General features: G+C 70.1%; 216 protein-coding genes, 2 tRNA genes and 1 riboswitch (2 of these 219 cut by a window edge). Of the genes, 105 read left to right on the top strand and 113 right to left on the bottom strand.

Annotated features, from left to right (window positions below):
• The 4 genes from U2P90_RS07825 to U2P90_RS07810 form a co-directional block, all read right to left on the bottom strand.
• Positions 1–672, bottom strand: partial view of an aldo/keto reductase gene (locus U2P90_RS07825; RefSeq protein WP_322474472.1) — the 5' portion only. Its footprint begins 231 nt before the window's first position; 672 of the gene's 903 nt are visible here — the first part of the coding sequence; the start codon lies at positions 670–672; its stop codon lies off the left edge, out of view.
• 94 nt (positions 673–766) lie between these two features.
• Positions 767–1,792: a Gfo/Idh/MocA family protein gene (locus U2P90_RS07820; protein ID WP_322474471.1), complete on the bottom strand. Its 1,026-nt coding sequence runs from the start codon at positions 1,790–1,792 to the stop codon at positions 767–769.
• Positions 1,789–2,601, bottom strand: coding sequence for a nitroreductase family protein (locus U2P90_RS07815; protein ID WP_295822964.1), 813 nt, complete (start codon positions 2,599–2,601; stop codon positions 1,789–1,791). Before U2P90_RS07815 ends, U2P90_RS07820 begins: the two co-directional genes overlap by 4 nt.
• A gap of 31 nt (positions 2,602–2,632) precedes the next feature.
• Positions 2,633–3,004 (bottom strand): hypothetical protein, encoded by a 372-nt coding sequence (locus U2P90_RS07810; protein WP_322474470.1) that lies wholly within the window; start codon positions 3,002–3,004, stop codon positions 2,633–2,635.
• On the opposite strand from U2P90_RS07810, the gene U2P90_RS07805 reads away from it, so the two are divergent.
• Complete coding sequence (locus U2P90_RS07805) at positions 3,003–3,458, top strand: hypothetical protein (RefSeq protein ID WP_295822967.1); 456 nt, start codon at positions 3,003–3,005, stop codon at positions 3,456–3,458. The two genes, U2P90_RS07810 and U2P90_RS07805, sit on opposite strands and share 2 nt — an antisense overlap.
• A gap of 66 nt (positions 3,459–3,524) precedes the next feature.
• Here U2P90_RS07805 and U2P90_RS07800 read toward each other — a convergent pair whose 3' ends face one another.
• Positions 3,525–4,568, bottom strand: a complete 1,044-nt coding sequence (locus tag U2P90_RS07800; protein ID WP_295822970.1) for a GGDEF domain-containing protein — start codon at positions 4,566–4,568, stop codon at positions 3,525–3,527.
• 119 nt (positions 4,569–4,687) lie between these two features.
• Positions 4,688–5,104 (bottom strand): nucleoside-diphosphate kinase, encoded by a 417-nt coding sequence (gene ndk / locus U2P90_RS07795; RefSeq protein ID WP_295822975.1) that lies wholly within the window; start codon positions 5,102–5,104, stop codon positions 4,688–4,690.
• An 86-nt stretch (positions 5,105–5,190) separates the two neighbouring features.
• On the opposite strand from ndk, the gene U2P90_RS07790 reads away from it, so the two are divergent.
• The 4 genes from U2P90_RS07790 to U2P90_RS07775 all read left to right on the top strand — a co-directional run bounded on the left by U2P90_RS07790 (position 5,191) and on the right by U2P90_RS07775 (position 10,387).
• A complete protein-coding gene (locus U2P90_RS07790) occupies positions 5,191–7,164 on the top strand; it encodes an ABC transporter permease (RefSeq protein ID WP_322474469.1) in 1,974 nt (657 codons plus the stop codon).
• Positions 7,161–8,075, top strand: a complete 915-nt coding sequence (locus tag U2P90_RS07785) for an ABC transporter permease (protein WP_322474468.1) — start codon at positions 7,161–7,163, stop codon at positions 8,073–8,075. The genes U2P90_RS07790 and U2P90_RS07785 overlap by 4 nt, the downstream gene beginning before the upstream one ends.
• Positions 8,076–8,128: 53 nt before the next feature.
• The gene (locus tag U2P90_RS07780; RefSeq protein ID WP_295820429.1) at positions 8,129–9,166 is read left to right on the top strand and encodes a helix-turn-helix domain-containing protein; all 1,038 of its coding nucleotides are present in this window, start codon (positions 8,129–8,131) and stop codon (positions 9,164–9,166) included.
• 72 nt (positions 9,167–9,238) lie between these two features.
• Positions 9,239–10,387, top strand: coding sequence for an AI-2E family transporter (locus U2P90_RS07775; protein WP_295820432.1), 1,149 nt, complete (start codon positions 9,239–9,241; stop codon positions 10,385–10,387).
• 24 nt (positions 10,388–10,411) lie between these two features.
• On the opposite strand, the gene U2P90_RS07770 is transcribed toward U2P90_RS07775, so the two are convergent.
• Both U2P90_RS07770 and U2P90_RS07765 read right to left on the bottom strand, forming a co-directional pair.
• A complete protein-coding gene (locus U2P90_RS07770) occupies positions 10,412–10,774 on the bottom strand; it encodes a VOC family protein (RefSeq protein ID WP_322474467.1) in 363 nt (120 codons plus the stop codon).
• Positions 10,775–10,845: 71 nt separating this feature from the next.
• On the bottom strand, positions 10,846–13,149 hold the full coding sequence (locus tag U2P90_RS07765) for an NPCBM/NEW2 domain-containing protein (protein ID WP_322474466.1): 2,304 nt from the start codon (positions 13,147–13,149) through the stop codon (positions 10,846–10,848).
• 183 nt (positions 13,150–13,332) lie between these two features.
• Here U2P90_RS07765 and U2P90_RS07760 point away from each other — a divergent pair, with 183 nt between their 5' ends.
• A complete protein-coding gene (locus U2P90_RS07760; RefSeq protein ID WP_322474465.1) occupies positions 13,333–14,361 on the top strand; it encodes an aldo/keto reductase in 1,029 nt (342 codons plus the stop codon).
• 74 nt (positions 14,362–14,435) lie between these two features.
• Complete coding sequence (locus tag U2P90_RS07755) at positions 14,436–15,182, top strand: chlorite dismutase family protein (protein ID WP_295820468.1); 747 nt, start codon at positions 14,436–14,438, stop codon at positions 15,180–15,182.
• An 84-nt stretch (positions 15,183–15,266) separates the two neighbouring features.
• On the opposite strand, the gene U2P90_RS07750 is transcribed toward U2P90_RS07755, so the two are convergent.
• The 9 genes from U2P90_RS07750 to rbfA all read right to left on the bottom strand — a co-directional run bounded on the left by U2P90_RS07750 (position 15,267) and on the right by rbfA (position 22,206).
• Positions 15,267–15,779, bottom strand: a complete 513-nt coding sequence (locus U2P90_RS07750) for a GNAT family N-acetyltransferase (RefSeq protein WP_322474464.1) — start codon at positions 15,777–15,779, stop codon at positions 15,267–15,269.
• A gap of 2 nt (positions 15,780–15,781) precedes the next feature.
• Positions 15,782–16,348 (bottom strand): helix-turn-helix domain-containing protein, encoded by a 567-nt coding sequence (locus tag U2P90_RS07745; protein ID WP_322474463.1) that lies wholly within the window; start codon positions 16,346–16,348, stop codon positions 15,782–15,784.
• Between the two features lie 51 nt (positions 16,349–16,399).
• On the bottom strand, positions 16,400–17,065 hold the full coding sequence (locus tag U2P90_RS07740; protein WP_295820447.1) for a response regulator: 666 nt from the start codon (positions 17,063–17,065) through the stop codon (positions 16,400–16,402).
• On the bottom strand, positions 17,062–18,162 hold the full coding sequence (locus U2P90_RS07735) for a DUF4097 family beta strand repeat-containing protein (RefSeq protein ID WP_322474462.1): 1,101 nt from the start codon (positions 18,160–18,162) through the stop codon (positions 17,062–17,064). The genes U2P90_RS07740 and U2P90_RS07735 overlap by 4 nt, the downstream gene beginning before the upstream one ends.
• On the bottom strand, positions 18,159–19,892 hold the full coding sequence (locus U2P90_RS07730) for a sensor histidine kinase (protein ID WP_322474461.1): 1,734 nt from the start codon (positions 19,890–19,892) through the stop codon (positions 18,159–18,161). Before U2P90_RS07730 ends, U2P90_RS07735 begins: the two co-directional genes overlap by 4 nt.
• A gap of 222 nt (positions 19,893–20,114) precedes the next feature.
• Positions 20,115–20,918 carry a BON domain-containing protein gene (locus tag U2P90_RS07725; protein ID WP_322474460.1) on the bottom strand — a complete coding sequence of 268 codons (804 nt, stop codon included), beginning with the start codon at positions 20,916–20,918 and terminating at the stop codon, positions 20,115–20,117.
• Positions 20,919–21,009: 91 nt separating this feature from the next.
• Positions 21,010–21,486, bottom strand: a complete 477-nt coding sequence (locus U2P90_RS07720) for an NUDIX domain-containing protein (protein WP_295820456.1) — start codon at positions 21,484–21,486, stop codon at positions 21,010–21,012.
• 22 nt (positions 21,487–21,508) lie between these two features.
• A complete protein-coding gene (locus U2P90_RS07715; RefSeq protein ID WP_380103527.1) occupies positions 21,509–21,922 on the bottom strand; it encodes an acyl-CoA thioesterase in 414 nt (137 codons plus the stop codon).
• Positions 21,919–22,206, bottom strand: a complete 288-nt coding sequence (gene rbfA / locus U2P90_RS07710; RefSeq protein WP_295820459.1) for a 30S ribosome-binding factor RbfA — start codon at positions 22,204–22,206, stop codon at positions 21,919–21,921. The genes U2P90_RS07715 and rbfA overlap by 4 nt, the downstream gene beginning before the upstream one ends.
• Positions 22,207–22,381: 175 nt before the next feature.
• Between rbfA and U2P90_RS07705 the strand changes: the two genes are divergently transcribed.
• Entirely contained in the window at positions 22,382–22,762 is a 381-nt protein-coding gene (locus U2P90_RS07705; RefSeq protein WP_322474459.1) for a hypothetical protein, read from the top strand.
• A gap of 9 nt (positions 22,763–22,771) precedes the next feature.
• Here the strand turns inward: U2P90_RS07705 and U2P90_RS07700 are convergent, their stop codons facing one another.
• From U2P90_RS07700 to U2P90_RS07690, 3 genes are all read right to left on the bottom strand, one after another.
• Positions 22,772–24,145 (bottom strand): LysM peptidoglycan-binding domain-containing protein, encoded by a 1,374-nt coding sequence (locus U2P90_RS07700; RefSeq protein WP_322474458.1) that lies wholly within the window; start codon positions 24,143–24,145, stop codon positions 22,772–22,774.
• A 145-nt stretch (positions 24,146–24,290) separates the two neighbouring features.
• Entirely contained in the window at positions 24,291–24,773 is a 483-nt protein-coding gene (locus U2P90_RS07695; protein WP_322474457.1) for a hypothetical protein, read from the bottom strand.
• A gap of 95 nt (positions 24,774–24,868) precedes the next feature.
• Positions 24,869–26,896 carry a vWA domain-containing protein gene (locus U2P90_RS07690; RefSeq protein ID WP_322474456.1) on the bottom strand — a complete coding sequence of 676 codons (2,028 nt, stop codon included), beginning with the start codon at positions 26,894–26,896 and terminating at the stop codon, positions 24,869–24,871.
• A gap of 272 nt (positions 26,897–27,168) precedes the next feature.
• Here U2P90_RS07690 and U2P90_RS07685 point away from each other — a divergent pair, with 272 nt between their 5' ends.
• A complete protein-coding gene (locus U2P90_RS07685) occupies positions 27,169–29,190 on the top strand; it encodes a DNA gyrase subunit B (protein WP_322474455.1) in 2,022 nt (673 codons plus the stop codon).
• A gap of 198 nt (positions 29,191–29,388) precedes the next feature.
• On the opposite strand, the gene U2P90_RS07680 is transcribed toward U2P90_RS07685, so the two are convergent.
• The 4 genes from U2P90_RS07680 to U2P90_RS07665 all read right to left on the bottom strand — a co-directional run bounded on the left by U2P90_RS07680 (position 29,389) and on the right by U2P90_RS07665 (position 37,852).
• Positions 29,389–30,948 (bottom strand): S8/S53 family peptidase, encoded by a 1,560-nt coding sequence (locus tag U2P90_RS07680; protein ID WP_322474454.1) that lies wholly within the window; start codon positions 30,946–30,948, stop codon positions 29,389–29,391.
• 54 nt (positions 30,949–31,002) lie between these two features.
• On the bottom strand, positions 31,003–33,399 hold the full coding sequence (locus tag U2P90_RS07675) for a tetratricopeptide repeat protein (RefSeq protein ID WP_322474453.1): 2,397 nt from the start codon (positions 33,397–33,399) through the stop codon (positions 31,003–31,005).
• 286 nt (positions 33,400–33,685) lie between these two features.
• Positions 33,686–35,395: a S8 family serine peptidase gene (locus U2P90_RS07670; protein ID WP_322474452.1), complete on the bottom strand. Its 1,710-nt coding sequence runs from the start codon at positions 35,393–35,395 to the stop codon at positions 33,686–33,688.
• A gap of 63 nt (positions 35,396–35,458) precedes the next feature.
• On the bottom strand, positions 35,459–37,852 hold the full coding sequence (locus tag U2P90_RS07665; protein WP_322474451.1) for a tetratricopeptide repeat protein: 2,394 nt from the start codon (positions 37,850–37,852) through the stop codon (positions 35,459–35,461).
• A 117-nt stretch (positions 37,853–37,969) separates the two neighbouring features.
• On the opposite strand from U2P90_RS07665, the gene U2P90_RS07660 reads away from it, so the two are divergent.
• From U2P90_RS07660 to U2P90_RS07630, 7 genes are all read left to right on the top strand, one after another.
• The gene (locus U2P90_RS07660) at positions 37,970–38,608 is read left to right on the top strand and encodes a cyclase family protein (RefSeq protein ID WP_322474450.1); all 639 of its coding nucleotides are present in this window, start codon (positions 37,970–37,972) and stop codon (positions 38,606–38,608) included.
• A gap of 256 nt (positions 38,609–38,864) precedes the next feature.
• Positions 38,865–39,962 (top strand): redox-regulated ATPase YchF, encoded by a 1,098-nt coding sequence (ychF, locus tag U2P90_RS07655; RefSeq protein ID WP_322474449.1) that lies wholly within the window; start codon positions 38,865–38,867, stop codon positions 39,960–39,962.
• 139 nt (positions 39,963–40,101) lie between these two features.
• Entirely contained in the window at positions 40,102–40,992 is an 891-nt protein-coding gene (locus U2P90_RS07650) for a hypothetical protein (RefSeq protein ID WP_322474448.1), read from the top strand.
• 446 nt (positions 40,993–41,438) lie between these two features.
• A complete protein-coding gene (gene glgX / locus U2P90_RS07645) occupies positions 41,439–43,589 on the top strand; it encodes a glycogen debranching protein GlgX (protein WP_322474447.1) in 2,151 nt (716 codons plus the stop codon).
• Between the two features lie 82 nt (positions 43,590–43,671).
• Entirely contained in the window at positions 43,672–45,480 is a 1,809-nt protein-coding gene (treZ, locus tag U2P90_RS07640) for a malto-oligosyltrehalose trehalohydrolase (protein ID WP_322474446.1), read from the top strand.
• A gap of 29 nt (positions 45,481–45,509) precedes the next feature.
• On the top strand, positions 45,510–48,338 hold the full coding sequence (gene treY, locus U2P90_RS07635; protein WP_322474675.1) for a malto-oligosyltrehalose synthase: 2,829 nt from the start codon (positions 45,510–45,512) through the stop codon (positions 48,336–48,338).
• A 50-nt stretch (positions 48,339–48,388) separates the two neighbouring features.
• Positions 48,389–49,078 carry a Bax inhibitor-1/YccA family protein gene (locus U2P90_RS07630; protein ID WP_322474445.1) on the top strand — a complete coding sequence of 230 codons (690 nt, stop codon included), beginning with the start codon at positions 48,389–48,391 and terminating at the stop codon, positions 49,076–49,078.
• A 64-nt stretch (positions 49,079–49,142) separates the two neighbouring features.
• Here the strand turns inward: U2P90_RS07630 and U2P90_RS07625 are convergent, their stop codons facing one another.
• Positions 49,143–49,889 carry a metallophosphoesterase family protein gene (locus U2P90_RS07625; protein ID WP_322474444.1) on the bottom strand — a complete coding sequence of 249 codons (747 nt, stop codon included), beginning with the start codon at positions 49,887–49,889 and terminating at the stop codon, positions 49,143–49,145.
• A gap of 81 nt (positions 49,890–49,970) precedes the next feature.
• Here U2P90_RS07625 and dcd point away from each other — a divergent pair, with 81 nt between their 5' ends.
• Positions 49,971–50,531, top strand: coding sequence for a dCTP deaminase (gene dcd, locus U2P90_RS07620; RefSeq protein WP_295815388.1), 561 nt, complete (start codon positions 49,971–49,973; stop codon positions 50,529–50,531).
• Positions 50,532–50,592: 61 nt separating this feature from the next.
• On the opposite strand, the gene U2P90_RS07615 is transcribed toward dcd, so the two are convergent.
• Complete coding sequence (locus U2P90_RS07615) at positions 50,593–52,470, bottom strand: adenylyl cyclase (protein ID WP_322474443.1); 1,878 nt, start codon at positions 52,468–52,470, stop codon at positions 50,593–50,595.
• A gap of 345 nt (positions 52,471–52,815) precedes the next feature.
• Between U2P90_RS07615 and U2P90_RS07610 the strand changes: the two genes are divergently transcribed.
• Together U2P90_RS07610 and U2P90_RS07605 are read left to right on the top strand one after the other, a co-directional pair.
• Positions 52,816–53,034, top strand: a complete 219-nt coding sequence (locus U2P90_RS07610; protein WP_295815390.1) for a hypothetical protein — start codon at positions 52,816–52,818, stop codon at positions 53,032–53,034.
• A gap of 65 nt (positions 53,035–53,099) precedes the next feature.
• Entirely contained in the window at positions 53,100–53,492 is a 393-nt protein-coding gene (locus U2P90_RS07605; protein ID WP_322474442.1) for a hypothetical protein, read from the top strand.
• Positions 53,493–53,521: 29 nt separating this feature from the next.
• Here U2P90_RS07605 and U2P90_RS07600 read toward each other — a convergent pair whose 3' ends face one another.
• Both U2P90_RS07600 and U2P90_RS07595 read right to left on the bottom strand, forming a co-directional pair.
• Complete coding sequence (locus U2P90_RS07600) at positions 53,522–54,526, bottom strand: SIS domain-containing protein (protein ID WP_322474441.1); 1,005 nt, start codon at positions 54,524–54,526, stop codon at positions 53,522–53,524.
• 195 nt (positions 54,527–54,721) lie between these two features.
• Positions 54,722–54,798: transfer RNA gene (locus tag U2P90_RS07595), tRNA-Arg, on the bottom strand.
• A 70-nt stretch (positions 54,799–54,868) separates the two neighbouring features.
• Between U2P90_RS07595 and U2P90_RS07590 the strand changes: the two genes are divergently transcribed.
• The 5 genes from U2P90_RS07590 to U2P90_RS07570 all read left to right on the top strand — a co-directional run bounded on the left by U2P90_RS07590 (position 54,869) and on the right by U2P90_RS07570 (position 63,073).
• Positions 54,869–56,827: a peptidylprolyl isomerase gene (locus U2P90_RS07590; protein ID WP_322474440.1), complete on the top strand. Its 1,959-nt coding sequence runs from the start codon at positions 54,869–54,871 to the stop codon at positions 56,825–56,827.
• A 127-nt stretch (positions 56,828–56,954) separates the two neighbouring features.
• Complete coding sequence (gene trpS / locus U2P90_RS07585) at positions 56,955–57,953, top strand: tryptophan--tRNA ligase (RefSeq protein WP_322474439.1); 999 nt, start codon at positions 56,955–56,957, stop codon at positions 57,951–57,953.
• 22 nt (positions 57,954–57,975) lie between these two features.
• A complete protein-coding gene (locus tag U2P90_RS07580) occupies positions 57,976–58,692 on the top strand; it encodes a ScpA family protein (RefSeq protein ID WP_322474438.1) in 717 nt (238 codons plus the stop codon).
• Between the two features lie 393 nt (positions 58,693–59,085).
• On the top strand, positions 59,086–60,486 hold the full coding sequence (locus U2P90_RS07575; protein WP_295815398.1) for a S8 family serine peptidase: 1,401 nt from the start codon (positions 59,086–59,088) through the stop codon (positions 60,484–60,486).
• Between the two features lie 16 nt (positions 60,487–60,502).
• The gene (locus tag U2P90_RS07570; RefSeq protein WP_322474437.1) at positions 60,503–63,073 is read left to right on the top strand and encodes an HD domain-containing phosphohydrolase; all 2,571 of its coding nucleotides are present in this window, start codon (positions 60,503–60,505) and stop codon (positions 63,071–63,073) included.
• A gap of 58 nt (positions 63,074–63,131) precedes the next feature.
• Here U2P90_RS07570 and U2P90_RS07565 read toward each other — a convergent pair whose 3' ends face one another.
• From U2P90_RS07565 to U2P90_RS07545, 5 genes are all read right to left on the bottom strand, one after another.
• Positions 63,132–63,257: a hypothetical protein gene (locus U2P90_RS07565; protein WP_295815402.1), complete on the bottom strand. Its 126-nt coding sequence runs from the start codon at positions 63,255–63,257 to the stop codon at positions 63,132–63,134.
• 192 nt (positions 63,258–63,449) lie between these two features.
• Positions 63,450–64,400 (bottom strand): DNA polymerase III, encoded by a 951-nt coding sequence (locus U2P90_RS07560; RefSeq protein WP_322474436.1) that lies wholly within the window; start codon positions 64,398–64,400, stop codon positions 63,450–63,452.
• A 5-nt stretch (positions 64,401–64,405) separates the two neighbouring features.
• On the bottom strand, positions 64,406–65,167 hold the full coding sequence (locus U2P90_RS07555) for a metallophosphoesterase family protein (RefSeq protein WP_295815406.1): 762 nt from the start codon (positions 65,165–65,167) through the stop codon (positions 64,406–64,408).
• 69 nt (positions 65,168–65,236) lie between these two features.
• Complete coding sequence (locus tag U2P90_RS07550; RefSeq protein WP_322474435.1) at positions 65,237–65,761, bottom strand: GNAT family N-acetyltransferase; 525 nt, start codon at positions 65,759–65,761, stop codon at positions 65,237–65,239.
• Positions 65,754–66,659, bottom strand: coding sequence for a carbon-nitrogen hydrolase family protein (locus U2P90_RS07545; RefSeq protein ID WP_322474434.1), 906 nt, complete (start codon positions 66,657–66,659; stop codon positions 65,754–65,756). Before U2P90_RS07545 ends, U2P90_RS07550 begins: the two co-directional genes overlap by 8 nt.
• Positions 66,660–66,690: 31 nt before the next feature.
• On the opposite strand from U2P90_RS07545, the gene U2P90_RS07540 reads away from it, so the two are divergent.
• The 4 genes from U2P90_RS07540 to argB all read left to right on the top strand — a co-directional run bounded on the left by U2P90_RS07540 (position 66,691) and on the right by argB (position 70,072).
• Positions 66,691–67,287 carry a 5-formyltetrahydrofolate cyclo-ligase gene (locus U2P90_RS07540; protein WP_322474433.1) on the top strand — a complete coding sequence of 199 codons (597 nt, stop codon included), beginning with the start codon at positions 66,691–66,693 and terminating at the stop codon, positions 67,285–67,287.
• Positions 67,288–67,312: 25 nt separating this feature from the next.
• A complete protein-coding gene (locus U2P90_RS07535) occupies positions 67,313–67,909 on the top strand; it encodes a DinB family protein (protein WP_322474432.1) in 597 nt (198 codons plus the stop codon).
• 132 nt (positions 67,910–68,041) lie between these two features.
• Complete coding sequence (locus tag U2P90_RS07530; protein ID WP_295815416.1) at positions 68,042–69,118, top strand: PilT/PilU family type 4a pilus ATPase; 1,077 nt, start codon at positions 68,042–68,044, stop codon at positions 69,116–69,118.
• Between the two features lie 204 nt (positions 69,119–69,322).
• Positions 69,323–70,072, top strand: coding sequence for an acetylglutamate kinase (gene argB, locus U2P90_RS07525; RefSeq protein ID WP_322474431.1), 750 nt, complete (start codon positions 69,323–69,325; stop codon positions 70,070–70,072).
• Positions 70,073–70,218: 146 nt separating this feature from the next.
• Here argB and U2P90_RS07520 read toward each other — a convergent pair whose 3' ends face one another.
• The 8 genes from U2P90_RS07520 to U2P90_RS07485 form a co-directional block, all read right to left on the bottom strand.
• Positions 70,219–70,776 carry a GNAT family N-acetyltransferase gene (locus U2P90_RS07520; protein ID WP_322474430.1) on the bottom strand — a complete coding sequence of 186 codons (558 nt, stop codon included), beginning with the start codon at positions 70,774–70,776 and terminating at the stop codon, positions 70,219–70,221.
• A 22-nt stretch (positions 70,777–70,798) separates the two neighbouring features.
• Complete coding sequence (locus U2P90_RS07515) at positions 70,799–71,953, bottom strand: VanW family protein (RefSeq protein ID WP_322474429.1); 1,155 nt, start codon at positions 71,951–71,953, stop codon at positions 70,799–70,801.
• Positions 71,954–72,076: 123 nt separating this feature from the next.
• Positions 72,077–73,198 (bottom strand): 5-(carboxyamino)imidazole ribonucleotide synthase, encoded by a 1,122-nt coding sequence (gene purK / locus U2P90_RS07510; protein WP_322474428.1) that lies wholly within the window; start codon positions 73,196–73,198, stop codon positions 72,077–72,079.
• A complete protein-coding gene (purE, locus tag U2P90_RS07505; RefSeq protein ID WP_295815446.1) occupies positions 73,195–73,692 on the bottom strand; it encodes a 5-(carboxyamino)imidazole ribonucleotide mutase in 498 nt (165 codons plus the stop codon). Before purE ends, purK begins: the two co-directional genes overlap by 4 nt.
• A 174-nt stretch (positions 73,693–73,866) precedes the next feature.
• Positions 73,867–74,613 carry a bifunctional dihydropteridine reductase/dihydrofolate reductase TmpR gene (gene tmpR, locus U2P90_RS07500; RefSeq protein WP_322474427.1) on the bottom strand — a complete coding sequence of 249 codons (747 nt, stop codon included), beginning with the start codon at positions 74,611–74,613 and terminating at the stop codon, positions 73,867–73,869.
• The gene (locus U2P90_RS07495) at positions 74,610–75,023 is read right to left on the bottom strand and encodes an NUDIX domain-containing protein (protein ID WP_322474426.1); all 414 of its coding nucleotides are present in this window, start codon (positions 75,021–75,023) and stop codon (positions 74,610–74,612) included. Before U2P90_RS07495 ends, tmpR begins: the two co-directional genes overlap by 4 nt.
• A 33-nt stretch (positions 75,024–75,056) precedes the next feature.
• Positions 75,057–76,547: an ABC transporter permease subunit gene (locus U2P90_RS07490; RefSeq protein ID WP_322474425.1), complete on the bottom strand. Its 1,491-nt coding sequence runs from the start codon at positions 76,545–76,547 to the stop codon at positions 75,057–75,059.
• The gene (locus tag U2P90_RS07485) at positions 76,544–77,461 is read right to left on the bottom strand and encodes a DMT family transporter (protein WP_322474424.1); all 918 of its coding nucleotides are present in this window, start codon (positions 77,459–77,461) and stop codon (positions 76,544–76,546) included. Before U2P90_RS07485 ends, U2P90_RS07490 begins: the two co-directional genes overlap by 4 nt.
• Before the next feature lie 158 nt (positions 77,462–77,619).
• Between U2P90_RS07485 and U2P90_RS07480 the strand changes: the two genes are divergently transcribed.
• Together U2P90_RS07480 and U2P90_RS07475 are read left to right on the top strand one after the other, a co-directional pair.
• Positions 77,620–77,811: a hypothetical protein gene (locus tag U2P90_RS07480; protein WP_322474423.1), complete on the top strand. Its 192-nt coding sequence runs from the start codon at positions 77,620–77,622 to the stop codon at positions 77,809–77,811.
• Positions 77,812–77,905: 94 nt separating this feature from the next.
• Entirely contained in the window at positions 77,906–78,556 is a 651-nt protein-coding gene (locus U2P90_RS07475) for an SRPBCC family protein (RefSeq protein ID WP_295815431.1), read from the top strand.
• A gap of 141 nt (positions 78,557–78,697) precedes the next feature.
• Here the strand turns inward: U2P90_RS07475 and U2P90_RS07470 are convergent, their stop codons facing one another.
• Both U2P90_RS07470 and U2P90_RS07465 read right to left on the bottom strand, forming a co-directional pair.
• A complete protein-coding gene (locus tag U2P90_RS07470) occupies positions 78,698–79,168 on the bottom strand; it encodes an OmpH family outer membrane protein (protein ID WP_322474422.1) in 471 nt (156 codons plus the stop codon).
• 46 nt (positions 79,169–79,214) lie between these two features.
• Complete coding sequence (locus U2P90_RS07465; protein ID WP_295815435.1) at positions 79,215–79,706, bottom strand: OmpH family outer membrane protein; 492 nt, start codon at positions 79,704–79,706, stop codon at positions 79,215–79,217.
• 99 nt (positions 79,707–79,805) lie between these two features.
• Here U2P90_RS07465 and U2P90_RS07460 point away from each other — a divergent pair, with 99 nt between their 5' ends.
• On the top strand, positions 79,806–80,429 hold the full coding sequence (locus tag U2P90_RS07460) for a CBS domain-containing protein (RefSeq protein WP_295815437.1): 624 nt from the start codon (positions 79,806–79,808) through the stop codon (positions 80,427–80,429).
• A 58-nt stretch (positions 80,430–80,487) separates the two neighbouring features.
• On the opposite strand, the gene U2P90_RS07455 is transcribed toward U2P90_RS07460, so the two are convergent.
• Genes U2P90_RS07455 through U2P90_RS07440 form a run of 4 tightly spaced genes read right to left on the bottom strand, consistent with a single transcriptional unit; the run spans position 80,488 to position 83,708 of the window.
• Positions 80,488–81,117 (bottom strand): CoA transferase subunit B, encoded by a 630-nt coding sequence (locus tag U2P90_RS07455; protein WP_322474421.1) that lies wholly within the window; start codon positions 81,115–81,117, stop codon positions 80,488–80,490.
• A 1-nt stretch (position 81,118) separates the two neighbouring features.
• A complete protein-coding gene (locus U2P90_RS07450; protein WP_322474420.1) occupies positions 81,119–81,847 on the bottom strand; it encodes a CoA transferase subunit A in 729 nt (242 codons plus the stop codon).
• Positions 81,848–81,886: 39 nt separating this feature from the next.
• Positions 81,887–82,609, bottom strand: coding sequence for an alpha/beta fold hydrolase (locus U2P90_RS07445; protein WP_322474419.1), 723 nt, complete (start codon positions 82,607–82,609; stop codon positions 81,887–81,889).
• A complete protein-coding gene (locus U2P90_RS07440; RefSeq protein WP_322474418.1) occupies positions 82,602–83,708 on the bottom strand; it encodes an alpha/beta fold hydrolase in 1,107 nt (368 codons plus the stop codon). The genes U2P90_RS07445 and U2P90_RS07440 overlap by 8 nt, the downstream gene beginning before the upstream one ends.
• 105 nt (positions 83,709–83,813) lie before the next feature.
• On the opposite strand from U2P90_RS07440, the gene U2P90_RS07435 reads away from it, so the two are divergent.
• The 5 genes from U2P90_RS07435 to U2P90_RS07415 all read left to right on the top strand — a co-directional run bounded on the left by U2P90_RS07435 (position 83,814) and on the right by U2P90_RS07415 (position 88,531).
• Positions 83,814–84,974 carry an ABC transporter substrate-binding protein gene (locus U2P90_RS07435; RefSeq protein WP_322474417.1) on the top strand — a complete coding sequence of 387 codons (1,161 nt, stop codon included), beginning with the start codon at positions 83,814–83,816 and terminating at the stop codon, positions 84,972–84,974.
• A 54-nt stretch (positions 84,975–85,028) separates the two neighbouring features.
• On the top strand, positions 85,029–85,889 hold the full coding sequence (locus U2P90_RS07430; protein WP_322474416.1) for a branched-chain amino acid ABC transporter permease: 861 nt from the start codon (positions 85,029–85,031) through the stop codon (positions 85,887–85,889).
• Complete coding sequence (locus tag U2P90_RS07425) at positions 85,886–86,863, top strand: branched-chain amino acid ABC transporter permease (protein ID WP_322474415.1); 978 nt, start codon at positions 85,886–85,888, stop codon at positions 86,861–86,863. The genes U2P90_RS07430 and U2P90_RS07425 overlap by 4 nt, the downstream gene beginning before the upstream one ends.
• Positions 86,860–87,606: an ABC transporter ATP-binding protein gene (locus U2P90_RS07420; protein ID WP_322474414.1), complete on the top strand. Its 747-nt coding sequence runs from the start codon at positions 86,860–86,862 to the stop codon at positions 87,604–87,606. Before U2P90_RS07425 ends, U2P90_RS07420 begins: the two co-directional genes overlap by 4 nt.
• Before the next feature lie 196 nt (positions 87,607–87,802).
• Positions 87,803–88,531, top strand: a complete 729-nt coding sequence (locus tag U2P90_RS07415) for an ABC transporter ATP-binding protein (RefSeq protein ID WP_322474413.1) — start codon at positions 87,803–87,805, stop codon at positions 88,529–88,531.
• 12 nt (positions 88,532–88,543) lie between these two features.
• Here the strand turns inward: U2P90_RS07415 and U2P90_RS07410 are convergent, their stop codons facing one another.
• On the bottom strand, positions 88,544–89,314 hold the full coding sequence (locus U2P90_RS07410) for an alpha/beta fold hydrolase (protein WP_322474412.1): 771 nt from the start codon (positions 89,312–89,314) through the stop codon (positions 88,544–88,546).
• A 60-nt stretch (positions 89,315–89,374) separates the two neighbouring features.
• Between U2P90_RS07410 and U2P90_RS07405 the strand changes: the two genes are divergently transcribed.
• Positions 89,375–89,797 carry a MarR family winged helix-turn-helix transcriptional regulator gene (locus tag U2P90_RS07405; RefSeq protein ID WP_322474411.1) on the top strand — a complete coding sequence of 141 codons (423 nt, stop codon included), beginning with the start codon at positions 89,375–89,377 and terminating at the stop codon, positions 89,795–89,797.
• 7 nt (positions 89,798–89,804) lie between these two features.
• On the opposite strand, the gene U2P90_RS07400 is transcribed toward U2P90_RS07405, so the two are convergent.
• From U2P90_RS07400 to U2P90_RS07390, 3 genes are read right to left on the bottom strand one after another with little or no spacing between them, the layout of a single operon-like run.
• Positions 89,805–91,031: a polysaccharide deacetylase family protein gene (locus U2P90_RS07400; protein WP_322474410.1), complete on the bottom strand. Its 1,227-nt coding sequence runs from the start codon at positions 91,029–91,031 to the stop codon at positions 89,805–89,807.
• Positions 91,032–91,051: 20 nt separating this feature from the next.
• Complete coding sequence (locus U2P90_RS07395) at positions 91,052–92,113, bottom strand: hypothetical protein (RefSeq protein WP_322474409.1); 1,062 nt, start codon at positions 92,111–92,113, stop codon at positions 91,052–91,054.
• A gap of 30 nt (positions 92,114–92,143) precedes the next feature.
• Positions 92,144–93,274, bottom strand: a complete 1,131-nt coding sequence (locus U2P90_RS07390) for a heparan-alpha-glucosaminide N-acetyltransferase domain-containing protein (RefSeq protein ID WP_322474408.1) — start codon at positions 93,272–93,274, stop codon at positions 92,144–92,146.
• A 94-nt stretch (positions 93,275–93,368) separates the two neighbouring features.
• On the opposite strand from U2P90_RS07390, the gene U2P90_RS07385 reads away from it, so the two are divergent.
• A complete protein-coding gene (locus tag U2P90_RS07385) occupies positions 93,369–96,428 on the top strand; it encodes a BTAD domain-containing putative transcriptional regulator (RefSeq protein WP_322474407.1) in 3,060 nt (1,019 codons plus the stop codon).
• A 35-nt stretch (positions 96,429–96,463) separates the two neighbouring features.
• On the top strand, positions 96,464–97,237 hold the full coding sequence (locus U2P90_RS07380; RefSeq protein ID WP_322474406.1) for a 3-hydroxybutyrate dehydrogenase: 774 nt from the start codon (positions 96,464–96,466) through the stop codon (positions 97,235–97,237).
• 71 nt (positions 97,238–97,308) lie between these two features.
• Here U2P90_RS07380 and U2P90_RS07375 read toward each other — a convergent pair whose 3' ends face one another.
• Both U2P90_RS07375 and U2P90_RS07370 read right to left on the bottom strand, forming a co-directional pair.
• On the bottom strand, positions 97,309–97,797 hold the full coding sequence (locus tag U2P90_RS07375; protein WP_295818700.1) for a CAP domain-containing protein: 489 nt from the start codon (positions 97,795–97,797) through the stop codon (positions 97,309–97,311).
• 109 nt (positions 97,798–97,906) lie between these two features.
• Complete coding sequence (locus tag U2P90_RS07370) at positions 97,907–99,958, bottom strand: M3 family metallopeptidase (protein WP_322474405.1); 2,052 nt, start codon at positions 99,956–99,958, stop codon at positions 97,907–97,909.
• 69 nt (positions 99,959–100,027) lie between these two features.
• Between U2P90_RS07370 and U2P90_RS07365 the strand changes: the two genes are divergently transcribed.
• Positions 100,028–101,047, top strand: coding sequence for a GNAT family N-acetyltransferase (locus tag U2P90_RS07365; RefSeq protein ID WP_322474404.1), 1,020 nt, complete (start codon positions 100,028–100,030; stop codon positions 101,045–101,047).
• Positions 101,048–101,051: 4 nt separating this feature from the next.
• On the opposite strand, the gene queA is transcribed toward U2P90_RS07365, so the two are convergent.
• Both queA and U2P90_RS07355 read right to left on the bottom strand, forming a co-directional pair.
• Positions 101,052–102,134: a tRNA preQ1(34) S-adenosylmethionine ribosyltransferase-isomerase QueA gene (gene queA, locus U2P90_RS07360; protein WP_322474403.1), complete on the bottom strand. Its 1,083-nt coding sequence runs from the start codon at positions 102,132–102,134 to the stop codon at positions 101,052–101,054.
• Positions 102,118–102,684: an NYN domain-containing protein gene (locus U2P90_RS07355; RefSeq protein ID WP_295818705.1), complete on the bottom strand. Its 567-nt coding sequence runs from the start codon at positions 102,682–102,684 to the stop codon at positions 102,118–102,120. Before U2P90_RS07355 ends, queA begins: the two co-directional genes overlap by 17 nt.
• A gap of 178 nt (positions 102,685–102,862) precedes the next feature.
• Between U2P90_RS07355 and U2P90_RS07350 the strand changes: the two genes are divergently transcribed.
• From U2P90_RS07350 to glmU, 4 genes are all read left to right on the top strand, one after another.
• Positions 102,863–104,140 carry an aminopeptidase gene (locus U2P90_RS07350; protein WP_322474402.1) on the top strand — a complete coding sequence of 426 codons (1,278 nt, stop codon included), beginning with the start codon at positions 102,863–102,865 and terminating at the stop codon, positions 104,138–104,140.
• 163 nt (positions 104,141–104,303) lie between these two features.
• Positions 104,304–104,774, top strand: a complete 471-nt coding sequence (locus tag U2P90_RS07345) for a MarR family winged helix-turn-helix transcriptional regulator (RefSeq protein ID WP_295818708.1) — start codon at positions 104,304–104,306, stop codon at positions 104,772–104,774.
• A 94-nt stretch (positions 104,775–104,868) separates the two neighbouring features.
• Positions 104,869–105,825 carry a prolipoprotein diacylglyceryl transferase gene (locus tag U2P90_RS07340; RefSeq protein WP_322474401.1) on the top strand — a complete coding sequence of 319 codons (957 nt, stop codon included), beginning with the start codon at positions 104,869–104,871 and terminating at the stop codon, positions 105,823–105,825.
• Positions 105,826–105,936: 111 nt separating this feature from the next.
• Positions 105,937–107,388 carry a bifunctional UDP-N-acetylglucosamine diphosphorylase/glucosamine-1-phosphate N-acetyltransferase GlmU gene (glmU, locus tag U2P90_RS07335; protein WP_322474400.1) on the top strand — a complete coding sequence of 484 codons (1,452 nt, stop codon included), beginning with the start codon at positions 105,937–105,939 and terminating at the stop codon, positions 107,386–107,388.
• A 25-nt stretch (positions 107,389–107,413) separates the two neighbouring features.
• On the opposite strand, the gene U2P90_RS07330 is transcribed toward glmU, so the two are convergent.
• The 6 genes from U2P90_RS07330 to U2P90_RS07305 form a co-directional block, all read right to left on the bottom strand.
• Positions 107,414–110,122: an HD domain-containing phosphohydrolase gene (locus U2P90_RS07330; protein ID WP_322474399.1), complete on the bottom strand. Its 2,709-nt coding sequence runs from the start codon at positions 110,120–110,122 to the stop codon at positions 107,414–107,416.
• Between the two features lie 93 nt (positions 110,123–110,215).
• On the bottom strand, positions 110,216–110,812 hold the full coding sequence (gene folE, locus U2P90_RS07325; RefSeq protein WP_322474674.1) for a GTP cyclohydrolase I FolE: 597 nt from the start codon (positions 110,810–110,812) through the stop codon (positions 110,216–110,218).
• 137 nt (positions 110,813–110,949) lie between these two features.
• The gene (locus tag U2P90_RS07320; protein ID WP_295818718.1) at positions 110,950–112,167 is read right to left on the bottom strand and encodes an adenylosuccinate synthase; all 1,218 of its coding nucleotides are present in this window, start codon (positions 112,165–112,167) and stop codon (positions 110,950–110,952) included.
• 139 nt (positions 112,168–112,306) lie between these two features.
• Positions 112,307–113,302, bottom strand: coding sequence for a DUF4034 domain-containing protein (locus U2P90_RS07315; protein ID WP_322474398.1), 996 nt, complete (start codon positions 113,300–113,302; stop codon positions 112,307–112,309).
• 201 nt (positions 113,303–113,503) lie between these two features.
• Positions 113,504–113,923, bottom strand: coding sequence for a secondary thiamine-phosphate synthase enzyme YjbQ (locus U2P90_RS07310; protein ID WP_322474397.1), 420 nt, complete (start codon positions 113,921–113,923; stop codon positions 113,504–113,506).
• Between the two features lie 34 nt (positions 113,924–113,957).
• On the bottom strand, positions 113,958–114,818 hold the full coding sequence (locus U2P90_RS07305; RefSeq protein WP_322474396.1) for an intradiol ring-cleavage dioxygenase: 861 nt from the start codon (positions 114,816–114,818) through the stop codon (positions 113,958–113,960).
• A 224-nt stretch (positions 114,819–115,042) separates the two neighbouring features.
• Between U2P90_RS07305 and U2P90_RS07300 the strand changes: the two genes are divergently transcribed.
• The 4 genes from U2P90_RS07300 to U2P90_RS07285 all read left to right on the top strand — a co-directional run bounded on the left by U2P90_RS07300 (position 115,043) and on the right by U2P90_RS07285 (position 120,786).
• Complete coding sequence (locus tag U2P90_RS07300) at positions 115,043–116,401, top strand: DUF4403 family protein (RefSeq protein WP_322474395.1); 1,359 nt, start codon at positions 115,043–115,045, stop codon at positions 116,399–116,401.
• Between the two features lie 191 nt (positions 116,402–116,592).
• Entirely contained in the window at positions 116,593–117,207 is a 615-nt protein-coding gene (locus tag U2P90_RS07295) for an NUDIX hydrolase (RefSeq protein ID WP_322474394.1), read from the top strand.
• Complete coding sequence (locus U2P90_RS07290; protein ID WP_380103594.1) at positions 117,204–117,827, top strand: IMPACT family protein; 624 nt, start codon at positions 117,204–117,206, stop codon at positions 117,825–117,827. The genes U2P90_RS07295 and U2P90_RS07290 overlap by 4 nt, the downstream gene beginning before the upstream one ends.
• A gap of 121 nt (positions 117,828–117,948) precedes the next feature.
• Positions 117,949–120,786: a hypothetical protein gene (locus U2P90_RS07285; RefSeq protein ID WP_322474392.1), complete on the top strand. Its 2,838-nt coding sequence runs from the start codon at positions 117,949–117,951 to the stop codon at positions 120,784–120,786.
• Positions 120,787–120,789: 3 nt separating this feature from the next.
• On the opposite strand, the gene U2P90_RS07280 is transcribed toward U2P90_RS07285, so the two are convergent.
• Genes U2P90_RS07280 through U2P90_RS07270 form a run of 3 tightly spaced genes read right to left on the bottom strand, consistent with a single transcriptional unit; the run spans position 120,790 to position 122,597 of the window.
• The gene (locus U2P90_RS07280) at positions 120,790–121,272 is read right to left on the bottom strand and encodes a hypothetical protein (RefSeq protein WP_322474391.1); all 483 of its coding nucleotides are present in this window, start codon (positions 121,270–121,272) and stop codon (positions 120,790–120,792) included.
• A gap of 36 nt (positions 121,273–121,308) precedes the next feature.
• Positions 121,309–121,749: a hypothetical protein gene (locus tag U2P90_RS07275; RefSeq protein WP_322474390.1), complete on the bottom strand. Its 441-nt coding sequence runs from the start codon at positions 121,747–121,749 to the stop codon at positions 121,309–121,311.
• 53 nt (positions 121,750–121,802) lie between these two features.
• Entirely contained in the window at positions 121,803–122,597 is a 795-nt protein-coding gene (locus U2P90_RS07270) for a GGDEF domain-containing protein (protein ID WP_322474673.1), read from the bottom strand.
• Between the two features lie 160 nt (positions 122,598–122,757).
• Here U2P90_RS07270 and ispF point away from each other — a divergent pair, with 160 nt between their 5' ends.
• From ispF to U2P90_RS07235, 7 genes are all read left to right on the top strand, one after another.
• On the top strand, positions 122,758–123,252 hold the full coding sequence (gene ispF, locus U2P90_RS07265) for a 2-C-methyl-D-erythritol 2,4-cyclodiphosphate synthase (protein ID WP_322474389.1): 495 nt from the start codon (positions 122,758–122,760) through the stop codon (positions 123,250–123,252).
• Entirely contained in the window at positions 123,249–123,995 is a 747-nt protein-coding gene (locus U2P90_RS07260) for a metallophosphoesterase (protein ID WP_322474388.1), read from the top strand. The genes ispF and U2P90_RS07260 overlap by 4 nt, the downstream gene beginning before the upstream one ends.
• Positions 123,992–124,450, top strand: coding sequence for a tRNA (cytidine(34)-2'-O)-methyltransferase (locus U2P90_RS07255; RefSeq protein ID WP_322474387.1), 459 nt, complete (start codon positions 123,992–123,994; stop codon positions 124,448–124,450). Before U2P90_RS07260 ends, U2P90_RS07255 begins: the two co-directional genes overlap by 4 nt.
• Positions 124,451–124,875: 425 nt before the next feature.
• Positions 124,876–125,118 (top strand): hypothetical protein, encoded by a 243-nt coding sequence (locus tag U2P90_RS07250; protein ID WP_322474386.1) that lies wholly within the window; start codon positions 124,876–124,878, stop codon positions 125,116–125,118.
• Positions 125,115–125,708, top strand: a complete 594-nt coding sequence (locus tag U2P90_RS07245) for a DUF2087 domain-containing protein (protein ID WP_322474385.1) — start codon at positions 125,115–125,117, stop codon at positions 125,706–125,708. Before U2P90_RS07250 ends, U2P90_RS07245 begins: the two co-directional genes overlap by 4 nt.
• A 5-nt stretch (positions 125,709–125,713) precedes the next feature.
• A complete protein-coding gene (locus U2P90_RS07240) occupies positions 125,714–126,961 on the top strand; it encodes an aminopeptidase (RefSeq protein ID WP_322474384.1) in 1,248 nt (415 codons plus the stop codon).
• Positions 126,962–127,052: 91 nt separating this feature from the next.
• Positions 127,053–127,625 carry a peptidylprolyl isomerase gene (locus U2P90_RS07235; RefSeq protein ID WP_295822173.1) on the top strand — a complete coding sequence of 191 codons (573 nt, stop codon included), beginning with the start codon at positions 127,053–127,055 and terminating at the stop codon, positions 127,623–127,625.
• A gap of 46 nt (positions 127,626–127,671) precedes the next feature.
• Here U2P90_RS07235 and U2P90_RS07230 read toward each other — a convergent pair whose 3' ends face one another.
• From U2P90_RS07230 to U2P90_RS07220, 3 genes are all read right to left on the bottom strand, one after another.
• Positions 127,672–128,961: a cation:proton antiporter gene (locus U2P90_RS07230; protein ID WP_322474383.1), complete on the bottom strand. Its 1,290-nt coding sequence runs from the start codon at positions 128,959–128,961 to the stop codon at positions 127,672–127,674.
• A 75-nt stretch (positions 128,962–129,036) separates the two neighbouring features.
• Positions 129,037–129,336, bottom strand: coding sequence for a DNA-directed RNA polymerase subunit omega (rpoZ, locus tag U2P90_RS07225; protein ID WP_295822167.1), 300 nt, complete (start codon positions 129,334–129,336; stop codon positions 129,037–129,039).
• A 126-nt stretch (positions 129,337–129,462) separates the two neighbouring features.
• Complete coding sequence (locus U2P90_RS07220; RefSeq protein ID WP_322474382.1) at positions 129,463–129,828, bottom strand: hypothetical protein; 366 nt, start codon at positions 129,826–129,828, stop codon at positions 129,463–129,465.
• Between the two features lie 68 nt (positions 129,829–129,896).
• On the opposite strand from U2P90_RS07220, the gene U2P90_RS07215 reads away from it, so the two are divergent.
• The 3 genes from U2P90_RS07215 to U2P90_RS07205 all read left to right on the top strand — a co-directional run bounded on the left by U2P90_RS07215 (position 129,897) and on the right by U2P90_RS07205 (position 131,881).
• A complete protein-coding gene (locus U2P90_RS07215) occupies positions 129,897–131,075 on the top strand; it encodes a glutamate ligase domain-containing protein (RefSeq protein ID WP_322474672.1) in 1,179 nt (392 codons plus the stop codon).
• A 57-nt stretch (positions 131,076–131,132) separates the two neighbouring features.
• Positions 131,133–131,720, top strand: coding sequence for a hypothetical protein (locus tag U2P90_RS07210; protein ID WP_322474381.1), 588 nt, complete (start codon positions 131,133–131,135; stop codon positions 131,718–131,720).
• A gap of 85 nt (positions 131,721–131,805) precedes the next feature.
• Positions 131,806–131,881, top strand: a tRNA-Lys gene (locus U2P90_RS07205).
• Between the two features lie 184 nt (positions 131,882–132,065).
• Here the strand turns inward: U2P90_RS07205 and U2P90_RS07200 are convergent.
• The 3 genes from U2P90_RS07200 to U2P90_RS07190 all read right to left on the bottom strand — a co-directional run bounded on the left by U2P90_RS07200 (position 132,066) and on the right by U2P90_RS07190 (position 134,301).
• The gene (locus tag U2P90_RS07200; RefSeq protein ID WP_295815758.1) at positions 132,066–132,326 is read right to left on the bottom strand and encodes a hypothetical protein; all 261 of its coding nucleotides are present in this window, start codon (positions 132,324–132,326) and stop codon (positions 132,066–132,068) included.
• Between the two features lie 104 nt (positions 132,327–132,430).
• Positions 132,431–133,534 (bottom strand): enolase C-terminal domain-like protein, encoded by a 1,104-nt coding sequence (locus U2P90_RS07195; RefSeq protein ID WP_322474380.1) that lies wholly within the window; start codon positions 133,532–133,534, stop codon positions 132,431–132,433.
• The gene (locus tag U2P90_RS07190; protein ID WP_322474379.1) at positions 133,531–134,301 is read right to left on the bottom strand and encodes an ATPase; all 771 of its coding nucleotides are present in this window, start codon (positions 134,299–134,301) and stop codon (positions 133,531–133,533) included. Before U2P90_RS07190 ends, U2P90_RS07195 begins: the two co-directional genes overlap by 4 nt.
• Before the next feature lie 115 nt (positions 134,302–134,416).
• Between U2P90_RS07190 and U2P90_RS07185 the strand changes: the two genes are divergently transcribed.
• The 7 genes from U2P90_RS07185 to U2P90_RS07155 all read left to right on the top strand — a co-directional run bounded on the left by U2P90_RS07185 (position 134,417) and on the right by U2P90_RS07155 (position 142,966).
• Positions 134,417–134,548, top strand: a complete 132-nt coding sequence (locus U2P90_RS07185) for a hypothetical protein (protein WP_295815753.1) — start codon at positions 134,417–134,419, stop codon at positions 134,546–134,548.
• 92 nt (positions 134,549–134,640) lie between these two features.
• Positions 134,641–136,323 carry a PRC-barrel domain-containing protein gene (locus tag U2P90_RS07180; protein ID WP_322474378.1) on the top strand — a complete coding sequence of 561 codons (1,683 nt, stop codon included), beginning with the start codon at positions 134,641–134,643 and terminating at the stop codon, positions 136,321–136,323.
• A gap of 135 nt (positions 136,324–136,458) precedes the next feature.
• Complete coding sequence (locus tag U2P90_RS07175) at positions 136,459–137,655, top strand: cysteine desulfurase-like protein (RefSeq protein ID WP_295815747.1); 1,197 nt, start codon at positions 136,459–136,461, stop codon at positions 137,653–137,655.
• A gap of 35 nt (positions 137,656–137,690) precedes the next feature.
• Positions 137,691–138,275: a biliverdin-producing heme oxygenase gene (locus tag U2P90_RS07170; RefSeq protein ID WP_322474377.1), complete on the top strand. Its 585-nt coding sequence runs from the start codon at positions 137,691–137,693 to the stop codon at positions 138,273–138,275.
• Complete coding sequence (locus U2P90_RS07165) at positions 138,272–140,551, top strand: ATP-binding protein (RefSeq protein WP_322474376.1); 2,280 nt, start codon at positions 138,272–138,274, stop codon at positions 140,549–140,551. Before U2P90_RS07170 ends, U2P90_RS07165 begins: the two co-directional genes overlap by 4 nt.
• Before the next feature lies 1 nt (position 140,552).
• Entirely contained in the window at positions 140,553–140,987 is a 435-nt protein-coding gene (locus tag U2P90_RS07160) for a response regulator (RefSeq protein WP_295815740.1), read from the top strand.
• Complete coding sequence (locus U2P90_RS07155) at positions 140,984–142,966, top strand: ATP-binding protein (RefSeq protein WP_322474375.1); 1,983 nt, start codon at positions 140,984–140,986, stop codon at positions 142,964–142,966. Before U2P90_RS07160 ends, U2P90_RS07155 begins: the two co-directional genes overlap by 4 nt.
• 16 nt (positions 142,967–142,982) lie before the next feature.
• Here the strand turns inward: U2P90_RS07155 and pyrF are convergent, their stop codons facing one another.
• Together pyrF and U2P90_RS07145 are read right to left on the bottom strand one after the other, a co-directional pair.
• Positions 142,983–143,792, bottom strand: coding sequence for an orotidine-5'-phosphate decarboxylase (gene pyrF, locus U2P90_RS07150; RefSeq protein WP_295815736.1), 810 nt, complete (start codon positions 143,790–143,792; stop codon positions 142,983–142,985).
• Positions 143,789–144,526: a 3-keto-5-aminohexanoate cleavage protein gene (locus U2P90_RS07145; RefSeq protein WP_322474374.1), complete on the bottom strand. Its 738-nt coding sequence runs from the start codon at positions 144,524–144,526 to the stop codon at positions 143,789–143,791. Before U2P90_RS07145 ends, pyrF begins: the two co-directional genes overlap by 4 nt.
• A 48-nt stretch (positions 144,527–144,574) precedes the next feature.
• On the opposite strand from U2P90_RS07145, the gene U2P90_RS07140 reads away from it, so the two are divergent.
• On the top strand, positions 144,575–145,459 hold the full coding sequence (locus U2P90_RS07140; RefSeq protein WP_322474373.1) for a DUF1028 domain-containing protein: 885 nt from the start codon (positions 144,575–144,577) through the stop codon (positions 145,457–145,459).
• 154 nt (positions 145,460–145,613) lie between these two features.
• Positions 145,614–146,081, top strand: coding sequence for an Rrf2 family transcriptional regulator (locus U2P90_RS07135; RefSeq protein ID WP_295815732.1), 468 nt, complete (start codon positions 145,614–145,616; stop codon positions 146,079–146,081).
• Positions 146,082–146,118: 37 nt separating this feature from the next.
• Here the strand turns inward: U2P90_RS07135 and U2P90_RS07130 are convergent, their stop codons facing one another.
• Complete coding sequence (locus U2P90_RS07130) at positions 146,119–146,760, bottom strand: hypothetical protein (RefSeq protein WP_295815731.1); 642 nt, start codon at positions 146,758–146,760, stop codon at positions 146,119–146,121.
• Positions 146,761–146,918: 158 nt separating this feature from the next.
• Between U2P90_RS07130 and U2P90_RS07125 the strand changes: the two genes are divergently transcribed.
• Positions 146,919–148,079 (top strand): N-acetylmuramoyl-L-alanine amidase, encoded by a 1,161-nt coding sequence (locus tag U2P90_RS07125; RefSeq protein WP_322474372.1) that lies wholly within the window; start codon positions 146,919–146,921, stop codon positions 148,077–148,079.
• Positions 148,080–148,158: 79 nt separating this feature from the next.
• Here the strand turns inward: U2P90_RS07125 and U2P90_RS07120 are convergent, their stop codons facing one another.
• The gene (locus tag U2P90_RS07120) at positions 148,159–149,295 is read right to left on the bottom strand and encodes a S8 family peptidase (protein WP_322474371.1); all 1,137 of its coding nucleotides are present in this window, start codon (positions 149,293–149,295) and stop codon (positions 148,159–148,161) included.
• An 85-nt stretch (positions 149,296–149,380) separates the two neighbouring features.
• Between U2P90_RS07120 and U2P90_RS07115 the strand changes: the two genes are divergently transcribed.
• The 5 genes from U2P90_RS07115 to U2P90_RS07095 all read left to right on the top strand — a co-directional run bounded on the left by U2P90_RS07115 (position 149,381) and on the right by U2P90_RS07095 (position 151,716).
• On the top strand, positions 149,381–149,596 hold the full coding sequence (locus U2P90_RS07115) for a hypothetical protein (RefSeq protein WP_322474370.1): 216 nt from the start codon (positions 149,381–149,383) through the stop codon (positions 149,594–149,596).
• A 90-nt stretch (positions 149,597–149,686) separates the two neighbouring features.
• On the top strand, positions 149,687–150,049 hold the full coding sequence (locus U2P90_RS07110; protein ID WP_322474369.1) for a hypothetical protein: 363 nt from the start codon (positions 149,687–149,689) through the stop codon (positions 150,047–150,049).
• Positions 150,046–150,771: a metallophosphoesterase family protein gene (locus U2P90_RS07105; protein ID WP_322474368.1), complete on the top strand. Its 726-nt coding sequence runs from the start codon at positions 150,046–150,048 to the stop codon at positions 150,769–150,771. The genes U2P90_RS07110 and U2P90_RS07105 overlap by 4 nt, the downstream gene beginning before the upstream one ends.
• Before the next feature lie 25 nt (positions 150,772–150,796).
• Entirely contained in the window at positions 150,797–151,018 is a 222-nt protein-coding gene (locus tag U2P90_RS07100) for a hypothetical protein (RefSeq protein WP_322474367.1), read from the top strand.
• Complete coding sequence (locus U2P90_RS07095; RefSeq protein WP_322474366.1) at positions 151,015–151,716, top strand: aspartate/glutamate racemase family protein; 702 nt, start codon at positions 151,015–151,017, stop codon at positions 151,714–151,716. The genes U2P90_RS07100 and U2P90_RS07095 overlap by 4 nt, the downstream gene beginning before the upstream one ends.
• 167 nt (positions 151,717–151,883) lie before the next feature.
• Here the strand turns inward: U2P90_RS07095 and U2P90_RS07090 are convergent, their stop codons facing one another.
• From U2P90_RS07090 to U2P90_RS07045, 10 genes are all read right to left on the bottom strand, one after another.
• Positions 151,884–153,056, bottom strand: coding sequence for a Gfo/Idh/MocA family protein (locus U2P90_RS07090; protein WP_322474365.1), 1,173 nt, complete (start codon positions 153,054–153,056; stop codon positions 151,884–151,886).
• Positions 153,053–154,060, bottom strand: coding sequence for a sugar phosphate isomerase/epimerase family protein (locus tag U2P90_RS07085; RefSeq protein WP_322474364.1), 1,008 nt, complete (start codon positions 154,058–154,060; stop codon positions 153,053–153,055). The genes U2P90_RS07090 and U2P90_RS07085 overlap by 4 nt, the downstream gene beginning before the upstream one ends.
• A gap of 80 nt (positions 154,061–154,140) precedes the next feature.
• Positions 154,141–155,313, bottom strand: coding sequence for an MFS transporter (locus U2P90_RS07080; protein WP_322474363.1), 1,173 nt, complete (start codon positions 155,311–155,313; stop codon positions 154,141–154,143).
• 1 nt (position 155,314) lies between these two features.
• The gene (locus tag U2P90_RS07075; protein WP_295815717.1) at positions 155,315–156,430 is read right to left on the bottom strand and encodes a Gfo/Idh/MocA family protein; all 1,116 of its coding nucleotides are present in this window, start codon (positions 156,428–156,430) and stop codon (positions 155,315–155,317) included.
• Positions 156,421–157,233 carry a sugar phosphate isomerase/epimerase family protein gene (locus tag U2P90_RS07070; protein ID WP_322474362.1) on the bottom strand — a complete coding sequence of 271 codons (813 nt, stop codon included), beginning with the start codon at positions 157,231–157,233 and terminating at the stop codon, positions 156,421–156,423. The genes U2P90_RS07075 and U2P90_RS07070 overlap by 10 nt, the downstream gene beginning before the upstream one ends.
• Entirely contained in the window at positions 157,230–159,719 is a 2,490-nt protein-coding gene (locus U2P90_RS07065; protein ID WP_322474361.1) for a glycoside hydrolase family 3 C-terminal domain-containing protein, read from the bottom strand. Before U2P90_RS07065 ends, U2P90_RS07070 begins: the two co-directional genes overlap by 4 nt.
• Before the next feature lie 95 nt (positions 159,720–159,814).
• Positions 159,815–160,849, bottom strand: a complete 1,035-nt coding sequence (locus U2P90_RS07060; protein WP_295815711.1) for an ABC transporter ATP-binding protein — start codon at positions 160,847–160,849, stop codon at positions 159,815–159,817.
• Positions 160,836–162,728: a dipeptide/oligopeptide/nickel ABC transporter permease/ATP-binding protein gene (locus tag U2P90_RS07055; protein WP_322474360.1), complete on the bottom strand. Its 1,893-nt coding sequence runs from the start codon at positions 162,726–162,728 to the stop codon at positions 160,836–160,838. Before U2P90_RS07055 ends, U2P90_RS07060 begins: the two co-directional genes overlap by 14 nt.
• Positions 162,725–163,711 carry an ABC transporter permease gene (locus U2P90_RS07050; RefSeq protein ID WP_295815708.1) on the bottom strand — a complete coding sequence of 329 codons (987 nt, stop codon included), beginning with the start codon at positions 163,709–163,711 and terminating at the stop codon, positions 162,725–162,727. Before U2P90_RS07050 ends, U2P90_RS07055 begins: the two co-directional genes overlap by 4 nt.
• A 153-nt stretch (positions 163,712–163,864) precedes the next feature.
• Positions 163,865–165,484 (bottom strand): ABC transporter substrate-binding protein, encoded by a 1,620-nt coding sequence (locus U2P90_RS07045; RefSeq protein WP_322474359.1) that lies wholly within the window; start codon positions 165,482–165,484, stop codon positions 163,865–163,867.
• A gap of 187 nt (positions 165,485–165,671) precedes the next feature.
• Here U2P90_RS07045 and U2P90_RS07040 point away from each other — a divergent pair, with 187 nt between their 5' ends.
• Positions 165,672–166,721: a LacI family DNA-binding transcriptional regulator gene (locus tag U2P90_RS07040; RefSeq protein WP_322474358.1), complete on the top strand. Its 1,050-nt coding sequence runs from the start codon at positions 165,672–165,674 to the stop codon at positions 166,719–166,721.
• 198 nt (positions 166,722–166,919) lie between these two features.
• On the opposite strand, the gene lepB is transcribed toward U2P90_RS07040, so the two are convergent.
• On the bottom strand, positions 166,920–167,513 hold the full coding sequence (lepB, locus tag U2P90_RS07035; protein WP_322474357.1) for a signal peptidase I: 594 nt from the start codon (positions 167,511–167,513) through the stop codon (positions 166,920–166,922).
• Between the two features lie 102 nt (positions 167,514–167,615).
• On the opposite strand from lepB, the gene U2P90_RS07030 reads away from it, so the two are divergent.
• Positions 167,616–167,945, top strand: a complete 330-nt coding sequence (locus U2P90_RS07030) for an FKBP-type peptidyl-prolyl cis-trans isomerase (protein ID WP_295815702.1) — start codon at positions 167,616–167,618, stop codon at positions 167,943–167,945.
• A gap of 125 nt (positions 167,946–168,070) precedes the next feature.
• Complete coding sequence (locus U2P90_RS07025; protein WP_322474356.1) at positions 168,071–170,074, top strand: beta-galactosidase; 2,004 nt, start codon at positions 168,071–168,073, stop codon at positions 170,072–170,074.
• 25 nt (positions 170,075–170,099) lie between these two features.
• Here U2P90_RS07025 and U2P90_RS07020 read toward each other — a convergent pair whose 3' ends face one another.
• Complete coding sequence (locus U2P90_RS07020) at positions 170,100–171,179, bottom strand: LacI family DNA-binding transcriptional regulator (RefSeq protein ID WP_322474355.1); 1,080 nt, start codon at positions 171,177–171,179, stop codon at positions 170,100–170,102.
• A gap of 350 nt (positions 171,180–171,529) precedes the next feature.
• Here U2P90_RS07020 and U2P90_RS07015 point away from each other — a divergent pair, with 350 nt between their 5' ends.
• The 7 genes from U2P90_RS07015 to U2P90_RS06985 all read left to right on the top strand — a co-directional run bounded on the left by U2P90_RS07015 (position 171,530) and on the right by U2P90_RS06985 (position 180,797).
• Positions 171,530–173,515, top strand: coding sequence for a beta-galactosidase (locus tag U2P90_RS07015; protein WP_322474354.1), 1,986 nt, complete (start codon positions 171,530–171,532; stop codon positions 173,513–173,515).
• A gap of 55 nt (positions 173,516–173,570) precedes the next feature.
• The gene (locus U2P90_RS07010; protein ID WP_322474353.1) at positions 173,571–174,755 is read left to right on the top strand and encodes a maltose ABC transporter substrate-binding protein; all 1,185 of its coding nucleotides are present in this window, start codon (positions 173,571–173,573) and stop codon (positions 174,753–174,755) included.
• A gap of 102 nt (positions 174,756–174,857) precedes the next feature.
• Complete coding sequence (gene galT, locus U2P90_RS07005) at positions 174,858–175,955, top strand: galactose-1-phosphate uridylyltransferase (RefSeq protein ID WP_322474352.1); 1,098 nt, start codon at positions 174,858–174,860, stop codon at positions 175,953–175,955.
• Complete coding sequence (galK, locus tag U2P90_RS07000; RefSeq protein ID WP_322474351.1) at positions 175,942–176,973, top strand: galactokinase; 1,032 nt, start codon at positions 175,942–175,944, stop codon at positions 176,971–176,973. The genes galT and galK overlap by 14 nt, the downstream gene beginning before the upstream one ends.
• A 142-nt stretch (positions 176,974–177,115) precedes the next feature.
• The gene (locus U2P90_RS06995) at positions 177,116–178,924 is read left to right on the top strand and encodes a circularly permuted type 2 ATP-grasp protein (RefSeq protein ID WP_322474350.1); all 1,809 of its coding nucleotides are present in this window, start codon (positions 177,116–177,118) and stop codon (positions 178,922–178,924) included.
• On the top strand, positions 178,924–179,880 hold the full coding sequence (locus U2P90_RS06990; RefSeq protein WP_295815694.1) for an alpha-E domain-containing protein: 957 nt from the start codon (positions 178,924–178,926) through the stop codon (positions 179,878–179,880). Before U2P90_RS06995 ends, U2P90_RS06990 begins: the two co-directional genes overlap by 1 nt.
• Before the next feature lie 92 nt (positions 179,881–179,972).
• Positions 179,973–180,797 carry a transglutaminase family protein gene (locus U2P90_RS06985; protein ID WP_295815692.1) on the top strand — a complete coding sequence of 275 codons (825 nt, stop codon included), beginning with the start codon at positions 179,973–179,975 and terminating at the stop codon, positions 180,795–180,797.
• A gap of 57 nt (positions 180,798–180,854) precedes the next feature.
• Here U2P90_RS06985 and U2P90_RS06980 read toward each other — a convergent pair whose 3' ends face one another.
• Positions 180,855–181,460, bottom strand: a complete 606-nt coding sequence (locus U2P90_RS06980) for a YIP1 family protein (protein ID WP_295815690.1) — start codon at positions 181,458–181,460, stop codon at positions 180,855–180,857.
• Between the two features lie 162 nt (positions 181,461–181,622).
• Between U2P90_RS06980 and era the strand changes: the two genes are divergently transcribed.
• Positions 181,623–182,552: a GTPase Era gene (gene era, locus U2P90_RS06975; protein WP_295815688.1), complete on the top strand. Its 930-nt coding sequence runs from the start codon at positions 181,623–181,625 to the stop codon at positions 182,550–182,552.
• A 164-nt stretch (positions 182,553–182,716) separates the two neighbouring features.
• Here the strand turns inward: era and U2P90_RS06970 are convergent, their stop codons facing one another.
• The 4 genes from U2P90_RS06970 to U2P90_RS06955 are packed head-to-tail and all read right to left on the bottom strand — an operon-like array spanning position 182,717 to position 184,730.
• Positions 182,717–183,220 (bottom strand): Nudix hydrolase, encoded by a 504-nt coding sequence (locus tag U2P90_RS06970; RefSeq protein WP_322474349.1) that lies wholly within the window; start codon positions 183,218–183,220, stop codon positions 182,717–182,719.
• Positions 183,220–183,738 carry a YfiT family bacillithiol transferase gene (locus U2P90_RS06965; protein ID WP_322474348.1) on the bottom strand — a complete coding sequence of 173 codons (519 nt, stop codon included), beginning with the start codon at positions 183,736–183,738 and terminating at the stop codon, positions 183,220–183,222. The genes U2P90_RS06970 and U2P90_RS06965 overlap by 1 nt, the downstream gene beginning before the upstream one ends.
• Positions 183,739–183,777: 39 nt before the next feature.
• Positions 183,778–184,167 carry a nucleotide pyrophosphohydrolase gene (locus tag U2P90_RS06960; protein ID WP_322474347.1) on the bottom strand — a complete coding sequence of 130 codons (390 nt, stop codon included), beginning with the start codon at positions 184,165–184,167 and terminating at the stop codon, positions 183,778–183,780.
• Between the two features lie 59 nt (positions 184,168–184,226).
• A complete protein-coding gene (locus U2P90_RS06955; RefSeq protein ID WP_322474346.1) occupies positions 184,227–184,730 on the bottom strand; it encodes a DUF4384 domain-containing protein in 504 nt (167 codons plus the stop codon).
• A 124-nt stretch (positions 184,731–184,854) separates the two neighbouring features.
• On the opposite strand from U2P90_RS06955, the gene ftsH reads away from it, so the two are divergent.
• On the top strand, positions 184,855–186,798 hold the full coding sequence (gene ftsH, locus U2P90_RS06950) for an ATP-dependent zinc metalloprotease FtsH (RefSeq protein ID WP_322474345.1): 1,944 nt from the start codon (positions 184,855–184,857) through the stop codon (positions 186,796–186,798).
• A gap of 3 nt (positions 186,799–186,801) precedes the next feature.
• Here ftsH and U2P90_RS06945 read toward each other — a convergent pair whose 3' ends face one another.
• Positions 186,802–187,290 carry a YbaY family lipoprotein gene (locus tag U2P90_RS06945; RefSeq protein WP_322474344.1) on the bottom strand — a complete coding sequence of 163 codons (489 nt, stop codon included), beginning with the start codon at positions 187,288–187,290 and terminating at the stop codon, positions 186,802–186,804.
• Positions 187,291–187,368: 78 nt separating this feature from the next.
• Between U2P90_RS06945 and U2P90_RS06940 the strand changes: the two genes are divergently transcribed.
• A complete protein-coding gene (locus U2P90_RS06940; protein WP_322474343.1) occupies positions 187,369–188,001 on the top strand; it encodes a DNA-3-methyladenine glycosylase family protein in 633 nt (210 codons plus the stop codon).
• On the opposite strand, the gene U2P90_RS06935 is transcribed toward U2P90_RS06940, so the two are convergent.
• Both U2P90_RS06935 and U2P90_RS06930 read right to left on the bottom strand, forming a co-directional pair.
• On the bottom strand, positions 187,998–188,666 hold the full coding sequence (locus U2P90_RS06935) for a flavin reductase family protein (RefSeq protein ID WP_322474342.1): 669 nt from the start codon (positions 188,664–188,666) through the stop codon (positions 187,998–188,000). The two genes, U2P90_RS06940 and U2P90_RS06935, sit on opposite strands and share 4 nt — an antisense overlap.
• Before the next feature lie 33 nt (positions 188,667–188,699).
• Positions 188,700–189,857, bottom strand: coding sequence for a hypothetical protein (locus U2P90_RS06930; protein ID WP_322474341.1), 1,158 nt, complete (start codon positions 189,855–189,857; stop codon positions 188,700–188,702).
• Between the two features lie 132 nt (positions 189,858–189,989).
• Here U2P90_RS06930 and xseB point away from each other — a divergent pair, with 132 nt between their 5' ends.
• Positions 189,990–190,223: an exodeoxyribonuclease VII small subunit gene (gene xseB / locus U2P90_RS06925; protein ID WP_322474340.1), complete on the top strand. Its 234-nt coding sequence runs from the start codon at positions 189,990–189,992 to the stop codon at positions 190,221–190,223.
• A gap of 128 nt (positions 190,224–190,351) precedes the next feature.
• On the opposite strand, the gene U2P90_RS06920 is transcribed toward xseB, so the two are convergent.
• Entirely contained in the window at positions 190,352–190,981 is a 630-nt protein-coding gene (locus U2P90_RS06920) for an SDR family oxidoreductase (RefSeq protein WP_322474339.1), read from the bottom strand.
• A gap of 69 nt (positions 190,982–191,050) precedes the next feature.
• On the opposite strand from U2P90_RS06920, the gene U2P90_RS06915 reads away from it, so the two are divergent.
• Positions 191,051–191,686, top strand: coding sequence for a lysophospholipid acyltransferase family protein (locus tag U2P90_RS06915; RefSeq protein WP_295820839.1), 636 nt, complete (start codon positions 191,051–191,053; stop codon positions 191,684–191,686).
• A 7-nt stretch (positions 191,687–191,693) separates the two neighbouring features.
• On the opposite strand, the gene U2P90_RS06910 is transcribed toward U2P90_RS06915, so the two are convergent.
• Positions 191,694–191,918: a hypothetical protein gene (locus tag U2P90_RS06910; protein WP_322474338.1), complete on the bottom strand. Its 225-nt coding sequence runs from the start codon at positions 191,916–191,918 to the stop codon at positions 191,694–191,696.
• 9 nt (positions 191,919–191,927) lie between these two features.
• A complete protein-coding gene (locus tag U2P90_RS06905) occupies positions 191,928–192,113 on the bottom strand; it encodes a hypothetical protein (RefSeq protein WP_322474337.1) in 186 nt (61 codons plus the stop codon).
• A 538-nt stretch (positions 192,114–192,651) separates the two neighbouring features.
• Here U2P90_RS06905 and U2P90_RS06900 point away from each other — a divergent pair.
• Genes U2P90_RS06900 through U2P90_RS06885 form a run of 4 tightly spaced genes read left to right on the top strand, consistent with a single transcriptional unit; the run spans position 192,652 to position 195,694 of the window.
• The gene (locus tag U2P90_RS06900; RefSeq protein ID WP_322474336.1) at positions 192,652–193,515 is read left to right on the top strand and encodes an ABC transporter substrate-binding protein; all 864 of its coding nucleotides are present in this window, start codon (positions 192,652–192,654) and stop codon (positions 193,513–193,515) included.
• Positions 193,516–193,536: 21 nt separating this feature from the next.
• Positions 193,537–194,559 (top strand): FecCD family ABC transporter permease, encoded by a 1,023-nt coding sequence (locus U2P90_RS06895; protein ID WP_322474335.1) that lies wholly within the window; start codon positions 193,537–193,539, stop codon positions 194,557–194,559.
• Positions 194,560–194,575: 16 nt separating this feature from the next.
• Positions 194,576–195,352, top strand: a complete 777-nt coding sequence (locus U2P90_RS06890; RefSeq protein ID WP_322474671.1) for an ABC transporter ATP-binding protein — start codon at positions 194,576–194,578, stop codon at positions 195,350–195,352.
• A 3-nt stretch (positions 195,353–195,355) separates the two neighbouring features.
• Positions 195,356–195,694, top strand: coding sequence for a (2Fe-2S) ferredoxin domain-containing protein (locus U2P90_RS06885; protein ID WP_322474334.1), 339 nt, complete (start codon positions 195,356–195,358; stop codon positions 195,692–195,694).
• 75 nt (positions 195,695–195,769) lie between these two features.
• Here the strand turns inward: U2P90_RS06885 and U2P90_RS06880 are convergent, their stop codons facing one another.
• Positions 195,770–197,470, bottom strand: coding sequence for an HRDC domain-containing protein (locus tag U2P90_RS06880; RefSeq protein ID WP_322474333.1), 1,701 nt, complete (start codon positions 197,468–197,470; stop codon positions 195,770–195,772).
• Between the two features lie 68 nt (positions 197,471–197,538).
• Here U2P90_RS06880 and U2P90_RS06875 point away from each other — a divergent pair, with 68 nt between their 5' ends.
• The 3 genes from U2P90_RS06875 to U2P90_RS06865 all read left to right on the top strand — a co-directional run bounded on the left by U2P90_RS06875 (position 197,539) and on the right by U2P90_RS06865 (position 200,279).
• Positions 197,539–198,402, top strand: coding sequence for a hypothetical protein (locus tag U2P90_RS06875; RefSeq protein WP_322474332.1), 864 nt, complete (start codon positions 197,539–197,541; stop codon positions 198,400–198,402).
• 69 nt (positions 198,403–198,471) lie between these two features.
• Positions 198,472–199,683, top strand: coding sequence for a vWA domain-containing protein (locus tag U2P90_RS06870; RefSeq protein ID WP_322474331.1), 1,212 nt, complete (start codon positions 198,472–198,474; stop codon positions 199,681–199,683).
• Between the two features lie 80 nt (positions 199,684–199,763).
• A complete protein-coding gene (locus U2P90_RS06865; RefSeq protein WP_322474330.1) occupies positions 199,764–200,279 on the top strand; it encodes a DinB family protein in 516 nt (171 codons plus the stop codon).
• Positions 200,280–200,288: 9 nt separating this feature from the next.
• On the opposite strand, the gene U2P90_RS06860 is transcribed toward U2P90_RS06865, so the two are convergent.
• From U2P90_RS06860 to U2P90_RS06825, 8 genes are all read right to left on the bottom strand, one after another.
• Entirely contained in the window at positions 200,289–200,741 is a 453-nt protein-coding gene (locus tag U2P90_RS06860; protein WP_322474329.1) for a DinB family protein, read from the bottom strand.
• Between the two features lie 16 nt (positions 200,742–200,757).
• On the bottom strand, positions 200,758–201,222 hold the full coding sequence (gene ribH, locus U2P90_RS06855; protein ID WP_295820859.1) for a 6,7-dimethyl-8-ribityllumazine synthase: 465 nt from the start codon (positions 201,220–201,222) through the stop codon (positions 200,758–200,760).
• Positions 201,223–201,534: 312 nt separating this feature from the next.
• Entirely contained in the window at positions 201,535–202,740 is a 1,206-nt protein-coding gene (ribA, locus tag U2P90_RS06850) for a GTP cyclohydrolase II (protein WP_322474328.1), read from the bottom strand.
• Positions 202,737–203,387 carry a riboflavin synthase gene (locus tag U2P90_RS06845; protein WP_322474327.1) on the bottom strand — a complete coding sequence of 217 codons (651 nt, stop codon included), beginning with the start codon at positions 203,385–203,387 and terminating at the stop codon, positions 202,737–202,739. The genes ribA and U2P90_RS06845 overlap by 4 nt, the downstream gene beginning before the upstream one ends.
• Positions 203,388–203,444: 57 nt before the next feature.
• Positions 203,445–204,548 (bottom strand): bifunctional diaminohydroxyphosphoribosylaminopyrimidine deaminase/5-amino-6-(5-phosphoribosylamino)uracil reductase RibD, encoded by a 1,104-nt coding sequence (gene ribD, locus U2P90_RS06840; RefSeq protein WP_322474326.1) that lies wholly within the window; start codon positions 204,546–204,548, stop codon positions 203,445–203,447.
• A gap of 35 nt (positions 204,549–204,583) precedes the next feature.
• Positions 204,584–204,805: riboswitch (FMN riboswitch) on the bottom strand.
• A gap of 132 nt (positions 204,806–204,937) precedes the next feature.
• Positions 204,938–205,783, bottom strand: a complete 846-nt coding sequence (locus U2P90_RS06835) for a hypothetical protein (RefSeq protein WP_322474325.1) — start codon at positions 205,781–205,783, stop codon at positions 204,938–204,940.
• Entirely contained in the window at positions 205,780–206,514 is a 735-nt protein-coding gene (locus U2P90_RS06830) for a Sir2 family NAD-dependent protein deacetylase (protein ID WP_322474324.1), read from the bottom strand. Before U2P90_RS06830 ends, U2P90_RS06835 begins: the two co-directional genes overlap by 4 nt.
• A gap of 217 nt (positions 206,515–206,731) precedes the next feature.
• Positions 206,732–207,250, bottom strand: coding sequence for an RNA 2'-phosphotransferase (locus tag U2P90_RS06825; protein ID WP_322474323.1), 519 nt, complete (start codon positions 207,248–207,250; stop codon positions 206,732–206,734).
• A 112-nt stretch (positions 207,251–207,362) separates the two neighbouring features.
• Here U2P90_RS06825 and U2P90_RS06820 point away from each other — a divergent pair, with 112 nt between their 5' ends.
• From U2P90_RS06820 to U2P90_RS06795, 6 genes are all read left to right on the top strand, one after another.
• Positions 207,363–208,877 (top strand): carboxypeptidase M32, encoded by a 1,515-nt coding sequence (locus U2P90_RS06820; protein ID WP_322474322.1) that lies wholly within the window; start codon positions 207,363–207,365, stop codon positions 208,875–208,877.
• 210 nt (positions 208,878–209,087) lie between these two features.
• Positions 209,088–209,543, top strand: a complete 456-nt coding sequence (gene sufU, locus U2P90_RS06815; protein ID WP_322474321.1) for a Fe-S cluster assembly sulfur transfer protein SufU — start codon at positions 209,088–209,090, stop codon at positions 209,541–209,543.
• Between the two features lie 181 nt (positions 209,544–209,724).
• Entirely contained in the window at positions 209,725–210,786 is a 1,062-nt protein-coding gene (locus U2P90_RS06810; RefSeq protein ID WP_322474320.1) for a LacI family DNA-binding transcriptional regulator, read from the top strand.
• A gap of 11 nt (positions 210,787–210,797) precedes the next feature.
• On the top strand, positions 210,798–211,808 hold the full coding sequence (locus U2P90_RS06805) for a sugar ABC transporter substrate-binding protein (protein WP_295820222.1): 1,011 nt from the start codon (positions 210,798–210,800) through the stop codon (positions 211,806–211,808).
• Positions 211,809–212,019: 211 nt separating this feature from the next.
• Complete coding sequence (locus U2P90_RS06800; protein WP_322474319.1) at positions 212,020–213,006, top strand: ABC transporter permease; 987 nt, start codon at positions 212,020–212,022, stop codon at positions 213,004–213,006.
• Between the two features lie 68 nt (positions 213,007–213,074).
• A complete protein-coding gene (locus U2P90_RS06795) occupies positions 213,075–213,845 on the top strand; it encodes an ATP-binding cassette domain-containing protein (RefSeq protein ID WP_367174135.1) in 771 nt (256 codons plus the stop codon).
• A 58-nt stretch (positions 213,846–213,903) separates the two neighbouring features.
• Here the strand turns inward: U2P90_RS06795 and U2P90_RS06790 are convergent, their stop codons facing one another.
• The gene (locus tag U2P90_RS06790; RefSeq protein ID WP_322474317.1) at positions 213,904–214,359 is read right to left on the bottom strand and encodes a hypothetical protein; all 456 of its coding nucleotides are present in this window, start codon (positions 214,357–214,359) and stop codon (positions 213,904–213,906) included.
• A gap of 276 nt (positions 214,360–214,635) precedes the next feature.
• On the opposite strand from U2P90_RS06790, the gene hflX reads away from it, so the two are divergent.
• From hflX to U2P90_RS06775, 3 genes are all read left to right on the top strand, one after another.
• Positions 214,636–216,348, top strand: coding sequence for a GTPase HflX (hflX, locus tag U2P90_RS06785; protein WP_322474316.1), 1,713 nt, complete (start codon positions 214,636–214,638; stop codon positions 216,346–216,348).
• A gap of 91 nt (positions 216,349–216,439) precedes the next feature.
• Complete coding sequence (locus U2P90_RS06780; protein WP_322474315.1) at positions 216,440–217,354, top strand: endonuclease/exonuclease/phosphatase family protein; 915 nt, start codon at positions 216,440–216,442, stop codon at positions 217,352–217,354.
• A complete protein-coding gene (locus U2P90_RS06775; protein WP_322474314.1) occupies positions 217,351–218,337 on the top strand; it encodes an endonuclease/exonuclease/phosphatase family protein in 987 nt (328 codons plus the stop codon). The genes U2P90_RS06780 and U2P90_RS06775 overlap by 4 nt, the downstream gene beginning before the upstream one ends.
• Here U2P90_RS06775 and U2P90_RS06770 read toward each other — a convergent pair.
• Both U2P90_RS06770 and U2P90_RS06765 read right to left on the bottom strand, forming a co-directional pair.
• Positions 218,334–218,849 carry an adenylate kinase gene (locus tag U2P90_RS06770; RefSeq protein WP_322474313.1) on the bottom strand — a complete coding sequence of 172 codons (516 nt, stop codon included), beginning with the start codon at positions 218,847–218,849 and terminating at the stop codon, positions 218,334–218,336. The two genes, U2P90_RS06775 and U2P90_RS06770, sit on opposite strands and share 4 nt — an antisense overlap.
• 52 nt (positions 218,850–218,901) lie before the next feature.
• The gene (locus U2P90_RS06765) at positions 218,902–220,014 is read right to left on the bottom strand and encodes a PQQ-dependent sugar dehydrogenase (RefSeq protein ID WP_322474312.1); all 1,113 of its coding nucleotides are present in this window, start codon (positions 220,012–220,014) and stop codon (positions 218,902–218,904) included.
• Positions 220,015–220,152: 138 nt separating this feature from the next.
• Here U2P90_RS06765 and U2P90_RS06760 point away from each other — a divergent pair, with 138 nt between their 5' ends.
• Entirely contained in the window at positions 220,153–220,356 is a 204-nt protein-coding gene (locus U2P90_RS06760) for a hypothetical protein (protein ID WP_322474311.1), read from the top strand.
• 27 nt (positions 220,357–220,383) lie between these two features.
• On the opposite strand, the gene U2P90_RS06755 is transcribed toward U2P90_RS06760, so the two are convergent.
• The 4 genes from U2P90_RS06755 to U2P90_RS06740 all read right to left on the bottom strand — a co-directional run.
• Complete coding sequence (locus U2P90_RS06755; protein ID WP_322474310.1) at positions 220,384–221,067, bottom strand: M48 family metallopeptidase; 684 nt, start codon at positions 221,065–221,067, stop codon at positions 220,384–220,386.
• Positions 221,068–221,142: 75 nt separating this feature from the next.
• Positions 221,143–222,018, bottom strand: coding sequence for a neutral zinc metallopeptidase (locus U2P90_RS06750; RefSeq protein WP_322474309.1), 876 nt, complete (start codon positions 222,016–222,018; stop codon positions 221,143–221,145).
• A 186-nt stretch (positions 222,019–222,204) separates the two neighbouring features.
• Entirely contained in the window at positions 222,205–223,248 is a 1,044-nt protein-coding gene (locus tag U2P90_RS06745; RefSeq protein WP_295823514.1) for an ABC transporter ATP-binding protein, read from the bottom strand.
• Positions 223,245–224,151, bottom strand: partial view of an ABC transporter permease gene (locus tag U2P90_RS06740; protein ID WP_322474308.1) — the 3' portion only. 668 nt of this gene lie beyond the right edge of the window; only the last 907 of its 1,575 coding nucleotides appear in the window; its start codon lies beyond the right edge, outside the window; it ends in the stop codon at positions 223,245–223,247. Before U2P90_RS06740 ends, U2P90_RS06745 begins: the two co-directional genes overlap by 4 nt.

Below are 224,151 nucleotides of genomic sequence, written 5' to 3'. Positions count from 1 at the left end.
CTCCCTGGCCAGACTGCCGGCGGCCAGCGGGAACCACGGGATGAAGCCGATGGTCTCCCGCTCGCAGTAGTCCAGCACGTCCTCGGACTTGCGGTTGACGAGGTTGTAGAGGTTCTGGACGGTGGCGACGGGGAACACCTGCCGGGCGGCCTCGATCTCCTCGACACTGACCTCCGAGAGTCCAGCGTGGCGGATCACGCCCTCGTCCATGAGTTCACGGATCGCGCCGAACTGCTCCTCACGGGGTACCTTGGGGTCGATCCGGTGCAGCTGCCACAGGTCGATGACCTCGACCCCCAGCCGGCGGCGGGAGATGTACGCCTGCTGCTTGAGGTACTCGGGGCGACCGACCGGCGTCCACACGTCCGGGCCGGTGCGCGTCAGGCCGCCCTTGGTGGCGACCACGACCGAGTCGTAGGGATGCAGGGCCTCGCGGATCAGTTCCTCACTGACGGCCGGGCCGTAGGAGTCGGCGGTGTCGATGAAGTTCACGCCCAGTTCCGGCAGGCGTCGCAGCGTGGCGAGCGAGCCCTCCCGGTCGGCGGGATCGCCCCAGATGCCGTCGCCGGTGATGCGCATGGCGCCGTAGCCCAGGCGGTTCACGCTCAGGTCGCCGCCGATCTGGAAGGTGCCGCTCTGCGCGGCGTTCAGGGATGCGGTGGTGTTGGTCATGGGTGATGCCTCCGGGCGGCATTCTGCGCCCGTGTCTGCGGCCGTGCCCCCCCCGGTTCCTGAACGTCCCTTCACGATCCGGGACGCCGCGCGGTCACGCCTCCAGCAGCTCGGCCAGCGGCACACCGCGCCGCTCCTGCGCCGAGCGGATGGCGGCCAGGGCGAGCGCCAGGCTGCCCAGGTTGTCCCGCCCGCTGCTCTGCGGCTCGCGTCCCTCGCGCACCGCGTGCACGAACTCGGCCAGCGCCCCGGCCCGGTCGAGGTCGACGACCGGCGGGAGCGGCAGGGCACGGGGGCGCTTCCCGACGGGGCGCACGGTCGCGCGGTCCGCCGGAGGATCGTCGCGGCCCGTCCACGTCAGTTCGGCGTCCGTCGCGTCCAGCCGCCACTCGCCGGCCCACGGAGTCTTCACGCCGGAACTCGCCCACGTGCCCCGGTAGCTGACGACCACGCCGCCGGTGAAGTCGATGGTGGCGACTGCCGACGCCGGATCGCGGAAGGGGCTCCACGGGGGGTTGAAGGCGTGGCAGTCGATGCTCACGGCCTCGCGGCCCAGCACGAAGCGCATCAGGTCGAAGTGGTGGATCGCCATGTCGAGCAGCAGCGGGTGCGGCAGCAGGTGGTGGGCGCTGGCGGCGGTGCGGGCGCTGTCGCGGCGAAACTCGACCACGGCCGCGCCGACCTCACCGTAGGGCGCGGCCTTCACCCACGCAGCGGCGGCCTGCGCCGCCGGGTGAAAGCGGTAGTTCTGGCTGACCATCAGCGGGAGCCCCTTCGCGGCGGCGGCCTCCACGACCGTGCGGGCCTCCTCGATGCTGGTGGCGAAGGGCTTCTCGATCAGCACCGGCAGACCGGCCTCCAGCGCGGCCAGCGCCACGGGAGCGTGCCCCACGGCGTTCGTGGTCACCAGCACGGCCTGTGCCCCGGCGCCGTGCAGGGCTGCCTCCAGCGACGGGAAACAGCGGTCCGGGGCCGCACCCTGCGCCTGCGCCAGGGCCAGCGCCTCCGGGTGGGCATCAACGTGGCCGACGACCTCGACCTCCTCCTGCGCCGCCGTCACAGTCATCCAGCTGCGGCCCCACCCGCCCAGGCCCACGTGGAGCAGCTTCAGCGGGGTCACGCGGTCACCCCGTCCACGGCCTCCGGCCGCCCGGCCTCGGGGACGTCGCAGGTCTCGCGGAACACGAACTGGGGCAGGGTCTTGCGGTGACGGCTGCTCCAGTCGATGCTGGGCCGCGCGTCCCCCTCGGGCAGGTAACCCAGGCGGTACACCGCCATGAGTTCCAGCTCCGGCGGCACCCGCAGCAGCGCCTGCATGGCCTGCCACTGGCGGGGAATCTCCATGGGCGTGCTGATGAACTGGATGCCCATGCCCAGCGCCCCGACCGCGTTCCAGATGTTCTCCATGGCAGCTCCCAGCCCGAACACGGAATAGAAGCCAGAGAGTTCGCCGGGCCGGTATTCCTCCCGGTCGAGCAGCGCCGCCAGCAGCAGCGGACTGCCCGCGACCAGCCGGCGGTTGTCCTCACCGAGTTTTTTCGGCACCCCGAGCTGCCGCATGAGCTTCAGGCCCGCGTCGCTGAAGATCTGCCGCGTGAAGGGGCGCAGCGGCCCCGGCAGGTGGTCGATGTGGATGCCGTCGCGGCGCTCGTCCATCTCCTGCGCGTTGAAGCGGAAGTACTTGCGGTAGCGCTCGAAGAACACGCCGGCCTCGATGAGCTCGGTCATGCTGTCCCCACTGAGCTGCGCGACGCGGGCGATGGTGTCGGGATGCTCGATCAGCACGAAGCGCCACGGCTGCGAGTTGAAGTGGCTGGGGGCCGCCTGCGCCACGCGCATGAGCGTGTGCTGGTGCTCCCGGCTGACCGGCTCCGGGCGGAACGGGCCGTTGGTGGTACGCCGGGCCAGCATGCCCTCGATGAGTTCCATGCGGCCCAGGCTACCAGCCCGCCCCGGCCCCCTACCACGCGCCCCAGGCACCCAGCACATAGGCCATGAGCACCAGCGCGGCCAGCCGCCAGTGCCCGGCGCGGCCGGGCCGGGTGCGGGGCATGGCGAGCAGCAGTGCCAGCGCGGGTCCCAGGGCCAGGGCCGCCGCACCGGCCCGCCACCCCAGCAGCGCCGAGACCGCCGTGCCCGCGACGACCACGAAGTACAGCGCGTGGTGCGGCCAGCGGGCCGCCGTCCGGCGATACCCGAGCTGCAGCGACAGCCCCAGCGCCATCAGGACGAGCAGCAGACCGCCCGTCACGGTCAGCAGGGCGCGGTGGGCCTCCATGCCGGGATGTTTGCACATGGCCGACGGGAGTGCCGGGACGTATGGTGCGGCCATGACTGTCCTCCGCGCGTCCCTGGTGCTGGCCGCACTGCTGGTGGGCTGCCAGCGCAATCCGGCAGCCGACACGCTGGAGCAGCGGCTGGTCTTCACCGCCAACGGCACCTACGACGCGCAGTCCGACCGCCGCGAGCGCGTGGGCGGCGGCCTGCGCACGGTCGTCTGGACGACCCGCCCCCCGCTGGACGCCGCCGCCATGACCATCACCTATGACGGTGACTCCCGCGCCCAGGCATGGGATCTGGTGATCACGCGGCCGGAGTTCAGCGCCCGGGATGCCGCCGGAGCCGGCGCCCGCTCGGTGTCCACGCCCCAGGGCGAGGGGCTGAGGCCGGCGGCGACCTCGGCCCTGAAAGACGTGCTGGTGCTGCGCACAGCGGACGGCGTGCACCTGCTCACGCGGGGCTATGCGGCCCAGCGGGCGCCGGCTCTGCTGGACGCCTTCCGGTAACGCTCACAGCACCCGGAGCGGCCCAGGGGGGTGCGTTCCGGCCCTGGGTGCAGCGGATGACCGCGGTCAGCGCACCGCGTTGCGCCCGGAGCGCTTGGCCTCGTACATGGCCATGTCCGCGCGGCCGAACAGCTGATCCGGCGTGTCGCCCGAGCCCCGGTACGACGCCACACCGAAACTGGCGGTGACCGGCAGGCCGGCCAGGGGGGTGTCCCCGATCTCACGGCGCAGCCGCTCGGCCAGCACCAGGGCGTCCGGTTTTGCCACCCCCGGCAGCAGCACGATGAATTCCTCGCCGCCCCAGCGGCCCACCATCCCGCCGATCCCGCCCACGTTGCGCCGCAGCCGCTTGCCGACCGCCCGCAGCACGTCGTCCCCGAAGGCGTGGCCGTGCTGGTCGTTCACCTGCTTGAAGTGGTCGATATCCGCCACGACGATGCTCAGGGGCGAGTTGATGCGGCGGGCATGATCCATCGCGTGGTGCAGCTCTTCCTCGATGGCCCCGCGCCCGTACACGTCGGTCACGGCGTCCAGCCGGGCCGCGCGCAGCTTCTCGCTGTCCTCGGCGTGCTGCAGCATGTTGTTCTCGATGAAATTCATCAGGGTGTAGGCAATGATGCCGGTCACGCCCATGACCACCGCCACCGTGACCCAGTCCGACAGCTGCGGCGGGGCCAGGGGGCCATGGACGATCAGCGCTCCCAGCATCACGGCGACACTGACCGCGATCAGTGCCGCGCCCTGCCGCGCTCCAAAGACGACGAAGGACACGAGGACGTTCAGCGTGAGCCACAGCGTCAGGTGCATGGGCATCGCGCCGTAGCTCACGGCCCTCGGGATCTCGACGATGGTGGCCAGGAGGTACCCGACCGTGGTGAGCACATACAACTGCTTGAGCCGGTGCGGGGCGGCAGCCACCGCAACGATGGTCGCCAGCGCGAACAGCGCGGCCCAGTATTTGGGCACCTGATACGCCACGGGGAACACGCCAGGCGGATCGATCAGGGCGGTCAGCAGGGCGTACACGATGTACGCCGCACTGGCGGCATACACGATGTACTGCTGGCTGCGCAGCAGCAGTTCATAAAGTGGAGTGGTGCGCCTGGACATGACCCCTGGGCGTGATCCTACGGGCCGAAACGTCACAGGAACCTTGCGGCCGCCGTCCTGGGTGGGGCCGCTGCGACTCCTCCGGACGGCGGCGGTGCGTGCTCGGTGACGCGACGGGGTCAGTCCAGCAGTTCGCTGGCCGCGAAGAACAGCCCCAGCTCACGCTCGGCACTCTCGGGACTGTCGCTGCCGTGCGTCACGTTCTCGCCGGTGGTCGTGGCGAAATCCGCGCGGATCGTGCCGGGCGCGGCATTGGCCGGATTGGTGGCGCCCATCATGCCGCGCCAGCCGCTGATGGCGTTCTCGCCCTCCAGCGCGATCGCGACCACCGGCCCACCCGTGATGAAGGCCACGAGTTCGCCGAAGAAGGGACGCTCGCGGTGTTCGCCGTAGTGCGTCTCCGCCACGTCACGGGGAATGACCATCTGCTTGAGGCCGACCACGCGGTAGCCCTTGCGGGCGATGCGGGCGAGGATCTCCGGGGTGAGGCCGCGACGGACACCGTCGGGCTTGATCATGGCAAAGGTGCGTTCCATACCGCCCGCGAGCATAGCAGCCCGGGTCACGCCGGCGCGTGCCGCCGAAGCTCGCCGCGATCCGGGCCGGCCCGTACAATGACCGCGTGACCTCCGTTTCTGACAATCGGCCATCTGCGGACGGCGCACGCATCGCGCTGACCGCCGCTGCCGTGGCGGCCGCCGGCATGCTGCTGTTCCCGCTGGCCACCCTGGGCCGGGGCGGCACGGACGCCGACGCCGTGCTGCTGCACCTGGGGGGCAGCGTGCTGAACCTCTCCTCGTACCGCGACGCGCCGCTGCCCCCCACGGCCACCGTGCTGGGCCTGGGCTGGGCGACCCTGGCGCTGCTGGTCGCCACCGTGGTCGGGGCGCTGCGCCGCGCGCCGTGGCTGTGGATCACCGCGCTGCTGGCCTTCGTTCTGGCGGGCGCGGCCGTGCTGCGGCTCGACGCGACCCTGAGCGACCAGGTCACGCGGGTGGTGGCCGACACGACCCTGCGCCCCGGCGCGAAGCGGCAGCTGCGCAACTTCTACGCGGGGGGCGGCATGAACCTGGGCCTGTTCCTGCCCATGCTGGGCGGACTGGTCGCGGCGGGAGCCGGCCTGAGCGGCCGCACGTGGTGGTCTGAGCGCCTGAACCGGCTCCGGGGCCTGCTCGTCCCGGTCAGCGCCATTGCCCTGGCGATCGCCGTCGGGGCCGTGGTCGTGCTGATCGTGCAGCCCGCCGTGAACCTCAGCGGCGCTCCCCTGTCGCTCGCGGAGGGCTGGCTCGCCAAGAGTGACGTGGTGTACTTCGTGTACTCGGCGCTGTTCGCCCCGGTGACCAGCCTGGGGCCCCTGCTCGACTCGCTGAAGCTGGCCACGCCGCTGATCTTCACCGGTCTCAGCGTGGCGTTCGCGTTCCGCACCGGTCTGTTCAATATCGGTGCGCCGGGTCAGCTGACCATGGGCGCGGTCGGCGCGATGCTCGCGGGCGTGTACGGCCCCCCGGCCCTGGGCTGGGCACTGCTGCCCTTCTCGGTGGTCGCCGCCGGAGCATTCGGAGCACTGTGGGGTGCCATTCCCGGTGTCCTGAAGGCCCGGTTCGGCTCCAGCGAGGTCATCAACACGATCATGCTCAACTACATCGCGTCGGCGGTGTTCCTGTTCCTGATCGGCACGGAGACCTTCCCGTTCCTGGGGCGCACCTACACCCTGGGCCTGAAGGCCGAGGGCTTCGAGGCCCGCAGCGAACTGCTCCAGGAGGGGGCACGCCTGCCCACCATGCTCCAGCTCCTGAACGTCGGCAGCGGCGGGCAGACGGCCATCAGCATCGGGCTGCTGGTCGCGCTCATCGCGTTCCTGATCGCGCGGGCCGTCCTGAAGACCCGCCACACCGCGCTGGGGCTGCTGATCGCCGCCGTGGCCGGCGCCGTCACGTGGCGCATCGGCATTCCCGTGACCGTCGCCGGCTCGCAGCTCAATGCCTCGTTCCTGATCGCGCTGCTGTGCGTGGCGTTTTTCGGCACCCTGATGTGGCGGACCTCGACCGGCTATGCCCTGCGGGCGGTGGGCCTGTCGCCCAAGGCCGCCGAGTACGGCGGGATCAGCGTGGCGCGTGGCACCGTGCTCGCCATGACCATCGCCGGGATGTTCGCCGGGCTGGCCGGGCTGCACTACGTGAACGGCGGGGCGCTCGACGAGTACCGGCTCAAGGGCAACATGCCGGTGAATGTCGGTTTCGACGGCATTGCCGTCGCGCTGATGGGCCAGAACACGCCGTCCGGCGTGGTGGTCTCCAGCCTGCTGTTCGGCACGATCGACACCGGCGGCCTGGAAGTCTCCCGTCAGCTCGAACGCGTGAACAAGGACATCGTGACCGTCCTCAAGGCGCTGATCGTGCTGTTCATCGCGGCCGGCGGCTTCCTCAGCCGCCGCATCACCGATCCGCCGCCCCCACAGCTCGCGCAGGCCGCCGCATCTGGCCCACCCCCCGGCGCCGCCCTGACAGCGTCGCAGGCCGCCGCCGAGCGGGCCACGCCCAGCCCGAATGTCGGGCAGACCAGCGAGACCATCACCCGTGAAGGGGGCAAGGAATGAACGACCTGGTGGCACAGATCTTCACGGCCGCCTTCCTGGCGACCTTCATCCGCTCGGTCGTGCCGCTGCTGCTGACGGCCCTGGGTGGCCTGTTCAGCGAGCGCAGCGGCGTGGTGAACATCGCGCTGGACGGACTGATCATCTTCGGGGCGCTGGCCGGCGCGGTCGCGGCCAAGAGCCTGGAACCCAGCCTGGGCGCACTGGCCCCGTGGTTCGGCTGGCTGGCCGGCATGATCGTCGGCGGCCTGGTCGCGTGGATCCACGCCGTCCTGAGCATCAGGTACCGCGCCGATCAGGTCATCAGCGGCACGGCCATCAACCTGCTCGCCACGGGTGTTCCCGCAGTCATCCTCACCGCGCTGTACCAGACGTCCACCGAGAGCCCCAAGCTGGAACAGGGGCTCCCGCTGTGGGGCGTGGGCGAACTGCGCTTCTCGCCGCCGGTGTACTTCGCGTTCGCGGTGGTGGCGCTGACGTGGTACGTGCTGTACCGCACCCCCTACGGGCTGCGCCTGCGGGCCACCGGCGAGCAGCCGGGCGCGGCCGCCAGCATGGGCGTGAACGTGCGGCGCATGCGCTACTCGGCCGTGATCCTCTCGGGCGTGCTGGCGGGTACGGCCGGGGTGTTCCTGAGCATCGGGAACCTGGATTCGTATGTGCGCAACATCAGCGCCGGCAGCGGCTTCATCGCCCTGGCAGCCCTGATCTTCGGCCAGTGGAAACCGCTGGGGGTGCTGGGGGCCACGGTGCTGTTCGGCTTCCTGCAGGCCCTCTCGATTGCGCTGGGCGGCAGCGACCTCCTGCCGCCCACGCTGGTCAGTGCCCTGCCCTACGCGATCACGATCCTGGCCCTGATCCTGACGGGCCGCAGCCGGGCTCCCCAGGCACTGGGACGGCCCTACGATGGCTAGGCCGGCCACGCTTCCAGCAGGCCCAACATTCAAAAAAGGTTAAGGTGGGGATCATGAGCTTCGGCAGCACGCTGAAACAGGCCCGGGAGGCCCTGGGCCTGAGCACCCAGGAACTCTCGGTTCGCACCAAGATCCGTGGCGACTACCTGCGTGCCCTGGAGGACGGCAACACCGCCCTGCTCCCTGAACGCACCTTTGCCCGGTCGTACCTGCAACGCTATGCCCGTGAGCTGCAGCTCGATCCCACGCCGCTGATCGCGGAATTCGACCGCAGCGTCCCCCCCACGCCCGAGGTGGCGCAGAGCCTGCGCGGCGCCGGCAGTCCGGTACGAACCACGAACGGTGTCAATCCTGCCCTGCTGGCGGGTCTCCTGACCGGCGTGATCGTCCTGGGGGCCGGCGGCTACTACGCCTTCGTGTCCTCACGGCCCGCACCGGTGGCCGTCGCTCCCGTCTCCGAGACGGCACCCGTCCAGACCACACCGGCGCAGACAGCGCCGGCCCAGACCACGCCGGCCGCCACACCTCCGGCGGCTCCGGTGCCGACCACCGTGCGGCTCACGGTCAAGAGCGTGCCCAGCGGCGCGCGGGTGTACCTCGACAACCGCGACCTGGGCACCACGCCGCTGACTGCCTTCCCGGTCGACCGGCGCGACCGGGCTGAACTGCGCGTGGAACTGAGTGGCCGCCAGCCCCTGAAACAGACGGTCACCCTGGATCGCGGCCGCAACCTGCGGGCCACCCTGCCGGTCGCGGGCAGCGGCCGGAGCGCCCTGGCCGACCTGAACCGGCCGGGCAGCGCCCCCACCGTGACCCCCGCTGGCACCACCCCGGCGGCGACCGGCACCAGCACCCCGGCTGCACCCCGCGCCGCCGTCAGCGTGACCTTCGCTGCGCCCTCGTGGACACGCGTGACGGGCCCTGGCGGCGTGATCCTGTACCAGGGGACGCCCCCGGCCGGCAGTGTCAAGGGCTTTCCGGCAGGCGTGACCATCCGTGCCGGAAACGCCGGCGGCGTGCGGGTCAGCGTGAACGGCGCGGCGGCACAGCCGATGGGCCAGAACGGACAGGTCGTCACGCGGTCGTACTGATCCCCATCCGGCCTTTATCCGCCGGCCATCCTCTACTGAGCACCGGGCCACGTACCGTACAGTGAACGGAACGTGAGTCCCCGTCCCCCTCCTTCCGGCACCCTGCGCCCCGCGCGTCCGCCCACGGCCTTCGAGTACGCGTGGGCCAGTCCGTGGATCCGGCTGATCGTCTTCCTGCTCGCCGCGTATCTTGCGTGGCGCATCACCGGTCAGATCCGCTCGGTGCTGGTCGATTTTGCCGTGGCCTTCCTGATCGCGTATCTGGCCAACCCCCTGCTGGTGTGGCTCCAGCGCGGCCGGGTCAGCCGGGGACTCGGCGTGTTCTTCGTGGTGCTGATCTTCCTGGGCGTTCTTGGTCTGGCGGGCGCGCTGCTCGTCACGGTGAGTACGCAGCTCGTGCAACTCCTGCAGAAGCTGCCGGGGCTGATCGGCTCGGCCGGCGACACCTTCGACTCGATGACCCGGTGGCTCACCAGCCGGGGCGTGAGCGGGCTGGACGGCGCGCGGGAGCGGATCGTGGAGGCCGCGCAGAATTACGTCCAGAACCTCGGTGACAACATCGTGCCGATCCTGCAGAACGCGCTGAGCTCGACCGGCACGGTCTTCAGCGGGCTGCTCTCGATCGGCGGCGCGGTGGGTCAGGTGCTGCTGATCCTGCTGCTGAGCATCTATCTCATGCTCGACTACTCCCGCATCAACGCGACCCTGCTGGGCATCTTCCCCCGGCCGTGGCAGCCGCGGGTGCTGGAGCTGTCGGATCTGGTCGGCACCTCGGTCGGCGGGTATGTGCGTGGGCAACTGCTGATCGCCGCGTTCATCGGCGTGTTCGTGTGGCTGGGCCTGACCATCGTCGGGATTCCCAGCGCCGCCGCCATCGGCTTCCTGGCGGGGGCCTTCAATATCGTGCCGTACCTGGGGCCGATCATCGGCGCGACTCCCGCCCTGCTGCTGGCCTTCACCCTGCCCGGCGCCGGCCTCAAGGCCATCCTGGTCATCGTGGTGTTCGTCGCCGCCAACCAGATCGAGGGCAACTTCCTGAGCCCGTACATCCTGAGCCGCACCACCGACCTGCACCCGGTCACGGTGCTGGTCGCCATCCTGATCGGGGTCGCGCTGCTGGGCTTCGTGGGGGCGCTGCTGGCTGTTCCCACTGTGGCCCTGGGCAAGCTGCTGCTCCAGAAGTACTACTACCCCAGCCGGATCTACACGGACGGCCCATAGCCGGGGACAGAGCACCGGGGCGTCTCATGCCCCGTCCTCCAGCAGCTCCACCTGCCGTCCGTCCGGATCGAGCACGAAGGCCATGTCCCGCCCACCGGGGCTGGGCTGGAGGTCGCGGGTGACGGTCACGCCCGCCGCCCGCAGCTGGGGCAGCAGGGCCCGGAGGCCGCGCACGTGCAGGGCGATGTGCTCGGCCCAGTGCGGGTGTGGCCCGGGCTGTTCGCCAGGGATCTGGAAGAACTGCAGCCGCCCTGCCCCCACGCGCACCACCGCCCGGCGGTAGCCCTCGGCGGTCACGACATCCTTCTCGGTCATGCCGCCCAGCCGCCCGTAGAAGGCCAGGGTCGCGGTCAGGTCGCGGGTCAGGAACGACACGTGCTTGAGCATGCGCCGAGGCTACCAGAGGCCATGAAGGAGGCCGCCCGGACGAGCAGGGCGGCCCCTCGTTCCCGCCGGACCTACGGCAGGACGCGCACGGTACCGGTCGGGCCGCTGCCCACGATCCGGCCCAGCGGGTCGACGTTCACGGAGGTGATCGCCTCCGTCACCGTGACATACCCGCTGCTCTGGCTGCCGAAGGCGGTGTCCAGCGTCAGGTCGGCGTTCAGGCGGCCCAGGTTCTGGCTGTTGGGCGACCGGGCACCGAAGACGATCTTCCCGTCGGCCTGGGCGGCAAGGCTGAAGATGCTGCCCTGCTCGTAGAATTCATCGGCGATCTGGAATGTCCGGCCGCCATCGGGAGCCCCGGCCTGCGTGAGCCGCTCGACGAAGGCCGCAGTCTGGAAGCGTTCGGTCGCGCCACCGATCACGATCCGGCCATCGGGCTGGATGACCACGGCCCGGATGAAGTCACCGTAACCGCCGCTGACCACGGACGCATCAGCCAGGCCGTCGCCCGAGAAGCTCGGATCGAGCTGTCCGGTGCTGCCGACCCTGAGGATCAGCGGGATGTAGCCGCCGGTGCAGTCGGAATTCCCGGTGGCCACGATCTTGCCGTCAGCCTGGATCGCGACCGCGGACATCACGTCCTCCAGCTCACCACACGTCGTGCTGGAGACCGCTGAGGTTGCCAGAGCGATCGTCCCGGAGGCGCCGAACCCCGTATCCGGCGTTCCGTCAGGATTCAGACGGGCGATCAGGTGGTCGAGCGTACTCTGGTTGTCGTCCGGGTAGGGCTGGTAGGCACGCGACAGGGTGCCGACCAGCACGACCTTCCCGTCAGACTGCACGGCGACGTCCGTGGCCAGAGACTTCGCGGGCACACTGTTCACCGCGTCTCCGTACTGCCGGATCACCACGCCGCCCGTACCGAAGCTGGGATCCGGCTGGAGGTTCGGCAGGTACCGCACGGCGACGACTGCGCCGCTCGCCTCGCCCACCGCGACCAGAGTGCCGTTCGACTGCCGCGCCAGGGCGCGGGCCGTACCGCCGGGAACACTGACCGTGCCGGTGCCCGCCAGCGTGCCAGTCGCCGACAGGCGTGTCACGCTGAAGTCCGCCCCGAGCAGCACCACGGCGCTGTCCGGCTCGACGACGCTGTCCACGCCGCCCACGGTGGCGTGGCCCTGCAGCCCGAAGCTGGCGTCCGGGGTACCGGCCGTTCGGCCCGGGTTGCAGTACAGCCGCGCGTCGGCCCAGTCGGCGTGGTCGAAGGTCTTGCCGTCGCCGCCGTCAGTGACGACCAGTTTCAGGGCGTGGACGCCGGTCACGTCGGCGCGGGCAATGACCGGGGGTTCCTGAGTCCCGGGCGACACCGCCGGCACCCGGCCACTACCGTACAGCAGCTTCCCATCGCCATACACCGCAAAAGCCGCGCTGCCCCGGCCCTGCGTCTCGTCGTCGATCCCCACGACCGCTGTGAAGGCCTGGCACGCGCCGCCCAGGTCATACGTGACCGTGGAGTTCGCGTGTACCCCCAGACCCCTTGCGTAGACGTTCTGGCCGATGGTCAGGGGACGGCCGTCGCCCTGTTTCTGCTCGCCGTTGCTGGCGTCGATCTCGACCGGCCCCCAGTTGTTGGTGGCGCTGGTATACGCGAGGTCGCTCACATAGACCGTGCCGGTCGGCGTGGGGGCCTGACACATCACCCTGGCCTCGGCCCAGTCGGCGTGGTCGTAGTAGGTGTTCGCGCCCTTCAGGACCTTCAGGGTCAGTTCCCTCACGCCGGTCACGGCCACGGTCACGGCCCTGGCGGCATCCACGCCGGTCAGTTCCGGGCTGGTGTACAGCACCCGGCCGTCCCCCACCACCTGAAAGGTCACCCGGCCCCGCGTCCCGACCTCGTCGTCGATGCCGACCGACGCCGTGAAGGTGCTGCACTGGGCATTCAGGGCATAGTTGATGCTGCTGTCAGCGTGCACGCCCAGCCCCTTGGCATAGGTCTTCCCGCCGATGGTCAGGATGCGGCCGTCGTTCACGTCCTGCTCGCCGTTGCTGCGGTTGCGGGCCACCGGCCCCCAGAAATTGGTGGCCGACGTCCATGGCAGGTCACCCAGCTCGTTCACGCCGCTGCGCACCGCCTGGGTGTCCAGCGTGCTGGCGGCCGTCGGAGATGACCACGGGTAGTCGCGCCCCGCCGCGTAGGGATCGGCAACCGGCGCCTCCAGCCGGTCGCTCCACGGATACGCCGCACCGTTCGCATACGGGCTCCCCGGCGGCAGGACGGACTCGTCGTCCGGGTGTGGGGCCGGCGACTGGCCACAGGCGGCCAGGAGTGCACTGAGCAGCAGGGTGGGGACGACGCGGCGGGGGGATCGGTGCATACGGTCTCCTGGGCATGGGGAGGGTAAGAGGAGGATGTGCAGGGTATGAGTCAACTATGACATCAGGGGCGGCCGGAGGGTGCCCCAGATGGGGGGGGCAGGGTTCATTCCTTCACAGCCGAGTTCACATCATCCCGTCAGCCCTGGGCATTCATCCCCGACCGCAGGTGGAATAGTGCGGGCATGGACTACCGCACCTTGCAGGGCACTGATCTGACCGTGAGCGCCGTGGGCTTCGGCGTGTGGACCGTCGGCACGACGTGGTGGGGCGTCAGGGACGAGGGCATGGGCAAGGCCCTGCTGCGCCGCGCCTTCGACTCGGGCGTCACCTTCTTCGACAACGCCGACACCTACGCCTCGGGCCGCGCCGAGGAACTGCAGCGCGAGGCGCTGGGCGACGTGCGGAGCGAGATCGTGATCGGCACGAAGTTCGGCTACGACATCTACACCCACCCGGATCGGCCGGGGCAGCAGGAGCGTCCGCACGACTGGTCGCCCGCGTACCTGCGCAAGGCGCTGGAAGGCAGCCTGAAACGGCTGGGCACCGACTACATCGACTACTACCAGCTGCACAACCCCCGCATCGACGCGATCCGGGCCGACGACCTGTGGGCCGAGCTGGAGAAGGCGAAGGCCGAGGGCCTGATTCGCGCGTACGGGACGGCGCTGGGGCCAGCCCTGAATGACCGCCAGATCGAGGAAGGAATCGCCAGCCTGCGCGAGCGCCGCGCCCCGACCCAGATCATCTACAACCTGCTGGAGCAGGTGCTGGGCGAGCCCATCCTGGCCGCCGGGGAGCAGGCGGGCGTGGGCGTGATGGCCCGTGTGCCGCACGCCTCGGGGCTGCTGGAGGGGTACATGACCCTGGAGACCGAGTTCGAACCCGGCGACCACCGCAACTGGCGCATGACCACCAACGCGCGGCGCAAGGCCTGGATGGAGGACGGTCTGAAGAAGGTCGAGCAGCTGAATGCCGAATTTGTCCAGGGCCGGGGCCGCACCATCGGGCAGCTCGCCATCCAGTTCGCGCTGCGGTCGCCGGTCATGGCGAGCGTGCTGCCCAACATCTACTCGCAGGAGGGGCTGGACGAGTACGTCGCCACCTTTGGCGCCGCGCCCCTGACCGACGCCGAGTATGACGCCATCCAGGCCCTGTACCGGCAGAACTTCGGCATGGCGACCGATCTGCGCGGCGAGGTGGTGGCCCAGTGAGCGGCCGTCCGGACACCACGGCCCCCGAGAGCGAGGCCCCGGCCGCACCGCGCCCCAGTGGCGGCCGCCCCAAGATGATGGTGGATCTCGACCCCAGCGGGCAGGTCACCCAGCGCGAGGCCGACCGCTCGACCCGGCAGTTCCTCAATTACGCGTTCTTCAAGCTCGATCCGGCGTTCCGCCGGCTGCCGCAGGCCGAGCGTGACGAGCTGAAGGCCGAGTTCCTGGCCGCCGCGAACGGCTGGGTCAGCGACGCCCCGGCCGAGAAGGGCCTGATCCTGCGGCCGTACTCGCTGGTGGGCGTGCGCAGCGACGTGGATTTCATGCTGTGGCGCATCGCCTTCGACGTGCGCGAGTTTCAGGACGCCCAGGCCCGCCTGAACCGCACCCGGCTGATGGGCTACCTGACCCAGCCCTTCAACTTCGTGTCGATGAACAAGCGCAGCCAGTACGTCAACCGCGTCGAGGGCAGCGGACACGGGCTGGAGATCCTGCCGGGGCAGGGGCAGTTCCTGTTCATCTATCCCTTCATCAAGACCCGGCCGTGGTACGACCTGACCCCGCACTCCCGCCAGGGCATGATGGACGAGCACATCTACGCCAGTGCCCCGTTCAAGGGTGTGCGGATCAACACCAGCTACTCCTACGGCATCGACGACCAGGAGTTCGTGGTCAGCTTCGACAGCGACCACCCGCAGGAATTCGTCGATCTGGTGCACCGCCTGCGCTACACCGAGGCCAGCATGTACACCCTGCGCGACACGCCGATGTTCACGTGCGTGAAGAAGGATCTGGACGCCGTGCTGGACGACCTGGGGTAAGCACGCAGGGGCGGGCGGCGGACATCGACGGTGTCCGCCGCCTTGCCGTCCCCCGCCGCATGAGCAGCGTCGTCCCCGTTCGCCTCAGCCCAGCCGCTTGTAGTAGATCAGCGTGCCGTTCAGGCGACCGTCCGGCGTCAGGGCGTAGTCCGGGATCTCCCCCACCAGGGTGTAGCCGGCGCCCTCGTAGAGTCGGCTGGCCCCGCCGTCCACGGACGTGTCGAGCACCAGCAGCGTGCGGCCCCGGCGGATCGCCTCGGCCTCGGCCACGCGCAGGAGCGTGGTGGCAATCCCCCGGCCCCGGCAGGCCACACGGGTCATCATCTTGGCGATCTCGGCGCGGTGGGGCTGGTTCGGCGGGCAGTCGAGCAGCAGCGTGACCGTGCTCACGAGCTGGTCGCCGTCCCACGCACCGTACACGACACGGCCACCCCGCGCGGCGGCGTCCAGCGAACCCTGCCAGAACGCACGGGCCTCTGGGGGCGGCAGCGGGTGCAGGAAGCTGACCGAACCGCCGGCGGCGACGGTCTCGATGAGCAGGTCGGTGAGCGGGTCGATGTCCTGGGCACCCAGCGGCGCAATACGAAGGTCGGTCATGGTCAGCTCCGGGCCAGGGCAATGACGTAGGTGCAGGGCGCTGCGAGGTCGTTGGCCAGGGTCACGTCGGCGGGCGGGCCGAAGCCCAGCGTGTCGCCGGGGTGCAGCTCGTGACGTTCGGTTCCCTCGGTGACCGTCAGGGTTCCGGCCAGCACCCACAGCACCTGCCGGATACGGGCATAGCTGGCGGCCGGCAGGGTGGCGCGCTGCCCGGCAGGCATGACCACCTGCACGACCTCGACCGGATGATCGGGCCGCATGAAGACCTGGGTGCGCGTGTAGCCCGTCTCCGGATCGCGCCACACGGGCTGGTCGGCAGCGCGGGTCACGCGTTCCCCCCCGGTCTCGGCCCGGAGCAGCAGCCCGGCCAGCGTCAGGTCGAAGGCCCCGGCAAGGCGCACCAGCAGCGCGGCGGTGGGACTCATCTCTCCGCGCTCGACCTTGCTGATGCTGGCCTTGGCCACACCGCTGCGCTGGGCAAGGTCGGCCAGCGACCAGCCCCGCGACTCCCGCTCCAGCCGGAGCCGCTGGGCCAGCTGCACCGCCGCTTCGTCCTCTATAGTGGTCATATGTCCAGCATAGTGGACGCAGTGACGACCGGCAAGCTCAGCCGGGCCGGCTCACAGCTCGACGCCGTCCAGGCTGGCGATGCCGTATTTCAGGGCGTACAGGGCGGCCTGGGTGCGGCTCTCCAGGCCCAGCTTGCCCAGCAGGCGGCTCACGTGCGTCTTGACGGTCGCCTCGCTGACGCCCTGGTCGGCGGCGATGTCGCGGTTGCTGTGGCCATGCGCGATCAGCTGGAGCACGATCGTCTCCTTGGGGGTCAGGGTCTCGCGCATCTCGCCGCCCCGGAAATCCCGCACGAGGCGCTTGGCGGCCTCGGGGTGCAGGCGCACCTCACCCCGCGCCGCCGCGTGGATGGCGTCGGCCAGCGTGTCGGAACTCGCGTCCTTGAGCATGTACGAGATCGCGCCGGCCTCGATCGCGCCGTTGACCTTGTGCTCCTCCAGGGTGCTGGTCAGGGCGATGATCTCGGTCTCGGGCAGGCGGCGCCGCAGGTGGCGGGTAGCGGTGATGCCGTCCATGACGGGCATCATCAGATCCATGACGATCACGTCCGGGATCAGGGCATCGGCCTCTGCGAGGGCTTCCTCGCCATTGGCGGCCTCGCCCACGACCTCGATCCTGGGATCCAGGCCCAGGAACAGGCGCAGTCCCTGGCGGACGACGGCGTGGTCATCGACGAGCAGGACGCGAACGGGAAGAGTGGTCGGGGGCATGGTCATGGGCTCTCCTGGAAGCTGGACGTCTGGAGGGGGGGGACGGCGGGCACGCTGGCCGCCGGGAGGGGCACGTCCGTACCGTCCGGCCGCTCCAGGCGCACGTCGCCGCTCCCGCTGTCGATAAACACGTCGAGCTGCGGCGCGGTGCCCGGCGGCGTGCCTTCCGGCAGCACCACGGTATCCCGGTCCGTGAAGCGGATCCGCACCCGCAGCTCCGGGGCCACGTTCAGCACCACCGCCCCGCTCTGGGTCCGGATGTCGAGGTTCCCCGCCCCCAGGGTGGCCGGCGCGGTCACGACCACGTCACCGCTGGCGGTGGTGACCGTTCCACGCGCGAAGGACTCAGGCAGGGTCAGCTGCACGTCGCCGCTGAGCGACCCGGCCCCCAGGGCCAGGGTACGGGCCGTGGCAAGGTTCAGGCTCAGGTCACCGCTCTGGGTGTTCACGCGCAGCGCCTCGGGGCTGGACCGGGCCGCCGCCTGCACGGCGATGTCCCCGCTCCCGCTGACGAGCGAGAACGCCCCCGCCGGACGATCGGGCAGGGTCACGTCCTGGGTGCCGCTGTCTGACCGCAGGGTCAGCGCCCGCAGGCGCAGCGGGGTGAGGTCGAGGGTCTGGTCGCCGCTGCCCGTCCGCGTGGACAGCGACAGCGGCAGCCGCCGCGCCAGCGCCACCGACACGCGGTGTTGCAGGGGCTCCGGTTCGCCCACGATCACGCCTCCCCGGTCAAACCCCCGCACACTCAGCGACACGGTGGCGCTGAGCATCTCGTCATCGCGGCGCAGGTCGACCGCGACCGGATTCCGCCCCCGGTGCAGCGCCGACCCCTGCAGCAGCCACGGACTGGCCGTGTCCAGGGGAGTCACGTTCAGATCGACCCGGTCACCACGCAGGTAGACGCTCGCCGCGCCGGGCCAGCCCTGCGGCGGAACGCCACGCAGCGGCACACTCAGGGGCGTGCTCAGCGCGGCCATACCGGGCGTGGGACTGAACCCGACGCTCTGCCACGCCACCACGCCGCCCGCCGCGGCCACGAGCAGCCCGATCGCCATGCGGCCCAGCACGGGCGGAAGCGGCCGGGACGGCGGCGTGACGGTCACGCGCTCCCCCCCGCCGGGCGGGCGACCGGCACGGACAGCGTGACCGTGGTGCCCTGGCCGGGGGCGCTGCGCACGTCCAGCGTGCCGCCCACGCCGGCCGCCCGCTCCCGCATGCCCCGCTGGCCCAGGGTGCCGGCGACCGGGCCCCCCGGATCAAAACCGCGTCCGTCGTCCCGCACGCTCAGGACGACATGTTCCCCGCCCGCCGGCAGCGCGACGACCTGCACGTCCAGCCACACCTGTCCGGCCCGCGCGTGCTTGACGACGTTGTGCATGGCTTCCTGGGCCACGCGGTAGGCGGCAGCCTGCGCGTCCGGCGCGAGGGGCGGCTCGGCCCGCAGATCGGCATGGACGTTCAGGCCATGCCGGGTCTCCAGCGCATGGGCGTGCTGGCGCAGCGCGGCGACCAGCCCGCCTTCCTCCAGCGCGTCGGGACGCAGGCTGAACAGCAGGGCCTTCATCTCGGACACGCCGCCCTCGGCGAGCCGGATGGTGTACTCCAAGCTCTGGCGGGTGCGGGCCGGATCGGAGTCCAGCGTGGCGCGGGCCGTCTTGGCCCCCAGCGTGATGCCGTACAGCGCCTGCGCCACGCTGTCGTGCAGCTCGCGGGCGAGCCGGGCCCGCTCCAGTTCGCCCGCCCGCGCGCCGGCCCGCTCGATCAGGTGCGCCGCGTGCAGGGCCGTGCCCGCGTGATCCGAGATGCTCAGCAAGAAGGCCAGCTCGTCACTGCTGGGCCGCACCCCCGGTGCATAGCGGGCCCGCAGCACCCCGCCGTCCGGGCCACCCGCCGACACCGGCAGCGTGACCGGGAGGGTCGCCAGCAGCGTGCCGTCGGGCGTGCGGCGCACGTCGGCCGCACCGGGGCCGGGCAGGCGCTCCGGCATCCCGGCCTGCACATCCGGCCACGGCCCACTGCCGGCCAGCAGCGTGCCGTCCGGGGCCAGCAGGATCACGGCGTCGGCCGTGCTGGCCGCCCGCGCCTGCGCGGTCAGGTCGAGCAGGGTGGCGTGCAGGTCGTCGCCCAGCGCCACCCGACCGGCAGCGCGGCGCAGCGCCACCACCTCGCGCCGCGCCGCCTCGGCACCGGGGTCACGTGCCAGGAGCGCCACCGACAGGCGTGTCCACAGCCGCCCGAACAGGTCGATCACGCCGCCCAGCACGATCACGCTGCCCAGTCCCAGCAGTAGCAGGCCCAGGACGGCCTCCACGCTGGGGGTCACTGTCCGCTCGCCCCACACGACCGGCCACGCCTCCGGATTCAGCAGCCACAGCGGCGACGCGAGGCTGAGCACCATCACGCTGAGCAGGGTGCCCAGCGCGACCCAGCACAGCAGGGCCAGAGGCGGCTGCACCAGCACGAACAGCAGCGTGCGGTACGTGACCGGGTCGGCCAGCGTGGTGCGCAGCCACGTGAGCAGTCCTCCCGACACGGGCGGCAGGGGCCGGGCAAAATAGACGCCCAGCAGGCCGGCCAGCACGCGGTGCAGCTCCCCGATCGCGCCCACCAGCCACAGGCAGCCCAGCAGCACGGCTGCGCCCACGAGCAGCGGCAGGGTGAGCACCCCGCCGATCACGCCGCCCGCCAGGAGGGCGGACGCGAACAGGCCGGCGGGCAGCGCCAGCAGCAGATAGATCGCCGTCCGCCACGTGCGCGGCGCGCGCAGCTCGGTCAGCAGCGACCCGGGCCGGGCCGGGCTGGGCGGTGCCGCGGTGTCCATGGGCACCATCATGCGCCGAGCATAGCGGCAGCAACTGGACACCACGTCCCACCAAAGGCGGAACCGGGCGTCCAGTGCAGAGCAGAATTCAGAGGCACCCCAGGGTTCCCTCACGGCCTCTGCATCGAGCGGAGCGAGCACCTGCAGGAGACCGCGGGTACACGTGGAAGTGAGGGGCATCGGTGTCGCCCCTCGACGGAACCGAACACCGCTGTCAGAAGGAGAAGGTGCCGCTCAGCCGGGAATACGGAGCTTGTCGCCGGGGTGGATCAGATCCGGGTTGCTGATGTTGTTGTAGTGGGCGATCTTCTTGTACTCCATGGCGTCGCCGTAGAACTTCTGCGCGATGGCGCTCAGGCTGTCGCCGGGCTTGACGGTGTACACGGTGTCGCCGGACGCCTCGTCCTTCTCCTTGGCGAGTTCCTTGGCCCCCTGGGCCACCCGGATCCCCTTGACGTCCACGCCGGCCACGCCACTGACGCCGCGGGCGACCTGCTCCAGCAGCCGCAGTTCGTGGTCGTTGTCCACGACGCCGCGGAGGATCACCGACTTGCCGCTCTGCAGGACATCGATGGGATCGTCGGACAGCTCACCGTTGTTGCGGATGGCCCGGTGGACGGCCTTGGCGATCTTGCTGGCGTCCTCGAGTTCCTGGATCTCGGCGTCACTGACCGGCGCGGGCGCGGCGGCCTTCGGGGCAGGACGGGCGTTCATGTTGCCGGTGCTGACGGTGGCAGGCGCCGAGGGCTGAAGCTCGGGTGCGGCGTCCACGGCCGGCTCGGGGGTCTCCGGGGCGGCCTGGGCGGGCGCGGCCACCTCCTGCTCGAACGTCACCCCGCTGGTGTCGACGGTCTTCACGCCGTTGATGCCCTCGGCGACCACCCGGATCAGACCGAGGTAGTGCTCGGTGGGCACCATGCCGCTGATGCTCACGTCGCCGCCGCGCTCGGTGACCTGCAGTCCCAGATCCTTCAGGCGGGGTTGCTCGTTCAGGGCGTCCTTGACACGGTCAGCAGTGTTCTTTCCGAATGGCCACATGGCCGCAGCGTACCACCGGCACGGTGCGGATTGTGAGCGTTTCCCCCATCGTACTGGCTGAGGGTGCACGGGCTAGGTCAGGTCGGTTCGCTCAGATCGGGTAGTACGCCCGGGGCTGCCCGCGCAGGAAGTCGCGGGTGGGCACCCAGATCAGCGGGTTGCGTTCCTCGACCTCGGGCGGGGGGCCATAGCGCACCAGGGCCTCGACCTGTTCGAAGGGCACCCACTTCAGGCCCACGACCTCGGGATCGGTGGGGGCCAGGTCACCGCTGAAGTCGGCGGTGAAGCGGGCGAAGGTCGCGTAGCACTCGTTGCGCGTGCCGGTCAGGAGTTCGCCCTCCAGCAGGCTCACGAAGGCCAGATCGGTGACGTTCAGCCCGGTCTCGTGGAGTACCTGCCGCACGGCGGCGTCGCCCAGGGTCTCGCCGGCGTTGGCCTTGCCGCCCGGCAGGCCGTAGAAGATGCTGCCGTCATCCATGCGTTCCTCGACCAGCAGCAGCTGGCCGGCATGGACGAGATAGACGTGCGCGGCGCGCTTGATCGGCAGGGTGCGCGACAGGTGACTCATGTGCCGCGCAGTGTAGCGTGCCTCAGGGCACTCCGGCACCGAGCGCCACGAGCACGTCGTCCGGCAGGCGTGACGGCCGGTAGGCGTGATCCGTGGCGATGTGCCGGGTCTCGCCGGTCGCCAGCAGCTCCTCGCCGCGCAGCACGCGGTAAGCGAAGGTCACGGTGCGGCTGCGCAGCTCGGCCACACGGGTTACGACGGTCACCGTGTCCCCGTACCGCGCGGCGCGGCGGTACTCGACGGTCAGGCCCGACAGCATGAGGTAGTGCCCGCGCGCCTCGATCTGGGTGTACGGCAGCCCGCACGCCAGCATGACGTCGGTGCGGCCCACCTCGAACCACACGGGATAGGTGGCGTGGTGCACCACGCCCATCATGTCCGTCTCGGCATAGCGCACCGCGAGGACGCTGTGAATCTCGGCGGGGCCGACGGTCACCAGCGGGCCTCACTGGCGGCATGGAACTCCAGCGTAGGCGTGCGCCGCATCCGCACGTGCTCGGCCACCTGACGCTGGAGGTGCCCCCGGGCGTGGTTCAGGGCGTCGACCAGATCGTCCACGTTGCCGGTCATGGCACTCACGTACACGCGGGCCAGACCGTAGTCGGCGGTCACGGTCACGCGCTCCACGGTCACGATCATCGGCACGCGCGGGTCGCGCAGCCCGGCGATGGCGTCCCCGAGCACGCGGGTGATCTGGGACTGCACCTGCTCGGGCTTCATGGGTGGCCCTGCGCGGGGTCACGGGCCGGGTGGGGGGAGAACACCATCATCCCCGCATGGTACAGGCCCGCATGCTCCAGGGCTGTGCCCACCGGTCACGCTGCGGTCAATGCCCGGTCACGGCACCCGGCGCACCCTGACCGTGCCAGCGCGGATGCGCGGCAGGAGGCAGGACATGCGACACGACAGGACGACCACCGGACGAACCCGCCAGATCGCCCGCACGCTGCTCACCGTGACAGCGCTGCTGGGCGCAGTGACCACCCACCCGGCGGTGGCCGCCCCCACCCCGGACGCGGCCGTGACCGCCCTGCTGAGGGACGCGCAGCCAGGAGCCCGCTACACCATGTCCGGCAGCGTGGCCGAGACCTGCGACCGGCTCGCGGCGGCCGGCCTGACGCTGCTGGGCGTGGGCGACAGCTCGCGCGACCAGAACCTGCACGTCTTCCACGACGCCACGCGGGGTCAGTACCTGAGCGTCCTGGCTGGCGAGCAGACGGTCATCCGGGTCACGTCCGACCCGCCGACCGCCCGCATGTGGCTGTGGGCGGAGTAGTGCCCGGATTCAGCGCAGGTAGCGGCGGCCGGTGTAGCCGGTGAACACGCCGATGCCGTAGCTGACCTTGCGGACGCTCTCGAGCACGGGCGCCCCGTTCCACGCGATCCCGGTCGAGCTGCCACCGTCGAGCAGCAGCGCGTCCCGGATGCCCAGGCGGGCCATGACCTTGCCCATCTCGGTGGTGGTCAGCCGCGTGTGCGTGCTGACCAGCACCAGATCACGGTTGCTGACCAGGCCCACGGCGCTGCGGGCGGCGCGGCCGAACAGCGCCGGATCGCGGAAGGCGCTGCTGTACCCGGCCGTGAGTTTCCCGCCGGACAGGATGCGCGGCCCGGTGGCGATCACGGTCTCCATGCCCGCCCAGCTCGTGTCCAGCGGCCGCCGCAGCAGCGGGGTGGTGCTGGCCCGGATGGTGGCGCGGTTGTCCGGCGTGATCGCCAGCGCCATGGGAATCCGGCCCCACGTGAGCATCCGCCCCTGCATGACGATGTCGCCGGCCGGCGCAAAGCTCAGCGGGTGGAAGTACGACCCGTTGATCAGGGCACGGGCACTGCTGGCACGGGCGAGCTGCCCCACCCGTGCCCCCCGGCCGAAGGTGTCGGCCGTCGACGGCAGCACCGGCGCGATCAGGGTCGAGCGGTAACGCAGATCCACCGTGATGATCTGCACCCGCACGCCCAGGGGCCGCAGCGTCTTGAAGGTCACGGGCTGGTGCAGCGGGGCCGGCGGGATCGGCACCGGCACGCGGGTGGGCACCAGCAGCTTGCTGCCGGGCACGATGTAGCGGTACGACGTCAGGCCGTTCAGGCGGCGCAGGGCGTCCACGCTCAGGTGGTAGCGGGCCGCGAGGCGCGTGGGCGTGTCGCCGGCAGTCATGCGGACATAGGTGTACAGCGTGCGGACTTCCGTGGTGGGGCGGGCCTTCGGGCGGGCAGCCACCGCGGAGACAGTTCTGGCCGGCACGATCAGCTTCTGACCCGGCCGGATGACGGTCGTCTTCAGCGAGTTTGCCTTCACGAGGGCCGGGACGGTGACCCCGAAGCGGGCCGCGACCCGGCTCAGCCAGTCACCTGATTTCACGGTGTACACGCCCTGTGGCGCGGGGGATTTCGTGGTGGACACCGGCCCGAGCCGCAGCACCTGACCGCTGATCAGCCCGCTGCCCTTCAGGCCGTTCAGGGCACGCAGCCGGGCCACGCTGACGCCGGTCCGCGCCGCGATGCGGGGCAGGGTATCGCCGCGCCGCACGGTGACCGTCCGCGTGGGTGGCGTGGAGGCGATGGTCGTGCTGGACGGAGTGATCTTAGAACCGGACGTCTTGACCGCGAGAGACGGACTGGCAGCGAGGAGGGACGCGACGAGGGGGACGGTGAGCAGCAAGCGTCTGTGCGTAGAGCGTGTGGGCATGGGTTCCAGACAGGGGAGCATCAGCCTGTGACCGCAGCATGAGGCCCGGCCACGGCGGCGTCCACCATGTTCCGGGTGGACACCCGCCGGATGAACGCCGTACCACCGGGCGTGACCGTCACGTGCCCGGCGTGCTGCCCGGAAACACGGCCACCCGGCCGATCATGAAGGTGCAGCCGTACATGAACAGCGTCGCCACCGGCAGGAATTTCAGACCGAGCCGGTGTTCGATCACGCGCCCCTTGATCAGCACCTCGATCACGTACAGCGTCAGCAGGGTGAACGCCACGTACATCCAGTGCTCCCAGTCACGGCTGGGATCGACCGGGAAGCCGTAGCGGGTCGTGCCGCCGCCCGCGTCGGTGGCGCTCGCCACCTTCATGCCGCCCAGCGCGAGGATCACGCCCGTGACCGCCGGCAGCAGGAAGGCCGCCCACGTGACGCGCAGCCACACGATGAACCCGGTACTCACCCTGCCCTTGACCGTCGGGGCAACGCTCCACAGAAACAGCACCAGCGCCGCGACCACCAGCGGCCCGGACAGGAAGAGGCCCAGGGGCGTGTCGAACCGGATGTCGTGAATCTGCCGCAGCCACTCCATGGAGGCAGCCTAGAGCATTTGTCGTCATGGGCGAACCGGATCGGCGGGTGCGCCCGGGCACGGGCGCAGAGCATGGCGCCGCACCCCGGCCGACGTCAGCGTGTCACGTCGCCGGGCAGATCCAGGGTGAGCATGCCGCTCAGCGCGGTGCCGGGCCGGATGGACTCTCCCTCGCCGGGACGTCGCAGGCCCAGGGAGTCCGGGCGCTCGGCCAGCAGGACGACGCCACCCGTGACGGCCAGCCGCAGGCCACGCAGGGCCGGGGCGTCCAGGCTGTCACCCACGTCGGTCAGGCCGGGGCGCAGGGTCAGGGCGTGCTCGCCATACGGCCCCACGACGTGGACGGTCTGCCCGTGCGTGCTGAGGGTCAGCGGCAGCCCCAGGCCCGCCAGCGACCCCAGCGGCAGGGACGGGGCCCGCGCCGGGCGGGCGACGGCCACGCCCAGCAGCGTGGCGGGCCGCACGATGTCCCCGGCCCGCAGCAGCCGCGCTCCCTGGCTGACCTCGATGTCCGGCGGAATCTGCGTGCAGCGCAGGCCGTGCAGGTGCTGCTCGAAGCGCAGGCCGCTCAGGTGTGGCACCCGCGCCAGGTGTCCCACATCAAAGGGGCCGTCCAGCGGGGTGGACACGCCTGTCACCTCTCCATTCACGCCGACCAGGGACAGAAGGCGATCCTCGCTGTATTCGATGCCCTCGACAGCGGGCACGCCGGGCGCGGCGGCCACGGGCGGCGTGGGGCGGACAGGACGCACCGGGGCGCCCCGGGAACGCCGCCGCAGGCCCACCACCGCCGCAGCCCCCAGCAGCAGACACAGCAGCGCCCACGGCAGCCAGCGTGTCCAGCCGGCGCCAGCCGCCGGGGCCGCCACGGCCGAGCGGGAGTCTCCGGTGGCGGCGGGTGACACCAGCGGCGTCCGGCCGCCGGGGGCACCCGTCACGGTCGGCACGGTCACCCCCAGACCGCCGGGAAGCAGCAGCGTGGGACTCACGCGGGTGCCCACCCCCAGGCCGGTGTTCGTCAGGCGCAGGGTGATCAGGCGGGAGCCGGGCGGCGCCCAGACCTCGGCCCGCAGGCCCGCCGGCGCGTTCACGATCCGGGTACCCTCCACCCGCTGCCCGATCGGCGCGGCGTAGCGCAGCACCACGTCCTCGCCGGTCGCCAGGGCCCGGTCGGCGGCGGGGTTCAGCAGCCGCAGCCGTGCGGTGCCGGGCAGCGCAACGCGCAGCAGCACCTGCCCCGGCCGGACACCGTTTCCGACCGGGGCCGCACACAGCAGTGCCGGCGCACCGTAGGGCACGTTGCCCGCCAGCGTCAGGCGCACCCGGCCGCCCTGGACGGTCGGGGTGGCCAGACGCACCGGGGCGCTGGCCGGGCCGGTACCGAGCTGGAGCGCCGTGCCCGACAGGAAGGGCACGGGCAGGCCAGCGGTGTCCGTCACCGTGAGCAGGCCGCCGCCGGTGCCGGTGCGCACCAGATCCGGGGATGTACCGACCGGCAAGGTCACACCGTCGGCGTAGCCGCTGGCCTCCAGTGCACGGCGGGCGGCGGCCGGAATCCCGGTGCCCAGCGCCACGTAATGCAGCCGATCCAGCGGGCCGCGCCCTGCGAAGGCCGCCAGCGCCCGATCCGGCGTGACGGACTGCTGCGGATCGTTGTCGATCCCGTCGGTCAGGACGAACACCGTGGTCAGGTATGTGCCGGCCCCGGTCAGGGGACTCAGGGCCGCTTGCACGCTGCGGTAGAGGTGGGTGTTGCTGCCGTCGGCCTTCAGGGCGGCCAGCGCCGCGTTCCAGCGGGCGGTGCCGGCCGGCGCCTCAAAGCTCTGGCGCGACCGCACTCCGGCATCAAAGGTCAGGAGTTCGACGCGATCGGGCCGGGTGGCCCGCACATAGGTATTGATGGCCGCCGTGACCCGCCCGAAGATGACAGCCTTGCCGTCGCCCAGCCCCTGCATGCTGCCGCTGGTGTCGAGCACGAACACGGCGCGGGTACGGGTCGGGAGTGGCCCGGCCGGCAGAGCACACGCCGCCGCGTCGCTGCGGGCCGGGCCAGAGGTGGTCTGGGACAGGCCGGACGGAACCAGACCGAGCAGGGCGGTGAACAGGGCAACGCGGCGGATCATGCGCCGCCCATTCTGACGTGTGCTGGCCCACGTGAGGTGACGGCGGGAGTCACTCTCCGTGTAGCCTGACCGATCAGCCCCGTATGGGACGGGATTTACCAACATTGAACCGACTCCATCCTATTCTGTTTACAGCGTAATTTATTTGACCGGTTTCAACTGAGGTAGTATACTGAACAGACACTGGACGGTGCCTGAACGCACCCTCCCCACTTCCCTTTCGCAGTCCTTCCCACCGCCCCTGCCCCGGCAGGCCGCGACGCAGGAGAGCCATGACCCAACTGAACGACACGCCCGTGAACGACCTGGTCGAAGAGATCACCACCAATGCCCAACCCAACGCCGACTACACCGCCGCCGACATCTCCGTGCTGGAAGGCATGGACGCCGTGCGCAAGCGCCCCGGCATGTACGTGCAGGGTGGCACGGGCATCGACGGCTACCACCAGCTCCTGACCGAGATCATCGACAACGGCATCGACGAGAAACTCGCCGGATTCGCCACCGAGCTGAACGTGATCCTGCACGCCGACGGCAGCGCCACCATCACCGACGACGGGCGCGGCATTCCGGTGGACATCATGAAGAGCAAGGGCCGCCCGGCCATCGAGGTCATCTTCAGCGAGCTGCACGCCGGGGGCAAGTTCGGCGGCGGCGCGTACAAGGTCTCCGGCGGCCTGCACGGTGTGGGCTCCACGGTCGTGAACGCGCTGTCCACCTTCCTGGATGTCACGGTCAACAAGGGCGGCCAGCTGCATCGCATCCGCTTCGAGCGCGGCATTCTGGTCGAGCCGCTGCACGTGGTCAGCGACACGCCCAGCACCGTGAAGTGGGCGACCAGCGTGAGCTTCCACCCGGATCCCACGATCTTCAAGGAGTTCGAGAACCAGTTCAACTACGACCGGATCCGCAATCGCCTGCGCGAGCTGGCGTACCTGACCGGCATGAAGATCATCATCCGCGACGAGCGCACCGAGCTGCACGCCGGGACCGTCAAGGAAGAGACCTTCTACGAGCAGGGCGGCATTGCCAATTTTGCGCGTGCCCTGGTCACGGACGACAGCAAGCTGCTGTACGACCAGCCCATCGTCATGCGCGGCAAGAACAGCGACGTGGAGGTCGAGGTCGCGTTCATCCACGCCAACACGTATGCCAGCGACAACATCCTGACCTACGCCAACATGATCCGCACCCGCGACGGCGGCACGCCGCTGACCGGCTTCAAGACGGCGTACACCCGCATTCTGAACAAGTACGCCCGCGACAAGAACCTGATCAAGTCCGGCAACCCGGTGCCTACCGGCGACGACCTGCTGGAAGGCATCTACTGCGTCGTCTCGGTCAAGCTGGGCGAGCCGCAGTTCGAGTCGCAGGCCAAGGTCAAGCTGCTGAACTCCGAGGCGCAGACGGCCGTGAACGCGGTCGTGGGCGAGAAGTTCGCGGAGTTCCTGGAAGAGAACCCCAAGGTCGGCAAGACCATTGTGGAGAAGGCCGCCGAGGCCGCCCGTGCCCGCGAGGCCGCCCGCAAGGCCCGCGACATCGTGCGCCGCAGCAACCCGCTGGAAAACGACGATCTGCCGGGCAAGCTGGCCGACTGCTCCAGCCAGGATCCCGCCGAGTCCGAGATGTTCATCGTGGAAGGGATTTCCGCCGGTGGCAGCGCCAAGGGTGGCCGCGAACGCCGCTTCCAGGCGATCCTTCCCCTGCGCGGCAAGATCCTGAACGTCGAGAAGGCCGAGCTGAACAAGATCCTGAAGAACGCCGAGATCCGCGCCCTGATCGCGGCCATCGGCGCTGGCGTGGAAGGCACGGGCGACCGCATGCACTTCGACCTGAGCAACCTGCGCTACCACAAGATCATCATCATGACCGACGCCGACATGGACGGCGGGCACATCGCCACACTGCTCCTGACCTTCTTCTACCGCTACATGCGCCCGGTTGTCGAGGCGGGCTACCTGTACATCGCCCAGCCGCCGCTGTACCGCATCATGGTCGGCCGCGAGAAGAAGGGCACGTACCTGTACGACAACGACGCCCTAAAAGAGCACGTGGCCCGTGCCAACAAGGAAGGCAAGAAGTACGAGATCCAGCGCTTCAAGGGACTGGGCGAGATGAATGCCGACCAGCTGTGGGACACCACCATGAACCCTGAGACGCGAGCGCTGAAGCGCGTGGGCATCGAAGACCTCATTGTCGCCAACGAAGTCTTCGAGAACCTGATGGGCATAGAAGTGGGGCCGCGCAAGACGTTCATTCAGGAAAACGCGAGGTTCGCAGAAATTAGCGTATAAATGTAGAAGATTTTATTCTGGCCAGAGGGGGACGCTCATTTCCAAGCTTCCCCCTCTATAATTTTACTATCACTTAGACAACATCTAGTTTCCAGGTCTAGTATGCCAATACTACGCTCTATCTTACTAGAGATGATAAATGATTATCTTCCGAACACGCAAGATATGAAGACACATCGTATGCACTTAATCTTCACATTATTTGCAAGCAGACAACATTGTATCAAGGTTCAGAACGCCATCCCCACCTTGTTTCCAATCGGCTATATTCTTAGCCATTGGCCAGGGAGTACCTGGGGGCTGGCACTCACTCCACAACGCTAGAGCAGCGCTTAGAATAGGCGTGGCGAAGGAACTGCCCACATAGAGCCGGAGATCCGCTGCCCTGCCCGCCTCTTTCGCAGGCAAATAAAAGACACCAGGCGCGAAGACGGAGGGGCGCGAGACAAGCGTGTTGGATGAAGCTCCTATGCTCGACGTGAGTCCCATAGAGCCAACACTGTATCCACCCTTCCAAGGTTCGGCAGCGTTTGGATCACCAAACCATTGCGCTGGGAACTGATTACACGCGGTGCCTGATGAGCCACAGCGGTCATCATTGCCTGCAGAAGCCACCAGAGCTACGCCGGCATCTCGGGCATCTTTCAGGGCGCCCAACAAGATCTCCTTTCCATTTTGGCTACCGAAACTCATATTGATGATAACTTTGCGCCCGCTTACAGCCTCAGCCACGCCCACGCAAATCGCCTCTATTATCTTCTCTAATTGACATCTACCCTTTGCACATACTCCATAGTAGCGTACGTCACGACCTGGAGCGAGACCAAAAGGTTCCGAGTTAATTAAACGCCCCACCTGAAGCCCATGAAATGGAGAGCTCTCTAATTTTTTTATAATTTGATTGCCTTCTCCTCTAATACTGACCTCCCTACGTGTTGAATGCTCATCATAGATAAGAGATTCGTATTTATATGCAGTATCTAAAACTAAAATGAGCGGTGCATGTCCATAAGGCGGCTCGCTACTTTTTATACTAGATGGTTTTTTGATTATTTCCCACATATACAAATTGTGCTTGATGCGCTCTTCCGTAGTGGTAGGAACAACATGATCCGTAGGTACGCTTGAATCTGACGGGTATGGCATGGTGGTCGGATCAACCAAAAGTAAGTCTTCATGCTGGCCCTGGCCTTCTGTTGCCGCCTGACGCAATGCATCCAAAGTAGGGCTCTGCTGACTTGAAAGTATATCGCCGGTTATATACAAATTTTTGCCACATACTTGACCACGGCCAGGCAGTGACATGATCTTGCTAATCGGGCTGTTCTGTATTATTACTCTAGATGTGTCAAACCTAGCTAGTTCGCGATGTTTTTTGACAACTTCTGGAGATAACAAATCGGCAATTCTTGATGGAGCAGAACTGCTAAAAAGTAACAAGAATCTACCTTTCGCTACTGGATTGAAGCCTCCAAGAGCAACTGGATCAGCAGGCTGAACATCAATAATGACTCCACCAAAAGCTCCATTCGAAGCCGGCCGTAGCAGTTGATAACCCAGAGGAGTGGTCTTAGGGACAGCAAACGAGTACCAATTCTGCTGAGAGGGAATTCGCCTTGCAACGACCGACTGCACCCCCAAATTGAGCGCAACTTCTCCAGAACTGGATCGCAACTGGACAAACCCAAGCTGACCTACCTGCACAGTCCGGAAAGCAGATTGAACAATTTGCTGAGCCATGCCGATACCAGATAGCATAACAAAGAGGATGGGCCACAACCGTTTTAATCGCACCATAATGACCTCCAAAACTCAGGCTAAGAGTGTTGAATGATCGATCTGCGACTGCCACCTTTCACCCAAATTAAGTTTAATCGTGCGGATGAGATCTTCATGGCCCGAATCGCCAAGTATTGCTATTGCAGATCGGAATTCCCCTTCTGACATATCTAATTCACTAAGATTACATGCAATCGCACCGAATAATCTCAGGTCTCCTGAGTTTTCACATCTTATTAGCGCCTTTCTATAATATTCCGCCGCACTATCCAGACGACCAGCAATGTGATCTATCACAGCCAAGTTATTTAGCGCGGTCGCGTGCCCGATGCAGTTCTCTGCTTGCTCAAATGCTTGGCAGGCAAGAATAATAAAATCTTTCGCTTCAGCTGATCTGCCACATAAGTTTAGGGCGTGGAAATAGTTATTCCACAGGATCGCCTGATAGGCAGCAGGGACATCTTTCTTCTGTAATACACTGTCAAATGCTACTTCAGGTCGTATTCCCAGATGGACTTGCGCAAGTGCCAGTTGGATCTTGGCGTTAAACTGAGGCCAATGAGCTCCAGTCAAGGCGTATCTATGAGCAGCAATTCTGAAACAACTTGCTGCAGTTGTCCAGATGTGAGAATACCTTGCCTCCTGGCCCTTAATCATATCTATGTGAGCTTGGATGAGATGGTGACCCTGTCCAACTGTAGGCAAGATCGCCAATGCCTGAAGCTTGTTTCCTTGCCGCATTAAGGCCGTCGCCCAACACACAGCTTGCTCATCACTTCCCATTGCGTCCTGTAAAATCTCGCATACCCTATTAGCCTCGCCCAATTCAAGCAAAGCCCATCCCCGCAGCAACTTCACCGCATCCGTCTGCGGGGCCACCTCCAGCGTCCTTGCCGCCCTAGCCGGATAACCCCGCTTCATCTCCTGATCGGCATACCAGTGTGCATCAACAGCACATTTAGCCTCGTCCTGCCCTTCCCACAAGTCCTTCGCCTTCAGCCAGTAGCGCCATGCACCCTCTTTCGGGTAGGCGCGGGCCAGGTGCAGGTGCACCAGCGACGTGTCCAGCGGATGCACGTCCAGCAGGTCGCGGGCGGGAGTGGTGGCGCGGATGTGCCCTTCGGGCGTGGTCAGGCCCTCGCGGGTCAGACGATCCAGGGCGTGCGCGAGGTCAGCGGCACCGATGCCCAGGGCGGCGCGGGTGGCGTTCAGGTGCGGGGTGTCCTGCGCGGCCAGGGCCAGAAACACGCGGCGGGGCGTGTCGCCCAGCAGAGTCAGGTGCGCGTCGAGCGTGCGGTCGGCGGGCGTGCCGCTCAGGAAGGCCGACAGCAGCGTGGGGTGCCCACCTGTGGCGGCGTGGGCACCGGGATGCACGTCCAGTTCCTGTTCGCTCAGCGGGTGCAGGGGCAGGTGCTGGGTGACGGGCAGAGCGGGCGGTTGCCGGGCAGTGATCACGATGGTCGCGCCGGGATGCTGTCGGGCGGCCAGGGTCAGGGCGGAGCGCGTGGTGTCATCACAGTCCTCCCAGCCGTCGATGGCGATGTGCAGGCGGGTGTCGCGCAGGGTGCTGATCGCGTCGGCGGTGCTGGACAGCGGGTGCGTGGCCAGGGGTTCCAGGGTGCCCAGCGGCAGGCCGTCCACACCGGGGAGGATGCGCCAGCCGCCGCCCGCCGCCAGGGCACGCAGCAGGGCGCTCTTGCCGATGCCGGGGGGGCCGCTGATCCACGCGACCTGTCCGGGGGGCAGGGCACGCAATTGCGCCAGTTCCGCCGTGCGGCCGACGATGCTCACGGGGGCAGGAATCGGCTCCGGGGCCGTGGGCAGGGTCACGCCGAACTCGGCAGCCTCGCGGCGCAGGGTGACGGCCAGGGGGTGGTCAGTGCGGCCCAGCAGCCGCCACACACGGGGAATGTCCTCGGGGTCGATGGGATCGGCCCCCGGCGCGGCGTAGGCGAGTTCGGCGTGGTGGGCGGCACCGGCCGGGTCGCCGCTGGCGTGATGGTGCTCGGCCACGGTGAGCCACGCGGCGCGGGCCTCGGCCCCCAGAGCGGCGCGGGTGTCGAGGAGCCATTCCTCCAGATCAGGGTTCAGGCCCCCCACAACGCCGTGCAGGAACGCGCCCCGGTACGAGTCCACAGCGTCCTGAATTCGCCCGGCGCGGTGGTGGGTACGGAAGTCGGCGGCGTCACAGCAGATCAGCGGCTCGACCCAGCGGTCGTTCTCGCTCACCACGTCACCCAGGGGGCGCAGCCGGATCAGGTTCTGCGCCAGCGAGTTCATGGGATTGGCGGCGTCGGGCCAGAACAGTTCGGCCAGGTGCTTGCGCGGCTGGGTACCCTCCAGGCACAGGTAGGCCAGGAGGAGCAGCGGTTTTTCACGGCGATACGGGGCACCCTCGATGCTCAGGCCCCCCAGCGTGAGCAGCTTCATAGAACAGTGTAGACCCGCCCCCAGAGGGGAAATCAAGAGGAAATGACCGATCGCTCAAGTGGGTCGGATACCCCCTGGCTCGGCCGGACGACCGGCACCTGAACCAGCCTGGGCGCAGAACCATCGTCACCGGGCGGGTTTATCCATCACCCATCGGCGTCCTGGCGGGCAGAATCAGCGGCTGCCGCCTCGCCCTGCTTCTGATCCATCCGTAACAATCGGGAACAGATGAACGGTTGGTCGGCAGGGCAGGTTCGGCGGCCCGTGGAACCGACACTATCCGGGGTCAGGGGCAGGCGTTCACGACACTGGCCAGCGGATTCTGGTGTGGTGTGGTGACCAGCGGCACCACGGGGATGCCGGGCCGGCACGACATCCAGCCCGCCAGGACGCCCGAGACGACCGGGGCCGCAAACGAGGTGCCGAAGTAGGGCAGGCCACCGGACCAGAACTCGCCGGGCGCCTGCACGCTGGGCAGCGGCGTCTGTGCCCACGGGATCACGACGGCGCGGTTGTACGTGGCGAACTCCTGGAGCTCGTCGCGGATATCCCACCCCGCCACACTGAGGAGCATGGTGGGCGATCCCGGCACCATGCCCGTGACGAACTCGTCAGACCAGTCGGCCGGGTAGTGGTGGCACTGGTCGCCCGGCGCGTGGCCCACGCAGTCGTCCCGGTTCCCGTATGACGCGACCGTCGGCACCCCCACCGCCGCCACCTCACGCAGGGCCAGCTTGAGCCCCAGCGTGGGATACGCCCCCCCCAGACTGAGATTGACGACATGGCGTCCACCCTGCCGGGCCTCCTGAGCCACGGCACACAGGGCGTTCACGGTCTCCAGGGTCGAGCAGTCGCCCGGCGCGCGGCCCGGCAGCGTGCAGACCTGCCGGAGGGTGACCGTCGCGTCCGGGGCGACCGCCTGCGCGATCTCGCCCACCACGCGGCCGTGGTAGGGCCGGTTCGCCACGGGCGGCAGGTCGTAGTACAGGACGGGCGTGTCCATCGTGAAGTCGTCTGCGGTGGGACTGGCCGTGTCGAGGACATGAATGGTCACGCCGGCGCCGGAGCCCTGTCGGATTCCCAGCACCGTCTCGACCACGGTGCGGGGCTGTTCGTTGTGGTACGGGATGGCCGTTTGGTAGGGATGTCCGGCGGTGGTGGGATCCACCGACAGGTCGCCAGCGAACAGCAGTGTCAGCAGCGAGATGACCTGACCTGTGGGCACCCCCTGGGACGCAGATCTCAGCAGTCCCGCCATCTGAGTGCAGAACCCTGCGCTGCGACCAGCGACCACGGCAGGCGAGCGGAGGGGTTCGAGCCGGAACGCAGCGTTCCCGCCGGGCATGGTCAGCAGCGGCGTCGCTGGGCCCGGCGACCGGAACGCAGGCAGCCGACGGACTCCAGGCCGGCCCGTGACCGGTTCCGGTACGGCCGTCCCCAGCGGCTGGAGCTCTGGAAACGGAACCTGCGACGTCAGGCGCTCGATGGCTGCGGTGAGTTGCTGAGGACAGCGTCGCTGACATCCGTCCAGCAGCCGCTTCAGCCGTCCGACATACTGCTGCCGGATGTCATCGGCAGCGCCCGGATTGACGTACAGGACGACATCCTCCACAGCCATGCCGGGTGGGAGCACGGTGAGGACGGCCGCTCCCCTCGCCGGTGGGGCCTGACCACCGACCGGCTGCGGTCCTGGGGCCGCCGTCTTCGGGACGGTGAAGGTCAACCACCCCGACGTCGGATCCCGGCTCAGTCGCGCCGGGTGGCCGCCCACCCAGATGGTTCCAGTCTCGGCACGCCCACTCGACCCGGTCAGCCAGACCGGGTCTCCGGGCGCGGCCACCGACGGAAACAGACCGAACGGAGCCGGGGCGGCGGCCGGTGCAGGCTGAGCCCGCGCTGCCGTGAGTGCCGCGCATGCCACGCAGACGAGCAGCCCCAGCACGAGGGCCCGCACACCGCGCCACACGCCCGGACGGAAGTCGATGATCGGGTACATGGTGTCCTCCTGAACCGTACTGTGCTGGACGACGTGTGATCACGCCATGATCACGCACGGCGCTCAGGACGGCAGCGCCCGGAGCGGATCGCCGTCACCCAGGGTGGTGTTGCGGCGGATCAGGGCCACCAGGTCGTGCTGACCGGCCCCGACCAGCAGACTGAGCGAGTCCTCGAAGGCGCTGAGATCACCGTCGATCTCGCTGAGGTTGCTGAGCGCCAGCCCCAGGTGACGGATATTCCCCGTGCCCTGCAGGGTCACCACGGCCAGACGGTAATGCTGCGCCGCCTCACCGAGCCGCCCCTGCAGGTGCCGCCGGACACCCAGGTTGATCTGGGTCGCCGCCAGGCCGAGTTGATCGCCGGCACGATCGAGTTCTGTCAGGGCTTCGACCATCACCGGATCCGCCAGATCCGCCTGACCGATATCGATGAGCACCTGGGCGTAGTTCACGAGCGCGGTGCCCCGCACGCTCGGGACGCCCCGGCTCTCCTCCAGCACGTCCCGGAACGTCTCTGCGGGCGCGCCGCCCAGGCGAACCTTCGCCTTGGCCACAAAGGCCAGCTCGGTCAGCCGCGCTTCCCGGTTTCCGTGCACCTGCCAGACATCCGCCGCAACCTGGCTGTGCCTGCGCGCGTCCTCCCACTCGCCCCTCAGAAACGCGGCTCCCGCCAGCACACTCGCCGCCCTGGCGGCCTCGGGGCCACTTCCCGAGACCCGGCTGGCGAGCTGCACGGCCTCGTCGGCCCGGCCCAGCCGCACGAGTGCCGTCGCGCGTGCCACCGCGGCTCCGACCGTCTGCTGCTCCTGACTGCCCAGCCCCTCCAGCCGGGCGAGGGCCTCGGCGTAGCGGCCCACGCCCAGCAACGCCCAGGCGTGCTGCACCGCCAGATCAGTACGGTCGGCGAAGGCGTCCAGCAGCTCGGCCGCGCGTCCCGGGTAACCGCGCTTCAGGAGGTCGGCGGCGCGCAGGCCGGCGGCCACCGCCGCGCCATCCTCGTCGCTGTCCTCCCACAGGTCGCGGGCGGCCTCGTAGTGGGGCCACGCGGCCGGGCCGCTCAGGGCGCGGGCGAGTTTCAGGTGCAGCAGCTTGGCGTGGACCGGCACCTGCTCCAGCAGGTCGCGGGCGGCGGCGGCGGCATACACGTGCCCGCCCTCTGCGGTCAGTCCCTCCTGCGTGAGGTGCGACAGGGTCAGCGCGAAGGCGTCGGCACCCATGCCGGTCGCCCGCCGGGTCGCCCGCAGATCCGGGGCATCCTGGAGTGCCAGCATCAGGTAGGTGTCGCGCACCGGGGCGGGCAGGGCCCGCACGCGCGCTCCCTGGCGCACGTCGAGCGGCTGCCCGCGCAGGGCGGCAGCCACCAGCGTCGGGTGGCCCTCGGTGCGCTCGTACAGGCCGGGGTGATCGCGCAGATCGTCCGGGGTGAGCACGTCCAGCTGGAGGTGCACATCCACGTCGAAGGCCGGGTGCAGCCGGGAGGTGATCACGAGGGCCGCGCCGCGCCGCTCACGGGCCGTGTCCTCGATGAGCTGCCGGGACGCACCGTCCGTGGCCTCCCAGACATCCAGGGCGACGCGCAGGCGGGGATCGCGCAGGACACTGGACACCGCGCCGGCCGCCGACGGCCGCTGACGGGTCAGGGGATCCAGGGTGGCGAAGGGCGCACTGTCCTGGCCGTGCAGGACGCTCCACCCGCCGCTGCGGGCCAGCGCCTCGATCAGGGCGGTCTTGCCCATCCCGGCGTGCCCGGTGATCCACGCGACGTGCCCAGGGGCCAGATGCGTCAGGATCCGCAGCGGTGCCTCGCGACCCACGAAGGGCGTGGCCGGCGGCACCGGCGCGGCATGCAGGGTCAGGCCCAGGTCACGGGCCTCACGCTCCACCTGGGCCGCCAGCGGGTGGCCGGTCAGTGACAGCAGGTGCCACAGCTTCGGGAGTTCCAGTTCGTCGGCGGGCGGCGCGCCGCCCACAGTCAGGGCGCGGGCCGCGAGATCGGCGGCCTGGGTGGCGTGGCCGTGCGCCGCCGCCTGGGTCGCCAGCACGATCAGGGCCCCCCGCGTCTCGCGGGCCAGCGCCTCGCGGGTCTCGTACAGCCACTCCTCCAGATCCGGGCCGAGGGGCACGGTCAGGCCGTCCAGGTACGCGCCGTCGTACTCGGCCACGGCGTCGGCGTGCCGGCCCTCGCGGATGGCCGCGCGCAGGGTGCAGGCGTCGCACACCATTCCCGAGGCGACGCGGGTGCCGTCCTCGATCAGGGCACCCGGCAGGCTGCGCAGATGCACGAGGTGCTGCGCCAGCGAGTTCATGGGATTCGCGGCGTCGGGCCAGAACAGTTCCGCGAGCCGCCGCCGGGCCTGTGGCCCCTCAATGCACAGGTACGCCAGCAGAAGCAGCACCTTCTCGCGCCGGAAGGTCATGCCCTCCACAGACAGCTGACCCAGCGTCCGCAGTCTCATGAACGTATTGTGGGTGACACCACGGAGCGGCGCAATATGCGTCATCACGTATGTGCCGGGTACAACGGGCCGGGCCGCTGTCCCCCGCCCTGGCTCTGCCCGCGCGATGATGGGGCCATGTCCGACCTGCACGTCATCGATATCTCCCGTTCCCTGACGCCCGACCATCCGAACTGGCCGGGCGACGCGGCCTTTACCGTGGCGCCCGGCCTGCGGATCGCACAGGGCGAGACTGTGAACACCGGCATCCTGAGCACCAGCACCCACACCGGTACCCACGTGGACGCCCCGTGGCACTACGACGACGCCGGCCTGCGCCTGCACGAGATACCGCTGGACGTGTGGGTGGGCCCGTGTGTGGTACTGGACGTGCGTGGACGTGCCATGGATGGTCTGCTTGCGGCCGCCGTGCTGGACGCCCTGCCTGACGCCCCGCCGCCCCGCGTTCTGCTGCATACCGGCGAGCCCGACCACTGGACGGAGTTTCCCCGCGACTTCGTGGCCCTCTCCCCCGCCCTGATTCGCGGGGCGGCGCAGCGCGGCGTGCGCATGATCGGCACCGACGCCCCCAGTGTCGATCCACTGGAGAGCAAGACCCTGGACGCCCACGCGGCGTGCCGCGACGCCGGCATCTTCATCGTCGAGGGCCTGAACCTCAGCGCGGTACCGGCAGGGTCGTACACCCTGATCTGCCTGCCCCTGCCGCTACACGGCGTCGATGGTGCCCCGGCAAGGGCGGTGCTGCTGCCGGAGTGAGAGGAGCAGAAGAAACGTCGACCAGCACGACCGTCTTGGCCCGCTTTCAAGATGGAGCTGTCCCCAGAGGTGCCTGACTCGGAGAGCAGCGACGCAGCGGGGTCACACGCCGCGTCACCAGATCCACCACCTCTGCGACATTCCGCTCGTCCTGTCCGGCTGAGCGGATCCCGTCCGCGGGCTCGGCCCGATCCCGTACACTGTCAGGGTTGCCCCGGCCGGGCCTGGACGCCCGCCGAGTGAAGGAGTCAGGAACATGGGACTAGCCATCGGGATCGTCGGACTGCCGAATGTCGGCAAGAGCACGCTGTTCAATGCCATCACACGCGCGGGGGCGCTGGCCGCCAACTACCCGTTCGCGACCATCGAGCCCAACGTCGGTCGGGTGACCGTGCCGGACGAGCGGCTCGCGGCGCTGAGCCGGGTCTTCACCAAGGGCGAGCGGGTGCCGCCGATCATCCCGACCTTCGTGGAGTTCGTGGACATCGCGGGTCTGGTCAAGGGCGCGTCGCAGGGCGAGGGGCTGGGCAACCAGTTCCTGGCGAACATCCGCGAGACGGACGCCATCGCGCATGTCGTGCGCTGCTTCGAGGACGGCAACGTGATCCACGTGGCGAACCGCGTCGATCCCATCGATGACATCGAGACCATCAACACCGAGCTGGTGCTGGCCGACCTGGCGGGCCTGGAAAAGCGCGTGCAGGGCCTGAGCAAGAAGGCCAAGGGCGGCGACAAGGACGCCCGCGAGCAGCTCACGCTGGCCGAGGCGATCCTGGCCGTGCTGGGCGAGGGCAAGCCTGCCCGCGCCGGGTCGTACGACGCGCCGATCCCGAAGGACTTCGGCCTGATCACGACCAAGCCTGTGATCTACGTGGCGAACGTCGGTGAGGACGACCTGACGCAGGACAACGAGCACGTCCGGAAGGTGCGCGAATACGCGGCGGCCGAGGGGGCCCAGGTCGTGAAGATCAGCGCCCAGATCGAGGGCGAACTCGCCGAGATGCCCGAGGACGAGGCCCGCGTGTTCCTGACGGATCTGGGCGTCGAGGAGAGCGGCCTGGATCAGCTGGTCAAGGTCGGCTACGAGACGCTGGGCCTGATCACCTTCATCACGTCGGGCGAGAAGGAAGTCCGGGCCTGGACGATCCACCGGGGCGAGACGGCCCCAGAGGCCGCCGGTGAGATCCACAGCGACCTGCAGCGGGGCTTCATCCGCGCCGAGGTCATCGAGTGGGAGAAGATGGTCGAGGCCGGCGGCTGGTCGGCGGCCAAGGGCAAGGGCTGGGTGCGCACCGAGGGCAAGGACTACGTGATGAAGGACGGCGACATCATGAACGTCCTGCACAACATGTAACAGAGAGGATGGAGCTGCCCGGGGGCGTCGGTCGGAGTCGGCGGACGCCCCCGGGCCGTGTGCTGATGCGGTGGGCCGGTACCCCGTGCACGCCCCGGCGCTCCATTCGCGTGACGTGCCGCCCGGTACACTGCTCGGCATGACAGGGCCAAGAAAAGGATCCAGGGGTCGAGGCCCGAAGAAGACGACCGCGCAGGGACGCGGAGGCATCACGCGGGACACGGTGCGCCCGGCCCGCGAGCGCCGCAGCGACGCCGCTTCCGGGACGGACAGCGGCGCGGGCAGCAGCGCCAGCGGAGGCCGTGGCCCCAGGAAGGCGGCCCAGGGCACCGGGGGCACGGGACGCGGACGCGCGGCGGACAGCAGCCGGGCCACGGGGCCGGGGGGCCGCGGCAGCGGCGCGGCGGGCGGCACCCGTGCGGGCGGCGTGCGCCGCGCTGCCACCCCCGGCGGGGCACGCGGCGACGACAGCACCGGAGCTGCCAGAGGGTCAAGAGCGGGCAGCGCAGGTACCGGCAGCGCGGGCACCAGCCGGGCCGGGCGCGGCCGCAGCGAGGGTCAGGCGCGGGGCGGCGGGAGTGCGGGAGGTGCGGCCAGGGCCGGCGACCGCCGGCCCCCGCCGAAGGTACGCAAGGCCCTGCCGGAACTCAAACGCGTTCAGCTCGACGCCCCCGCGCCCGACACGGTGTTCGTCGACCGCGACGGCGAGCGGTTGACCTTCCCCGACAGCAACCTCAAGCGTGTGGCGGCGCGGGTGCTGACCGAGAAACGCAAGGCGTGGCGCTACCGGCCCTTCGCCTTCCCGCTGTTCACCGACCGGGGCCACGAGCAGACCTTCCACTTCGACTTCTATGTCTACGACTACGAGGACAGCGTGATCCGCCTGATCCTGGTGATTCCCTTCGAGTCGCGTGAGGTGTGGGATCGGGTCGGCCGGTTCAAGCGCCAGTACCCCATGTACGCCTACGAACTGTGGACGCCGGAGAAACTGGCCTTCCTGGACGGCCCGCGCGGTCGTCTGGAGTTCTGAGGCCGGGAAGCACGTCCGCAGTCGGCCCGGCTGACCCTACGCACCGGGGCGCCGGGCCGTGGGCTCCACCGCTCCGGCCGGTGGAGCCCGCATCGGTGATGGCCCACGGCGGGCCGTGGCACCAGCTGCGGTCGCCGGCGGCGACGTCCGGCCCATCCACCGCGATGGCCCGCCGCGTGGCGGGTTCCGCCTTCATGCAGGCGCAGGATTCCGGCACGTGGCCGGCAGACGGACGACGGAGCCCAGCGCAGTGCAGGGCGTTGCCGCCCATGAGAACCCTAAGAGCACGTTCATGGATAGGGCAATTCTATAGCCGGTTTTACGCTTGCCCTGAAAGCAGTCTGGTAGCGTTTCCGGCATGAGCGGCGGATCAGGAATCGTCTGATCCGTCTCGACTTGCCACCACCTCCACTCTGTCCTGTGGACACGCACCGCCAGGAGCTGTCATGACCATCCAAGACCGACCATCGACCCCGCCCACGTCTGAACACCTGCGCCTGCGCCCCGGCTCGCCGTATCCGCTGGGAGCGACCTGGGACGGCCAGGGCACGAACTTCGCGCTGTACTCCGAGAACGCCTCGGGCGTCGAGCTGTGCCTGTTCGATGCCGATGATCAGGAGACGCGCTACCCGCTGACCGAACAGACGGCTTTCGTGTGGCACGGCTACCTGCCCGAGATCGCGCCCGGCCAGCGCTACGGCTACCGGGTGCACGGCGAGTACGCGCCAGAGAAGGGCCTGCGCTTCAACCCGAACGTGGTTCTGCTCGATCCCTATGCCAGGGCGCTGGCCGGCACCGAGGAGTTCGACCGGGGGGTCTTCGCCTACGTGACCGGCGAGGACGATCTGGTCATGCAGGAGGAGGAGCAGCGCGGCACGCCGCTGGGGATCGTGACGGCCCCCGACTTCGACTGGCAGGGCGACCGCCGCCCGAAGATCCCCTTCCACCAGGCGGTGATCTACGAGACCCACGTCAAGGGCCTGACCATGACGCACCCGCTGGTGCCCGAGGAACTGCGCGGCACCTACGCCGGGATCGCGTGCGAGCCGATCCTGTTCTATCTGCGCGAACTGGGGATCACCAGCATCGAGCTGATGCCGGTGCACCAGCATGTTGACGACCCCTTCCTGATGGACAAGGGCCTGACCAACTACTGGGGCTACTCCACGCTGTCCTTCTTCGCGCCGGACGTGCGCTACTCGGCCGAGGCGCGGCGCGGCAACCCGGCCGGGGCCGTGACCGAGTTCAAGGAGATGGTGCGGGCCCTGCACAACTCGGGGATCGAGGTGATCCTGGACGTGGTGTACAACCACACCGCCGAGGGAAACAACATGGGGCCGACCATGTCCTTCAAGGGCATCGACAACCCCACGTACTACCGGCTGGTGCAGGATGACCCGCGCTTCTATTTCGACTACACCGGCACCGGCAACAGCCTGAACGTGCGCCACCCCCAGACGCTGCAGCTGATCATGGACTCGCTGCGCTACTGGGTCACCGAGATGCACGTGGACGGCTTCCGCTTCGATCTGGCAAGCACGCTGGCCCGCGGCCTGCACGAGGTCGATCAGCTGTCGGGCTTCTTCACGATCATCCACCAGGATCCGGTCATCTCGCAGGTCAAGCTCATCGCCGAACCGTGGGACGTGGGCGAGGGCGGCTACCAGGTCGGGAACTTCCCCGTGAACTGGGCCGAGTGGAACGGGATCTACCGCGACGACATGCGGGCGTTCTGGAAGGGCGACGGCGGGCTGGCCTCTGAAATCGGCTACCGCCTGACCGGCTCCAGCGACCTGTACCAGAACGACGGCCGCAAGCCGTACGCGAGCATCAACTTCGTGACTGCCCACGACGGCTTCACGCTGCGCGACTCGGTGACCTACGAGCAGAAGCACAACGACGCCAACCAGGAAGGCGGCAACGACGGCCACAACCACAACATCACGTGGAACTGCGGCGTCGAGGGCGAGACGGACGATCCGGCCATCAATGAGCTGCGCGCGCGGCAGATGCGCAACTTCCTGGCGACGCTGCTGCTGGGGCAGGGCACGCCCATGCTGCTGGGGGGCGACGAGTTCGGCCGCACCCAGGGCGGGAACAACAACGCGTACTGTCAGGACAACGAGATCAGCTGGTACGACTGGACGAACCTGGACGAGGGGCTGCTGGCGTTCACCAAAAAGGTCATCGCGCTGCGTAAGGCGCATCCGGCCCTGCACCGCCGCAAGTTCTTCAGCGGGCGCACCATCCGGGGCGAGGACGTGCGCGATCTGGTGTGGCTGCGCTTCGACGGCGGTCAGATGACCGACGAGGACTGGAACAACCCGCAGACCCAGTCCATGGGCCTGTTCCTCGACGGCGACGGGCTGGACGACGTGGATGCCCAGGGCCAGCCGATGGTGGACGACCACCTGCTGCTGCTGCTGTCGGCCACGCACATCGATCTCCCCTTCGTGCTGCCGGGTCTGGGCGGCTGCACCGAGTGGGAACTGCTGCTCGACACCACCGACGACGCCGCCGGCGGCTCCGAGCAGGCCGGCGAGGAGACCACGCTGCACGCCCGCTCCGTCAAGCTCTACCGCTGCCGCCGCAGCTGACGATCCACGCACCTGCCAGACCGGTCAGGGCGGCGCACCACGGGCCGCCCCTGCCCATCTGCCCCGGAAGAGAGGATCCATCATGACTCCACTGTCTCATCTGACCTCCACGCCCGGCGCCCACGCGACACGCCTGGGCGCCCAGCTCCTGCCGGACGGGCGCGGCACGCGGTTCCGCCTGTGGTCGACCACGACCACCCTGGCACACGTCCGCGTGGACGGCACCGTTCACGCCATGGAGGCGCTGGGCCACGGCGCCTTCGAGGTGATCCTGCCGGTCGGCGCCGGAGCGCGGTACATGTTCGTCCTGGACGGTGCCGACCGGCCCGATCCCTACGCGCGCTTCCTGCCGGACGGCGTGCATGGCGAGGCCGAGGTCATCGACTTCGGGGCGTATGGGTGGCAGCACACCGACTGGCGTGGCATCGCGCTGCGCGACTGCGTGTTCTACGAGCTGCACGTGGGCACGTTCACGCCACAGGGCACGTACCGCGCCGCGCAGGAGCAGCTGCCGTACCTGAAAGAACTCGGTGTGACCGCCGTGCAGCTCATGCCGGTCGCGGCCTTTCCCGGCCAGCGCGGCTGGGGCTATGACGGCGCGGCCCTGTATGCCCCCTTCGCGCCGTATGGCCGTCCCGAAGACCTGATGGCCTTCGTGGACGCCGCGCACGGTCTGGGACTGGGCGTGCTGCTGGACGTGGTGTACAACCACTTCGGGCCGGACGGCAACTACCTGAAGGCGTACTCGCCCACGTATTTCACCGACCGCTTCCAGTCCGCGTGGGGCGAGGGGCTGGACTACGCCGAGCCCCACATGCGCCGGCTGATCACCGGCAACGCCCGCATGTGGCTGAGTGACTACGGCTTCGACGGTCTGCGGCTGGACGCCACGGCCACCATGCAGGACGACAGCGACGTCCACATCCTCAAAGAACTCGCGCAGGAGGTGCACCACCTGGGCGGCACACACCTGCTGCTGGCGGAGGATCACCGCAACGAGCCCATGCTGGTCACGGACTACGGCCTGGACGGCATCTGGGTGGACGACTTCCACCACGAGGTGCGCGTGACCCTGACCGACGAGCACGAGGGCTACTACCGCGGCTTTTCCGGCAGCGCCCCGGAACTCGCGCAGGTCATCACCCGGGGCTGGAAGTACGAGGGCCAGTTCTGGAACGTGGAGGGCGAGGAGCACCAGCGCGGCAAGCCCGCCGACGCCCTGGAGGCCCCCAGTTTCGTCTACTGCATCCAGAACCACGACCAGATCGGCAACCGTGCCACCGGCGACCGCCTGCACCACGACCCCCAGGTCACCCCACAGGAGTACCGGGGGGCCTCGACGCTGCTGCTCACGCTGCCCATGACCCCGCTGCTGTTCCAGGGTCAGGAGTGGGCGGCGGGCACGCCCTTCCTGTTCTTCAGCGACCACCACGGCGAACTGGGCCACATGGTCAGCGAGGGCCGGAGGAAGGAATTCGCGTATTTCAGCAGCTTTGCAGGCGAGAGCGTGCCCGATCCGCAGGCAGAGACGACCTTCGAGGCCTCGAAGCTGGACTGGAACGAGCGGGACAGCGGTGAACACGCGAAGACGCTCACGCTGTACCGCACCCTGACCCGGCTGCGCCGCGAGGATCCGGTGCTGTGCCAGCGGTCGCGGCGGCCCCTGAGTGCCGGCAGCGCCGGGGACGTGCTGTGGGTGCGCACCCGGACGGACAGCGGCGAGCGGCTGCTGCTGTGGAACGTGGGCAAGCAGGACGCCGTGCTGGAGGCCCTAGATGTGGCCCGGCCCGCCAATGTGATTCTGCACAGTGAAGTCGGCCTGACCGAGACCCTGCCGCGCCCCGGCATGCTCGGCCCCGGCGAGGCCGCGATCTTCGGAGGTGCGCCGTGACGGCCGCCCTGCCCCCCCGACCTGAGGCGATGCCGGAGTCCGCCACCCCCACCCCCACAGCCCACCTGCCGGGGAGCACGTACCGCATCCAGCTGCACCGGGACTTCGACTTCGCGGCGGCCCGGCGGGTGTTGCCTTACCTGAAGCGCCTGGGCGTCACCGACGTCTACCTCTCGCCCATCTGGACGAGCACGCCGGGCAGCACACACGGCTACGACGTCACGGATCACTCGCAGGTGAATCCGGAACTGGGCGGTGTGGCCGGCCTGCGGCGCTTGTCGGCGCGGGCCCGCGACCTGGGCCTGGGGCTGATCGCGGACTTCGTGCCGAACCACATGGGCATCCAGGGCGGCCACAACCCGTACTGGGAGGACGTCCTGACCCACGGACAGGCCAGCCGCTACGCGCATTTCTTCGACATCTCGTGGCAGCCGCTCAAACGCGCCCTGGAGGGCAAGGTGCTGCTGCCGCTGCTGGGCGACCAGTACGGCCGGGTGCTGTCACGCCGCGAGCTGGTGCTGGAGCGCGACGGCGCGACCTTCACGCTGCGCTACTGGGAGCGGCGGCTGCCGATCTCGCCCAAATCCCTGTCTGGCCTGCTGGTGGGGGCGAGTGAGCAGCTGCCGGCCCGCACCGCCGATCTCATGCGGGCCGAGCTGGCGAGCATTGCCCGCAGCGTCGCCAACCTGCCCAGCTCGACGGCGCGGCACCTGACCGACGACGACCGCGAGGAACGGGCCCAGGAGATGGAGGTCATGACCCGCCGGCTGGCGGCCCTGCTGGACGCCTCACCAGCCATGCGCGGAGCGCTCGACGCCGTGATCGCCGCGACGAACGACGATCCCGAGCGGCTCGACGCCCTGATCTCGGAACAGAACTACCGGCTGGCGTCGTGGAAGGTCGCCTCCGAGGAGATCAACTACCGCCGCTTCTTCGACATCAACGACCTCGCGGCGCTGCGCATGGAGGACTGGCGGGTCTTCGAATGGGCCCACCGCACGCTGTTCGACCTGCTGCGTGACGGCGTGCTCCAGGGCGTGCGCCTCGACCACACCGACGGCCTGTACGACCCCGCCGGGTACTTCCGGGCCCTGCAGGAGGGCGCGGCGGCGGCGCTGGGCGTGCCCGCCGGGCCCCACCTGCCGGTGTACGTGGTGGCCGAGAAGATCCTGGAACCCGGCGAGAAGCTGCCGGAGTCGTGGGCCATTCACGGCACGACCGGCTACGACTTCCTGGCGCAGCTGAACGGCGTGTTCGTGGACAGCGCGAACGAGGACGACCTGAGCGCGGTGTACCGCCGCTTCACCGGCGACCGCCTGAGCTACGGCGAGCACCTGTACCGGGGCAAGCACCTGATCCAGCGCGTGAGCCTGCCCGGCGAGGTCAATGTCCTGACCGAGCACCTGGAGCGGCTGGCCGAGGCCGATCTGGGATCGCGCGATTTCACGCTGAGCACGCTGCGCGGCGCGATCCGCGAGGTCATCGCCACCTTCCCGGTGTACCGCACCTACCTGCGCTCGGACGGCATGCGGGAACCGGGCGACAACGCCAAGATCGAGCACGCCGTCCGGGACGCCCGCACCCACAACCTGCGCGACGGCCAGCCGCTCGACCCCAGCGTGTTCGAGTTCCTGCAGGGCGTCCTGACGCTGGACACCGACGACGGCCGGCGGCGGGCAGACGACGCGGACTTCGCGCTGAAGTTCCAGCAGCTGACCGGCCCCGTGACCGCCAAGGGCGCCGAGGACACGGCGTTCTACCGCTACGGCCGCCTGATCTCGCTGAACGAGGTGGGCGGCGACCCGGCGCTGTTCGGCACCCCGCTGCGTACCTTCCATGCCATGGCGCGGCAGCGGGCCGAGCACTGGCCGCACGCCATGCTGGCGCTGAGCACCCACGACACCAAGCGCGGCGAGGACACCCGCGCCCGGATCAGTGTCCTGAGCGAGATCCCGCAGCTGTGGAGTGCCTTCCTGAACGCGAATGCTCCGCTGCTGCTGTCGCTGGCGCAGGAGCACGACCTGGGCCGCATTCCCAGCCTGCTCGACACCTACGTGCTGCTCCAGACCGTGGTGGGGGCCTACCCGCTGGACGGTGCACTGGACGGCTTCGCGGAGCGGATCTCGGCGTACCTGGTCAAGGCGGCGCGGGAGGCCAAACTGCGCACGTCATGGGCCTCGCCGCAGCCCGAGTACGAGGACGGCCTGAACGCCTTCGTGACTGCCCTGCTCGCCGACCCGGACTTCCTGGCGCGGCTGGGCGAGCTGCACGCCCGGATCAGCCCCGCCGGTGCCCAGAACAGCGTGAGCGCCGCGCTGCTGCGTCTGACCGCTCCCGGCGTCCCTGACACGTATCAGGGCACCGAGGGGTGGAACCAGAGCCTGGTCGATCCGGACAACCGCCGCCCGGTGGACTACACCGAGCTGTCCCGCCGCGTGGCCCGGCTGGAGCGCCGCCATGATGTGGAGGTGGCCCGCGCCCTGCTGGGCCGCTACGAGACCGGCGAGGTCAAGACGCTGGTGACGTGGGCCGCCCTGCACGCCCGGAACGCCCACCCCGAGCTGTACACGCACGGCACGTACCGGCCCATCGACGCCGGGAAGTACGTCGTGGCCTTTACCCGCGAGCACGGCACCGACGCGGCCGTGACCGTCGCCCCGCGCCTGACCCTGACCCTGACCCGTGGGCGCACGCCATGGGCCCTGGGCGAGGCCTGGGGCACGCGGCAGCTCACCCTGCCGGGGGCCGGCACCTACGAGAACGTCCTGACCGGCCAGCGGCTGCGTGCCCGCAGCAGTCGGGTGCCGCTGGCCAAAGTGCTGGAGGACTTCCCGGCCGCGCTGCTGGTGCGCCGCTGACCGCGTGAATGGGGGGAACTTCCCATCCGCTCCTCGCGTACTCTTGGTGTATGCAGACCTATCCCACCACCACCGGCCGCACCGCCGATCTGGTACGCACGTTCATGGCCCGCACCTACTCGTGGATGGCGGCGGGCCTGGCCCTGACCGCCGGCATCGCGTGGCTCACCGCCCAGAACGACGCCCTGGCCCTCCAGGTGTACCAGCTCCGCCTGCCCCTCATGTTGGCGCAGCTCGCGCTGGTCTTCGTCCTGAGCATCTTCGCGCAGCGCCTGAACAGCGTGGTCGCGGGGGCCCTGTTCATCGCCTACGCCGCCCTGACGGGCCTCACCTTCAGCTCGCTGCTGCTCGCCTATGACCGCAGCGCGGTCACGGCGGCATTTGCCACCACGGCCGGCACCTTCGCCGCCATGAGCGTCGCGGGCTACGTGATCAAGCGCGATCTGAGCGCCATGGGCCGCTTCTTCATGTTCGCGGTGATCGGCCTGTTCATCGCCATGATCGTGAATCTGTTCGTCGCCAGCAGCGCCCTCACGCTGGGCATCTCGGTCGTGGGCGTCCTGCTCTTCGCCGGCCTGACCGTGTATGACACCCAGATGCTCCGCAAGCTGGCCCTGAGCGGGATCAGCGGCGAGAGTGCCGAGCGGGCCGCCATCAACGGCGCCCTGGCGCTGTACCTCGATTTCATCAACATGTTCCTGTTCATCCTGCGCCTCTTCGGTGGCAGCAGCCGGAACTGAACACCTGCTCTCCGCTGCACCTCGCCCCCACCCGTGACGGTGGGGGCGGTTCAGTTCGCCCCGGTTACGGCACCACATCCCCCCGCCCGTCGAAGCGGCCCGAACGCAACAGGGCGTCCTCGAAGGCCCCGAACGGCGAGTGGGTCATGGCCCACCGCACCGCCGCGTCCACGTCGTAGGGCACGGCGCGGAAGTCGGCCGTCCAGCGTCCGGCGCGGCACTCCAGCAGCGTCCAGCGGGCACGGGGATCGCCGTCCACCTGATCGCTGACGGCGCCCGCGTTCACGACCAGGGTGTCCCCCACCCGCGTCGCGCCGGGGCGGTGCGTGTGGCCGCACACGACGACTCCGGCGTTCAGCGGAGCGACCACGTGCCACAGGTCGAGCGGATCGCGGGAGCGGTAATAGCCCGTTACGCCGTCTGCGTTCCACTCCCACACCCACAGCAGGCTGTCCCACGCGCTGTCCGGCGTGCCATGGCAGGCGAACACGTCCCCCACCCGCGCCGTGAGCGGCAGCGCCGACAGATGGGCCAGGGTGTCCGGGGTCAGCTGCGTGTCCAGCCACGCGCCGATCTGCTGCGACAGCCGGGTACGCCGCCCACCGGGCCACAGCTTCTCCTCGTTGTTGCCACGCACCTCGGTGGCGTTCAGCTGCGCCTGCACGGCGGCGGCGCGGGCCGGATCGGCGCTGCCCTCGACCTGATCGCCCAGGTTCAGCACCGCGTCGGGCGAGCACATCCGCAGGTCGTCCAGCACGGCATCCAGCGCGAACGCGTTGCCATGCACGTCACTGATCACCGCGACCCTCACGCGGCGCAGGCTAGCGCGTCCCGGCTAGGGAACCTATCCCGAGCACGTCCGCCGATCACATTCCCAGGTAGCATGCAGGCCATGAGTATCCTGCCCGACTGGCGTATCCGCGAACTGGCCCACGCGGGCATGATCGACCCCTTCGAAGACCGCCTGGTACGCACCGCCGAGAACGCGCAGGTCATCAGCTACGGCCTGAGCAGCTTCGGCTATGACCTGCGCTGCGCCGACGAGTGGAAGATCTTCACCAATGTGAACAGCGCCGTGGTCGATCCCAAGCACTTCGACGAGCGCTCCTTCGTCGACATCCAGGCCGCCGAGATCATCATCCCCCCGAATTCCTTCGCGCTGGCCCGCAGCCACGAGTACATGCGGATTCCCGACAACGTGATGGTCGTGGCACTCGGGAAGTCGACGTACGCGCGCTGCGGCATCGTGGCCAACGTGACGCCGCTGGAGCCCGGCTGGGAGGGCCATGTGACGCTGGAATTCAGCAACACCACGCCCCTGCCCGCCAAGATGTATGCCTTCGAGGGCTGCGTGCAGCTGCTGTTCTTCGAGGGTGAACGTCCGGAGGTCACCTACGGAGACCGCAAGGGCAAGTACCAGGGCCAGCGCGGCGTGACGCTGCCGCGCCTGTAGCACCGCACGACGCAGGCGGCCCCTCCACGTTCCGGAGGGGCCGCCTGCGTTCAGGGAACGGTCAGGGGTACTCGACCACGTAGCTGGGCACGCCGACCGCGTCGCCGTTCACCGGAGCGCCCACCCCGTTGATGACGTGATCGATGGTGCCTGCGCCGAGCTGCACGGTGAGCAGGTTGTGCATCTTCACGCCGGGCGTGACCGGCACCTCGAAGCCCTGGGTGGCGTGGATGCTGGGATCGACATTGGTGTAGATGTAGCTGCCCAGGCCCCAGGCCTCGTGGGTCTTGACGTGATCCGCGACCTTGTACGCGGCGTAGCCCAGCACGCCGTCATGCTGCCACGCGGCCTGGTTGGGTGGATCGTAGGGCATCTCGTTCTGGAACATGATGGTCTTGCCGCGTTCGCCGTTCCACACGGTCTGGTACTTCTGGTAGTGCTCGACGAACAGGCCAGTGGCCGTGACGTCGTCACCGTTCACGACGACGCCCTGGTCAGCCGTGTTCAGCGTCCAGCCCACGCCCTGGCCGTGATCGGCCCGCCACGCCCACAGGTTGTCGAGGATGACGTGGTCGCTGTTCACGGCCAGACTCAGGTCGGCCCTGCCGACGTGTGGGCCGCCGATCCGGAAGAACACGTCCTGCACGGCCGTGGGGGTGGCGGGATCGCTCCAGTTGTTGTGGTCGCGGGCCTGCCCCCCACGGGCACGGTTCGACCCCACCTGCATGAGCACACGTGAATTCACGGGGCCGGCGTCGATCATGATCCCGGCGACGGTCACGCCCGGCACGTCCGCCACGCTCAGGGCGGTCACGCCGTTCTGCGGGGTCAGGGCGGGCAGCCCCAGACCCAGGACGATGGTGCCGGGGCGCTTGACCTCGATGGTGCGGGTCAGGTCATACGAGCCAGGAGTGATCAGCAGGTGCCGGCCCTGGGCGAGCTGGGCATTCACGTGCTGGACGCTGTCGCCGGGACGCATGACGTAGAAGTCGCGCAGCGGCACGAAGCGCCCGGCGGCGGGGCCGGCCTGCCACGTGGTGCCGCTGGAGGTGCGCCGGGTGGCGGGCACGAAGACCTGATACGCACCGGCACTGTCCACCGTCAGGAAGGGCTTCTCGCGCGACACGGGCGTGGCGGCCACCGTGGTGTAGGGCGGGTTGGGGAAGCTCTGCGCCGGGGCACCCACGACGCCCGAGAACACGGCGTTCCACACGCCGTTCGACCACCCACCGATACTGCTGTCGCGGGTCAGGAACTGCTGCTGGCTGCCGTTGATGACAAAGCCCATCGCGCTGTCGGCGATGAAGCCGCCGCTGGCGTACTGCGGGCCGGCGGTGCAGTAGTCCATCAGGGTGAGGTTGCCGCCGGTCACGTTCACGCGGCGCATGGGCGCGGCCTGCGACACCGCCCAGAAGTTGCCGCTGGCCCGGCAGCCGTCCAGCCCCTTGCTCTCGATCTGGATGGTCAGGTTCGACAGCGAGCGCCAGAAGTTCGTCAGGGCAATGCAGCCGTTCGCGTTGCACTGGTTGTACACATCGACATGCCCGTTGATCTTCACGTCGGTGGGCGACGCGCCCAGGCCCGCGACCTCGGTACCGTAACCCACCTGCACGATCAGGGGATCGTCGGCGGTGCCGTAGGTGCCGGGCTTGAACAGCAGGGCGTAGCGCTCAGGGCCGAACTCGTTGGAGACCTGCTGCGCGGCGATCTGATCGACGACCGCACGGATCTGCGCGGTGCTCATGCTGGGATCGAAGATCCGGACGTTCGGGCCGAGATCCACGGAGCCGGGCTTCACGGCGGCAGCGGACAGGGTCGCCGTCTCGCTGGCGGCGGGACTCTGACCGCAGGCAGCGAGCAGCAGACCGGTGCCGGCAGTCAGGGTCAGCGCGGCGGCGCGGCGGGACAGACGGAGGGTTCTGGACTGTAGATGGGTCACGGGCGGCCTCGCAGGGGTGGAGCGGGAGCGGCAGGACGGGTCGGAACAAACTCTGGTGGCTCGGAGTCTGTGGGCGCGCGACCTCCTGGACTGGGGTGAGGACATGGCGAGCCACATGGCAGCCCAGGTGGTGCTGCGACACAGCAGAGCCAGCGTCCGGCGGTGGACGGTGGAAACCGGAGATTGTGATGCCTGGAGTATGACACACCGGTGCCCGGTTTGAAAACGCTTTCTCGGTGGCCTGACCAGACGTCTCACCTGGGCCTCTTGAGCTGCCGTTCATGTCTGAACAGAGCGTCAACGCGGCAGCATCCGGCCACAGGGAGCCGGTGTCAGGGTGGAGCCATGCCAGACAAGGACGACAAGAACTCGGGCCACACGAGCAAGCCCCAGGAATACGACCGTTCCAAGACCGAGGTGAGCGGGATCGACGACGGTCACACGCCGTCGTTCAAGGACAACAACGACCGGGAGGCCAAGGCCCCCCGCAACACCGAGGACGGCCTGAGCCGCAAGGAACTGAAGGATCGCGAGGACGCCCGCAGCGTTCCGACCAGCAAGTAAGTCCGTCCGGCGGCCGGAGCTGACCTGATCGGCTCCGGTTCGCCCTGGAGGTTCCAGGGGGTCGCATGCCCACATGGGCGCCTGTCCGTCCCACCCGGAGCGCTGCGCTGCTGGGTGGCCTGTTCATCGTGACCGGGACACTGCACTTCGTCCGGCCCGGTCTCTTCGACCAGATCGTCCCGCCGGGAACACCGATGTCAGCGCGCCACGCCACGCTGATCAGCGGCGCGGCAGAGATCGCGGGTGGCCTGGGGCTGCTGCATCCGGCCACGCGTCCGGCGGCCCGCTGGGGGCTGCTGGCCCTGCTGGTCGCCGTGGTTCCTGCAAACGTTTTTATGGCCCAGCACCCACAGCGGTTCGGCCTCCCCGCGTGGGCGCTGTGGGCACGTCTGCCGCTGCAACCGCTGCTGATGTGGGCCGTGTGGCGGGCGGGACGTCCACCCTCTGCGCCACGCTGACGGCAGGTGGCGCGTCTCCCCTGCCGGAATCAGTCCTGATCGTCGTCGTCGTCCAGATCGTCGGTATCGAATCCGGGTTCGTCGCTGTCCCAGCCGGCCCCACGCGGCTCACGGCGCAGGTCGTCGCGCTGCGCGCTCAGGCGGGCGTCGCCGTCGTCCTCGCCGCTCAGGACGGCCTGGGCGCGTGCCAGCACCGGCAGGTCGGCGGGGCTGGCGCCGTAGCGCTCGGCCAGGTATGCGGCGACCCACGCGCCGAAATACCACAGGGCGAGCTGCGCCGGGTAGCCCTGGGCCCCGTCCGGGAAGCCCACATGGATGATCTCGTCGATGCGGCTGTCGAGGATCTCGCGGGCCAGCAGCAGCGTGGCGTCCGTGTCCCCCAGGATCAGCGCGACCTTGGCGTCGCCCTTCTCGTGGATGGCCTCGAACGCTCCGGTGGTCAGCGGCAGCGGGTCGCCCAGCAGGGGGATCGCCAGGGTCTTGCCGATCCGGGCCAGCAGCTGCTGCCACGCATGCGGCAGGGCCTCGGCGTCCGGGGCGGCCAGCAGCAGCGGCTGACGGCCCCACAGGCTCCACGCCAGGTCACGGGCGGGATTGTTCTCCTCGACGTGCGACGCGCAGCGGGCCGCCAGATCCGAGATCAGGGCGTCGGCGGCCTGGGCCTCGGTGGCGTGGCCGCTGGCGTACGCCACGTACTGCGCGAAGTGGTAGGTGGCGAGCGGGCCGCCGGGCATCAGCACATCGATCTCGCCGGGGGCACCGCCCGTGCTGGCATGCCTTACGCTGGCCCCAGCGACCTCGGCCAGATCGGCGTAGTCGGTGGCGGCGCTGCGGGCATCGGGGCTGCCCAGCACGAACTGGGTGCCGCTGCGGGCCAGGACGCCGGGCACCAGGGTCTGGGCCAGGTGGGCGGCCACCGAGCCCTCGCCGGTGCCGACCAGGCCGTACGGGCCGTTTTCGGGGCGGGTGGGGCCGGCGTAGCTGCCGCCCAGGGTCTCCAGGAGCGTCAGCAGGGAATGTGCGGGAGCAGTCATGCCTTCCAGGGTACAGGCTGCGCGGGCCGGCCCGGCCGGACAGGCGGCGGAAATTTCACGTTGCGAACGCCGTTTACGGCTTCATTTCCGTTTAACCTTGCGTGCTAGAATCCTGCGCGTGTCTTTCCCGGTGCTGCCGCGTGTGCGGAATCAAGTGAACGCCGCCCCCTCACAGGTTGTGGGGGGCGGCGCGGGTGGTGCACTCGACTGGGCTCGAACCAGCGACCTTTGGCTTCGGAGGCCAACGCTCTATCCAGCTGAGCTACGAGTGCGGTCGGCTCCTCCAGCACCTGCGGCACCTCAGAGCCCCGGTAACCTAGCACCTGCCTTAAAGGAGTTCAAGTGAAGCGTAAACCACTCGTGAACGGTCTGCTGATCGTTCTTGCTGTCCTGCTCGTGGCCGGGATGGCCTATCAGTTCACGCCGGCCCTCCAGGGCGGGTCTCTCTTCGGCCAGAAGGAGCAGGGCATTCCTGCGCTGACCGTGAACGGCCAGACCGTGACGGTCGCGGAACTCGACGCCGTGAAGACCAATAATCCCGTGCTCGCCAGCACCGACACCGGCGTGCTGGCCGACGACTTCAAGACCTACATCGTGCAGAGCAAGGTGCGCGAGACGCTGATCACCGAGGGCGTGAAAGACGTCCGGGTGAGCCGCGACGACGTGAACGCAGAGGTCAAGAAGATCCGTGAGTCCAACCAGCTGACCGACAACGCCGCGTGGACAAACGCCCTGCAGAGCCGGGGTTTCACCGACTCCTCGTTCCGCGAGCAGGTGCGCACCAGCCTGGCCTACCAGCGCAAGACCGACGAGCTGAAGAAGGCCGTTCCCGCCGCCACCGACGCCGAGGCGAAGCTGTACTACGACCTCAACCCGCAGGCCTTCCAGAGCGACGCCCGTATCGTGGGCCGCCAGATCGTGGTGAGCGACAAGGCCAAGGCCACGGCGCTCCTGGCGCAGGCCAAGGGCGGCGCGGACTTCGCCAAGCTGGCCAGCGACAACAACGCCGCCGGCGACTTCAAGGATCGCGGTGGGGCGCTCGGCCCCATCGAGAACGGCGCTCCCCGCCCGGTCGCGCAGGTGGCGCTGCCCACCGAGGTCGGCCCCGCCGCCTTCGCGCTGACCCAGGGCGGCGTGACGGACGTGATCGCCAGCGGCGGCAAGTTCTACATCGTGAAGGTCGAGAAGTACCTGGCCCCGGCCGTCAAGCCCTACGCCGAGGCGAAGGCCGACGCGACCACCGCCGTGACCGAGCAGAAGAAGAACGCCGCAGTGGAGACCTGGATCGCCGGCCTGGAAAAAGACGTGAAGATCGAGTACAAGGATCCCAACTGGAAGGTCGAGAACCCCACCGTGGCGACCGTCGCCGGTCAGAACATCCCGTACTCGGACGTGCTGGAACAGGTCGTGAACAACCAGCAGTTCGGCCAGCTGCTCCAGCAGGTGCCCGCCGATCAGGCCGCGCAGCTCGTGAACGGCATCCTCAAGCCGCAGGTCATGCAGCAGCTGATCCAGGGCTACGCCGCCGCCGACATTGCCAGGAAGCTGAAGCTGGATCTGGTGGGCAGCCGCCAGGAGATCGCCGCCGGTCTGGCCGCGTACGGCGCACGTGACGTGAAGGTCTCGGACGCCGACATCCAGGCGTTCTACGACCAGAACAAGACGCAGTTCCAGACGCCCGCCGGCGGCACGGTCGCCGAGGCGAGCTTCAAGGATCAGGCCAAGGCCGCCGCGTTCCGCAGCAGCTGGAACGGCAGCGGCAGCTTCACGGCCGCCGCCACCAAGGCCGGGGGCACCGTCAGCGAGCAGGGCGCCGTGACCGCCGGCGACGGCAAGCTGGCCGAGGATCTGAACGCCGCCGTGTTCACCGCCCGCAACCTGCGCACCGCCGGCGAGGGCAGCCTGACCGACGTCGTGAAGTCCGGCGAGCGCTTCGCCGTGCTGTACGTGACGGATCTCAAGGCCGCGACCACGCAGCCCCTGAGCGCCGTGCGCAGCCAGATCGAGACGCAGGTGCTGTCCAGCAAGAAGCAGGAGCAGGGCCAGACCTTCCTGACCCAGCAGGTGGCCGCCCTGAAGCCCGTGGACAAGCTCAAGACGGTGCTCGAGGCCCAGCAGAAGCGGGTCGCTGCCGCCACGCCCAAGCCGACCACTCCGGCCACGGGCAGCGGCACGGCCACGCCCGGCAGCACCACGCCGGCCACCGGAACGCCGGCCACGGAGACGCCCTCGACCGGAACCCCCGCCACGACGCCCGACTCCGGCAGCACGCCGGCAACGGACGCGCCCGCCGACAAGTAAGCCTGTCCATCCAGGGGCGGCCTCCCGACGAGGGGGCCGCCCCTGACTGCTGCTTCTGGCTGCCCAGTCCGCCACGGTGAGCCCACGCCACCGCGCCCCCAGACCGGCCCGCTACAATCCCCTGGTGATGTCGCGCGTGTTTTCAGGGATCCAGCCGACCGGTGAGCCCCACATCGGGAACTACTTCGGGGCCATGCAGAACTATGTGAAGCTCGGGCGGGAGTACGGCAAGCAGAGTCTGTACTGCGTCGTGGATCTGCACGCCCTGACGAACCCGGCCGCGTTCGACCCGGCGCTCCTCGCGCAGCGCACGCTGGACATGGCGGTGGCGAACTTCGCCGTGGGCCTCGACCCCAGTCAGGTGATCTTCTTCGTACAGTCGCACGTGCCCGAGCACCAGGAGTTGTCGTGGGTGTTCACGACCATCACGCCGGTCGGGGATCTGGAGCGCATGACGCAGTACAAGGACAAATCCGGTCAGCTGGAGAGCGTCCCGGCGGGCCTGCTGATGTACCCGGTGCTCATGGCCGCCGACATCCTGCTGTACCGGGCCGACACCGTACCGGTGGGCGAGGATCAGACCCAGCACATCGAGCTGACCCGCGAGATCGCCCGGAAGTTCAACCACAGCTTCGGGGAGACCTTCCCGGAGCCCCGCGCCGTGTACAACAAGCAGGCCCTGCGGATTCCCGGCGTGGACGGCCAGGGTAAGATGAGCAAGAGCAAGGGCGAAACGAGCACCCTCGGCCTGTTCGAGCCCATGGACTCCATCTGGGCCAAGCTGCGCGTCGCGCCCACCGATCCGGCCCGCGTGCGCCGCACCGATCCCGGCAACCCCGACGTCTGCCTGATCTTCGACTACCACAAGCTGTTCAGCGATCTGGACACCATCCAGATGGTGGACGTGGAGTGCCGCCGCGCCGGGATCGGCTGCGTGGACTGCAAGAAGGCCGTCATGACCGGCATCACGGCGCACCTGACCCCCATCCAGGCGCGGGGCGAGGAGCTGCGGGACGATCTGGACAGCGTGCGCGACGCGCTGGCGCAGGGCGCACGCGAGGCCCGTGCCATCGCCGCGCCGGTCATGGAGGAAGTCCGGACGAAGGTCGGGTTCCTCAAGCTCTGATGGTGGCCGTGCGCCTGTGCCCGTGACCGCCCCGCCACCGACAGCCACCTTCGAGGTCACGCTGCCGGTCTTTCACGGCACGCTGACCGATCTGGCGGCGGCGCTGCGGACTGGGCGGGTGCTCCCGGCCGAGGTGCCGCTGCTGCGCCTCACGCGGGACGTGCTGGCGTGGGCACAGGCGCTGACCGGCCCGCTGGACGGCACGCACCCGGAACTCCTCCCCACGCTGGCCGGCGTGATCGCCCTGAAGGCGCGGCTGCTGCTTCCGGCCCCCGACCCGGACGACCTGCCCCCCGAACACGACGACCTGCTGGACGACGTGGTCGAGGGCGTGGAGGCGCTGGCCGAGCTGGACGCCCTGGTCAGCTTCCTGGCGACCCGCCGCCGCGAGCGTGAGGGGCTGCTGCCGGGTCGTCCGGTGCCGGTGAACCTGCCCCGCCGTGAGCGGCCCCGCAGTCCGCACACCAGCCTGGAGAAACTGGTCAGGGCCGCGCAGAACGCCGTGCGGCAGGTCGACGTGCCGCTGCTGTCCCGCGAGCGCCTGACCCTGGCAGACGCGCTGGGGGCCCTGCGATCCTTCGGACGGCGCCTGCGCACCTTCACGTTCCGCGGCATTCCCGCCCAGGACTGGGGCGAGCGCACCACGTACTTCGCCGCGCTGCTCGAGGGCGTCAAGGACGGCAGTTTCAGCGTGCAGCAGGACGACTGCTACGGGACATCGCGGTCGTGTCTCACCTGAGCGACGAGTAGGGCGGGATCCCACTTTAAGGAACCCCGGCGGCATGCCCTGTCAGGGTTCTGACAGGGCATGCCGCCAGAGCCCACCGGGGCGTCGGGGGCGTACCAGCGTGTCGTACCGTCCAGCACGCATCCGGCCCCACATGCCGCACCACGAATCCGGGTCTGTCCGGACGCCTCAGCGAGGCCACACGACCCCAGGGGTCGCTGCGCGGCGGTGACGCTGCTGGAATCGTTCTGCATCGAACCGCTGCACGTTCACCGGCCTGAGTCATAGGCGGTCACGGCAGCGGCCACCCGACACCTTTAAGGATCCCATGTAAGCACCGGGTGAGGGGTCTGGATCTACGGTCTTGACAGTCGCTCTGTCCCCACCGCGCGAGAGGAACCTTCCATGACCCGGATACCTGCCTTCCTGACCCTGTCGATCACGGCCATCCTCCTGAGTGCCTGTGCAGCCACGCCACCCGGCACCCCGCTGGCCAGCACGCCCCCTGCACCCGCCGGACTGACCGTCGAGCCTATCGCCCTGCCGGATCCGACCGTGAACCACCCCGGACAGGTTGCCCCACGCTTTGACTACGTGGCAACCGTACCAGTCCACTCTGGCGACACCGTTGCCTCGCTCCAGACCGCGAGCGGCGGCACCGTCGTGAGCATCACGGGCACGGACTGCGCCGACACCACCTGCCACGCCGTCATCGGCCTGAACGCTGCAGCGGGAGCGCCGCCCCCCAGTGCCCACACCCTCAGCACCGCCCTGAACCGCAGTGTGACTGTCGACACCAGCAGGGATCAGATCAGCGGCGGCGGTGCGACCACCGCCAGGATGGGCGGCATGAAGATCGCGTGGGCCAGTGGTGAGCTGCAGGCCTGGGCCGGCGGCATGAAGATCGCGTGGGCCAGCGGTACGTACGCCCCGATTCCGCAGAACACCCAGACGTGGCAGAACGTCCGACTGGAGTCGGCCCAGGCGCGAGCGACCAATCTCGGGGCCGGGACGGTCGTCGCTGTGATCGATACCGGGATCGACGTCGACCACGTCGCATTCCAGGGAGCGCTGACCGACCCGGCGACATGGTGGGACTTCTATGCCGGCGATGCTGTCCCGCAGGAGGAGGGCACACTGGGCACCGGTGGCTACGGCCACGGCACAAACGTGGCCGGCATCATCCTGCAGGTCGCGCCACGGGCCAAGATCATGCCTCTGCGGGTGCTGGGGCCGGACGGCTCCGGGGATGTGAGCAGCATCGTCTCGGCGATCAACTGGGCCGTGGCCCGGGGAGCCCACGTGATCAACCTGAGCCTGGGCACCGATACGGACGCTCCAGCCATCAAGACCGCGCTGGCCGCCGCCGCATCGAAGAACGTGCTGGCCGTTGCGTCTGTGGGCAACGCCGCCCGGCGAACCCTGACCTTCCCGGCCCAGTACGGCTTCGACCTCCCCCTCATGCTCAGTGTCGCGAGCGTCGACCTGACCGGTGCCAAATCGACATTTTCGAACTACGGCGTCCAGACCGAGGTGGTTGCGCCCGGCGAGAATGTGTACGCCCCGGCCCCTGGCAACATGATGGCGGCGTGGACTGGAACCAGTCAGGCGGCACCCATCGTGTCTGGCGGCCTGGCCCTGGCGCTGGGACAGACCACCCGCAAACACGTGGCGTCCCTCCCCGGTGCCGTATCGCACAGCGCGACCAATTCCATCTATGACCGCGCTGCCAACTGGCCCTACGGCGGGCAGCTGGGGAGCGGCCAGATTGACCTGGCCGCCCTCATGAACGAAGTCGTGGATTGACCCGGGACACCCACGGATGACGTCGCCACACCAGCTCTCTGATCAGCGCGGCCCCGGGCACAGCGATCCGGCACTCGACGCGCTGCGCGCCGATCTCGAGTCACAGCTCGCGGCGGAATCCGAGGTCTCCCTGCAGACGGCCGAGGAATTCGTGCGGCGCGCGGCGCTTCAGGGCACGGTTCACGACACGGCCCTGGCCCACGTCCTGCAGACACGGGCGCTCATGCTGTCCATGGAATACAAGCGTGCGTGGGAGTGCATCGCAGTGGCGATCGAGCTCTTCGGGCAGGCGCAAGATCCGGTGCACCAGGCGAGATCCGAGGCACTCGCCGGGAAGATCTGTTTCGCGCTCGGGGAAGGCGTCGAGGCCGAGCGGCTGCTGCGGCTCGCCCTGGGCCGTGTGTCGCCCTCCAGTGATCCCCAGCAGCGCGACGTGCAGGGGTTCGCACGCAATGTCCTCGGCAGCGTCCTGTTCAGCACGGGCAGGGTCAAGGACGCGCTGATGTGCTTCGAGCAGGCGCTGGACGACTGGCGGGCCCTGGACGATCTCACTGGACAGGTCAAGACCCTGACCAACATCGCCAACATCCAGAGTTCGATCGGCAACGCCGCCGCCGCCATCCACACGCTGAACGAGGCCTACACCACCAATCACGCCTCTGGCAGGGACATCAAGCTGGACAGTTTCATCCTGATCGGTCTGGCACGGGCCCACTGGCTCAACAACGATCAGGAACTCGCCGTCACAGTGGGCCGGTCGGCGCTCGAGTCTGCCCGGGCCACCAGAGACGGCGTGCTGGAGGCCACCGCGCTGCTGAATCTGGGCAGCGCGTATCTGGGGATCGACACGGAACTCGCGTCGGCGTACCTCGGTCAGGGAATCGGCCTGAGCCGGGCAATCGGGTTCAAGTCAGGCGAGATGTCCGGACTCGACAGCCTGGGCAAACTGAACGGAGACCTCGGCCACCACGGCCCTGCCAGGGATGCTCTGGAATCCGCGCTGCAGATCGCACTGGAACTGGGTGAGACGCAGGGTGAACTCGAGTCCAGGCTGCACCTGGCAGACGTGGAATTGTCGCTGGGCCACCTTGAGCAGGTCGAGGGGCACGTCCGGCGGGGCCTGACCCTGGCACAGGAAAGCGAAAGCCCGAAGGAGGAGGCCGAGGCCCACCGGATTCTGTCGGCGCTGGGCGCACGGCAGGGGGACTACCGACGGGCGTTTGAGCACGCCCAGGAGCACGTGCGGATCAAGGACGAGCTGTTCAATACCGAACGCGACCGACAGACGCGGAACCTGAGCATCCAGTTCGAGGTGGATCGTGCCCGGCACGACGCGAACATGTACCGCATCCGGACGGAGGTGGAGCAGGAGGCGCGGCTGGCGGCGGAACAGCGCGTGAAGGAACGGACGGCGGAGCTGGCGCGGGCGCACCAGGAGATCGTGACGCGGCTGGCGATGGCGGCGGAGTACCGGGACGACACGACGGGGGAGCACACGCGCCGGGTGGGGCGGGCGGCGGCGCGGATCGCGCGTGGCCTGGGCTGGCCGGAGGAGCGGGCGCGGATCCTGGGGGTGGCGGCGCGCCTGCATGACGTGGGCAAGATCGGCATTCCGGATGCGATCCTGCTGAAGGCCGGGACGTTGACGCCTGAGGAGTACGAGCAGATGAAGTCGCACACCCTGATCGGGTCGCGGATCCTGTCGGGGGGTCGATCCGATCTGTTGCGGATGGCGGAGGAGATCGCGCTGTCGCACCATGAGCGCTGGGATGGGCGCGGGTACCCGTTCGGGCTGAGTGGCGAGGCGGTGCCGCTCACGGGGCGGATCGTGGCGCTCGCGGACGTGTTCGACGCGTTGACACAGGACCGGCCGTATAAGCGGGCGTGGACGTCGCAGGAGGCCCTGGCGGAGATCAAGGGGCTGGCGGGCACGCATTTCGATCCGGCGCTGGTGGATCTGGCGCTGGAGGTGCTGGCGCCGGGCGGGGACGCGCTGGTAGACGACGGTGCGCTGGACGAGGAGGACGCGTCACACCTGTTGAATGTGTTCGAGCAGTTGCAGATGGAGCGGCTGCGGGACGTGGAGGAGGCGCGGCTGGCGGCGGAACGGTCGGCGCGGGAACTGGAGCGCATGGCCCGCACAGACGTGCTGACAAGCCTCCTGAACCGCCGGGCGTTCGAGACGGATCTGGAGGCGGCGGTGCGGGCGCCGGTGGCGTTGTGGGTGGTGAGCTGTGACCTGGACGGCCTGAAGGCGACCAACGACGCGCTGGGGTACGGGCAGGGGGATGGCCTGCTCCAGCGGTTCGCTGGAGCCCTGGAGCGGGTGTTCGCGGGGGTCGGGCGGGCGTACCGGATGGGTGGGGATGAGTTCGCGGTGATCGGATCGGGCGCGCAGGACGACGCCTCGCTCAGGGCGCTCATGGACGCGGTGTTGCGGGAGGCGGGTGGGGAGGGGCTGCCGCACGTGAGTGCGAGTGTGGGCGTGGCACGCACCCCGGACGATGCGCAGACGCCGGGTGATCTGCTGCGGGAGAGCGACCGCCGCATGTACGCGGACAAGCTGCGCCGCCGGGCGGGCGCGTAGGGCACAGGCCGCCCGGAACGCATCCGGGGCGGCCTGTGGTGACTGTGTCAGCGGATGTTCAGCCGGCCCAGGCGATCTTGCTGCCGTCGGTGTGAACCGTTCCGGACGTGCCCTGGATGGACGGGGCGGCCATGGCGCTGCTGCACACCAGCGATGCGAGGAGAACGACGATCAGTTTCTTCATGCTGTACCTCCTGTTGTGGAACTGAAGTCACTGTACCTGTCCCCTTTCCGTGGCTCTGCCACACTTGACCACCCCCCAGGTGGGGGAACGGGTACCGTCAGACGCACCTGCGGAACGCGTGACTGCCGGCCCGTGGGCACAGCTGTGTGGGCAGGAGCAGAAGCCGGCGCCAGCTTGCCCGGCGGTGGGTGTTCAGGTGTGGCCGAACGCGTCCCGGAGGGCCAGCGCGAACACCTGGAAGGCCAGGCTGGGACTGGCATAGGCCTCCAGGGCGCCTTGAAGGGCGTCCAGGGCCGTGTCGGCGCGGGCGCGCTGGTGGGCAGGGTGGTGCCGCCACACGAAGCGCAGGGTCTCGGGGTGCCACGCGGGGTCAAAGCGTTTCTCCAGGGCCTCGGCGGCCTCCAGGGCGGGCAGCAGACCGTCTGACAGGGCAGCACTCAGGTCACGGGCGTCCTGCAGGGCGCTCCTGACCTTGTCCAGCTCGTCCAGCATGCCGGCGCGTCCGGCGGCGAACTCGACGAGTTCCGGTTCCGGCGCCGCTCCGGCAGCGATCAGAGCACGCTCCAGGGCCCGGTCGCTGGCGGGAGCCACGCCCACGCGGGCGCTGCGGCTGACGACGGTGGGCAGCACCGCCCGGACGTCCTCGGCCAGGAACAGGAACAGGGCTCCGTGCGGGGGCTCCTCGACGAGTTTGAGCAGGGCGTTGGCGGCCTCGGGGCCCAGATGCTCGGCCCCGTTCACGATGACCACGCGGCGCCGGTGGGTGGGGCGCACCTCCAGGAACTCGAAGACGTGCACCTCGTACTCGTGGGCCTTGTCGCGGGCATCGAGAATCGCGCCGATGGGAATCAGCTTGCGGCGCGCCGCCTTGCCGGTGGTGGTCGTGGCGCGCGGCTCGACGAGCAGCACGTCCGGGTGGCTGCCGGCAGTCATGGCGCGGCACGACGGGCACTGACCGCAGGCCTCGCCACCGGGGCCACGCGGGCCGGTGCAGTTCTGTGCGGCGGCGATGGCACGGGCCACCGCGAGCTTGCCCACGCGGGCGGGGCCGCTCAGCAGCAGGGCGTTGCCCCGGAAGGCGTCGGCCTGTTCCAGCACCTGCGGGTGCAGGCTGACCGGCGGGCTCGCCGGAGATCCGCTCATGGCGCCTACTTCCCGACAGCCAGCCGGGCGGCGAGCACCTGCGGCAGTCCGGCCTCCAGGGCCGCCTCCTGGGCACGCTCGATGTCGTAGGGCACGCGGAAGACCTCGTAGTGCATCCGCACCGAGTCGAAGACCGCGTAGCTGGCCTTGGGGTTGCCGTCGCGCGGCTGGCCCACGCTGCCGGGATTCAGGATCACGCGGGTGCTGGGCGGCACGAGATAGCTGCCGCCGTCCTGGAACAGCTGCATCTTGATCCACTCGCCGACCGGGGCGTTCAGGGTGGCGTACACGGCGGGCACGTGCGTGTGGCCCACGAAGGCCAGGCGCCCGTGCCACTGCGCAAACGCCTCACGGGCGGCCGTGACCGAGTCCGTGTACTCGTCGAGGCTGGTGGGCGTGCCGTGGCGGTAGCGGGCCCCGATGTCCGGATCATCGACGCCGTCGCGCCACAGCCGCACCCACGCCACGTCGCGTTCGGACATGCGTTCGAGCTGGTACTTGAGGGCCAGCGACACGACACTGTCCTTGGGGGCACGGGTGCCGTCGGCGTACTCCAGCAGCATCTGGTCGTGGTTGCCCATGATGCACACGGCGTCCAGATCGCGCAGCGTGTCGAGCACCTCACGTGGGTGCGGGCCGTAGCCCAGGGCGTCGCCCAGGTGGATCACCTGATCGTACTTGCGGGTATCGGCATCCCTGAGCACCGCCTGGAGGGCGGTGTGGTTGGCGTGAATGTCGGAAAGCAGCAGGAGCCGCACACCGCGCATGATAGCGCCCCCAGGGCGACCGGTCGCGCTGAACTGTGTTCAGCTGTCCCCACGGTCATTCGGCCGGGATCAGTCCGCCTGGGTCAGGGGCCGCCACATCCAGTCCTCGGCCTGCAGGGCACCGTCACGGCACACGGCGTCCGGCTGGCGGCCCCACACCCGAAAGCCGTGGCGCTCGTACAGGCGGCGCGCAGCGGCCTGCGTCTCGATGACCGCCAGGTGCAGGCTGTGCACACCGTTCCACGTGCGCGCGTGGGCCACGGCCGCGTCCAGCAGGGCAGCTCCGACCCCCTGTCCCCGTGCGGCCGGAGCCACCGACACGCCGTACACGTTCGCCCGGTGCGCGAGAACGGCGCTCTCCTCACGCACCAGCGTGAGCAGGCCGACCAGCGTGCCGTCCAGCACTGCGCCGAAGGTCACAGCATGGGCCGTGGGCTCCAGCCGATCCGCCACGCTCTGCAGTGGCCGCGCGGCGAAGTCCGCCGCCGTGGTCAGGAACGCGTCCGGGTCGTTGCACAGCGCCTGCAGCCGCACCTCCCGGTACGCCTCCACATCCGAACGGCCCAGGGGACGGACATGAAGCCGCTCAGCCACGGACGGGCACGGTCAGCGCCACGGTGTCCGGCATGCTCGGACGTTCCTGGGCCGCCACGCGATCCCGCCAGTTCAGGACGTGGCCGTCCACGCGCACGTTCCGGGTCAGCGTCAGGTCGAGGTCGTGGATCAGCCAGCCCGGCGTGTTCCACTCCCCCTGCGCGACGATGCCGTCCTCGGGCAGACCGTTGTCGGCGGGTGCATAGATGGCGCTCATGCCGTGGGCGTCCTCGACGGCGTACGTCCACATGGCGTCCGCGATCAGTGGGGCGTGCAGGGCGTAGCACTGCCCCTCCAGGGCACGGGCCATGCTGCCCACCCTCACGCGCGTGTAGCCGCGCCGGGAGCCGGTGAAGGACGGCACGACCAGCAGTTCCGCGCCGGCCTCGGCCAGGGTGCGGGCCAGACGCGGGAATTCGCTGTCGTAGCAGATCGCCACGCCGAAGGTCACGCCGCCCAGGTCGAAGACCCGCGTGCCCTGGCCGGGCGAGATGTGCCACTCCTCGTCCTCGAAGCGGGTCATCATCAGCTTGTCCTGCCACGACACGGTGCCGTCCGGGCCGATCACGTACGCGCGGTTCACGTAGCCGTCCCCGGACGCGACCGGCAGGCTGGCCGCCACGATCCCCACGCCGTGCTGCTGCGCGAGCCGCACATGCAGGGCCAGGAACTCCGGCAGCAGCGCCTGGAGGGCCGGGCGCATCCCGATCACATCGTGGTGGAGTTCCGGGGGGAGCAGGCTCACGAGTTCCAGGGCACCGTACTCCGGGAAGACCAGCAGGGCCGCCCCCTGTCGGGCCGCGTCCTGCACCCACGCCGAGACCTTGGCCTCGTAGGCTGCCCAGTCCGGGTGGAAGTCCACCGGGTACGCCGCCACTGCCACACGGATGACCGTCATGTTTCCAGTGTAGCGGCGGTAGCCTGAGTCCATGACGGTGAATTCGGCCGCCCCGCCCGGAACCACGGCCGGCGCGTACCGCGAACAGATCTGGACGGCCCTGCTGCGTGCCCGCGCCTGCGGGTATCCAGTGCCCCCGCACGGGCACCACCCGAATTTCACGCACGCCCGCCGGGCCGCCCACGCCCTGCTGACCCACCCGGAGGTGGCGGCGCTGCGGGTGCTGGTCGTGGGGCCAGAGCGCGCCCTGCTGCCGCTGAGGACACTGGCGCTGCGGGCCGGCGTGACCGTGTATGTGCCGCACCAGAAGAAGGAAGGCTGGTACTGGCGGCTCACGGACGTGGCCGGGGCGCGCCTGTCGGCCATGCCCGCCGTGGGCGAGGCGGTGCGGACACCGGACGGTGCCCAGGGGGCGGTGCTCGCGTGTGTCGCCGTGGATGGCCATGGGGCGCGGCTGGGCAAGGGCTTCGGCTGGGGTGCCCGGGGCCTGCACCTGGGCGTGCCGGAATACACGCTGGCCCACCCGCTGATGATGACGCCGGCGCTGCCCTGCCCCGCCGATTCGCGGGTGGCGCTGATCGGCACCCCCGGCGGCATGATCGCGGCGCAGCCCCGTCCGGAACCCTGAGTGGCCCGCGCACGTAGTGGGGGGCATGACGTCCCCCCGCAGCAAACTCCTGCCCACCATCCTGACCGTCGCCGGGGTGGGCGTGGCCGCCGGCGCGGCGTATCTGGCGCGGCAGCGCAAGGGCGAGGTCAAGGACTTCGTGGTCGCCCGCGTGCTGGAGGCCCCGGCCGGACGCAGTTCGTACACCGAACTGGCCCACAGCCTGGAACGCGCCGGGGATCATCTGGCGGGCCGGGCCGCCCGCGCGACCGACACTCCCGCGAACCGCGACGTGCTGGCACATGTCATCACCATCGAGCGCTGGGGCCAGAACCGGCTGCGGGTCGCGCTGGGCGAGCGACCCTACGTCCGTGACGAGTCCAGCGCGTACCGGCCTCCATCGATCCTGACCCTGGACGACCTGCGCGTGCTGCTGTCGAGCACCCGTGCCGGCACTGTGGACCTGGCCCGGCAACTGCACCGCCGCCCCCCGCAGGAAGACCTGACGGTGGAGCACAACAGCCTGGGGCCGCTGACCGCCAAGGCGTGGCTGCGCTACCTGACCCAGCACGCGGATCTGGAGAGCCGGCGCCTGCGGGGCGGGGCAGGCGTGGCCGTTTCAGGGGAACATGTGACGTCCTGACCACCGATCCCCCCCGCCGGGGGACAGGCTGCCCCGAACCTGTGGCCGAGGGCTGGGACGGCCTTGCCACCCGATCACAGCCGGTGGGGGCGCAGAGTTCTGTAAGACGGCTCCCCCTACGCTGAGTGGAAGATGAGTGTCCTGAACAGCGTACTGTCGGCGATCGTGAAGGATGGCGCGAGTGACATCCACCTGCGCACCGGAAGTGCCCCGGCTGGGCGCGTGGACGGCGAGATCAAGCGCTACGGCGACGCCCGGCTGGGGCCGGAGCACGTCGAGGGCTTTGCCCGCGAGATGATGACCCCCGCCATGTGGACACACTTCCAGGAGAAGCGCGAGGCAGATTTCGCGTATGGCATCCCCAATCTGGCCCGCTTCCGCGTGAACGCGTACTACCAGCGCGGCACCATCGGCCTGATCATGCGCGTGATCGAGGACAAGGCCATCCCGTCGTTCAAGGATCTGGGCCTGCCGGAGGACACCTTCGGGCAGCTCGCGCAGCACGAGCGCGGGCTGGTGCTGGTGACCGGCCCGACCGGCAGCGGCAAGACGACTACGCTGGCGAGCATCCTCGACCACATCAACGCCACGCAGCCCGTGAACATCGTGACGCTCGAAGACCCGATCGAGGTGCTGCACCGCGACCGGATGGCGATGATCAGCCAGCGGGAACTGGGCATGGACACCCTGAGCTTCGCCAACGGCCTGCGCGCCAGCATGCGGCAGGATCCCGACATCATCCTGATCGGCGAGATGCGCGACAAGGAGACCGTTGAGGCGGCGCTGTCGGCCGCGCAGACCGGGCACCTGGTCTTCAGCACACTGCACACGCAGGACGCCGTGCGCACCGTGAACCGCATCATCGACTTCTTCGCGCCGCACGAGCGCGACCAGATCCGCCAGGGCCTGTCGGAGAGCATCGTGGGGATCATCAGCCAGCGGCTGCTGCCACGTGCCGGGGGCGGGCGCGTGCTGGGCATGGAGATCCTGCTGGGCACCCCCACCGTGCGTGAATGCATCAAGGACGCCGAGCGCACCGAGGAGATCAAGCAGGCGCTGCTGGAAGGCGGCTCACGCGGCATGCACACCTTCGACCAGCACCTCGCCGAACTCGTGGCGATGGGCAAGATGACCCCGGAAGACGCCATGGCCTCCGCGACCAGCCCCCACGAACTGAAGATCATGATGATGCGCGCGCAGTTCGCGTAATTCCGATTTCATCGGTTCATTGAGCCGATGAAATCCGACCGGAGGGAGTAGGAACAAGAGACCGGCTCCGCGGCATGGAGCCCTTATCGGCGCTCTCCCGGTGAGGGCGGAATAGAGCGGAGTCGGTCTTACAGAGGGCCGAGGGCAGCCGATTTTTAGCCCTTGGCCCTCTGCCGTCTGCCCTCTGCTCCTACACTGCCTTCCATGATCGTGAAGTACGGCGGGAATGCCATGAAGAGCGTGGAGCTGCGGCGGGCGGTGGCGGCGGAGATCGCGGCGCTGCGCGCGGAGATGCCGGTCGTGGTGGTGCACGGGGGCGGGCCGGTGATTGAGCGGGAGCTCGCGGCGCGGGGCGTGACCAGCGCGTTCGTCGGCGGGCTGCGCGTGACGAGTCCGGAGGCGATGGACGTGGTGGAGATGGCGCTGTGCCAGCTGAATAAACAGCTCTCGCAGGACGTGGGGCACGCGGTCGGGCTGATGGGCCGTGACTCTGGTCTCCTGCAGGCCGAGATCCTTGATCCGGCGCTGGGGCGGGTGGGCCGCGTGACCGGCGTGAATGCCGACCTGCTGCGCACCCTGCTGGGCGCAGGCATCACGCCCGTGCTGGGCTGCATCGCCGTGGGACCGGACGGAGACGCGCTGAACGTGAACGCCGACACGGCCGCAGGGGCGGTGGCCGGGGCTCTGGGCGAGGGCATCGTGTTCCTGACCGACGTGGACGGCGTATACCGCGCGTTCCCCGACCCGGAGAGCCGCGCAGCGACCCTGACCCGCACCGAGGCGGAGGGGGGCATCGTGGACGGCTGGATCGCGGGCGGGATGATCCCCAAGGTGCGCGCGGCTCTGGACGCCCTCGACCGCGGGGCTCCGTTCGCCACCATCGCCAGCGGCATGACCGCCGGGGTGCTGGCGGCGGCGGCGCGGGGCGAGGCGGGCACGCGCATCACGCCGTGACGAGCGGTGTCACAGCAGTTTTCAGTTCCATGGAGGGGCTGAACTGATGCCCCAGGGCTCCACTACCAACCGCTGCCGTGTCTGTCACTCGCTCCACTCGTTCCAGGGGGAGTGAGAGAACCCCTCGCTCCCCCTGGGATCTGCTGTCAGCGGGTGATGGAGTAGATCAGCGTGTCGCGCGGGCGCGTGGGGTCGTCGGCGGCCACGTCGAAGTTCACGAGCCGCGCGTCCAGGGTGTAACCCAGGGCGGCGGGAATGCGGGCGCTGCGCCCGTTGTCCGCGTCGCAGCGGATCTCGATACGGCGCAGGCGCAGGTCATTCAGGGCGTAGTCCGTCAGGAACGCGGCGACCTCCTGCGCGTAGCCGCGGCCAGTGTGTGCCGTGGCGATCCAGTACCCGATCTCCCCTTTCGGGACGCGCCAGTCCAGCGAGTGGTACCCGCTGGAACCGACGAGTTCCGTGCCGTCCGCGTTCCAGACGAGCAGGCGCAGGTTCTCGCCCGTGGCGTAGGCCTCAGCGGCCCGTGCGAGGTTCTCCCGCGCGCCCTCCAGCGTCTGCGGTTCCTGCGCCCACAGCATCCAGCGGCGCAGTTCCGGCAGGCTGGCGTTCACGGTGTCCACCTGGGCCTGGGCGTCCTCCGGGCGGGGGGCACGCAGCAGCAGGCGGGCAGTGCGGAACTCGGTGGGCACGGTCGGCGCGGTCACGTGGGCAGGATAGCCCGGCCGCTCAGTTCAGCCGCCGGTCCCCCGGATTCACGCCGTACACCGCGCCCCACGGCTTGTAGACACTCTTCAGCGTGTCCCTGCTGACCATTTTGCCCCTGACCTTCACCGTTCGCGTGATCACGCTGGTCATGCCCTGCATTGGTGTGTCGAGCAGGCGCCGGCCACCGGCCGCCACACGGACATCCGGCGTGTAACTGGGACTGGCCGGGGCCTTGAAGGCCGTGATGACCGGCTTGCTGATGGTCACGCTACGCCCGGTGTTCGCGCCGAACACGTCGAAGCGCAGGGTCTGGGCCCTGCGATCCCACGCGGCCTGGATGAACAGGTGCCGGCCGGTGTCGTTCTTCATGCGCAGGTTCTTGGCGGGGGCGTACACGGTCGCCTCGAAGCCGACAGGGTCGTAGTACCCGACCCGGTGGCTGTGCTCGTGCCGCTCGGTGATCGGCAGCCCGGCCTTATACAGCGCCCGGAAGATGGTCGTGCTGACCTGACAGATGCCGCCGCCGTCCTCCTTGCTCAGGGTGCCGCCGCTGATGACGAAGCCCTTCACGAAGCCGGTGCTGGCGTCGATCTGCCCGACCTCCTTATTGAAATCGAACTCGTGGCCGGGCGCGATGAAGAAGTTGTCGAGCTTGCTGGCGCCCACCAGGACGTTCTTCACACGGAAGTTCGGGCTGCCCCGGTAGGAACTGTTGCCGGTGGCGACATGCCACCGCACCCCGCGCTGCGCGAGCACCGCCACGCTGCGGGCCGGCACGACGCGCCGGTACGCGATCTGGGCGGTGGGCTTCCCCGCCCGGATGGCCTTCAGAAGGTTTGCCTTGGTGCCGTCGCGGTCGAAGATCCAGCCGGTCTGGTCAGTGGCGACCCACGACCCGCCCACGTTGCGGAAGGTCGCGGGAACGGGCTTGCGGGCGTTCACGGTCTTCTCGATCTGCGCCAGCACCGGGCTCAGGGTGGTGCTGACCTTGCCGTGCGCGCTGCTGGCCTTCACGCCAGCGGCCGGGAGTGTCCACGACTTCGTGAAGGCGTGCGTGGTGACCTCACCCTTCCGGATCTTCTGTTCGCTGGCGGTCAGGACGAGCTTGAAGGGGGACTGCGCGTGGGCGGCGGTCACCAGGGAGAGGGTCAGCAGGGGCAGGAGGAGGCGCGTCACCCCGGTACGCTAGGGCCGCCCGCCTGACGCACCGTGAGCCGCGGTTGGGCCGGCGTTCACCGGACCCTGTGCCGGGATTGAACCAGCGGGGGCACCTCCCCCCCGAGCTCCAGCCCCCGACGCTCACGGCACCAGCGCCTCCAGCGAGGTCAGCCGGGCCCGCAGGAGTGCTGTGTCCGGCGCCACGAGGTTCACGTGCCCCAGCTTGCGTCCGGCCCGCCAGTCCTTGTGGTACAGATGCACGTGAGTACCTTCCAGTGCATCGATCCCGGCCCAGTCGGATTCCAGCGGCGTGCCATCGGGGCCGGCCACGCCGACCACGTTCACCATGGCGCACGGGTGGAGGGGCCGCCAGTCGGTGATCGGCCGGCCCAGCACCGCCCGAACCTGGGCTTCGAACTGGCTGATCCCGCCGCCGTCCTGGGTGAGGTGGCCGCTGTTGTGCACGCGCGGCGCGACCTCGTTCACGAGCAGCTCACCGCCGGGCAGCTGGAAGAACTCCAGCGTCATCAGGCCCTCCAGGCCCCAGGCGTCGGCCACGGCACGGGCCTGCTCGCGGGCGGCGGCCTCCACCCCGTCCGGCACCTCCGCCGGGAACACGCTGGTACGCAGGATGCCGTCCCTGTGCACGTTCTCGACCAGTGGCCCGAAGGCCACCCGACCATCCGGCGTGCGGGCCACCCCCAGACTGACCTCGCGCTCGAACGGCACCAGTCCCTCCAGCACACAGGGCACGCCGCCGAGCCCCTCCCACGCCGTGCCCAGGTCATGGTCGCTGGCCACGCGGCGCTGGCCCCTGCCGTCGTAGCCGAGTTCGCTGGTCTTCAGGATGCCGTGGCCGCCCACCGCCCGCAGTGCTCCCTGGAGGGCCGCTGCGTCCTCGATGACCACGAAAGGCGCGGTGCGTGCCCCGGCCGCCCGCAGCGCCTGCTTCTCGCGGGCCCGGTGCTTGCTGCGGTCCAGCAGCCCGGCACCGGGCCGCACCGGCACGCGCCCGCGCAGTGCGTCCAGGGCGGCCACCGGCACGTTCTCGAACTCCAGGGTCACGGCGTCGCACGCGGCCAGGGCGTCCAGCCCGGCCGGGTCGGTATACGGCGCGTGGATGTGGTCGGCACACCGCCGAGCCGGGGCCTGGGCGTCGGGTTCCAGCACGGTCACGCGCACGCCCAGCGGCAGGGCGGCCAGCGCTAGCATCTGCGCGAGCTGCCCGCCGCCCAGGATGCCAAGATGGGCCAGCGGGGTCATTCCGCACCCGCCCGGGGATGTCCCTCGAAGAAGGGGTCGTCCAGCACGGCCTGGGTCTGGCGGGCGCGGTGGGCATCCAGCCGCTCGCGCACCGCCGTGTCGGTGGTCGCCAGGATCGCGGCGGCGAACAGGGCGGCGTTCTTCGCGCCCGCCACGCCGATGGCGAAGGTCGCCACGGGAATGCCTGCGGGCATCTGCACGATGCTCAGCAGGCTGTCCTGGCCGCTCAGTGCCCGCGACTGCACGGGCACGCCCAGCACCGGCACCCGCGTGAAGGCCGCGAGCATCCCCGGCAGGTGCGCCGCCCCCCCCGCCCCGGCGATGATGCACGCCAGGTTCAGCCGCTCGGCCCGCGCACCGTAGGTCGGCAGCAGGCCCGGCGTGCGGTGCGCCGAGAGCACCCGCACCTCGTACGGAATGTCGAGGTCACGGAGCACGTCCAGGGCGCCCTGCATGGTCTCGAAGTCGCTGCGGCTGCCCATCACCACGCCCACACGGGGGGCCGGGGTGCTGGGCGTGGAGGCGTCGGTGGTCGTCACGCGCCGCATGCTACCGGGCCGGGGCGCCGGGGGTCGCCCGCCCACTGGACACGCCAGGGGGGCGCAGGGTCTGCGGGTGAGGTCGGTGGAGCGGAGGGGGTTGCCCGCCGGATCACCTGCCCTCCCCTGCTACAGGTTCCAGCCCCCGGCCACTTCCAGCTCCTGGCCGGTCAGGTAGTCGCTGGCCCTCACGAAGGACAGGGCGGCGTCCACGAGTTCCTGTACGGTACCCAGCCGCCCGGCGGGGATGTCGCGCAGGGGCTGGCTCACACTGGTCTCGATCACGCCGGGGGACACCGCATTCACGCTGACGCCGCTGCCCGCCAGCACGACGGCCAGCGAGCGGGTCAGGTGCAGGACTCCGGCCTTGGCAATCACGTAGGGGACGATGCCCGGCCGCGCCAGGACGTTGCGGGCACCCGCGTAGCCGAGGTTCACGATCCGGCCGTAGCCGAGGTGCTGCATGAGCCGAGCGGCCTCCTGGCACGTGGCGAAGGTCGAGGTGAGGTTGCTGCCCAGCATGTCGGCCCACTCGGCATCGGTGGTGTCCAGCAGGGGGCGGTTCACGTAGTTGCCCACGTTGTTCACCAGCACCCCCAGGCCGGGGCCGGGGAGCGCCGCGTGGGCGTCCTGCACGAGTCGTCGCGCCCGGGCGGGATCGGTGACGTCCGCCTGCAGGATGACGGCCTGTACGCCGGCCTCACGGCACTGCCGGGCAGTCTCGTGGGCGTCGGCCTCGCTGCTGCGGTAGTGCACGGCCACGTGGCAGCCCTCGCGGGCCAGGGCCACCGCCAGTGCCCGCCCGATCCCACGAGCCGCGCCCGTGACCAGGGCGGTGCGGCCCGCCACGTCCGGTGGCACCGGCGGTGCGGTCACGCGAGTTCCTCGCGCTGCACGGCGAGTTCCACCAGCGTCCGGGTGATGGTGTTCAGCGGGTAGTCCAGCGCCCCGCGCAGCGGCACCCACGCCCACTCCTCGATCTCCTCGTTCGGCGTGATGTCGTGGCCGGAGGTGGACGCGAAGAAATCGACGAGCAGCAGATGCGCGTCCGTGTGGAACTCGGGCGACCGCACCGATTCCTGGGTCTGCGCGTACAGGACGTCGTGGAGTTCCAGGCCGACCTCCTCCTGAAATTCACGTCTCACCGCATCCAGCAGGGTCTCGCCCCACTCGACCTTGCCGCCTGGCACGCCCCACAGCCCCCGCCACTTGGTCGTCCGGACGAGCAGCACCCGGCCGTCCGTGCCCCACACCAGCGCCCCCACACACACCACCGGCCTCTGCATGTGGGGCAGCGTAGCGTGCCCGCGCGTGCCGGGTCAGCGTCCGCGCCTACGCATGACGCGGCGTTCCAGGGCCGTGATCAGCGAGTACACCAGCACCCCGAACAGCACCAGCAGCGCGATCGCTGCGAACTGCGTGGCCTTGTCGTAGTACGCGCCGGCCGCCTGCACCCGGAAGCCCAGCCCCTGCTGGTTCGGATCGACGAATTCCCACACGACCGCCCCGATCAGCGCGAGGCTGGCCGCCAGTCGCAGGCCGCCCAGCAGCACCGGCAGGGCGCCCGGCAGTTCCAGGTGCAGCAGGCGCTGCATGGGGGTGGCCCGCAGCGACGAGAAGACCTCGTGGTACGCCCGGTCGACCTCGCGCACGCCGACCAGCGTGGAGACCATCACGGGGTACAGGGCACTCAGGGCCGACACGAGCACCGCCGGCAGGTGGCCGTAGCCCAGCCACGACACCAGCAGCGGGGCCAGCACCACGATCGGCGTGCTCTGCGACGCCACCAGAAAGGGGCTCAGGAAGCGCTCCAGCGCCCGGATCCGCGCCAGCGGGTAGCCGATCAGCAGGCCCAGCGAGCCGCCCAGCAGCGTGCCCGCCAGCGCCGTGCCCACCGTGACCCCGAACGACGACGCGAACAGCGCCGGATTGCCGGTCAGCTTCGCCCACACCGCGCCCGGCGTAGGGAGCAGGAAGGGCTGATCGAGCAGCGCCGCCGCCGCCGCCCAACCCGCCAGCCCCAGCACGATCGCCAGCAGCGGCAGCAGCCGCGACCAGCTGAAGGGCTCGCTCGCCTCGGTGCGGATGCGGGTGGAGTCGCCGGCCCCCAGCACCGCCCGCAGGTGCCGTTCCAGGCCGTCGGTGTACGCGCTGACGCGGCCCTCGCCGCGCGTGTCGAGCACCTCCACGATCACGCCGTTCCGCAGCACCGCCACACGGTCGGCCAGCCACACGGCCTCGCGGATCGAGTGCGTGACGAGCACGGTGGTGCGGCCGGTCTTCTCGTGCAGGTGGCGTAGCTCGGCGTTGAAGCGCTCGCGCACCAGGGCGTCGAGCGCCGCGAAGGGCTCGTCGAGCAGCAGCACGTCGCCGCTCTGGGCCAGAGCGCGGGCCAGCGCGATGCGGGCCCGCATGCCGCCCGAGAGCTGTGCCGGGTAGTAGTCGGCGTAGGCGTCCATGCCGACCAGATGCAGCGCCTCGCGGGCGTCCAGGCCGCCGCCGGTGCCCAGCACGGCCGGAAGCTGGACGTTGCGCAGCGCCGTGCGCCACGGCAGCAGGCGGTAGTCCTGGAAGACCAGCGCGGGGGTGGACTCGACCTGCACCGTGCCGGCTGCCGGCCGCAGCAGGCCCGCGATCACGCGCAATACGGTGCTCTTGCCCCCGCCCGAGGGCCCGATCAGCGCCAGGAACTCGCCCCGGCGCACGTCCAGCGTCACGCCGCCCAGGATGGTCTCGCCACCGAGTCTGACCGCCACGGCGTCCAGGCGGATGGGCGCGTCCACGTCCACCGGCAGCGCGGCAGCGGTCACGGCGTCTCCGCCGGGCGCGGGCGGCCCACCGTGTTCACGAGCACCACGCCTGCCACAGCCACCGCGCCGCCGATCAGCGAGATCACGTGCGGTACCTCGCCCAGCCACAGCCACGCGATCAGGATGGCGACCACCGGCGACACGTACAGGAACGACGTCGTGGCGCTCGGCCCGACCCGCGAGAGGGCATACGTCCACGTCAGGTAGGCCAGCGCGGCCGGGAACACGCCGATATAGATCATGGCGAGGTGCGCGTCCAGCGGCGCGGCCCGCAGCTCGGACGCGAAGCCCGGCAGGAACACCAGCATGGGCACGGTGCCCAGGATCAGCGACCACACCGTGAAGTGCAGCGGGTTCATCACCTTCAGCACGGGTTTCTGAAACACGAAGTACACCGAGGTGAACAGCGCCGCCGCCAGGATCAGCAGCGCCCCCTGCGTGAAGCTCACGCCCTGGCCGCTGCCCAGAACGATCACGGTGACGCCGACCAGACTGACCAGGGTGCTCAGCCACCCCAGCACATTCAGCCGTTCCCCGGCAAAGCGCGTGGCGAGCAGCGCCGTGATCACCGGCCCCGCCGCGATGATCAGGCTGGCCGTGCCCGCCGGAACGGTCGTTTCGCCGTAGTTCAGGCACACGTGGTACAGCGTGATGCCGAACACGCTCAGCAGGGCGATGCGGCCGGCCAGCGCCGGTGGTGGCAGCGGGATCCGCGCCACCACGGCATAGATGCCCAGCGCGGCGGCGGCGACCAGGAAGCGGTACAGCGTGACGTGCCCCGGTGTGAACGCCTCCAGACCCACCCGGATGCCCGCGAAGGCTGACGCCCAGAACGCGATCGTCACCAGGATCGCCGCCAGGGACAGCGGATCGATCCGGCCGGGAACAGGAGCGGCAGTGGACGGCACCCTCATCCGGCCCAGCCTAGAGCACCGTGGGCAGGGCGTGCCCCGCGCCGGTCACGGTCAGCCTCAATTTCGCCGCAAGGTGGCGTACACCCACGCAGCCATATCCCACGAGACCATGCGAATCGAGCACGCCCCACCTGGGGCCAGCACTGGAGGACACCCGCATGGAAGACGACCGAAAGGACACCCTGAGCACCCCCGAGACCATGGACACCCACACGGGCAGCGACACGGCCACGCACGGCGCGAACACCAATCTGGACACCAACACCCAGGGCGGCCCGCAGACCGGGGCCGACCGCGCCGCCACCGAGGAAATCGAGCGCCAGCACGCACCGCAGGACGAGCAGGAGTGAAGACGGCACCGGGGATTGCTCTAGACCCAGTTGGTCAAGCCTTCACGTCACCCGGATTCCGGACGCCTACACTGCCATTCACGGAGGACACAAGATGACCAACAACCAGACTGGAATGGATCAGACGCGCATGATGACGGGCGCTGCCGGCGGGGCCCTGGTGCTCATGGGCCTGCGCAAGCGCGGCGTGCTGGGCCTGGGGATGGCGGCGGTGGGCGGCTACTTGGCATACCGCGCCGCGACCGGCACCGACCCCGTGATGGCGGCGGCCGGGCTGGGCGGCACCTCTGCCGCGTCCAAGCCGATCTTCGTGGAGCACAGCGTCGTGATCGACCGCGCCCCGCAGCAGGTCTACGACTACTGGCGCAAGCTGGAGAACCTGCCGCGCATCATGAGCCACCTCGAGAGCGTCACCGAACTCGACGCCAAGCGCAGCCGCTGGGTCGCCAAGGCCCCGCTGGGCACGCACGTCGAGTGGGAAGCGGAGATCGTGAACGACAAGCCCGGCCAGCGCATCGGGTGGCACTCGCTGCCCGGCGCGACCGTGGACAATGCCGGCAGCGTCCAGTTCGAGGAACTGCCCAATGGGCACACCCGCGTGCACGTGGCCCTGTCGTACCGGCCGCCCGCCGGCCCGCTGGGCGCGGCCGTGGCCAAGCTGTTCGGCGAGGAGCCCAGCCAGCAGATCGCCGAGGATCTCCAGAAGTTCAAGGCCGCGTTCGAGGGCCAGAGCGCTCAGGCCTGATCGACTGACCACACCACGGCACCGACTCGGAAAGAGAAGTCCCGAGTCGGTCTCTGTTTGTCCGGCTCCACACCAACAGCACACCGCCCGTGACCTGTGATCACGGGCGGCGTGCCGACGAGTGGGGTGCTCTGAGCTGGATTACTTGAGCAGCTTCTGTACCGCTGCGGTCAGGCTGGTGCTCTTGTCGGCGTACAGCACCAGACTGGTCTGCGCGGCGACCTTCTCGTCCATGACGACCGTGAAGCCGTTGGCCTTGGCGGCCTGCGCGACGGCCGCGTTCAGCTTGGTACTCAGGGGCGCGAAGGCCGCCTGGATCTTCTTGGTGTGATCGGCCTGCACCGTCGCGTAGGCCTGCTGGGCCTTGGTCGCGGCCTGCCGGTCGGCGGCGCTGCCACTCGAACTGGCCTTGGCGAGCAGGGTCTGCAGCGAGGCGCGGCGGGCCTTGAGGTCGGTCTCGGCCTGGGTCATGGCCTTGGTGTACGCGGCGCTGTTCGGCATGGCCCTGACCAGCGTATCCACGTTCACGAAGGCCACGCGGGCTTTGGGCTGCTGGGCGTGGGGCACGGTGGCCAGCAGCGCCAGGGGCAGCAACATCAGGATTCGGTTCACGACGGCATTCCTTTCGCACTGCGGGCAGTGCAGCGAACCTTGCGGATCAGGGCTTCATCGCCTTGACGGTCGCGTCGGTCAGTTCGGTGGTCGGATCGGCGTAGATGACCAGGCCGCTCTTGGCCGCCACGCTCTTGTCCATGACGATCGAGTAGCCGTTGGCCTTGGCGACCGCGCCGACCGCCGTGTCCACAGACGCCTCGACGGCCGTGATCTTGGGGTTGATCTGCTTGTCATAGGCGTCGGCCTTGGCCTTGATGGTGGCGACCAGCGTCTCGCGCTGCTGCTTCTCGGCGGCCGTGGCGTTCGCGCCCTTGGCGTCGATGGCCTTGATCTGCTTGTCGATGCCCTGGAGTTCGGCGTCAGCCTTGGCCTGCACGGCCTTGATGTCCTTGTCGTTGGGGTGCGCGGCCAGCAGCTTGGAGACGTCGACGAAGCCGATCTTCTGCGGAGCGGTCTGGGCGTGCGGGGCCAGGGTGCCCAGGCCGAAGGCGGCCACGATGGCCACCGGCGCGAGCGCTTTGGAGGAAATCTTCATGATCGAAACGCTAGCATGTGCCTTTCTGAGCCGAATGAAGTGCCGGGTCACCTGCGCGTCAGGTGGGTGGGCTGTGTGTGGGTGACTTAGACTGGAGCCATGCTGGTGAAAGACTGGATGACCCGCGAGCCCGTGACGATCACGCCGGACACCCCCGTGATGGAGGCCCTGCGGATCATCAAGGATCACCATTTCCGCCGCCTGCCGGTCATGGATCAGGGGCGGCTCATCGGGATCACGACCCGCAAGGATCTCAAGGACGCCATGCCCAGCAAGGCCACGACCCTGAGCGTGTGGGAACTGAACTACCTGCTGAGCAAGCTGACCGTCTCGGAGGTCATGGCCCGGCCGGTCGTGACCGCCGCCGAGAACGAATACCTGGAAGACGCCGCGCTGCGGATGCAGGAGCACCGTGTGGGCGGCCTGCCGGTGCTGAACGACGCCGGACACCTGACCGGCATGATCACCACCCGCGACATCCTCCAGGCCTTCACGAGCATCCTGGGCATGCGCGAGGGCGGCCAGCGCCTGACGCTGGAGATGGACGACGTGCCCGGCAGCCTGGAGGCCGCCACCCGGGCGATCCTGCCCAGCAACATCATCTCGGTGGCGACATATCCGGGCGGGCCGGGCCGGCTGCGCTTCGTGATCCGCGTGAACGGCGATGGCCTGCGCGACGTCCGCAGCCGCGTCCAGCAGGCTGGCATCAGCGTTCTGGACTGAGCGAGGGCAGGGCAGCGGCCGGGCACCTCCATCGCCCGGCCGCTCCTGTCCGCGCCGCTCAGCCCTGGATGTCCGCGCCGGTGCTCGCCCGCAGGTCGTCCAGCGTGACGCCGGGCGCGAGTTCCACCAGCGTCAGGCCCTGCGGTGTGACGTCCAGCACGCCCAGATCCGTGATGATCCGGTCGACGACCGCCTTCCCGGTCAGGGGCAGGGTGCACTCGCGCAGGATCTTGTGGGTGTCGCCCTTCGCCACGTGCTCCATCAGCACGACGACGCGCTGCACGCCGGCCACGAGATCCATCGCGCCGCCCATGCCCTTGACCATCTTGCCGGGGATCATCCAGTTCGCCAGGTCACCGTGCTCGCTGACCTGCATGGCCCCCAGGATGGCGAGGTTCACGTGCCCGCCCCGGATCATGCCGAAACTGTCGGCACTGGAGAAGATGCTCGCGCCGGGCAGGGCCGTCACCGTCTGCTTGCCGGCGTTGATCAGATCGGCATCCACCTGATCCTCGGTGGGAAAGGGACCGATGCCCAGCAGGCCGTTCTCGGACTGCAGCCAGACTTCCAGGCCGGGGGGGATGTGGTTGGCGACCATGGTGGGCAGGCCGATGCCCAGATTCACGTAGTAGCCGTCGCGGAGTTCCTGGGCGGCGCGGGCCGCCATCTCGTCCCGTGTCCAGGGCATGTCAGACCTCCTCGCCGGCGGCCGGGGATGCGTGGGGCCGGCGCACCGTCCTCTGTTCGATCCGTTTTTCAGGCGTGGCGTTCAGCACCACGCGCTGCACGAAGATACCGGGCGTGTCCACGTCGTCCGGGTCGAAGGCTCCGGTCTCGACGATCTCCTCGACCTCGGCCACGGTGACCCTGCCGCAGGTGGCGACCATGGGATTGAAGTTCCGGGCCGTCCGGCGGTAGATCAGGTTGCCCGCCCGGTCGGCCTTCCACGCCTTGACCAGCGCGATGTCCGCCACGATGCCATGTTCGAGGATGTAGGTCTGACCGCCGAAGTCCTTGTGCTCCTTGCCCTCGGCCACCAGGGTGCCCACGCCGGTCTTGGTGTAGAACCCGGGAATGCCCGCCCCGCCCGCCCGCAGGCGCTCGGCCAGGGTGCCCTGGGGCGTGAACTCCAGTTCCAGTTCCCCGGCGAGGTACTGCCGCTCGAACTCCCGGTTCTCGCCGACATAGGAGCTGATCATCCGGCGGATCTGGCGGGTCTCCAGGAGCTGGCCCAGGCCGAAGCCGTCCACGCCGGCGTTGTTGCTCACGGCGGTCAGGTCGCGCACGCCGCTGTCGCGCAGGGCAGCGATCAGCGCCTCGGGGATGCCGCACAGGCCGAAGCCCCCGACCGCGACGGTCTGGCCGTCCTGCACGATGTCGTGGAGCGCCTCGGCAGCGCTCGGATATACCTTGTTCATCGATTCTCCAGGGTCATGTGGTCTCCGGGGCACAGTGGATCAGCTCGGTGGTGGCACCGTGCCGAGAAAGGCGGTGAGCTGCTCGCGGAACGCGGCCGGCCGTTCCTGCGGGAACCCGTGCCCGGCGCCCTCCAGGATCACGGCGCTGGTGCCCAGGGCTCCGGCGGTGGCCCGCACCATGTCCGGCGTGATCAGCGTGTCCAGGGCGCCGCCCATGACCAGGGTGGGCACCCCGCGCAGCGCGGCGGAGTCGGCCCGCCACGCCGCCAGCGAGCGGGCGTTCCCGGAGTAGTGTCCGGAGTGCATCCGGGCCGCGTCCTCGACGTACTGCGTGAAATTTCCGGGACGGCCCGACGGGAACAGCGCCGCCAGACTGGCCTCCAGCACCGGGCGCTGGGTGCGCAGCAGTTCGAGCACCGGATAGTTCTCCTCCGGCGTGACCAGTCCGCCCAGCGGCGCACTGGCCGCGAGGATCACGCCGGCCACGTCGTCCGGGGCGTGCGAGGCGAGTTCCAGCACGACCGCGCCCCCCAGCGAGTGTCCCAGCAGCACCGGCCGGGTCACGCCCCGCTCGTTCAGCCATCCGGCCAGCCACTCGGCGTACGCCGGGATCGACACCTCGCCGTGGTGGTACGTGCCGCCGAAGCCCGGCAGGGTCGGGGCGAGCACCCGCCACCCCCGTGGCGGTTCGGCCAGCAGTTCCCACCACCACACCGCCGACGCGAAGTTGCCATGCACGCACACCAGCACCTGTTCAGTCATGCGCCTCCCCTGCGGCCACCTCCGGGGACACCGCGTGCGGCCGATCCGACTCCAGCAGGGCACGCAGCGCCTCGGCGAAGGCAGACGTGTCCATGATGCACCCCAGATGCCCGTTCGGCGAGGCGAATTCCACGTGGGTGTGCGCCACGCCCGCCGCATGGGTGGCGTGGGCGAAGGCCCGCATCTCGGCCGCCGGGAAGAACTGATCCACCGCGACGTTGGCGGTGAGCAGGGTCAGACCGGTGTCGCGCCAGCGGGCATGCAGATGTTCCGGCGGGCAGACCTGCGACAGGTCGTGCGTGAGCACCGCCCGCCCGATATCCAGGACGTGCGGCAGGCTCGCCACACCCAGGCGGGAGCGCAGGTACGTGCCGAAGTCCGCGTCCGTGAAGGTGTGCGCCAGGCCGTCCGCGCCGAACCCGAACAGCGAGATCAGGCGCAGGGCACCCTCGAGACCACCGCTGGCGGCCACGTCGCGCAGCAGGGGCGCAAAGGCGTCCCGGAGCGACGGCCCGGCCGCTGGCGACGCCGCGATGGCCGCCACACGCGGCGCGAGCTGCGGCGTCCGGGCCGCCCACTGCAGCGCCTGCATGCCCCCGAAGCTGGGGCCGATCACCGCGTGCCAGCGCGGCACGCCCAGGCGCCGCATGAACTGGAGCTGCACGGCGTGCAGGTCGCCCAGATCCCACGCGGGAAAGCGCTCGCCCCACGGCCGGCCGTCGGGATGCCGGGTGGCCGGGCCGGTGGTCACGACCGCCGGATCGAGGGCCTGCACGTTCGACAGGGTGTTCAGACACACCACGAAGTACGCATCGGTGTCCACCGCCCGGCCCGGCCCGATCACGTCGTCCCACCAGCCGGGCGTGCCGTCCGGCGTGACACCGGCGGCCCGCATGGTGCCGGTGTAGTAGTGGCACACCAGCACCGCGTTGTCGCGGGCCGGATTCAGCGTGCCCCAGGTCTGGGCCCCCAGACGCACCGGCACCGGCACGCCGGCCAGCACCGCCGTGACCTCCAGCAGCAGCGTGCCCGGCGGCCCGGCCCCCTGCGGCGCGGCGTGTTCCTCGCCCACCCTGTTCCCCTGCGCGTTGTGTTGCATCGGCGTCCAGGGTAGGCACGGGGCGTTACGCGCCGGTCACAGCCGGGGGCCCGGTCACCGGTGTAACGCGGCCGTGACGGGCGGCCCCTACACTCCGGGGCGAACATGAACAGAATCCTCCTGACGGGCGTCCTGCTCGCGGTCTCCAGCGCCGCCGCAGTGAAAGTCGGCATCCTCCTTCCCCTGAGCGGCCCGAGTTCCGTGTCGGGTCAGGCCGCCCGCAACGGCTACCAGCTGGCCCTGGACGAGATCAACCGCGCCGGCGGCGTGCTGGGCAAGCCGCTGGAGCTTGCACTTTCGGACGACGGCAGCGCGCCGGCCAAGGCCGTGCCGGAATTCGTGAAGCTCGTGACCGTGGACAAGGTGGACTTCATGGCGGGCGGAGTGAGCAGCGGCGTGACCGTGGCGCTGTCCGGCCCGGCCAAGCAGTACAACACCTTCATGGCGTGGATCGGCGCGGCGGCCACCCCAGTCGAGGACGCCTTCGCGGACCACCGGTACTTCTTCCACTACCACCCGTGGTCGTACTACAACTTCGAGGCGATCCTGGGGTACTTCAAGTACCTCAAGACCTACAAGAAGGCGAAGACCATCGCCATCGCCTACGAGGACGGCCCCTTCGGCAGCGCCGGCATCGACGCGACCGTGGACGCGTTCAGGAAGGCGGGCTTCACCGTCGTCATGACCGAGAAGTTCAAGACGGGCAGTGGGAACTTCGGGCCGCTGGTCAGCAAGGCCAAGGCCGCGAACCCCGACATCCTGTACTGGGTCGGCTACGACACCGACGCCCTGCCGCTGGCGACCGAGGTGAAGCAGCAGAACCTGAAGCTGGGCCTGCTGTACGGCACGCCTCCCTCGTGGCCGGTCGGCTTCGAGAAGAACGCCCTGGCCGATAACGAGGCCGGTCTGAGCCTGTGGCTGCCGACCAGCCCGACCAAGGAGAGCCGCACCTTCGTCGCCGCGTACAAGAAGAAATTCGGCACCGTGACCGAGGAGTACTTCGCGCCGCTGGCCTACGTGAACCTGAAGTCCCTGGCCGCCGCCATCAACGCGGCGGGCAGCACCGACAAGGACAAGGTGGCCGCGGAACTGGCGAAGACGAACATGCCCACGCCCTTCGGGCCGCTGACCTTCACGCCAAGCCTGAAGACGAAATACCAGGGCTTCAAGGCCGGCAACTGGCTGCACTTCCAGTTCCAGGGCGACACCCGAGTGCCGGTCTTCCCGATCAAGTTCGCGCAGAAGCCCATGGTCTACGGCAAGTAGGCCGTCACCGGTGGCGGGCCACACGCGCCACCGGACGGAATGGAACCCACCTGAATGGATCTCTTTCTCCAGACCCTGATCAACGGCCTGCTCCAGAGCGGCCTCTACGCCCTGGTCGCGTCCGGCCTCGCGCTCGCGGTGGGCGTGGTCGGCATCGTGAACTTCGCGCACGGCGAGTACGTCATGATCGGCGCATTCCTGGCGTGGGCGGGCAGCGCCCTGCTCGGCCTCGATCCGCTGCTGACCCTGCCCCTGGTGGCGGTCGCCGTGTTCGGCGTGGGGGCGCTGACGTACCGGGTGAGCATCCGGCACGTGCTGCTCGCGCCGGAACTCAACCAGATGCTCCTGACCTTCGGACTGGGCATCCTGCTGCAGAACGTCGCGCTGATGGTCATGGGCGGCAACACCCGCACCGTCAACACGCCGTACCAGGCGAGCAGCATCCAGCTGGCCGACCTGAGCATCGGCGGCCCCAAAGCCATTGCCTTCGTACTGGCGGCGGTGCTGCTGGGCACCCTGTACGCCGTGCTGTACCGCACCACGCTGGGCCGGCAGATGCGGGCGGTCGCGCAGAACCGCCGCGGCTCGCAGCTCATCGGCATCGACGTCGACCGCGTGTACCTGATCGCCTTCGCGGCGAGCTGCGGGCTGGCGGCGGTCGCGGGCGTGCTCGTGAGCGTGCTGCTGTTCGCGTCGCCCACGGTGGGGCTGGTGTTTGCGCTGAAGGCGTTCGCGATCATCGTCATGGCGGGCCTGGGCAACCTGACCGGGGTACTGTGGGCGTCCGTGGTGCTGGGCGTGTCGGAGGCGCTGGTGCAGACCTACGTGCCGGGCGGCGGCGGCTGGAGCGACGCCGTGTTCTTCCTGATGATCTTCGCCACGCTGGTGCTGCGCTCGTTCCGGGGGGCCCGGTGAGCGCCGCGCTGCCCGGCCGGGCGGCCCGCCTGCGGCCGGACATCACGGGGCCCAAGCTGCTGCCCCTGATCGTCTTCTTCGTGCTGGCGCTGGCCTTTCCCTTCCTGCCCTTCGGGGATCGCCGGGAGTTCCTGCTGCAGATCGGGTACTTCACGCTGGTGGCGGGCATCCTGGCGCTGTCGTGGGATCTGCTGGCGCGTTCCGGGCAGGTGAGCCTCGCGCACGCCGCGTTCTACGGGCTGGGAGCGTACGGCTACGCGCTGCTGCTCAGGGCGGGGGTGCCGTGGCCCGCCGCCATGCTGCTCGCGACCCTCGCCTCGGGCGGGATCAGTCTGCTGCTGGGCGCAGTCACCATGCGCCTGAACGGCATGTACTTCGCGATTGCCACGCTGGCGTTCACCGAGGTCGTCCGCACCGTCATCCAGAACCTGCCCGAGCGCGTGGCCGGCGGCGCGAACGGCCTGCTGGTGCCCGCGCTGCTGGGCGGCAACTCGCGCGGGCAGTACCTGCTGGCGCTGGCCCTGCTGGGCGTCACGGTCGGCGTGAGTCTCGCGGTGCGCGTGACCCGGCTGCACCACGCGTTCTCCGCCATCCGGCAGGGCGAGGAGACCGCCCGCGTGCTGGGCGTGAGCGTCGTGCGCTACAAGCTGCTCGCGTTCTTCCTGTCGAGCACCCTGGCGGCGGTGGGCGGCGTGCTGTACGCCGGCAAGACCTTCTTCATCAACCCCCTGGAGACCTTCAGCCTCGCCAACTCCATCGCGCCGCTGACCACCAGCATCTTCGGCGGGCTGTACACCACGCTGGGGCCGGTGCTGGGGGCCACGCTGCTGCGCGTGGCGGAGGAACTGCTGCACGGTGCCGTCAAGAGCGGCTACCTCGTCGTGTACGGACTGGTGCTGATGCTGAGCATCCTGTGGCTGCCGCGCGGCATCGTGGGCCTGTGGCGGCGCGGCCGCAGCGGCGGTGACCTGTGACGGCTCACGACGACGTGCTGCGGGCCGAGGGCCTGGGCAAACGCTTCGGCGGCCTCCAGGCGGTGCAGGACGTGTCGTTCACGCAGCGCCGGGGCGAGGTGCTGGCGATCATCGGGCCGAACGGCGCGGGCAAGACCACGCTGCTGAACCTGCTGTCGGGCGTGTACCGCCCCAGCAGCGGGCGGCTGTGGCTGCTGGGGCAGGACGTCACGGCCAGCCCCATCGAGCACCGCTGCCACCTGGGGCTGGGGCGCGCGTTCCAGATCGTGCGGCCGTTCCCGGACATGACCGTGCACGAGAACGTCACGGTGGGCGCGCTGTTCGGCACGCCCGGCACGCGGCTGCAGGACGCCCGTGAGCAGGCGTGGGCCCTGCTGGAACTCACGGGCCTCGCCCCCCACGCCGAGAAGGCCGCGCACGAACTCACGCTCCTGCAGGACAAGCGACTGGAGGTCGCCCGCGCCCTGGCCACGCGCCCGCAGGTGCTGCTGCTCGACGAGGTCATGGCCGGCCTGCGCCCCGCCGAGTCGCAGGAGGCCGTGGGACTCATCCGCAGCGTCCGGGACAGCGGCGTGAGCGTGCTGTTCATCGAGCACATCATGCCGGTGGTGCGCGATCTGGCCGACCGCGTGGTCGTCATGGATCAGGGGCAGGTGCTGGCGGCGGGCACGTACCGGGAGGTCACCGCCGACCCACGTGTGATCAGCGCGTATCTGGGGACGGAAGCGGAGTTGCAGGCATGATCCCGGAACAGGGGCGGACGCCGCTATTCCCGAGCGGCGCGAGTGGGGATGACAGGGGGCGGCCCCCAGTGCAAGGACACAGTGCAGGGACGGCCGGTGCCCTCCCGGACGGCCCGGAACGGAGGGGCGACCCCATGACAGGAACGCAGAGGGCACAGAGCACAGAGCAGAGGACTCAGGGGCGGACGGTGGGCCGGTGAGCGCCGTCCTCGGCCAGGAACTGGTCATCGAGCAGCTCGCCGCCGGGTACGGCAAGGTGCAGGTGCTGTGGGACGTGTCGGTGCGGGTCGCGCCGGGCGAGTTCGTGGCGATGATCGGCGCGAACGGGGCCGGCAAGACGACCACGCTGCGGGCCGTGAGCGGCGTGGTGCGGCCGTCGGCGGGGCGCATCACGCTGGGCGGCGTGGACATCACGCGCTCGACCCCGCCCCAGATCGTGCGGCTGGGCCTGGGCCACGTGCCCGAGGGACGGGAGCTGTTCGCGCACATGACGGTGCGCGAGAACCTGGAACTCGGGGCGGCCATGCGCCCGGAAGCGCGGGGAGCACAGGCCACAACCCTGGAGCGTGTGTACGCGCTGTTCCCCCGCCTGCAGGAACGCCGCGCGCAGCTGGCGGGCACCCTGTCCGGCGGCGAGCAGCAGATGGTCGCCGTGGGCCGCGCCCTGATGGGCCTGCCCAGCGTGCTGGTCGTGGACGAGCCCAGCCTGGGCCTGTCGCCGCTGATGACCCAGACGGTGTTCGGGGCCCTGCAGGCCGTGAACGCGGACGGCGTGAGCGTGCTGCTCGTCGAGCAGAACGTGGGGCTCAGCCTGCGCCTCGCGCACCGCGCGTACGTGCTGGAGAACGGGCAGGTCGTGAAGGAGGGCACGGGCGCGGCGCTGCTGGCCGACCCCTCCGTGCGGGAGGCGTACCTGGCGCTGTGAGCCGTAGGGGGGTCAGAAGGCTCTTGCGAAGGCATCCACGGCGGCGAACGTCGCCGCCGGCTGCTCCAGCTGCGGCAGATGCCCGGCGGCCGGAAGCACCGTGAACGCCGCGCCGGGGATGGCGTCCGCGTAGGCCTGTCCGTAGGGGCGCGTGACGACACCGTCACTCGCGCCCCACAGCACCAGGGTCGGGACGGCGATGCCGGGCAGGCGGGCACGGAGGGCTGGGTCGTGCATGTACGGCTCGCCCGCGATCGCCGCCAGGGTCGCCATGCTGGCTCGCTGCGCGGCCTGCCTCTCGTCCGTGGTGCCGGCAGGATCGGCCCGGAACAGCGAAGGGTCATGGAAGGAATACGTGGCGATCTCGGCCGGGGTCATCCCCGAGATGTTCCGGATGGGAGCGCCGGGAACCTCGATCCCCACAGCGTCGATCAGCACGAGACTGCCCACCCGTCCGGCGGTGTCCTGCAGGGCCATCTCCACACCGATCCAACCGCCCAGGGAGGAACCGACGACGAGCACGTCCGTGAGTCCCTGCGCATCCAGCAGGGCAAGGTAGGTGCGGGCGTAGTCAGCCGGGGCCGCAAGGCGCTCTGGGCGGGGCGTGCCGTTCCAGCCAGGATGTGTGGGCGTGAGAACGCGCCGGGTCTGTGCAAGGTGCGCCGCGAGGCCGGCGACGGTGACGGAACCGCCGCCCCCGTGCAGGACGAGGGCTGGGCGGCCGGCGCCCTGGTCGGTGAGGGTCAGGGACAGATCCGGGGCGAGTGGGAGGATCGTGGTCATGCCTCTACCGTATATCAATATATTTATATAAGCAAGTTGATCTTCTGCTACGCTGTCCTCATGTCCACTGATCTCCAGCTGCTCGGGCGCGCCCTCAAGCAGGTGCAGTACCGGCACCACCGCGCCGTCGACACCCGGCTCGCAGCTCTCGGCACCACGCTGGTGCAGTGGGACGCGCTGCGTGCCCTGGCCCGCACCCCCGGCGCATCGGCCCACGACCTCGCGCTGGCGACCTTTCAGAGTGACCAGGCCGCCGGGACGCTCGTGCAGCGCCTCGCGGCGCAGGGCCTGATCGAGCGCCGGGCCGGGCCGGGCCGCCGCATCGCGCACCACCTGACGCCGGCCGGCGAGGGCATGCTCGCGGCCGGGACGCCTGTGGTCGAGGCCGTCCTACGCGCCTCGCTGGCCCCGCTGGACGATACGGATCGCGCCACGCTGCTCTCCCTGCTGGACAAGGTGCTCAGCGTCCCCGTGACGGACTGACCCTCCCCTACTTCGGCAGGCCGCCCACGGTGGTCAGGGTGACCGCCTGCTGCCGGGCGTAGCGCAGGAAGTCGCGCAGCACGTCCAGCATCTCGGGCGCGTTGTCGTGCAGCAGGACGATCCCGCCGGCCCGGAGCCTGCGGCGGTAGCGGGTCTCCAGGGTGGCATCGCCGGGATTCTGGAAGTCGCCAGGGTCGTCCGTCCAGAACACGGTGGTCAGGCCCAGGCGGCGGGCGGCGTCCAGCGTTCCGGCGGTGTAGTCCCCGCCGGGCGGGCGGAAGTAGCGCACGGGCTTCCCGGTGAGGGTCTTCAGGAGGTCGTCCGTCCAGCGCAGTTCGTCGGTGGCCTCGGGAATGGTCAGGGGCGGCAGGCGGACGTGGTGGTACGTGTGGTTGGCGACCTCGTGGCCCTGGGCCACCATGTCGCGTACGAAGTACGGGTACGCCTGGGCGTTGCGGCCGATCACGAAGAACGTGGCCCGCGCTCCGCTGCGACGCAGCAGGTCGAGCAGCAGCGGCTCGAACAGCGGGTGCGGCGCGTCGTCGAAGGTCAGGGCCGCCACCCCCGCCGTGCCCCGCCGGGCGCGGTACAGCAGGCCGCCGACGTCCCCGCCGCTGATCTGCGCCCCCGTGACCTGCACCCGCGTGCGGTTCTGCTGCGCCGGTCTCGTCGGAGCGATCCCCGACGGCGTCAGGGTGGGGCCGGTCTCGCGCACGCGATCCGGGGCGCGGTAGGTGGGCAGCGCCTGCGGGCCGGGATTCACCCACTGCCGGTCGTACGGCCCCCGCCCAGCCGCCCACGCCTCGAAGGCCGCCGCGCGGGCGCGGGGCACGCTGGCGGTCAGCAGCGGCAGCGGCCCGCCGAACCCCGCGTAGCTGTCGGCGTCGTAGGCGCTGACGTCCACTTCCGCCACGTCGGGGCGGGCGGCGAGCACGCGCGCGGCGACGGTCGCGGCCATGGCGCGCGCATGCGGCTGCTGCGCGGGCGACAGGGTCAGGATGGCGTGCGCCACCGTGATGAAGCCGTTGCCCAGCACATTCACGACGTGCACGCCGGGCACGGCCGGCGTCAGGGTGAGGATGGGGAGGGTCGGCGCGGGCCGCGTGCCCGGCGCGATGGGCTGCACCTGACCGGGCAGGGCGGCCGGCTGGCCCGCACGCGGCTGGGCTTGGGCGACGCCCACCGGCAGCGCGGCCAGGAGCACGAGGGCGGAACGCAGGGCGAGTGGAATCACGGGCAGCCTCCAGGGGCGGGTCATACGGGGCCAGTCCGGTCGGTCACGGACGCGGGACGCCCACCGGTGCTGTCCGCCCACGTCAGGTTGGCGGTCATGCCGGGAGGCAGATGCCCCTGGGCCCGGTACAGCGCCGCGGCCGCCCGGTACTGGGTGCGGGCGGCGTCCAGCCGGCCCTGCTTGCGCAGCACGGTGCCGAGCACCCCGGCGGCCAGGGCGTTGCGGGGTTCTTCTCGCAGTGACCGCCGCAGCAGGGCCTCGCTGGTCGTCAGGCCCGCCGGGGTGGCGTGCCCGCTGCCGGTGCCGAGCACGCCGCCTACGGTGCGTTCGGCGCGGTAGTAGTCGTACTGGCTGCGCAGGTAGTCCAGGCTCAGGAACCCCAGCCGCGCGGCGGGCACCGTCCCCCGGCCGTCGGCGCGGGCGTAGCCGGTCATGACGTTGCCACTGAAGACCGGCGTCACGAAGCGCCACCCGCCGTCCACCCACGCGAGCAGGCCGCGGTGCGTGGCGGTGGGCGTGGGCTCGCTGGCATCGACCTGCACGTCCCCGCTGCTCACGCGCACGACGCTGGTGACGTGGCCCAGGTTGCTCTCCTGCCCCGACTGGCTCTTCCAGACCATGACGAGTCCGGCGTCCAGCCCGGCCCGCTGCAGCAGCGCAGCGATGATGGTGCTCTGGAGCAGGCACTGGCGCTCGCCGTACGCCGGGACACTGGCGAACTCGTACCCGCGCTCCAGGCTGAAGCGCGGAATGGCGGCCTTCACGAACGCATGTGCCCACGCGGCGGTGTCCAGCGCGAGCCGGTCGCGGGCGGCCCCGCGGCCGGCTTGCACCTGGGCGCGGCGGGCGTCCAGCGCCGCCGTGAGGGTCGTGGCGTTCCCGAGCAGACGGCCGGTGCGGAGGTAGGCAGCATTCAGCCAGTCGGCAAACGCGCCGTCCAGGCCCGCGCGGCGGTACGACTCGGCGGCCAGGGCCGCGAAGGCCGGGCCACCCAGGTGCAGGTCGGCGGGCGCGGGCACGGCGGCCAGGGCAGTGGGGGTCATGAGGACGGTCAGCAGCAGGAGGGTACGGTGGCTTCGCATATCGGCTCCGTGAAGGACGAGGACTCAGGGTCAGAGTTTCAGGATCAGGCCGCGCCGCGCCATCCACGCCAGACCCAACCACACGGCCAGCACGTAACCCAGGGTGTACGTCCAGCCGCCGGCCAGCGCCCCCAGGTGCGCGCGGGCCAGTGTCAGGAGCGCCGCGCCCATCGGCATGGCCCGGCCGGCCCAGCCGACCACCCAGTCCTGGAGGATCCAGACCTTGATCACGATGGGCAGCACGTACCCCGCCAGGGCGTTGCGGCCCGGAATGGTCAGGGGTGCGAGGACGGCCGCGCCGCCCGGCACCCGGCCCGAGTCGGCCACGAGCCACGCCGCCAGCAGCCCCAGGGTGCCCAGGCCGGCCGCCGACAGGATGTACGGCGGCGTCCACAGGGTCTTGCTCAGGGGGATGTGCCCGCTGGCGGCCCAGCCGAAGCCCATGACGCTCAGGATCACGCCCAGGCCGAGCAGGTACCAGCCGGCACGCGCATCCCGGCGTTGCAGGGAGGTGGCGGCCGCCGCGCCCAGCAGCACCAGCGCGGTCGTGGGGATCACCGACAGCAGCCCGCGCAGCCCCAGCGGACTGAGTACAGCGGCATTCAGCGCCTGCACGGGGTTGCGGGTCTCGTCCACGATGCCCACGCCGGCCGGGTGGACGCCCAGGGTCAGGAAGGCCGCGTAGCCGGCCAGCAGCGCGGCCGCGACCAGCAGCTGCCAGCGCACGCGCAGCCCGCCCAGCAGCGCCCCCGACAGGGTCGCCAGCGCGATCAGCTGCAAGACCCCCAGCCCCAGCGTGAAGGTATGGGTCGTGACGCTGGTCTCGAAGGCCCCGAGCAGGTACAGCAGCGCGGCGCGGCCCACGAGCCGGCGCACGCGGGCCGCGCCGGTCACGCCCGCACGGGTCATGGCCGCCAGCGAGAACGGCAGGGCCGCGCCCGCGCAGTACAGGAACCACGGGAAGACCAGATCGGTCACGGTCATGCCGAAGCCCGGCGCGTGCATCAGCTGCGCCGGCGTCCGGCTGCCCAGCGAGACGTTGTTCACCAGCAGCATGAGCAGCACGGTCAGGCCGCGGAAGGCGTCCAGGGCGATCAGGCGCTGGGAGCGCGTGGCAACGGGGGCGGCGGAGGGCAGGGCCGGAGAGGGAGCGGCCGTCATGCGGCGAGTGGAGCCCCGCTCGTTTAAACGGGCGTGAATGCGGCGCCCACCGTCCGGCAACATGGGCCACCCGCCCTGATAGCATTTCCGGCGCATGACCGTGTCCTGGCGTGACCTCACCTCGCCCCGGCGGGCACGCTGGCCGGCGGCGTCGGGCGCGGTCGCCCGCCCCCGGCTGCTGGCCCTGCTGGGCGCGTCGCCGGTGGTGGTGGTGGTGGCCCCGGCCGGCTATGGCAAGACGACGGCCCTGGCCGCGGCCGGGCCGGAGCTGGGCGGCGCCCGCGCGTGGCTGACCCTGGACGCCGACGACGCCGATCCGCTGGTGCTGGCAGCGAGTCTGGCCATGGCGGTCGAGGCGCTGCCCGGCGGCGCGGCCCCCGGTGCCCTGCTCGACGCCGGGGCCAGTCCGCGCCGGGTGGCGGCGCGGGTCGCGGATGTCCTGGACGCGGCCCAGGCCCGGCTGGTGCTCGACGAGGCGCAGCACCTGCTGGGGCCGCTGGCCGGGGGCGTGCTGCGCGAGGTGCTCGACTGCGGGGCAGGGCGCGTGACCCTGCTCTCGCGGGTGCCGCTGCCGCTGCCGGATCTGACCCGGCTGGAGGCGGCCGGCATCGTCACGCGGCTGTCGGCCGCCGACCTGGGCTTCACGCTGGACGAGATGGGCACCCTGCTGCGGGCCCACGGCCTGACCCCGGGCAGCGCCGAGGTGCGGCAGGCCCACGCCCTGACGGAGGGCTGGCCCATCGCCGCACGCTTCCTGGCCCACTCGGTCGCGCAGGGCCGCGTGCAGCTGCGGGCCCTGGCGGATCTCGACGGCGGCGAGGCGCAGCTGGGCACGCTGTTCGCGTATCTGGCCCAGGAGGTGCTGGGGCCGCTGGAACCGGCGCTGCGCAACGTCCTGACCCGCGGCAGCGTGTTCGAGGAGCTGACCGCCGGGCTGCTCGCGGACGTGCTGGAGGAACCGCACGCCGCCACCCTGCTGGAGGCGCTGTCGGGCAGCGGCACCTTCCTGACCCGGTCTGACCCGCCGGACGCCGCCGGGGGCACGTACCGCGCCCACCCGCTGCTGCGGGCACACCTGCGCACCGGCCTGGACGCCGCCGAGGTAACCCACCTCGCCGCCCGGGGCGCGGCGTACTTCGAACGCACGCAGCGCCCCCGCCGGGCCATGGCCGCGCACCTGCTCGCCGGACACCCCACACGGGCGGCCGAACTGCTCGCCGCCCACGGCGACATCTGGCTGGCCCAGGGACGGGTGACGCTGGTGGAACGCAGCCTGCACCGTCTGCCACCCGGCGTGTGGACACCGGAACTCCACGCCCTGGCCGGGGACGCGCTGCGCCTGTCGTCACGCTACGATGGAGCGCTGGCCGAGTATGCGCGGGCCACGCCGCTGCGCCGTGCCCTGGGCGAGATCCACGTGGCGCTGGATACCGTCCAGCCGGCGCTGGCGTGGGCTCCGCTGGACACGGCCGAGGCGCTGCTGGCCGGTCACCACGATCCGGCTCCCCGGGCCAGCCTGCGCCGCCTGCGGGCAGAGAATCTGCTGAATGCCGGCGAACCCGCGCGGGCCGTCGCACTGGAACCTGCCCTGGCCGGCGGTGCCCGGTACGCCCTGCGCACGGGCGACCTGGAGCGGGCGCTGGGTCTGGCCCTGGACGCCGCACGGGGCGAGACCGGCGGCGCCCGCGCCGCGCAGAACCACCGCGAGGGGCTGCTGCTGGCCAGCTTCCTGCACGCCATCCGGGGAGAGGGCGCCGCCGCCGTCCACGCCGCCCGCGAGGGCCTGCTGGAAGGCGAACGCCTGGACAGCCCCTTCGTGCGCTCGCTCGCCCTGGCCCGGCTGGGCCACGCGCAGCTGGTCGCCGGCGACGACGCGGCCGCGAGGGCTGCCTACGCCTCGGCGCTGGAACTGGCCCAGGGTGTGGTGCCGCGCCTGCGCGTCGAGCCACTGATGGGCCTGGCCTTCCTGGCCGCGCGGGGCGGCGACGCGGCCGGCGCGGCGGCCCGGCGCGACGAGGCCCTGCACCACACGGCCGGCGACCGGTACATGGGCGGGCTGGTGCACCTGGCCGCCGCCCTGGGCACCCTTCAGGGCGGGGGCGGGCCAGCCGAGGTGTCCCGCGATCTGGACGCCGCCCGCGCTGCCTTCGAGGCCGGCGGGGACGCCTTCGGGCAGGCGGCGGTGGCGCTCGCGGCCTTCGCGTCGGGTGGCCATGCGCCGGCAGCAGCCCTGGAGGCGGTCGCGCGCTACCCGCAGTTGCTGGCCGGGCCGTCGATGGCGGCCCCGTTCCTGTCGCGGGCCGGGCGGGCGACGGTCCTGGCCGCGCTGGCGGAGGCGTGGCCGCCGGGGCGGGCGGCCCTGGCGGGCGTGGCCCACGCGCTCGGCTACCCGGACGTGCCGGCCCCGACCCACGTACCGGGCTTCGAGGTTCACGTGCACGTGCTGGAGCGCGTGACGGTCACGCGCGGCCCGGACGGCCCGCCGCGCGAGTGGGGCCGCGCGAAGGCCCGTGACCTGCTGACCCTTCTGGTCGTGCATCCGGCGGGGCTGGCCCGTGACACGGCGCAGGAACTGCTGTTTCCGGCGGCTGATCCCGGCGTGGGAGAGCGCAACTTCCGCGTGATCCTGCACGCGCTGGGGCAGGTGCTCGAGGAGGGCGCCGCCAGCGGTGTGTTTCTGGAGCGTGGCGAGTGGCTGCGCCTGTGCCCCGGCCCGGACCTGCACGTGGATCTGTGGACGGCGTGGGCCGCCCTGGAGCAGCCGGTGGGCACGCCGGGCCGCCGGGCCGCGCTGCTGACCGTGGGCACCCGGCTGGCCGAATCCGACCTGCCGGATGTGCAGCAGGGCGCACTGCACTACGCCCTGATCCTGCCGGATGCCCTGGCCGCCGAGGCCGCGTGGGCCCTGGACGCCGGCGACCCTGAAGGCGCGGCGGCGGCGGCCGGGCGGGCGATCTCCATCGACCCGGCGCACGAACTCGCGGCCCGCACGCTGATGCGGGCTCACCACGCCCGTGGGCACGTGGCGGCGGCGCGGCGCGTGTTCCTGCAGCTCCAGGCGGCCCTGCGGGACCTCGACCTGTCGCCGCTGCCCGAGACCGTGGCCCTGAGCCGCGCCCTGGGCGGCATGACCACAGCACCGGACAGCGGGTAACGGCCGGGTGACGGCCTCCCCGTACACTCGGCGGCATGACAGGCACGACTCCAGACGACCGCACCGCCCTGGTCACGGGCGGCACCAGCGGCATCGGCCTCGCCATCGCGCAGCGGCTGCGCACCGACGGCCTGCAGGTGGCCGTGCTCGACCTCGACCGGCCTGGAGCGCGGCAGGTGGCCGGGGATCACGGGTTCGCGTTCATCGCCGCCGACCTGTCGCGCCGGGCCGACTGCGTGGACGCCGTGCCGCAGGCCGTGACCGCGCTGGGCGGGCTGGACGTCCTGATCAACAACGCCGGCTTCCAGCACATCGCTCCCATCACTGAGTTCCCGGAGGACACCTGGGACGCCATGCTGCACGTCATGCTCACCGCGCCCTTCCTGCTGACGAAGCACGCGTGGCCGCACCTGCGGCGCAGCGGGCACGGCCGGATCGTGAACGTGGCCAGCATCCATGCACAGGTCGCCAGTCCCTTCAAGGCGGCGTACATCAGCGCCAAGCACGGCGTGATCGGCCTGACGCGCACGGCGGCGCTGGAGGCCGGCGAGCAGGGCTTCACCGTGAATGCCATCTGCCCCGCGTATGTGAGGACGCCGCTGGTCGAACACCAGATCGCCGATCAGGCCCGCACGCGCGGCATCTCCCCCGCCGAGGTCGAGCAGCGCGTCATGCTCGAGAGCGCCGCCATCAAGACCCTCCTGAACCCCGAGGACGTGGCGGCCCTCGCCAGCTATGTCGTCAGCCGCGCCGCGTGGGGCATGACCGGCGCGGTGCTGGACATCGATCTGGGCTGGACGGCGCGGTAGGCGCTGCACGCCGCAGAGGGCAGAGGGCTGACCGCCGAGAGCCAAACAGCACAAGCCCCCTCTGCCCTCTGCTACCGCTGCTCGCTGCTCAGGACGATCACGTACGCCGTGCCGCGCAGGCCGGGCAGGACGCTGGCTCCGGCGCGGGTGTAGCGGCGCTCGGTCATCCAGTAGCAGTGGACGGGGCTGTTGAGCCACCAGCGCATGGCCTGCTCGGGATTCACGCCGGCGTTCATGTAGATGATCTCGGTCACGCTCACGGCGTTCACGCCCGTACTGGCCGCCCGGACACGCGGGGTGCTGCCGCTGCGCCCGGTATGGGTGATCCGTCCGGACTGCCCCATGTACGCCGCCTGGAGCCGCGCCGCCTGTGCGTGCTGGGCACTGTACGCCAGGGCCCCGGCCGCCGGGCGCACACCGCTGCCAGGGCAGGTGACGCCCTGGGCGCGCACCTGGTTCAGGCGGTCAAGGAGCTGCCGCTCGGCCGCAGTCTGCGCGTGGGCGCTGCCCAGACTCAGGGTGGCGAGGGCCGCAAACACCGACAGGACAGTTGAGCGCATCGTGGGGGAATCATAAACGCTGTGCCCTGACATCCGCCTTAAGGATGACGACCTGAACACCCCGGCCGGCCGCCGGACACACGGTCACGGCGGCCGGCCGGGTGAAACCTCAGCCCGAGGCGAGGATGCCGCTGCGGCGCAGCAGGGCGTCGGGATCGGGATCGCGGCCCATGAACTCGCGGTACAGGGTCGCGGGTTCCTCACTGTTGCCGCGCGACAGCACCGCGTCCACGAAGGCGCGGCCGGTCTCGCGGTTGAAGATGCCCTCCCGGGCAAACCGGGTGAAGGCGTCGGCGTCGAGCACCTCGGCCCACTTGTACGAGTAGTACCCGGCTCCATAGCCCACCGGGCTGCTGAACAGGTGCCCGAAGCTGGCGATCATGGCGTAGTCGTCGGGCAGCGCATACGGGAAGAAGCGGGCCATCACGTCACGGGCCACGGTGACCGGATCGGCGTCGCTGGCCGGATCGTATTCCACGTGCAGGGTCAGGTCGGTCAGGCCGAAGGCGTACTGGCGCATGCTGACGTTCGCGGAGCGGTAGTTGCGGGCCGCGACCATACGGGCATACAGCTCCTCGGGCAGGGCCTCACCGGTCTGGTGGTGGCGGGCGAACAGGTCGAGCGCTCCGCGTTCCATGACCCAGTTCTCCATGATCTGGCTGGGCAGTTCCACGAAGTCCCACGCAACGTTGGTGCCGGCCAGCGACCGCACGGGCACGCGGGACAGCGCGTGGTGCAGCAGGTGGCCGAATTCGTGGAAGACCGTCTCGACCTCGCTGATCGACAGCAGGGCCGGCGTGTCGCCGCTGGGGGGGGTCATGTTGCCGCACATCAGGCCCAGGTGTGGTTCCACGCCGTTCTCGCGGGGGCCACCGGTGAAGAACGCATTCATCCACGCGCCGCCGCGCTTGGTGTCCCGTGGGAACCAGTCGGTGTAGAAGGACGCGATATGCACGCCGGCCTCGTCGTGGATGTCGTAGTAGCGGACGTCCGGGTGCCAGCCGGGGGCCTGCGCCTCCGTGACGGACACGCCAAACACACGCCGGGTGATCTCGAACAGGCCCGACAGCACGCCGTCCATCGGGAAGTATGGCCGCAGCTGTTCCTCGTCGAAGTCGTACTTCGCCTGCCGCTGCTTCTCGGCCCAGTACGCCACGTCCCACGCGGCGAGTTCCGGGGCGTCTGCGCCGGCCTGGGCGCGGTGGTACGCGGCGAGTTCCGCATTCTCCTGCTCGAAGGCCGCGCGGGTGCGGTCTTCGAGGTCACGTTCGAATTTCAGGGCCGCCGCGCCACCTCCCGCCATCCGGTCTTCCAGCACGTAGTCCGCGAAGTCGCGGAAGCCCAGCAGCTGGGCCTTCTCGCGCCGCAGGGCCAGGATCTCGCGCAGCAGCGGCCGGTTGTCGCGGCCCTCCTGGCGACCCACCTGCTGCTGGGCCTCCCACAGTTCGCGGCGCAGGTCGCGGTCATCGGCATACGTGAGCACCGGGCCATACACCGGCGCGTGCAGGGTCAGGCGGTGCCCCTCCTGGCCGTGCTCCTGGGCGTCGCGGCGGGTGGCGTCCTGCACCCGCGCCGGCACCCCGGCCAGGCGTTCGGTCGGCACGTACAGCGCATAGGCCGCCGTGGAATCCAGCACGTTCTTGCCGAAGTCGTTGGTGATCCCGGCCAGCCGGGTGTTCAGGGCGGTCAGGCGGTCACGGCCCGCCTGGGGCAGATCCGCCCCGCCCCGGCGGAAGTCGTCGATGGTCAGTTTCAGGTGCCGCGCCTGCACCGGGTCAAGGGCCGCCGCGCCCGGCGTGGCCGCGTAGGCCTTCAGCGCCGCCCACAGGCCGGGGTGGAGGCTCAGCATGGTGCGGAACTCGCTGACCTTCGGGATGATCGCCTTGCGGGCGGCCTTCCACCCGTCGCTGGTCACCACGCCGTCCAGGTGCGACACGATGGTGTTCACCGTGTCCAGCTGATCGGTCAGGGTGTCGAGGTCGTCCATGAAGCCCGCGAACTCCCGCTCCGGGGCCGCCGCGAGGCGTTCGAGCTTCTCCTGGGTCGCGGCCAGCAGGGTATCCACCGCGCCCTCGGCGTGCTCGGGACGGATCCGGTCGAAGGGAATCTTGAACCCCAGGTTCAGCAGGGGATTCTGGGTGAGCACGGCGTCAGGTGACATCAGAAAAGTATAGGCAGGGGCCGCGACGGGTGCCGTAAGCCGGACGACGGATGCCTTCACGCTCCGGATGTGCTGCACTCACCTATGGTCGATCCCAGCTCCGTCCTGACTGCACCGCCCGCTCTCCCGGAGGGCCTCCAGACACGTCCGGTCGGCCCGGATGACCGTCCAGCGCTGGCCGCCTTCCTGAGCGCCGCGCACCCGGACTCCCCGCTGGCGGTGGCTGATCTGGAACGTCACGCGGCCTTCCGCGTCCCCGGCGAGCCGCACTGGCACGTGCTGGCCGAGCGTGACGGCGTGATCGTCGGCGTGGCCGAGGCCGGCATTCCGCGCATGGACGGGCACCCCGGCTGGCGGCAGGTCAGCGTGACCACCCACCCACCGGACGCCGCGCTGCTGGACACGCTGCTGGGTCACGCCGAGGCGCAGGCCATCGCCTCCGGGGGTCATACGCTGGTCGCCGGTGCCCGCGAGGGCTGGTGGGAGGTGCCGCTGCTGGAGGCGCGGGGCTACGCCATCCATGACCACATGTGGCCCAGCGTGCTCGACCTGACCACGCTGGACGTCGCGCGCTTCCGCCACTTCGAGGAACGGGCCGCCGCGTCGGGCGTGACCATCCATCCCCTGCCGGCACTGGGCGACATCTTCACGGACGAGGCCATGCAGCGCCGCCTGTACGGCCTGATGGGCGATCTGCTGCGCGACATCCCCACCACCACACCGGTCAGCGTGTGGCCCTTCGAGGTCTGGCAGCACCGCTTTCTGGGCAACCTGAAGCACCCGGAAGGTGTGTTCCTGGCGGTCTCGCCGCAGGGCGAATGGGTCGGCATCAGCGAACTGCACCACGCCATGCCCGCGCGGCCCGGCACAGTCATGATCGGCCTGACGGGCGTGCAGACCGCGTGGCGGCGGCACGGCCTCGCCTACGCCCTGAAGCTCGCCGCCGCCCGGTCTGGACGGGAGCGCGGCTTCACGCACATCTTCACCGGCAACCACAGCCGCAATGCCCCCATGCTCGCCATCAACGACGCGATGGGCTTCGTGCGCGAGCCGGCGCGGCTGACGCTGACGAGAGGGGTGGGCGGCTGATCCCTCAGCCCCGCGCGTTCTCCAGCAACATCGCGTCGCCCAGGGAATAGAAGCGGTAACCATGCTCCAGCGCATGGTCGTACGCGGCGCGGATCCGCGACTCGCCCGCGAAGGCGGCCACGAGCAGCAGCAGGGTGCTGCCCGGCAGGTGCAGGTTCGTGATCAGCAGATCGGGCACGTGCACCGGCGTGCCGGGCGTGATGAAGATGCGCGTGTCGCCCTCGCCGGGCTGCACCTGCTCGCCGTCCCACGCGCTCTCCAGCGTGCGCACCGTGGTGGTACCGACCGCCACGACGCGCCGGCCCTGCGCTCTGGCGCGGTTGATCGCGTCGGCCGTCCCGGCACTGACCGCATACCGCTCGGCGTGCATGACGTGCTCGCTGACCGCGCCCGTGATGGGCCGGAAGGTGCCGGCTCCGACGTGCAGGGTGACGTGGGTGCGTTCGATGCCCATGTCGTCCAGCCGTGCCAGGAGCTCTGGCGTGAAGTGCAGCCCGGCAGTGGGGGCAGCCACACTGCCGGGCGTGCCGGCGTACACCGTCTGATAGCGCTCGCGCCACACGTCGTCGCTGTCGCCCGCGTCGATGTACGGCGGCAGCGGCAGGCGGCCGATGTCGTCCAGATGCGGGGTGATGTCGTATTCGAAGCGCAGCAGGCGGGCACCGTCGTCGAGCTGCCCCACGACCTCGGCGCGGTGTGGCCCGAGGTACAGCACGTTCCCGGCGCGGCGGGCGGGTTTCAGGTACGCGCTCCAGACGTTCGGCCCGAGTTCCGGCACGGCTTCCTCACGGAGCAGCATGACCTCGACACTGCCGCCGCCGTGCCCGAGGTCATCCACGGGCTTGCGGGCCATGACCCGGGCCGGAATCACGCGGCTCTCGTTCCACACCAGCAGGTCGCCGGGCCGCAGCAGCGTGGGCAGGTCGCGGAACACGTGATCCGTGACCGTCTCCCCCACCACCATCAGGCGCGAGGAGTCGCGGGGTTCGGCTCCCGTCTGGGCGATGCGCCCGGCGGGCAGGTCAAACTTCAGGCGGGCCAGGACGGCGTCTGGACTGTCCCTGGACGGCTCAGGGCTGGAGCTCATCGGTGCTGCCCTTCGCGCCGCCGTTCTTCACGCGGGCGGGCATCAGGGCCCCCTCCAGATCCGGCAGGTGCGTGAACCGGTCGGCAGCGTCAATCAGCTTCTGGGCGGTGTGCTCGCGGAACGAGATCACCTCGACGCGCTTGCCGCGTTCCTGCAACACCTCGACGATGTCGGTGAAATCGCCGTCGCCGCTGCCCAGCACGATGATGTCCATCGAGTCCATCATGCGGATCATGTCGGCCACGATGCCCATGTCCCAGTTGCCCTCGTAGATGGGCTTGCCGCCGTCGGTGACGTGGTGCAGCGTGAGGTTCATGCGGCGCACCTTGAAGCCCAGGGTGGAGAGCTTGTAGATAAAGGGCCGCGCCGTCGCCTCGCCCTCGCGCTCGACGGTGTACGAGATGGCGTGGACGAGTTCGCGGTCACGGGTGGCGGCCTTCAGGATCGTCTCGAAGTTCACGGTGCGTTCGAGCAGGTCGCGGGCGGAGTGGTAGAGGTTCTGGGTATCGATGAACACGCCGACACGGGGCCGGGACACGACGTACTGCATTGGGGATCTCCTGTTGGGTGGGCACGACAAATCGGGGGCAAAATGGGGAGCTGGACGAAAGGCGCCGGGCACGCACGTGGCGGGCCAGCGCAGGCGAGTGTAGCACCGCCGCCCCGCGACTCCGGGAACGTCAAACAAGCGCCCGGCCCCGTGGACGGCCGGACGCTACCCTAGCGGTATGACGAGTGACCGGCAGGCAGCGCTGGCAAGGGCGCAGGCGGCATACGACGAGGTGCGGGCCCGGGGCCTGAAACTGAACATGCAGCGCGGACAGCCCTCCGACGCGGATTTCGACCTGAGCAATGCCCTGCTGGGCGCCCTGGGCGACACCGACGTGTCCATGGACGGCATCGACCTGCGCAACTACCCGGGCGGCGTGGCGGGCCTGCCGAGTGCCCGGCGGCTGTTCGCGTCGTACCTGGACGTGAAGTCCGAGAACGTGATCGTGTGGAACAACGCGTCGCTGGAACTCCAGGCCTTCGTGCTGACCTTCGCGCTGCTGCACGGCACGCGCCACAGCACCGGCCCGTGGGTGCACCAGCGCCCGAAGATGATCGTGACCACGCCCGGCTACGACCGGCACTTCCTGCTGCTCCAGACCGTGGGCTTCGAACTGCTGACCGTGGACATGCAGGCAGACGGCCCGGATGTGGACGCCGTGGAACGGCTTGCGGCCAGTGATCCGTCGGTCAAGGGCATCCTGTTCGTGCCCACGTACTCGAATCCGGGCGGCGAGACGATCAGTGCCGCGAAGGCCGCGCGGCTGGCGGGCGTGAAGGCCGCTGCCCCCGACTTCACGATCATGGCCGACGACGCCTACCGCGCCCACCACCTGGGCACCGCCGACGACACCGTGAACTTCGTGGCCCTGAGCCGCGACGCAGGTCACCCGGACCGGGCCTTCGTGTTCGCCAGCACCAGCAAGATCACCTTCGCCGGCGCGGGACTGGGCTTCCTGGCGACCAGCGAGGACAACGTGAAGTGGGTCTCGACGTACCTGAACGCCCAGAGCATCGGGCCGAACAAGGTCGAGCAGGCCCGGCACGTGAAGTTCCTGGAGGCCTATCCCGGCGGCATCGAGGGCCTGATGCGCGACCACGCCGCCCTGATCGCCCCCAAGTTCAGCGCGGTGGACGAGGTGCTGCGGGCCGAACTGGGCGAGGACGGCACCTACGCCACCTGGACGACCCCCCGGGGCGGCTACTTCAGCTCGCTGGACACCGCCCACCCGGTCGCGTCGCGCGTGGTGCAGCTCGCCGAACAGGCCGGCGTGAGCCTGACCCCGGCGGGCGCCACCTACCCCGGCGGAAACGACCCGCACAACCGCAACATCCGCCTGGCCCCCACCCGTCCTCCGCTGAGCGAGGTGCACACGGCCATGCAGGCGGTCGCGGCGTGCATCCGCCTGGCGACCGAGGAGTACCTGACCGCGCGGAACGCGGCACCGTCCGCGTGATCCCCGGCCGGCGCCGGACGCCCGCCGACCCGGGGGACGTGTGGCGTGTTGTGAACGGTGTATACAGCGTCCACACGTCCAGCACAGCAGATCTTCATTCACGTGCCGCCTGACTGACCGGTCGGACTTGACCGGGCCGCCCCCGAAACGCACCATGGCAGGGATGCCCAACCGATACGCCGGTACGGAAGAGGATCGCGCGGCTCTCGACGCCTACGTGAAACTCTGGCGTGCCGCGCACGCGGTCGAGGTGGCCGCCAACCGGCATCTTGCCACCTACGGCCTGACCGTCAGCCAGTTCGCCGTCCTGGAGGCGCTGTACCACCTGGGGCCGCTGAGTCAGCGCCAGCTGTCCGACAAGATCCTGCGCTCCAGCGGAAACCTGACCATGGTGATCGACAACCTGGAGCGCGACGTCCTGGTCAGCCGGGAGCGGGTGCCCACGGATCGGCGCGTCATGCGCGTGACCCTGACGCCGACCGGACAGGAGCTGATCGGCCGGGTGCTGCCGGAGCATGTGGCCGGCATCCGCGAGATCTTCGCGCTGCTGCCGCCGGATGACGTGACCACCCTGGCTGACCTGACCCGCGCCCTTGGCCTCGCGGTCGCGCAGCGCGACAGCAGCGACCGCTGAGCGCCGGACAGCGGGCCGCTCACCCGGCCCGGCGCCGGGCCGGGGGCTGTCCGTGTGAACCCACAGGATCAGGCCGTACACTGGGCGGCGACTTATGAATCCTGTCTTTCTGAACATCGGTGGCTTCACCATCGCCTGGTACGGGGTGCTGATCACGCTGGGCATCGTGGCCGGCGTGTGGGTCGGCACCCGGCTGGCCCGGCAGCGTGGCCTGAACGTCGACCTCTTCAACGACATGATCCTGTGGATGATCGTGTGGGGGCTGGTGGGGGCGCGGCTGGTGTTCGTGGCGACGTCGTGGCACCAGTTCGAGAACATCCCCTTCCCGCGCATCCTGCTGGACATCGTGAACCTGCGCTCGGGCGGGATCAGCATCCACGGCGGCCTGATCGGCGGCATCCTGACCATCATCTACTTCGCCCGCAAGTACCGTTTCGACTTCTACCGCTACGCCGACCTCGCCGTACCCGGCGTGGCCTTCGGCGTGATCGGCGGGCGCATCGGCAACATCATGAACGGCACCGATACCGTGGGCCGCGTGACCGGCTGGCCCATCGGCTTCCGCTGGCCCGATTCGGCCCGCGCGTTCCATGAGGGCATGTGCGTCCCCAACCCGAACCCGGATCTGAACCTCGCGCAGTACTGCCAGACCATCGGCGGGCAGGTCGTCATGACCGCGCCGGTGCATTTCACGCAGATGTACGGCGTGATCATCGGGATCATCCTGTCGGTGGCGGCGTACTTCTGGCTGCGGTCACGCAAGTCCGGGTGGGCGTTCTGGCAGTTCTGGCTGTGGTACTCGATCCTCCGGGCCGGCTGGGAGGAGACCTTCCGCCTCAATCCGCTGCTGCCCAAGGCGTACCTCGATCAGGGCCTGAACGCCTCCGGTATCGGCCTGTTTACCGAGACGCACCTGATCTCGATTCCGCTGATCATCGTGAGCGTGTACATGCTCGTGCGCCTGCGCCACCGCCCGGACGACCGCGCCGCCGACACCGGGCAGTTCGTGACCCCGGACGGAGCCAGCGCCAGAGTCCCCGCCAGCGCCTAGGTTCTGCCCCAGCCCGCCGCCCATGAAAGGTGCGGCGGGTACACTTTGTCCGGATTACGCTCTGTCCGGATCACACGCTGTCTGGATATACACTTTCTCTGGAGACACACAATGACTGCAACTGACCGTCCGCTGGACGTGGTGATCCTGGCCGCCGGGCAGGGCACCCGCATGAAATCCTCGCTGCCCAAGGTGCTGCATCCGGTGGCGGGCCGCCCCATGGTGGCGTGGGCCGTGAAGACCGCGCAGGAGCTGGGGGCCAGACAGGTGGTCGTGGTGACCGGGCACGGAGCGGCCCAGGTCGAGGCGGCCCTGGCGGGCAGCGGCGTGGTGTTCGCTCGCCAGGAGCAGCAGCTGGGCACCGGGCACGCCTTCCTGTGCGGTCTGGACGCCGTGCCCGACCACACCAGCGCCGACGTGCTGGTGCTGTACGGCGACACGCCGCTGCTGCGCGTGGAGACCCTGCGCGACCTGCTGGCCGACCACCGCCGCCGGGGCAGCGCCTTTACCGTCCTGACCGGCGAACTGCCGGATGCCACCGGCTATGGCCGGATCATCCGCGACGCCGCCGGCAACGTCGAGCGCATCGTGGAGCAGAAGGACGCCTCGCCGCTGGAGCGCACCGTGCGCGAGTTCAACAGCGGCGTGTACCTGATGGACGCGCGCGCCTCGGAACTGGCCCACCGCATCACGAACCACAACGCCAGTGGTGAGTACTACCTGACGGACCTGCTGGCCCTGTACCGCGCCGAGGGCGACGAGGTGCACGCCTTCCGGCTGGCCGACCCGGCCGAGGTCATGGGGGCCAACGACCGCAGCGGGCTGGCCGAGGCCGAGGGCATCATCCGGCAGCGCATCACGGGGATGCACATGCGCTCGGGCGTGACCATCCACATGCCCGAGACGGTGTACATCGAGGACACCGTGATCCTGGGCCGCGACGTGACCCTGGAACCCGGCGTGATCCTGCGCGGGCAGACCACCCTGGCCGACGACGTGGTGGTGGGCGCGTACTCGGTCATCACCGACAGCGTGCTGGACGCCGGCGCGGTCGTGAAGGCGCACAGCGTGCTGGACGGCGCCCATGTGGGTGCGGGCAGCGATGTCGGGCCGTTCGCCCGCCTGCGGCCCGGCACGGTGCTGGGCACTGGCGTCCACATCGGGAACTTCGTGGAGACCAAGAACGCGCAGCTCGCGCCGGGGGTCAAGGCCGGGCACCTCGCGTACCTGGGCGACGTGACCGTGGGCGAGGAGACGAACGTCGGAGCGGGCACGATCGTCGCCAACTACGACGGCGTGAACAAGCACCGCACCACCGTGGGGGCCGGCGTGTTCATCGGCAGCAATTCCACACTGATCGCGCCGCGCACGGTCGGGGATGCGGCTTTCATCGCCGCCGGCAGCGCCGTCCACGACGACGTGCCCGAGGGCGCCATGGCCGTGGCCCGCGGCAAGCAGCGCACCATCGAGGGCTGGTCGCGCCGCTACTGGGGTGGCCTGCGCGAGCAGGTTCAGCTCAAGCTGCCGTGGCTGGCCGGGTGGCTGGGCCGCCAGGGAGGCTGAGCGCCCCCACGCCGACCGGTGCCGCTCAGCCCACCCGGTGAAAGTGGGCGGTGCCGGTGGGCAGCGGCGGGGCCGCCTCCGGCCCCACGCCGTCGCCCACCACCTGCACGAACAGATCCGTGAGCTGCGGATCGAACTGGGTGCCCCGGCCCTCGATCAGGATCGCCATGGCCTGGGCGTGGCCCATGGCCTTCTTGTAGGGGCGTTCGCTGGTCAGGGCATCGTAGACGTCGCACAGGGCAAAGATGCGGGCCAGCAGCGGGATGTCCTCGCCGGCCCGGCGGTCGGGATAGCCGGCGCCGTCCCAGCGTTCGTGGTGGTGGCGCACCACGGCGTGGGCCTCGGGGTGCAGGTACGGAATGCGGGCCACCAGTTCCGCACCCAGTGGGGCGTGCTGCTGCATGACCTGGAATTCTTCGGGGCTCAGGCGGCCGGGCTTGAGCAGCACACTGTCGGGAATGCACAGCTTGCCGATGTCGTGCAGGGTCGCGCCGTGTGCCAGGGCGGTCAGGCGCTCGGGCGACAGGCCCAGCGCCTGCCCCATGCGGGCGGCGAGAGCCCGGACGCGCTCGGTGTGACCCTGGGTCTCGAAGTCGCGGGCTTCCAGGGCGACCCCCAGCGTGTTCAATGAGGCGTCCAGCGTGGCCCGCAGATCCGCGACGTGAACCCCGCGCTCCAGAATGCTCACGCCGATGCTGGCGAGCATGCCGGCCAGCGCCTCCTCGGCGGGCTGGAAGGCGTGGTGGTGACTGCGCAGCAGCGTGAGCACCCCCAGCGGTCCGCGCTCGGGCGAGATCAGCGGCACGATCAGCTGGGCCGCCCGGTGATCCTCGCTGATCGCCCGCACATCCACGGTCACGCTGCTGCGGATGGAATCGATGCGCAGGATCCGGCCACTGGCCAGCGCGTCCCAGACCGGCTCGTCGTCGCGCGGGACGACATGCACACGGGGGGTGGTCGAGACGCCCCGCGACATACAGTGCACCAGGGTGTCCAGCGCAGGGTCATAGCGCAGCATCGCGCCGTGCGACGCATACATCAGCTCGACCGCCACCTCGACGAGGTGCTGCTGAGCCAGGCCATCGTCGGTGCCGACCTTCGCGTGCAGCTGGGCCAGCAGGTCGAACTCGCGCCAGCGCTGCTGGAGCTGCAGCAGCGCCGCGATCTGCTGCGCGAAGGACTCGGTCTCGCTGATCACCTGGGGGGTGAAGGTGTCGGCGCTGCTCAGCGAGTCCAGATTCAGGTGTGCGACCACCTCGCCGGCCAGTTGCACCGGCACGCACAGGGTGCTGCGCACGGGGGCACGCGACTCGAGCAGCATGAGCCGCTGCGAGCCGTCCGGCAGTGTGGAGGAGATGACATGCTGGCCGGCCCCCTGCACCTCGCTGCCCCGCAGGACACGCGGCACGCCGCGACGCCAGTCCTGTACGCTGCCCCGGTACCACTCCAGCTGGGCATGGTCGGTAAAGCGCGTACCGACCAGTCCCGGCGGATGGCCCTGGGTGGCGACCAGCCGGAACGTGGTGCCGTCGCGGATGTTCAGGCTGCCGGCCTCCACGCCCTCGACGGTCGACACCGCCAGCCGCAGCAGGTCGTGCCAGTCGAGGTCGGTCAGGGCGCGCCGCTGGGCGAGCAGGCCCACGGTCGTGCGCTGCGCCTGCCACAGGGCGTAGCGGGGCCGCACGACCGGGCGGCTCTCGGTCGGGGTCGGGGACCGCCGGACGGAGGGCCGTCCGACGACCACGCGGTTGCGGCCATTGGTCTTGGCGAGGAACAGCGCCTCGTCGGCGGTGTGCAGCAGGTCGCCGGGCTGGTGGCCCGCCTGGCGGGTCGCCATCCCCGCCGACAGACTGAGGTGACCCCACGGCGCGTCGCCGGCCGTGGCGAAGGTGCCCAGCAGCGTCTCGATCCGCGCCGGGGCATCGGGGAGGTCGAGCAGCAGCGCAAAGGAATCGCCGTTCAGGCGGAAGCCGCAGCCTGGATAGGTGTCCCGGAGCACCTGGGCGACGTAGCGCAGGGCGCGGTCACCGGCCGCGGTGCCATAGGTCTCGTTCATGCTGCGGAAGTGGTCGACATCGAGCAGCACCAGATGGCCCCCGACATCGAGCTGCGCCAGTTCATGATCGAAGCGCCGACGGTTGCCCAGACCGGTGAGGTCGTCCTGCATGATCTGCTGCCGCAGTTCGTGCTGCATGTACAGCAGGGCCAGCCGGGCATGGATCACGCCCATGCACATCAGGAGGGCCAGCACGTGCATGGCGAGCATGCCCACATACACGCCCTGTCCGAAGCTGCGGCCCTCGGGCGTCAGGACGATGCCGACGACGAGGCCGAGGAACGGCACCGGTGTCAGCCACAGGGTGCGGGGACGGATGGCCGCAGGATTCAGGTGGGGCTGCATCATGGTCGACAGCACGACCACGCTCCCCAGATCCAGCAACGCGATCGGGAGGGTCTTGTCCCCAGCCATCACCAGGACGGCCGCCGCCGGCAGACCGACCAGACTGCCCTTCCATGGGCCGTAGCGCAGGACGATCAGGACGATGGGCACGAACCCCAGGTGGAACGTGCGTCCATCCACGGGAATGCCGTAGATCACCAGCGTCACGGCCGTGATGGCGGCCAGGCCCAGCCGCACATACGACGCCGCCCGACGCTGCGCCACCGGCAGCTCACGGTAGGTGAGGCTGGCCAGGAAGGTGCAGGTGATCAGGAGGCAGAGGTTCAGTAACATGAGAACGATTACATGATGGCCACGAGGCCCTGACATTCGTCTCACATCCTGGAGGTCAAAAGACGTATTAACCACACCGCCCGGCCGGAACGGTCAGCGGCTGCGCAGGGTCACCTGGATGGCGCTCATGAACTCGGCGCGGGTGCGGGGGTCGTCCTTGAAGGCGCCGCGCATGGCCGAGGTCGTCGTGCTGGAGTTCTGCTTCTGTACGCCGCGCATGGCCATGCACAGGTGCACCCCCTCCATCTGTACGGCCACGCCCTGGGGGGACAGCAGTTCCTGCACGGCGTCCGCGATCTGCGTGGTGATGCGCTCCTGCACCTGCAGGCGGCGCGAGTACAGATCGACGATGCGGGCAAACTTGCTCAGCCCCAGGATCTTCCCGTCCGGGATGTAGGCGATATGCGCCCGGCCGTAGAACGGCAGCATGTGGTGCTCGCACATGGAATAGAACTCGATGTCCTTGACGATCACCATCTCGCTGCCGTCGGCGGCGAACACGGCGTCCCCGACGGCCTCCTGCAGGGACTTGGTGTATCCGGCGGTCAGGAATCCCCAGGCCTTCGCCACGCGGTGCGGAGTTTTCAGCAGACCCTCGCGCGAGGGATCCTCGCCGATGGCCGACAGCCACGACTCCGTCAGGTCGCGCAGGCCCGGCACCTCCTGCTTCTCGTCGGCCGCGCTGATCATGGGTTCGGTCGTCACGATGTTCCTCCCTGTCACCCCGGTGTCACATGAAGCCGGGATGAATATGAATGCCGCGAGTGTAGGTCACCCCCACCCGCGGCAATTGTCAAATCGCTTTCATGAAGCCCGGCCGATCGGGTTCAGCGCCAGCTGACCTCGCCGTAGGTCTGCTCGCGGGCGGGCCCGGCAGAGAAGATCACCACGGGGCAGTTCACCGTCTCCTCGATGAGGTCGAGATACGCCTGTGCCTCGGGAGCCAGCGTGGCGCGGCTGGTTGCTCCGTCGGTGGTGGCCCAGCCCTTCATGTGCCGCATCACGGGCTGCCCGTCCGCGTCGTAGCCGGTGCAGACGGGCACGGTGTCCAGGCCCGCCAGGACGTCCATCTTGTTGATCACCAGACCGTCGAGGCCGTTCACGTCCACGGCGTACTTCAGCAGGTGCAGGTCGAGCCAGCCCACCCGGCGCGGGCGGCCGGTCGTCGTGCCGTACTCGTCCCAGGGCTGCGAACCGTCGCCGCGCAGGCGCAGGATGCCCGCGTCGTCCAGCACCTCGGTCACGAAGGGGCCATGACCCACACGGGTGTTGAAGGCCTTGGCGACCCCATAGACCTTGTGGATCGCCTTGTGGTTCACGCCCGCACCGACCAGGATGCCGCCCACTGTGGGGTGCGAGCTGGTCACGAAGGGGTAGGTACCGTAGTTCAGGTCGAGCAGGGTGGCCTGGGCTCCCTCGAACAGCACGTTGCGGCCGCCCTTGATCGCCTCGCGCAGCTGTGAGCCGGTGTCCTGCACGAAGGGCAGCAGCTGCTCACGCACCGGGGCCAGCCCGTCCAGTCCGTCCTGCACGCTCGCCCAGCCGGCCTCGCGGGTGCTGTTGGGCTTGGCCTCCAGCAGACGTTCCAGGCGTTCGGACAGCACCGCGTCGTCCGCGAGATCCCCGAAGCGGATGCCCACGCGCCGCGCCCGGTCGGCGTAGGCCGGGCCGATGCCGCGCCCGGTGGTGCCCACGAAGTCCTTGCGGCCATCGACGTACTTGTGGTGCGGCAGCACCAGATGTGCCCGGTCGCTGATCCGCAGTTCCGGGTTCAGGCCCGCCGCCATCAGGTTGCGGCGTTCCTCCAGGAACTTGTCCGCGTCGATCACCATGCCGTCCCCCAGGATCGACACGGTGCCCTCGTGCAGCACGCCGCTGGGCAGCAGGTTCAGCTTGAAGGTCTGCCCCCGGGCGGTCACCGTGTGCCCGGCGTTCGCGCCGCCCTGGTAACGCACGATGAACTCTGCTTCCGGCGCAAGGAAATCCGTGATCTTTCCCTTGCCCTCGTCGCCCCACTGAGCACCAACAATTGCAATTCCAGGCATTTCAGCCCTCCGGCCGCGCGCGCAGACTTGCTCTTCCTCGCCACAGGGCAAAAAAAAACACGGCGCACAGCACCGTGCCTCAGCTTAACCGAAGTGGGCGGGCGCGGGTGAGGGTTGTGCATAACGGGTGCCACCACAATCAGCGGAAGATCGCCAGGAAATATAGAAGGGCCTTCAGCCAGACCGGCATGGAGTTCAAGGCGTCGTTGGCCAGAGGACTTCCCGCCGCTCTCCCCTGGTGAAGCAGACGGAGGGCACGCCGGAAGCGCAGCGACGACAGGGCAGACAGGGCCAGCCGTGCACGAATATCTTGGTCGTAGGGGGCAAGTACCTGGGCGCGCAGCAGCGCCTGCTCCGCTTCGGCCGTCTTCCCATCACCGAGGGTGGAGGCCAGTCCGGTGAGTCCACGAACCGTTTCCTGCACCGCCAGCGATTCCTCGTATTTTTGCCGCGCGCCGGCGGCGGCGTGTTCGAAATGTTCGAGATAGTGGGCCTCACACGTCAGCACGGTCGCCAGCAGACGCTCACGCTGGGTCACGCTGAGCTGTTCGTGTTCGGGACGTTTCAGAAAAGCATGTAGCGCCTCAAGACTTCCGCCCCACTCCGGTCTGAGCGCGTCAATCTGTGCCTGCCGAAGGCGGAGGCTGGTCGGACAGCGTTCGACGGACTCCAGGTAGCCGTCCCAGGTATCTCCAGAAAAGATCGTGTTGAGGTTCAGCCGCAGCGCCGCTGCAAGAGAGGGTTCCCTGGCACACCGCATCGCATCGTGCAGATGAGCACTCGCGGCCTCACAGGCCTGGGCTACCAGCGGCCAATTCTTCTGCGGAACATCCTTCGCGAGCCTGTACGTCCGGAACCACCATGCCTTACCGGCCAGGTGCATCCCCATGGCCAGGTGAGCGGCGTAGGACTGTGGATAGCTCTCCACCCACGCCTCTAACCGCGAACGCAGCGCTGGTTGGTAATTCCCGAAGGGAGCGATGGCCTTCGCCAGAACCTCCTCGTCTTTCTCGCGAGCCTCGTACTGCTGCTGAAGGCCATTCAGTGCGGCGTCGAGGAGACCGTACTGTCTGGCTTTCAGCAAGTGCAGAGAGAGCCGGGCATCAGGTGTCTGGGCGGTCGTGGCAGTGGTCACTATCCTCAAAAGTTAACGAATGTCCAGCCCGTGTTGGGCTCGTATCTGCACCCCTGAAGGGGTGGGGCGACTGAGACGCCGATGTGCACGACAACGACCGTGACCTGAACCGAACTGATTTCGAAACTGTTGGCGCAGCACAATGTCATCCCCGGTACGTCAATGCGGCGCCACTCTGTAGGTCATTCCAGTCACTGTGACCTATTCGCCCATCAGCGTCAGCACCAGCCGTCTCGGGCCGCCGTGGTCGCGGTGCTCACACACGTACACGCCCTGCCATGTGCCCATCGCGAGGCGACCGTCCCGCACGGGCACGCTCACGCTGGACCCGAGCACGCTGGCCTTGATGTGCGCGGCCATATCGTCCGGCCCCTCCAGGGTGTGCTCGAAGTCCGCCCAGCCGTCGGGCACGGCGTGGTTGAAGTAGGTCTCGAAGTCACGCCGCACGTCGGGAGAAGCGTTCTCGCTGATGGTCAGGCTGGCCGACGTGTGCTGGATGAACACATGCAGCACGCCCACGCGCACGCCCGCCAGTTCCGGCAGGGCCGAGACGACCTCGCGCGTGATCAGGTGGAAGCCGCGCCGCACGGGCTTCAGGTTCAGGTCGCGCTGTGTCCACATGGGGGCAGGGTAGCGTGCCCCCACGCGGCTGCGCTCAGCGGGCCAGACCGACCGTCAGGGTCGCCGTATACCCGGCGCTGGTGCTGCCGGTCATGGTGGGCATCTGGGTACTGGAGCCGTCGCTGAAGATGTTGTCGCTGGCGAGCGAGATCCGCGACAGGTTCGACGTGCTGGCCGAATAGCCGCTGGTGGCGTACACCGCCTCGCAGGTGGCCTGCGGCAGCGCGAGCTGCGAGGTCTGGATCTTGTTCGACGCATTCGTGGCGCTGGCAAGCGTGGGATACACCTCGAAATGGATGTGCGGCCAGCGGCCCGCGTAACAGCCGGGCACCACGGTCTGGAAGGTCACGGTACCGTCGCTGCCGCTCTCCTGCACGCCACGCAGGTAGTCCTCCCCGACGATGGCCGACGAGTACATCGAGTAGTTGCCGTCGGCGGTGCAGTGCCACAGATAGACCGCGTAACCGCTCAGGGCCGCGCAGCTGGCATTCGTGTTCACCAGCCTCAGCACCACGGTCAGCGGCACGCCCGCAGCGGTGTTCCCGGTGCTCAGGCTGGTGCGCAGATCCTGGCGCACGATCCCGCTGCGCGTCAGCACGTTCAGCGACTGTCCCGACGCCGCGCTGCCGTCGGCCGGATACGGCCCGGCGGTCTCGCTGGGGATCGCAGCGGGGCACTCGGCGGTGCCCGTGGTGCCGCCGATGGCCGGAGTGGTCAGGGCCGCGCTGCCGCAGCCGACCAGCAGTCCGATCCCGAGCAGGCCCAGGCCCAGCACCCGGCGACGATCCAGCACAGACTTGCCCAGCATGGTCTGGTCGGCCTGCAGGCCCAGGTTGTTCAGGTCGTCGTGGTGGTCGTGGTCGTCGGCGGGGTAGGGCGTGATGAGCTGTGTCATGTGGAAACCTCCGGGTGGGGTGGACGCGCCGGCCACTCCTGGCGCTGGAACAGGTGTACCGGCGCGGAATGGATGTTCCATGCAGATGGTGTGCAGGATCACCGTAGGCCTCATGGCCACACCCGCCGCCTTTCGTCTGACGCCGGGCGTCTGGTGCCTGCTCTACGCTGCGGGACGTGCCTGTGTCCCTGCGCCCTCTCATGCCGGTCGTGTTGACTGCGGTCATGTCTGCCCCTGCCCTGGCGGCCCCCTCGACGCTGGCCGTGCCGGTCACGGTGCCCCTGGCGGGCGTGCAGGTGGCCGCGAACGCCCGCGTGCCCGCCGAGTTCGCCCGGCTGGAGGAGACGCGCAGCTACCTGGGCGGCCTGCTCAGCGTGAAGCTGTCGGGCACGGTCACGCGGGCGGGGCACGTGAGCGTGCAGCCGTCGGAAGACGGTGCGGGGCTGGTGGTCAGCGTACCGATCCGTGCGGCCTTCCGCGCTGGGCCGGGTGGATCGGGGGCCGTGCTGGCCCGCGACTTCGGCGGCGAGGCGACGGTGCGCCTGACCGTCACGCCCACCGTGACCCCGGCGTGGGAGGCGGGCGTGCGCGTAGAGGGCACGGCCCGTTGGACAGATCCGCTGGCGGTGGAGCTGGCCCCCGGCGTGCGGATCAGCGTGCAGTCCCTGGTGGAGTCGCAGGTGCAGGCGCAGCTGGACACGGTCGCGGCCGAGGTCGAGCGGGCCGTGCGCGAGGGCGCGAATCTGCGCGGGCGGGCGCAGGCGCTGTGGGCCCGCGGCCAGCAGCCGTGGACACTGCCCACCCCGGAACCCGCGACCGCCCTGGTCACCGGCCGCACGCTGGCGGTCACGCCCCTGCGGGTCACGCCCGATGCCCTGAAGCTCACGCTGGGGGCCACCTTCGATCTGGCGGTGAACCTGGGCCGCGCCGCCCCGCTGACCGCCCCGGCCGCCCTGCCCCCGCTCACCGTGGGGCCGGTGCCCGCGTCCGGCGTGCGCCTGAGCGTGCCTGCCCGCCTGCCGTGGCCCGACCTGTCGCGGCTGGCGACGGCGTATGCCTCGGCCCGCACGGTCACGCTGCCGGTGCCCACCAGCCCCACCGTGCGCGTGCTGGACGTGACCCTGACCCCCTCCGGGCCGCGCATCTCGGCCGCCGTGCGGGTGCAGGTACGCGGCCCGCTGGGCCTGACCGTCCGGGCCACCGCCGACGTGAGCGGCACGCCCGTGCTCGACGACGCCGGGCACGTCCTGACCCTGCAAGACGCCACCGTCGTCACGCGCCGCGAGGGCCTGACCGGGCGCGTGGTCGGCTGGCTGGCCGATGCCCGCGCCCAGGCCTATCTGCGGCAGGCCGCCCGCGTGGAACTGGCCCCGCTGCTGGGCCGCGCCCGTGCCCAGGTGCAGACCCGCCTGCCCTTCACCCCCGTCCCCGGCGTCTCGCTGTCCGGCACCGTGGGGGAGCTGCGCCTGAGCGCCTTTACCGTCACGCCCGCTGCCCTGGTCGTGACCGCCGACGCCGCCGGGACGCTGGCAGCGCGGGTGGATGTGGCGGCGCTACCCGCGTCGGGGGCGGGAGGGCGGTAACGTCGCGGGCGAACCCCTCTGCTGCGCAGCTCTGCGAGTCCGCCCCTCCGGTGCACCTCCCCTGGGGGGGAGGCAATGATGTGCTCGTTGGCTCCCCTTGACTCGTAGAGCCCGCAGGGAGGGGAGCTGGCTGCGTAGCGGACTGAAGGGTTATTCCGCAGCCCCCACGGCCCATGCTCTAGCCTGTACCCATGAGCGACCGACCCGAGTCCACGCCGCCAGCCGAGCACCCGAACTGGCCCGCCCTGGTCGAGGACACCGCGCAGCCGTGGGAAACGCTTTCCAGCCGGGCGCTGGTGTCGGGGATGCGCTCCGTCCACGAGGATCTTGTGCGGCTGCCGGGCGGGGTCGAGACCACGTACCAGTACCGGCAGCGCGGGCCACGCGCCGTCTTTGCCCTGCCGGTGACCGCCGACGGGCAGGCCGTGCTGATCCGCCAGTACCGCTACCCGCTGCGGGCCACCGTCACCGAGGTCGTGGCGGGCGGGATCGAGGCCGGCGAGTCCATTCTGGCCGCCGCGCAGCGCGAGGTCGCCGAGGAGGTCGGCGGCCAGGGCGGCGAGTGGATCGCGCTGCCGGGCTTCTACCCGCAGCCGAGTATCAGCGGCGTGGTGTTCTATCCGTTCCTGGCGCTGGGTGTGACCCTGGGCGACATGACCCACGAGGACACCGAGACCATCGAGCGTGTGGTCGTGCCGCTGCCCGAGGCGTACCGCCGCCTGGAGGCCGGCGAGATCCACGACGGCCCGAGCAGCCTGACGCTGTTCCACGCCCGGCGCGTGCTGGAAGACCGGGGCCTGCTCTGAGCGCAGACGCCCCGGCCCCGCTGCCTGCCCCCTTCACCACGCTGGCGGCCCCGCACCGGCACGACGCCGTGGTCAGCAACTCCGAGTTCCTGGCCTTCGCGGCGCGGGCCGACACGCCGGACGACGCGCTGGCGCAGCTCTCGGCCCTGCGAGAGCGCTACCCGGACGCCACGCACCACTGCTGGGCCTACGTGATCGGCCCCGCGTACCGCTTCCACGACGACGGCGAACCGGGCGGCACGGCGGGCACCCCGATCCTGCGGGCCATCCAGGGGCAGGGCGTGGATCACGTGATGGTCGTGGTCGTGCGGTACTACGGCGGCGTGAACCTGGGCACCGGCGGCCTGGTGCGGGCCTACGGCGGGACGGCGGCCGAATGCCTGCGGACGGCCCCGAGACTGGAGATCCGCCCCCGGCAGGCCGTGACGGTTCACGTGCCCTTCGAGCACGTGGGAGCCGTGTACCACGCACTCGACACCTTCGACACGGTGCGCGGCGCAGAGGACTACGGCGCAGACGGCCTGAGCATGACCGTGCAGCTGTACCCGGACGATGTGGACACCTTCACGGCCACCCTGCGGGACGCCACACGCGGCGCGGCCGTGACCTCGCTGTCCTGAACAGCTGGGGCCTGCCCCGCACGGTGGTCTGCACCAGATCTTCATACAACCGTCATGACCTGCCGGTCACCCCCACCGACCGGTTTCGTCCGGGGCCGCAGCGCTACACTCGGGCCATCCAATGACCGCCAGCACTCCTCCCACAGAGTTGCGGACCCTGGGCGACCTGCACCTGGGCGCATTCCGTAAGGTGAAGAGCCTGCTCATGCTGGCCTACGTGGCGCTGGAAGGCCCCACGCCGCGCCGGGACATGCGCACGCTGCTGTGGCCACGTGCGCGGCAGCCCGAATCCAGCCTGCGCGTCGCGCTGTACGTGATGCGTGAGGCTGCGCCCGGTGCCCTGGAAGGCGAGGATCGCCTGGAGACGGCGGTGTCCTGCGACGCCACGCGCCTGCTGACCCTGCGCGGGCAGGAGGCGCTGGACGCCTATCCAGGCGCGTTCCTGGCGGGCGTGAAGGTGGGCGATGTCTCGCCGGATTTCGAGGACTGGGCCGAGGACTGGCGTACCCGGCTGGCCCGACACGTGCAGTCCGAGGCCGCCACGCTGGCCGAGGCGAGCGACCCCGCCCACGCCGCCGCCCTGGCCGAGCGGGCGTACCGCATGCCCGGAGCGCCGCCTGCCGAACCGGAACTGCTGCGCCGCCTGCTGGCCGTGACCCTGCCCGGCAGCGCCCTGGAAGCCGAACTGCGGGCCGAACTGCACGCCCTGACCGGCCCGGACGATGAACCGGCGCCCGCCCCCGTCAGGGCGGCCACCCGCAGCGGACGCATGCTGGGCCGCTCCGAGCCGCTGGACGCGCTGCTGGCGTGGGCCGCCCGGCCCGGCGGCGTGGTCGCGGCGGTCAGTGGCCCCGGCGGTATTGGCAAGAGCACCCTGAGCCGCGAACTGCTGCGCGAACTGACCCGCACCGGCCGCAACGCCGTACTGGTCGATGCCGAGGGTGCCCGCAGCAGCGCCGACCTGCTGCCCCGGCTGGCCGCTGCCCGCGCCCCCGGTCAGGCCGTGCAGGGCACCTGGGCGGGGCTGGCCCCGCTGCTGGGCGACGCCCCGGTCATCCTGCTGGACGGTCTGGACGACCTCGACGACCTGACCCTGCTGCTGGGCACCCTGCGCCGCGAGCTGCCGGGCGTGCGCTGGGTGCTCACGGGCCGCCGCCGCCGCCTGGGCCAGCTGGCCCGCCCCGGCCAGCCCGACCTGGGCGACCTGCTGACCCTGACCCTGAGCGGCCTGGACGTGCCCCCACCCGACGCCGACCTGCCCGAGATCGCCGCCAGCAGCGCCGTGGCCCTGTTCCTGCGCGAGGCCGCCCGCGTGCGCCGGGAGTTCACCCTGACCCCCGGCAATGCCGGCGTGATCGGCGGCCTGACCCGCCGCCTGCTGGGCCACCCGCTGGCCCTGGCCCTGGCCGCGTCGTGGCTGCGCGTGGAAAGCCTGGACGATGTGTACGCCCGCGTGCTCACAGAGGCCGCCACCCTGAGCAGTCCCGGCGGCGACCACGACGGCCGCCGCGGCCTGATGCTCGTCGCGCAGCGCTCGTGGGAGCTGCTGAGCCCCGGCGAGCAGGACGCCGCCCTGCGCCTGGGCGTGTGCGCCGACTTCGACCCCGCCGACGCCCCCGCCCTGGGCGTGACCGACACCGATCTGGACGGCCTGCTGGCCCACTCCTTTCTGGAGACCTACCAGCCGGGCAGCGAGCGGTTGCGCGTGTACCCGGCCCTGACCGGCGTGCTGACTGCCCAGGCACAGGCCCACCCGGAACTCGCCCACGCTGCCCGCACCGCCCACGCCCGGCACTACCTGACATGGTTCACCGCCCAGGCCCCCGAGAGTCCCCCGGTCGATGCCGAACGCGGCAACCTGCGGCTGGCCGTCTCCAGCGCCATCCGGGACGGCACGCTGAAGGCCAGCACCGTCGATCATCTGCTGGCCCACTACGACCGGCGCGGCCTGCTGGGCAGCGGCACCGACGTGTTTGCCGTCCTGGCCGATGAGGCCGAGGACGCCGGGGCACCTGACGATATCCAGGCCGCCACGCAGATCGCGTGCATGTGGCTGGCCTACCGCTCCGGGCGGCTGCTGGATGCACAGACCCTGGCCGCCCGCTTTCTCCAGGGGCCACTCGCGAACGATCCGGCCAGCCGCATGAAGGCGCTGAATACGCTGGGAAGTGTCCGTGGGCAGCAGGGGCAATATAAAGCCGCTGTTGAGCTACTCCAGCAGGCCCTCACAATAGCAGAGCACTTAGGCGACCGAGTCAGAGTGATAATGTACCGGACGAATATACTTTCCCACCTCGGGTTTGGTGATGATATAGAGCGAGTCCGTCAAGAAATGGCTGCCATTGAATCGCAGCTCTCCGAATTTTCGGATGTGTTCAGCACATCAGTCCGGCGATTGCTTATCCAAACAGCCATGCACTTGCCAGACGCCGACCTTGACGTCCTGTCATCCGAAGTTTCAAGAATTCTAAAGAAATTTGAAGGTACAGGCGACCTAAATAATTTTCTTATCTGCCTTACTTATGAAAGTTATATCAAAATGAATCAAGGAAAGATTCGGGAAGCTCAGGCGATTAATCTGCGATTAGAGAATATGTTAAAAAGCGTCGAGGATCCTGAAATTGAAATTGATCTTGCCCTTCTTGAAACCAAGCTCCTATATGCCAGAGGCCGCGCATCGGAGGCCAGACTCCATGCAAAAAGAATGCTGAAATTGATTTTTGGAAGCAGTAATCCTTGGGATACAGTCGAGCTCTTCATGATTACCGCCCTAGATATCCACTCTGAAGATCCCGTAAATGTGAGGGCGTTTGCAGCTTCGATTGCACATAATCAGAATACCCATTTTAGCCATAGATGGCGGGCGAAGGCATTAGCAGGCGAATACACTGCTCAGCCAAGCCTACTGGATATTGATGCCCTCAGAGCATGGCTTGAACATCGACTAAACTCCTTATAGTGTTCATGGACCAAGACTAGGGCCAGGAATTTCCACACCATCCGGTGACTCGACTCCCGGAGTCGGCATTCCAAAATATGCCGGCTCAAACATTGTCGGATGATTACCTTTCTTGACCTTTTTATGGTCATCCTGCACGTAGTAGAGAGGCCATCCATTACAGATTACCTGATCCCAGTCTCTACTTCCACCACCGGTTCTTGCCTGAGATGTGATAGTCAATCCAGCGGGCACAACATCGATAGGTGAGGGCACAGGAATATATCTGTCAATGAACTTCTGAGTGTATTCGGGCCACACCGGTGAGAAGGGTACGGCATAGGACGGAATGTTCGAATAGGCATCGGCCAGCGGCGCAAAAAAGTACAGGGGATATTCCTTACCCTCGGCAGATATACCGTACAGGTAGTTTTCATTCTGAATGATAGCTTTAAAGGTCATCGGTGGTTTGTTCTTGCCAAGTTCCGCATCGCTACGATCCGTCATACACCCTCCCGTGTTATTGCAAAGTACTGCCTTATCTCACGGCCCCTGCCCTGCACACCCCTGACCTCCCAGGGGAAGCACCTCCACGCGCAGTTGTTCGAACTGGCTCTCGATGATTCCGGCGGGCCGCGTGCCAGGGCGGTCGAGCAGGCACACATACACGGGCCAGCCCTGGTACGTCAGCTGATCCCAGGAGCGCAGGCCGCCCGGATCGCGTGCCCGCGTGCCAAAACGGTGCAGCAGGGGCTCAGGCAGCGTGGCCGGGGCCAGGGCAGGCACCGGCGAGTAGCGGTAGATCAGGAGCTTCAGGTGCTCGGGCCACTGCGCGGCAAAGGGGATGACCTGCCCGGTCAGGACGGCACCTTGCAGGGGGGCGTAGCGGTACAGGGCCAGCGGGCCGCGCACGGTGGTGCCCATGACGCACTCGCCGCTGACATGCAGCCCGGTCAGTTCCGGGAGGGTGGGCAGATGTCTCACGCGGCCTCCTGCCGGAAGGACAGAGCGGAGGGCGGGGGGTGGCGGGGGGTGGGTCACAGGCCCAGCCAGTGGCGGGGGGGGCGGCCGGAGTCCGGCGTGCTGGCGTCGCGCTCGGTCGTGCGGGGCCGGGCGGTTCGGGGCGGCCGGTCGCGCTTGCGTTCGCCCAGCATGACATCGGCGTGCAGGATCAGGTGCTCGATGGTGTTGCCGTGCTGCGGGGCCTCGGCCCGCCCGATGCTGACGCCCACGCCGTCCATCCCCAGCCGCCGCGCCGCCTGCCGGAACTGCTGCTGCATGTGCTCCAGCGGGGCGACAGCAACGAGCCGTGGGGTGTGGATCAGGAATTCGTCGCCGCCCAGCCGGTACGCCCGGCCACCGGCCTGACGGGCCGTGGCACACAGCAGGGTGCCCAGGGCACGCAGGACATCGTCCCCGGCGGCGTGGCCCAGGGTGTCGTTCACGACCTTGAAGTCGTCGATGTCCAGCAGCACGACGCTGCCGGGGGTCTCGGTGCGCAGGTCGTGGTGCAGGGCGCGGCGGTCGAGCAGGCCGGTCAGGGGATCGGTGTGGAACTCCTGCACGTCCTCGATGGTGGCGATCCGTGCCCCGCCGGGCAGCGTGGCGACCGTGACCCGGCACAGGGGCGTCTCTCCCCGCAGCGTGGGCACGCGCAGCGTGTGGGGGCCGTCGTCCCACGTGGCGGCCGTGTCCGGCAGGGCACCGGGCGCAAAGGTGCGCTGGTACGCCAGATTGGGCTGGGGATCGGTCGAGGGCGCAGCCCACAGCCGGGCCGGCCAGTACAGGGCCGGGTGCGGCAGGTGCTCGAACACGTCGTCGGGCGGGAACATGGTCACGTGGGGCTCTCCCTTGGGCCGCGTGGGGGTCGCTGGGGTGGGCGGCACCGCTGATCTGTGGGCAGCGTGACAGGGGGGGCATTAGCGGGGCGTTAACACGGGGTCACAGATGGGGTTCGGCGTGTGGCTCCGGGCGGTGCCCTATCCTCGCGCCATGCTCTCTCCCCTTCCCTACCGCATCGGCTACGGCGAGGACGCCCACCGGCTGGAGGCCGGGCGGCCCCTGATCCTGGGCGGCGTGCCCGTGCCGGATGCCCCCCACGGCGCGGTGGCCCACAGCGACGGCGACGCCGTGCTGCACGCGGTCGCCGACGCGCTGCTGTCGGGGCTGGCGCTGGGCGACATCGGGCAGTACTTCCCGGACACGGCGGCCGAGTGGCACGGCCTGGACTCGCGGGTGATCGTGGCGCGGGCGCTGGAGCTGGTGCGAGAACGCGGCTACGCGCCGGTGAACGTGGCGCTGGTGGTCACGCTGGATCGCCCGAAGCTGGGGCCACTGCGGGCCGACATTGCCCGCCGCGTGGCGGCGCTGCTGGCCCTGCCCGACACCGAGGTCGGCGTGAGCTTCAAGACCTCCGAGGGTCTGGCCCCCGCCCACGTGCAGGTGCGCGTGACAGCGCTGCTGGCCCGGACGGAGACCGCCGGGTGACCGCCCACGCCGCGCCGGGCTACGACATCGTCGGGGACGTCCACGGCTGCCTGGACGAACTCCTGACCCTGCTGAACCGGCTGGGCTACGGCTGGGACGGAGCGGTGCTCACGCCCCCGGCGGGGCGGCAGCTCGTGTTCGTGGGCGATCTGGTCGACCGTGGGCCAGAGGTGGTGGGAGTCGTGCAGTTGGTCATGGGCAGCGTCCAGTCCGGCGCGGCCCTCAGCGTGCGCGGCAACCACGACGAGCGGCTGGCCCGTGCCCTGGCGGGCGAGGCCGTGAAGGGGTCAAGGTCGCTGGACGTGTCGCTGGCACAGCTCGCAGACGTGTCGGTTCAGGAGCGCGACGAGATCCGCCGCGTTCTGGGCACGCTGCCGTCCCGGCTGGAGCTGGACGGGGGCCGCCTGCTGGTCGTCCACGCCGGGGAACAGGCGGGTGATCCGGCCACGCGGGAGCACTTCAACGTGTGGGGAGCACACACGGGCCGGGTCGGGCAGGACGGCGTGAAGGAGCGCGTGGCGTGGGTGGGCGGGTACACCGGGTCGGCGCTGGTCGCCTACGGACACACGCCGGTGCTGGCCCCGGACTGGCACGGCCATACGGTGAACCTCGACACGGGCGCGGTCTTCGGCGGGCACCTGACCGCGCTGCGCTACCCGGAGCGCCAGACCGTCAGCGTTCCGGCGCGGCGGGCCTACGCCTCGACCGCCCACTGGCGTGCCCTGACCGGCGTCCCGGCATGACGCCCCTGCTGCACGTGGTGCTCTTCGAGCCCGAGAAGGCCGGGAACGTGGGCAACGTGGCCCGCACCTGCGCCGTGCTGGGGGCCGACCTGCACCTGATCCGCCCCTTCGGCTTCCACCTGCACGACCGCGAATTCCGCCGCGCCGTCATGGACTACCTGCAGGGCGTGACCCTGCACGAACACGCCAGCTGGACGGCCTTCCAGGCCACCCTGAAACCGGGAGACCGGGTCTTCGCCTTCAGCACCCACGCCACCGCCCTGCACACCCGCGCCGGCTTCGTGCGCGGCGACTACCTGCTGTTCGGCCCCGAGTCCCGTGGCCTGCCCGCGTGGCTCCGGGATGCCCTCCCGAAACTGAAACTGCCCCAGCCGGGAGGGGGCCGCAGCCTGAACCTGTCCGTGGCGGCGGGCGTGGCCGCCTTCGAGGCCGGGCGGCAGATCGAGGGGTGGTGAGGCGGCGTAAGAACCCCTCAGTCCGCTACGCGGCCAGCTCCCCTCCCTGCGGGCTCTACGAGTCAAGGGGAGCCAACGAGCACATCATTGCCTCCCCTTGAGACGCGTGATGTGCAGTAGAAATTGCACCGTGATAGTCGCGCTTTCTGCTCCCTCCCTCCTTGTGGGGGAGGGTTGGGGAGGGGGGTGGCGGGCGAAGCTCGCCCTCATGCTGGACGCCAAATCTCCATTCAGCCTCCACACGGCCGACTCTTCCTTGCCTCCCCCCCAGGGGAGGTGCCCCGGAGGGGCGGACTCGGAGAGCTGCGAAGCAGAGGGGTTAGCCCGTTAGCCCGCAGCGTCACCACTCTCCCCCACCCCACGCCATTCGGCTCATTTCGATGCCCATCGAATCTTGTACCGTGATTCGAGGAGGATCGAATCGTATGGATGAACTGCCGTCGGCCACTCCACAGCACCACATGAACGCCCAGTACCGCAGGGTCATGGACGGTCTGCTCTCGAATGCCGAGCGGGATGTGCGACTCGCCCGCGCCGCCGGCGACGCCCACGCGCACGCGACGGCCAGCGCCCGCTTCGAGACGCTGAAGGCAGCGCTGGGCATCTATGCCGGCAGCCACCGGGCCGCGTATGGCACATATCCCTGGCCGCAGGGCGACCAGCCATGAGCAGCGACGTGAACGCCCGCGCCGCCGTGTTCCGGGCCCTGTCGCACCCCGCCCGCCTGACCCTGCTGCGCCTGACGTGGCACGAACCGCTGGCCGGCGACCACCTGGCGCGGCTGATGAACCTCGCGCCGGCCACGGTCAGTCACCACCTGGCACAGCTGGTCGAGGTCGGGCTGATGACGGCGCGGCAGGACGGGCACTCGCGGCGGCATGGCCCCGATCACGCCGCGCTGGACGCGACGCTGTCGGGGCTGATCCGGGGCGACGCGCCCACGCCGCCGTCGGCCGATCCGTACCGGGACCGGGTGCTGCGCTCGTTTCTGAGAGACGGCAAACTGACCACCATCCCCGCACAGCTCAAGAAGAAGACGGTGGTCATGCACCACCTGGGCACCCTGTTCGAGCCGGGCCGCGCGTACCCGGAGCGGGAGGTGAACGCGGTGCTGGGCGAGCTGCACCCGGACGTGTTCACCCTGCGCCGCGAGATGGTCGGCATGGGCATCCTGACGCGCACGCGGGGCGTGTACCGGCGCGTCATACCGGACAGTCCCGCCACCGGGGACGAGGCCGGTGACCGGCCGGTAGAGTGACGGCCATGACCACTGCTGCACCCTCTGGCGACTTCCAGGCGAAGCTCGCCCGCTACGCCGACCTGCTCGTCCGCACGGGCGTGAACCTCCAGCCGGGCGGCCGGGTACGGATCGCCGCGCCGGTCGAGGCGACGGAACTCACGCGCCTGACCGCGCGGGCCGCGTACCGCGCCGGGGCCACCGACGTGCGCGTGGTGTACACCGATCCCCACCTGGATCTGGCGCTGTACGAGGACGGCACCGATGCCGCCGTGACCTTCCTGCCGGACTGGGTCGCCCAGGAGCGCGAGGCGATGGTGGCTGACGGCTACGCCATGATCAGCATCGTGGGGGAAGATCCCTCGCTGCTGGCGGGCGTGAATCCCGAACGGGTCGCGGCCCGCAGCAAGGCGCAGGCCCAGGCCCTGAAGGCCGTGTCCGAGGCCATCGGCGGAATGCACGTGAACTGGACGGTGGCGGCCATCGCCACCCCGGCGTGGGCCGCCCGCGTGTACCCGCAGCTGAGCGAGACCGAAGCCGTTGCCCGCCTGTGGGACGACATCTTCACCACGACCCGCGTGAACCACGACGACCCGGTGGCCGCGTGGGCCGCGCACACGTCGCAGCTCCGCCGGCTGGGCGAGCTGCTGAACGCGAAGCAGTACGCGGCGGTTCACCTGCGGAGCGGGCTGGGCACCGACCTGACCGTGGGCCTCGCGGCGAACCACGTCTGGATGGGCGGCGGCGAGACCGCGAAGACCGGCATCTACGCGGTGCCGAACCTGCCCACCGACGAGGTCTTCACCGCCCCGCACCGTGACCGCGTGGACGGCTGGGCGGTGGCCAGCAAGCCCCTGAGCGTGCGCGGCCAGCTCGTCGAGGGGATCCGGGTGCGCTTCGAGCAGGGCCGGGCGGTGGAGGTCACGGCCACACGCGGCCAGGACACCCTGGAACGCCTGATCGGCACCGACGAGGGCGCCGCGCACCTGGGCGAGATCGCGCTGGTGCCGGCCTCCGCGCCGGTCGCGCAGACGGGCACCCTGTTCCTGAATACCCTGTTCGACGAGAACGCCGCGTCCCACATCGCCCTGGGCCGCTGCTACCCCACCAACGTCGTGGGCGGCGAGGATGACGCGACCCTGGCGGCGGCGGGCGGCAACGACTCGCTGATCCACGTGGACTGGATGATCGGCACCCCCGACATGGACGTGGACGGCGTCACGGCCGCGGGCGAGCGCGAGCCGCTGATGCGGTCGGGCGAGTGGGTGATCTAGGGCTCCGGGCTTCCAGGCTGTGAGCAGAAGATGGTTCGCCTCATAGCCCACAGCTCATGGCCCACAGCCCCCATGCATTAACATGCCGCCCATGACTGCTGACACCTACGCGGCCGACGGCTTCCAACCCACCCCCGAACTGAGCGCCGAGCGCCAGACGCGGTTCAGCAAGGCTCCCGAACTGGGCGACGGCATCGAGCCCGGCAAGCAGTACCGCGCCGTGCTGGAGACCAGCAAGGGCCGGATCGTCGTGGAGCTGTACCCGGACGACGCGCCCGTCACGGTGAACAGCTTCGCGTACCTGCTGCGCAATCACTATTACGACGGCATCAAGTTCCACCGCGTGATCGACGGGTTCATGGCCCAGACGGGCGACCCCACCGGCACCGGCGCGGGCGGCCCCGGCTACGACTTCGAGGACGAGTTCGGCTCCGAGCACCGCCACCGCGGCGCGGGCGTGCTGAGCATGGCGAACCGTGGCCCCGCCACCAACGGCAGCCAGTTCTTCATCACCTTCGTGGACACCCCGCACCTGGACGGCCGCCACACCATCTTCGGCCGGGTCGTCGAGGGTCTGGACGTCCTGCCCCGCCTGACCCGCATCGAGCCGGGCCGCAGCGGCACGCCCGACGTGATCGAGAAGGCGTATCTGGTCGAGAAGTAAAGCAGAGGGCTGACCGCAGAGGGCAGAGGGCGCAGGAGATGATCTTCTAGCCCTCTGCTCTCTGCTCTGTGCTCTCTGCGCCGCTCGCGCTCGCGGCACTCGCCCGGTGTACCAGCGGCATGATTGTCAGCCCCTGCACGGCGATGGTGAACAGGACGATGGCGTAGGTCGCCGTGAGCAGCAGGGGCCGGTACGGACTGTCCGGCAGGCCCAGCGCCAGGCTGATGGCGATGCCGCCGCGCAGCCCGCCCCAGGTCAGCAGGCGCACGGTGTACGCACCGTAGCCGTCGCGCGCCCGCACCAGCGCGAAGGGCAGCGCCACACTGATGTACCGGGCGACCAGGGCCACGGCGATCAGGGCCACGCTGGCCACGAGCTGAGCCCCACTGGGCCGCGTGAGCAGCACGTCCAGACCGATGAACGCGAACAGGACGATGTTCAGCACCTGATCGATGGTCTCCCAGAACCCCTCGACGTGGTGCCGGGTGGCCTCGCTGAAGGCCTGTTCCTTGGTGGCCGACATGACCAGCCCCGCCACGACCATCGCCAGGGGGCCGCTGGTGCCCATCGCGGCGGCGGCCACGTAGCCTCCGATGACCAGGGCCAGCGTGATCAGAACCTCGACCGCGTGCTGGTCGATCGACCGAACCAGCCGGAAGCCCAGATAGCCCAGCAGCGCTCCGAAGAGCAGCCCGCCCAGCGCCTCGCGGGCGAACAGGGTCAGGACGGACAGGGCGTTCACGTCGGTCTGGGCACCATGTGCCCCGATTCCGGCGACGGCCGCGACCACCAGGAAGATCACCACGCCCACGCCATCGTTGAACAGACTTTCGCCGGCGATCAGCGTCTCGATCTTCGCGGGCACTTTCGCCCGTTTGAGCAGGTCGAGCACCGCGACCGGATCGGTCGGGCTGATCAGCGCCCCGAACAGCAGCGCCCACAGCAGCGGCACGCCCAGACCCAGCAGCCCGAACAGGCCGTAGGCCGCGACGCCGATCAGGGCAGTGCTGATCACGGTGCTGAAGAACGCCAGGATCAGGATGCTGCGGCTCTGCCGGAGCATCTGCCCGGCGTTCAGGCTCAGCGCCCCGGCGAACAGCAGCAGGCTCAGGATGCCGTTGAGCACGAAGTCCGTGAAGTTCAGCGTCTGGAGCAGCGCGGCCGCCCAGTCCCGCACACCGGGAATCAGGTTCAGCGCGTCCAGACCGATCAGGATGGCGCTGGCGAGGGCGCCGGCCAGCGTGACACCGACCGTGGTCGGCAGTTTCACGAAGCGTTCGTTCAGGTACGCGAGCACGGCCGTGAAACACAGCAGCACGGCAAAAGCAGTCAACATGAATCCCACCATAGCCCTGCCGACCACCAACAGGAACGGGCCGGGCAGTCATGCCCGGCCCGTATTCTCAGGGGTTCAGTCCCGCTCGCGCTCGCGCTCGGCGTTCAGCTGAGCCTGGAGCTGCGCCTGCCGCTGCCGCACGTAGTCCTGGTGGAAGCGCTGCTCGTCCATGAGCTCGGTGCCGACCGTCAGCTTGCCCGTGGCGAGTTCACGCATGGCCTGCGTGACCAGGTTGCGCGTCCGTACCCGCTGATCCACGGGCAGCACGCTGGGGGCACCACTGCGCAGTTGCAGGGCGCGCTTGGCCGTCACGACGCTCAGCCGGTACTTGCTGTCCGTCATGGCCAGCAGCTTGTCAATGTCTCGTTCCGCCATCCTCGTTCCTCCCTGGCGCGGCTGCCCGCACCGTCAGCCCCCCACTGTACTCCACGGCAGCCGGGCGCGGCCAGCCCTGATCTACAGTTGAGCGCCCCCACTCCCAGGTGACGGCGCCACGCGGCCTCAGACCCCGGCCAGGGGAACGGCGCGCACGTCGCGTCGCCCACCGTGCTGCCATGCCTGGAAGGCGATCCAGCCGTCGTCGCTCAGGGCGGTCGTGGCCTGACCGGCCCGGCGAACCGCCCACGGTCGTCCGCCCACATCCTCCGGCAGGCCGTCCAGTCGGTAGCGACCCGGCGCCAGGGCGGGCGTGACCTGCACCGTCACGTGATGAGGAAAGGTCTCCTCCTCGAAGCGGCGCTGCATCCGGGCCTCGCGGCCATGGTCGACCCCGGAGATCCCGAAGAACAGGAAAAAGCCCGCCAGGTCGATGAACGGCCGGGGCGTACGCCGGCGGTGCTCCACGTGCGTGATCCTCAGGGCCGTCATGTTCCCAGCGTAGCCGGCGCGGGTGGGGCGCACGTCCCTGGAGCCGGCCGCGCTAGCGTGGACACGTGATGGACGAGTCCCGGCCCTCTTCTCTCCCCGACTACGCGTGGCTGTACGGCCGGACGCGCTCCGGCCGGGCCCGCGGCCCGCAGGGCGCACGGACGCTGCTGAACCTGCTGGGCCGCCCGGACACGGCCTTCCCGTCCATCCGGGTGATCGGCACCAACGGCAAGGGCAGCACCTGCGCCATGCTGGAGGCCGGCCTGATCTCGGCTGGCATCCGCACCGGGCGCTTCACCAGCCCGCACCTGCACGACTACGAGGAACGCATCCGGGTGCAGGGCCGGCACCTCGATCCGGCGCGGACAGCCGCGTTCATCCGGTGGGCGCGGCACCACGCGCCGGACGCCGCGTTCTTCGACCTCAGTCTGGCGCTGGCGTGTCAGGCCTTCGCCCAGGATGAAGTCGAGGTGGCCGTCATGGAGGCCGGCGTCGGCGGCGCGAGTGACGCCACTCAGGCCCTGGCCACCGTGGCCGCCGTGGCGATCACGAACGTGGATCTGGATCACGTGGGGGTGCTCGGAACCACCGTCGAGGCCATCGCCCGCGACAAGGCGGGCGCGGCGCTGGCGGAGGTGCCGCTGCTGACCACCGCGACCGGCCCGGCCCTGGAGGTCATCCGGCAGGTGGCGCTGGAGGTGGGCGCGCCGCTGCTCACGCCGGAGACACACCCGGCGCTGTTCGGGCTGCCGAGACCACCCGCCCTGGCCGGTTCGCACCAGCGGCAGAACGCCGCGCTGGCCGCCGCGACCCTCCGCACACTGGGCCACGGCAGCGGAGTCGACGCCGCGCTGGAGGCCGTCCATCCGGGCCGGCTGGAGCGGTTGACCGTGGACGGCCGGACGGTGCTGGTGGACGGTGCCCACAATCCCCACGCGACCCGCGCCCTGGCCGCCGCCGTGCCGCGCGCCGACGTGCTGCTGTTCGGCAATCTGGCCCGCAAGGACACGGCCGCCACGCTGGCCCCCCTGCTGGCAGTCGCGCCGCTGCGCGTGTACACGGCTCCGGGCGATCTCGCCACGCCGCCCGCCGAGCTGGCCGCCCGGTACGGCGGCGAGGCCGTGAATGACCCCGCCACTGCCCTGCGCCGGGCCGTGACACTGACCCCGCCGGGCGGCACGCTGCTGGTCGCCGGCAGCCTGTATCTGGCGGGAGCGGTGCGCGCCGAACTGGGCCACCACAACTGAGCCGCAGGTCAAGCGAGCCATAACGCCGGCCACCTGTGGCCTGACATAGGGTGGGGCATGTCCTCGCTGCTCTCCACTGCCCGCGCCCTGCTGCGCCCCGAGCCCGTTCCCTCGCCGGTGTACCGCGACGCCGTGATCGGCCTGCTGGCGGGTGCGGCCGGCACCCTGCTCATGGGGCAGTGGTCGACCCGGATCACCCCGCTGATCACCAGCACCGAGGGGGGCCAGTCGGACAAGCCCCAGCCCGACAAGGACGTGATCAGCCCGCTGGGGCAGGAACACGTGCCCGGCGAGAGTTCCACCGCCGCGCTGGGCCGACACGTGTATCAGCTCATCAACCACCAGATGCCGCAGAAGGGCACGCGCACCGCGCTCAGCGAGGCGGTTCACTGGGGAACCGGTGTGATCGGCGGGGCCGCGTATGGTGCCCTGGCCGGGCAGAAGCAGGGGCCGCTGACCGGCCTGCTGTTCGGCGCGGGCCTGTGGCTGGTGCTGGACGAGACGATCACGCCGCTGCTCGGCCTTCAGGATGGCCCACGCGGCGCAGACGCCCGCACACACGCCAACCGCCTGGGGGCCCACCTCGCCTATGGGCTGGGGCTCGGCCTCAGCGCCGCCGCGTTGAACGCGGCCCTGCCCGAGTGAGGCTGGTGGCAGGGCCACCCTTGACAGTGTCGGGCGGCCCTGCCTATACTCCACACCGCCCATCCCACCGGGCGAGCACCACCACGGATCGTTAGCTCAATTGGCAGAGCAGCTGACTCTTAATCAGCGGGTTGTAGGTTCGATTCCTACACGATCCACCACCGAAGTCCCCGCCCCGTGCGGGGACGTTTCGTTGTTCCACAGAGAGCTACCGCGACACCGGGAGAGGCCACAGGGATTCCGCCAGCCCTGGGGGCAGTTCCTGTGGCTCTGCCCGGCCATACCACAGCCAGGGGCGCATCCCGAGCCTGTTCGGGACGCGCCCCTGGCTGGGTCAGCCGGAGATCAGCGCGGCGGCGACTGGGGTTCCGGGGCCAGGGCCGGCGTCTGGACGTGGTGCACCAGCAGGAAGAACACGACCGTCGCGTGCAGGCCCAGCAGCAGGAACAGGGGCGCCGCCGGCTGGGTGAAGTGTCCGTAGGCGCCGAGCAGTTGGAACAGTGTCATCACCAGCAGGGCGCGGGGGCGGCGGTCGGGAAAACGCAGGTAGGCGTACGTTCCGGCGCCCATGCTGAACAGCAGGGGGAAGAACAGAGTGTTAAGCATTTCTTGACCCATGCTTCATTGTGCTGGCTGGGATCTTGCAAATTTGTGACTTGCCTCCGTGGTGGTCTGCACGTTGCCTGTTCCTCTGCCCCTGCCCTGGCCCGCTAGACCCGGTACCGGGCCACCCGCCGGGGGTCGAGCGCATGATCCGCCAGGGCCGCCACGTCCAGGCAGCCGTCCTCGAAGACGATGGGCCGATCCAGCAGATCATCGTGGAGCTTGAGCACGAAACTCAGTTCGCACGGCTCGGTGACCTCCGGCCAGGTCGAGAGCAGGGCGGCGTGCAGGGTGCCCAGGCCGCTGCTCGCCTGCGAGCCCACCATGCCCCGCCGACCGGCAGCGGCGGCGCGGCGCAGCATGTCCAGGCCGTCGGTGAAGCCGTTCCGGGCAGTCTTGACGTTCAGGATGTCGAAGGTGCCGAACGCCAGTTCCCGTTCGAGATCGGCCGGCGTGAAACACGAATCGTCCGCGACGATGGGAAGCACGCCGAGTTCGTGCAGGGCCGCGCGGGCCTGCAGATCGCGCACGGGCAGCGGTTCCTCCACATACGTCAGTCCGGCGTCCCGCATCGCGGCCAGGATGCCGGGAGCACGCGCCGCGTCCAGCGTCTCGTTCGAGTCGGCATAGAGCTGCACGTCGTCCCCGAAGGCGGTGCGCAGGTCACGGATCACGGCCAGGTCGCGCCCGGAGTCGCGGCCCACCTTGACCTTCAGGCAGCGCACGCCGGCCGCCACCACCTCGTGGGCCTCGCGCAGCATGTCGGCAGGTGGCGCGATGCCCAGGATGAAACTCACGCGCACCCGCGTATTCGGGCCGAGCAGGGTGCCGAACAGCGTGCCGCCCCCGGCGCGGGCACGGGCGTCGTGCAGGGCCATGTCCAGGGCACCGCGTGCCGTGTGGTTGTTCGCGACCGAGTTCCGCACGCGGTCGAGCGCAGCGGTGTTCATGATGTCGACGCCGCGCAGGCCGTGTTCCAGGTGGGCCAGGATGGCGACGACGCTGGCCGGCGTCTCGCCGTAGATGGTGGGGCGTGGCGGGGCCTCGGCCGTGCCGACCGTGCCGTCCGAGAGCACGACGCGCACCAGCACGTGTTCGGCCACGGTCATCGCCGAGTGGGCCCCCCATGCCAGGGCCGACCGCAGCGGCAGCCGCACCGGCCAGCCCTCGACGCGCTCGACGGTCACGCCGCTGGGCTCGGCGGTGCTCATGCCCACGCCCGCACGGCGTGACCGACCTGGGTGGCGTCCTGCGCCACCGTGTCGAGCAGCAGGGCACGGTGGGAGGGCAGGGTGCGCAGGAAGGCCTCGGCCGCCGCGGGGTCGTAGTGCCGGCGCTCACTCACCACGATCCTGACCTTGGCCAGCACGTCGGTCGGGGTGTACCCCTCGGCCGTCAGGGCCGCCAGGCCGTCACGCTCGGCCGGGGTGAACACGTCCTCCACGCCCTCCAGTGCATCGAGGCCAGCCCGCAGGGTGTGGCCTGCCGCGCCCGCCCCCACCCGGTCGAAGCTGTCCGCGCGGCCCAGCAGCCGGCGTACCCGCACGGCATCCGGCGCTCCCAGCGCCACGAAGCGCCACCCGGGGTACTCGCGGGCCGCGTACTGCACCTCGTCCAGACCACGCAGGCCGTCGAAGACGGGGCGCTGGCCCCAGTGGCGCGTGTCTCCGACCAGAGTGCCCAGCGCGTGCGCCATGCCGCCGGGGTGCCGGTCACGGTACTGCGCGGTCAGGCGGAAGCGTTCCTCGCGGTCGGCCACGCCCTGCGGCGCGTGGGGCAGGATCATCACCGCGTCGGTCACGCGCCGGCGGTCGGGCAACACGCGGAAGCGCTCGCCGCTCAGGGCGGTCAGCGCCGTGCTCTTGCCCACGCCGGTCACCCCCACCAGCACCGTGACGGCAAGGTCGCCCAGGTGCGCCTCGAAGGCACCCGGAGGGGGCGGAGCAGTCCGCAGGAAGGGCAGGGCGCTGGCACTCACGCCCAGAGGCTACAGGCTGCGCCTATAAAGGCGCGCGTAAGGTTCAATCAAGTGGCCATAAGTCCGGCCATACCGCTGCTCCGGACACACTCCATACACTCGGCATGGAGGTTCCATGACCCGACTCAAAGGCTCGTCCGGCGGTGGTGGCCGCTGGTGGCTGATCGTGCTGATCATCGTCATCGTGCTGCTCCTGGCCTATTTCCTGTATCTCAAGCCCCAGGGCATCCTGAATCTCGGGTTCTGAGTCGCGTTCCGGCGGGTTCTGGTCACTGGCTGGCCCGCCCCGCCGCACCGTCTGTTCACCGTCCCGGCACCCCCGGTCTGCAAGGAGCTTCCATGATCAAAGGTAAAGATATTCTCGGCCGCCCCATCGTGGCCGTCAGCAACGGCGAGAAGATCGACACGGTACACGACGTTGTCTTCGACCACAACGCCAACCAGGTACTGGCCCTGCTCGTCGATGAGGGCGGGTGGTTCAGCTCGGCCAAGGCGGTGCCCTTCGGCAGCATCCGGTCGTTCGGCGAGGACGCCGTGATGATCGGGTCGGCCGACGACATCACGACCAGCCGGGAGGACGGCCAGCTCAAGGAAGCGCTGGAGGCGAAGCACAGCCTGATCGGCATGAAGCTGCTGACCAGTGACGGCCAGGATCTGGGACGCATCGCGGACGTGTACTTCGACGACACCACCGGCCGCGTGGAGGGCTACGAGGCGACCGGTGGGCTGTTCTCCGACCTGAGCAGCGGACGCACCTTCGTGCCCGCGCCGGAGCAGGTGCAGATCGGCGAGGACGCGGCCATCGTGCCCGTGACCGTCGCGGCCGCCATGCAGGAGCAGGAACCCGGCGGGATCAAGGGCGCGCTCCAGTCGGCGTCGGCCAGCGTGAAGGACGCCTACGGCAACGTCGCCGAGGGCGTGCAGGGCGCGTATGTCAGCGCGGCCGATTCCGTGAAGGAGACCTACGGCAACATCGCCGAGGCCACCAAGGAGCGGCAGAAGGAATACGTGGTGGGCCGGACCGCCGGCAGCGACCTCACCCTGGAGGACGGCAGCGTGCTGGTCACCAAGGGTGAGACCATCACCGCGCTGCACGCCGACCGGGCCGAGGCCGACGGCAAGCTGACGGCGCTGGCGACCAGCGCGACCGGCGGCACGATCGCCGACGCGTATGGCAGCGCGGCCCACAGCGTGCAGGAACGCTACGAGGACGTGAAGGGAGCCACCGCCGAGCGGCAGAAGGCCTACGTGGTCGGCAAGACCGCCAGCCGCGACATCACCACCGACGGCGGTGAGGTCATCGTGCCGCAGGGGGCCGTGATCACGACCTTCCAGGCCGACCGTGCCGAGGCGACCGGCAAGCTGGCTGCCCTGACCGCCGCCGCGACGGCCGGCGCCATCAGCAGCGGTGCCCAGGCGCTGACCACCCGCGCCGACATGGATCCCGACGATCCCCAGGCCGCCGTGGGCCGCCGCCTCCAGTCGGACGTGCGCGCACCCGGCGGCAGTCTGGTGGGCGCCCAGGGACAGATCGTCACGCCGGCGATCCTGGAGCGGGCGCGGCACCTGGGCGTGGAACGGCAGCTGCTGGCGGCAACACGCTCCGGCACGAGCACGGCCGGGGCCAGCGCGGCTGTCGCGGGTGGCCTGGCGACCGTGTCCGAGGGGGCCAGCGGGCTCCTCGACCGGGCAAAGTCTTGGCTCGGCGATAAGCGCGATCAGGCCGAGAGTGCCCTGGACGAGCGGCAGCAGGAGGCACAGGAGCAGCGCGTCCGCGACGCCCTGGGCCGCCCCGTGACGCGCGTGATCCTCGCGCCGGACGACTCGATCATCCTGAACGTCGGCGAGATCATCACGCACCGGGCCGTGCAGGCTGCGCGGGACGGCGACGTGCTGGACATCCTGCTGGCCAGCGTGAGCACCGAGGTGCCGCACCTCGATCCTCTGGCCAGCCGCCCGACCGAGACCGGCACGGCCGCACTGGACAGCCAGCCGGATCCGACCGCTCCCCGCGAGGCCTGAAGCCCCTGACGCGCCGCCTCGGCGTGCTGACACCCCCGGCACAGCACCGGGGGTGATCTTCTCTAAACCCTCATCAACTGGCGGGGCACGGCTGCGGGCCGCGCCGGCGCCGGGGGGCAGGTCTATCCTGCGCGCATGAGTTCCGTGCCGTCCGACGACCTCCGTCTCCAGTTCCCTCCGCTGGCCTCCGGGCGCGTGTACCTCGACAACGCGGCCGGGGGACTGCTGCCGCTGAGCGCCATCCGGGCCATCACGGCGCACCTGACGGACTACGGTGCGGTCAACGCCATGCCGTCGCACGTGCCCGGCCACGCGGTCGCCGACCTCAAGCGCCGGGCGCGTGAGGCGACGGCCCTGTTCCTGAACGCCGACCCGGCCGACGTGGCCCTCGGGCCCAGCGCCACGGCCCTGGCGTTCCGGGTCGCGGCGGGCATGGCGCGGCGGTGGGGCCCGGGCGACGAGATCATCGTGTCGGGCCTGGAACACGAGGCCAACGCCAGCCCGTGGCGGGAACTGGAGCGCGTCGGCGTGACGGTTCACGTGTGGCACGCCCGGCAGCCCGACATGCGGCTGCACCCGGACGACCTGGCGGCCCGGCTGTCGCCCCGCACGCGGCTGGTCGCGGTGACGGCCGCGAGCAACGTGCTCGGCGTCACGCCGGACATTCCGGCGATCACCGCCCAGGTGCGGGCCGCCGGTGCGTGGACGGCCGTGGACGCCGTGCACGCCGGGCCACACACCCTGCCGGACGTGCAGGCGTGGGGTGCCGACCTCGTGACCTTCAGTCCGTACAAGGTCTTCGGCCCCCACCTGGGGGCGCTGTGGCTGCGCGCCGAGCTGCGCGAGCAGCTGCCGTGGCCACGCCTGTCCTTCGTGCCGCCCGGCGACATCACCGGACTGGAGCACGGTACGCCGCCGTTCGAACTGCTGGCGGGGTGGCTGGGCACCCTGGACTACCTGAGTGGTCTGGGGGACAGCACGGTGCTGTCGCGGGCCGCGCTGGAGCAGGCCTACACCCGGATCGCGGCGCTGGAGGCTCCCGTCACGGCGCGGATGGTGCAGGGCCTCGTGGCGCTGCCGGACGTGACCGTCTATGGCCCGCAGACCACCGACGGCCGCGTGGGGACGGTGGCCTTCCGTGTGGCCGGCCACACGCCACAGGCCACAGCCGCCCGGCTGGCCGCGCAGGGCGTGGATGTGGGCGCCGGGCACTTCTACGCCGTGCAGCCCCTGACGGATCTGGGGCTGTACCCGGACGGAGTCGTGCGCACGAGTCTCGCCCACTACACGACCACCCACGATGTCGACGCCCTGCTCAGCGCCCTCGCATGACCGGCGGATCAGCAGAATGCGGTAGAACAGGGGACGTGATCCTCGCACAACTGAAGGCGGAGACGCGGGAGGCCCATGCCCGCGCCGAGGCTGCCCTGAACCTCCTCGCGCCGGATCTGGGCCGGGCACGGTATGTCCACGTGCTGCGCGGCCTCCACGCCCTGTATGTGCCGCTGTGCGTGGAGCTCGACCGCTGGCTGGCCGGACACGCGGAGCTGGACTGGCCCGCCCGCCGCGCCGCGAAACTGGGCGCGCTGGCCGACGACCTGCGGGCCCTGGGCACCCCTCCGGACACCCGACCGGCACCCGTACCGCCCCTCCCGGACGAGGCCCACGCCTGGGGCGCGCTGTATGTCCTGGAAGGGGCCACGCTGGGCGGGCAGCTGCTGCGCCGGCACCTGGCCGGGCAGCTTGACCTGGGCACCGAACCCGGCCGCGGCCTGGCGTTCTTCAGCAGCTACGGCGATCAGGTTGGGCCGCGCTGGAAGGCGTTCGGCGCGGCGCTGGAGGGCCGCTGTGCGCGTGCCGACGCCGCCTTCCACGCCGGAGTCCTGGCCGGAGCCGCCCAGACCTTCAGTCTGTTCGTCCCGCTGGCGGTGCGGGACGGGGTGTCGGCATGACCGGGCACTCGGGCGACCGCCCGATCCTGAACCTGAGTGGTGGCCCGGTCGACCTGACCACCTGCGACCGCGAGCCGATCCACATTCCCGGCGCCGTGCAGTCGCACGGTGCCCTCGTCGCGCTGGAGGGCGACCGGATCGTGGTGGCAAGCGTCTCGGTTCAGGATCACTTCGGGATGGAGCCGTCGGCGCTGCTGGGTCAGACGCTGGACGTCCTGCTGGATGCCGAGACCCGGCAGGCGATCGAGGGGGCCCTGACCCGCGAGGCCCTGGAACTCAACCCGCTGTTCCTGATGAGCGTGCGGGTACAGGGTGAGGGGCCGTTCGACGTCGTCGCACACGCGCGTGACGGCCTGCACATCCTGGAATTCGAACGCTCCGTCATGCGGTCGCAGGTGGATCCCGCCGCCCTCATCCGTGGGCCGCTGAGCGCCCTGAATGCCACGCGCAGCCTGGACGACTTCGCAGCGGTGCTGGCCCGCGAAGTGCGGCAGCTGACAGGCTTCGACCGGGTGATGGTCTACCAGTTCGGGCCGGACGGCACGGGCACGGTGATCGCCGAGGCGCTCCAGCCGGGAACCGAGGCCTTCCTCGGACTGCGCTATCCCGCGACGGACATCCCGCAGCAGGCGCGGGCACTGTATGTGCTGAACATGCTGAGGATCATCAGCGACGTGCACAGCGAGACCTCGCCGCTGTATGCCGTGCCGGAGCGCCCGCAGCCCCTGGATCTCACGCACGCGGGGCTGCGGGCGGTGTCGCCCATCCACATCCAGTACCTGAAGAACATGGGCGTGGGCGCGTCCATGAGCATCTCGATCGTGCGGGGACAGGAGCTGTGGGGCCTGATCGCGTGCCACCACAACTCGCCGCGTGTGCTGTCCTACGACGCCCGCGCCGCCTGCGAATTCCTGGGACAGGTCGCCAGCGTGCAGCTCGGGGCGCGGCAGGAGCGCGATGAGCAGGCCTACGAACTGCGGCTGCGCTCGGCCGAGTCTGACCTGGTGGGACGGCTGGCCCACACGCCCGACCCCATGGAAGCCCTGAACGCCGAGGACGCCAACCTGCTGGGCTTCATCGACGCGCCCGGCGCGGCCATCCACTACGAGGGCGAGCTGGTGCTGCTGGGCGTGACCCCGACCGCCGATCAGGTCAGGGAACTGTGCGCATGGCTGGCCACCCTGCCCGAGGCGGACGTGATCCACACGGACGCCCTGGGCCGCGACCATCCGCCCGCGCGGACCTACCAGACGCGCCCGAGCGGGGTGCTGGCGGTGCCGCTGGGCAGTTCCCGACAGGACTACGTGCTGTGGTTCCGGCCCGAACAGCTCCAGACGGTCACGTGGGGCGGCGATCCGAACAAGCCCGTGCAGATCGGTGCCGACGGCGTGGGTCGCCTGAGTCCACGCGACTCCTTCGCGGCGTGGCAGGAGACGGTGCGCGGCCGCTCGGCACCGTGGACACCTGCCGAACTGCACGCGGGTCAGGCGCTGCGGCGGGCCGTCACGGCGGTCGAACTGCGCCGCGCCGCCGAGACCTACGAGCTGAACGTCGAGCTGCGGCGGTCGAACGCGGAGCTCGACGCCTTCGCGTACATCGCCAGCCACGATCTGAAGGAGCCGCTGCGGGGCATGCACAACTACTCGGTGTTTCTGCTGGAGACCTACAGCCAGCAGCTCGACGAGGACGGGGTCGCAAAGCTCCGCACCCTGGTGCGCCTGACGCAGCGCATGGACGACCTGCTCGATTCGCTGCTGCTGTATTCGCGGGTGGGCCGCGAGGAACTGAACTTCCAGCCGGTGCCCCTGAACGAGGTGCTCTCGGACGTGCTGGAGATCCTCGAGCAGCGGCTGCGCGAGACCGGCGCGACCGTCACGCTCCACGACCTGCCCACCGTGACGGTCGACCGGGTGCGGGTGGCCGAGATCTACCAGAACCTGATCGCGAACGCCCTGAAATACACCGAGCGGGCCCGGCCGCACGTCGAGGTCGGCATGCTGGCACCCGCCGACCGTGCCGGTCACCGTATTCCGCCGGAGGTCAGCCCGTCGGCGCGCATCCTGTACGTCCGCGACGACGGGCTGGGCATCCGGGAGCAGCATTTCGAGAACATCTTCCGGATCTTCAAGCGCCTGCATGCCCGCGAGCAGTTCGGCGGCGGCACCGGGGCCGGCCTGACCATCGTCCGCAAGATCGTCGAGCGGCATGGCGGCCAGATCTGGGTGGAGAGCGTCTACGGTGAGGGCAGCACCTTCCTGTTCACGCTGGAGGCCTGAGATGAACACCCGCCCCCTCTTGGTCGTCGAGGACAGCGACGAGGATTTCGAAGCCGTGTCGTGGGCGCTGCGTCGCCTGGGCCGCACCCTGCCGGTCGAGCGCTGCGTGGACGGCGACGCTGCCCTGGCGCGCCTGCGCGAACCTGGCCGCCCCTCCCCCGGCCTGATCCTGCTCGACCTGAACCTGCCCGGCACGGACGGCCGTGACGTCCTGGCCGCCATCAAGCGCGATCCGCACCTGAACGTGCTGCCGGTGCTGATCATGTCCACCTCGGTCAGTGACAGCGACGTGCGCGGCTGCTACGACGCCGGCGCGAACGGCTACCTGGTCAAGCCGGTGAACTTCCAGCTGTTCATGGAGCAGATCGGCGTGATGTGCAGCTTCTGGTTCGATATCGCCCAGCTGCCCGTGCCCGTCATGCCGGAGCAGGCATGACCGTGCCCGGCACGCCCCTGCGTGTCCTGATCGTTGACGACAGTCCGGAGGATACCGAGACCTTCAGCCGGTACCTGCGGCGGTGGCCCGAGCACCGGGTCGAGCTGCACACCGCCCAGCTGGGCGAGGACGCCCTGCAGCTCCTCACGGCGACGCCCATGGACCTGCTGCTGCTCGACTACCAGCTGCCGGACATGACCGGCCTGGAATTCCTGGCGCAGGCCGCGCCCGCCAGCCCGGTGATCATGCTGACCGGCCTGGGTGACGAGCGCGTGGCGGTGAACGCCATGCAGGCCGGTGCCCAGGACTATCTGGTCAAGGCCCAGCTGCGGGCCGAGGATCTGTGGCGGGCCGCCGCGAACGCCACGCAGCGCCACGCGCTGGAACGGGATCTGCGCCGCGAGCAGCAGCGCTCCCAGGCGATTCTCGACAGCGTCACGGACGGGTTCCTGTCGCTGGATCACCAGCAGTGTGTGCAGTACCTGAACCCGGCGGCCGAGCACGTGCTGGACGTGTCCTCGGCCGAGATCCTGAACCGCCCCATTGCGGCCGCGCTGCCGTGGCTCGACGCGACGCCGCTGCCAGCGGCCCTGCACACCGCCGCCACCGAGCGCCGCACCGTCACGGCCGAGCTGCACGATCCCCACGCGAACCACTGGCTGGGTGCGCGCGTGTATCCGGCCGGCGACGGCCTGTCCGTGTACCTGGGGGACATCACCCCCCGCCGCCTGGCCGAGGAACGTGACCGCCGCGCCACCGACCGGCTGCGCCATCTGTACGGCGCGTCGCTGGCCCTGAACACGGTGCGGCTCCCGGGCGACGCGGAACAGGTGATCGTGGAACAGGCCCGCGAGGTGCTGGGGGCACAGGCCGCCGCCCTGGCGCTGTACGTCCCGTCGGGGGACGACGCGCAGCTGAACCTGGTCGCGACCGCCGGGACGACCATCGGGCTGCCCGCCCCGCCGAGCGTGCTGCCGTTGACTGCGCCCCACCCCCTGGCCCACGCCGCCCGCTCGGCGCGCGCGCAGGGCGTGACCACGCCTGCCACGCCGATCACGGATGCCCGCTGGACCACGCTGCCGATCGTGCAGGCCGGGCCGTCCGAGCGCGTCTTCGGGGTGCTGGGGCTGCTGGACGCCCAGCTGAGCGACGCGGATGACCAGACGCTGCTGCTCACCTACGCGGAGCTGTGTGCCCAGGCCCTCGACCGCGCGGCCCTCACGGAGGCGGAGCGCCAGCACCGCGTGACCCTGGAACACCGCGTGCGGGAGCGCACCGCCGCGCTTGAACGCAGCAACCGTGAACTGGAGCAGTTCGCGTATGTGGCGTCCCACGACCTCAAGGAACCGCTGCGCACCGTGAGCTCCTTCGCGCAGCTGCTCCAGGGCCGCCATGGCGCGCAGCTCGACGAGCGCGGCCGGCGGTACCTGACCATCGTGATCGACGGCGCCCAGCGCATGTTCACCCTGATTGAGGACGTGCTCGCGATGGCGCGGGTCAGCAATGCCGCCAGCCCCCGGACGATGGATCTGGGTGCCCTGCTGGACGACGTCACGGCCAGCCTGGAGCCGCAGGCCCAGGACACCGGGGCACAGATCACGGCCGATCCTCTGCCCAGCCGCAGCGGCGACCCCACGCAGTTCGTGCAGCTGTTCCACAACCTGCTCGGAAACGCCCTGAAGTTCCGGCAGCCTGGCGTGCCGCCCCGGATCCACGTGAGCGCCCGGCCGATCCCCGGCGGCTACGAATTCACGGTCGCAGACAACGGAATCGGCATCGAGGCTCAGTACCTGCAGAAGGTCTTCACGGTGTTCCAGCGCCTGCACACCCGCCAGGCCTACCCGGGCAACGGCATCGGGCTGTCGGTGTGCCAGAAGATCGTGGAGAGCCACGGCGGCCGCATCTGGCTGGAGTCCACGCCGGGCGAGGGCACGACGGTGCACTTCACGCTGCCCGACACGCCAGCCGCGCCGGCGTGATCCGGCCGCACCGGGCCTAGGTCACGCCCAGCGCCGCGTTCAGGTCGTCGCGGTACTGCCGGGCGGCGTGAACGCTGGCCGTCACGTCGAGGTCGCGGGCGTACTGCACGCCCCGGCTGGCGCTCGCCAGGGCCCCGGTGCCGTCTGGAGCGAAGGCTCCGGCTAGATCGCCCGCCGCCGCGCCCTGCGCTCCCAGGCCCGGCAGCAGCAGCATGGCGCGGGGCATCAACGACCGGTACAGCGGCAGGTCGTGGGCGTGGGTGGCCCCCACGACGGCCCCCACGCTGGCGTACTCGCCCTCCGGTTCCCCGGCGCACAGCCGGGCCACCTCGACCGCGATCCGCTCGCTGACTCCGCTGCCCTGCAGGTCGCCCTGGCCGGGGTTGCTGGTCTTGACGAGCACGAACACCGCGCCGCCGTGGGCGTGGGCCGTCTCGACGAAGGGCGTCAGGGTCTCGAAGCCCAGGAAGGGGTTGACCGTCAGGGCCGCGCCCGCGTGCCGGCCGGTCAGCCAGCCCTGCGCGTAGGCCGCCGCCGTGCTGCCGATGTCGCCGCGCTTGGCGTCGAGCAGCACCGGCAGGCCCAGGGTGCGGGCCGCTGCACAGACCTCGTCCAGCACCACCAGCCCCTCCAGGCCCAGCGCCTCATAGAACGCGAACTGCGGCTTGACGCACGCGGCCAGGGGAGCGGTGGCCTCCAGCACGTCGAGCGTGTGGGCCCTGAGGTGATCCACGTCCCGGTACGCTGCGGCGCGGGGATCGAGGCCCACGCACAGGCGCGTGCCGAGGCGGCGGGTGCGGTCCGTGACTGCCTGCGCGAAGGTCATCGGGCCGAGGCTAACACGGCGCGGGCAGCGGTCACGAGGGCCGCATTGTCCGGTGCGGGCGAGCCGTCCGGAAGTACGGCGCTGTCCTCCAGCCCGGTGCGGGTGGACAGGCCGCGCTGCCCGGCCAGCCGGATCATCGGCCACGCGCTGCGCTCCAGACCGTGCAGCAGCCGGGGCACGTGCGGGGCGACCCCGGCCAGCTCCCGCAGCAGCCCGTCCGCGAGGGCCACCGCCTCGACCTCCGGCACGTCCGGCAGCTCGACCAGCACGCGCAGGGTCTCGTGGGCGCGGGGCCACGCCCGGAAGACCGCCACCGCCGCCGTGTTCCAGATCCCGGCCTCGACCCCGATGCCGGCGGCCAGCACCAGATCGGCCAGCGCCGGGGCGTGCGGCTCGTGCAGGTTCACCGACACGAAGTCCGGTCGCGCGTGCTCCGGCAGGGCAGCCCACAATCGCGCCGCGTCCAGCTGCGCTCCCACGTCGGGCAGGATCCAATAGCCGCTGGAGATCCCGACCGGCACGCCGGGACACGCTGCCCGGATCGCCTGGAGCGCCGCCGCGATGTCGGCCGCCGCCAGACTCTCCAGGCCGTCCGGGCCACGCGGGTGCAGGTGCAGGGCCGCCACGCCGAGGGCGACCACCGCCGCCGCGTCGTGGGCCAGGGCGGCGGGCGTGAGCGGCAGCGCCGGATGGCTGCCGGGGGCGCGGTTCCCGTTCAGGCAGGCTTTCAACATGGCCCGATGCTACGCGCACGGCCCCGGCTGACAACGCTACCCTGACCCATGACCTTCTCGATCGTGGCGCGTGATCCCCAGACCGGCGACGTGGGCGTGGCGGTCGCCAGCAAGTTCCTCGCGGTGGGGGCGCTGGTGCCGTGGGTGCGGGCCGGCGCCGGCGCCGTCGCCACCCAGAGCTACGTGAACCCGACCTTCGGCCCCGATGGGCTGGCGCGCTTCCAGGGCGGCCAGAGTGCCCCGGAGGTCAGCGCCCGCTTCCAGCAGGACGACCCGGGCATCGCGCAGCGCCAGTACGGCCTGGTGGACGCGGCCGGGCACAGCGCCACGTACACCGGCCCGGACTGTCATGCGTGGGCGGGCGGCGTGGCCCTGCCCGACGTCGCCATCCAGGGCAACATCCTGACCGGGCCGGAGGTCGTGGACGCCATGCTGGCCGCGTGGCAGGACACGGGTGGGCTGGCCCTGCCGGCGCGGCTCCTGCGGGCACTGCGGGCCGGGGACGAGGCAGGCGGTGACCGGCGCGGCCGGCAGTCCGCCGCGCTGCGCTGTTCCGGGCCGGGGCGCGGTTACGGCGGCCTGAGCGACGACTGGGTCGATCTGCGGGTGGACGATCACCCGCAGCCGTGCCACGAACTCGCCCGGCTGCTGGACATCCACGACCTGCTGTTCGGCCGCCCGGCCCAGACCCGCCCCCTGACTGCCGCCGAACTGACGTGGCTGCGTGCGCTGCTGGTGCGGCGCGGACACGCTCCCCGGTTGCCGGACGGCCCCTGGGACGCCGCGACCGAACAGGCCGCGTGGGCGCTGTACGGTACCGAGAATCTGGAGGAGCGCTGGGTATCCGGCGGTCTGGTCGATCCGGTGGCACTGGCGTATCTGGAGCGGCAGGACCGCGCCACCCAAGATGGGGACAGCCAGTCCACGGCCTAGAGCATCCGTCCGGCTGGAGGCATCAGGCCAAGATCGTCTGATGCCTCCAGTCTCTGCCTCGCACCCGGTTCAGCGCCACATGCTCAGGTGAATTCTCGCGCTCCGACCGGTCATGACGCCGGGATCGTCGTGACAAATGCTCTAGACTGCGGCCATGCGGCTCTCCGCGACGGACGTGTATGCCTTTCAGGCGCTCGGGTTCCTGGGCACCCAGGATCCCGGACGCTGGATCTCCAGTGACGAGATCAGCGAGTCCACGGGCGTGCACCGGCCGTATCTGGTGCGGATCCTCGCCGCGCTGACGGCCAAAGGCGTCGTGAAGAGCAAGAAGGGCATCGGCGGCGGCTACGCCCTGGCCCGCAAGCCCCAGCTGATCAGCCTGTGCGAGGTCGTCCGGGCCATCGATGGGCCAGTCGCGCCCCTGAGCTGTATCAGCCTGAACTGGCACGAGCCCTGCGTGGAGGAGCACCGCTGCCACGTGCGTGCCACCGTCTACACCCGCATGCGCGACGCCATGCTGGGCGTGTTGCAGGAATTCAGCGTGCAGGATCTCGTGGCCGATGCCGCGCAGGGCGTGTCCTACGGCCACTGCCTGGGCCACCTGCTCAAGCCCAACGCGTGAGCGTGGGCCAGGGGTCAGCGCCGTTCAGGCCAGGCACTCATTTCAGGTACGGCTGGAACCGCGCCAGGCTGTCGGCGTCCGGCTCGGTCGAGGATCTCACCACACGGTTGGCGCTGAAGACCATCAGCAGCCGCCCGCCTGCCGCACCCGAGGCGTTCAGGGTGCCCTGCTGCGCCCGGTAGGGTCCGGTCAGCACCGCCTGCATGGTGGCGGGATCAAAGATGAGCCGCCCGCCGCTCAGTTTCGGATTCGCGGCCGTGACCCCGCCCGACGCCACCACAAAGCCCGTCTTCACGTGCACGGTCACGGTGTCGGCCCGGAGTGTGTTCAGGCGGCCGTCCGAGTACGTCAGGTCGCCGGTCGCGGTGACCGTGCCCGCCGCGAGGTCATAGCGCACCTGCGCGGCCCGCAGGGTGCCGCCCTGGCGGGTGGTCAGGGTCGCGCCGCTGGCCAGCAGGTACGCGCCGGGCTTGAACTGCATGCGCTGGGCGTCCAGGGTCAGCTGACCGCGCGCGTCGGTGGCGCGGCCCCCCTGCGGCAGATCGGTCAGGCCGGTCTCCAGGTTCAGGTTCTGCGGGCCGCGCGGCGTGACGGTCAGCCCGCCGAAGGTGACGGCAGACGCCGCTCCCAGCGACAGGGCCGCCATGGCGGCAGCACGGACGGTCGACAACAGTCTCATGAGTGCCACCGTAGCGCCCATGCCGGAGCGCCCCGTGAGGACACCGGTCAGATCCAGTTCAGGCGGACACCCCACACCCCGCCGCTGCCCACCCAGCCGGCCTTCGCCTCTCATGGCCTCCCACCTATGCGGCCTGCCGGACAGGTACACTCCGCGCAGTGAACGGCCATTCCACTCCCCGCCCCGACGGAACGCCTGCACGTCGCCGGCGTCCCCTGCTGCACGCGACCCTGTTGCTGATCGCCCTGGGTACGGCCGCCCCACCGGCCCACGCCGCGCCGCGTATCGGCACACACGACACCTACACCCGGCTGGTCTTCGACGTGCCGAAGTCCTCACCCCTGGACGTGACCGTGACGGGCAGCAGCGTCACCGTGAAGCTGGCAGGCCCGCTGCGACCTGAACAGGGGCCGCTCAAGGCGCCGGGGGTCACCGCGTATGCCGTGTCGGGCAGTTCCGTGACCGTGACGTTCGGTTCCGGGTACGGCCGTGCCAAGGCCAGCATCCTGCCGGCCAGCGGCAGCCAAGGCGCCCGGCTGGTGATCGACGTCCTGAAGGGGGCCAGTGTGGCGTCCGTTCCGGCCACGCCTCCGCGTGCGGCGGCCGTGGCCCGCCCCGCCAGTACCGCCAGCGTGCGCCGGCCGCGTGTGGTGCTGGATGCCGGCCACGGTGGCATCGACGGCGGCATGCAGAGCCGCTGGGTGACCGAGAAGGACGTCACCCTGGACATCGCCCTGCGCACCCGCGCCGAACTGATCCGGCACGGCGTGGACGTCGTCATGGTGCGCGAGACCGACCGGGCGCTCGCCAGTACCAAGAAGAAGGATCTGCTGGCCCGCTCGCAGCTCGCGACCAGCGGGACGGTCAGCGCGTACGTGAGCATCCACGTGAATGCCGGGGCCTCGGCCGCCCAGGGCATCGAGACGTATTACTTCGGTCGGCCCCTGGCCGGCAGCAACCGCAGTCTGGCCGTCGCGGAGAACGGCGGCGGCAGCACCGGCGAGGAGCTGACCCGGCAGGCGGCCGGCAGCGCCCAGAACCTGCTGGGCGACATCCTGTCGCAGGCCAAGCTGGCGTTCAGCCGCGATCTGGCGCGCCGCGTGCAGACCAGCCTGATCAGCGCGACCGGGGCCGTGAACCGGGGGGTGCACACCGACGCCTTCTACGTGATCCGCAACCCCACCACGCCGGCCATCCTGGTCGAGGTCGGCTTCGGCTCGCACCCCGTCGAGGGGCCGAAGCTCGCCACCGCCGCGTACCGTGAACGCCTGGCACAGGGACTCGCCCGCGCCATCCTGGACTTCCTGCACACCGAGTAACGGGCGCACTCCGCACAGCTCGAGGTGCAGATGGGGCCGGGACACCTGTGCAGTGCTGTCCCGGCCCCACCACCGGCGCTCAGCGGGTCGCGGCCTTCACGGCGGCCTCGGCGTCCAGCAGCGGCAGGCCGCCCGTCCGGTTCACGCTTTCCAGCAGCAGCGCCCGGGTCTGCGCGGCGCTCAGGCCGGGGTTCGCGGCCCGCATCAGGCCGGCCACGCCGCTGACCAGCGGAGCTGAAAAGCTGGTGCCGGCCTGGAGGTCGTAGTCACCCCCCGGCGCGAGCAGCAGCAGATCGTCCGTGACCGCCGCACTGGAACACCCGCCGTAGCTCGCCCCCCCCGGCGCGACGACATCCAGCGGACGGGTCAGGGTCGCAGACGGTCTGGCGCTGTAGCACGCCAGGGTCGAGTTGCTCCGGCCCACCGCCCCCACCGCGATCACGTCCGGGTGGCTGGCCGGGTAGTACACGCCGTCTCCAGGGGTATTGCCGGCGGCCGCGACGAGCACGGCGGATCCTGCCGCGCTGCTCAGCACGCTGTCGAGCGCAGGATCAGACCTGACCTTGGTCGTACCGAGGCTCATATTGATGACCTTCGCGCCTTTCTGGACGGCGTAATTCACGCCCTTGGCCAGCACCGACGTGCTGGCACCCACGGCACTCAATACCTCGACCGAGACCACCGAGCCACTCCACGTCACGCCGGCCAGGCCCGTACCATTGTCGGCCGTGGCCGCCAGGACTCCGGTGGTGGCCGTGCCGTGTTCCGTGGTTCTGGAGTCCGTGGCCCCCAGGAAGGAGACGCTGTCCACGATCCGTCCCTGAAGGTCCGGGTGCGAGCTCTCCAGCGCACTGTCCAGCATGGCGGTGGTCGCTGCTGCCGGCGTCTTGCCGCAGGCGCTCAGGAACTCCCAGGCCTGTGGAGCAGTGATGCGGGTCAGGTACGTCTGGTACACCTTGCGGGTGCCCAGCGCCGTCACCACGTTGACTCCCGCGTTGCCGGGCACACCCGGATCGTTCGGCACGGCCAGGGCGCTGTACAGGTAATCCGGCTGCACGCTCAGCCCCTGGGCCGTCAGCCGGGCAGCCCACGCCTGGTCGGACTGTCCAGCCGGCGTGGGCACCAGCAGCAGGCCCGGAATGACCGCCTGTGCCGAGATCGCCTGTGTCCCCAGCGCCGACAGCACCCCCGAGCCCCGCACACCGTCACCCGTCACGAGCACCCGGCCCGGTACGTGTGGGGCGTGCCAGTTGACGGGATCCCCCGATGCGTGACTGGCCCACGTCATCCCGTCTGGAGACGTGGGTGCCGTGACCGGACTGGACGCTGCCAGGATTCGGCTCGCCTGGGCCGTGGTGGACTGGGCCGAGAGCCCCTGTGGGCAGATCGCAGTGGGACGCTGGGGCGTGGAGGACGCCGCGCAGGCCAGCAACAGCAGGGGCACGCCGCTCAGCGCCAGCGCCACTCTGGGGTTCATCATGGTTCACGTATACCGCGCCGCCCTGATGAACCGCTGAACCGGCTTCGGCCGTTCCCTCATGTTGCGCTTCAGCCCGGAGCGGGAACCGGTCACAGGACGCGGCGCCCAGGCATGCGAAGATCAGTGGATGTCGTCTCCCCTGATTCGTGCAGCGGTGCTTACCGGCGTGGGCATCGCGGTCATCAATATCCTGTTCGCAGGCACCCGCTACGGCTTCGCAACGCTGCCGGTGTGGTTCTATGCCGTCCAGCTGCTGCTGTTGCCGGCCATGGTCTATACCCTGCGGATCTTCGGGCAGGCGCTGCGCACCCGGCCGTATGTGCAGCGTGCGGCCCTGTACGCGCTGGGCTGGGCCCCGCCGTACCTGATCTACAGCCTCTCGGGCGAGCTGCTGCGGCCCGGCGTGAATGTCGGGGCGGCGGTGGTGTCGGCCATCGTGTTCCTGCTGATCTTCGCGGCTGTCTTCGCAGCGATCCGGAAACCGCAGTGAGGCTCGCGGTCTTCGGGGACGTGCATGGCAACGCCTACGCGCTCCAGGCGGTGCTGGACGCCATCCAGACGGCCGCACCCGACGCCGTGTACAACCTGGGCGACACGGTGTGGGGCGCGGCCGACCCGGGCCGGGCATGGGCCCTGCAGCAGGAGCACGCGCCGCCGACCGTGCGCGGCAACACGGACGAGCGCGTGGCCGGGATGCGCGACGGCAAGGAGGCCATGCGCACGTGGGTGCGCTCGCAGCTGCCACCGGAGGCCTCCCCGGTCCTGGCCGCCCTGCCCACCCGCGTGGACGTGGCCGGCGGCGAGGTCAGGCTGGCGCACGGCAGCCCCCGCAGTCCATGGGAAGACCTGCTGCTCACCGAGGAAGACGGCGGGCACACGCGACCGGCCCACGTCGCCGAGATCCGTGAGCGCCTGGACGGCTTCTCGTTCGAGACCGGCGGTCGGGTCTGCGTGGTCGGCCACACGCACCGCGAGCTGCTGACGGTCGTGGACGGCGTGACTGTCGTCAACGCCGGGCCAGTGTCGCGCCACAAGGACGGTCTGCCGCTGGGCCGCTGGGTGCTGCTGACCCGCCAGGACGGAGCCTGGAGCGTGGAATTCCGCCGAACCCCGTACGACACGCAGGCGGCGGCAGCCTGGGCACACGCCCACGCACCGGCCGATATCGCGCCGGACGAGGCGACGTGGCTGACGACGGGGCGCGAACCGTGACCCGGCCCCTGCGCGTGGTGTTCGTGTGCACCGACTGAGCAGCCCGACCGCCGGGGCGGTGTTCCGAACGGTGGACGGCGGGGAGGTCACGTCCGCCGGAACGAACCGGGATGCGGAGACGCCGGTCAGCCGCGACGTGCTGGAGTGGGCAGATGTGGCCGTGTGCATGGACGCGGAGCTGATCGCCCTGCTGGAACGGCACGTGCCGCAGCGACTGGCGTCCATGACGCCCAGAATGGACGCATGAGACTGCTGGGCATCCTGGGCGGCATGAGCTGGACGAGCACGGCGGAATACTACCGCGTGCTGAACGAGGAGGTCGCGCGGGAGCGGGGCGGCCTGCACTCGGCGCGGGTGCTGCTGCACTCCGTGGACTTCGCGGAGGTCGCCGCCCTGCAACGCTCGGGCGAGTGGGACGCGGCGGGCGCACTGCTGGCCGACGCCGCACGCAGGCTGGAGGGAGCGGGCGCGGGGGCGCTGCTCCTCGCCACGAACACCATGCACAAAGTCGCGGACGCCGTGTCCATCCCGCTCCTGCACATCGCGGACGCGACGGGCGAGCGCCTCCGCGCGGCGGGCCTGACGCGGGTGGGCCTGCTGGCGACGGCGTTCACCATGGAGCAGGACTTCTACACGGGCCGGCTGGCCGGGAAATACGGCCTGGACGTGATCGTGCCGGAGGCGGACGAGCGGGCCGAGGTTCACCGCATCATCTTCGACGAGTTGTGCCGGAACGTCATCCGCCCGGAGTCGCGCGAGGTGTACCGGCGCGTCATGGCCGGACTGGTGGCGCGGGGCGCGCAGGGCCTGATCCTGGGCTGCACGGAGATCACGCTGCTGGTGGGAGCGCCGGACACGACGGTGCCCGTGTTCGACACGACGCGCATCCACGTCGAGGACGCCGTGCGCCGGATGCTCGACGACGCAACGACCCCGCAGCGCTGACAGCGGTTTTCAGTTCCGCCCCGGGGCTGAAGGGATGCCCCAGGGCTCCACTTCCAACCGCTGCCCTGTCAGGGACTCGCTCCGCTCGTTTCAGAGGCATTGAGGGCATTCCTCAATGCCTCTGAAATCTGCTGTGAGGCCACGGGGTCGCCGGTCAGGTTCCTGCGCTACTGCGGCGCGCTCCAGCGGGCGTCCGTCCACTTGCGGTCGCTCTGGGCGCTCTCCACGGTCTTCTCGATGAAGTGCACGCCGCGTGCGCCGTCCTCCAGCGTAGGGTAGAGGGCGATCAGGGGGTCGGGGGCGCGGCCCTCCTGGCGGGCGCGGATGGCCTCGGCCGCGCCGGTGTACACGTTCGCGAAGGCTTCGAGGAACGCTTCCGGGTGCCCGGCGGGGATGCGGGTGGCGGCCTGCGCGGCGGGGCTGAGGTAGCCCTGCCCGCGCGTGAGAAGTTGCCGGGGGCCGTCCAGCGGGGTGTACTCCATGCGGTTGGGGTTCTCCTGGCTCCAGCTCAGGCCGCCCTGCGTGCCGTACACGCGCAGCCGCAGGTCGTTCTCCTCGCCGACCTCGACCTGCGAGCACATCAGCACGCCGCGCGCACCGCCCGCGAAGCGCAGGAGGACGCTGCCGTCGTCGTCCAGGCGGCGGCCCGGCACGAAGGTGGTCAGGTCGGCGCAGATGGACTCCAGCTCCAGGCCGGTGACGGTCGCGGCGAGGTTCTCGGCGTGCGAGCCGATGTCGCCCACCGCGCCCGCCATGCCGCTGCGGGCCGGGTCGGTGCGCCAGTCGGCCTGTTTGCTGTCCTGCGCCTCCAGGTTCGTGGCGAGCCAGCCCTGGTGGTACTCCACGACGACCTTGCGGATCTCGCCCAGCGTGCCGGCCGCGACCATATCGCGCGCGTGGCGGATCAGGGGGTAGCCGGTGTAGTTGTACGTGACCGCGAAGACCACGCCGGACTCCCTGACCACGGCCAGCAGGTCGTTCGCCTGCTCGCTGGTGTGCACGAGCGGCTTGTCGCAGATGACGTGGATACCGGCCGCCGCGAAGGCCCGCGCGACCGGGTAGTGCATGTGGTTCGGCGTGACGATGCTCACCGCGTCGATGCGCTCCCCCACCGGCCGGGCGAGTTCGCCCTCCAGCATGGCTTCCCACGTGGGGTACGAGCGGTCGTCGGGCAGGCCCAGGTCGCGGCCGGACGCCAGCGCCTTCTCCGGCGTGCTGGACAGCGCCCCGGCGACGAGCCCGTAGTGCCCGTCCAGGCGGGCGGCCGTGCGATGCACCGCGCCGATGAACGCGCCCTGCCCGCCGCCGACCATCCCGAGTTTCAGGGGCCGCCCGCTCACTGGCTGTCCTTCGCGAACGCGGCATCGAAGGCCACGTTCGAGCCGGGGAAGTCGAGCCGGCGGGTGTACGCCGCACTCTCGGTCGCGCCGTGCACGCGATCCATGCGCGAGTCCTCCCACTCGATGCTCAGGGGGCCGGCGTAGCCGATGTCGTTCAGGGCGACGATGATGTCCTCGAATTTGATGTCGCCACGCCCGACGGAGCGGAAGTCCCAGTAGCGCCGCGCGTCGCCGAAATCGGTGTGGCCGCCGAATACGCCGACCTCGCCGCTGCCGTGGCCCCACCAGACGTCCTTCATGTGCACGTGGAAGATCCGGCCCGCGAACTGCCGGATGAAGCGCACGTAATCCACGTGCTGGTACCCGAGGTGGCTGGGGTCGTAGTTGAAGCCGAAGCGTTTGTGCCCGCCCACGGCGTCAATGGCGCGCTGCGACGTGGCGAGGTCGAAGGCGATCTCGGTCGGGTGGACTTCCAGGCCGAAGTTGATGTCGTCCTTGTCGAACGAGTCGAGGATGGGCGTCCAGCGGCGCGCGAAGTCCTCGAAACCGGCGTTCCAGTACGCCTGGTCGGTGGGCGGGAAGGCGTAGAGGCTGTGCCACACGCTGGAGCCGGTAAAGCCGTTGACGGTCTTCACGCCGAACTTCGCGGCGGCGTGCCCGGTGTCGATGATCTCCTGCGCGGCGCGCTGCCGGACGCCCTCGGGGTCGCCGTCGCCCCACACGTGGGCGGGCACGATGGCTTTGTGGCGGGCGTCGATGGGATCGCACACGGCCTGCCCGACGAGGTGGTTGCTGATCGCATGGCACTGGAGGCCGTGCGAGTCGAGCAGCTCGCGCTTCTGCTGCACGTACGAGTCGTCTTTCAGGGCGGCCTGCACGTCGAAGTGGTCGCCCCAGCAGGCGAGTTCCAGGCCGTCGTAGCCCATCTTCTTCGCCAGGGGCGCGAGTTCGGCGAGCGGCAGGTCGGCCCACTGGCCGGTGAACAGGGTGACGGGACGGGGCATAGGGCCTCCTTGAGAGGGGTGGACGGGGACGGGGCCTCAGGGCTCCATCATCCCCGATCCGGGCGGGTGGGGCCGGACGGTCAGGGCGTGGCGGGGGCGGCCCCCACGGGCGCAGCGGCGCGGACGGTGCCCGCGGCGGCGGCGATCAGGGCGGCGAACACGACGACGAGGACGAGGGCGAGCTGCAGGCTCATGGCCCCGGCGACCACGCCGATGACGGGCGGGCCGATCAGGAAGCCGGCGTACCCGGCCGAGGCGGCGGCGGCCACGCCGGTCGCGGCGGGCGTGCCGGGCAGCGCGCCGGCCGCGCTGAACAGCACGGGCACGACGTTGGAGAAGCCCAGCCCGCACAGCGCGAAGCCGGCGAAGGCCAGGGCGGGCGTGGGGGCCAGCAGCGCCGCCGCCATGCCCACCGCCGCCAGGCCACCGCACACGCGCAGCAAAAGGGGAGCGGACACGCGGGCGCGCACCGGATCGCCGACCAGCCGCGCGACGAACATGGCGGCGTTGAAGGCCACCAGGCCGCCCGCCGCGAGGCCGGCGTCGGTCTTCAGGGCGTCGCGGATGTACACGGCGCTCCAGTCCGCGATGGCCCCCTCGCCGACGAAGGCGAGGAACGACAGCGCCGCGAGGGCGAGCAGCGGGCCGCGCGGCAGGACGAAGGTGGGGCCGTCACCGTGCGCGCCGCGGTCGAGGGTGCCCGGCAGCAGGCGCGGCAGGGCGACCACGGCCAGCGCGGCCAGGACGCCCGCGGCCAGCAGCGCGAGCGCCACGGGGGTCACGCCGGCGCGCAGCAGCAACGTGGTCGCGCCCGCACCGACGAGCGAGCCGGCGCTCCACAGGCCGTGCAGGGACGACAGGATCGGCCGGCCCAGCCGCCGCTCGACGAGCACGCCGTGGGCGTTCATGGCGACGTCCATCACGCTGATGCCGAAGCCGAACAGCAGCAGCGTGAGCACGAGGACGGGCAGGCTGGGCGCGGCGATCAGGGCCGGCACGAGCGGGATGGTCAGGGCGGCGGCGGCGATGATGACGGGCCGGCTGCCGTACCGGGCGCTCAGGCGGCCCGCGAGGGCGAAGGCCCCCACGCTCCCCACGGCGATGCCCAGCAGCGCGAAGCCCAGGGTCGCTTCCCCCAGGCCCAGCCGCTCGCGCACCGAGGGGATGTTCGCCGCCCACGTGGCCATGGCCGCGCCATTGATGAAGAACGCCGCCATGGTCGCCCAGCGGGCCGGCCCCGCCGCGCCGTCCACGTCAGTCGCCGGTGGCGGGCGCGGCGAACCAGCCGGGCTGCGCGTCCAGCGCGGCGGGCCGCGGCGTGGCCGTGCGGGGCGTCAGGGTCTTCTCCTGCTCGGCCGACTCCAGGATGGTGTGCATGACGTCCAGCACGTGCATGGCGAGGTCGCCGCTGGCACGGAACGTCCCGCCGCTGGCGTCGGCGTCCAGCATGTCCGCCAGGCCGATCCCGCGCGAGTTCTCGCGGAAGGGGCGGGTGAGGGGAATCTCCGTCCACTCCTTCTCGCCCTTCAGGCGGATCTTCAGGGGGCCGCCGAAGGTGTTCGGGTCGGGGACGCTCAGGGTGCCCTCGGTGCCGTGGATCTCGATGCGCGGCACCTCGCTGCTCGGCACGTCGAAGGACGTGACCAGGGTGGCGACCGCGCCGCCCTCCAGCGTGAGGTTCGCGGCGACGTGCGTGGGCGTGTTCACGGTGATGAACTCGCCGGCGCGCGGCTGGCTGGTGATGGGGCGCTGCTCGAAGGCCTTGGTGGTCGTGGCACTGACCTTCTGCACGCCGCCCAGCAGCGTGACCAGGGCGGTCAGGTAGTACGGGCCCATGTCGAACAGAGGGCCCGCGCCGCGCTGGTAGAAGAAGTCGGGGTTGGGGTGCCAGGACTCCGGGCCGCTGCTCATCATGAAGGCGTTCGCGGCGACGGGGCGGCCGATACGGCCGGCGTCGATGACCTCGCGGGCCGTCTGGATGCCCGCGCCGAGCACGGTGTCGGGCGCGCAGCCGACGCGCAGGCCCCGGCTCGCGGCCAGATCCATGATCTTCTGGCCGTCCTCGCGCTCGACGGCCAGGGGTTTCTCGGAGTACACGTGCTTGCCGGCGTTCAGGGCCTTCAGGCTCACGTCGGCGTGCGCGCCGGGGGGCGTGAGGTTCACGACCGCGACGATCTCGGGGTCGGCGAGGAGCTCGTCCAGGGTCATGGCCTGGATGCCGTACTCGGCGGCGACCTCGGCGGCGCGCGCGGCGTCCATGTCTGAAACCGCTTTCACGCGGAACAGGCCGAGGTCACGCGCGATCTTCAGGTACGCCGCGCTGATGTTGCCGGTGCCGATGATGCCGATGACTTGCGGGGTTACTGCCATGATGACACTCCTTGATCGATGAGGGTCTGGGCGCTCTGGCCCACCTCGGCGAAGACGTCGCCGGCCGTGCGGTCCATCTCCAGCACGTGCCAGCGGGCGGATGGTGCGGCGGCAATGGCGGCCGCGTAGTCCACCTTGCCGGTGCCGAGCGGCGTCTGGTCGGCGTCGGGCGTGGCGGGGCCGTCCTTGAGGTGCAGCGCCTTCACGCGGTCACCCAAGCGGCGCAGCAGCGCGGGCATGTCCTGCCCGCCGGTGTGCGCCCAGTACGTGTCCATCTCGACGAACACGTCGGGGCTCACGCGCGACAGCAGCAGGTCGTAGGCATACTGCCCCTCGAACTGGCTCCACTCCCACCAGTGGTTGTGGTAGCCCAGGCTCAGGCCGCGCGACCGCGCGTGGCCCGACGCCTCGCTCAGGGCGTCGGCGAAGCGCTCGGTGCCGTCCTTCGTGTCCATCACGTTGCGCTCGAAGCCCGGCACCTCGCCCGGCCACGAGATCACGGGCATGGTCGTGCCCAGCGCCTCGATGGCGTCGAGCACGGCCTCGGCATTCTCGCCCATGGGGGCGGCGGTGTGCGCGGTCGGGGCCTGCAGGCCGTTCGCGTCGAGCAGCGCGCGCAGTTCCTTCGCCCTGCCCACCTTGTCGGCGTTGCTCAGGCCGTGGTTGCCGATGCCGAAGGGCTCGATGTATTTGAAGCCCAGGCCGGCGACGCGGGCGATGGTGCCGGCGGGATCGGCGGCGTAGGCGTCGCGGAAGGTGTAGAGCTGGACGGACAGGGTTCCTGGCGTGTGGGGCTGGGTCATGCGGTGGGTTCCTTCCAGTCGGTGCTGAGCGAGAGGCGGAGGGTGTGGGGCAGATCCGTGCTGCTCTGCCCGATCAGGAGGTCGAAGTCGCCCGCCTCGGCGACCCAGGCCCCCTGACCGTCGTCGTAGTACGCGAGGTCGCGCATGTCCACGGGCAGGGTGACGGTCTGGATCTGGCCCGGCTGCAGGTGCACCTTCGCGAAGGCCTTGAGCTCCTTCGCGGGCCGGTCGAGGGAGCTCTCGCGGTCACGGACGTACAGCTGCACGACCGTGCTGCCGGCGCGGGAGCCGGTGTTCTTCACCTGCACGCTGGCCGTGACGCTCTCCCCCGCCCCGACGCTCGCCGCGCTGAGGGCCGGGCTGCTCAGCTCGAAGGTCGTGTAGCTGAGCCCGAAGCCGAAGGGGAAGAGCGGCGTGATGCCGGCGCGGTCGACATGCCGGTACCCGGTGTACAGGCCTTCGCGGTACTCCACGTGGCCCTCCACCCCGGGGTACTGCACGTCGGGGTTCAGGGGGTGTGTGGGGTCGTCCTTGAGGGACGCGGGGAAGGTCTGCGGCAGGCGGCCGCCGGGCTCCGCGCGGCCGTACAGGACGTCCGCGATGGCGTGCCCGGCCTCCTGCCCGGGGAACCACGCCTGCAGCACGGCGGGCACGCTGTCCAGCCACGGCATGGTGACCGGCCCGCCGGTCTGGAGCACCACGATGGTGTTCGGGTTGGCGGCGCGCACGGCGGCCACGAGTTCGTCCTGCCGGCCCGGCAGCCCCAGCCCCCAGCGGTCGACGCCCTCGGTCTCCCAGTCGCCGTTGGTGCCGATGCACACCACGGCGTAGTCGGCGGCGGCGGCCACGGCGGCGGCCTGCGCCACGCTGCCCTCGTCCGGCTCGGCGCGGAAGCCGATGCGCACGGCATTGAAGCCCGCGATGCCGTTGTCGATCACGTGCGGCTGGAACGTCACCGTGACGGTGTGCGGCCCGGCCGTCAGGGTCGTGCGCTCCCGCACCTCGTCGGAGCCGAAGTTGAAGTACGTGTCGCCCTGCCGCCACGCGTCCCAGTTGTCCACCAGCTCCTGCCCGTCCACCGACAGGCGGCTCAGGCCCGCGCTCGCGAGGCTGAAGTCGTAGGCTCCGTCCTGCGGGGCGTGCACGGTCAGGGTCAGGGTGCCGTGGAAGTCCAGGGGATTCACGCCCTCCGGGTATGCGAACCACATCACCTCGGCCTGCGGGCGGTCGTCGGTGGCCGCCACGTCGCCGCCGGCGTGCGCGCGGTACTCGACATGCACCGGCACCTGCGGCACCGGCAGGAACTTGTCGTTGTCGCAGCCCACCGCGGTCGTGACCGCGCCCGCGCCCGGGGCCTCGCGCAGGCCGTCGAGGGGCGACACGCGGCGGTGCGCATTCATCTGGGCGCTGCCGCCGCCCATGACCTGCGCCGCCGCGGCGTTCGGGCCGACCACGGCCACGCTCGCGCCCGCCGGGAGGGGCAGCACGCCGCCCGCATTCTTCAGGAGCACCATGCCCTCGGCCCCGGCGCGGCGGATCAGGGCGCGCGTCTCGGGGTACTCGGTGTCCTTCTCGGCGCTGTCGCTCACGTCGCGCGGGTTCGCGAAGGTTCCGGTGCGCTCGATCAGGCGCAGCACCGCGCGGGCGCGTTCCTTCACGGCGGCGGCGGTCGCGGGATCCGCCTGCGCCTCGGCCAGCAGGCCGGCGCGGGCCCTGGCGGGGCCGGGCATCTCCAGATCCAGGCCCGCGCGCACGCTCTCGCCGGCCGAGTGGGTGCCGCCCCAGTCGCTCATGACCAGGCCCGAGAAGCCCCATTCCTTCCTCAGCACGGTCTCCAGCAGCCACGGGTGCTCGGAGCAGTACGTGCCGTCCAGGCGGTTGTACGCGGTCATGATGGCCCACGGGTCAGCCTCGCGCACCACCATCTCGAAGGGCCGCAGGTACAGCTCGCGCATGGCGCGCGCGGGGATGTCGCTGCTGATGGTGCCGCGCTGGTACTCGGACTCGTTGCCGGCGAAGTGCTTGGGCGTGGCCGCCACGCCGTTCTCCTGGAGGCCCTGCACGTACGCCACGGCGAGCCGGCCGGTCAGGACCGGGTCTTCCGCATAGTTCTCGAAGTTGCGGCCGTTCAGCGCCGAGCGGAACACGTTGATGGTCGGGGCGAGCAGCACGCCCGCGCCCTTGTCGAGCGCCTCGCGGGCCAGGGACGCGCCGACCTCGCGTAGCAGGTTCACGTTCCACGTGCTGCCCAGGGCGATGCCGACCGGGTACGCGGCCGTCTTCATCGCGCCGATCAGGGGGCCGCCGCCGCGGACGCCGGCGGGGCCGTCGCTCACCTTCAGGCTGGGAACGTTCACACGCGGGATGGCGACCGTGCGCCAGAAGTCCGCGCCAGCGAGGAGCGAGACCTGTTCCTCCAGCGTGAGCCCGTCGAGCAGCGCGTCGACGTCGACGGCTCCGGGCGGCCTGTGGATGGTGTCAGTCATGGAAAGTACCTCGCGAAAGAGGGTGAGGACTGAATCGGTTCAGATCGCCGGGAATGATACACGACTCCCGGCGCGGACGACGGGGGTCGTGCAGGTCATGTCGCGGCGACGACCGGATGGATGGGCGGCTGCGCCGCGAGCGCCGGGTCGTGCAGGATGCAGCGGGCGTGGTGCCCGGGGCCGACCTCGTACAGCTTCGGCAACCCCTCGCGGCACACCGCGCGCGCATACGGGCAGCGCGGCTCGAAGGGGCAGCCGGGCGGCAGGTTCGTCAGGTCCGGCACCTCGCCGCGCGCCTCCAGGGCCCCCGCCGCGAGGTTGCCCTCCGGCTTGGGCGCGGCGCTTTTCAGGAGCTGCGTGTACGGCATCTGTGGATCGCCGATCACGTCCGCGGCCGGGCCGATCTCCACGAGGTGCCCGGCGTACATCACCGCGATGCGGTCGCTCATGTACCGCGCGCCCGCGAGGTCGTGCGTGATGAACAGCATGCTCAGGCCCTCCTGCGCGACGAGGTCGAGCAGCAGGTTCATGATGTCGAGCCGGATCGAGACGTCCAGGGCACTGGTCGGCTCGTCCGCGAGGATCAGGGTGGGGCGCGCCGCGAGCGCGCGGGCGATCACCACGCGCTGCCGCTGCCCGCCCGACAGCTCGTGCGGGCGCTTGGCGGCATAGGCCGCGCCGGGCGTCAGGCCCACCCGGTCGAGCAGCGCCGCCACCTGCGTCTGGACGTCGTCGCCGCGTGCCAGTCCGTGGATGCGCAGCGGCCGGCCCACGATGTACCCCACGGTGTGCAGCGGGTTCAGGCTCGCGAAGGGATCCTGGAAGATCATCTGCACGTTGCGCCGGAAGCTCCGCAGCTCCCTGCCGCGCAGGCGGGCGGGCACGTCGCGGCCGTCCAGGCGCATCGCGCCCTCGGTCGGGTCGTGCAGGCGCGTCACGAGCCGCGCGATGGTGCTCTTGCCGCTCCCCGACTCGCCGACCAGCCCGAGCACCTCGCCGCGCCCGATGGACAGGGTCATGTCGTTCACGGCGGTGACGGTCGCGCTGCCGCGCCCCACCGAGAAGCGCTTGGTGACGTGCTGGAGTTCCAGCGCGGGGGCCAGGGAGGTGGGCGTCTCAGTCGGCGGCATCGGAGAACTCCTTGACGGCGTCGGAGTGCAGGAAGCACGCCACGCGGTGACCGGGGCTCAGCTCCACGCTCGCGGGCTTGTGCGCGTCGCACTTGCCGGGCATGCGGCTGGGGCAGCGCTCGAAGAACGGGCAGCCAGGCAGCTCCGCGCTCAGCGGCGGCGGCCGGCCGGGAATGCCCTCGCGGCGCTCGCGCGGGCCATCCAGCGGCGGGAACGCGCTCATCATCTTGCGGGTGTACGGGTGCTTGGGATCCGCGTACAGCACCTTGGCCGGGGCCTCCTCGATCACTTCACCGGCATACATGATCGCGATCCGGTCGCTCATCTCGACGAGCAGCGACAGGTCGTGCGTGATGAACAGGATGCTGATGCCCAGGCGGCGGCGCACCGCGTCGATCTCCTGCAGGATCTGGCGCTGCACGACCACGTCGAGGGCTGTGGTGGGCTCGTCCATCACGACCAGCTTCGGCTCCAGCGCGAGCGCGATGGCGATCACCACGCGCTGCTTCATGCCGCCCGACAGCTGGTGCGGGAAGGCGTCGAGGTAGCTCTCGCGGATGCCGACCAGCCGGAACAGCTCGCGCGCGCGGGCGTCGAGCTGCGCCCTGTCCGTGACCCCGTGCGCCTGCATGGCGTCGTAGACCTGCTCGCGCACCTTGATGACCGGGTTGAGGATGTTCATGCTCGCCTGGAAGACCATCGAGTAGTCCTTCCAGCGCACCCGGCGCAGTTCCTCGCTCGACAGGTCGAGCAGATCCTGCCCGGCGAGCACCGACTCGCCGCCGAACACCGCGCCCGGCGCGTCGAGGAGCCGCGTGGCGGCGAAGGCCAGCGTGGACTTCCCGCAGCCGGACTCGCCGGCCAGCCCCACGAACTCGCCCGGCGCGATGTCCAGGCCCACGTCGCGCACCGCCCGCACGCGCCCCTGCGGCGTGGCGTACCCGGCGTCGAGGTCGCGGATGGACAGCAGGGCCGGCGTGCCCGTGGGGGCGGGGGCCGCGCGCTCCTTCTTGCGGCGGCGCAGCACCTTCGTCGCCCCCACGGAATGCACGATCTTGGGATTGGTGACCTCGTCGATGCCGAAGTTCAGCAGCGCGAAGGCTGTGCCCAGCAGCGCGATCAGGAGGCCCGGGGCCACGATCCACCACCACGCGCCCTGCAGCAGCGCTCCGCGGGCCTGCGCCCAGTACAGCATGGTGCCCCACGTGACGGTGCTCACGTCGCCGAAGCCCAGGAACGCCAGCCCCGCCTCCGACAGCACGGCGTACAGCGCGGTCGAGAAGAAGTTCGCGGCGATCAGGCCCGCCATGTTCGGCAGCATCTCCGCGAAGATGATGCGGCCCGGACGCTCGCCCGACACGATGGCCGCCTGCACGAAGTCGCGGTTCCTCAGCGCCAGCGCCTGCGAGCGGATCACGCGCGCACCCCACGCCCAGCCGGTGAACGCGATGACCAGGATGATCGACCAGATGCCCGCGCCGCGCACGAAGGCGCTCACGATGATCAGGAGCGGCAGCCCCGGCAGCACCAGGAACACGTTGGTGATGACGTTCAGCACGTCCTCGACGCGCCCGCCGAAGTACGCCCCGGCCAGGCCGACCGACGTGCCGATCAGGGTGGCGATCAGGCCTGCCATGATGCCGATCAGGAGGGTGGTGCGCGCGCCGTACAGCACCTGCGCCCACACGTCCTGGCCCAGCGCCGTGGTGCCGAGCAGATGCTCGCGGCCCGGCGTGATCCACGCGCCGTACTCCTGCGACGTGGGCGAGTACGGCGTGAGCAGCGGCGCGAACACGGCCATGAGCATCATGACGAGCACCATGACCGCGCCCGCCGTGGCCCGCGGCGAGCGGCGCAGGATGGTCAGCGCGCCGTTCACGTGCCCTTCCCGTCACGCACGCGCGGATCGACGTACACGTACAGCAGGTCCACGATGAAGTTGGCGAGCAGCACCGCCAGCGCGATGAAGAAGAACAGCGCCTGCATCAGGGGGTAGTCCAGCGTCGTCACGGCGTTGTTGAGCTGCAGGCCCAGCCCCGGGTACGAGAACACGACCTCCATGAGGATCGCGCCGCCCACCACGAAGCCCATGGCCATGCCGAAGGCCGTGAAGCTCGGCAGCAGGGCGTTGCGCAGCACGTAGCGGTGCAGCAGCCGCTTCTCGGTCAGGCCCTTGGCGCGCGCGAAGGCGATGTAGTCCTCGCCCATGACGCTCATGACGTTGTTGCGCATGGTGATCAGCCACCCGCCGGCCGACACGACCAGCAGCGTCAGGGCGGGCAGCACGGCGTGGCGCAGCATGCTCGACCACCACTCCGGCGACCACGTCTTGAGGAAGGGGTCGAGGGCGTTGCCGAGGGGAAACACGCTCGATTTGAAGGCCAGCAGGTACAGCAGGCCCAGCCCCACGAACATGTACGGCATGGAATTCAGGAACAGGGCGATGGGCGGCATGGCGTCGGCCAGGGGGGTGCCGCGCCGCCACGCGCTGTACACGCCCAGCGCGCTGCCGAGCAGGAAGGCCAGCACGGTCGTCACGCCGACCAACCCGATCGTCCACGGCGCGGCCATGCGCACGATGTCCATGACGGGCGTGGGGAACTGGCTGATCGAGCGCCCGAAATCGCCCTGGAGCAGGTTGCCCAGGTACGTGACGTACTGCTGCAGCGGACTGCCCTGGTCGGTCAGGCCGTACGCGAGACGCAGCGCGTCCACGGCCGACGGATCCAGCTTGCCCTGGTATTTGGCCAGCATGGCCCCCACCGGGTCGCCCGGCACGAGGCGCGGCAGCACGAAGTTCAGGGTGGCAGCCACCCACAGCGTGAAGATCAGGAAGCCCAGCTTGCGCAGGATGTAGGCCATTGTGCACCTCCGGTGCGTCACACGGTCGAACGGTCTACCAGTCTGAAGGAGCTGAAAATCTAACCGCAGCGGAGTGGTCAGCGCCACGCTTCTGCGGTTAGACGGTTTGACCCTATGACCCCGAGACCGCCGCGCGCGTCGTGCGCGGCACGGTTACTTGGGCTTGACGTTCAGGTACATCAGGCGCGCGCCGGTCGAGTCGTCCGGGTTGCCGTAGTTGTACGGGTTCTGCGCGCTGGGGAAGTTCGTGAACTTGCTGGTGTTGAAGTTCGCGAACTCGCTGCGATCCGTCAGGGGCAGGAAGGGCATGTCCTGCATGACGACCTTCACGATGTCGCCGATGGCCTTCTTCTGCACGGCGGCGTCGCTGCTGCTGCGGTACGTCTCGAGCGCCTTGGTGATGACAGGGTTGGTGTAGCGCGAGAGGTTCGACGGCGCGGTCTTACCGACGGGAGCGCTGAAGTCCGGGTCGAAGCTCTTGTAGTACAGCAGGTACGGCGTGGGGCCGTTGCCCCAGCCCCAGCTGATCCCCATGTCGTACGTTCCCGACTGCAGGCCGCCGGCGTAGGAGCTCCACTGCTGCTGGTCGACGCTGGTGTTGATCCCGACCTTCTTGAGGTTCTCGCCGATGGTGGTGGCCATGGTGATGAAGTCGGTCCAGCCCGCGCCCACCAGGATCTTGAAGGCGGGCAGCGGCTTGCCGTCCTTGCCCAGGCGTTTGCCGGTGGCGTCCTTCTTATACCCGGCGGCGGTCAGGGCCTTGTCGGCAGCGACGGGGTCGAACTTCAGCGAGTTCACGCCGGCCGGCAGCCACGACTTGAGCTGCGCGGGGATGATGCCGCTGGAGTGCGCGCCCTTGGCGACGCCCGAGTACGCCTTGAGGGCGACGTCCTGGGTGTTCACGGCCTGCGACAGTCCGCGGCGGAACGCGGCGTCGTTGAAGGGGGCCTTGGCGGTGTTGAAGTACAGGTAGTTGTTGTTGTCCACCGGCCAGTAGAAGGCGTTGTTGGGGCCCTTCTTCTGGAAGCCGCCGATGGGATCGGCCAGGCCGATGTACCCGAAGTCGGCCTCGCCCTTCATCAGCTTGAGCTGCGCGGCGTCGTTGCTGTTGGTGGACACCCACACGACCGCGTCGATGGCGGGCTTGTCCTTCATCCAGTAGTTGGGGTTCTTGACCACCCGCACCGCCTGCTGGCTGTACTGGTCGAAGACGAAGGGCCCGGTGCCGACCGGCTTGGCGTTGGCCTCGGTCAGCGGGGTCGTGATCTTGCTCCAGATGTGCTCGGGCACGATCAGGACGTTGGCGATGTCCATGAAGATCGGGGTGTTCGAGCGGTCGAAGGTCAGCACCAGGGTGGTGTCGTTGGTCGCCTTGGCCGAGGCGAGCCCGTTCTTCCACAGCGCGGAGGTGTCGAGCGCCGGGTACTGCTTGATGTAGTTGAAGGTGAAGGCGGCGTCCTTCGCGGTGAAGGCCGTGCCGTCCGACCACTTCGCGCCGGAGCGGGTGGTGATGGTCAGGGTGCGGTTGTCCTTGCTCCACGCGTACTTGGTGCCGAGCACCTCGGTCACCTTGCCGTCGAGCATGTTCACGAAGAACAGCGATTCGTAGATGGTGGAGGCGGTGGCCCCGAGGCGCTGGTCGCCCGGCGCGAAGGGGTTCATGTTCTGCGCGCCCCACTGGGTGGGCCGCACGACGGTGAAGGTCTTCTGGGCCTGGGCGGCGCTGCTCAGGGCGGCGCTGACGAGCACGGCGATGGCGAGGGCTGTCTTCATGGGAACCTCCGGATGGAGCACGAAACTTGTACCGCTAAAAACCAGACGTCAGAGGCGAAAAGCTACGTACCAGTGGGGGTAGACGGACAGGTGTCCATTGACGGATTGTGTGTACGGGAGTAGTGTACCGCTACAACACCTGGAAAGTAAAGAGTCATCCACTGCACCGAGCCCAGCGAGGACGCCCGTGACCCAGCTGCCCCGACCCATCACCATTGCGGACGTCGCCCAGCAGGCGCAGGTCTCGGCCATGACCGTCTCGAACGTCATCAACAACAAGCCCAACGTCCGCCCGCAGACCCGGCAGCGCGTGCTGGACGCCATTGCCCAGACCGGCTACCGCGTCAATCCGATGGCCAGGGCCCTGGCGGGCGGGCGGGGCCGCATCCTCAGCGTGGTGACACGTCAGATCAACCTGCCCTATGCGAGCGAGGTGCTGATGGGCGCCGCCGAGGCGGCCGAACGGCTGGACTACGACCTGGCCGTCCTGATGCGGGGCACCCGCACCGCCAGCGACCTGTCCGTGATGGGCCGGCTCTCGGTCGGAGCGCTGCTCGTGCAGCCCGACCATCACGATCACCTCGGTGCTGGCCAGGTGCCGGAGCATGTGATCAGCGTGGACGGCCCGAGTGCGCGGCCCCTGAGCGTGGACAACTACGGCGGCGCGCGCCAGGCGATGACCCACCTGCTCGGCCTGGGGCACACCCGGATCGCGATCATCACCGGGGCCCTGGCGTTCCGCGTCGATCCGCTGACGGGCGCACACTCGGCCGACAGCGACCGGGACGACGCCGCCGAACGCCTGCGCGCGTACCATGACGCCCTGCGCGAGGCGGATGTGAAGGTGCCGCGCAGCTACGTGCAGGACGGCGATTACCGCAAGGCGAGCGGGGAGGCGGCGACCCGCGTGCTGCTCGGCCTGCGCCGCCCGCCCACGGCCATCTTCGCGTCGAGTGACGCCATGGCCGTCGGGGCCATCCATGCGGCCCAGGATCTGGGCCTCAGCGTGCCGCGCGACGTGTCGGTGGTGGGCTTCGACAACTTCCCCATCGCGGCCCAGACGCGTCCGGCCCTGACCACGGTGCGCCAGCCCCTCCACGAGATGGGCTCGCTGGCCATCCACATGCTCGTCGATCTGGCCGAGGGGCGCGCCGTGTCGATGCCCCCCCCGTTCCCGACGGAACTGATCGTCCGCGAGTCGACGGCCCCGCCGGCACACCACGCCCCGTCTCACTGAGGTTCACAGCGCCATCACGCCGCAGTAAGCCCCGACGGGATCGCCCCGGTACCGTCACGCACCCAGGCCCCGGACACGTCAGGATCACCCCGCCCGCCAGTGCGTGATCCTGACGCGACATGTGGTCTTCCGGGACGGTGTGGAGCTCCTGTCGATCGTGCCGCCGTCAGCCAGACCGCTCCGGGCCGCCACGGGTCATCAGCGCCGCACTACCCCGGGCTGTGGCCACAGCCGCAGGTCAGCCGGCCCCGCCACGTCCCGCAGGGGCACGGGGCCGTACGCACGGCTGTCCAGACTCTCGCCCAGGCGGCGGTTGTCGCCCAGAACCCACACGCTGGCCGGCGGCACGCGTTGGGCGGGCTGATCCTGCACGAAGCCCTCGCTGGCGTAGGCCTCGGTCAGGGCCCGGCCGTTCACAGTCACGCGGCCATCCTGCACCGCGACCGAGTCCCCCGCCAGCGCGACGACCCGCTTGATGTTGTAGGGGCGGTGTCGCACGCCCCACACGGTCTCGTAGGCATACGGGCTGTCGGCCGGCGCCTTGAAGACGAGCAGGTCGCCCCGGCGCGGATACGCCCCGCCCAGGCCCCATGCCCGCTGCCAGCGTGGGTACTTCAGGAGCACCAGCACGTCTCCGCTGTGCAGGGTCGGATCCATCGAGTCGCCGTCCACGCGGGCCAGGGTGCCGACGAAGGTCGTGAACAGGTAGACCGGCAGCAGCGCCCCCACGATCCACGTCCGCCAGGCCCGTGCCAGGGCGGAGGAGGAGGACTGAGCCGACGACGCCTTCATGGCTGCCCAGGGTAGCAGGCACCGGACACCACCTTGGGCAGACCTTCATGGTCGCTTCAGGGTGCGGGGAGGTTCGCCCGGACAGGGCGTACCCTGACGCGCATGACGCAGGAACTGAAGGTCGAGAAATATCATGAGGGCCACGGTGCTCCGGCCCAGGCCGGCAAGATGGTCAAGGTGCACTACACCGGTACCCTAGAGAGCGGACAGAAGTTCGACTCCAGCCGCGACCGTGGGCAGCCCATCGAGTTTCCGCTGGGCGTGGGGTACGTCATCAAGGGCTGGGACGACGGCATCGCGCAGCTGAACGTGGGCGACAAGGCGCGCCTCACCGTGCCGGCCCACCTGGGGTACGGCGCGGCGGGCGTCCCCGGGGTGATCCCCGGCGGCGCGACCCTGATCTTCGACGTGGAACTCGTGGACGTCGGCTGAACCCGGCTCCCTGCGGCCCCCGGTGCGCCCAGCGGGCACCGGGGGTCATCCGTACCTTCCGGCGTGGTGTCGTCCAGGGAGCCCGTTCCCACGCTTCTCATGTGGGTGCTGGGGAAGGATGACGCATGACCGATCCGTCTGCCTCCACCCCACCCCACCTGCTGCTGGGCTCCTGCGATTATCCCGAGCACGTCCCCCAGAACCGCTGGGCCCGGTATGCCCAGCAGCAGAAGGACGCGGGTCTGGCGTTTGTCCGGATTGCGGAGTTCGCGTGGAGTCGCATCGAGCCGCACCCGGAACGCTACGACTGGTCGTGGCTGGATCACGCGGTCGAGCAGTACCACGCCGCCGGCCTGAAGGTCGTGCTGTGTACCCTGACGGCCACACCGCCCGCGTGGCTGATCCGTGCCCACCCGGAGATCCTGCCCCACGACGAGCAGGGCCGGGTGCGGGAATTCGGATCCCGCCGCCACTACGATTTCGCGTCGCCCGTGTACCGCGAGCACTCGCGCCGGGTGACGCTGGCCATGGCGCTGCGCTACGGACGCCACCCGGCGGTCGTGGGCTGGCAGACCGACAACGAGTTCGGTTGCCACGCCACCTCCCGCAGTTACGGCGGGGCGAGCGCGGCGGCCTTCCCGGAGTGGCTGCGCCGGAAGTACAGCGTCGTGGAACGTCTGAACGAGGCGTGGGGCAACGTGTTCTGGAGCATGGAGTACTCGGCCTTCGACCAGATCCGCCCACCGATCCTGACGGTCACGGAACTCAATCCGTCACACGTGCTCGACTACGCCCGCTTCTGCTCGGGCCTGATCGCGGAGTTCCAGCGCGAGCAGGTGGAGATCCTGCGAGAGATGTCGCCGGGACGTTTCATCACCCACAATTTCATGATCTTCGAGTCGGGCTTCGATCACTACGAGGTCGCGTGGGGTCTGGACTTCGCGTCGTGGGACAGCTACCCGCTGGGCATGCTGGAGTTCTTTGCGCCGCCCGGCACGGACGATGAACTCAAGACCCGCTACGCCCGCACCGGGCACCCGGACCTGATCGCCCTGAACCACGACCTGTACCGCTCGCTGGCGGCGGGCGGGGCTGGGCTGGGCCGCGAGGGGAAGGGCACGCCGCCCGGCATGTGGATCATGGAGCAGCAGTGCGGCCAGGTGAACTGGGCGCCCTACAACCCCCTGCCGGCCGACGGCGCGGTGCAGCTGTGGACCGCGCAGGCGTGGGCCCACGGCGCGGATGTGGTCAGCTACTTCCGCTGGCGGGCGGCCACCATGGCGCAGGAGGTCATGCACTCGGGCCTGCTGCGCCACGACGAGACCGAGGACCGGGGCCTGGCCGAGGTGCGGGCCCTGGAGCAGACCCAGTTCCCCACCGGGCCGGTGCGCAGCCGTGTGGCCGTGCTGCACGACTACGAGAGCCTGTGGCTGTACGACCAGCAGCGGCACTCGGCCACCATGACGTACTGGGGTCAGCTGGCCGCGTACCACGGAGCGCTGCGCTCGCTGGGCGTGGACGTGGACATCGTGCATGCCGATGCCGACCTGAGCGCCTACGCGGTCGTCGTCGCTCCGGCGATCACGCTGGTCTCTGACATCCGCGCGGCCCGCTGGGCCCAGGCCACCGAGCGGGGCACACGTCTGGTCTGCGGCCCGCGCACAGCCTTCCGCATGCCCGGCGGCCAGACCTGGCCTGAGGGACAGCCAGGGCCGCTGTCGGGCCTGCTGGGCGTGAAGCTGCTGCAGTTCGACTCGCTGCGGCCCACCCTGCGCCAGGACGTGACCGGGCCGGGCGGGCCCTTCCAGGCAGGCGGCTGGGCCGAGAGCTACCGGCTCCAGGGCGCGGAGGCGACCCACGTCTATGCGGGCGGCCCGCTGCACGGCCAGCCGGCGGTCGCCACGCACGGGAACGCCACGGTCATCGGGGCCCACAGCCCGACGCTGATCCGCACGGTGCTGGCCGAGGTCTTGCGGGCCGCCGGCGTGCCGGTCACAGACCTGCCCGACGGCGTGCGCCTCAGCCGCCGGGCGGGACGGACGCTGGTGCAGAACTGGACGGCCGATCCTGTCCAGTGGCAGGGCCGCACGCTGGCCCCCGTCAGTTTCGAGGTGCTGGACAGCGCCTGACCCAGACCTGCGGGGATCACACCGATCAGTCCTGTCGGGCCGCCAGGGCCGCCCGCAGGGTGTCCAGTGCCGTCTGCACGCTCTGGCGCTCGCCAGAGGGCGGGGCGGTGCTGGCCCGCACGACCAGTTCGGGCACCGTCAGTACCTGCGGCGTGTGCGACCCGTCCCCCTCCAGCACTTCCAGCAGGTGCGCGAAGGCACGGGTACCCAGCGTCGGAAAATCCTGGCGGATCGTGGTCAGCGGCGGGATCAGCAGCGCGCTCTCCGGCGTGTCGTCGTAGCCGACCACCGACACGTCGGCCGGGACGTTCAGGCCGCGTTCCCACAGAGCCCGCAGCACGCCGACCGCCATCTGGTCGTTCGCGACCAGCACCGCCGTGAAGGGCACGCCGGCGGCGAGCAGGTGCTGTGTGGCCGCGTAGCCGCTGGCCGGACTCCAGTCCCCCTCGGCGGTCGCCACCGGGCGCAGGCCGCGCGCGCCCAGCGTCCCCAGCCACGCCTGATGCCGGGCGTTCTCCACGACCGCGTGCCGGGGGCCGTCCACGAACGCGATCCGGGTATGCCCGAGTGCCAGCAGGTGCTCGGCCGCCAGCCGCGCTCCGTGTACCTGATCGAGCAGGGCGGCCGGAACGGGCGTGCCCGGCGCCACGTCCATGAACACGCAGGGGAGCCCGGGGAAGCGGCGCTGAACCTCCAGCGCGTCGGCAGTGTCCAGCGAGGCGTTGAGCAGCACGCCGTCGACCTGCCGCTCGCGCAGGCCGCGCAGGGTGTGCGTGGTGGCGCTCAGCCCGTTCGCGGCGACGATGGACACCAGCAGGCTGTACCCGGCCTGCCGGGCGGCATGCTCGATCCCGGCGGTCAGCTGCGACGGCGCGTGCAGCGACAGGTCGACGGTGGCGAAGCCGACCGAGTAGGTGCGCTGCCGCGCCAGCCCGGTCGCCAGGCGGTTGGGCACATAGTTCAGTTCCGCCAGTGCCGCCTGCACGCGGGCGCGGGTGCGGGGCGAGACCTGCCCGTAGCCAGTCACCACGCGCGACACGGTCTGCTGTGAGACGTCAGCCAGGGCAGCCACATCGGCGAGGGTCACGGTCTTGCGATCGGTCATGACAGGCGACTCCTGTGAGGATGCTGGAACGAGGTGTTAAGGCTAACAGCTCGGCTGCCAAAGTGCCAGTGATGAGGGTATGACTGGTAGAAGCCGGAGCGCTAGCTCCCCTGGCGATTCCGGCCCATCTGGAATTCGATGTGTGATCTGACGCCCCACGGCGTATCGCTGCGCCGGTTCACATCCAGGCCGCGAGCGCCTATGAATCCTGCCTCAGCACACAACTGTTAACCGTAACAGTAGGTAGCCTCCGGTCACATCTATTCCTGCTGGCGCGACTGCGCGTCAACTGCCCCGGTGCCATCCAAGACGGCGTCCGGTCATCCTCATCTCCGTGCTTGGAGCGTGTCATGTCACCTGAACCCTCATCCGCCCTGCTGCTGGGCGTCTGCGATTACCCGGAGCACGTCTCCCCCACCCTGTGGCCCGATTTTGCGCGGCAGCAGCGCGAGCTGGGCCTGTCCTTCGTGCGGCTGGCCGAGTTCGCGTGGAGCCGCATGGAACCGCGCCCCGGCGAGTACGACTGGGCGTGGCTAGACGAGGCCATCGAGGTCGCGGCAGCCGAGGGCCTGAAGGTCGTGCTGTGTACCCCCACCGCCGCGCCGCCCGCGTGGCTGGTGCAGGCCCACCCGGAGATCCTGCCGGTGGGCCGGGACGGCCGCGTGAAGGCCTTCGGGTCGCGCCGCCACTCCGACCCGGCCAGCCCGGTGTTCCGCGAGCACTCGCGCCGGATCACCCGGGCCCTGGCCGAGCGTTACGGTCAGCATCCGGCAGTGATCGGCTGGCAGACCGACAACGAGTTCGGGTGGGGAGACACGGCCCAGACGTACACGCCCGCCGCCCGCAGCGCCTTCCAGACGTGGCTCCAGGCCCGCTACGGCACTCTGGACGCCCTGAACGCCGCGTGGGGGAACGTGTTCTGGAGCATGGAGTACAGCGACTGGGCACAGATCCCGCTGCCGGGGCAGGCGGTGGCCGCGTGCAGCCCGTCGCACACGCTGGATTTCATGCGCTTCACGTCCGGCGTGCTGGCGTCCTTCCAGGCCGAGCAGGTGGAGATCCTGCGGGACTGCTCGCCCGGCCGCTTCGCGACGCACAACTTCATGGGCTTCTTCAGCGCCTATGACCACTATGAGCTGAGCCGGGGGCTGGACTTCGCCAGCTGGGACTCGTACCCGACCGGCACGCTGACCGCCATCGGCGAGTGGCAGGTCATGGAGCCGGAGGTGGCCGTGGCATACGCCCGCACCGGCCACCCGGACATCACCGCCTTCAACCACGACGTCTACCGGGGCCTGACCGGCCACGGCCACTGGATCATGGAGCAGCAGTGCGGGCAGATCGACTGGGCTCCGTCGAACCCCCTGCCGGCGGCGGGCGCGGTGGCCCTGTGGACGGCGCAGGCGTGGGCCCACGGGGCGGACGGCGTCGCGTACTTCCGCTGGCAGGCCGCCACCATGGCCCAGGAACAGCTGCACTCGGGCCTGCTCCGGCACGACGGCACGCCGGATCGCGGGTACGCCGAGGTGCAGGGCATCGACACGGCGGCCTACCCGCTGGTGCCAGTCGTGAACCGCGTCGCGCTGCTCCACGACTACGACAGCCTGTGGGCCTACAACGCCCAGCCTCACGCGGTGGGGATGAACTACTGGGCCCAGACCTTCGCGTATTACCGTGCCCTGCGCTCGCTGGGCGTGGACGTGGACATCGTGCATCCCGACGCTGACCTGACCCCCTACGCCGTGATCGTCGCGCCGGCCCTGACAGTCATGACGCCGGAGCGGGCCGCCCAACTGGAAGCCGCCGCCACGCACGCCCACGTGGTCTTCGGGCCACGCACCGCGCTGCGTCAGCACTCCGGGCGGGCCCAGGACGGCGGCGGAGCCGGGCCACTGGCAGGGCTCCTCGGCGTGCGCCCGCTGAACTTCGACTCGCTGCCGGCCGGACTCACGCAGGACGTGACGCTGGGGGGCAGCACCCACGCCGCCCGGCTGTGGGCCGAGGCCTACGCCCCGCAGGACACACAGGTGCTTGCCACCTACGCGGGCGGCCCGCTGGACGGTCACGCCGCCGTGACCCGGCGCGGGCCCGTGACCGTCATCGGTGCCCACAGCGACACGCTGATCCAGGGCGTGCTCGGGGATGTCCTGCACGCGGCCGGAATCGAGGTCACGCCGCTGCCCGAGGGCATGCGTGTGTCACGGCGCGGTGACCACACCCTGGTGCAGAACTGGACCGCCGAGACCGTGACGTGGCAGGGGCACGTGCTCCTGCCGGTCAGCTCGCTGTTCATCGAGACCGCCAGCCTGCTCGCCACGCCCCCGGAGCGGGTCTGACCCTCCGGCCCCGCCCGATCCTTCCGCCCCCCATCCGCTTCCTACAGGAGGAACCATGAACAGACTGCTGACCATCACCGCCCTCGTGCTCGCCTCGCAGGCGTCGGCCGCCACGCTGACCGTGTGGAACCACTTCACGGACGCCGCCGAGGTCGCGTGGATCCGCGCCCAGGCCGCCGCGTTCCAGAAGGCCACTGGCAACACGGTGAACATCGTGGCCCTGCCCCTGGATCAGATCCCGGACAAGCTGCTCCAGGCCGCGCCCAAGGGTCAGGGGCCGGACATGGTCGTGACCCTGCCGCAGGATCGGCTGGGCCAGCTCGCGTCGGCCGGCGTGATCGAGCCGCTCGACAAGTACCTGACCTCCAAGACGGATCTCGACAAGACTGCCGTGAGCGCCATGACCTACAACGGCAAACTGTTCGGCCTGCCCATGTTCGCGGAGTCCGTCGCGCTGATCTACAACAAGAAGATCGTGAAGACCGCGCCGACCACCTGGGACGAGTTCATCAAGGTGGCGCAGGCGAACACCGGAAATGGCAAGTTCGGCTTCCTCGTTGACCTGAACAACGCCTATGCCAACTACGGGATCTTCAGCGCCTACGGCAGCTACATCTTCAAGAACAATGGCGGCACCCTGAACGTCAAGGACGTGGGCATCGGCAACGCCGGGGCGCTGAAGGCCGTGAGCCTCATGAACGACCTGCGCTACAAGTACAACCTCGTGCCGGAAGGGGTGACTGCCGACGCCGCCAAGGGGGCCTTCGTGGACGGCCGGCTGGGCATGCTGATCACCGGCCCGTGGGACATGGGCGACATCCGCAAGGCCGGGATCGACTACGGCATCGCGAATTTGCCCACCCCTCCCGGCGCGACGTCGAAGTGGTCGCCCTTCGTGGGCGTGCAGGGCGTGATCCTGAACGCCTACGGCAAGAACAAGACAGTGGCCGCACAGTTCGCCAAGATGCTGGTCATGCAGGACTCGCAGGCGTCGTTCAACCAGGCGGGCGGGCGTATTCCGGTCAGCCTGGCGGCCCGCACCAAACTCAAGAGCAACCCCATCGTGCAGGGCTTCGGGAAGGCCATCTCGGCCGGCACCCCCATGCCGAACGTGCCGCAGATGGGCGCGATCTGGGGGCCGTGGGGCAGCGCGGTCGCGCAGAGCGTGCAGAAGCGCACGCCCGACTACCGCACGATCCTGGACGGCGCACTGAAGGAAGTCAGCAGCAACATCAAGTAGGGATCTGGCCCACCCCGGCCCGGTCTGGACGTGTGTCCGGCCGGGCCGGTGGCCTGCCGCGAACCCGGAACCGGACGAACCCAGGAGGATAGGATGGCACCCATGCACCAAGAGGACTTCATGAAGCCCGATGGGCGCTCGCTGACGCTGTACGGCCTGCAGCCGATCCGCGTGGATAGCGAGATTCCCAGCCCCAGCCCGGAGCCGGTGGACGCGCGCCCGGTCATGCGGTGGCATCCCCTGCGCGGCGAGTGGGTGATGTACGCCGCGCACCGCCTGGGCCGCACCTTCCTGCCGCCACCCGAGTACAACCCCCTGGCCCCGACCAGCGACCCCGAGCACCCGACCGAGCTGCCGCGCGGCCAGTACGACATCGCCGTGTTCCAGAACCGCTTTCCCAGCCTGACCCTGACCGCCCCGGCCCCGGAGCCCGGCCCCGCCGAGACCCGCGCCGGCGTGGGCGCGTGCGAGGTCGTGGTGTTCAGTCAGGACGCGGGGGGCCGCCTGTGCGACCTGACCGACGCCCAGATGGATCTGCTGCTCCAGGTGTGGGCCGACCGCACGACGCGGCTGGCGGCGACCGGGCAGATCAAGAGCGTGCTGGCCTTCGAGAACCGGGGCGTGGAGGTCGGCGTGACGCTGCACCACCCGCACGGACAGCTGTACGCCTACGACCACATCCCGCCCGTGCAGGCGACCATGCTGCGCAGTGCCGAGGCCTTCCACGCGGATCTGGGCCGCCCGTGGCTCGCGGACTTCGTGCCGGAGGAGCGCACCGCCGGCGAGCGGATCGTGCACGACGACGGCGAGGCGCTCAGTGTGGTGCCGCCGTTTGCCCGCTACACCTACGAGACGTGGGTGCTGCCGGCGCGGCCGGTCAGTCTGCTGTCCGAGCTGACGGGCACCGAGCGGGCCAGCTTTGCGCGCGTGCTGCGCGACGCCCTGCGGCGGCTCGACGGCCTGTTCGGGGGCCGCATGCCGTACCTGCTGACGGTGCATCAGGCCCCGCTGGACGGACTCCATCCGGCGTTCCCGCTGCACATTGAGGTCTATCCGTACCTGCGGGCACCGGGCCGCATGAAGTACCTCGCGGGCACCGAACAGGGCGCGGGCGAGTTCGCCAACGACAAATTCCCCGAGGTCGCCGCCCAGGAACTGCGGGCCGTGACCCTGGAGGGGGTGGCCCGTGAGCAGCTTTGAGACCGTGTTCGGGCGGGCCCCCGAGGCCTCTGCGTCCGCGCCGGGCCGCGTGAACCTGCTGGGCGAACACACCGACTACCAGGGCGGATTCGTGCTGCCCACCGCCATCCCGCAGCGCATCACCGTCAGCGTGGGCCGCAACCGCAGCGGCGAGCATGTGCTGCACAGCGCCAACAGCCGCACGACCCTGCGCGTGCCGGTGGGCGAGGTCGGCAGCGAGTTCGCGCCGTACATCACCGGGTGCCTGACCCTGAGCGGCGTCACGGAGGGGCTGGACGTGTTCATCCAGGGCAACGTGCCCAGCGGCGGCCTGAGCAGCAGCGCGGCCCTGGAGGTCGCCACCCTGCGGGCACTGCGCGACCTGTACGCCCTGGAACTGGACGACGTGGCGCTGGCCCTGCGCGGCGTGAAGGTCGAGCACGAGTTCGTGGGCGTGAAGTGCGGCGTGATGGATCAGATGGCCTCCAGTCTGGCTGACACGACCACCATGCTGCTCATCGACACGCGCAGTCTGGAGCGCCGCGCCGTGCCCTTCCCGGCAGGCGCGGAGGTGCTGGTGATCGACTCCGGCGTGCCCAGACGTCTGGCCGAGAGCGGCTACAACGAGCGCCGGGCGCAGGTCGAGGAGGCCAGTCGCCTGCTGGACGTGAAGGAACTGCGCGACGTGACCGACGTGGGCACCCTGGACGGTCTGCCGGCACTGCTCCAGAAGCGGGCGCGGCATGTGGTGAGCGAGAACGCCCGCGTGCTGGCCGGGCTGGGCGAGGACGCCGCCGCCTTCGGGCAGCTGATGAATGCCAGCCACGCGTCTCTGCGCGACGACTACGAGGTCAGCCATCCGCAGGTGGACGCACTGGTGGCCCTGCTCCAGGCCCATCCGGACATCTTCGGGGCCCGCATGACCGGGGCGGGCTTCGGTGGGGCGGTCGTGGCGCTGGCGCGGGCGGGCCGGGCGGCCGGGGCCGCGCAGGACGTACTCACGCAGTACGGCCCCGACGGCCGCCGGGTCGTGCCCTGAGGGCCACCCACCGGCACGAGCTGCGGGGTCGCCCTTCCGGCGGCCCCTGTCCGTCCGGGCCTCCATTAAACCTGCACGGACAGCGCGCACGGCCCGCCAACCGGCTATCTTCCGTGTCAGGGATGCGAAGGAGGCCAGTGGGATGAAGTACGAGCCGGGGAGCAGGTTCTTTGACGAGATGTTCACGGCCCAGGGCGACGTCCGGCCCCACTACCAGGGGGTGCTGGAGTACCTCGACCGGCTGGGCGTGCGTGAATTCCACCGCCGGCACGAGCTGCTGGACGTCGCCTTCCGCAATCAGGGCATCACGTTCACGGTCTACGGAGACGCACAGGGCACCGAACGCACCTTTCCCTTCGATCCGGTACCGCGCATCATCGCGGCCAGCGAGTGGGCGCACGTCGAGGCCGGCCTGACCCAGCGCGTCAAGGCCCTGAACGCCTTCCTGCGTGACATCTATTCGGATGCCGAGATCCTGGGGGACGGTGTGATCCCGGCCGAGCTGGTGTACACGTCGGTGCACTTCCGCCGCGAGGTACACGGCGTGATGCCGCCGCAGGGGCTGTACACCCACATCGTCGGTACCGACCTGATCCGTGACGAGCAGGGACAGTACCTCGTGCTGGAGGACAACCTGCGCTCGCCCAGCGGCGTGTCGTACCTGCTGGCCAACCGGCAGGCCATGACCCGCATCTACCCGGGCATGTTCGAGAACCAGGGCGTGCGGCCGGTACAGCACTACCCGACCGAGCTGCTGCGGCTGCTGTCGTCGGTCAGTCCGCGCGAGCACGGCACGGTCGTGGTGCTCACGCCGGGGATGTACAACAGCGCGTACTTTGAGCACGCGTACCTGGCGCAGCAGATGGGCGTGGAACTCGTCGAGGGCCGCGACCTGTTCGTGGACGGGGGCCGCGTGTGGATGCGGACGACCGGCGGCCGGCAGCAGGTGGACGTGATCTACCGCCGCGTGGACGACGACTTCCTCGATCCGCTGGCGTTCCGGCGCGACTCCTCGCTGGGCGTGCCGGGCCTGATCGAGGTCTACCGCCAGGGGCGCGTGGCGATCGCCAACGCCATCGGCACCGGCGTGGCCGACGACAAGGCCGTGTACGCCTACGTGCCGGACATGATCCGGTACTACCTGAACGAGGAACCGCTGCTGAACAACGTCCCCACCTACCTGGGCTGGAATGCCGAGCACCTCGATCACATGCTGGCCAATGCGCCCGAACTGGTGTTCAAGGCGGTGGGCGAGGCTGGCGGCTACGGCATGCTGATCGGCCCGGCGGCCACGGCAGCCGAGACGACGGCGTATCTGGAGAAGGTGCGGGCCAACCCGCGCGAGTTCATCGCGCAGCCGGTGGTGGGCCTGTCCCGGCACCCGACCTTCTACCCGGACAGTGCCGCCTTCGAGGGTGCCCACATCGACCTGCGGCCGTACGTGCTGTGCGGCGACCCGGTGACCATCGTGCCCGGCGGGCTCACGCGGGTGGCGCTGCGGCGGGGCTCGCTGGTCGTGAATTCCAGCCAGGGCGGCGGTTCCAAGGACACCTGGGTGCTCGACCACGACGGCCCGACCACGCCGACCGGCATGAGCCAGCTGCTGCACGGCGACGTGCCCGGCGGCCAGACGCAGTCCCAGTCGCAGTCGCAGTTCCAGGGCGGCTTCGGCTCCGTGCCGATCGACGCGGCGCCGGATCGCCAGCATCTGCACGTGTCCCGGGCCCAGGCCCGCGAGCGCGAGCGGATCGCCGAGGAGGCACAGGTCGAGGCCTACGAGCAGAGCCACACCCCGCCGGACAGCACGGTCTCCTCGCAGCGGCAGGCCCAGTCGCAGTCGGGGGGCGGCAGCCAGTCGCAGTCCCAGTCGCAGGGCACGCCCCCGTCGCCGGGCGGGCACTCGTACCAGCAGCAGCTGGAGAAGGACGAACTGACGGGAGGTGAGGGGTAATGCTGCTGCTGTCGCGGCTGGCCGAGAGCCTGTACTGGATCGGCCGCTACATGGAACGTGCCGAGAACACGGCCCGCGTGCTGAACGTGAACTACTACGCCACGCTGGAGACCGCCGGGCGGGGACGGGAGCACTGGGCCCCGCTGCTGGATCTCACGGGCGGCGAGCAGGAGCTGCGGGCCAAGTACGGCCGGCTGGACGCCCGCTCGATCTCGTCGTGGATGGCCTTTGACCGCGACAACCCGGGGTCGATCGCCAGTTCCCTGCTGCGGGCCCGCGAGAACGCGCGGGGCCTGCGCGACCGCATTCCCAGCGAGATGTGGGAGAGCCTGAACCGCGCGTACCTGACGCTGTGCTTCGAGAACGGCGACATCCTGGACAACGACGGCCTGTTCGAGTACTGCGTGGCCGCCCGCGACGCGTCGCAGTTCTTCTTCGGGATCGCGTTCGCCACCCTGCCGCGCGACGAGGGCTGGTCGTTCATGCGGGCCGGGCAGACCCTGGAACGCGGCGACAACACGCTGCGGGTGCTGCAGCAGCGCCTGAAGGACGCCGTGGCCCAGGCCCGACGCGACGATCCCGCCGCCCGGACGATGCAGGATCAGCGCTGGGTGAGCGCCCTGAAGGGCGCGAGCGCCTATGAGGCCTACCGTAAACGTGTGCACAGCGGCCTGCACCCCACACTGATCGCAGAATTCCTGCTGCTCGACGAGTATTTCCCCAGATCCGTGCGCTACAGCGCCGAGAACCTGCACGACGCGCTGGTGCAGATCGACCGCCACCATCCGGGAGCACACCCGGAGATCCTGAAGCTGTCGCGCTGGCTGGTCGCGCGGCTGCAGTACGCCACCGTCGAGCACATCATCGAGGACGAATATCCGTCGATCGAGGAACTGCTGGGCGACTTCAACCGGGTGGGCGCCGCGATCAACGCCGCGTACTTCGAGCAGGAATGAGCACTTCTGCGAAGGTCATCCGGGGCTGCGCGTGCCGGTTCGGAACGTGCCACACTGCGCGGCAGGCCCGGCCCGGCTAGGGGCGTCCCACTATGCGCTGCGAGATCCGTCATACCACCGAGTACCGCTACCCCGTCCCGGCGTGGGATTCCTTCAACCAGGTGCGGCTGCACCCGTCACAGGAGACCCGCCAGACCGTCCGGTCGTTCCACCTGCACGTGTCCCCCGAGGCCGAGATCACGTCGCGCAAGGACTACTTCGGGGCGATCGTGCACCACGTGCATGTGCACGAACCCCACACGCGCCTGACCATCGAGGCCCAGGCGCTCGTGGACACGCACGCGCAGCCGCTGCCCCCCGCCACACCCATGAGCACCCTGCGGGCCGAGCGGCGGCGCAACACGGAATTCCTGGTCGCCAGTCCGCGCGTCCCGTCCGGTGACTGGCCCGAGATCTTCGGGGTGCGGCGCCCCGGTCAGGACGACGACCTGCCGGACTTCATGATGGATCTCACGACCTACCTGTTCCGGCGGTTCACATACGACACCAAGGCCACGGGCGTCCGCACGCCGCTCGCCGAGTTCGCGCAGCACGGGCGTGGTGTGTGCCAGGACTTCACGCACGCCATGCTGGGCATCACGCGGCAACTTGGTATTCCGGCGCGCTACGTGAGCGGTTACCTGTATTCCGGGGGCGAGATGAAGGGCGCCGAGGCCACCCATGCGTGGGTGGAGGTGCTGATCCCCGGCACCGGCTGGCTGGGCTACGATCCCACCAACAACTGCATGGCACAGGAAAAGCACGTGAAGATCGGGCATGGCCGTGAGTACAGCGACATCTCCCCGGTGCGCGGCACGTACTACGGGGGCGGCCGGGGCGAGCTGGACGTGGCGGTTCACGTGTACGGCGAGCAGTAGGCCAGAACGGACGGGGGCGCGGCCAGTGCAGCCGCGCCCCCGACGTGTGCCGTCCGGTCAGTTCCCGGTGATGGCCCGGCCCACCGCGAAGATCGAGGCGAAGAAGCCGCCGATCACCAGGCTCACCAGGAAGCTCGCGAGCCACGACAGCACCAGCGTGGCGATGGACTGTCCCTGATCGCGCAGGTTCATGCTCGACTGCACCGCCAGGAACCCGAAGTAGATCATCACCAGACCGATCAGGAACGACACCAGCCAGCCCAGGATGGGAATGATGCCGATGACGGTGCTCACGATACTCAGGGGCACGAAGAACAGCGCGAAGGAGTACGCGACCTCGGCGTAGGTGCCGGTGCCCTTGAAGAGGTTCCGGCCGATCAGGTACACGGCCCCGGTGAAGATCAGGAACTGCACGGGGATGGTGACCAGCCGCGAGATCAGCTGACCGAAGAACGTGACGTCCGAGTGGAACAGCGAGAAGACGGCGGCGATCACCGCCGACACCACCGCCGCGACCATGACGTACAGCAGCGCGGCGTTCAGGTTGCCCCGCCGCTCGTAGCGCTCGAAGGTGGCCGGGCTGGGCTGCGACAGGACGGCGACGCTCTGGGCGAACATGTCCTGCACCTGGGCGCGGGCATCGGTCTGGACTGGGCCTCTCATGCCCCACAGTACGGCCCGGGTGTCTGCTCCGTTTCCCACCATTGAATTCATTCAATCTTCATCTTTGCTGTTGCCATATGGATCGGCCGACCGGGCCGGCGCGTCCTGCAATGGTGCCCGGCCCGGCAGCGGCCTGCGCCGCGCCATGAAACAATGCTGTCGATGACTGATCTTCACATGACCTCCAATGATGCCCCCACGGACACCCACAGCGGCTTCGTGGCCATCGTCGGCAAGCCCAACGTGGGCAAGAGCACCCTGCTGAACGCGTTCCTGAACACCAAGGTCGCCCCGACCAGCCCCCGCCCCCAGACCACCCGGCGGGGCGTGCGGGGCATCCACACGACCGACACGCACCAGATCGTGTTCGTGGACACGCCCGGCGTGCACAAGCCCAAGGACGCCCTGGGCAAGTACATGAACCACGAGGTTCACGCCGCCCTGGCCGACGTCGACGTGATCATCTGGGTCGTGGATCTGCGCCACCCGCCCACCGACGAGGACACCCTGGTCGCCCATCAGGTGCGCGACCTGCCCAAGCCGCTGTTCCTGGTCGGCAACAAGCGCGACGTCGCCAAGTACCCCGACGAGGCCATGAAGCTGTACCGGGGACTGCTGGAGGGCCGCAGCAGCGAGACCAGCGAACTCACGCTCTCGGCGCAGAACGATCCCGGGCCGGTCATGACCCTGCGCGAACAGGTCATGGCCGCCCTGCCGGAGAACCCCTTCTTCTACCCGCGTGGCGGCGCATCCGACCAGACCCGCGAGATGTGGGCCGCCGAGATCGTCCGCGAGGAAGCCATGAAGAAGCTGCGCGACGAGCTGCCCTACGCGGTCGCCACCCGCGTGAACTCGTGGACGGAGCGCGAGGACGGCCTGCAGCGCATCGAGGGCGAGATCGTCGTCGAGAAGAACGCCCACAAGGGCATGGTCATCGGCAGCGGTGGCAAGCAGCTGCGCGAGATCGGTCAGGCCGCCCGCAAGCAGCTGGAGGTCTTCCTGAACCGCAAGGTGTACCTGGGCCTGGAAGTCATCGTGATCAACAACTGGCGCGAGGACGAGGAAGCGCTGCGGGAACTGGGTTACGAGTAAAGGCGGCCCTGATACGGGATTCAGTTGAGTTCGCGGCATCCAAGACCCCCCACCCTTCCGCCCTCGGCGCTCCTTCCTCCCTCTCCCCAGGGGAGAGGGCTGGGGTGAGGGGTCTCTGGCTCACGACTCCGCCCTGCGCTGCAATCAACTGAATCCCGTATCAGCTATGAGGAGGAATCGCTCCCCAGTAATGGAGAGCGTTTTTCTCTATCTCGCTCGCGCAGGGCGTCCTCGTAGAACAGCTTCGTATGGTGCATGCGGATCTGGCCGGCGTCGTACAGGGCGTCGAAGTCGGCCTTCGGGACGTAGCGCACCTCTGTGACCTCGTCGGCCATGACCGGGCGGAAGGTCGAGCCGTCCATGACCTCGGCCAGCCACGCGTGGCGCAGCACGGGCACGCCGTCCGGGAAGCGGCCCACATAGGCGGCCAGGAACCGGAGCAGCCGGACGCGCACGCCGGCCTCCTCCCACGCCTCGCGTACGGCCGTGTCCTGCGGGTTCTCGCCATCCTCGACGGTGCCGCTCGGGATGTGCCACAGTCCGGCCTTCTGGCGCTGCTCCGGCACGCCCTTCTCGCGGACGAGCAGGATGTCCCCGGCGGCATTCAGGATGACCACCCCGGCCGCGCGGTGGTGGATCGGCGTGTGCAGCTCCGGGCCGAACTGCATTACCAGCCCCGGCGCCCGCGCAGACCCGTGACGTGCGCCACGTGGTGCCGGCCGTGCCACGCATACATGCCCAGCAGCGTGTCCAGCGTGAGCGTGCGCCCCTGGGCGGGATGCGTCCACGGGCGGGCGAAGTCGGTCACGTCCTCCAGCACGGCGCTCAGGCGGGTGTGCAGCCGCTCCAGCAGTTCCAGGCTAAGGTCAACCGGCAGCCGCGAGTCCGGCAGTTCGGCCCACAGCTGCTCCTCGTAGGGCTTGACGGTCGGGTTCTCCTCGGTCAGGGCGAGCTTCACGCGCACGTAGGCGTTCATATGGCTGTCGGCAACGTGGTGGACGACCTGCCGCAGCGTCCAGCCGCCCTCGCGGTACGGGGTGTCGAGTTGCGGGTCATCCAGCCCCTGCACGGCGGCCCGCAGCTCGGCCGGGAGTACCCGGATCGCGTCCAGTGCGTCCTGGCGCTCCGGTGGGGTCAGGCTCAGGGGGGTGGGCATCGGGCCGAGGGGATAGCGCAGATCGGTCATGGTGGGCTCCTGTCGGGATCAACGTCTGTGTGACCGAGATTACGATGCCTCATTGGCTGGGTCGAGGGCCGGTGCGGTCGTCCCGGCGTCCCCGGTGGCCGGCCCGGCCTCCTCCCGGCGTGTCCACCTCGTGGCGTCGCGGGTCTCGACCTTGTGCATCATCCGCTCGAAGCCGCGCTCCAGGCTCAGGCCTCGCTCGTTCGCCATGCAGACCATCACGAACAGCAGGTCGGCCAGTTCCAGTTCCAGATCTCCCACGTCCTCGCCGGGCTTGGGCGTCTTGCCATTCATGTGCGCCACGACACGGGCGATCTCGCCGGTCTCCTCGGTCAGGCGGGCCAGCATCAGCAGGGGTGGGAAGTAGCCCTCCCGGAACTGGGAGATGTAGGCGTCCACGCGGGCGCTGGCGTCGGCGAAGGTCAGGGACATGCCGCGAGGGTAAAGGAAAACCAGCCGCGCGGGGCGGCTGGCACTGGAGGCACCGGGATTCAGCGGATGTAGAAGAAGGTCTCCTGCACGTCGCGGTCGGCCTGCGGGTACGAGGTCACGTAGGCGTTGGTGACGGTGTTGAAGCCGCTGCTGTCGTAGGTGCCGCTTACGACCAGATCCGAGGACGGCCGCACACGGGTGAAGATGGCGCGGACGCGCTGCACGCCACGCGGCGGGGCGACCGTGAAGGACTGACCGTCCTGTGCACGCGGGAAGGCCGTCGTGCCGGGCTGTATGTAGACGTTGCGAACCAGGACGCTGGCGTAGCCGTTGCTCTGGAGGGCCACCAGGGTGACGTAGCCGGGGCTGCGGGTGCCGACCAGGATCCGCACGCTCTCGCCGACGGCGTAGGTGCTGCCCTCGCCCCGGTCGGGCTTCAGGCCGCTGATCAGGTTGCTGCCGCTGACCTGCAGCCCCAGGTTGGGACGGACGGAGACCGTGCAGGCGCTGAGGCCCAGGGCCAGGGTGCTGGCGAGCAGGGCGGTGGTATGGACAGGACGCATGTGGCCCAGCATACGAACCGGGCCTGACGGAAACCTGAGGGCCATGCCCCCGCCGGGTTCACCATCGGCACCCCAGGCGGCCCAGGTGACGGTGTGGTCGCAGGCGGCTGGCGTAGCATGACGCATGTCCCGTCTCCTTCATCCGGCTCCCCGGTTGTCCCTGCGTGGCCTGTGGACGGCCCTGGCTGTCGGCGTGCTGGCCACGCTGCTGTCGGGGTTCGCTCACGCGGCGTCGGCAGCGGCCGGATCGGCCGGGACGGTGGCTGCGGTGCCGACGGTTCGCCAGGGCGGCGGGTATTCCACCAACCGCTTCTTTGCCGACCTGAAGAACAAACGGGTCGCGGCCGTGACCCTGGACAGCCTGGGCAACGCCAGCGTGACCTTCCTGCCCTGCACGCGGGCCGCCGAATGCGATCAGGACACCAACGGCCGTGCCCGGACACTGGTGGTGCCGCCGGACGGCGCGACCCTGGAGCGCATCCGGGCAGCGGGGGTGCCGCTGCGGATCGTGCCGGGCGGCTCGGCCTTCGGGTGGATCGGACAGGCGCTGCCGCTGGTGCTGACCGGCCTGATCCTGCTGGTGCTGTGGCGCAGCATGCGGGGCGGGGGCGGTACAGGCAGCGCGAGCACCTTCGGGAAGTCGAAGGCGGCGGTGATCGCGGAGGGGCAGATCAAGCTGTCCTTCCAGGACGTCGCCGGCTGCGACGAGGCCAAGGCCGACCTCCAGGAAGTCGTCGACTTCCTGCGCTCCCCCGACAAGTACCACTCCCTCGGCGCCCGCATCCCCCACGGCGTCCTCCTCGTCGGCCCCCCCGGCAGTGGGAAGACCCTCCTCGCCAAGGCCGTCGCCGGCGAGGCCAAAGTCCCGTACTTCAGTATTTCCGGGTCGGACTTCGTCGAGATGTTCGTCGGCGTCGGGGCCGCGCGGGTGCGCGACCTCTTCGAGCAGGCCCGCAAGTCCGCGCCGTGCATCGTCTTCATCGACGAGATCGACGCGGTCGGCAGAAAACGCGGCATCTCGGTGCAGGGCGGCAACGACGAACGCGAACAGACCCTCAATCAGCTGCTCGTCGAGATGGACGGCTTCGGCTCCGGACAGGAGGTCATCATCCTGGCGGCCACCAACCGCCCCGACGTGCTGGACGCCGCGCTGCTGCGTCCCGGGCGGTTTGACCGGCAGGTGGTGGTGGATGCGCCGGACGTGCGGGGGCGGGAGATGATCCTGCGGATCCACGCGCGCAAGAAGCCGCTGGACGCGTCGGTGGATCTGGGGGTGGTGGCGCGGCGCACGGCGGGGATGGTGGGAGCGGATCTGGAGAACCTGCTGAACGAGGCCGCGCTGCTGGCGGCGCGGAGTGGGCGCAACCGGATCACGGCGCGGGACGTGGACGAGGCCAGAGACCGGGTGCTGATGGGGCCGGAACGCCGCAGTCTGGTGGTGCGGGAAGCCGACCGGACGGTCACGGCGTACCACGAGGTCGGCCACGCGCTGGCCGCCCAACTGCTGCCGCACGCGAACCGGGTGGCGAAACTGACGGTGGTGCCGCGTGGCCGCGCGGCCGGCTACATGATGCCGGACGCCGACGACCGCCTGCACGTCACGCAGGCTGCGCTGGAGGACATGATCGTGGTCGCCCTGGCCGGCCGCGCCGCCGAGGAAGTCGTGTACGGCGAGGTCACGACCGGGGCACAGAACGACTTCCAGCAGGCCACCGGCATCGCGCGGCGCATGGTCACCGAGTGGGGCATGAGTGGACGCATCGGCAAGGTGGCCTTCGCGTCCGACGAGGGGAATTTCCTGGGGGGCGGCCCCCAGCTGGCTGCCATGAGCGAATCGACTGCTCAGCGCATTGATGAGGACGTCCGTGCCCTGATCGATGAATCCTACGGGCGGGCGGTGGCCCTGGTGCGCGAGCAGCTCCACCGCGTCCACGAGATCGTGGCCGTCCTGATGAAGCGTGAGACCCTGAGCGGCGAGGAGTTCAGCACCCTGCTGGCGGGCGGCACCCTGGAGCCTCTGCCGCCCGCCGTGCCCCCCGGCGGCCCGGTCACCCCCCTGCCTGCGTGAGCGTCACGGAGCCCTGCCCCTCAGATCCAGCACGGCCAGATCGAGCACCGCGCGCGGCAGCCGGGGCAGCGCCGTGTCCGCGCTGCGGTACAGCACCCGCCCGGTTCGGTCGGTGACCGTGCAGCGCACCGCGTGTGACCGCCCAGATTGCAGGCGGTTCTGGCTGTAGAACAGCTGATACGTGGTCGGCAGCCGGGTGGTGGAGAAGGTGGCGTCCGCGACAACGCGAGCGGCGCTGCCCCCCAGTTCGATGACCGCGACCTGAACGCGGCTGCCCGCCGGGAGGAGCTGACGAACCGACGTGAGCACCCGGCCACGGAGCTCGTTCATGCCGCTGGGCACGGGCTGCCAGGCATACCCGCTGCGGGCATCACTGACGGCGACCGGCGTGGCGGGCGTCAGCGTGACCAGTCCGATCCGTGTCTGCGCCAGGGCAGCGGACGACACAGGATTCATGAGCAGGATGGCGATCAGAAGTGTGCGGAAATTCACACTTCATATCCTGTCCGGCTTGCAGCGCCACAAGGTAATCCGCATCACAGGTGGCATAGACCACCGTCAGGGGGTTGAATGACGTCCATGCACCGGTCGACTGCTCCGCTGATCCATCACATCGACGCGACGGCGCACCTGTCCCGTGACCCGGTCATGCAGGGCGTGATCGCGCGGGTGGGCGACCTGACCGTCCTGTCCCCCACACCCGACCCCTTCGGCACGCTGATCCGCTCGGTGACCGGGCAGCAGCTCAGCGTGAAGGCCGCGGCCAGCATCCACGCCCGGCTGCTCGACACGCTGGGCACCATCGACGAGTTCACGCTGCTGGAGGCTCCCGGCGAGACGCTGCGCGGTGTGGGCCTGTCGTGGGCCAAGGTGCGCACCGTGCAGGCCATCGCCACCGCCAGACAGTCCGGCGCAGTGGATTTCGACCACCTGTCCACCCTGGACGACGAGGCCGTGATTACCGCCCTGCTCCCCCTGCCGGGCATCGGCCGCTGGACCGTCGAGATGTTCCTGATGTTCGCCCTGGCCCGCCCCGACGTGTTCAGCATGGGCGACCTGGCCCTCAGGCAGGGGCTGGCCCGGCTGCACCCGAACGCCCAGCACTTCGAGGTGCTGGAGCTGTGGAGCCCCTACCGCACCCTGGCCGCCCGCTACCTGTGGGCCGATGCGGCGCTGCTGAAGGCCGGAGGAGCGCCGGTCTAGCGGCTGTCCTCTCCCCCGTCCCGCTCCTGCCACTGCGCGTAGGTCAGGCGGTCGATGGTGAAGGCGTCGCGGGTCGTCGCGTAGCCGCCGCGCCCGCCCATCCGGCCGATCAGGTCGAGGGCCGCCGTGTCGACGTACTGCTTCCCGGCGTCCAGCACGGCATCCGCGCGGATGCTCACGCCCAGCACTTCGCCCAGGATGATGCGGGTGTTGCCGATCCGCACGGTCTGCACCTCGCGGCATTCCAGCGCGGCGGGGCTGCCCTGCACGCGCGGCGTGGCGACGGTCACGCCCGGCTCCAGCGCGATGCCCACGTGTTCCGGTTCACCCAGTTCGGCGGGAAAGTCCGTGGCAGTCGCGTTCATGGTCTCGGCCAGGTCGCGGCTCACGAGGTTCACGGTGAAGTCCCCGCCGGACGGAATGTTCCGCGCCGTGTCCTTGGGAATGCCCGGAGCGCGGTCGCCAGGCGCGAAGGCAACCACCGGCGGATCGGAACCCATGATGTTGAAGAACGAGTACGGCGCGAGGTTCACGTGCCCGGCCGCGTCCAGCGTGCTCACCCACGCGATCGGGCGGGGCACGACGATGCCCGTCACGAGTTTGTACCGCGCCGCCTGCGGCAGGGTGGTCAGGTCGAAGTGGAGGTGGTCGGCACGGGCGGTCATGCCCCAGCGTAGCCCGGCCCCGCCGCCTCCTTCCTACTCCAGCCGCCGCACCTGCAGGCTCCAGTGCCCGCCCATGAACTCCCGCCAGGCCAGTACCATGCCCGGCCGCCCGGCCGCGAGGCTCGCGTGATCCGTGTCGGCGCGGGGGTCGGCGTTCAGCGGGCCGCCCAGGGACATCCAGTGCCCGGCGTCCCAGCGGGCGGCCTGTACGGTGCGGGCCCCATCCGGCCCCTCGTTCCACGCGGCGACGGGGCGGCCCCGGACATCGAAACCCAGCGACACCGACGATGCCAGCCGCCCCGGCGTGCTGACCACACCGCCCAGCCGCCGCCACGCGACGCCGTCCCAGCGCGACACGTGCAGGGCGTCTACGCCACCGTGATCCTCCAGCCACGCGACCACCGGGCGGCCCGCCGGATCGATCCGCAGTTGCGGCAGGAACACGTAGGTGCGGGGCCGGACGTTCAGCCGCCCCCCCAGCGTGCGCCACGCCCGGCCATTCCACGCCCGCACCCACAGGTCGGACTGCGCGGTCGCCCCCTCGACGTAGGCCAGCAGCACGTCCGCCCCCGCCTGGGCGACACTGGGCATGAACGCCGGAATGCGCGGGTCGAGGTTCACCGGCGGCGTCACCTGCCAGTCTGCGCCGCGCCACACGCGCAGCGACACGAGGCTCGGGAAGGTGCGCCCCAGCGTGCCGATGTCCGTCCAGCCGACCAGCGGCCGGTTGCCGCCGCCGGCCACGAACGACCGCGAGCGGCCCGCGTCCGACAGGTTGCGGCGCAGCGCATACGGTGCCGGACTCGTCCACCCGTCCGGCGTCAGGTTTGACATCAGGTACGAGTCGATGTGCGCCGCGCCACTCCCCTCCTCCCACGCCAGCCACACGCTGCCGTCCGGGCCAGGATGCACCGTGGGTTTGGCCGCGTTCGAGCGGGCCTTCTCGTTGAGCACGCCACCCAGATCCTGCCACCCGCCCCCCGACAGCCGCGCCGCGTGCAGGTGTTCCAGCCCGGCCTCGCGCGCGATCCACGCCACGACCGCCCGCCCCTGGCCGTCGGTACCCGCCGCGACCGCGAGTACCGGGTCGGGGCTCGAGAGCGGGGGCAGCGGGTCACGCCCACCGGCGACGACGGGCGCGGCGAGCAGCAGCATGGCAAGCACCGCAGGCGGACGGAAGCGTGGACGCATGAACCCTCCTGACGGTCATTGTGTGCTGCGAACGCGGGCCCGGCAAGGTCGCGGGGAGCCTGAACACGTGATGCCCCGCCTTCCTCCGGCCTGCGGGCATCGGTGCTGGAAACCGGTACCATCGGACTCGGAATGAGTCCCGATCCCATCACGTCCTACCGGGACGCCTACGCCACCCTGGCCCGCATCGCCGGAGAACTGGAAAGTGGCGACGCCGACCTCGACCGCGTGCTGCCCCTGCTGGAGGAGGCGCGGATCGCCTACGCCGCGTGCCGCGAGCGCCTGGAGGCGGTGCGCAGCGTCCTGGCCGGCGACTGGGCCGACGACAGCGACGACCCGGACGAGGCTGAGGCGGACGAGGACTAGGAGCTCAGGTGGTCGAAGTTGATCTTCAGATCAACCGAGCAAAGCGAGTACCGGAGAAAGGACGTCACCACTCACATGACGAGCTTGCGGGAAGGCGCCGGAACCTCTCCATTCCCGATACGACGTCATTAGCCGCCCAGCCCCGCCAGCGCACCCGCAACCGCGTCGTTGCCGGAGACGACCTCGAAGGTCTGGCCCACGGTGGCCGGATCGCCCAGGCACGCGAGCACCACGGTCGCGACATCGTCGCGGGGAATGCTGCCCCGCCCGGCGGTGGATGCGACATGCACCAGTCCGGTGCCCGGCTCATCGGTGAGCCCGCCGGGCCGCACGATCGTCCAGTCCAGGGCGCTGTTCTGCACGTGAGCGTCCGACTGAGCCTTGACCCGCAGCACGTCCCCCAGGAAGGGCGGCATCTGCTCCGGACGATCCACGCCCATGGAACTCACGACGACCAGCCGGCGCGGGCCACGGGCCAGCAGCGTGTCGGCCACCCGGATCAGGGCGTCGCCGTCGATCGCCTGGAAGTTCCCGCCGGCCCCGCCACCCGCCGCCCACACGACCGCGTCTGCGCCGTCCAGCACGGTCTCCCACTCGCCCGTCAGGTCGCCCTGCACTGGGGAAGCCCCGTGCAGCGACACCATATCGGCCTGCTCCGGGGTGCGGATCAGTGCCCGCACGGCATGTCCCGCCGCCGTGGCCTGCGCCACCACCCGGCGGCCCACCCCGCCCGCTGCTCCGATCACGCTGATGTTCATGTTCCCGAGGCTACGCCGGTTCGCGGATCAGACCGTGCCCTGGCCCCCTTTGGGCGTATCCTGCGAACCATGAGTGACGTCCGGCGTCCCGATCCCACCCCGGCTCCGTCCACGCCCGCCCGCCCCACCGTGGACGAGGCTGCGCCCGTCGTGAACCCGCACATGTATGCCCTGGTCGTGGCCGTCACGTATCTGCCGGTGCTCCTGAGCGGCATGAAGCTGGACGTACGCGGCACCGAGCACGTCCCGCCCCCCGGCACCCCGCTGGTGATCGCCGCGAACCACGTGTCGGGCCTCGATCCCTTCCTGGTCGCGCGGGCGCTGCCGCGTGGGCGCTTTCTGCAGTTCATGGCCAAGAAAGAGCTGTTCCTGCCGGTCATCGGCTGGATCATCCGCACCGGCGGCAGCTTCCCGGTCGACCGCAGCGGCAACGACGTGGCCTCGATCCGCACCGCCCTGCGCGTCCTGAAGGAGAACGGCACGGTCGGCATCTTCCCCGAGGGCACACGCGGCGGCACCGAACTGCACGGCGGCGTCGCATTGATCGCCGCCAAGGGCCGTGCCCCGATCCTGCCCGCCGGCATCCGCAGGGACGGCCGCCGCTGGATCGTGACCTTCGGCCCGCCCATCTCTCCAAAGGGCGGCATCAAGGCCGTGACCGCCGAACTCGGCACGGAGCTGGCGCGGCTGTCGCAGGCGGGGTAGGCGGGGGTCAGGACGGCGGCGGCGTCCACCACAGCGGCGACGTGACCGAGATCACCGTGAGCCCTGGCCCCGTGCCGACGGCGGCGCAGTCGCAGGGCGTGCGTTCACCGCGCAGTTCAAGGATGGCATCGATCTCCCAGCGCTGCTGATCCGCCCGCAGAGACCGGCGGCTCGTGCCCAGCCCGTTCACATCGGCCCGGAGCGCCGCATCACGGGGACGGTCGGCACGCATCTGCGCCTCTCACGCCAGCAGGACGGGGCGGAAGGTGGGGAGATCAGCCCCGCCCGGTGTTGCCGTCCGGCCAGAACGGCCCGTCACCAGATCGATCGTCAGGCCGGCGAGCAGCATGGAGGCGACGCCGAGCATCCAGCCGGGCACGCTCAGCGTTCCACGGAGGGCGAAGTCCCCGCCAGCGGGATCGGGCACAGCCGCGCGTCCACACGGGTCGGAATGGGCACCGCCACGGCCGATCCAGGCCGGTACGGTTCACGTGGAACGGCGCTGGCTGTGACGGCCGCCGGGCACGCGACCAGCGCCGGGAGCACTGCCAGCGGGCGCGTCAGCACGGGTGCACGGGCCGACGTGGACAGCGTGCCCCCCACGGTCAGGACAAGCAGCATCCAGGGCATACCCGAGCGTACTCCTGGCCCACCGTGATCTCCAGCGGAGGTCGGCACCCGAACCGCCGCTATAGTGTCCGGCGATGGTTGCGGGGGAAGCCCGGTGACGGCGTGGCAGGCTCAGTCCTGCGTGGCCCAGTCCGGCACTGTCGCGCAACGGTGACTCCAGTCCCCTGGGGAAGTCCGGATACCTGCACCGTCCACGCGAATCCCGCCCCGAGCGGCGCGTGTGGCACGACCTCTCGCGGAAGGAGGGAACGCCCGGACTCTGCAGCCGGCGCGCACCACTTCCGCCCCCCAGGACGCCTGGCGGGGCGGCTTTCTATGCGAAGGGAAGGAGACGTATGAAGATCCTGACCCTGACGACCACCCTGGCCCTGGCGGGCAGCGCCGCCGCGACGACGTACCCCCTGACCCTGACCGACGACCTGAACCGCAGGGTGACCGTAAAGGCCGAGCCGCGCCGGATCGTGTCGCTGCTGCCCAGCACCAGTGAGACGCTGTGTGCCCTGAACCTGTGCGAGCGGCTGGTGGGGGTAGATCAGTACAGCGACTACCCGGCACAAGTGAAGAACGTGGCCAAGATGGGGGATCTGTACACACCGAACATCGAGGCGATCGTGGCCGCGAAGCCCGATCTGGTGCTGGTCAGCAAGTACGGCAAGGTCAGCGAGACCCTGACCCAGGCGGGCATCACCGTGTTCGCCCTGAACCCCGAGACGTATGACGAGGTGTTCAGCAAGCTGCTGACCCTGGGCAGGGTCGTGAATCGCGAGGCCGCCGCAAAAGCGCTGGTGACCACCATGGCCCGCGACATCGCCAAGACCGAGGTGCTGACCCGCGCCGCCGTGAACAAGCCCACCGCGTACTTCGAGATCGACCCCACGCCGTACTCGATCGGGCCGAAGTCCTTCATGGGCGTGCTGCTCACCAAGGCGGGCGCACGGAACATCATCCCCGAGAGCATGGGCGACTTCCCGAAGGTCGATCCTGAGTTTATCGTGAAGGCCAACCCGCAGCTCATGCTGGGCGTGGATCGGAAGACGGCGGCGGCCCGGCCCGGCTGGTCGGGTCTGAACGCCGTGAAGTCCGGCCGGGTCATCGCCCTGCCCGTCGAGCTGAGCAGCAGCCTGTCGCGTCCCGGCCCCCGGCTGCCCGCCGCCCTGCGGTCACTGGCGCGGCTGATCCACCCGGAACTGTTCCGGTAACGGGCGGCGCGGGAGATGGCGATGAGCACCGGCACCCCGGCCCGCGCCGCCCGGCCGGACCGGCCCTGGGCGGCCGGCGTGCCGCGCACGCTGGGGCTGGCCGCACTGCTGGTCGTCGCCGTGATCCTGGGCACCGGCCTGGGCAGCGTGACCATTCCGCCCGGCGAGGTCGTGGGTGCCCTGTGGCGCGGCGTGACCGGGCAGGAACTGGCGGGCAATGACGTGATCGTGTGGTCGATCCGGCTGCCCCGCGTGGTGATGGGCGTGCTGGTCGGCGCGGCGCTGTCGGTCAGCGGCGGGGCGTTCCAGGGCGTGTTCCGCAACCCGCTGGCCGATCCGTACCTGCTGGGCGTGGCGAGCGGAAGTGCACTGGGGGCCACGCTGGCGGTCGTGCTGGACTGGCCCCGCGCCATGATCCCGCTCTCGGCCCTGGTCACGGCCCTGGGCGCGGTGGCGGTCACGCTGGCGCTGGCCCGCGAGGGCCGCCGCTTTCCGCCCACGCGGCTGATCCTGTCGGGCGTGGTGGTAGGCAGCGTGCTCAGCGCGGCGAGCACGGCCCTGATCCTGCGCGGCGAAGACCGGGCGCGGCTGGTGCTGTCGTACACGCTGGGCGACCTGGGGTTCTCGGGCTGGCGGGACGTGCTGACAGTGCTGCCCTACGTGGCGCTGGGAGGCGGCGTGCTGCTGCTGCTGGCCCGGGCTCTGGACACGCTGCAGCTCGGTGACCTGACCGCCCGCTCGCTGGGCGTGCCGGTCGAGCGGCTGCGGCTGCTGGTCGTGCTGAGCGCCAGCGTCGCCACGGCGGGCGCGGTCGCGTACGTGGGCATCATCGGCTTCGTCGGCCTGATCGTGCCGCACATCGCGCGGCTGGCGTTCGGGGCGCGGCACCGCACGCTGCTGCTGACCTCGGCGGCGCTGGGCGGCGCAGGACTGGTGCTGGCCGACCTGCTGGCCCGCACCACCGTGCTGTCGCAGGTGGGCATCGTGACCACGCTGCTGGGCGGCCCCTTCTTCCTGTGGCTCCTCCGGAGGCAGCGTGACTGACGTGCTGACCACCCCCATGACCCTGGAGGCCGTAGACGTGCATGTCCGTGCGGGCGAGCATCCCGCCGTACGCGGGGTCAGTGCCGTCTTTCCGGCCGGGCAGTTCACGGCCGTGATCGGCCCCAACGGCGCGGGCAAGAGCACCCTGCTGCGGGCCCTGCTGGGCCTGAGCCCCGTGCAGGCGGGCGACATCCGGGTCGGCGGGCAGCCCCTGGACACCCTGGGCCGCGCCGACCGTGCCCGCGACCTCGCCTTCCTGGCCCAGAGCGAGGCGCTGCCCGACCAGACCCGCGTGCGCGACGTGGTCGCCCTGGGGCGCGGCGCGGGCGAGTGGCGCTGGGGCCTGATCCCCACCCGCCCGTGGACGCCGGAGGACGAGGACGCCGTCACCGACGCCCTGAGCCGCACGGACACCCGGCAGTTCGAGCACCGGCGCGTCTTAGAACTGTCGGGCGGCGAGCGGCAGCGGGTCGCCCTGGCCCGTGCTCTGGTCGCCGGGCCGCGGTTCCTGCTGCTGGACGAGCCGACCAACCACCTCGACCTGGCCTACGCGCTGGAGGTCATCCGGCACCTGCGCTGCGAGGTTGCCGGGGGACTGGGCGTGGTCGCTGTGCTGCACGACCTGAACCTCGCCGCCCGCGCCGACCGGGTGGTGCTGCTGCACCAGGGGCAGGTGCTCGCCAGCGGCACACCGGACACGGTGCTCACGCCCGCCCACCTGCACGCCGCGTACGGCGTCCGCATCCGCGTACTGCGCGACGCCGACCGCCTGCTGATCGTCCCGGAGGACTGACCTATGCCGCCTCTGTACTTCAAGACCTCCGGCCACCTGCTGGTCTGCACCGGGCCGAACTGTCAGGCACGTGGCTCGGCGCTGCTCCATAAGGCGCTGTGGAACCACCTGGAGCGGCAGTCCCTGGCGTACTACAAGAAGGGCGGCAGCCTGCGCCTGACCGAGAGCGGCTGCCTGGGCTCGTGCAGCTATGGCCCGAGCATGTGCGTATACCGGCAGCGCGGCAGCGGCCTCGAGGAAGCGTGGTACGCCGCCGTGGACTTCCCCCTGGCCACCCGGATCGCCCAGGCGGTGCATGAGGAGGCAGAACTACCGGAGGAGCATCAGTACGGGCCCACCTGACCGGCACTCCCAACGATCTTCAAGTCCTGTTCAGGACGAAGAACCAGGGAGGGTGAACGCCTCCCTGGATTCCGTTCAGCCCCGCACGACTTCCAGGATCTTGTCGCCGTACTTGCGCAGCCGCTCCGGCCCCATGCCCTTGACGGCCTTCAGGTCAGCCTCGGTGTATGGGACGCGGCGGGCGATTTCGGCCAGGGTGGCGTTGCTGGCGATGATGAAGCGGCTGATGTCCTGGCGTTTGGCCTCGGCGTTGCGCCACTCGCGCAGTCTGGCGTACACGGCAGCCTGCTCATCAGAGAGGGTGGCGGCCGGGTCGTCCTTGCCGCCATCGACAGCAGCGACAGGCAGGTCCGGGGCGATCAGCGGAGCGGTATCCGGGGTGGGCTCGGCCTGAACCTCGGGGCGGCGCTGAGGCGCACGGTTGCGGTCCGGGCGGCCACTGCGGTCGCGGCGGCCGCCGTCGCGGCGCCCCTCGGGCTGGGCGGGCGTCTCGTCTGCCGGGGCCATGTCCACGGGCACGTCGTGCTCGTCGGCGGGGGTCACGTGTTCGGGCTGGTGCAGGACATCCGGCAGTTCGTCGCCCAGGTTGGGGGCGTCCGGGCCGGAGCTGACCGGAATGGGCAGTTTCAGCTGCGGCTGCGCGATATCGCTGTACACGATCTCCGGCTCCCAGGTCTCCTCGGCGGGCACCGGGGGGACGCTGGCGGGTTCGGTGACCTCCGGCGCGTCGAAGGTGAAGCGCTCCGGCACATCGGGCTGTGCGGGTCGCCCCGAATCAGGCCGGTCGCCCCGGCCGAAGTCGCGGCGATCCCGGCCACCCCGGTCGCGGCCGCTGCGGTCACCGCCCCGGCTGTCGCGCCGGAAGTCGTCGCGCCTGGGTTCCTCGCGGCGAGGTTCGTCCCGTCTGAAATCCTCCCGTCTGGGTTCCTCGCGCCGAACCTCCTCGCGGCGGGGCGGCTCGGCCGGGCGGGGAGCAGCCTGGGCTGGCTCTGCACTGCGCAGGAGGGCCAGCGCGGTGTCGGCCTCCTCCAGTCCGGGAGCGAGCAGCACGCCGCCGGGCACGCTGCGGCTGCTGGCGACCACCCCGCCCAGCGGCGCATCCGAGTCCGGAGCAGCGTCCGGGGCGAGCAGCAGGGCGGTCGGGCCGGCGGGCTGGGCCGCGCCGCCCAGACGATCGGCGAGTTGCGCCACCGTGCGGGCGGCGCGGGCCAGCCGCAGCGGCAGGGTCGCCACGTCGCGCAGGGCCAGCCCCACGATCAGGTCGCTGGGCGCGGGAGCGGCGATCTCGGGGGCACGGCCCGTCCCGAAGACCGCGCTCAGGGGGGCGTCTGCGTGACCAGTGACGGTCACGCTGTCGCGGTACACCACCAGCGCCGCGCCCTGCGCGAACCACCCGCCACCCGGGGCCAGGGTGCCGTCCACGATCACATCGACCCCGGAGCGGCGGGCCCGCTCCAGATCAGCCTCGGTCGGTTCCAGCAGCCACGCGGCGCGCGCCCCCCGCCAGTCGCCGTCCACGCTGGCGGCGGCGAGTCCGGCGGCGGCCAGGGCCTCCCGATCCACGCGCACGCGGGCGTCCACACGCAGCGTGCCGGAGCCGAGCAGGGCGGCCAGCTGCCGGGCCAGGGCGGCCTCGTCACGCAGCAGCAGGCCCCACGCCGCGCCCTCCAGATCGGCCAGGGCGCCGGCCAGCCGGGACTGGGGATCGCCACCGGACTCGGCATGAAGCCGCACGAGGCGGGCATCGGGTCGCAGGGGCCGTGCAGGAGACGTCATGCCGCCATTGTGACGCACCCGGCAGGAGGCGCGGCCGCAAGGGGCGCTGGAGCCGGTACGCTGGAACTGTGAGACACATTCCAAACGCCGGCCCCCGCCTGCTGGTGCTGGTCGCCGCCCTGCTGGGAGGCACCGTACCCGCGCTGGCGGCCCTGCCCGGTGCTCCGGTCGGCGCCGCCAGCGCGGCCCGCGTGAGCGTCAGCACCCATGTGACGGTCTCGGACGTGCAGGTCAGCGGCGTGGACGGCGCGGCGACCGACCCCGCGACCCTGGAGGCGATCCGCCGCGATCTGACTCGGCCCAGCGCGGCCTGGACAGTCACCCTGGAGGGCAAGGCCTTCACCGCTGTGGTCTCCCGCACCGTGCAGGACGTGACCCTGCGCAGCACGCTGGTGCTTGGCCCGGCCGGACAGATCCCCACCCCGCTGCGTGTGGAACGCCGCCTGACCCTGGATGGAGTGGCGGGGCCAGCCCAGGTCGAGGCCCGTTCCCTGCCGCCCGGCTGGCCGGTCGATCCGGCGTGGGCCGGTCAGGTCGCTCCTCCGTATGACGAGGTCGACGCCTCCGCGCTGTTCGACGTGCTGCTGTACGTCCTCGCCGCCTCCGACACCCGCACCGAGCTGCACCGGGGCGTGGCCGTGCCGCCGCTGCCGGTGACCGTGGTGCCTGAATCCGAGACCCCGATGACCAGCCTGGAACGCCGCTATGGCCCGTGGACGCTCACGACCGGGGGGCGGGGAACCCTGCCGCGCGTGACCCTCACCCTGGGCAGCGGCCAGGGCAGCGGCACGGTGACCCGTCGGGGGGACGGCCTGCCCGGAGGCGCCAGCGGCGTGACGATCCTGCCTGTGCACGTCACGCTGGTGTCCCGCGGCGTGCAGGTCACCGCCACCGTGACCGTGCGGCAGCGCGTGACCGTCGTGCCGGGCTGAGCGCATCTCACTCCCCCGTTACAAATGCGGGCCGGCAAACGCGCCATGCTGTTGGCATCGGAGGTTTTCATGGCTCGCATCACCCGGTACAGCAAATTCGAGGGCGAACTGGATCAGCTGGATTCCAGCGAACTCATGCAGATGATCCAGGAAGCGCTGCTGGGGCAGGGCATGAACGACCCCTACGACCCGGATCCCAACGCCAGACCATCCATGGACGACCTGTTCGACGCCATTCTGGAGGCCCTCGCGGAACGCGGCATGATCCCCGAGGAGCAGCTGATGGAGGCCATGCAGGCCGACGACGTCCGCGAGACGCCGCTGGGCCAGCAGATCGAGCGCCTGATGGACAGACTCCAGCAGGACGGCTTCATCCGCAAGGAGTTCGAGGACGGCGAGGGGCAGGGCGGCAACGGCGACCCCGGCGACGCGAAGTTCAACCTGACCGACAAGAGCATCGACTTCCTGGGCTACAAGAGCCTGCGCGACCTGATGGGCGGCCTGGGCCGCAGCAGCGCCGGGGCCCATGACACCCGCGAGTACGCCAGCGGCGTCGAGATGACCGGCGAGCTCAAGAACTACGAGTTCGGCGACACGATGAACCTCGACACGACCGCCACGCTGGGCAACGTGATCTCCAAGGGCTTCGACAATCTGGAGGAGAGCGATCTGGTCATCCGGCAGGCCGAGTACAACTCGTCGGCCGCCACCATCGTGCTCCTGGACTGCTCGCACTCCATGATCCTGTACGGAGAAGACCGCTTTACCCCGGCCAAGCAGGTCGCGCTGGCGCTGGCCCACCTGATCCGCACGCAGTACCCCGGTGACACCGTGAAGTTCGTGCTGTTCCACGACAGCGCCGAGGAGGTGCCGGTGAGCAAGCTGGCCCAGGCACAGATCGGGCCGTACCACACCAACACGGCCGGCGGCCTGCGGCTCGCGCAGCAGCTCCTGAAGCGCGAGAACAAGGACATGAAGCAGATCGTCATGATCACCGACGGCAAGCCCAGCGCCCTGACGCTGCCCGACGGCCGCATCTACAAGAACGCCTACGGCCTCGACCCCTACGTGCTGGGCGCGACCCTGCGCGAGGTCGCCAACTGCCGCCGCAGCGGCATTCAGGTCAACACCTTCATGCTGGCCCGCGACCCCGAACTGGTGGGCTTCGTCCGCCGGGTCAGCGAGATGACCAAGGGCAAGGCGTACTTCACCACGCCGCACAACATCGGCCAGTACGTCCTGATGGACTTCATGACGAACAAGACGAAGATGATCAATTAGCCGAGGGCAGAGGGCCGATGGCACCAGATCCTGGGCCACCGGCCTTCTCTCTGTCGCCCGCTCCACGCCTACACTCGGGCATGCAACTGCCGGATCTGCTGGAGGTGCTGCGGCGTACGCCGGGTACGCTCGACGCCCTGCTGCGCGACCTGGGTGACGACTGGACGCGGCTCGACGAGGGCGAGGGCACGTGGAACCCGCGTGAGGTCGTCGCGCACCTGCTCCACGCCGAGCAGACCAACTGGTGGCCCCGGCTGCACGCCATCCTGCACGGTGACGGTGTGTTTCCGCCCTTCGACCGGCACGCGCACCTGAGCACACACCGCGACACGCCCCTGAACGACCTGCTGGACGCCTTCGCCGTGGAACGCGCCCGCAGCCTCAGGACACTGGAGGATCACCCGCTGTCCACCAGCACCCTGGAGCGCACCGGACAGCACCCGGAGTTCGGCACCGTCACCGCCGCGCAGCTCCTTGCCACGTGGGCCGCGCACGATCTCGACCACCTTGCGCAGATCACCCGCACGCTGGCCGGTGGTCTGCAGGACGACGTCGGGCCGTGGCAGGCCTACCTGCGCGTCCTGCGGGGCAGCTGACAGACCGGCTCAGCCCATCTTGACGAACATCGGCGGCGTCACGCCGACCATGCGCGCCATCATCCAGGCCTGACCCTTGTGGTGCGCCTCGTGCTGGGTGATGAAGTCGAGCAGCATCCACACCGGCATCTCCCGGCCACCGAAGGCCGGAATACGCCGCTGGATGTCCTCGTCGGACAGGGTCGAGACCGTACCCGCGAAGGCGTCCTGGGTGCTCTGGAGCCGGGCACGGGCCTCGGCCAGGGTGGCACTGGGTGCGCCGGGGGCGTCCGGCTTCTCGCCGCGCAGCATGGCCGGCACGCGGTTCACGCTGGCGGACAGGTGGTCAGCGAGCCGCACGAAGCTCATGCCCCCCTCCCACGCCGCGAAATTCGCCTGCTCCTCGGGAAGCTGGTCGTACAGGTCGATCAGGGCGGCGCGGTGGGACTGGAACGCACGGACGGCGCGGGTGGACTGGCTCATGCCTGGAGCATAAGCCTCAGCCGATCTTTCGCAGCAGATTCACCGTCTCGATCATCGCCAGCACGGCCTCGGCCCCCTTGTTCCCGGCCTTGATGCCGGCGCGGTTCAGCGCCTGCTCGACGGTGTCGGTGGTCAGCACGCCGAAGGCCACGGGCACGCCCGTGTGCAGGCTGGTGTTCAGGATGCCGGTCGCCGCGCCGCCCGCCACGAAGTCGTAGTGGTCGGTATCGCCCTTGATGACGGCTCCCAGGCACACCACGGCGTCGTACTTGCCGGACTCGGCCAGCCGGCGGGCCACCAGCGGCACCTCGTAGCTGCCGGGGGCCAGGAAGTGATCCAGATTGGCGGTCTGCCCGCCGTGCTGCACGAAGGCGAGTTCCGCTCCCTCGACCAGTCGGTCGACGATCAGGTGGTTCCAGCGCGTGCTGACGATGGCGAATTTGAGGTCGGTGGCGAGGAGGGTGGCTTCGATTCGGTTCATGGTGGGGCTCCTTTTGAGGGGGCTCTGAGCTCTGGGCTCTGAGGGGTGGGGTTGGGGTGGGATGGGGCGGCGGGGCGACGTACAACCCCTCAGTCGGCTTCGCCGCCAGCTCCCCTAAAAAGGGAGCCTTAAGGGCACAAAAACGCTGACTGAGCAGCACTTCAAAGCCTCCCTTCTAAGGGGAGGTGCCCCGGAGGGGCGGACTCGCAGAGCGCGGAGCGAGGGGTTAACCGGGCAAGTGCAGCAGAAAAGCAAACCGGCTCCTGTTCATAGCCCAGAGCTCATAGCTCAGAGCCCACCACCTCTTCCCCCTCAGTCCCCGCTCCCATCCGTGCCGATGTGCCCGAGCTTGGCGGCCTTCGTGCCCAGGTACACGGCGTTGTATTCGTTGCGGCCCACGTGCAGGGGCACGCGCTCGACGACCTCCAGGCCGAAGCCACCCAGGGAGTGGAGCTTGCGGGGGTTGTTGGTCAGCACGCGCAGCTGCCGCGCCCCCAGCAGGTGCAGCATCTGTGCCCCGATGCCGAAGTCGCGGGCATCGGCGGGAAAACCGAGTTGCAGGTTGGCCTCGACGGTGTCCGCGCCGCCGTCCTGAAGGTGATACGCCCGGATCTTGTTCAGCAGGCCGATGCCCCGGCCCTCCTGGCGCAGGTACACGAGCACGCCCCGGCCCTCGGCGGCAATCGCCTGCATGGCGGCGTCGCGCTGGGCACCGCAGTCGCAGCGCAGCGAGTGGAAGCCGTCGCCGGTCAGGCACTCGGAATGCACGCGCACCAGCAGGGGCTCCGGCGTGACCTCGCCCATGACCAGGGCGACGTGTTCCGCGCCGCTCAGGGTGTCCTCGAAGCCCACCAGGCGGAAGTCGCCGTAGTCGGTGGGCAATTTTGCCTCGGCCACCAGCTGCATGAACGGATCGTGTTCCAGGCGGTACGCGATCAGGGCCTCGATGCTGCCGACCTTCAGGCCATGCTTTGCCCCGAAGGCCAGCAGGTCGGGCAGGCGGCTCATCTCGCCGTCATCGCCCATGATCTCGCAGATCACGCCCACGGGCGCAAAGCCCGCGAGCCGCGCCAAGTCGCAACCGGCCTCGGTGTGCCCAGAACGCCGCAGCACGCCCCCGGCGCGGGCCACCAGCGGGAAGATGTGGCCCGGACGGCGGAAATCGGCGGGGGCGGCCCGGTCGTCCAGCAGGGCCGCAATTGTCGCCGCACGGTCGAAGGCGCTGATGCCGGTGGAGTTGCTCACGTGATCCACGCTGACGGTGAACGCCGTGCCGTTGGGATCGGTGCTGCCGCCCACCATAGGGGTCAGTTCCAGCGCCCGTGCCCGGTCGGGGGTCAGGGTCACGCAGATCAGGCCGCGTCCCTCGCGGGCCATGAAGTTGATCCACTCAGGCGTGGCGGTGGCGGCGGGCATCAGCAGGTCGCCCTCGTTCTCGCGGTGTTCGTCGTCCACGAGGATCACGGGCCGCCCCGCCTGCAGTTCGGCCAGCAGCTCAGGAATGGTGGACAGGGTCACGGCGTCACCCTGGCCGCGTCCGGCGTCCAGTCGCGCATCAGGATCAGGCGTTCCACGTATTTCGCCATCTGGTCGGCCTCCAGATTGACCCGTGTGCCAGCCGCCCAGGTGTGCAGGGTCGTGACCTCCAGGGTGTGCGGCACCAGCCACAGCGTGAACTCGTCGGGGCGCAGTTCCGGGCGGCTGCCGGCGGGGCCGCCCGCGTCCACCACGGTCAGACTCACGCCGTCCACGGTGATGCTCCCCTTGGGCACCAGATACCGCGCCAGATGCGGCGCGGCCCGCACGGTCATGGTGTAGGCACCGGGCCGGGCGTCCACGCGCAGGATCTCGCCCACGCCGTCCACGTGACCACTGACTACGTGCCCGCCGAAGCGTGCCCCGGCGGTCATGGCGCGTTCCAGATTGACCCTCGCGCCACCGTGCCAGTGCGGGGCGGTCTTCGCCAGCGTCTCGCGGCTCAGATCCACCGTGAAGCCCGCCGCGTCCCAGGTGGTCACGGTCAGGCACGTGCCGTTCACGGCGATACTCTCGCCCAGTTGCACATCGTCCCACATGCGCGTGGGCTGGATGGTGACGGTCAGGTTGCCCTCGTTCTCAGTGGTGCGGGCAATGACCCCCACCTGTTCGATGATTCCGGTGAACATGATTGACCTCGGCAGGAGGCACAGGGACGCGCCCCGTCCTCCACAGGAAAAGAAGGGTTACAGGCGTGGGATGTCGCTGAGCAGCCCGGTCACGAGCACGTCTGGGCCGAGCGGCTCCACGGTCACGTCGTCCAGGGTCTGGGCCTCGTGCATGGGTCGGATGGGGCCGGTCAGGGGGCTCAGGCCCGCGCCCAGGAGCTTCGGGGCAAAAAAGACCCGCACCTCGTCCACCAGTCGCTGTTCAAGGAAGGCGCTCAGGAGCGTCGGCCCGCCTTCGAGCAGCACGCTGCTGAGGCCCAGTTCGCCCAGACCGCGCAGGGCGTCCGGCAGGGTGTCGGCCCTCAGCACGGTGATTCCCGCAGCTTCAAGCGTGCCCACCTGGGCGTCCGGCGCGGTCACGAGCACCGCGCCCTCGCGCCACGCCCGAGCCTGCGGATCACTCGCGGCGCGGCGGTCGAACACCACCGGGCGCGGGTCACGGCCGCTGGGCACGCCGCGCACCGTCAGGGCCGGGTCGTCCAGGCTCAGCGTGCCGCTGCCGATGGCAATGGCGTCCAGTTCGTTCCGCCAGTGCATGGCGCGTTCGCGGGCGGCCTCGCCGCTCACGGCCCCGTTGCCCTCGCCCAGCGCGGCCACCTTGCCGTCCAGGGTCATGGCGTACTTCGCCACCACCCACGGGCGACCCCGCGCGATCACGCTGCGGAAGCCCGCCTGCTGGCGCACGGCCTGGGCCTCCAGCACGCCCACATCGACCACGATTCCCGCGTCCCGCAACCTCTGTACCCCCCGCCCCGCCACCTGTGGATTCGGATCGAGGGCCGCCACGACCACCCGCGTAATGCCCGCCGCGATCAGCGCGTCGGCGCAGGGCGGGGTGCGACCAAAGTGGCTGCACGGTTCCAGGGTCACGTAGGCCGTAGCACCGCGTGCCTGCTCGCCCGCTTCCCGCAGGGCGAAGACCTCGGCATGGGGCTCGCCCGCCTTTGGGTGGAAGCCGCGTCCCACCACCTCACTACCCTGGACAATCACGCATCCCACGGGGGGATTCGGCGCGGTGCGTCCCAGTCCTGTGGCCGCGTGCTCCAGCGCGAGCGTCATGAAGCGCTCGTCCACGGGCACGTCGGCCGCCACCCTTCCGGGTGGTGCGTCCTTGTCATACATGAGCTGTCGCCGCCCGCCGGGGTGGCAGGGCAGCGTTCCTCCTTCTCTCATCCGGACTGAACGCGCCGCAGGCTCGGGGACGGCCCCTCGCCTTTCTTGATCCGCCTGAGCGTCTCTGTGCGTCGTAATACCGTCGGCCCTGGAATCGCACCAGATCGGGCCTGCGCGTGGTGCAGTTTGCGCGGGCTTCGCGGGCTGAGACGCCTGTGGGCATCATCACCGCCGGTAGGGAATTTCACCCTGCCCCGAAGGAAGCGGCCCACCCGAACCGAGCGGGCCACCGTGAGGCTAACACCACGCCGCGCCCCAGCAGTGCAGGCGATCAGACACCTGAGGGGGGACACCCAGGCCGGGGGCCATCAGTGCTTTCTCCCACAGATCGGAGCGGATCAGTCCACACCTGCGCGTCCTGGGCGGGGCGGCTGGTCGTCGTTCAGGTTCGCCAGTTCGGCCTCCTGTCCGTCCTCCCAGATGAACAGGCGTCCGGCGCGGGCGATCAGCAGCCGTCCCCGACGATCCAGGTCGGCCCAGGTGACCCCTTCCAGATCAGGGGCTGGGCCGTCCGCCAGCCAGCGGTAGCGAACATACCGTTTGTAGTTGTGAGCGCTGATGAAGCGCAATTCCAGTGACCGCTTTTGAAAAGTAAACGGATGTGCCTCTCCCATTCCAAGCCAGCGTTCAGGCTTGTGAGTCACCCGCCACCTTGTCCTGTTCAACGAGATCAGAACTGTATCGACCCGGTGCTTTCCCTCAACGGACTTGACCGTGAAAGCCTTGGGATGGATCAGCTGCTGTGTTTTCAGGTCAGCGTGGTTCACCATGATCTTGCGGTTGCCGTCAAAGACTCCGCCACCACTCCAGCCATCTGAGGCATTCCACAGGCCGAGCGCCCTAACCTGAGGCGGTACGCTCAGAGCTGTCCACGAATACATGTTCACGCCGAACTTGGAGTAGGCATCGGACACCTGTTCAGGAGTCTCGTTCCTTGCCGTGTACAACAGGTGCTCGCCGTCGGGCGAGAGGTCACACATCCACTCGTACAGCCGGCCACGAAACCATGAGCCGGGGGTCAGCACATCCGTGGCGGCATCCCACACGTACAGACGCGTCCACCGTGAGGGGCCACGCCGGAAGAGCACCACGCGGTCGGCCTCGCTGGCTACCAGACCCCAGATGCGGGCTGGAGCTGGGGCAGTTCCCGCTGAATCTTCACTGGGCTGAGCTTGATCGTTCATGACATCAGCGCCGCCAACCCGCGTGAGGCCACGTCGCGCACGCAGTACGTCATCTGATCCGACAGTTCCGTCTCCTCGGGATTGATCTCGATGACGGTGCCGCCGGCATACAGGGTCTCCCCCGCCAGACCGGCCGCCGGATACACCGCGCCGCTGGTGCCAACGATCAGGGCCACCTCTGCCGCCTGAAACGCGCGCTGGGCCGCGTGCAGGGCATCTTCCGGCAGGTACTCCCCGAACCACACGATGTTCGGACGCATCCGGTGGCCGGTCGGAGAGATCGGCGGCGTGACCAGCACATCCGGCGCAGGCAGCGGGAAGACCTCGCCCGTCACCTCGTCCCGTGCAGACAGCAGGGTGCCGTGCAGCTCAACCATGCGCCCGCCGCCCTGCCCACTGCCGGCCCGGGCGTGCAGGCCGTCCACGTTCTGGGTCGCCAGGAAGAAGCCCGCCCCCTTCTCCCGCTCCAGCCGCGCCAGGAGGTGATGCGCCCCGTTCGGTTCGGCCGCCAGCACGTCGCGGTAGCGCCCGGCGTACCACTCCCAGACCATCTCCGGGTCGCGACGGTATGCGGGCGGGCTCGCCAGATCTTCCGGGCGAAAGCGCGCCCAGTGCCCGGTCTGCGCGTCCCGGAAGGTGGGGATACCGCTTTCGGCACTCACGCCGGCACCGGTCAGGACGGCCACGCGGGAAGCGGCAGCCAGGGCGGCGCGGGCCTGAGACAGGGTCATGGCCCAAGGCTAGCGTGCGGGGCTGGAAGGCAACGTCGGCAGTGAGACGCGGGCAAGAGGGCGGACGAACCCGCTCAGAACGCCCAAAACGAAAAACCCGCCCTCAAAGGCGGTGATAGAAATAAGATACCCCGATATACAGCCCATGTCAATTGCCGCCCGCCGATCCGATTTTCGGCGTTCTGCACAGAAGTTCCAGCAACAGCCGGGCCGCAGCCTATGCATCCTGCCCGATAAATCCGGGCGGCACGGCCCCCACCAGCCACACCCCGTTCTCGCTGACGAAGAATGGATGCCCGGCGGCGTGCATCTCCCCCGCCCGGATGGTCAGGATCACGGGCTGACCACGCCGCGCCCCGACCCGCCGGGCCGTGTCCAGATCGGGCGAGAGGTGGACGTGATGCCGCTGCATGGGCCGCAGCCCCTCGGCGCGGATGGCGGCCAGAGCACGGGGATGCGTGCCGTGGTACAGCAGGTCGGGCGGTGTGACCGGACTGAGTTCCAGATCGACCGGGACGCTGTGGCCCTGGTTGGCGCGGATCGAGTGTTCACGCAGGCTGAAGCGCTGCTTGTCGCTGCCGGCCACGACCCGCTCGATGTCCGCCCGCGTGGCCTGCAGATGCGCCAGCACGGGCGCGAGCGGCACCCAGCCGCCGGGGGCCAGGCTCAGCCCGGCCTCGTGCGGGGCATGCCGCAGGAGGTAGGACAGGCGTCTTGAGAGGGCGTGGTCGGTCATGTGTTCAGTGTCCACGGTGCCCGCAGCCTGCGCATCCGCCGGGAAGACGCGCGGCGTAGGCCGAATGGCGGGTACGGTACGGCGACCACAACGAAGGCGCTACGCTGCACGCATGACCTCGCACACGCCGGAGACGACCTGGAATGCACTGACGCTGCACTGGCAGCAGCTGGCGGATCTGGGCGGTATCGGATCACTGCTGGGCTGGGATCAGAGCACCTTCCTGCCGGTGGGCGCGGCGGGGGGCCGGGCGCGGCAGCAGGCGCTGCTGGCGGGCATCGTCCATGAGCGGGCGACCGACGCCGCGTATGGCCGGCTGCTGGACGACGCGCAGGCGCACACGGACTGGACATCGGTGCAGGCGCGGACACTGGCCCTGGCCCGCCGCCAGTTCGAGGAAGCGACCCGGCTGCCCGGCACCTTCGTCCAGGAGTTCACGCAGCATGTCGGCGAGTCATATTCGGCGTGGGTCGAGGCGCGGCCCGCGAACGACTTCACGCGGATGGTGCCGTACCTGGAACGGACGCTGGAACTGAGCCTCCAGGCGGCATCGTACTTCCCGGAATTCGCCTCCCCGATGGACTATTTCATCGACCAGTCGGACGAGGGCATGACGGCCGAGGTGGTCGACCGCGTGTTCGACGACCTGCGCGCCGCGCTGGTACCGCTGGTCGAGGCCGTGGCGCAGGCACCGGAGCCCCGCACCGACTTCCTGCACCGGTTCTATGCGCCGGACGTGCAGCTGCGCGTGGGCGGAAGGATCGCGGCAGACTTCGGCTACGACCTGACGCGCGGCCGGCAGGATCTGACCGCGCACCCGTTCATGACGCGCCTGGGCGGCCAGGACGTGCGGATCACGACCCGCGTCAGGGAGCACGATCTGACCGAGGCGCTGTACTCGACCCTGCACGAGACCGGACACGCCCTGTACGAGCAGGGGGTGGCCCCGGAGCTGCTGGGCACGCCGCTGGGGGGCGGGGTCAGTTCCGGCGTCCACGAGAGCCAGTCGCGGCTGTGGGAGAACCTGGTGGGCCGCTCGCGGGCGTTCTGGGCAGCGTATTTCCCGGCCTTCCGCGACGCCTTTCCGGAGCAGCTGTCGGACGTGACCGAGGACGAGATGTACCGCGCGGTGAACGTGGCGCGGCGCTCGCTGATCCGCACCGACGCCGACGAGCTGACGTACAACCTGCACGTGATCACGCGCTACGGGCTGGAGCGGGAACTGCTCGCGGGCCGGCTGGCGGTGCGCGACCTGGCGCAGGCGTGGCACGCGGCCTATGAGACGACGCTGGGGCTGCGGGCCCCCAGTGACGTGGACGGCGTGCTACAGGACGTCCACTGGTATGGGGGCGGCATCGGTGGGGCCTTCCAGGGCTACACGCTGGGGAACGTGCTGAGTGCCCAGTTCCACGCGGCGGCGCAGCGGGCCCTGCCGGGGCTGGAGGCGCAGGTCGCGCGCGGAGCGTTCTCGGAGCTGCACGGCTGGCTGCGTGACCACGTGTATGCGCCGGGCAGCACCTACACCCCGGCGGAACTCGTGCAGCGCGTGACCGGGGAGCCGCTGACCGTCGGGCCCTATGTGGCATATCTGCGCGGGAAGTACACGGCGCTGTACGGCGTGGGCTGAACGGCACCGGAGCATGGCCGTGGGCCGCGCCTGACGGGGGAACACCGGAGGCGCGGCCGCTGGTCTTGGGGGTGGCAGTTGGCGCGTGTTCCGCGCTGTCCGCCGGGATGTCAGCCAGCATGGCCTGCGGCGTGTGACAGGATTCTTAACCGTGGCCCGGCACGTCCGGGGTCGGCGATCCGTTCCCTCCGCGGCGTAGCATGGAGCGGGATGAGCACTCTGGACAACCTCTACAAGCAGGTGATCCTGGATCACTCGCGCAAGCCCCGGCACTTCGGGGAGTTGAGTGGCGCCACGAACGTGGAGTCCGGGCACAACCCGAGCTGCGGCGATCACGTCCAGCTGATGCTGCGGCTCGACGGCGACGTGATCGCGGACGCCGGCTTCACCGGCAAGGGCTGCGCGATCTCGGTGGCCAGTGCCAGCCTCATGACCTCGGCGCTGCGGGGCAAGACCGTCGCGGAGGCGGCGCAGCTGGAACACGCGTTCCTGCACATGATCCGCACCGGCGAGCCCGATCCGTCGCTGGGCGACCTGATGGCGCTCCAGGGTGTCCATGCCCTGCACACGCGCGTCAAGTGCGCGACCCTGGTGTGGCAGACCCTGGACGTGCTGCTCCGGCAGGTGGGCGCGGAAGACACCACACCGGATGCACCCACCCCGTAATGCCCGTGTAGCACGCCCATTACTGCACCTCCAGCCATGTCTGCTGGGGGTGCTTGACTTTTGTATGACCGGGGTGCACACTGGCGGCATCTCGATGTAATCGTTTGCAGAAGTGCTCCTCCCCTCGGGGCCCACTTCCGACAATCCACTCCATTCGCCGTGTCAGAGGTGTTCTTCTCTCATGCCCAGTATTCAGGACGTTGCCCGACTTGCCAGCGTATCCACCGCCACCGCGTCCCGCGCGTTGAGCCGGCCGGACATGGTGGCGACGGGCACGCGCGAGCGGGTCGAGGCGGCCGCGCAGCAGCTCGGATACCAGCCCAACGTGCTGGCCCGGAGCCTGCGCCAGAAGGAGACCCGGACGATCGGTCTGATCGTCGCCGATATCCTCAACCCCTTTCACGCCATGCTGGCCAAGGGCGTGCAGGACGCGGCCGATCAGCACGGCTACACCGTCTTCCTGTTCAACAGTGACGAGGAGCCCGCCAAGGAACTGCGCGCCATGGACACGCTGCGCGGCCACCTGCCCACCGGCCTGATCGTCGCGCCGACCAGCGGCACCCGTGCCCACCTCAAGACGCTGCCGGATCTGCCGGTCGTGGAACTCGACCGGGTCAGCGGTCACGCCGGCAGTACCACCGTCACGGTGGACAACCTGGGCGGGGCCATCACGGCCACCCGCCACCTGATCGAGCTGGGGCACCGCCGGATCGGCATGATCGTCGGGCAGCAGGACATCAGCACGGCGATCGACCGCCACGCCGGCTACCGCGCCGCCCTGCACGACGCGCAGCTCCCGTATGACCCGACCCTGGTGCTGCCCGGACACCACCGCGAGGACGACGGTTACCGGGCGGCGCGGCAGCTGCTGGGGCGCCCGGCCGGTACGCGCCCGACCGCCCTGTTCATCGGCAACAACGAGATGACCGTGGGGGCCGTGCTGGCGGCCCGCGAACTCGAGCTCGACATCCCCGGCGACCTGTCGATCGTGGGCTTCGACGACTCCCGCTGGGCCCAGACCATGTCTCCACCCCTGACCGTGATCTCCCAGCCCGCCTACGACCTGGGCCGGCTGGCCTGCGAACACCTGATCAATGAGCTGGGGCAGCCCCGCCCGGTCACCCCGGCACGGGTTCAGCTGCCCACCGAACTTGTCGTCCGCCACTCCACCGGGCCGCCTGCCGGCGACGCCCTGTCACGCGCTCCACGTCCGCACTCCGTTCCCCCGCCCCATTCACGTTAAGGAGATCCACCATGCAACGAGCCAGACTGTTCGCCGCCACTGCCGCCCTCGCCGTCAGCGCCGCCGCCATCGTGACCAGCGCCACCGCGCAGGCCGACCAGCCGATCATCGGCCTGATCACCAAGACCGAGACCAACCCCTTCTTCGTGAAGATGAAGGAGGGTGCCCAGAAGGAGGCGACCCGCCTGGGCGCCAAGCTGATGACCGCCGCCGGCAAGCAGGACGGCGACAACGCCGGGCAGGTCACCGCGATCGAGAACATGGTCGCGGCCGGCGCGAAGACCATCCTGATCACGCCCAGCGATTCCAAGGCCATCGTGCCGGCCATCGCCAAGGCCCGCGCGGCCGGCGTCATGGTGATCGCGCTCGATTCCCCCACCGAGCCGGCCAGCGCGGTGGACGCGCTGTTCGCCACCAACAACTACCAGGCCGGCATCCTGATCGGCCAGTGGGCCAAGAAGGCCATGGGCAACAAGAAGGCCGTCATCGCCGCGCTCGACCTGTTCCCCGGCCACCCGGTCGGCATCGCCCGCCACAACGGCTTCCTCGAGGGCTTCGGCATCAAGGGCGTGACGAGCAAGAGCGCCGACATCGTGAACACCGGCGTGGCGTGCGCCCAGGACTCCTTCGGTGACCAGGCCAAGGGCCAGACCGCCATGGAGAACTGCCTGCAGAAGAACCCCGACATCAACGTCGTGTACACCATCAACGAGCCCGCCGCCGTCGGGGCGTACCAGGCGCTGAAGGCCGCCGGCAAGGAGAAGAGCGTCCTGATCGTGTCCGTGGACGGCGGCTGCGCCGGCGTGCGCAGCGTCGAGTCCGGCGTGATCGGCGCGACCAGCCAGCAGTACCCCCTCAAGATGGCCAGCATGGGCGTCGCCGCGGGCGTGAACTACGCCAAGACCGGCAAGAAGGCGTCGGGCTACGTCGACACCGGCGTCACCCTGATCACCAACAAGGCCTACGCGGGCGTCAAGAGCCAGAACGGCAAGTACGGCCTCGCCAACTGCTGGGGCCAGTAAGCGTCCGCCCTGAGCGCGTGAGGGCCGCCCCGCCCTCCTGAGCCCCGCACCGCACCACCGGAGCTACGGACCACGGCCTTCCTCGCCGTGAGCCGTAGCTCTCGCCACGCCGCACGCCGCCGACACCACGTGTCATGCTGGGCCCACCCACACCCCTGCCCGACCGTCGGCCGTCCGTCCGCCGCCTGCACCGAGTTCCCGGAGACGAACCATGACCCAGCCGAGCACCGCGCCGCCCCCGTCCGCCCGCCAGGGCCTGACCCTCCCGAACCTCAGCACGCTCGGCCCGCTGATCGCGCTGCTGGTCGCCACCCTGTTCTTCGCGATCTTCGCGCCGAACTTCTTCAAACTGAGCACCTTCAGCCTGATCCTGCAACAGGCGTCCATCGTGGGGGTCATCGCCATCGCGCAGACGCTGATCATCCTGACGGCGGGCATCGACCTGAGCTGCGGAATGATCATGGCCCTGAGCAGCATGGTGATCGGCAAACTGGCCGTCGAGCAGGGCTGGCCGGTGGCGCTGGCGATCCTGACCGGCCTCGCGGTGGGTGCCATCATCGGGTGGCTCAACGGCGTGCTCATCACGCTCGTGAAGCTGCCCCCGTTCATCGTGACCCTGGGGATGTACTCGATCGTGTTTGCGCTGGTTCGGATCTATTCCAAGGCGACCAGCGTGCCCATGCCGCCCGAGGGCCTGACCTTCCTCGCACAGCGCTTCTCGCTGTTCGGCGCGACCTTCTCGTACGGCTCGCTGATGCTGCTCGCGCTGTTCCTGCTGACGTGGCTGTACCTCAAGTCCACCGCGCCGGGCCGCCACATCTACGCGCTGGGCAACAACCCCGAGGCCGTGCGCCTGAGCGGCATCCCGCAGAACCGCCTGCTCATCAGCGTGTACACCTTCGCCGGACTGCTGTACGGCGTGGCCGCGCTGCTGCTGCTGGAGCGCATCGGGGGCGCGTCGCCGGAGGCCGGGCAGACCGAGAACCTCGAGAGCATCACGGCCGTCGTGATCGGCGGCACCAGCCTGTTCGGCGGGCGCGGCAACGTGCTCGGCACCCTCATCGGCGTGCTGATCGTGGGCGTGTTCCGCTCGGGCCTCACCCTGATGGGCGTGGACAGCGTCTACCAATACCTCGTCACCGGCATCCTGATCATCCTGGCGGTCGCCACCGACCAGTTCTCCCGGAGGAAGTCATGACCTCCGCCGAATCCCTCCAGGGCATCCCGCACCCCACCGCGCACGGCACGTCCACCGCGCCGCTGGTCATGGAGGCCCGCGGACTGGTCAAGCGCTACGGGCAGGTCGTCGCCATGAACGGCGCGGACTTCGAGCTGCGCCCCGGCGAGATCATGGCCGTGATCGGCGACAACGGCGCGGGCAAGAGCACGCTGATCAAGGCGCTGTCCGGCGCGATCACGCCCGACGAGGGACAGATCCTGCTGGAGGGCCGCCCCGTCACGTTCCGCAGCCCCATCGACGCGCGGCGCGAGGGCATCGAGACGGTGTATCAGGATCTGGCCGTGGCCCCGGCCATGACCATTGCCGAGAATCTGTTCCTGGGCCGCGAGATCCTGCGCCCCGGCCCGCTGGCGAAGCTGCTGAAGATCGTGGACAAGAAGAAGATGCTGGAGGAGGCGACCCGCCACATGCAGGGGCTCCAGTTCGCGATCAAGAGCATGAGCCAGCCGGTCGAGACGCTCTCCGGCGGGCAGCGGCAGGGCGTGGCCGTGGCCAGAAGCGCGGCCTTCGCACGGCACGTGGTGATCATGGACGAGCCGACCGCGGCGCTGGGCGTGCGCGAGGGCAACATGGTGCTCGACCTGATCCGTCAGGTGCGCGACAAGGGGCTGCCGGTCATCCTGATCTCGCACAACATGCCGCACGTGTTCGAGATCTCCGACCGCATTCACGTCCACCGCATGGGCAGACGGGCCGCCCTGCTGAACCCGCAGAAGATCAGCATGGCCGACACCGTCTCGGTCATGACCGGCGCGATCCGCCCCGAGGATCTGAGCGCCGACGTGCTGGCGCACTGAACCCGTCCTCCGGTTCATCTACTGTCCGCGCCGGGAGCCCCTGGCGCGGACAGGTCTGTTATGTGCCCGCCTGCATCTCCAGCAGCGTGGCCCGCAGCAGCGCCGCCTCCCGCGCCGCGTGGATGACCGCGCCGTGGGCCTCGCGGTATGCCGGGGCTCCAAGGGGCAGGTACAGCGCGTCATACAGCGTCTGCCCGGCGCGGGCCAGGGCGACGAGTTCTGCCCGCCACGCGGCCGGCCCCTCGGGCACCCACTGCGCGGGCTCGGTCTCGTCGGTCAGCAGGGCGGCCGGGTCGGCCAGCCGCGCCGCCGTGAGTTCCAGCGTGTGCCGCAGCGCCATGACCTGACCGGCGGGGCGCAGCCGGCCCGGACGCGGGGTGCACGCCTGGGCGTACGTGAAGGCGTGCACCGTGTGCAGCAGCCCCTCGCCGGGCCGGCTGAACAGGCCCGACAGACCGTCCGGGCCGTACAGCACCTCGCGCAGGGTGTCGCGCAGCAGTTCGGGACTCGACATGCCTCGGAGTGTAGCGGCCCGGCCGGGGTCATCCCCACCCCCGCTACGCCACCCGGCAGATGCGGCGTGCGTGCGCTCTCCCCTACCCTGGGGACACGATGATCAAGACCTTCAAGTGATTGCACACGTTCCGCACTGACCCGGTGTTTTAGACTGTGGTCAATGCCAGAACGTATGCCGATGCTGCTACGCGGACGATGTCCGGGTGGCCCGAAATGCGTTGGCACTGCGACCGATTCTCTCTATGACACAAGGAAGTGACCTCACATCGATAAAGTGCATGGCAACATCTCGGGCCTGAGGCCCGCACAGCTCAAATCCCTGGGCAACCTGTACCGCCGCCGCATCGAGCCCGGCCGCGTCGGTTCGCCGGAATTGGCACGGAACCTCGCGGAACTGTCCAGCGACATCCGCCGCGAGATCGGGGTGCTGATCGACCGGCGTGGCCGCGTGATCTCGGTCAGCGTGGCCGACGCCAGGGGCACCGAGTTCCCGGATCTGCGCATGGGCGAGAACCGCCTGTCGGGCTTCCACCTGCTGCACACCCACCCGCGCGGCGGGGTGCTCAGCAAGGGCGACCTCTCCACGCTGTTCCTGCGGCGCCTGGACGCCGTGAGTGCCATCGAGGTGCGCGACGGCGGGCAGCCGGGGCTGGTGCATACCGCCCACCTGACCCCGCCCGGCACGGTGGGAGAGGAAGAGGACTGGCGCATCCTGCCGCCCGTGCCCACCTTCCAGATCGACGAGTTCGACCTGGGGGCCCAGGTTCAGGCGCTGGAGGAAGAGATCGCCCGCGCGGCCCGCACGCGCGAGTCGAAGAAGGATCACGAACGCGCCATTCTGGTGCAGATCGACCAGGGCGAATTCGACGCCGAGGAGCGGCTCTCGGAGCTGGCCGAACTGGCCCGCACCGCCGGCGCGGAGGTCGTGCACCGCGAACTGGTGTACCGCAAGAACCTCAAGGCGGGCACGCTGGTCGGGGCCGGCAAGCTGGAGGAACTGACCAGCCGGGCCTACCATCTGGACGCCGATCTGCTGATCTTCGGACAGGAACTCGGGGCGGCCCAGGCCCGCGAGATCGAGGCCGCGACCGGCCTGAAGATCATCGACCGCACGCAGCTCATTCTGGATATCTTCGCGCTGCACGCCCAGGGCGTGGAGTCCCGCCTTCAGGTGGAACTGGCGCAGCTGCGCTACATGAAACCGCGCCTGCTGGGCGCGGGTGCCCAGCTCTCGCGCATCGGGGGCGGGGGCGGCAGCGCGGGCGGCGGGGCCATCGGCACACGTGGGCCGGGGGAAACCAAGCTGGAGCTGGATCGCCGCCGGATCAACGACCGCCTGAGCTTTCTGGAAAAGCAGCTCGAAGGTGTCGCGCAGCGCCGCGAGGAACGCCGCAAGACCCGCGAGCGCAACGCCGTGCCTGTGGTCTCCATCGTCGGGTACACCAACGCCGGCAAGAGCACGCTGCTCAATGCCTTCACCCACGCCGCCGAGGAGCCCCGGCGCGTGCTGGCCGAGAACAAGCTGTTCGCCACCCTGCGCCCCACGTCCCGCCAGGGGTATCTGGAGGGCATCGGGCCGGTTGTCCTGACCGACACGGTGGGTTTCATCCGCGACCTGCCCAAGGATCTCACGCGGGCCTTCCGGAGCACGCTGGAGGAGATCGGAGACGCCGACGTGCTGCTGCACGTGGTGGACGTGGCCGCGCCGGGCGCAGACACCCGCCTGGACGCCGTGAACCGCATTCTGGACGACCTGGGCTTCCGGAACATGCCCACCGTGATCGCCCTGAACAAGGCCGACATGGCCGACCCTGACGTGCTGGAACGCGAGATCGAGCGCACCGAGGGCGGCGTGCCGGTCAGCGCCCTGAAGAACCGTGGCCTTCAGGAGCTCAAGGACGCCCTGACCGACGCCGTGGCCCTGGTGCAGCGCACCGAACTCGCACAGAGGGAAGAGGCGAAGGAACTGGCGGCTCAGTACCGCTGAGCATCTTGAGACGATGGGGCGGGGGCCACGCGGCTCCCGCCTCGTCGTTTTGGGGGACGGCGCAGGACTGGCCCTCTGCCACAGTGCCCGGATGACGCTGGCATGGATCTACCTGCTGCTGGTCGCCGTGAGCTGGGCGCTGGCCGGGGCCGTGGGCGAGCGCACCGTGCCCACGCTGCTGCTGGCCTACGCGCCGCCGCTGCTGTGGCTGCTGCCCGCACCGCTGGTGCTGGCGTGGACGGTGTGGCGACGCCGGGGCCGGCGGGTGGCCCTGGCGGGCACCCTCCTGGCCGCGCTGGGGGCGGGGGCGCTGCACTGGACACCGCAGTCCGGCGGTTCCCTCCGGGTCGTGACGTACAACGTCCTGGGCGGGGCACGCACCACGCCGCAGGCCCTGGCCTCGGCCCTGACACCGCTCGACGCCGATGTGATCCTGCTTCAGGAGGCCCGCTTCCTGCGGCCCGACTTCGGGGCGGCGTTCCTGGCTGCCCTGCCCGGCTACCGCGCCCGGCAGGCCGCCGAGGTCATGACCCTGACGCGCCTGCCGGTGCTGGGTACGGCGTCCTCTCCCCTGCCCGCGAACCGGCGCGAGGTGCTGGTGACGCGCCTCCGGTGGCAGGGTGAGCCGCTGACCGTCGTGAATGCCCACCTGGGCACCGTGCAGGTCAGTTCCGTGCTGACCGGGGATCTCGCCCGGGTGCGCCGCACGCGGAACGCCCGGACGGCGCAGGTCCGGGTACTTCAGGACATCGCCGCCCGGACGCCGGGCCGGGTGCTGCTGGGCGGTGACCTGAATACGCCGCCGCGTGGCGGGCTGTACCGCCGCCTCCGCACCGCGTATGGCCTGGACGCACATTCGGTGGCCGGACGCGGGCCGGGCTGGACGTTTCCGGGGCTGTATACCCGGATCGACCACCAGTTCGCGCGGGGCCTGACGCCGACCAGGTCGCGCGTCCTTCCGTGGACATCCAGCGACCACCGGCCGGTGCTGGTGGAGTACCGGTGACCGCCCATGTCCGGCCGACGCCGACGGCCCGCGCCCGGAGTGTGCGAGGCTGGCCCACGATGTTCGGTTCCGTGGTCGCGTGGTCATACCTGCTGCTCGTGGCGGCCGTGTGGGCGCTGGCCGAACTGGTGGGGGAACGTCGGCTGCCCACCGCGCTGCTGGTGTATACCCCGGCCTTCGTGTGGCTCGGCCCCGCCCCGCTGGTGCTGCTGTGGACGTGGTGGCGGCGGCGTGGGGTGGCGGTCGCGCTGGCCGCCACGCTGCTGGCGGCGTGGGGCGCGGGCCTGCTGCACTGGCGGCCGCAGTCGGAGGGCACGCTGCGGGTACTGACCTTCAACGTCAAGCGCGGGCAGGACACCACGCCGCAGCGCCTGGGCACCCTGCTGCGCGGAACCGACGCCGACGTGATCCTGCTGCAGGAGGCAAACTTCGAAGCCCCCGGCTTTGCCACGGAACTGCGGCGCGAACTGCCCGGCTACCGCATGCTGGAGGCCTACGAGACCACCACCCTGACCCGCCTGCCGGTGGTGTCGTCCCGCGACGTGAACTACCCGTCGGACTGGCGGGAGGTGCTGGTCACGACGGTGACGTGGCAGGGGCAGCCCCTGATCGTGGTGAACGCCCATCCGGGCCGCCTGAAGTTCGGCAATGCCCTGGCCGGCGACTTCACGCTGATGCGCCCCAGTCTGGCCATCCGGAGGGGGCAGGTGGGCACGGTGATGGACATCGTGAGGGCCGAACAGGGCCGCCTGGTTCTGGGCGGCGACCTGAATACCCCGCCACGCGGCCAGACGTACCGGGCATTCCTTGAGGCCGTCGGCCCGGACGCGCACGATGTGGCCGGACGCGGCCCGGGCTGGACCTTTCCGGGACTGTTCGCCCGCATCGACCATCAGCTGGCACGCGGCCTGACACCGACCCGGTCGCGGGTGCTGGCCGTGGATCAGAGTGACCACCGGCCGCTGCTCGTCGAGTACCGCTAGCCCTGCCGGGCCAGCCACGCTCGCGCATGGGCCGGCGAGCGCAGGCGCACCACGGTCAGGTTCGGGAAGGTCGCGGCCAGTGCCGGCATCTCGCGGCGGCGACGCCAGTGGGTGCGGAAGAACCAGGGCACGGGACTGTCCGCTCGGATGGCCCCGCGCAGGGTCTCGCGGTTGCCGTTCCACAGTTCCTGGCGGGTCACGACACGGCGCACCGTGCGGCTCAGCACCCGCCAGAACACGACCGGGCCGGGATAGTCCAGCCACACCAGAGTGTCAGCCCGCGCCCAGCCGACGTCGCGGGCCTTGCTGTAGTTGCCGTCCATGACCCACGCCGGCCCGGCCGTGAAGGCCCGGACCGCCGCGCGGAACTGCTCCGTGGACGCGGCCTGCCAGCCGGGCTGGTGGTTCCACGCGTCCTGCTCGCCGTGCGGCACGCCCAGGCGCTCGGCCAGATCACGGGCCAGGGTGGTCTTGCCGCTGCCGGTGGTGCCGATCACGATGACGCGCCGCATCCGCCCACGAGAGCAGATGCGGCGCGGGGTGTCACCGGCCTGATGACGTACTTCAGCGCGCCGGGGTCAGTTTCAGGATGCGCCCGCTGCCGTATTCGGCGACGTACAGTTCACCGGACTCGTCCTCGCCGAAGGTGCTGGGGCTCGACACCTCTCCCAGGGTCGATTTTGTCCAGGTGCGGCCACTCGCCGGGGCACCCCACACCGTGCCGCTGGCGAAGTCTGCGAACACGTACTGGCCTTTCAGGGCGGGAATGGCAGCCCCCCGGTACACGTAGCCGCCGGTGATGCTCTGACCTTCCTGGCGGCCGTACACCAGCACCGGCTCGACATAGCCGGTGGTCTTGCAGCCCGCCTCGAAGCACGTGCGGCCCTCGCGGACGCGCCAGCCGTAGTTCTCACCGCCCTTGCTGGCGCGGGGCTGGATATCGACTTCCTCGAAGGCGTTCTGCCCCACGTCCGCGATCACGAGGTTGCCGGTCTGACGGTCGAAGGAAAATCTCCAGGGATTGCGCAGGCCGTAGGCCCAGATGTTCGGGTTCGCTCCGGTACGGGTCAGGAAGGGGTTGCCGGCGGCCGGTTTCGCCTCGGTGCCCTTCACGTCGAAGCGCAGCAGCTTGCCCAGCGGACTGGAGAGGTTCTGCGCGTTGTTCTGCGGGTCGCCGCCGCTGCCGCCGTCGCCCAGGCCCAGGTACAGGAAGCCGTCGGGGCCGAAGGCGAGCTGGCCGCCGTTGTGATTCGCATAGGGCTGTTTGGCCGTGAACAGGGTCTTCGCACTGGCCGGGTCGGCGCGGCTGAAGTCGGCGGCGGCCGTGTAGCGGGCCAGCACGGTGTCGCCGTTGCGGTCGGTGTAGTGCACATAGACCCGGCGGTTGGTCTTGTACGCCGGATCAAAGGCCAGCCCCAGCAGGCCGCGCTCGCCGCCTGCACGGGTCAGGCTGCTCACGTCGAGGAAGGGAGCGGCGACCAGTTTGCCCCCCTGCAGCACCCGGATCACGCCGCCCTGCTGCGCGACATACAGCCGGCCCGACCCGTCGCCGGCGTGGGCCATGGCGGTGATCTGTTCGACCCCCGAGGCGACCGGCGTGAAGGTGACGCGGGGCGGAGTCTGGGCAGACGCGGTGCCCAGCAGGGCGGGGAGCAGGAACAGCGCGAGTTTTGACATGCCGTCAGTGTGGCCGCACGGCCCCTGTCCGGACTGTAATCCCGCCCTGCTGGGCGTGAAGGGGCCTTCATGCCCCTCTGCCCCACCTCCGGAGATGCGGCCGCACAGTACACACATCCCACCTCTGGAGGTTCATCCATGACTGATGCCTATGACCGCCCCCCGGCTCCGGCCACCGAACCGACTGACGTGCCCGCGCCGCTGCCCGAGCAGATGCCCGGCAGCGGTGACAGCGGCCCCGTCATGGATCCGCCGGTGAATCCGGACACGCCAGGGCTGCCCACGCCCCAGCCGACGGAGAACCCGGACACGCCGGGACTGCCCAGCCCCATGCCGCTGTAAAGCGGTAGGGAACACACGGTCACACTGCTACAGGGTGTGGCCGTGTTCTTTCAGCCACTCACGGTGTACGCGGTAGTCGGGCATCACGCGCTCGACGAGGTTCCAGTAACGACGCGAGTGGTTGAATTCCAGCAGGTGCGCGGCCTCGTGCACAGTCACGTAGTCCAGCACCGGGCGGGGGGCCCGGCTGAGTTTCCAGTGCACCCGGATATCGCCCTGGACGTTACAGCTGCCCCAGCGCTGCTGCGCGGCGGTGACCTGCACCCGGCCCAGCCGCCCGGACGCCCCCAGCCTGGTGGCGGCGTCCCCCACCAGGGTGCGGAAGGTGGGCAGACACGCCCGGCGCGTCCAGCGCTCCACGGCCTGCTCCATCATCTCGGGCGAACCGGGCGGCACGTGCAGCAGCTCACCCTCGCGGCGGACGGTGCGGGTGTCGGGGGCCACCCGGATGGTCAGCTCCTCCCCCAGGAAGGGCAACACCTCGCCGTCGCCCACAACGCGCCGGACGCTGCTGCGGATGGCATACGCCTCCAGGTGCCGGGCGATCCACTCACGGCGGGCGTCCACGATCTCGCGCAGGGTCTCCAGCGGCACGCGGGACGGCGCGTACAGCGTGACCGCACCGGGCCGCACCTGGAGCGCCACCGTGCGCCGGCGGGCGCTGCGCCGCACCTCGACCGGAATGCCGGAGATGGCCCACGGATCCGTCATGCGATCCTCGTCATGGCGTCCAGCAAAGCAAACCGTGCCCCGCGCTGCTGGAACGGGGGGCACGTTTGTCGACGGTCAGAGCTGGTTGTACGCCTTGCTGAAGGTGTCGCACTGGTTCGGATCGCCGCTGCGGAATCCGGTCATGAACCAGTTCACACGCTGCTGGCTGCTGCCGTGGGTGAACGAATCCGGCACGACCCCGCCCCGCGCCTGCCGCTGCAGGTTGTCGTCCCCGATGGCCTCGGCCGTACGCACCGCCTCCTGCACGTCGGCCTGCGTGATCTTGGCATCGGTCTGGGAGGCGTTGCCCCACACCCCGGCGAAGCAGTCGGCCTGGAGTTCCAGCCGCACGGAGTACGAGTTCGCCTCGGCCTCGGTGCGGGCGGCCCGCTGCTTGCGCTCGACCTGATCGGCGATGCCCAGTTCATTCTGGACGTGATGCCCGACCTCGTGGGCAATCACGTAGGCGTATGCGAAGTCGCCGCCACCGCCGAGCTGACGATCCATCTGCGAGAAGAAGCTGGTGTCGAGGTACACCTTGTTGTCGTTGGGACAGTAAAAGGGGCCAACGGCGCTGTTCGCCGCGCCGCAACCGCTCTGCGTACCGCGCGTGTAGAGCACCAGACTGGGATTGGTGTACGTGCGGCCCGCCTTCTGGAAGATCGAACCCCACACCAGATTGGTGTTCCGCATGACGTTGTTCACGAACTGGTAGTTCTCGTCACTGGCCTGACTGCTGGCCCCGGACGGCGTCTGGGTCTGCGTCTGCGCCGGGGGGCTCTCCGAACCACCGCCCAGCACGACGCTGGGGTCAATCCCAAAGAACATGGCGATCAATGCGATGATCAGACCACCCACGCCGCCGACCGCGATCCCACCGCCGGGGAGCCCTCCCCCACCGCGCCGATCTTCAATGTTGCCACCACTGCCGGGAAGATTTTTCCAGTCCATAGGAAATGTGCTCCTTGTATCAGGGCCGCGCACTGGTCTGGCCGGCCCCCTGAAGGGCCACTCGCGCGGCGGTGTGGGCATTGTAGGGTGGCGGCGGGCGGCCGGGCTGACCGCGCCTTTATCCGGCGGCCGGATTCAACCGGGAGCCACCTCCCCCTGCCGACGAACCGCGCGGCGCTCCGGCGCTCAGCGCACCACGCGGGCCGGGCGCAGCACCTGGACACGCGCCGGCGTGCCCTCGGGGAGCACCCGGCCGGTCGCGTCGTGGACGACGAGTTCCTGGGCATTGCCCGCACCGCTGAGCTGTACGGTGTACGTGGCGTCGCGGCCCCGGAAGTCCCGCGCGGTGATCACCACGGGCGTGCCGGCCGGGTCGTCCGTGAAGGCCAGGTGCTCGGGGCGCACGCTGACCAGCACCGGGCCCTGCGCGGCCTCGCTCAGCGGCAGGATGCCCAGGGCGGTGCGGGCCATCAGGCGGTCGGCCGTGCCCGACAGCAGGTTGCTGCGCCCCAGGAAGTTGGCGACAAAGGCAGTGCGCGGCCGGGTATAGACCTCCTGCGGGGTGCCGGTCTGCTCGGCCCGCCCGGCACGCATGAGCACCAGTCGGTCGCTGAAAGCCAGCGCCTCCTCCTGGTCGTGCGTGACCAGGATGGCGGTGGTGCCGCTGCGGCGCAGGATCGCGCGGACTTCCTGGCGGGTGGTGTGGCGCAGCTGCGCGTCCAGGTTCGAGAAGGGCTCGTCGAGCAGCAGCACCCTCGGGCGCGGGGCGAGCGCCCGGGCCAGCGCGACCCGCTGCTGCTGCCCGCCCGACAGCTGGTGCGGAAAGCGCGACTCGAAGACGGTCAGGCCGACCAGCGCCAGCGTCTCGCGGGCACGCGGCAGCCGCTCGGCGCGGGGCAGATGCCGCAGGCCGAAGGCGACGTTCCCCAGCACGTCCAGATGCGGGAACAGCGCGTATTCTTGGAAGACCAGCCCCACGCCGCGCCGCTCCGGGGGCACGTGCGGGTGCGTGACATCGCGGCCATCCAGCAGCACGGTGCCGGCATCCGGATGTTCCAGCCCGGCGATCAGCCGGAGGGTCGTGGTCTTGCCGCAGCCGCTGGGGCCGAGCAGTGTCAGCAGTTCGCCGGGCGCGGCCGTCAGGTTCAGGTCGTCGACGACGGGCGGCAGGCCGGGGGCATGCCGTTTGCCCAGCCCCCGCAGTTCCAAGGTGGGCACGTCCGGTGTCATGGCCGCTCCTGGCGGGGGCTCCCCGGCCGCTCGCGGCGCAGGATCAGCAGGGTCAGGGCCGCGCCGCTCACGGCCAGGGCCAGCGCATATGGAGCGGCGCTGGCATACTGCGCCTCCTCGGTGTAGGTCCAGACGTTCCGGGCCAGGGTCTCGAAGCCGATGGGCGACAGCAGCAGGGTCAGGGGCAACTCCTTGAGGACACTCAGGAACACGAAGGCGGCGCTGACCAGCAGCCCTGGCCGCAGCAGCGGCAGGGTCACGCGCAGCAGCGTCTGGGCGGGCGTCATCCCCAGCATGCGGGCCGCGTCCTCCAGACGCGGCGTGGCGCGGGTCAGGCCGGTGCGGATCGGGCCGATCGCCTCGGCGACGAAGTGCAGGGTGTACGCGATGATCAGCAGGGCGAAGGTCTGGTACAGGGAGGGCGTGACCCGCAGCGTGAAGAACACCAGCGCCAGCGCGAAGGCCAGCGGCGGCGTGGCGTAGCCCAGGAACGCGGCCCGTTCGGTGACCCGCGCGGCCCGCGATGGATCGCGGCTGCCGATGTACGCCAGAGGGAATGCCAGGGCAGTGGTACTCACGGCCGCCAGGGCCGCCGCGCCCAGGGCACCCCGCAGCGCGCCCAGCACCCCCTCCCACGCCTGGAGATCCACACTCGCGTTCAGCCAGTAGACGATGGTGCCCAGCGGCACGACCAGCGCCGCGCCAGCCAGCAGTGCGGTGAAGGCCCACGCCACCGGCGCAGCCCGGCCCAGCGCCAGTGGTCGGGCGGGCCGGGCCCCGCCGGGCGACACGCGGGCCAGGTGCACCCGGCGCATCAGCCGGGCCTCCAGCCACAGCACGCCTCCGGTCACGAGCAGCAGGCCCAGCGCCAGCCACGCCGAGTACACCCGGTCATACGCGGCC

The organism is Deinococcus sp. AB2017081, assembly GCF_034440735.1.
Taxonomy (GTDB): Bacteria; Deinococcota; Deinococci; order Deinococcales; family Deinococcaceae; genus Deinococcus; species Deinococcus rufus.
This window is presented reverse-complemented; position numbering and strand designations above follow the sequence as displayed.

Excerpts from the sequence above, each read along its gene's own strand:
- U2P90_RS06835 (WP_322474325.1), bottom strand. The coding sequence starts at position 205,783 with ATGAACGATCAAGCTCAGCCCAGTGAAGATTCAGCGGGAACTGCCCCA.
- U2P90_RS07570 (WP_322474437.1), top strand. The coding sequence starts at position 60,503 with ATGACGTCGCCACACCAGCTCTCTGATCAGCGCGGCCCCGGGCACAGC.
- U2P90_RS07250 (WP_322474386.1), top strand. The coding sequence starts at position 124,876 with ATGGATGAACTGCCGTCGGCCACTCCACAGCACCACATGAACGCCCAG.
- U2P90_RS07370 (WP_322474405.1), bottom strand. The coding sequence starts at position 99,958 with ATGTCACCTGACGCCGTGCTCACCCAGAATCCCCTGCTGAACCTGGGG.
- U2P90_RS07185 (WP_295815753.1), top strand. The coding sequence starts at position 134,417 with ATGACCCGACTCAAAGGCTCGTCCGGCGGTGGTGGCCGCTGGTGGCTG.
- U2P90_RS07685 (WP_322474455.1), top strand. The coding sequence starts at position 27,169 with ATGACCCAACTGAACGACACGCCCGTGAACGACCTGGTCGAAGAGATC.
- U2P90_RS07070 (WP_322474362.1), bottom strand. The coding sequence starts at position 157,233 with ATGACCCAGCCCCACACGCCAGGAACCCTGTCCGTCCAGCTCTACACC.
- treZ (WP_322474446.1), top strand. The coding sequence starts at position 43,672 with ATGACTCCACTGTCTCATCTGACCTCCACGCCCGGCGCCCACGCGACA.
- U2P90_RS07010 (WP_322474353.1), top strand. The coding sequence starts at position 173,571 with ATGAACAGACTGCTGACCATCACCGCCCTCGTGCTCGCCTCGCAGGCG.
- U2P90_RS06755 (WP_322474310.1), bottom strand. The coding sequence starts at position 221,067 with ATGACGGATCCGTGGGCCATCTCCGGCATTCCGGTCGAGGTGCGGCGC.
- U2P90_RS07235 (WP_295822173.1), top strand. The coding sequence starts at position 127,053 with ATGACTGCTGACACCTACGCGGCCGACGGCTTCCAACCCACCCCCGAA.
- U2P90_RS06770 (WP_322474313.1), bottom strand. The coding sequence starts at position 218,849 with ATGCGGCGCGTCATCGTGATCGGCACCACCGGCAGCGGCAAGACCACC.
- U2P90_RS07600 (WP_322474441.1), bottom strand. The coding sequence starts at position 54,526 with ATGACTGCTCCCGCACATTCCCTGCTGACGCTCCTGGAGACCCTGGGC.
- U2P90_RS07155 (WP_322474375.1), top strand. The coding sequence starts at position 140,984 with ATGACCGTGCCCGGCACGCCCCTGCGTGTCCTGATCGTTGACGACAGT.
- U2P90_RS07180 (WP_322474378.1), top strand. The coding sequence starts at position 134,641 with ATGATCAAAGGTAAAGATATTCTCGGCCGCCCCATCGTGGCCGTCAGC.
- U2P90_RS07725 (WP_322474460.1), bottom strand. The coding sequence starts at position 20,918 with ATGTGGCCATTCGGAAAGAACACTGCTGACCGTGTCAAGGACGCCCTG.
- U2P90_RS07075 (WP_295815717.1), bottom strand. The coding sequence starts at position 156,430 with ATGGCAGTAACCCCGCAAGTCATCGGCATCATCGGCACCGGCAACATC.
- U2P90_RS07135 (WP_295815732.1), top strand. The coding sequence starts at position 145,614 with ATGCGGCTCTCCGCGACGGACGTGTATGCCTTTCAGGCGCTCGGGTTC.
- U2P90_RS06935 (WP_322474342.1), bottom strand. The coding sequence starts at position 188,666 with ATGACCGCCCGTGCCGACCACCTCCACTTCGACCTGACCACCCTGCCG.
- U2P90_RS07255 (WP_322474387.1), top strand. The coding sequence starts at position 123,992 with ATGACGCCCCTGCTGCACGTGGTGCTCTTCGAGCCCGAGAAGGCCGGG.
- U2P90_RS07050 (WP_295815708.1), bottom strand. The coding sequence starts at position 163,711 with ATGGCCTACATCCTGCGCAAGCTGGGCTTCCTGATCTTCACGCTGTGG.
- U2P90_RS07350 (WP_322474402.1), top strand. The coding sequence starts at position 102,863 with ATGACGAGTGACCGGCAGGCAGCGCTGGCAAGGGCGCAGGCGGCATAC.
- queA (WP_322474403.1), bottom strand. The coding sequence starts at position 102,134 with ATGAGCTCCAGCCCTGAGCCGTCCAGGGACAGTCCAGACGCCGTCCTG.
- U2P90_RS07230 (WP_322474383.1), bottom strand. The coding sequence starts at position 128,961 with ATGTTGACTGCTTTTGCCGTGCTGCTGTGTTTCACGGCCGTGCTCGCG.
- ispF (WP_322474389.1), top strand. The coding sequence starts at position 122,758 with ATGCTCTCTCCCCTTCCCTACCGCATCGGCTACGGCGAGGACGCCCAC.
- U2P90_RS07555 (WP_295815406.1), bottom strand. The coding sequence starts at position 65,167 with ATGCGCGGTGTGCGGCTCCTGCTGCTTTCCGACATTCACGCCAACCAC.
- U2P90_RS07660 (WP_322474450.1), top strand. The coding sequence starts at position 37,970 with ATGTCCGACCTGCACGTCATCGATATCTCCCGTTCCCTGACGCCCGAC.
- U2P90_RS07800 (WP_295822970.1), bottom strand. The coding sequence starts at position 4,568 with ATGTCCAGGCGCACCACTCCACTTTATGAACTGCTGCTGCGCAGCCAG.
- U2P90_RS06895 (WP_322474335.1), top strand. The coding sequence starts at position 193,537 with ATGAGCACCGGCACCCCGGCCCGCGCCGCCCGGCCGGACCGGCCCTGG.
- U2P90_RS07310 (WP_322474397.1), bottom strand. The coding sequence starts at position 113,923 with ATGTGGACACAGCGCGACCTGAACCTGAAGCCCGTGCGGCGCGGCTTC.
- U2P90_RS07465 (WP_295815435.1), bottom strand. The coding sequence starts at position 79,706 with ATGAAGATTTCCTCCAAAGCGCTCGCGCCGGTGGCCATCGTGGCCGCC.
- U2P90_RS07405 (WP_322474411.1), top strand. The coding sequence starts at position 89,375 with ATGTCCACTGATCTCCAGCTGCTCGGGCGCGCCCTCAAGCAGGTGCAG.
- U2P90_RS07220 (WP_322474382.1), bottom strand. The coding sequence starts at position 129,828 with ATGACGGCCCTGAGGATCACGCACGTGGAGCACCGCCGGCGTACGCCC.
- U2P90_RS07095 (WP_322474366.1), top strand. The coding sequence starts at position 151,015 with ATGAGACTGCTGGGCATCCTGGGCGGCATGAGCTGGACGAGCACGGCG.
- U2P90_RS07140 (WP_322474373.1), top strand. The coding sequence starts at position 144,575 with ATGACCTTCTCGATCGTGGCGCGTGATCCCCAGACCGGCGACGTGGGC.
- U2P90_RS07740 (WP_295820447.1), bottom strand. The coding sequence starts at position 17,065 with ATGACCATGCCCCCGACCACTCTTCCCGTTCGCGTCCTGCTCGTCGAT.
- U2P90_RS07535 (WP_322474432.1), top strand. The coding sequence starts at position 67,313 with ATGACGTCCCCCCGCAGCAAACTCCTGCCCACCATCCTGACCGTCGCC.
- U2P90_RS07810 (WP_322474470.1), bottom strand. The coding sequence starts at position 3,004 with ATGGCCGCACCATACGTCCCGGCACTCCCGTCGGCCATGTGCAAACAT.
- U2P90_RS07245 (WP_322474385.1), top strand. The coding sequence starts at position 125,115 with ATGAGCAGCGACGTGAACGCCCGCGCCGCCGTGTTCCGGGCCCTGTCG.
- U2P90_RS07375 (WP_295818700.1), bottom strand. The coding sequence starts at position 97,797 with ATGCGCTCAACTGTCCTGTCGGTGTTTGCGGCCCTCGCCACCCTGAGT.
- U2P90_RS06800 (WP_322474319.1), top strand. The coding sequence starts at position 212,020 with ATGACCCAGCCGAGCACCGCGCCGCCCCCGTCCGCCCGCCAGGGCCTG.
- trpS (WP_322474439.1), top strand. The coding sequence starts at position 56,955 with ATGTCGCGCGTGTTTTCAGGGATCCAGCCGACCGGTGAGCCCCACATC.
- U2P90_RS06930 (WP_322474341.1), bottom strand. The coding sequence starts at position 189,857 with ATGCGTCCACGCTTCCGTCCGCCTGCGGTGCTTGCCATGCTGCTGCTC.
- U2P90_RS07380 (WP_322474406.1), top strand. The coding sequence starts at position 96,464 with ATGACAGGCACGACTCCAGACGACCGCACCGCCCTGGTCACGGGCGGC.
- folE (WP_322474674.1), bottom strand. The coding sequence starts at position 110,812 with ATGATCAGCGCGGCCGACGAGAAGCAGGAGGTGCCGGGCCTGCGCGAC.
- U2P90_RS07390 (WP_322474408.1), bottom strand. The coding sequence starts at position 93,274 with ATGACGGCCGCTCCCTCTCCGGCCCTGCCCTCCGCCGCCCCCGTTGCC.
- U2P90_RS07575 (WP_295815398.1), top strand. The coding sequence starts at position 59,086 with ATGACCCGGATACCTGCCTTCCTGACCCTGTCGATCACGGCCATCCTC.
- U2P90_RS07440 (WP_322474418.1), bottom strand. The coding sequence starts at position 83,708 with ATGCAACACAACGCGCAGGGGAACAGGGTGGGCGAGGAACACGCCGCG.
- U2P90_RS07285 (WP_322474392.1), top strand. The coding sequence starts at position 117,949 with ATGACCGCCAGCACTCCTCCCACAGAGTTGCGGACCCTGGGCGACCTG.
- ftsH (WP_322474345.1), top strand. The coding sequence starts at position 184,855 with ATGTCCCGTCTCCTTCATCCGGCTCCCCGGTTGTCCCTGCGTGGCCTG.
- U2P90_RS07145 (WP_322474374.1), bottom strand. The coding sequence starts at position 144,526 with ATGTTGAAAGCCTGCCTGAACGGGAACCGCGCCCCCGGCAGCCATCCG.
- U2P90_RS07355 (WP_295818705.1), bottom strand. The coding sequence starts at position 102,684 with ATGCAGTACGTCGTGTCCCGGCCCCGTGTCGGCGTGTTCATCGATACC.
- U2P90_RS07030 (WP_295815702.1), top strand. The coding sequence starts at position 167,616 with ATGACGCAGGAACTGAAGGTCGAGAAATATCATGAGGGCCACGGTGCT.
- U2P90_RS07545 (WP_322474434.1), bottom strand. The coding sequence starts at position 66,659 with ATGACGGTCATCCGTGTGGCAGTGGCGGCGTACCCGGTGGACTTCCAC.
- U2P90_RS06795 (WP_367174135.1), top strand. The coding sequence starts at position 213,075 with ATGGAGGCCCGCGGACTGGTCAAGCGCTACGGGCAGGTCGTCGCCATG.
- U2P90_RS07680 (WP_322474454.1), bottom strand. The coding sequence starts at position 30,948 with ATGCTATCTGGTATCGGCATGGCTCAGCAAATTGTTCAATCTGCTTTC.
- U2P90_RS06750 (WP_322474309.1), bottom strand. The coding sequence starts at position 222,018 with ATGGACTGGAAAAATCTTCCCGGCAGTGGTGGCAACATTGAAGATCGG.
- era (WP_295815688.1), top strand. The coding sequence starts at position 181,623 with ATGACTGATCTTCACATGACCTCCAATGATGCCCCCACGGACACCCAC.
- U2P90_RS06965 (WP_322474348.1), bottom strand. The coding sequence starts at position 183,738 with ATGACCGATCTGCGCTATCCCCTCGGCCCGATGCCCACCCCCCTGAGC.
- U2P90_RS06960 (WP_322474347.1), bottom strand. The coding sequence starts at position 184,167 with ATGTCCCTGACCTTCGCCGACGCCAGCGCCCGCGTGGACGCCTACATC.
- U2P90_RS07330 (WP_322474399.1), bottom strand. The coding sequence starts at position 110,122 with ATGTTACTGAACCTCTGCCTCCTGATCACCTGCACCTTCCTGGCCAGC.
- U2P90_RS07755 (WP_295820468.1), top strand. The coding sequence starts at position 14,436 with ATGATGGTGGATCTCGACCCCAGCGGGCAGGTCACCCAGCGCGAGGCC.
- lepB (WP_322474357.1), bottom strand. The coding sequence starts at position 167,513 with ATGAAGGCGTCGTCGGCTCAGTCCTCCTCCTCCGCCCTGGCACGGGCC.
- purK (WP_322474428.1), bottom strand. The coding sequence starts at position 73,198 with ATGACCCCGCTGGCCCATCTTGGCATCCTGGGCGGCGGGCAGCTCGCG.
- U2P90_RS07085 (WP_322474364.1), bottom strand. The coding sequence starts at position 154,060 with ATGCCCCGTCCCGTCACCCTGTTCACCGGCCAGTGGGCCGACCTGCCG.
- glmU (WP_322474400.1), top strand. The coding sequence starts at position 105,937 with ATGACTGCAACTGACCGTCCGCTGGACGTGGTGATCCTGGCCGCCGGG.
- U2P90_RS06980 (WP_295815690.1), bottom strand. The coding sequence starts at position 181,460 with ATGAGAGGCCCAGTCCAGACCGATGCCCGCGCCCAGGTGCAGGACATG.
- U2P90_RS07270 (WP_322474673.1), bottom strand. The coding sequence starts at position 122,597 with ATGTTCCCGCCCGACGACGTGTTCGAGCACCTGCCGCACCCGGCCCTG.
- U2P90_RS06985 (WP_295815692.1), top strand. The coding sequence starts at position 179,973 with ATGCGCTGCGAGATCCGTCATACCACCGAGTACCGCTACCCCGTCCCG.
- U2P90_RS07300 (WP_322474395.1), top strand. The coding sequence starts at position 115,043 with ATGTCTGCCCCTGCCCTGGCGGCCCCCTCGACGCTGGCCGTGCCGGTC.
- U2P90_RS06990 (WP_295815694.1), top strand. The coding sequence starts at position 178,924 with ATGCTGCTGCTGTCGCGGCTGGCCGAGAGCCTGTACTGGATCGGCCGC.
- U2P90_RS07305 (WP_322474396.1), bottom strand. The coding sequence starts at position 114,818 with ATGACACAGCTCATCACGCCCTACCCCGCCGACGACCACGACCACCAC.
- U2P90_RS06915 (WP_295820839.1), top strand. The coding sequence starts at position 191,051 with ATGAGTGACGTCCGGCGTCCCGATCCCACCCCGGCTCCGTCCACGCCC.
- U2P90_RS07395 (WP_322474409.1), bottom strand. The coding sequence starts at position 92,113 with ATGCGAAGCCACCGTACCCTCCTGCTGCTGACCGTCCTCATGACCCCC.
- U2P90_RS07385 (WP_322474407.1), top strand. The coding sequence starts at position 93,369 with ATGACCGTGTCCTGGCGTGACCTCACCTCGCCCCGGCGGGCACGCTGG.
- U2P90_RS06955 (WP_322474346.1), bottom strand. The coding sequence starts at position 184,730 with ATGCGTCCTGTCCATACCACCGCCCTGCTCGCCAGCACCCTGGCCCTG.
- U2P90_RS07160 (WP_295815740.1), top strand. The coding sequence starts at position 140,553 with ATGAACACCCGCCCCCTCTTGGTCGTCGAGGACAGCGACGAGGATTTC.
- U2P90_RS07195 (WP_322474380.1), bottom strand. The coding sequence starts at position 133,534 with ATGAGCACCGCCGAGCCCAGCGGCGTGACCGTCGAGCGCGTCGAGGGC.
- U2P90_RS07480 (WP_322474423.1), top strand. The coding sequence starts at position 77,620 with ATGGAAGACGACCGAAAGGACACCCTGAGCACCCCCGAGACCATGGAC.
- ndk (WP_295822975.1), bottom strand. The coding sequence starts at position 5,104 with ATGGAACGCACCTTTGCCATGATCAAGCCCGACGGTGTCCGTCGCGGC.
- U2P90_RS07805 (WP_295822967.1), top strand. The coding sequence starts at position 3,003 with ATGACTGTCCTCCGCGCGTCCCTGGTGCTGGCCGCACTGCTGGTGGGC.
- U2P90_RS07485 (WP_322474424.1), bottom strand. The coding sequence starts at position 77,461 with ATGAGGGTGCCGTCCACTGCCGCTCCTGTTCCCGGCCGGATCGATCCG.
- U2P90_RS06830 (WP_322474324.1), bottom strand. The coding sequence starts at position 206,514 with ATGACCCTGTCTCAGGCCCGCGCCGCCCTGGCTGCCGCTTCCCGCGTG.
- argB (WP_322474431.1), top strand. The coding sequence starts at position 69,323 with ATGATCGTGAAGTACGGCGGGAATGCCATGAAGAGCGTGGAGCTGCGG.
- U2P90_RS06845 (WP_322474327.1), bottom strand. The coding sequence starts at position 203,387 with ATGTTCACCGGAATCATCGAACAGGTGGGGGTCATTGCCCGCACCACT.
- U2P90_RS07210 (WP_322474381.1), top strand. The coding sequence starts at position 131,133 with ATGTCCTCGCTGCTCTCCACTGCCCGCGCCCTGCTGCGCCCCGAGCCC.
- U2P90_RS07110 (WP_322474369.1), top strand. The coding sequence starts at position 149,687 with ATGTCGTCTCCCCTGATTCGTGCAGCGGTGCTTACCGGCGTGGGCATC.
- U2P90_RS07015 (WP_322474354.1), top strand. The coding sequence starts at position 171,530 with ATGTCACCTGAACCCTCATCCGCCCTGCTGCTGGGCGTCTGCGATTAC.
- xseB (WP_322474340.1), top strand. The coding sequence starts at position 189,990 with ATGAGTCCCGATCCCATCACGTCCTACCGGGACGCCTACGCCACCCTG.
- U2P90_RS07165 (WP_322474376.1), top strand. The coding sequence starts at position 138,272 with ATGACCGGGCACTCGGGCGACCGCCCGATCCTGAACCTGAGTGGTGGC.
- U2P90_RS07240 (WP_322474384.1), top strand. The coding sequence starts at position 125,714 with ATGACCACTGCTGCACCCTCTGGCGACTTCCAGGCGAAGCTCGCCCGC.
- U2P90_RS07695 (WP_322474457.1), bottom strand. The coding sequence starts at position 24,773 with ATGGAGTGGCTGCGGCAGATTCACGACATCCGGTTCGACACGCCCCTG.
- U2P90_RS07200 (WP_295815758.1), bottom strand. The coding sequence starts at position 132,326 with ATGCTTAACACTCTGTTCTTCCCCCTGCTGTTCAGCATGGGCGCCGGA.
- U2P90_RS07760 (WP_322474465.1), top strand. The coding sequence starts at position 13,333 with ATGGACTACCGCACCTTGCAGGGCACTGATCTGACCGTGAGCGCCGTG.
- U2P90_RS07130 (WP_295815731.1), bottom strand. The coding sequence starts at position 146,760 with ATGAGACTGTTGTCGACCGTCCGTGCTGCCGCCATGGCGGCCCTGTCG.
- U2P90_RS07565 (WP_295815402.1), bottom strand. The coding sequence starts at position 63,257 with ATGAAGAAACTGATCGTCGTTCTCCTCGCATCGCTGGTGTGCAGCAGC.
- U2P90_RS07785 (WP_322474468.1), top strand. The coding sequence starts at position 7,161 with ATGAACGACCTGGTGGCACAGATCTTCACGGCCGCCTTCCTGGCGACC.
- U2P90_RS06995 (WP_322474350.1), top strand. The coding sequence starts at position 177,116 with ATGAAGTACGAGCCGGGGAGCAGGTTCTTTGACGAGATGTTCACGGCC.
- U2P90_RS07345 (WP_295818708.1), top strand. The coding sequence starts at position 104,304 with ATGCCCAACCGATACGCCGGTACGGAAGAGGATCGCGCGGCTCTCGAC.
- U2P90_RS07445 (WP_322474419.1), bottom strand. The coding sequence starts at position 82,609 with ATGACTGAACAGGTGCTGGTGTGCGTGCATGGCAACTTCGCGTCGGCG.
- U2P90_RS07435 (WP_322474417.1), top strand. The coding sequence starts at position 83,814 with ATGAACAGAATCCTCCTGACGGGCGTCCTGCTCGCGGTCTCCAGCGCC.
- U2P90_RS06880 (WP_322474333.1), bottom strand. The coding sequence starts at position 197,470 with ATGACGTCTCCTGCACGGCCCCTGCGACCCGATGCCCGCCTCGTGCGG.
- pyrF (WP_295815736.1), bottom strand. The coding sequence starts at position 143,792 with ATGACCTTCGCGCAGGCAGTCACGGACCGCACCCGCCGCCTCGGCACG.
- treY (WP_322474675.1), top strand. The coding sequence starts at position 45,510 with ATGCCGGAGTCCGCCACCCCCACCCCCACAGCCCACCTGCCGGGGAGC.
- U2P90_RS06920 (WP_322474339.1), bottom strand. The coding sequence starts at position 190,981 with ATGAACATCAGCGTGATCGGAGCAGCGGGCGGGGTGGGCCGCCGGGTG.
- U2P90_RS06790 (WP_322474317.1), bottom strand. The coding sequence starts at position 214,359 with ATGTCGAGTCCCGAACTGCTGCGCGACACCCTGCGCGAGGTGCTGTAC.
- glgX (WP_322474447.1), top strand. The coding sequence starts at position 41,439 with ATGACCATCCAAGACCGACCATCGACCCCGCCCACGTCTGAACACCTG.
- U2P90_RS06940 (WP_322474343.1), top strand. The coding sequence starts at position 187,369 with ATGACGTCCATGCACCGGTCGACTGCTCCGCTGATCCATCACATCGAC.
- U2P90_RS06900 (WP_322474336.1), top strand. The coding sequence starts at position 192,652 with ATGAAGATCCTGACCCTGACGACCACCCTGGCCCTGGCGGGCAGCGCC.
- U2P90_RS07430 (WP_322474416.1), top strand. The coding sequence starts at position 85,029 with ATGGATCTCTTTCTCCAGACCCTGATCAACGGCCTGCTCCAGAGCGGC.
- ribH (WP_295820859.1), bottom strand. The coding sequence starts at position 201,222 with ATGAACCGAATCGAAGCCACCCTCCTCGCCACCGACCTCAAATTCGCC.
- U2P90_RS07045 (WP_322474359.1), bottom strand. The coding sequence starts at position 165,484 with ATGAAGACAGCCCTCGCCATCGCCGTGCTCGTCAGCGCCGCCCTGAGC.
- U2P90_RS07730 (WP_322474461.1), bottom strand. The coding sequence starts at position 19,892 with ATGATGGTGCCCATGGACACCGCGGCACCGCCCAGCCCGGCCCGGCCC.
- U2P90_RS07475 (WP_295815431.1), top strand. The coding sequence starts at position 77,906 with ATGACCAACAACCAGACTGGAATGGATCAGACGCGCATGATGACGGGC.
- U2P90_RS07215 (WP_322474672.1), top strand. The coding sequence starts at position 129,897 with ATGGACGAGTCCCGGCCCTCTTCTCTCCCCGACTACGCGTGGCTGTAC.
- U2P90_RS07765 (WP_322474466.1), bottom strand. The coding sequence starts at position 13,149 with ATGCACCGATCCCCCCGCCGCGTCGTCCCCACCCTGCTGCTCAGTGCA.
- U2P90_RS06745 (WP_295823514.1), bottom strand. The coding sequence starts at position 223,248 with ATGACACCGGACGTGCCCACCTTGGAACTGCGGGGGCTGGGCAAACGG.
- U2P90_RS07610 (WP_295815390.1), top strand. The coding sequence starts at position 52,816 with ATGCCAGACAAGGACGACAAGAACTCGGGCCACACGAGCAAGCCCCAG.
- U2P90_RS06910 (WP_322474338.1), bottom strand. The coding sequence starts at position 191,918 with ATGCGTGCCGACCGTCCCCGTGATGCGGCGCTCCGGGCCGATGTGAAC.
- U2P90_RS07650 (WP_322474448.1), top strand. The coding sequence starts at position 40,102 with ATGACAGGGCCAAGAAAAGGATCCAGGGGTCGAGGCCCGAAGAAGACG.
- U2P90_RS06805 (WP_295820222.1), top strand. The coding sequence starts at position 210,798 with ATGCAACGAGCCAGACTGTTCGCCGCCACTGCCGCCCTCGCCGTCAGC.
- ribD (WP_322474326.1), bottom strand. The coding sequence starts at position 204,548 with ATGTATGACAAGGACGCACCACCCGGAAGGGTGGCGGCCGACGTGCCC.
- U2P90_RS06760 (WP_322474311.1), top strand. The coding sequence starts at position 220,153 with ATGACTGATGCCTATGACCGCCCCCCGGCTCCGGCCACCGAACCGACT.
- U2P90_RS07750 (WP_322474464.1), bottom strand. The coding sequence starts at position 15,779 with ATGACCGACCTTCGTATTGCGCCGCTGGGTGCCCAGGACATCGACCCG.
- U2P90_RS07780 (WP_295820429.1), top strand. The coding sequence starts at position 8,129 with ATGAGCTTCGGCAGCACGCTGAAACAGGCCCGGGAGGCCCTGGGCCTG.
- U2P90_RS07675 (WP_322474453.1), bottom strand. The coding sequence starts at position 33,399 with ATGAAGCTGCTCACGCTGGGGGGCCTGAGCATCGAGGGTGCCCCGTAT.
- U2P90_RS06820 (WP_322474322.1), top strand. The coding sequence starts at position 207,363 with ATGACCTCGCACACGCCGGAGACGACCTGGAATGCACTGACGCTGCAC.
- U2P90_RS07690 (WP_322474456.1), bottom strand. The coding sequence starts at position 26,896 with ATGATCCGCCGCGTTGCCCTGTTCACCGCCCTGCTCGGTCTGGTTCCG.
- U2P90_RS07025 (WP_322474356.1), top strand. The coding sequence starts at position 168,071 with ATGACCGATCCGTCTGCCTCCACCCCACCCCACCTGCTGCTGGGCTCC.
- U2P90_RS07560 (WP_322474436.1), bottom strand. The coding sequence starts at position 64,400 with ATGAGCGGATCTCCGGCGAGCCCGCCGGTCAGCCTGCACCCGCAGGTG.
- U2P90_RS07175 (WP_295815747.1), top strand. The coding sequence starts at position 136,459 with ATGAGTTCCGTGCCGTCCGACGACCTCCGTCTCCAGTTCCCTCCGCTG.
- dcd (WP_295815388.1), top strand. The coding sequence starts at position 49,971 with ATGAGTATCCTGCCCGACTGGCGTATCCGCGAACTGGCCCACGCGGGC.
- U2P90_RS07450 (WP_322474420.1), bottom strand. The coding sequence starts at position 81,847 with ATGAACAAGGTATATCCGAGCGCTGCCGAGGCGCTCCACGACATCGTG.
- U2P90_RS06970 (WP_322474349.1), bottom strand. The coding sequence starts at position 183,220 with ATGCAGTTCGGCCCGGAGCTGCACACGCCGATCCACCACCGCGCGGCC.
- sufU (WP_322474321.1), top strand. The coding sequence starts at position 209,088 with ATGAGCACTCTGGACAACCTCTACAAGCAGGTGATCCTGGATCACTCG.
- rbfA (WP_295820459.1), bottom strand. The coding sequence starts at position 22,206 with ATGAAGCCCGAGCAGGTGCAGTCCCAGATCACCCGCGTGCTCGGGGAC.
- U2P90_RS07605 (WP_322474442.1), top strand. The coding sequence starts at position 53,100 with ATGCCCACATGGGCGCCTGTCCGTCCCACCCGGAGCGCTGCGCTGCTG.
- rpoZ (WP_295822167.1), bottom strand. The coding sequence starts at position 129,336 with ATGGCGGAACGAGACATTGACAAGCTGCTGGCCATGACGGACAGCAAG.
- U2P90_RS07665 (WP_322474451.1), bottom strand. The coding sequence starts at position 37,852 with ATGAGACTGCGGACGCTGGGTCAGCTGTCTGTGGAGGGCATGACCTTC.
- U2P90_RS07065 (WP_322474361.1), bottom strand. The coding sequence starts at position 159,719 with ATGACTGACACCATCCACAGGCCGCCCGGAGCCGTCGACGTCGACGCG.
- U2P90_RS06890 (WP_322474671.1), top strand. The coding sequence starts at position 194,576 with ATGACCCTGGAGGCCGTAGACGTGCATGTCCGTGCGGGCGAGCATCCC.
- U2P90_RS06865 (WP_322474330.1), top strand. The coding sequence starts at position 199,764 with ATGCAACTGCCGGATCTGCTGGAGGTGCTGCGGCGTACGCCGGGTACG.
- U2P90_RS07530 (WP_295815416.1), top strand. The coding sequence starts at position 68,042 with ATGAGTGTCCTGAACAGCGTACTGTCGGCGATCGTGAAGGATGGCGCG.
- U2P90_RS07455 (WP_322474421.1), bottom strand. The coding sequence starts at position 81,117 with ATGCCCTGGACACGGGACGAGATGGCGGCCCGCGCCGCCCAGGAACTC.
- U2P90_RS07705 (WP_322474459.1), top strand. The coding sequence starts at position 22,382 with ATGCGACACGACAGGACGACCACCGGACGAACCCGCCAGATCGCCCGC.
- U2P90_RS07280 (WP_322474391.1), bottom strand. The coding sequence starts at position 121,272 with ATGACGGATCGTAGCGATGCGGAACTTGGCAAGAACAAACCACCGATG.
- U2P90_RS07460 (WP_295815437.1), top strand. The coding sequence starts at position 79,806 with ATGCTGGTGAAAGACTGGATGACCCGCGAGCCCGTGACGATCACGCCG.
- U2P90_RS06825 (WP_322474323.1), bottom strand. The coding sequence starts at position 207,250 with ATGACCGACCACGCCCTCTCAAGACGCCTGTCCTACCTCCTGCGGCAT.
- U2P90_RS06885 (WP_322474334.1), top strand. The coding sequence starts at position 195,356 with ATGCCGCCTCTGTACTTCAAGACCTCCGGCCACCTGCTGGTCTGCACC.
- U2P90_RS07410 (WP_322474412.1), bottom strand. The coding sequence starts at position 89,314 with ATGACCACGATCCTCCCACTCGCCCCGGATCTGTCCCTGACCCTCACC.
- U2P90_RS07720 (WP_295820456.1), bottom strand. The coding sequence starts at position 21,486 with ATGAGTCACCTGTCGCGCACCCTGCCGATCAAGCGCGCCGCGCACGTC.
- U2P90_RS07060 (WP_295815711.1), bottom strand. The coding sequence starts at position 160,849 with ATGCCGCCGACTGAGACGCCCACCTCCCTGGCCCCCGCGCTGGAACTC.
- U2P90_RS07770 (WP_322474467.1), bottom strand. The coding sequence starts at position 10,774 with ATGCTCAAGCACGTGTCGTTCCTGACCCGCGACCTGACCGCGACCCTG.
- U2P90_RS07745 (WP_322474463.1), bottom strand. The coding sequence starts at position 16,348 with ATGACCACTATAGAGGACGAAGCGGCGGTGCAGCTGGCCCAGCGGCTC.
- U2P90_RS07340 (WP_322474401.1), top strand. The coding sequence starts at position 104,869 with ATGAATCCTGTCTTTCTGAACATCGGTGGCTTCACCATCGCCTGGTAC.
- U2P90_RS06780 (WP_322474315.1), top strand. The coding sequence starts at position 216,440 with ATGACGCTGGCATGGATCTACCTGCTGCTGGTCGCCGTGAGCTGGGCG.
- U2P90_RS06765 (WP_322474312.1), bottom strand. The coding sequence starts at position 220,014 with ATGTCAAAACTCGCGCTGTTCCTGCTCCCCGCCCTGCTGGGCACCGCG.
- U2P90_RS07670 (WP_322474452.1), bottom strand. The coding sequence starts at position 35,395 with ATGTACCCGATCATCGACTTCCGTCCGGGCGTGTGGCGCGGTGTGCGG.
- U2P90_RS07295 (WP_322474394.1), top strand. The coding sequence starts at position 116,593 with ATGAGCGACCGACCCGAGTCCACGCCGCCAGCCGAGCACCCGAACTGG.
- galT (WP_322474352.1), top strand. The coding sequence starts at position 174,858 with ATGCACCAAGAGGACTTCATGAAGCCCGATGGGCGCTCGCTGACGCTG.
- U2P90_RS07495 (WP_322474426.1), bottom strand. The coding sequence starts at position 75,023 with ATGCAGAGGCCGGTGGTGTGTGTGGGGGCGCTGGTGTGGGGCACGGAC.
- ychF (WP_322474449.1), top strand. The coding sequence starts at position 38,865 with ATGGGACTAGCCATCGGGATCGTCGGACTGCCGAATGTCGGCAAGAGC.
- U2P90_RS07630 (WP_322474445.1), top strand. The coding sequence starts at position 48,389 with ATGCAGACCTATCCCACCACCACCGGCCGCACCGCCGATCTGGTACGC.
- U2P90_RS07020 (WP_322474355.1), bottom strand. The coding sequence starts at position 171,179 with ATGACCGATCGCAAGACCGTGACCCTCGCCGATGTGGCTGCCCTGGCT.
- U2P90_RS07815 (WP_295822964.1), bottom strand. The coding sequence starts at position 2,601 with ATGGAACTCATCGAGGGCATGCTGGCCCGGCGTACCACCAACGGCCCG.
- U2P90_RS06810 (WP_322474320.1), top strand. The coding sequence starts at position 209,725 with ATGCCCAGTATTCAGGACGTTGCCCGACTTGCCAGCGTATCCACCGCC.
- U2P90_RS06870 (WP_322474331.1), top strand. The coding sequence starts at position 198,472 with ATGGCTCGCATCACCCGGTACAGCAAATTCGAGGGCGAACTGGATCAG.
- U2P90_RS07540 (WP_322474433.1), top strand. The coding sequence starts at position 66,691 with ATGACGGTGAATTCGGCCGCCCCGCCCGGAACCACGGCCGGCGCGTAC.
- U2P90_RS07320 (WP_295818718.1), bottom strand. The coding sequence starts at position 112,167 with ATGCCTGGAATTGCAATTGTTGGTGCTCAGTGGGGCGACGAGGGCAAG.
- U2P90_RS06860 (WP_322474329.1), bottom strand. The coding sequence starts at position 200,741 with ATGAGCCAGTCCACCCGCGCCGTCCGTGCGTTCCAGTCCCACCGCGCC.